Below are 229702 nucleotides of genomic sequence, written 5' to 3'. Positions count from 1 at the left end.
TGACGCCGGATCAGCGTCATCGTGGCCAGGCGGACCAGCTGCTGGCCCATCGCAAGGCGGTCTATCAAGCCGCCCGGGCCGCCAAGCCGCAGCGCTGGGCAGGCGCCGTGCGCCATTGGGATCTTGACGAGGTGGTGTATCTGAACCCCGAGCGAAAGGAGGCTTTGCCGGCCGCGATGCCACGTGCTGCATGACTAATTTGGCGACAACTACCTTGACACATACCGCTTTGCAAAAAACGAGAGGCAAAAAAAGGCAAGCCGATGATTGCGCCCCGCGCCCTAGGGTCGACGTGTCAGTTGTAACGCAGCAGGGCGCGGCTGAACTCGCTACCCTGCGCAAATCAGGATGGTATCGTTGGTCGATTTTCTTGATCAGCCAATGGCGCAATTCCCTTCGGGGGTATTGCTCCCTACGACAGACGTCGTAGCTTGTCCTCTGCGTGCCCGCTGAGACGGCGCGCTCAATGGGGAGTCGAACGGGAAACCAACGGCAATTTCACCCATGGGATGCGCCTCTCAAAGCCGCCTTTCAGCAAATCGCCGATCAAGGCGGAGCAGGTCGCATACCCTATATGCTGCGATCCAGGCTGCTATGGCGTCCCGCATCACGAACCAGGAACGCTTGATCACGGCAGGTGCCCAGGCAGGGCATCGAACCAGCGACATGCGTCCCAACCGTCACATCATCCCCGTCCACGCAACGCATCCGCGCATTCCCGGATCAACGCCGGACCACGGTAGATCAGCCCGCTGTACAACTGAACCAGCTTTGCACCGGCCTCTACCTTGGCGCGCGCATCCGCGCCCGAGAGGATGCCGCCGACGCCAATGATGGGCACCGTATCCCCGAGTTCTGCCTTCAATGCCCGGATCACCTGATTCGAGGCTTCGAACACCGGCGCGCCGGACAGGCCACCCGCTTCCTCAGCGTGGGCCATGCCCTTGACCGCCTCCCGCGTGATGGTGGTGTTGGTCGCGATTACCGCGTCAAAACGGTGCCGCAGCAATGCGTCGGCAATGTTCTTCACCTGTTCGCCATCGACGTCCGGCGCGATCTTCAGCGCGATCGGCACATAGCGCTTGTGCTTGTCGGCGAGACGCTGCTGGGCATCCTTCAATGTCGACAGCAGCGCATCGAGTTCGGATGCGCCCTGCAACTGGCGCAGGTTCTTGGTGTTGGGCGAGGAGATATTGACCGTCACATAGCTGGCATACGGATAGACTTTTTCCAGGCAGATCAGGTAGTCGTCGGCAGCCCGCTCGATCGGCGTGTCGGCATTCTTCCCGATGTTCAGGCCCAGCACGCCTTCGCGGTTGCGGTAGAACCTCGACGCCTGCACGTTGCGCACGAAGGCGTCGACGCCGCCATTGTTAAAGCCCATGCGGTTGATGATGGCATTGGCCTCGGGCAGCCGGAACATGCGCGGCTTGGGATTGCCGGGCTGCGCCCGTGGCGTGACCGTGCCGACTTCAATGAAGCCAAAGCCCAGCGCCGCCAGGCCGTCGATATAGGCGCCATCCTTGTCCAGGCCGGCAGCCAGGCCGACCGGGTTGGGAAAGGAGATGCCCATCACCGTGCGCGGATCGGGCAGCGGACGGCGCAGCAGCCGTGTCACGCCCAGGCCGGCCGCACGGCGCAGCGCCGGCAGGGTCAGGTTATGGGCTTCTTCGGGGTCCAGGGAGAACAGCAGCGGGCGGGCGAGGGCGTAGAGAAATTTGTCGGACACGGTCGGGAGGGGAAAATTGCGCAGCCGCTATTGTAGCCGGCCCTCACCGCCCGATCAGCCCCCCATCTCCGACCAGGCGCCGCCGCGCAAGGCCTCGATCGGCCGGAAATTGATCTTGTAGGCCATCTTCGGGCTCTTTTCTATCCAGTAGCCAAGATAGACATAGGGAATGTCCAGCGTGCGCGCCTGGGCGATCTGCCACAGCACGTTGTAGGTGCCGAAGCTGGCGCCCGGCACATCCGGGTCGTAGAAGGTGTAGACCGAGGACAATCCGTCATCGAGCACGTCGATGATGCTGACCATGACCAGCTTGCCGTCCGGTTCGCGAAATTCCACCAGCCGGGTGTTGACCTTGCTCTGCAGCAGGAACTGCGCATACTGGTCGCGGCTGTCCTGATCCATGCCGCCGCCGGCGTGCCGCGCCGACTGGTAGCGCAGGTAGAGGTCGTAATGCTCGTGGACATAGGCCAGGTTGGTGATCAGCGCATTCAGATGTCCGTGCCGGTTCCAGGCACGGCGCTGGCTGCGGTTCGGCTGGAAGTGCCAGGCATGCACCCGCACCGGCGTACAGGCCTGGCAGCCATCGCAATAAGGCCGGTAGGTGAAGATGCCGCTGCGCCGGAAGCCGTTCTTGACCAGTTCCGAATAGACGTCGGCATTGATCAGGTGGGACGGGGTTGCAACTTGCGATCGCGCCTGCCTCTGTTCAAGGTAGCTGCATGGATAGGGCGCCGTCGCGTAGAACTGCAGAGTGGAAAAGGGAAGGTCTTTAAGATGCGTCATCGTGCATACCGGTTTGACAACAAATTGACGGCCTAATGTACACCGGCCACTGGCCTGAAGCAAAAGTTTCAGGCGGGAGCTTGCACAGGATCCACCGGGCGCCAGTCCGTGATGGGCGGCAGCTTGACCGCCTGCCGCAAATGGGCGAGGAACGCAGCGCGCGGCATGGGCGCGGCGCCCAGCGAGGCGAGGTGCCCGGTCTCCTGCTGACAGTCGACCATGGTCACGCCATGGAGTTTCAGGAAATGGACAAGATAGGCCAGCGCCACCTTGGAAGCGTCGGTTTCGCGTGCGAACATCGATTCGCCATAAAACATTCGCCCTATGCATACGCCATAGGCGCCGCCGACCAGCCTGCCGTCGCGCCATAGTTCGGAGGAATGCGCATATCCCATGCGGTGCAGGCCGGTATAGCCCCGGACGATGTCTTCCGATATCCAGGTGCCCGCGCCGTCCCGGCGCGGCGCGGCGCAGGCACGCACCACGGCTTCGAATGCGGAGTCGAACTTCACCTGCCACGGACCGCCCTCGGCCCGGCTTCTGGCGATGCGGCGCAGGGTTTTTTTCAGGCTTGCGGACAGCTTGAAGTGATCCGTGCGGAGCACCATGCGCGGATCGGTGCTCCACCACAGGATGGGTTGCCCCTCGGAATACCAGGGGAAAATGCCATGTTGATAAGCCTGCAGCAGCCGCCATGGCGACAGGTCTGCTCCGGCTGCGAGCAGGCCGGCGGCGCCGTCGGCCTCGGTCAGGGCGGTGGAAACATCGGGAAAGGGGCTGTTGCTGTCTAACCAGGGAATCATCTTGCCTCGCATTTTTTGCACCGTCATGAAGCACTGACATGGTGCGTCCTATTTAACCGTCTTTCTTGCTGTTTTTAAAAGTCAATCAATTCAAGGGTTTATCTTTTGCACCAATTTGGGAATGAAAATTGCTTTTTCCGGCAGTCAAATTTTTATTCTGCACTTAAATTGGGAGTTTTTGGATGGAACCCTTGAAGCACAGCGCTGACACGCTGTTTATTCTGCTCGGCGCAATCATGATTCTGGCAATGCATGCCGGCTTTGCCTTTCTTGAACTGGGAACCGTCCGGCGCAAGAACCAGGTCAATGCGCTGGTCAAAATCTTAGTCGATTTCGCGATTTCGACGATTGCCTATTTCTTTGTCGGCTACAGCGTGGCCTATGGTGTGAGCTTTTTCGTCGGCGCCGACACCCTGGTCCAGCGCAGCGGCTTTGACCTGGTCAAGTTCTTTTTTCTGCTCACCTTTGCGGCGGCGATCCCCGCGATTATTTCCGGCGGCATTGCCGAGCGGGCGCGTTTTCATCCGCAGTCGATTGCCACCGCACTGCTGGTCGGCCTGGTCTATCCCTTTTTCGAAGGCATCGCCTGGAACCAGCGATTTGGCATGCAGGCTGGCCTGAACGCACTTTTCGGCGCGGAATTTCATGATTTTGCCGGCTCCGTGGTGGTGCATGCCTTTGGCGGTTGGGCTGCGCTGCCGGCGGTGCTGCTGCTGGGCGCGCGGCGCGGACGCTATACCAAGGAGGGCGCGATCGCGGCCCATCCGCCGTCGAGCATTCCCTTCCTGGCGCTGGGCGCATGGATCCTGACCGTGGGCTGGTTCGGATTCAATGTGATGAGCGCGCAGACACTGGACAAGATCAACGGCCTGGTCGCGATCAACTCCCTGATGGCCATGGTCGGCGGCACGCTGGTGGCGGTCATGCTGGGCAAGAACGATCCAGGTTTCGCGCATAACGGCCCGTTGGCCGGGCTGGTGGCCGTCTGCGCCGGCTCCGACCTGATGCATCCGCTCGGCGCGCTGGTCACTGGCGGCATGGCAGGCGCAATCTTTGTGTGGATGTTCACCCTGACCCAGAACAAGTGGAAGATCGACGACGTGCTGGGCGTTTGGCCCCTGCATGGCCTGTGCGGCGCCTGGGGCGGCATTGCCGCCGGCATCTTTGGCGCCAAGAGCCTTGGCGGCCTGGGCGGCGTCTCGCTGCTTTCCCAGGTGGCCGGCACGCTGCTGGGCGTGGCCATTGCGCTGGCGGGCAGCTTCGCGATTTATGGCCTGCTGAAGAAACTGCTCGGCCTGCGTCTGGACGCGGAAGAGGAATTCAACGGCGCCGACCTGTCCATACACCGGATTTCGGCATCGCCCGAGCGGGAAACCAACTGGTGATCTGCCGGCCGACGCGCTGCCGCCTTCTCAAGGCTGGCGCATCGGCCTGGTGATGTCGCGCGTATGGAAGCGGAACTCGCCTTCGCCGTTACGGATGCGGGCGAGATCCTCGAACAGGAAGCGCAGGGTCTGGCTGATGGTGGGGAAGGCGATGTCGTCCCACGGAATCTCGTTCTCGGAAAACAGTTTCACTTCCAGGCTTTCGACGCCTGCCTGGTAGTCCAGGTCGAGCAGGGTCGCGAGATAGAACATGTGAACCTGGTGCACATGCGGCACATTGAGCAGCGAAAAAAGCTGGTGAAGTTCGATCCGTGCGCCGGCTTCCTCCTCGGTCTCGCGGGCCGCGGCTTGCGAGGTGGTCTCGGCGTTCTCCATGAAGCCGGCCGGCAGCGTCCAGTAGCCGTAGCGGGGTTCAATCGCACGCCGGCACAGCAATACCTTGGTTTCGCCGTCCGCTTTCCATAAGGGCACGGAGCCAATCACCATCTTCGGATTCTGATAGTGAATGGTGCCGCATTGCGTGCATACATCGCGCAGCCGGTTGTCGTCCTGGGGAATTGTCTGGGTGACAGGATGGGCGCATTCCGAACAGAATTTCATGGGTGGCAGAGTAGTCATGATCAGGCGAAGAGTGTAACACTGCTCCCAAAAGCGCCATGGGTTTGCAATTGACTTCAGCCTTGTATATAATCGATGCCTTCAGACGCGGGGTGGAGCAGTCTGGCAGCTCGTCGGGCTCATAACCCGAAGGTCGTAGGTTCAAATCCTGCCCCCGCAACCAGGATTCATTTCGAAAGGCCCGCAAATGCGGGCCTTTCGTTTTTTTCCGGCGCATTGTTTCAGCGCGCCTGATACCACCACCAGCACAGATACAAGGCGCCAAGCCAGATGGCCACGATCGCTATCGCCCCGGCATAGCTCCTGGGCTTGGCCTTTTCCCTGGCCATCCATTCCTCCGCCTGAGCGCGGCATTGCTCGATCACATGGGCGGGCAGCATGCGCACCGCCAGCCAGATCAGCGAGGGCAGCAGCAATGCATCGTCGACATACCCCAGCACCGGCACGAAGTCCGGAATCAGGTCGATCGGGCTCAGCGCGTAGGCGACAGTAAACACGCACAGGGCCTTGGCCAGAAACGGCGTGTCCCGATGCCGGCGCGCAAACCAGAGCATCACCGCGTCGCGCTTGATGCGCCTGGCCCATGCCCGGACGGATTCGCTGATTGACATAATGACTGGTTCCCTTGTTTTTTGCCGATAGCATAGGCGATATTCGGATGGGTTGTCGCCCATAAAAATCGGAACATGTTTGCGGCAAAACGGAGGGCATGCTCCTTGCCGGCCGGATGAGGCGGCATCCGCGTTACGCTGATCGTCTATTCGTGTCCACGGATCTGTCCACGTCCTTGAAAGCGCCGATGAACCTGCGTCCTGATTCCTGCTTGCCGCAACGATGACCATGCCTGCCGGTGTTGCCTATGCCTTCCTGGCCGCTGTCAGCTTCGGCGCCAGCACACCTTTTGCAAAAACGCTGGTTGGCGCCATCTCGCCGGTGATGCTGGCTGCGCTGCTGTATCTGGGCAGCGGCGTTGGCTTGATGGCGTGGTTTTGCCTGCGAGCGCTTGGCCCGGCTCCCGACCAGACCGCCAGCGCCCGGCTATCGCGGGCCGATCTGCGATGGCTGGCCGGGGCCATTGTGTTTGGCGGCATTGCCGGGCCGGTGTTGCTGATGCTGGGCCTGAACCGCACGCCGGCTTCTGCCGCGTCGCTGCTGCTGAACATGGAAGGGGTGTTGACCTCGATGCTTGCCTGGTTCGTGTTCAGGGAAAACTTCGATCGCCGCATCTTCGCCGGCATGGTGCTGATCGTGGCGGGCGGCGTGGTCCTCGGCTGGGAGCAGCGGCCGCAATTCGGCGTTCCCTGGGGCGCGCTGGCGATCGTTGCCGCCTGCCTCTGCTGGGCCGTCGATAACAATCTGACCCGCAAGATTTCGGCAAGCGACGCGGTCCAGATCGCTGGCATCAAGGGCCTCGTGGCAGGGCTGGTCAATCTGGCCATTGCGCTATCGCTGGGTTCGCCGCTGCCCGCATTGGGCGGCATGCTGAGCGCCGCCGTGATCGGGTTTTGCGGCTACGGCCTGAGCCTGGTCTTTTTCGTGCTTGCCTTGCGAAATCTCGGCGCGGCCCGCACCGGTGCCTATTTTTCCGCGGCGCCTTTTGTCGGCGCGGCCATTTCCCTGTTGATGTTGCGGGAGATCCCGGGCTCGGGCTTCTGGGTGGCCAGCATACTGATGGCGGCCGGCATCTGGCTTCATCTGACTGAAAGACATGTGCACAGGCATACGCACACTGCCATGCAGCACGCCCATGCGCATATGCACGACGAGCATCACCAGCACAAACATGATTTCGCCTGGGATGGCAGCGAGCCCCACACCCACACCCATGATCATGAGCCGATCACCCATAGCCATGCGCATGTGCCTGACATTCATCATCAGCACCGGCATTGAGCGAGCAAGGGAATGACAGCTTGCATTCGCCTTCCGGCAATGCATGCAGGGCGGTTTAAGCAGGCGGACGTGCCGCTGAATCCATCTTGAGCATCTGATGCCGGTCCAACCCCATAACGTGCGATGGAAACGGCGGCTTTTTCCATCCGGCAAGCTATGTATGGGGAATAGCATGAGCCGGCTCGGATTGCGCCGAAAATCGCATTAAAAATTCCAATAGGAAACTTAATGTGTCGGAAATCTTTACACGCGATAAGGGATTTCTTTTATGTATCCGGTAAGCAATTGATCTGAAACAACTTTATTTCCCGGCACAAACATTGCTTTGTTGAATTATTATCATCATTTCGTTTCTGCGCACGCTCATGGGAATGCCTTCCGAACGATTAAGCAAAGCAATGAAGCATGCGCAGCGCTCGCGTTCAATGCGCATCTGCGCAATCTGGGCAGTTTCCACTTTATGCCTGATAGCGCTGCTCTGGAAAGTCACCTCGATTCATTTGAATGACGAGAAGTCCGCGCTGCTCGGGAGCGCCAGGCAAAAGGCCGCGGCCCTGGCAAAAACCCACGCCCGGCAGTTGAGCCATTCGCTCGAACAGGCCGATCAGGCGGCCCTGAGCCTGCAATATGACTGGGAGGAACTGCATCAACCGCAACTGCTCGAGCGCCGGCTGCGGCGCAGCGTGCGTCCCTCGCTTGGCCTGCGGGCGGCCGGCGTGGCTGACAGCACCGGCAAGTTATTGGCGTCGAGCGGCCCGGTGCTGGAAGATGTGGCGCAAACCGGTTTCTTCCTGAGACACAGGGAAAGCCGCGGTGAAGGCTTGCTGGTGAGCCGCGTTCCGGATGGGGCGCTGTCTTCTGCCAGCCTGTTGCTGTCGCGACGGCTCGATGCGGGCAATGGCGGTTTCGATGGCCTGGTGATGTTCGTGGCCGACCCTTCATTCCTGTTGGACTTCGGCGCCGAGGTCGGCCTCGGTGGCCATGACTTTCTCTCGCTCGTCGATAGCGCTGGCCAGGTGCTGCTGAGCAGTGCCTATAGCAGGCCTGGCGTTGTGCAGTCCCCGCTGATGCGCGCCCATGCGTTCGAGGATAGCGCCGGCATCGCGGTGCTGCCGGCCAGCGAATTCGACGACGCTACACGCCGCATCGTCGCCTGGCAGCGCCTGGCCCAGGGCGGCCTGACGGTCGTGGCCGGCTTGTCCGAGAGCGATGTGCTGGCCGTCTATCAGCAAGCCGCACAGCGCCATTACGGCTGGGCGCTGGCTGCGTCACTGTTGCTGCTTGCCGTCGGCGGCGCCGGCCTGCGCCTGTCGCTGCGCCGTGCACGGCGCGAGCGCCGGCGAGCGGAACTGAGCAAGACCTATAGCCTGGCGGTGGACCGTGCCGAGGAAGGCTTCTACACGGTGCGCGCCCTCTATGCCCGTGACGGCAGCCTGTCCGACTTTGTGATCGAGGACTGCAACGAGCGCGGTGCGGAATTGGTGGGCTGGGCCAAGCGCGATCTGGTCGGCAGGCGCTTTCTGCAGCTCTACTCCGGCAGCCATGCGCAACAGTTGCTGTCGGTCTTCGGCGTGGCAATGGAAACAGGCTATTACGAAGATGAAATGCTGGCCTCGCCGCATGGTCCGCTGGGTGCGCGCTGGCTGTCGCGGCGCCTGGTGCGTTCCGGCTCCGAGATTGCGATGACCGTGCGCGACATCACCGAGCGTCGTGCCCAGGAGCAGGCGCTGAGCCAGCTTGCCAATACCGACCCGCTGACCGGCTTGCCCAACCGGCACTGGCTGATGGAGTTCATGCCGCAAGCCATTTCCGGCTGCATCGCAAGCAATAGCAGCATGGCGCTGCTGTTCGTGGACCTCGACGATTTTCGCCACATTAACGACTCGCTCGGCCATGGCATGGGCGACCTGCTGCTGAAGCAGGCCTCGGCACGCCTGAAGTCGCTGGTGCGGGCGAGCGACCATGTGGTGCGCCTGGGCGGCGATGAATTTACCGTGGTGCTGCAGAACGTGCAGGGCAGCGACGATGTTTCGCGTGTGACGCGGCTGGTGATCAAGGCGTTGCAGGAGCCGTTCGAGGTTCCGGGGCAGGGCGAACATGTGGTGCAGGCGTCGGTGGGTGTCTCCATGTATCCGCGCGATGGGGCCGACCGCGACACACTGCTCAAGCATGCCGATCTTGCGCTGTATGCGGCCAAGGCCGAGGGCAAGGGCCGCTTTTCGTTCTACGAGCCTGGCCTGTCCGACAGCCTGATGCGGCGCCTCGGCAAGGAGCAGGCCTTGCGGCGCGCGATCGAGCAGGATCAGTTCATCATGTTCTTCCAGCCACGGGTCAATACGCAGAACGGCGCATTGTGCGGCATGGAAGCCCTGGTGCGCTGGATGCATCCGGAGCGCGGCATGCTCGCGCCCGAGGAGTTCATCCAGATCGCCGAGGATACCGGCCTGATACGCGAGATCGGTTCGACGGTGATTGAAAAGACCATTGCCCAGATTGCGTCCTGGCGCGAACTCGGCCTGCCGGTGCCGCCGGTATCGATCAATGTGTCCGCGCTGCAGTTCGATGAAGGCCACCTGCGGCCGCTGCTGGTGGGCTGCATGAAGCGCTACCGGGTCGACGCCGGGCTGATCGAAATCGAGATCACCGAGTCCAGCATGCTGGGCGGCGGCGATCTGGTGTCGGGACAACTGGCGGCGATACGGCAGCTCGGCATCAAGCTGCTGATCGACGACTTCGGCACGGGTTATTCCTCGCTGTCGCAATTGCAGCGGCTGGAAATGGATGTGCTCAAGATCGACCGCGCCTTCACCTCGCAGTTGCGCAACGAGTCCGGCGCGAACGTGCTCTTCAACGCCATCGTGGTCATGGCGCATGCGCTGGGCATGCGGGTAGTGGCCGAGGGGGTGGAAAGCGTAGGCCAGTTGCGTGCGCTTCAGGCGATGGGCTGCGACGAGGTGCAGGGCTTCTATGTGTCGCGCCCCGTGCCGGCGGCCGAGATGCCGGCGCTGATGCGGCAGGACTGCCTGTTTCCGCCAGTGCGCCCAGAGCTGAAGCTGGTGGCCGGCGAATAAGCCGGGTGCCGGCGCTGTCGCCGGATCCGCCATTTTTTATGACACTGCCACGCATTTCCTCTATAATCCGCCGACCGGACAGGCCCGGCCGCAGACCCCATGCGGCACGGCCAGGACCAAAAACCACAGGTCGTCCCGGTTAGCCTTGCCCGATTTGCACCTCCCGGCCCACGACGATTCTCTTCCAACAAGCGGGCGCCCGGGAGCGGCAGCAACAGTTCACGAAGGGTTCGCCGCGCGTCTTTCGACCGCTGTTGACTTTTGATCTCTGCAAATTGCAACTGAATTGCCGTAGATGAATTGCACATGAATACCGCTGAGGCCAAGAAAGTCCTCGAAACCGCATTGCTTTGCACCAACGAGCCCTTGTCGATCTACGATCTCAAAAAATTGTATGTTTCCGACGACGGTTCCGAGGCCGCGGGTGCCGATACGATCAAGCTGATGCTGGAAGAGTTGCGCCTTGACTGGCGCGGCAAGGGCATCGAGCTGGTGGGCCTGGCTTCCGGCTGGCGCTTCCAGAGCCGGCCGGAAATGAAGGTATTCCTCGAGCGGCTGAACCCGGAAAAGCCGCCGCGCTATTCGCGCGCAACGATGGAAACCCTGGCAATCATCGCCTACCGTCAACCGGTGACGCGGGGCGATATCGAAGAAATCCGCGGCGTGACCGTCAATTCCCAAATCATCAAGATGCTGGAAGACCGTGGCTGGATCGAGGCGATTGGCCATCGGGACGTGCCCGGCCGTCCGGCCCTGTTGGCAACCACAAGGCAGTTTCTCGATGACCTCGGGCTGGCTTCGCTGGACCAGCTGCCGCCTTTGCAGGCGATGAGCAATCCGGACCTTGCCAGCCTGGTGACCCCGATGCCAGGGGCCGCCGACCTGCCTTCCACAGCGCCGTCGCATGCCAGTGCCGCGGAAGCCGATATCCCACTTTCACCCCCAGACCACGCGTCCGAAACCACGGAAGACGCCGCGCCCGGTCAGCAAAACCAAGAACCGACAAATGACCTCGCCTAATCCCAAAACCAAGCAACCGGCCGACATGGCTGACGATTCCGCACGCGAGCGGCAGACCAGCCCGGGCACTGAGGCCGCGGGCGCAGGAGGCGCGCAGGAAGCGGGCGCCGGCCGAGGTCCGCGCACGCCGCGGCCGCTGCGCCGCAGCCGGCCCGGTTCCCGCGAGGACGGACGCCAGGGCGAACCGGTGGCGGGCGCTCCGCGCGGCGGCCAGAGCCGTCAGAACGGCAGGCAAAAGCCGGGCGCCGATGCTGCGCCCGGTCGCAACGGCGGCAAGCCCGGCCGACCGCCGCGCAGTGGCGGTGGCGGTGGCGACACCGATGATGTGTTTTCCTTTGTGACGTCGGAAGCATTCGACAGCATGGCCGACGACGCGCGCGGCGGCCGTGCTCCCGCCAAGGCAGTCCGGCGCGACCTGACTGCGGAAGACGATGCGCCGAAGCTGCACAAGGTGCTGGCCGAGGCCGGCCTGGGGTCGCGTCGCGACATGGAAGAGCTGATCGTCGCCGGACGGGTATCGGTCAATGGCGAACCGGCGCATATCGGTCAGCGCATCCTGCCGACCGACCAGGTGCGCATCAATGGCAAGCTGCTGCAGCGCCGCGTCAGCAAGAAGCCGCCGCGCGTGCTGGTGTATCACAAGCCGGCTGGCGAGATCGTCAGCACCAGCGATCCCGAAGGCCGTCCTTCGGTGTTTGATCGACTGCCGACCATGAAGGCGGCGAAGTGGCTGGCGGTAGGCCGGCTGGACTTCAACACCGAAGGCCTGCTGCTGTTTACCACTTCCGGCGACATCGCCAACCGGCTGATGCATCCGCGCTATGGCATCGACCGCGAATATGCGGTGCGTACCCTGGGCGAACTGGAAGAGGGCATGCGCCAGAAGCTGCTCGCCGGCGTCGAACTGGAAGACGGCCTGGCGCAGTTTTCCAAGATTGCGGACGGCGGCGGCGAGGGCGTCAACAAATGGTACCGGGTCACCATCGGTGAAGGCCGCAACCGCGAAGTGCGGCGCATGTTCGAGGCGGTCGGCCTGACGGTGTCGCGCCTGATCCGCACCCGCTATGGCTCGATGACCCTGCCGCGCGGCCTCAAGCGCGGCCGCTGGGAAGAGATGGAGGAGCATGACGTGCGCGGCCTGATGGCGATGATAGGCATGGACAAGCCTTCCGGCGAGCGCGCGGCGCCACAAGGCCGGCCTGACAGACAGCCGCGCGCGGCAAGTGTCAATCCGTTCGACAACAATCCGCAGCAGCGCCGGGGCCAGCCGGGACAGCGTCCGCGCCAGCCCGATCCATTGCAGACAGCGCTGGGCTTTCCCGGTGCAAACCAGCCGCGCCGCAATGTCGGCGCCGGCCAGGGTCGCGGCATCGACCAGGGGTTTGGACGCGGGCCGCGGCCAACGGGGCAGGGCCGGGGCGGCCCTATGGGCGGCGCCCAGGGCGCGCCGCGCCGTCGCCCCAAGGGTTAAGCGGCAATCGTGGGTATGGACCGCGGTGCGTCGTCTGACGCACCGCGGTATTTCTTATTGCGGCGCATTCTGTAATCCCGTATAATTGAATAGTTAACGAAGGTCGCCGCGACGCACGCAGTATTGCACGGTGGGTAAGCAACATCGTTGCAACAATCGCAAAGCAGCTGGACGTGGCTTGAACGATAAGAAAGATGGGCAGATGCCCATTTTTTTTTTGGCAAACGATTGTGCATCGCTTGCGGCGGCTGGTCAGCAAACATCGGAGAAACGCCTTGCAATTGCTGCAACTGATAGAAAAAACCGTGGTTGGCATGGGTTATGACCTTGTCGATTTCGAGCAGGCCGGCCGTGGCCTGCTGCGTGTATTCATCGACTTCACCGAAGAGGAGGCCGACCGCGGCTTCATTACGGTGGAGGACTGCGAAAAGGTGACGCACCAGCTGCTGCACGTGCTGACGGTCGAGAACGCCAACTACGAGCGGCTGGAAGTGTCGTCGCCCGGGCTGGACCGGCCGCTGAAGAAGCTGGGGGATTACCGCCGTTTCGCGGGGCAGGAGGCGTTGGTGAAGTTGCGCATGCCGATGCCCGGCGCGGCCAACAGGAAGTCCTTCGAGGGCATCCTGCAGGCGCCCGAAGGCGACCAGCTCAAGCTTGAATTTGAAGGAAAAGACGGCCCGGCGATCCTGGAATTTACGATCGCCGATGTGGACAAGGCACGCCTGGTGCCAAAAGTGGATTTTAGGAGTCGCAAAGCATGAGTCGCGAGATTTTATTGTTGGTTGACGCGCTGGCGCGCGAAAAGAACGTGGATAAGGAAGTCGTTTTCGGCGCGCTGGAGCATGCGCTTGCGCAGGCTACCAAGAAGCGCTACGAAGGCGACGTCGATATCCGCGTCTCGATCGACCGCGACAATGGCGAATTCGAAACCTTCCGCCGCTGGCACGTCGTGCCCGACGAAGCCGGCCTGCAGCTGCCCGACCAGGAAATCCTGCTATTCGAAGCCAAGGACCAGATTTCCGATATCGAGGTCGACGATTTCATCGAAGAGCCGATCGAATCGGTCGAGTTCGGCCGCCGCTTTGCGCAGGACACCAAGCAGGTGGTTCTGCAACGCATCCGCGATGCCGAGCGCGAGCAGATCCTGGCCGACTTCCTGGAGCGCGGCGACGCGCTGGTGACCGGCACGATCAAGCGCATGGAGCGCGGCGATGCGATCGTCGAGTCCGGCAAGATCGAGGCGCGGCTGCCGCGCGACCAGATGATCCCGAAGGAGAATCTGCGCATCGGCGACCGTGTCCGCGCCTATATCCAGCGCATCGAGCGCAATGCCCGCGGCCCGCAGGTGATCCTGTCGCGCACCGCGCCTGAATTCATCATGAAGCTGTTCGAGCTGGAAGTGCCCGAGATCGAGCAGGGCCTGCTGGAGATCAAATCGGCAGCACGCGACCCCGGCGTGCGCGCCAAGATCGCGGTGTTCACCAATGACAAGCGGATCGACCCGATCGGCACCTGCGTCGGCATGCGCGGTTCGCGCGTGCAGGCAGTGACCGGCGAGTTGGGCGGAGAGCGGGTCGACATCGTGCTGTGGTCGGAAGACCCGGCGCAGTTCGTCATCGGCGCGCTGGCGCCGGCCAATGTATCGTCCATCATGGTGGACGAGGAAAAGCATGCAATGGACGTGGTGGTCGACGAGGAAAACCTGGCAATCGCCATCGGTCGCGGCGGCCAGAACGTGCGTCTCGCCGCCGAGCTGACCGGCTGGCAGATCAACATCATGACGGCCGAGGAATCGGCCGACAAGGCTGCCCAGGAAACCGCCGCGGTGCGCGTCCTGTTCATGGACAAGCTCGACGTCGACCAGGAAGTCGCCGATATCCTGGCCAGCGAAGGTTTCTCCAGCCTGGAAGAGATCGCCTATGTGCCGATCACCGAAATGCTGGAAATCGAGTCGTTCGATGAAGATACCGTTAACGAACTGCGCAACCGTGCCCGCGACGCGCTGGTGACCGAGGCGATCGCTTCCGAGGAAGGCCTGGAAGGCATGGAAGAGGGCCTGGTCGGCCTGGATGGCATGGACCGCGTCACCGCGGGCAAGCTGGGACTGGCCGGTGTGAAGACACTGGAGCAGTTTTCCGCGCTGGCCTACGATGAATTTGGGGCAATACTGGCGCTGCCGGCAGACCGCGCGCGCCAGCTGATAGACAATGCATTCGAAGATGTGAGCGATGAGGAGATGAAGCTGATCGACTTGAAGTACGACGATCGCGCCAAGGCCATGCAGGCCAAGGCGTGGAGCCTGGCAGCTGTCAAGTAAGCCGGTTCCCACATCATCCACCGCGTCACATAGAAAAGAGGACTGAATGGCGAGTACCAACGTAGCCCAATTTGCCACCGAGCTCAAAATGCCGGCCGACCTGCTGTTGACCCAACTGCGCGCAGCCGGCGTCGAGAAGAGCTCGACCTCCGACCAGCTTTCCAAGGAAGACAAGGACAAGCTTCTCGGTCATCTGCGTCGCGCGCATGGTGTGGCGCCGGACAGCGAAAAGAAGAAGATCACCCTGACCCGCAAGGAAACCACCGAGATCAAGCAGGCCGACGCCACCGGCAAGTCGCGCACGATCCAGGTGGAAGTGCGCAAGAAGCGTACTTTCGTCCAGCGTGCCGAGCCGGTCGCGGAAGAAGTGCCGGCGGCGCAGGCTGCCGCGCCGGTCGTTGACCCGGCCGAAGCCGCCCGCCGCGAGGAAGAGGCGCGCCGCCAGGCTGCCGAGCAGGCTGCGCGCCAGCAGGCTGAATTGCGCGAGCGCCAGGAACGCCTGGCCGCGCTGGAAGCCGAGCGCCTTGCACAGGAAGAAGCCGAGGCGCGCGCTGCGCAGAAAGCCGCTGCCGAAAAGGCCGCGGCCGAAGCCAATGCCCGTCGCGCTGCCGCTCAGGCCCAGACCACGCAGGCCAAAGCGCCTGCCGCGCCGCCCACGCCTGATCCGGCCGCCGAGGAAGCCAAGCGCGCTGCCGAAGAGGAAGCACGCAAGAAACGCGAGCAGGATGCCAAGGAGGCCGCCGAGCGCGCGGCCGCCGTCGAGCGCGCCCGCAAGGCGGTCGCCGACGAAGTTGCGCAGATCAAGGCGATGATGAATGCGCCGCGCCGCGTGATCAAGGCGCCGGAGCCGGCGCCCGCGCCGGTCGCCAAAGCCAAGCCGCAGGAAGGCACGCTGCACAAGCCTGCCGACAAGAAGACCGAGGTCAAGAAGGATGACAAGAAGCCGGCCGCAACGCCGGACAAGAAGTCCATCAAGTCGGCCAATGTGTCGTCGACCTGGCAGGACGACGCCAAGAAGCGCGGCCCCGGCATCAAGACCCGTGGCGCCCCGAGCGGCGGCGGCGGTCGCGATGGCTGGCGCTCGGGTCCGCGCGGCGGTCGCCGCGGCGGCCATTCGGAAGACCGCGAAAGCAACTTCCAGGTGCCGACCGAAGCCGTGGTCAAGGACATCAGCGTGCCGGAAACCATCACCGTGGCCGAACTGGCGCACAAGATGGCGGTCAAGGCATCCGAGGTCATCAAGCATTTGATGAAGCTGGGCCAGATGGTCACCATCAACCAGGTGCTGGACCAGGAAACCGCGATGATTCTGGTCGAGGAAATGGGCCACACCGCGCATGCGGCCAAGCTGGATGATCCCGAGGCCCTGCTGCAGGACGGCGCCGAGCATGCCGACGCCGAGCAGCTCGATCGTGCGCCGGTCGTGACCGTCATGGGTCACGTCGACCATGGCAAGACCTCGCTGCTGGACTATATCCGTCGCGCCAAGGTGGCATCCGGCGAGGCTGGCGGCATTACCCAGCACATCGGCGCCTACCATGTGCAGACGCCGCGCGGCATGATCACCTTCCTCGACACCCCGGGCCACGAGGCGTTCACCGCCATGCGTGCCCGCGGCGCCAAGGCGACCGACATCGTCATCCTGGTGGTGGCGGCGGACGACGGCGTGATGCCGCAGACCAAGGAAGCGATCGCCCATGCGAAGGCGGCCGGCGTGCCGCTGGTGGTGGCGATCAACAAGATCGACAAGCCGGGCGGCAACCTCGATCGCGTGACCCAGGAACTGGTCGCCGAGCAGGTCGTGCCGGAAGAATACGGCGGCGATTCGCCGTTCGTCCCGGTGTCGGCCAAGACCGGCCAGGGCGTGGACGACCTGCTGGAGCAGGTGCTGCTGCAGGCCGAGGTTCTGGAGCTGAAGGCGCCGGTGGATGCGCCTGCACGTGGCCTGGTGATCGAAGCCAAGCTGGACAAGGGCCGCGGCCCGGTGGCCACCATCCTGGTGCAGTCGGGCACCCTGAAGCGCGGCGACGTCGTGCTGGCGGGTTCGGCCTATGGCCGCGTCCGTGCGATGCTGGACGAGAATGGCAAGTCGATTGCCGAGGCTGGTCCGTCGCTGCCGGTGGAAATCCAGGGCCTGACCGAGGTGCCGAATGCCGGCGAGGAAGTCATGGTCATGACCGACGAGCGCAAGGCGCGTGAAATCGGCCTGTTCCGCCAGGGCAAGTTCCGCGACGTGAAGCTGGCCAAGCAGCAGGCCGCCAAGCTGGAAAACATGTTCGAGCAGATGGCCGAAGGCGAAGTCAAGTCGTTGCCGATGATTATCAAGACCGACGTCCAGGGTTCGCAGGAAGCGCTGGTGCACTCGATGCAGAAACTGTCCACCAGCGAAGTGCGGGTGCAGGTGGTGCATGCGGGCGTCGGTGGCATTACCGAGTCCGACGTCAACCTGGCGGTTGCGTCCAAGGCGGTCATCATCGGCTTCAACACCCGGGCCGATGCCCAGGCCCGCAAGCTGGCCGAAGCCAACGGCGTCGACATCCGTTACTACAACATCATTTACGATGCGGTGGACGAGATCAAGGCGGCGATGTCGGGCATGCTGGCGCCGGAGAAGCGCGAGAACAATATCGGCCTGGTCGAGATCCGCCAGGTCATCATGGTCAGCAAGGTTGGCGCGATTGCAGGCTGCTACGTGCTCGAGGGCATTGCCCGCCGTGGCGCGTCGGCCCGCCTGCTGCGCAACAATGTCGTGGTCTGGACCGGCGAACTCGATTCGCTGAAGCGCTTCAAGGATGACGTCAAGGAAGTCAAGTCGGGCTTCGAATGCGGCCTGACGCTGAAGAACTTCAACGACATCAAGGAAGGCGACCAGCTCGAGCTGTACGAAGTGCAGGAAGTGGCGCGCACGCTGTAAGGCGAGAGCGTCAAGACCCGTCGGGATTCCGCGGTGTACGATGTGCATCGCCGGGTCCCGATTTTTTTGCTGGATAGCGACACGCCCGCACTGCTGCGGCGAGGGTTCAGCGAAGACGCCGCCCGGTAACATGCCAGGCCAGCCTGGATGCCCGTCCTCCAGGCTGCGAGCCGCTCAGGCTGCAACGGTGCGCCTTGTTTTCCGCGCCATCCATCAACCACCCAACATCCATCATCATGGCCAAACACAGTAAAACCATACCGGCCCGCGGATTGCGCGTGGCCGACCAGATCCAGCGCGACCTGGCCGAAATCATTGCCTATGAACTGAAAGACCCGCGGGTCGGCATGATCACGATTACCGAAGTGCAGCTGACCCCCGATTACGCCCATGCCAAGGTGTTCTTCACCACGCTGGCGGACGATCCGGAAGTGGTGAAGAACACCGTGCAGGGCCTGTCCAAGGCTGCTGGCTATATCCGGCTCACGCTGGGCAAGCGGCTGACCATCCACACCCTGCCGGAACTGCATTTCGTGCATGACCGCTCGACTGCGCGCGGCGCCGCGCTGTCCAAGCTGATCGACGAAGCCAATGCAAGCCGTGCGCTGGACGCGGATGAAGACTGAGGCACGCAGGAAGCGGGTGCCGGTGCACGGCGTTTTATTGCTCGACAAGCCGGAAGGCCTGTCGTCCAACGACGCGCTGGTGCGCGCAAAGCGCCTGCTAAATGCCGAAAAGGCCGGCCATACCGGCACGCTGGATCCGTTCGCCACCGGCCTGCTGCCGCTGTGCTTCGGCGAGGCCACCAAGTTCTCGCAGGATTTGCTGGAAGCCGACAAGACTTATGAGACAACCGTGCACCTGGGCGTGCGCACCAACACCGGTGACACCGAGGGCGAAGTGATCGGCACGGCCGGGGTTGAGGTGACATCGGCGCAGATCGAAGCCGTGCTGGCGCAATTTCGCGGGCCGATCGCCCAGGTTCCGCCGATGCATTCGGCACTGAAGCGCGACGGCCGGCCATTGTATGAATATGCCCGCGCCGGCATCACGCTGGAACGCGAAGCGCGCCAGGTGGTCATACATTCACTGGCCTTGCTGTCCTATGAAGCACCGCTGCTGCGGCTGGCGGTGACCTGCAGCAAGGGAACCTACATCCGGGTGCTGGGCGAGGATATCGGCGCGGCGCTCGGCTGCGGCGCGCACCTGAAAACCCTGCGCCGCACCGCGGTCGGCCGGCTCACGCTGGAAGGCGCGATGACGCTGGACCAGCTGGACGCGCTGGACGAGCCAGGGCGTGCCGCCGCGCTGGCGCCGGTGGATGCGCTGCTGTCGAGTTTCCCGTTACTGAACCTGGACGACGAGCTGGCCCGCCGCTTCCTGCATGGCCAGCGCCTGGCGCTTGGCCAGTCGGGCATCGGGGCGCTGCCGCCGGCAGGCCGGGTCAAGGTGTACCGCCAGAGCGACGCCCGGCTGCTGGGCGTTGCGCAGCTGATGGAATACGGCGTGCTCGCGCCGGAACGGCTGGTGCTCGCCGGATAAGGTACCGATATCCTGTTGCAGACTTTCCCCTTGCGTCGGCAACTCGTTGAAATAAAGGGATTTTTCCGGAGTTTCGTGCGCCGCAGCATGATACAATGCGCGTCTTCCGTAATTCCGCCACATTCGCAGACAAGAGATCATGTCAAATACCAAACGCGCAATACGCAACATCGCCATCATCGCCCACGTCGATCACGGCAAAACCACGCTGGTTGACCAGCTGCTTCGCCAGTCCGGCACCTTCCGCGAGAACCAGCATGTTGATGCGCGCGTGATGGACTCCAACGACCTCGAAAAAGAACGCGGCATCACGATTCTGGCCAAGAACTGCGCGGTCGAATACAACGACACCCATATCAACATCGTCGACACCCCGGGCCACGCCGACTTCGGTGGCGAGGTCGAGCGCGTGCTGTCCATGGTCGACAGCGTGCTGCTGCTGGTGGATGCGGTGGAAGGCCCGATGCCGCAGACCCGTTTCGTGACCCGCAAGGCGCTGGCCCTGGGCCTGAAGCCCATCGTCGTGGTCAACAAGATCGACCGTCCGGGCGCCCGTCCTGACTGGGTGATCAACGCCACCTTCGAACTGTTCGACAAGCTGGGCGCCACCGAAGAGCAGCTCGACTTCCCGGTCGTGTTCGCGTCGGCCCTGAACGGCTACGCCAGCCTCGATTCCGAAGTGCGCGAAGGCGACATGAAGCCGCTGTTCGACGCCGTGCTGCAGCACGTTCCCGTGCGCGACGACGATCCGGACGGTCCGCTGCAACTGCAGATTTCCTCGCTCGACTATTCCTCCTACGTGGGCAAGATCGGCATTGGCCGCATCACCCGCGGCCGCGTCAAGGCGCTGCAGGACGTGATCATCATGAACGGCCCGGACAGCACGCCGCAGAAGGCGCGCATCAACCAGGTGCTGAACTTCAAGGGCCTGGAGCGGGTGCTGGTCGATGAAGCCGTCGCCGGCGACATCGTGCTGATCAACGGCATCGAGGAACTGGGCATCGGCACCACCGTCTGCGCGCCGGACACCCCGGATGCGCTGCCGATGCTGAAGGTCGACGAGCCGACGCTGACCATGAACTTCATGGTCAACAGCTCGCCGCTGGCCGGCCGCGAAGGCAAGTTCGTCACCAGCCGCCAGCTGCGTGACCGCCTCGAGCGCGAACTGAAGGCAAACGTCGCGCTGCGCGTCTCGCCCACCGACGACGACACCGTGTTCGAAGTCTCGGGCCGCGGCGAACTGCACCTGACCATCCTGATCGAGAACATGCGCCGCGAAGGCTACGAGCTGGCCGTGTCGCGTCCGCGCGTGGTGTTCAAGATGGTGGATGGCGTGCGCCACGAGCCGTTCGAGCTGCTGTCGGTGGACGTCGAGGAAAACCACCAGGGCGGCGTGATGGAAGAACTGGGCCGCCGTCGTGGCGACCTGCAGGACATGCAGCCGGACGGCAAGGGCCGTGTCCGCCTGGAATACAAGATCCCGGCACGCGGCCTGATCGGCTTCCAGGGCGAATTCATGACCCTGACCCGCGGCACCGGCCTGATGAGCCACATCTTCGACGAATACGCAGCCGTCGACAGCTCCAAGGGCGAGATGGTTGGCCGCCGTAACGGCGTGCTGATCTCGCAGGACGACGGCGCCGCCGTGGCCTATGCGCTGTGGAAGCTGCAGGATCGCGGCCGCATGTTCGTGGTCCACAACGACCCGGTGTACGAGGGCATGATCATCGGCATCCACTCCCGCGACAATGACCTGGTGGTCAACCCTATCAAGGGCAAGCAGCTGACCAACGTGCGCGCCTCCGGCACCGACGAAGCAGTGCGCCTGGTGCCGCCGGTCCAGCTGTCGCTTGAATACGCGGTGGAATTCATCGAGGACGACGAACTGGTGGAAATTACGCCCAAGAGCATCCGCCTGCGCAAGCGCTATCTGAAGGAACACGAGCGCAAGAAGGCGTCGCGCGAAGCAGCGTAAGAAGTACGGTCGGACAGATTTCCGGCTACAGCCCGCGGAATACCGGATGCATGCAAACCGGGTGCCGCGGGTTTTTTTTGATGTCATCCCGGCATGGCGGCTGGCTGGTGCCGCGCAATGAAACAGTGTTTCACTAAGCTGTTGAATGTGCTAACGTCAGGCCTACAATTTCCGAAGCGAGCCGCGCGCCCGTTCTTGCGATGCGGCCTATCCAGATCATGAGCACTTCCTCACTTCCCGTGACCGACGACAACCTCGACCCGGCGGATGACAGCGCCCGCACTGGCGAAGACCGTTACTACATCACCGCGCTGGCGCGCGGCCTTGAAGTACTTTCCTGCTTCCGTTCGGGTGACAGGTCGCTGTCGAACCAGCAGATCGCCGAGCGCTGCGGCCTTCCGAAGTCCACCATCACCCGCATTACCTATACCCTGACCAAGCTTGGCTACCTGGTGCAGTTGCCTGACGGCGGCCGGTTCGCGCTGGGCAACGCCACGCTGGCACTGGGCAGCGCCACGCTGGCGCGGATGGACGTGCGCCAGCTGGCCCGGCCGCTGATGCATGAGTTGGCCGAGTTCTCGGGCGCCACCGTCGCCATTGCGGTGCGCGACAAGCTGTCGATGATCTACGTCGAGGTGTCGCACAGCACCGCGGCTCTGGCGCTGACGCTGCAGGTGGGCTCGCGCATTCCGCTGGCGACATCGGCAATCGGCCGCGCCTATATGGCGCGGGCCAGCGAGCAGGAGCGGGAAGAGATACTGGACCGCGCGCGCGAACTGGACGACCAGGCCTATGCCAATGTCGTGGCCGGCCTGGAAAAGGCGCTGGCGGACGACCGGGAGTATGGCTGCGCCACGTCCTTTGGCGACTGGCAGAAGGATGTGAATGGCATTGCGCTGGGCTTTCGTCCTGTCAGCGGCAATTCCGCGATGGCGATCAATTGCGGCGGGCCGTCGACCACGCTGTCGCGGGAATTCCTGTTGAATGAAGTGCGGCCACGGCTTCTGGAGTTGGCGCAGCGGCTGGAAGGGAGCGCGGGGCGCTGACTGCCGGTTCGGTATTGCAATTGCCCTAAGTCCGTCATCTCCGTACAATTGCGCCGTTCTGGTGCCCGCGGACATGTCCATGTCCGCAGTTAAACGGGAAACACGAAGTCCGCGCCGTTCTTCCACGGCGCGCGTCCAGCGTGTGCTGCCCCCGCAACGGTAAAGCAAGCGCCGCAGCAATGCGGCTGGCCTTTTTTCAAAACCACTGTGCCTAGGGTATGGGAAGGTGAAAGGTCCGTCTTGCCAGCCCGGATACCGGCCAGAGCAGGTGGAAGCAGTCCGTGCGACTGCATGGCCGAAGGCAAGCACTGTCCGTCGGTCACGCAGGCTGCAATCCTGTCTTCCGTTCCATCCGGCCCGCGGGGAAGCAGGCCGGTTGCCCTTTCGCCATCAAACCATGACTTCGACTCGTTCTCCGGACGTGGGCTTCTTCCACGCGCCGTTTCTTGCAGCCGCCATCGCCGCTGCATTTCCCTTGTCCACCCTGGCCCAGCAAACCGACGGCGCATTGCCGGCGGTGCAGGTGACCGCCACCCGTGTGCCACAGCAGGTGCGCGATGTGCTGACTGACAACGTCGTCATCACCGCGGAGCAGATCGCCGCTTCCGGCCAGACCAGCCTGGTCGATCTGCTGCAGCAGCAGCGCGGACTGGAGATGTCGCGCAATGGCGGGCCGGGCACTGCCGCCTCGGTATTCCTGCGCGGCGCCAGCAATGTCCAGAACGTGGTGCTGGTCGACGGCGTGCGCGTCGGGTCGTCCACCCTGGGCGGCGCCACCTGGTCGGCGCTGCCGCTGTCGCAGATCGACCGGATCGAGATTGTCTATGGTCCGCTGTCGACGATGTATGGCGCCGATGCGGTGGGCGGCGTCGTGCAGATCTTCACCAAGAAGGGCGAACGCGCACCCAGCCTGACCGTTGGCGCCGGCCTGGGCAGTTATGGCGCCCGCACCCTCGAAGCCGGACTGTCCGGGGCGACCGGCGGCGAGCATGCCGTCAGGTATTCGGTCAATGTGGCGCGTGAACGGGCGGACGGCTTCTCCGCGACCCGGCCGCAAAGCTTTTCCTTTAATCCGGACAAGGATGGCTATACCCGGGAAAGCGCCAGCGGCCAGCTGGGAATGGACCTGGCCAAAGGCCACGAGATCGGCCTGACCTTCCTGCACAGCCGGCTGGAAGCCGAATACGACGCTGGCCCGTCCGCCGTCAACGATCGTTCGATCAGCCATGTCGGCGCCTATTCGCTGTACAGCCGCAATCAGCTGCTGCCGAACTGGACCAGCCTGCTGCGCTTCTCCAGTGGCCTGGACAGGGCCAGGGATATTTCCGCATACGGCATCGATACGGCCAGGACCAGGCAGGACGCATTGACCTGGCAGAACGACATCGCGATCGGCAGCGACCTGGCGCAAGTCCTGCTCGAACGCCGCATCGAGCATGTCGACTCGAGCAACTTCAGCGCCGACAGCCGCGCCACGAATGCGATCGCTGCCAGCTACCAGATGCGTCGCGGCGCCCACATGGCCAGCGCCAGCCTGCGCAACGATGACAGCTCGCAGTACGGTTCGAAAACCACCGGCAACCTTGGCTACGGATACCGGATCACGGATGCGCTGCGCGTCAATGCCAGCGCCGGCACCAGCTTCCGCGCGCCGACCTATAACGAGTTGTACTTTCCCGGCTACGGCGTACCCGCCAACCGCCCCGAACGCGGCCGCAATGTGGAAGCGGGCGTGTATTACGAGAAGGGCGGCGACCGTTTCAGCGCGGTGTTTTACCGTAACCGCGTCTCCGACCTGATCGTCTATGCCGCCGAATGCCCGGTTGCGCCGGAAAACTATCCCTTCGGCTGCGCCTACAACGTCAACCAGGCCTTACTGACCGGCGTGACGCTGGGCGCGTCGACCCGCTTCGGCCCGTACACGCTGCGCGGGTCACTGGACTTCCAGAATCCGCGCGACGAGACCACCGACCTGCTGTTGCCGCGCCGCGCCAGGAGGCATGGAACGGTAGCGCTCGAGTACGCCGCCGGCGCGCTCTCCGGCGGCGTGGAAACCCGTTTCGCCAGCCGTCGCTATGATGATGGCGCCAACACCACCGCGCTGGCCGGCTATGGCCTGCTGAACCTGTATGCCAGCTACCAGCTCGGCCGCGACTGGTCGGTGTATGGCCGCTGGAACAACATCCTCGACAAGAACTACGAGCTGGCAAGCGGCTATGCCACCGCCGGCTCGAACGTGTTCGTCGGCGTGCGCTACACCTTGCGCTGATGGCCTGAATCGCCATCGCCCGGAGTCTGCGCGGCTGGCGCGCCCGGCACGCCGGCCGCGCCCAGCTTGGCGTTGTACATCCGGATGTCGGCGATCCGCGCGGCATTGGCCAGCGAGCCGCTGGCCAGGCGCATCGCATGTCCTAGGCCGGCGCGGATGCCGGCGCCGGCCAGCGCCTGCCGGATCTTTTCGGCGGCCTGGCCGCCCTGCTGCGCATTCACGCCGCGCAGCAGCAGGGCGAAGCGGGCCGGGCCGACCCTGGCCAGGCCATCCTGCTCGCGCACATGGCTCTTGAGCAAGTGGGCAACCCGGTTCAGGGTATTGTCCCAGTCGACCGAACCGGCGCCGTCGGCGCCGTTTTCCGGCTCATTCAGTTCCACCATCATCGCCAGCGCATCGGCGTCTTCCTGCTTCAGCGCTGCTTCCTCTTCTTCCAGCAATACCTGCCAGCCGTGCTGGTTCGGCAGACCGGTCAGGTGGTCGATATTGGCCGGCGGCCTCGTCCTGGCCGGCGCTGACCGCTGGTCGACGAGCTTGAAGGAATGGGCGACCAGGGTATTGATGGTACGGGAGATGGTCTTGACCAGCTGGCGCTGGGCAGCGCTGAAAGGCGGCATCGGCTCGGGATGAACGCCGCAGATGGTGCCCAGCAACTCCCCCCGCCACGACAGCATCGGATAGCCGATATAGGCGCCGATCGGGATCGTGGTTCTGACCGGCGCTTCGGCCAGCACCGGATTGGCGGCGGCGTCTTCGGCAAAGCAGCAGCCATAATGCTCCAGCACCCGGATGCAGAGGGTGTCGGGCCAGGGAAAACTGTCGCCCGCCTTGACGCGGTTCTGCGTGTCATCAGCCTGGATCACGGTCCAGGAACTGCCGGCCAGCCGTCCCACCATCCACAGCCGCATCGGCACCACCAGCCGCAGGCAGCCCAGCAGGGCTGGCAGCGATTCCTGCAGCGAGGCGTAGGGAAGCATGGCATCGATAGGTACTTTCATTGCAACTCCTTGCGGCGCTGCGGTTGGCGCCACCGTCTCCGATCATCGTTCTTGCCGGGGTGTCATGCACCGCCATGACTCACCTTAACGCATCGGCTCCCGCCGAGGGTGCGTCCGGACCCGCATCCGGCCTGCGGTGGCTCAATACTGCGCTGTTTTCCGGCGAATTTTTCCAGGCACATAAACTGCTAACAGGAATAAACTTGACCGTGCAGTCAGGATTTATGTTCGTTGTACGGCTACACTCATTGAGGAGTCGAACCCATGTCCGCCCATATTGTTTTGACGTCGCATACACCCGGCCGAGGGGACAAGGCCGCCCATCCGATCCGCTGGGGCGCGGCCACGCCGCAGGAGCGCGGACCCATCGTCGCCAGCGTCAGCGCCGGCAACCACCGCAATGCCATCGGCACCCACTCCGGCGCCTATGCGATCTACCGGGCGCTGGCGGTAGCTTCCGGCAACCTCAACCGCGACCACCGGCCCGACTTCACCGACACCACGCCGGCCGAGTCGGTCGGACCGCATCCGCAGTGGGCCGATGCCGGCAAGATCGTCTCGCTCGACCCCTACGGCCACATGGCGGCCAGCGCATTCGACAGGGAAATCGCCGCCGGTCTCGATATCCGTCCGACCATCGCCATCACCAAGGCCCACATCAACATGCCCGAGCTGCGGGCAGCCATCGACGCCGGCCGCCTGAAGCCGGATGGCGAGATCCTGTTCGCCAACGGCGACGCCCGCGTCACCAAGGCGGCGATCGACCCGGTCTGGTACCTGCCGGGACTGGCGGAGCGCTTCGGCATCAGGGAAAGCGCCTTGCGCCGCAACCTGTTCGAGCAGACCGGCGGCATGTTCCCCGAACTGGTCACGCGGCCGGACCTGAAGGTGTTCCTGCCGCCGATCGGCGGCATGACGCTGTACTGCTTTGGCGATATCGAACAGCTGGGCAAGCCGGAAACCCGGGTCGCCTGCCGGGTGCATGACGAATGCAACGGCTCGGACGTGTTCGGTTCCGACATCTGCACCTGCCGTCCCTACCTGGCCCATGGCATCGAGGTCTGCATCGAGATGGCGCAGCAGGGCGGCGTCGGCCTGGTGATCTATAACCGCAAGGAAGGCCGGGCGCTGGGCGAGGTGACCAAGTTCCTGGTCTACAACGCCCGCAAGCGCCAGGTCGGCGGCGACCGCGCCGAGACCTATTTCACCCGCACCGAATGCGTGGCCGGCGTGCAGGACATGCGCTTCCAGGAACTGATGCCGGACGTGTTCCACTGGCTGGGCATCAAGCGCATCGACCGCTGGGCATCGATGAGCAACATGAAGCATGGCGCGCTGGTGGAGCAGGGCATCGAGGTGGTGGAGCGGGTGCCGATTCCGGACGAGCTGATCCCGGCCGACGCCCGGGTGGAAATGGATGCCAAGGTGGCCGCCGGCTATTTCTCGACCATTGCGCCGGCCAGCATCGAGGAACTGGCCGTGCCGAAGGGCAGGGGGCTGGCCGAATGAACGATGCCGCTTCCTCCCTGCTCTGCGCGCAGGCGGTGCGCAGCCACTGCGCGCAGATCATGCGTCTGGCCGAGCGCGATGCCGCGCCGCATTTCCGCTGGCATCCGGAGCGGCTGCCGCAGGCGGCCGCCTATGTCGCCGACACCATACGCCGGCGCTATCCCGACCTGAACGTGCCTTACCACAGCCGCTGGCGGCATTTCGAGGCGGGCGGCGTCGACCGCTGGCGCGCACTGGCCGACAGCGTGCCGATGGACGCCGCCGAACGGGCGCGGGTGCGCATCGACCTGGTGATACCGAGCGTGCTGCTCGATGCCGGCGCCGGGCCCGACTGGCATTACGACGACGCCGCCAACGGCATGCGGCTGGCGCGTTCGGAGGGCCTGGGCGTGGCCAGCCTGGCGCTGTTTGCGGGCGGCGCCCTGTCGGACGATGCGGCGCAGCCGCTGCGCACCGATGCCGCCGCATTGGCCCGCTTCGACGCAGCGGCGCTGGCGCGTGCTTTCCAGGTGGGGCCAAACAATCCCCTGGTGGGCCTGGAAGGGCGGGCCGGCCTGCTGCGCCGCCTCGGTGAGGTGATGGCCGCTGCGCCCGGCCTGTTCGGCAGTCCGGCGCGGCTGGGCAACCTGTACGACAGCATTGCCGCGCGCGCCGACAATGGCCGCGTCGAGGCGGGCGCGGTGCTCAAGCTGCTGCTCGATGTGCTCGGGCCGGTATGGCCGGGACGGCTGACGCAGGACGGCGTCAACCTCGGCGACTGCTGGCGCCACCCCGGTACCGACGACGGCCTGGCGCCGTTCCACAAGCTGACCCAGTGGCTGACCTATTCGCTGCTGGAGCCGCTGGAGGAAGCCGGCCTGGTCGTGACCGGCCTGGACCAGCTGACCGGCCTGCCGGAATACCGCAATGGCGGACTGCTGCTGGACTTTGGCATAATCACGCCCCGCGACCCCTCCTTCACCAGTCGCCTGCTGACCGTGGACGAGCCGGCGGTGGTGGAATGGCGGGCGCTGACCGTGATTGCCCTGGACCGGCTGGCCGATGCGGTGCGCGCCGAACTGGGCGTGACGGCGGCGCAGTTTCCGCTGGCGCGCATCCTGGAAGGCGGCACCTGGGCGGCCGGCCGCCGCATCGCTGCCGAGCGGCGCCCGGGCGGCGCACCGCCGGTGCAAATCGATAGCGACGGCACCGTGTTTTAACCTTGAAAGGACCTCCGATGAATCCGGACTTCACCCTGATCACGCATCCGCTGATCCAGCACAAGCTGACCTTCATGCGCAGCGAGAACACCACCACCGACAACTTCCGCCGCCTGCTGCGCGAGATCAGCCAGATGCTGGCCTATGAAGTCACGCGCGACCTGCCCACCGAGATGATCACCATCAACACGCCGCTGGCCACGATCGAATCGCCCATCATCAGCGGCAAGAAGCTGTGCCTGGTGTCCATCCTGCGCGCCGGCAACGGCATGCTCGACGGCATGCTGGACGTGCTGCCGGCGGCCCGCATCGGCCATATCGGCCTGTACCGCGACCCGGAAACCCTGGAGCCGGTCGAGTACTACTTCAAGATGCCCGATGACATCGGCGCGCGCCTGGTGATCGTGGTCGACCCGATGCTGGCCACCGGCAATTCCGCCATTGCCGCGCTGAGCCGCCTGAAGGAAAGCGGCGCCACCAGCATCAAGTATGTCTGCCTGCTGGCCTCGCCCGAGGGACTGGCCGCATTGCGCGCCGCCCATCCGGATGTGCCGGTGGTGGCGGCCGCGCTGGACGAGCGCCTGAACGAGCACGGCTACATCGTGCCGGGCCTGGGCGACGCCGGCGACCGCATGTTCGGCACCCGCTGAAGGACCGCGTGGCATGGAAGCCGTGGTGGCCGGGCCCAAGGGCAAGGGCCGCATACGCCTGGCCAACGAGGCCGACATCCTGCGGGCGGCCGAGCAGGTGTTTGCCCGCGCCGGCTATGCCGGCGCCACCATGGCGGAGATTGCCGAGCGCGCCGGCATCCCGAAATCCAACCTGCACTACTACTTCGGCACCAAGCGCGAGATCTACCGGGCGGTGCTGACGCACATCCTGGCGCTATGGCTGGCGCCGACCGACAGCATCCGCGAGGATAACGATCCCGGCGCCGCGCTGTCGGACTACATCGAGGCCAAGATGCGGCTTACCGCCGCCCATCCCGACGCCTCGCGGGTATTCGCCAGCGAGGTGCTGCACGGCGCCACCGAGATCGGCGACATCCTGCGCGGCGAACTGCGCGCGCTGGTGGCGCGCAAGGCGGCCGTGATCGAGCGCTGGATTGCCGACGGACGAATGGCGCCGGTCGATCCGCGCCACCTGTTCTTCACCATCTGGGCCGCGACCCAGACCTATGCCGACTTCGAGGCCCAAGTGTGCGCCGTGCTGGACGTGGGACGGCTGGATGCGCCGCAGATCGGCGCGGCGACCCGCCACCTGAAAACCCTGCTGCTGCGCGGCTGCGGGCTGGGGCAGGAATAACAAGGAGCAAGCATGCTGGATCTGCTGATCAGGAACTGCACCCTGGCCGACGGCCGCAACCGGCTCGACATCGGCATACAAGACGGCCGCATCGTTGCGCTGGAAGCGAACCTGCAGGCCGACGCCGGACAGACCATGGACGCGGCCGGGCAACTGGTGACGGCGCCGTTCGTCGACGCGCATTTCCACATGGACTCCACCCTGTCGTATGGCCTGCCGCGGGTGAACCAGTCCGGCACGCTGCTGGAAGGCATTGCGCTGTGGGGCGAATTGAAACCGGCGCTGGCGCAGGAGGCGCTGGTGGAGCGGGCGCTGGCCTATTGCGACTGGGCGGTCGCCAGGGGACTGCTGGCCATACGCAGCCATGTCGACATCTGCGACGACCGGCTGCTGGCGGTGGAAGCCCTGCTGCACGTGAAGGAGAAGGTGCGGCCCTATCTGGACCTGCAGCTGGTGGCCTTCCCGCAGGACGGCCTGCTGCGCTCGCCGAATGCGATGAGCAACCTGCTGCGCGCGCTGGACATGGGCGTGGAGGTGGTTGGCGGCATACCGCATTTCGAGCGCACCATGGCCGACGGCGCGGAGTCGGTGCGCCTGCTGTGCGAGCTGGCCTGCGCGCGCGGCCTGATGGTCGACATGCATTGCGACGAAACCGACGACCCGCTGTCGCGCCATATCGAAACCCTGGCCTTCCATGCCCAGCGGCTTGGCATGCAGGGCAGGGTGACCGGCTCGCATCTGACCTCGATGCATTCGATGGACAACTATTACGTCTCCAAGCTGCTGCCGCTGATGCGGGAAGCCGGCGTGGCCGCCATCGCCAATCCGCTGATCAACATCACCCTGCAGGGCCGCCATGACAGCTACCCCAGGCGGCGCGGCATGACGCGGGTGCCGGAACTGCTTGCGGCCGGCGTGCCGGTGGCTTTCGGCCACGACTGCGTGATGGACCCATGGTATGGCCTGGGCAGCGGCGACATGCTGGAAGTGGCCCACATGGGCCTGCATGTGGCCCAGATGACCGGACAGGAGGCGATGAGGCAGTGCTTTGCGGCCGTGACGTCGACGCCTGCGGCGATACTCGGCCTGGAAGGCCATGGCGTGGCGCCGGGCTGCCGCGCCGACCTGGTGCTGCTGCAGGCGCGTGATCCGGTGGAGGCGATCCGGCTGCGGGCAACGCGGCTGGCGGTGCTGCGCGGCGGCAGGCTGATCGCCAGCAGTCCACCGGCGGTGGCGCGGCTGGACCTGCCCGGCCGGCCTGGCGCAACCAGCTTTCAGCCTGAGCGGCCGAGATAGCAGCCACGGCAGCGCCGGCCCGGGTGGGCAGAAGGCGGCGGCGTCTCAAGTTTCAAGGTTTCAAGTCGTTATTGTCGGTGTCCGATACCAATCCCACCGATATCCATGTTCCAGAACATCACCATCAAGAGCCGCCTGATCTTCGTTCTTTCCTTCCTGTGCCTGCAACTCGTCGTCGGCGGCGTGATCGGCATCGTCAGCCTGAAGTTCGCCAACGACGACATGGAGATGCTGTACCGGGAACGCCTCTTGGCCATCGGCGAAATCAATGGCGTGGCGGGCCTGATGAACCGCAACCAGATCCTGCTGGCGCGCGCCATGACGGCCGATTCGGCCAAGGTCGGCGGCCTGATGTCCGAGCTGGAAGCCAACCGCAAAGAGGCCGATGCGCTGTGGGCCGCCTATACGAAGACCCCGAAGAAGCCCGCGGAGCAGAAGCTGGCCGATCAGTTCGCCGCGGCGCGCAAGGCCTATCTCGACGACGGCCTGGTGCCGGCGGTGCAGGCGGTGCGCGGCGACGACACCGGCCATGCGATCGAACTGCTGCATGGCCAGGTGTCGACATTGCTGCTGCCGACCCAGACGGCGATCGATGCGCTGATCAGGCTGCAGTCCGACGGCGCGAAGGCCGATTTCGAGCGCAGCCAGACCGTCTATGTCTGGGTGCGCAACACCTGCTCGGCGGCGGTGCTCTTCGGCGTGCTGCTGGCCATCTTCATCGGCGTTCGCCTGGTGCGCGCCATTACCGGACCGCTAGATGAAGCCGTGCGCATCGCTAGCGCAGTGGCTTCGGGCGACCTGACCCAGGACATCCCGGTACGCGCCAGCGACGAGACCGGCAAGCTGATGCAGGCATTGAAGCGGATGAACGACAGCCTGGTCGACATCGTCGGCCGGGTGCGCACCGGCACCGACGCCATCGTGTCGGCCTCCAGCCAGATCGCGTCGGGCAACCTCGACCTGTCCTCGCGCACCGAGCAGCAGGCGTCCTCGCTGGAGGAGACCGCCTCGGCGATGGATGAACTCAATTCCACCGTGCGCCAGAACGAGGACAATGCGCGCCAGGCCAATCAGCTCGCCCTGGCCGCCTCCGATGTCGCCGCCCGCGGCGGCGCGGTGGTGTCCGACGTGATGCAGACCATGGGCGCCATCAATGCCGCGTCGCACCGCATCGCCGACATCATCGGCGTAATCGACGGCATTGCCTTCCAGACCAACATCCTGGCGCTCAACGCCGCGGTGGAAGCGGCCCGCGCCGGCGAACACGGCCGCGGTTTTGCGGTGGTCGCGACCGAGGTGCGCAGCCTGGCGCAGAAGAGCGCCTCGGCCGCACGCGAGATCAAGGCGCTGATCACCGATTCGGTCAGCCAGGTCGAAGGCGGCACGAAGCTGGCGCAGCAGGCCGGCGCCACCATGGAGGAAGTGGTGGCGAGCGTGCGCCGCGTCACCGACATGATGGGCGAGATCAGTTCCGCCAGCGCCGAACAGAGCGCCGGCATCGGCCAGGTCAATGAAGCCATTACCCAGATGGACCAGGTGACCCAGCAGAATGCCGCGCTGGTGGAGCAGGCCGCGGCGGCTGCCGGCGCGCTGCAGGAACAGGCACAGCATCTGCTGACGGCGGTTCAGGTGTTCCGCATGCATGGCGGCCAGGCTGTCGCGTCGCCGCGTGTTGCCGCCGCTGCGATGCCAGCCCGGGTCGCGCGCAGCGAGCCCCGCCTGCCCGCGCCAGCGAGCATGCCGGCTTCCGGCGGCGACTGGGAAGAGTTCTGATGCGGCTGCGCGGCGCTGCGTCGTGCCGCGACGGTTTGATTCCTGCTCCAGCCAGCGTTGCCAGATAGCTTGAGTGTTTCGTATATCGCCAAAAAACATTTCTCATACAATGCCCTCCCGGATTGCGGATTGGCCTATGTTTGTTTCCTTCCTGGCAATGCTGGCGCGACTGCTGCGTGCCGGTGCTTTATCTTCCATTCTGATCGCCTGGCCGGTGCACGGCGCGGGCGGGCCGGTGCTTGTGGGCCTGGATGCCGAATTCGGCCTGGACAACAGCATTTCCGCCCAGGCGATCGAACTGGGCATGCGCGTTGCGATCACCGAGATCAATGCCGCCGGCGGCGTGCTGGGCGGGCGCAAGCTGGAGCTGGTCACACGAGACCACCGCTCGATTCCTGCCCGCGGCATCCGCAATATCCGTGAACTGGCCGCGATGCCGGACCTGGTTGCCGTGTTCGGCGGGCGCTTTTCCCCGGTGCTGATCGAGCAGCTGCCCACGCTGGCGGAAGCGCGGCTGCCCTTCATGGCGGTCTGGTCTTCCGCCGACGCGATCATCGACAACGGCACCGATCCCAACTATATGTTCCGGGTTTCCCTGCGCGACAGCCTGGCCATGCCCTACATGCTCAAGAGCGCCGAGCGTCGCGGCTACACCCGCGTCGGCCTGCTCCTGACCAATACTGCGTGGGGCCGCAGCAATGAGGCCGCGGCGATGCGGCATGCGAGCGCCGGCAAGGCGCGTGCCCGCATCGCGGGAACCGCCTGGTACAACTGGCGCGACAGCACGCTCATGCCTGGCTACAAGCGCCTGCGCGACGCCGGCGCCCAGGCCATCGTGCTGGTGGCCAATGATGACGAGGCGGCCATCCTGGTCAGGGAAATCGCCGCGCTGCCGCCGGCGCAGCGCCTGCCCATCATCAGCCACTGGGGCGTGACCGGCGGCGACTTCGTCGGCCAGGCAGGGCCGGCGCTGCAGCAGGTGGACTTCACCGTCATCCAGACCTTCAGCTTTTCCCAGGCCGACCCCAAGGTGCTGCAGCGTTTCATGACGACACTCGCAAGCATGTCGCCGGTCGGGCGCATCGAAGACATCCGCGCGCCGGTCGGCGTGGCCCATGCCTACGATGCAATGCACCTCCTGGCGCGCGCCATTGCCAAGGCCGGCAGCACCGAGCGGCCGGCGGTGCGCGACGCGCTGGAACGGCTGGGCAGCTATCGCGGCCTGGTGCGCCTCTACCAGCCGCCGTTCACGAAAGACCGGCACGAGGCCCTGGGCCCGGAACAGCTGCTGATGGCCCGCTTCCGGGCTGACGGCGCGCTGGTTCCGGCCGGGAAATAGGCATGCTGTTTGGCCGACTCGCCGCCGGCAGCCTGGCGCGGCGCTTTGCATTTTCGTCCGCCGCGCTGGCCGCCGCCGCCTTGCTGCTGACGCTGCTGGCCTCCTGGGCGCTGGTGGCCCAGCAGCATGACCGGGGCCTGGCAGCGCTGCATGCGAAGGAAATGGACTTCCATGCCAGCAGTGCGCGCGGCCTGCTCAGCGGCATCGCGGTGCGGCTGGAAGAGCTGTCGCAAAGCGCCATCCTGGCCAATGCGCTGGTCGACAGCGCCGGCCGCGAGACCTATCTCAAGCCCTATCTGAACGGCGCCCGCCAGATCAACGGCGTGCCGGTGCAACTCATGCTCAGCGACTTCGACGGTGAGCTGATCGCCGAAAGCGCCGGCGCCCGGTTCTCCGCGGATGAACTGGCCTGGCTGCGCCGTCAGATCGCCGCCGGGCAGGATGCCGCCACCACCCAGGCCGGCGCGGCCGGGCCGGAACTGCTGGCCGTGCATCTGCTGCGCTATTCCCGCACCCGCACGCCGGAAGGCGCGCTGTTCTACAAGCTGCGCCTGGCCGATGTCGAGCACGATGCCGGCCTGGCTGTCATGCCCGGCCCGCGGGAAGGAATCGCCGCCGCCGACCTGCGCCGGCTCGAGCTGCCGCCGCTGTTGGGCGGCCTCGGCCTTTACCTGGTGCGCGACGGCATGCCGCCAGCCGACTATGGCGCGCTGCTGCCGCATTACGCTTTGATCCTGGTGGTGGTGCTGGCGCTGTCGACGGCGGTCTTGCTGCTGGGTTCGCGCCTGGCGCTGGCGCTGACCCGTGACCTGCGCCGGCTGGAGCAGTTTTCCAGCAGCGTCGTGCGCGACGGATTCGGCCTGGGCCGCGTCGAGGCGCGCGGCAGCCGCGAGGTGGCCAGCCTGGCGGTGTCGATCAACCACATGCTCGACCGGCTGCATGAACAGCATGCCCAGCTGCGCAACGAGAACGAGAAGTTCCATCAGCTGGCCGACACGATCCCCCAGCTTGCCTGGATCGCCGACGCGCACGGCCGGGTCGAGTGGTACAACGACCGCTGGTACGCCTATACCGGACTGACCGCTGAACAGGCGGCGGACCATGGCTGGCGCCAGGTCACCGATCCGGCGGAGCGGCCGGCGATAGACAGCCAGTGGCAGGCCGGCATCGCGTCCGGCGAGCCCTTCTCGCTGACCTTTGCGATGCGCGGCGCCGACGGAAGTCTGCGGCGCTTCTTCACCCAGCTCGCGCCGCTGCGCGACGCCGGCGGCAGGCTGGTGCAATGGTTCGGCACCAACACCGATCTGTCGCCGCTGGAGCAGGCGCAGCAGGCCATGCGCCGGAGCGAGGAGCGGCTGCGGGAAAGCCTGCTGGCCGCCAACATGGCCGCATGGCGCTGGAACCTCGACAGCGGCGTTACCCGGTTCTCGGAAAACGCGCCATCGGTATTCGGCCCGGTCTGGGAGCAGGCCAGGCAGGGCAACGACGAGATGGACAGCTGGCGCTTCCTGCCAGCGACCGATCAGGCACGGCTGCGCGCCATCGCGGAAGAAGCGTTGTCGCGCGGCGATTCCTATCGCTGCGAAATCGAGCTGCCCGACACGGCGCCGGGCGAGTGCCGCTGGATCGAGGTGCGCGGCAAGGCCGACAGCGATGCGCCGCGCAGCAGCAGCGGCATCGCGCTCGATGTCAGCGAGCGCAAGCGGGCCGAGCTTGCGCTGCGCCTGGCGGACCAGCGCAAGGATGAATTCCTCGCGATGCTGGCGCACGAGCTGCGCAACCCGCTGGCGCCGATCAGCAGCGCCGTGAAGATCATGGAACTGATGGCGCCGGATGCGCCGGCGCAGGTGCAGAAGGCGCGTGAAGTGATCGACCGCCAGGCGCGCCACCTTGCGCGGCTGGTGGACGACCTGATGGATGTGTCGCGCATTTCCACCGGCAAGATCGTGCTGCGCGACGAAGAGGTCGACCCGGTGGCCATGGTCCAGCGCGCCATTGAAATGAACCGGCCGCTGCTCGAAGCGCGCGGCCACCAGCTGACCACCCAGGGCCTGTCGCAGCCATCGCTGCCGATGCTGCGCGGCGACTCCACCCGGCTCACGCAGGTGATTGGCAACCTGGTCAACAATGCCGCCAAGTACACCGAGGCCGGAGGCCGCATCAGCATCGGCCTGGAACGGCAGGGCGACTGGCTGGTGATCAGGGTGGCCGACAATGGCGTGGGCATGTCGCCGCAGATCCTGCCGCATGTGTTCAATCTCTTCCTGCAGGCCGAGCGCTCGCTGGACCGATCGCTGGGCGGCCTGGGCATCGGCCTGTCGGTGGTCAAGCGCCTGACCGAACTGCATGGCGGCACGGTCGAGGCGCACAGCGCCGGCGAGCGGCTCGGCAGCGAGTTCGTGGTGCGGCTGCCGGTGGCCCGCGCCGCGCTGTCGCCGGCGCCAGCCACGGTGCCTTCCAGCCTGCCGACGGTGGCCCGCCGCATCCTGGTGGTGGACGACAACCGCGATGCGGTCGATGCGCTGGCCATGATGCTGCGCCTCAACGGCAGCGATGTCGAAGTGGCCTATGACGGCGCATCCGGCCTGGCCACCGCGCAGTCATTCCGCCCCGACGCCATCGTGCTCGACATCGGACTGCCCGGCATGGACGGCTATGAAGTCGCCCGACGCCTGCGCACGCGGCCAGAGACCGCCGACAAGCTGATCGTGGCCGTCACCGGCTATGGCCAGAAGGAAGACCGCGAACGGGCGCATGCGGCCGGCTTTGATCACCATCTGGTCAAGCCGATCGAATCGGAAACGCTGGTCCGGCTGCTGGCGGCGCCGCGTGGCACGGCGCCTGCGCATTCCCCCGCCATCTGACTGGGCGGGGCAGCAAGGCGGGCAATGACCCTGGCCGACATCTGCCCCCCCCGTTAGAGCGAATTTGGCCAGACTAGAGCGAATTTGGCCAGACTGGCCTCATGCTGCAGGCGTAGGTGCGGTTCCCCTTGCATCCTGCACCCTGGGCATGCCCCTGATGCCGTAGGGCGCAATACCCCGAAGGGGCATTGCGCCATGCGTGGACCAGCGAAGGTCCTTGATATGGCCTTTGCGGTTCCGACCGTGGTGCAATGCCCTTCGGGTATTGCACCCTACGAATCGCTGCTCACCCCTGGGCGGCACTTCCAAAGGCACTTGCTTGGCCGGTTAATGCCACACAGGCTGGAAATGCGCTAGCCTCATGCCGCAGGTTTAGGCGCGGCGCAACCTGCATCCTGCACATACCCCTGATGCTGTAGGGTGGAATAGCCCGAAGGGGCATTCCACCATGCGTGGACCAGATAAGGTCCTTGAGATGGTCTTTGCGGTACGCGACCGCGGTGCAATGCCCTTCGGGTATTGCACCTTACTAAGCCTCGGGCGACTCTTCCAAAGGCAGTCCTGCTTGGCCGGTGGATGCCAGTCAGGCTGGAAATGCGCTAGCAGGAAGGAGATGGCCAGACGCACCATCTTCATGGGAACAACAGGCAAGCCCCAGGACCGTGGCAGGCAGTATGCCGGACAGTATTGATGACAGGCAGGTTTGTGCTTATACCCAAAAATTCAAAGAAGGAACCACACGGGAAAAGCAGTGCCTCAATTACGGCTTGTCCAGAACCTGGATTTCTTCAAGCGCTATTGCCTTTTCTCCTCCTGTTTTAAAGGAATCATGATGGTCCCTGCTTATTCCGCTTCTTCGTTTTGCTCGCATGATATGTCCTTGGCGCGAGATGACACCTATTCGCACGGTGCGCAGCAGGCGCGCGCAAACGCCAAGCACAACGACGATCGAACTCGGCCAGAATGGCAACAGTTTTCCCAGCGCGCCGTGCGCGGCGTGCTGTGGTTGGACACCTTGCTCGATCAGGAAAACTCGACCCATCTGGCCGACTGGCTGGCTACCTCGCCTGCCGAAGTTCGCGGGCTCGCCTATGGAGGAAATTTAAAGGAAACGCGTCACTTCACTGACAACGATATGGCGGCGCTACTGAAGGCGCTGGAAGGGAATAAAGCCGTTGCTATGCTGTCGCTGAGCGGCATTTCCATTTCCCCTGCAGGCGCGGAAGCCTTGGCGAACCTGTTAAAGGTCAACCGAACCCTTGTGGAACTGAATTTGTCTGGCGCTAAAATTGGCGACCAGGGAGCATCCTGCCTGTCGGCAGCGCTGCCCTTCAATCAGACCCTTCGATCATTGAACCTGAGCGCAAACAGAATTGGAAAAGCCGGGGCAAATTATCTGTCTCATGCGCTTCGTGGGAATCATGCGCTTGCCACACTTGACCTTTCGTCCAACAACCTTGACTGCGAAGCCGCCCGGTTTCTGTCGGAAGCGCTGAAGAATAACAAGACCCTTGTGGATCTTCGCCTGAGCTGCAACAACATCGGCGCACAAGGCGCAGAACGCCTGGCGGAGGCGCTAAGGATTAATCACAGCCTTGTCGCACTTGACCTTAGCGAGAACGTGATCGGAAGTAGGCCGAATGCAAATGCGCGAGGGTGGGAAGCGCTCGCAGAGAACCAGGCTCTTGCCACACTGGACCTGACCCGAAACGGGTTGCGTGACGAAGACGCGCGCGTTTTGGCGGACGTATTGAAAACCAATGGCACCCTCACCACGCTTTCCTTAGCCATAAACAATATTGGCAATGACGGCATCCTGGCTCTTGCGGTGGCGCTGAAAGCCAATGCCACGCTCTCCAAACTTCACTTGCATGGAAATCTTTGCTCCGACGACCGTGCGGCGTTGCTATTGGATGCCCTAAAAGGCAATCGCGTACTGACCGATCTCTCCCCGCCCGTTGTCGATCTGGGAAACAGGGAGGAAGGCCGCATCCAAAACGACGTGGATCAGGCATCTGCGACAAATCATTTTTATCGCGCGGAATTTAATACCGAACTGGAGAAGAACAAGGAACTGGCCGGCAGTTTGCCTGCTGCGTCTGTCGGCTTCATGCTTGCCTCGGGTAACTACCCGCCGCATATCGCGGAGATAATTCTCGGCTATATGGTTACCTTGCCAGGCGTCGGGAAAGAGGATGCAAGGCGCACCCTCGACAGCCTGCAGCGCTCCGTTATGCCTGCTTCCTCGGGTAACTCTGCGCCTGGCACAATGCCATGCCAGATGGTGTAGGTACGCAACCAGAACACCCTGCTTGCGCAGGGCTTTCAGCCCGTCTGCTGCAGGGCGCGCCCGATTGCGCCGGCCTGAAATGCGACTTGTCGCACATCGTCCTCAAGCATCCGGGTGCGGCGCTGCAGTGGCGGCCATCCCGTCCAGGCGCTGTCGGCATGGATGGCGGCGGGGGCGCTTGCCAGGCGTGGCGCCAGGCCCGTGTCCAGCGCGCGCCGCGCCTGATCAAGCATGCCGCACGCCTGGTCGCAGGCCTGTTCCAGCCAGTTGTTGACGGCATCGCGCGGCAGCGCTTCGGCATGGTTGCGCAGTAGCAGCCGGATCGCGGCAATCTGGGAAGCCACCAGATAATTCTTCAGCACGAACTGGTGTATCTCCTCCACCGCTCGGCGCTTGCTGGCCGGCTCGTCCTGCATGCGCAGCAGCGCCGCCGACAGCGCGGCCAGGCTGTCCATGAACTGCTTTCTCCTCAAGCGATAGACGAAATCGTTTTCGGCGCGCTCCTGCAGCAGTTCGCGGCTGGCGGCGAGGTAGGCGCTGCTGGCCTGGAGCACGCCGCGCAGCAGGCGCGGCAGCGAACGGTATTCCCAGTTCGGCAGCACGAAGCTGAACACGGTGGCGATGAGGGCGCCCAGCACGGTGTCGACCAGGCGCTCGCCGACCACATGGCCGCTTTCGGGCAGCAGCAGGCTGATCTGCAGCAGGATCTGCATGCTGGCCGCCACCGCCGTGTAGCGGTACTTGATGGTCACGAAGGTGGGCCCGGCGGCGGTGGCGATGAACAGGCAGGCCAATAGCACCGCCGGCGAGCGGGTGAGGTGCAGGATCAGCAGGGTCAGGGCGCAGCCGACCAGCGTGCCGATCAGGCGGTCGCGGCGGCGCTGGCGGGTCATGCTGTAGCTGGGCTTCAGGATCACGGCAATGGTCAGCACGATCCAGTAGCCGTGCGAGGCATAGGGCAGGTGGCCTGCCACCACCAGGCCCGCCAGCACCGCCAGCAGCACCCGCAGCGAGAAGCGGAAAATCGGCGAATCCATGCGCAGGTTGTCGCGCAGTACGCCCAGCTCGTATTTCTGCTGGGTCAGGAAGGGCGTCATGTCGACCGACGGCACCAGTTCCAGGCTGCCGGCCTGCGGCGTGGTGGCGCGATGCAACTGGGCGACCGTGCCGACCATGCCGCTGATGCGGCTGTAGGCCGAGCGCAGCAGATCCAGGCCTTCCTTGCTCACGCCTGGCTGGCCTTCCATGCGGCTGATCGCCTCGTCCAGCGCCCGCAGTTCCGGCGTATAGCTGACCTTCTGCAGCGAGCCGCGATGGCGGGTCACCGCGTAGGCGACCGATTCGATGTCGCGCGCGGCCTTGGCGACCAGGTCGCGCATCCAGGTCAGCACCTCGCTGTCGGCAAACTGGCGCCGCAGCAGCGCATAGTCGGTCTGGGTAGCCAGCACCAGTTCATACAGGTCCAGCATCGCGTAATGGACCTGCACCAGCACCTGGTCGGAGGCGCCGCGACGGCCGCGCAGGACCAGGTCGCGCGCGGCCTGCTGGCGCTCGGCCAGCACCACCTGGCGCCGGATCAGCGCCACCAGCTGCGCATCGAGGCCGGTATGGATGTCGTAAAAACCGGCCTTGATGTCGACATACTGCGCCAGCTCGTACAGGGCTTCGGCCAGCACCTGTTCCTTGATGCGCCGGCGCAGCAGCCAGGCCAGGCCGATCGCATACCACAGGTAGGCCAGGCCGCCGGCCATGAACAGCCCGGCGTGGGCCAGCGACTGGATGGGCGTCAGCATGTTCTGCATGGCCAGCGTCATTGAAAACAGCGCGGCGAACTGCAGGGGCATGCCGCGGCGGCCGAAGGCGAGCATCATGCTGGCGAGGAAGCTGACCAGGGCCACCACGATGAACAGCAGCCAGGGTAGCGGCGCGCACAGGCTGATGACCAGGGTCAGCACCGTGCCCAGCAGCACGCTGGCCAGCATCTCGTTGAACTTGTGGCGCAGCGGGCCGGGCAGGTCCATCAGGCTGGTGCACAGCGCGCCGATGCAGACCGTCATCGCTGTGCGCAGGTCGCTGGCGGCGAGCGCCAGCAGGGTCAGGCCGATCACGCCGGTAGCCGCGCGCAACCCGGTGGCGAAATAATGGCTGTAGAGGAAGGTGCGGGGCGTCAGCGCATAGTGCATGGAAAGGCATGGAGGTTGGCTGGTCATGCATCATAGCCTGCGCCGGTACGCTCTGGCCGCGGCGCAACCCGCCTCCTTATCCGGACGCAGCATCGGGGGACTGGCTGCCTGCCGGCAAGCCGACGCGGTAGGAATGCGCCGACAGGGATTTGAGCGCTTTGCTGATTCCTCGGCCACGCCTGCTTCTGGCAGCATGGCGGTCTGATTCGCCCCGGGCGCATGCCCGCCATTCAAACGTCAATAAGAGGACAGGCGCATGAAAACGCAACTCAAGCCATTGGCCGAGCAAGTCATCGTCATCACCGGCGCTTCCAGCGGCATCGGTCTCACCACGGCCCGCATGGCGGCCGAGCGCGGCGCCCGGCTGGTGCTGGTGGCGCGCAACGGCGAGGCCCTGGAAACCATCGCCGGCGACCTGCGGGCGCTGGGCGCGGAAGTGATCCACGTCGTGGCCGACGTCGGCAAGGAAGACGAAGTGCGGGCCGCCGCGCGCACGGCGATCGAGCACTTCGGCGGCTTCGACACCTGGGTCAACAATGCCGGCGTGTCCATCTTCGGCCGCAACGAGGAAGTTTCGCGCGAAGACCAGCGCCGCCTGTTCGACACCAACTTCTGGGGCGTGGTGCATGGCTCGCTGGTAGCGGTGGAGCATCTGAAGACCAAGGGGGGCGCGCTGATCAACCTGGGCAGCGAACTCTCGGATACCGCAGTGCCGCTGCAGGGCATGTATTCGGCGTCCAAGCATGCGGTCAAGGGATTCACCGACTCGCTGCGCATCGAACTGATGGAAGAGGGCGCGCCGGTCTCGGTGACGCTGATCAAGCCGGCCGCGATCGACACCATGTTCGTGCCGCATGCCAAGAACTACATGGACGTCGAGCCCAAGCTGCCGCCGCCGATCTATGCGCCCGACCTGGTGGCAAATGCGATCCTGGAAGCGGCGCAGACGCCGCATCGCGACATCTATGTCGGCGCGGCATCGAAGCTGACCTCGTCCACCGCGCACCATGCGCCAGCGGTGCTGGATGCGCTGATGAAGCGGCTGATGTTCAAGCAGCAGCGCTCGCAGACGCCGGCCGGCGACCGTGACGACAACAGCCTTTATGCGCCGGTGCCCGGCCGCGACGGCCGCGAGCGGCAGGGCCACAAGGGCATCGTGTTCGAGACCGCGCCTTACACCAGCGCCACGTTGCATCCGAAGACGACGGCGGTGGCCCTGGGCGCGGGACTGGCGCTGCTGGCCCTGTGGCAAAGCCGCTCGCGGCCCCGCCGCGGATTCGGCATGGCGCGCTGAAGCGCCGTCCGCTGTCGGGCCGGGCTAGACCGGCAGTGGGAGGCAGGCGCACAGGGTGCGTACCGTGCCAGCCACTTGAATTGATACCGGCCATTCATCAGCGACATGGCGGGTCGCGCGGCTCAATGCGGCGTGGCCCGCCATGTCGTTCCATTCCCCCCTTGCCGCAGGCGGACCGACGCCTGCCATGTGTCTCCATGATCCCGATCCCGCGTCCTGCCTGCTGCCTCCTGTTCCTGCTTGCCACCAATGCCGCCCGGGCCGTCGACAGCGAGACGCTCGCTTCCTGCGCCGCGCTGGACAATGACCTGTCGCGCCTGACCTGCTATGACAGGCTCAGCGGCCGTGCCGCGCCGCCGCCCGGCGCCGCCAGTCCGCCGCCCGCCGCATCGGCGCCCGCGGCAGCGCCGCCTCGGGCCAACGCCGCAGCCAGTTACCTGTCGCAGCACTGGGAACTGGATGAGGCCGACAAGCAGGGCACGTTCCGGTTCCGGCCGCATCATCCGAACTACCTGGTGGCGCAACTCACCTCCAGGCCCAACAGCGATCCCTTCGGCCCCAACAATCCCCTGTCGGCAAGCTCGCCGGCCGGCATCGACCACGTCGAGCTTCGCTACCAGCTGGGTTTCAAGACCAAGCTGGTCGAGCGGGCCGCGGGCAGTCCGGCCGATCTCTGGTTTGGCTACACCCAGCAGAGCTACTGGCAGGCCTTCAACGGCGCGGCGTCGCGCCCGTTTCGCGAGACCAATTACCAGCCCGAGCTGATGGCGGTGCTGCCCGTTAATGCCGGCATCGGCGCCTTGCGCCTGCGCTTTCTCAATCTGGGGATCGCGCACCAGTCCAACGGCCAGTCCGGCGACCGTTCGCGCAGCTGGAACCGGGTGTATGCCCAGGCCGGCCTGGAACATGGCGCGCTGTCCATGACCACCCGCATCTGGAAGCGGCTGCCGGAAGGCCGCGATGACGACAATCCCGACATCCTCGACTACATGGGTCGTGGCGACCTCAGCGTGCAGTGGCGCCGCGACGGGCATGAACTGTCGCTCACGGCGCGTCGTAATTTCTCGACGCGGCACGGCATGCTGGAAGCCGGCTGGGCCTTCCCGCTGGCGCCCGGCCTGAAAGGCTATGTGCAGCTGTTCTCGGGCTATGGCCAGAGCCTGATCGATTACAACCATGCGCAGCAGTCGCTCGGACTGGGCGTGATGATCGCGCTGTAACGGCGTCGCCGGAGCCGGCCCGCGGAATGGCTACTGGTAGAAGCGGAAGCCGGAGCCGTCGTGCTCGCGCTGCGCCACCCGGTCGCGGCCGGCATGCTTGGCCGCATACAGCGCTTCATCGGCCGCCCGGATGAAGGTCTCATGGCTGTCGAAACGCTGGTCCCCATCCATGTGGGCCGCCATGCCGAATGAGGCGGTGACGGTGATCAGGTGCTGTTCATGGTGCACCATCAGGCCACCGATCACCTTCTTCAGCCGCAGCAGCAGCTTGCCGGCCGCCGCGAGCGGCGTACCGGGCAGCACCAGGGCGAACTCCTCGCCGCCATAGCGGGCAAACAGGTCTTCCTGCCGCAGTTCGCTCATGACCGCGCGCACCATGGAAATGAGCATCTGGTCGCCGGCCTGATGGCCGTAGGTATCGTTGATCTGCTTGAAATGGTCGAGATCGACCAGGGCGATGGTCAGCGGCCAGCCATGGCGCGAGGACAGCTCGAATTCCCGCCGCACCGCTTCCTCGAAATAACGGCGGTTATGGGCGCCGGTGAGCGCATCGCGCTGGGAACGTGCTTCCATCTCGCGCATCTCGTGGATCTGGTGCGATGCCAGCAGCTCCTGCGCATGGGCCAGCATCGCAGCCGCCTCCGACGGCCGCAGAAGCCGCATGTCGAACAGCTCTTCGATCGCGGGCACCGCCGCCGTCAGCCTTCCCAGCGCGTCCGAGACCGCCGCGGCGTCCAGGCCGAGACGCTGCGCGGCGCTGGCGGCGCGGGTCGCCACGACGGCATTTCCGGAGTGCAGCACCAGGTCGGCAACCGGCCCGGACAGGGCGATGCAGGCATGCATGTCCGACGCCAGCTCGGGCTGCTGGCCGTGGCTGGCCAGGCAGGCCTGCGCCAGGTAGGGCGGCAACTGCCAGCGCGACAGCAGCCAGTGGCCGGCCTCGTCATGGCCGCAGCCGAAGGCTTCGCGTTCGGCCCGCAGCAGGTCGTCGTTGCTGGCGGCGGCGGCATGGAGGGGGGCGTATTCATCGGGCATCATGCTGGCGAACGCCAGGATGCCGACATCCTGCAGCAGGGCGGCGGCGAACAGGTCGTCCAGGTTGCTCATGCCGCGACGGGCGCCCAGCGCCCGCGCCGCCATGGCGCACAGCAGGGCGCGCCGCCAGAACAGCGTCATGTCCAGGGCGGCGCCGGACTGGCCGCGGAAGGAACTGGCCAGCGAGAACGAGAGGGCAATCATGATGGCCGCGCGCACGCCCATCAGCCCCACCGCCTCGCGCACGTTCGAGGGCTTGCGCCGGCTCTGGTAAAAGGCGGAATTGGCCACCTTCAGCAGTTTTGCCGTGAGGGCCGGATCGCGCGCCAGCACGTCGCATAGCTGTCCCATGTGGGTGGCCGGGGAATTGGCCAGTTCGATCACCTGGAGGGCGATTGCGGGCAGGCTGGGCAGGGTGGCGCAAAGCTGCAGGCGCCGGGCGATCTCGGGGTTCACAATGAGACGGGTTTTTTTTGTTCGCGAACAAGTATTTTAGCATATTGCAATGAGGAAATATCAGCCGGGTCGGTTCGGCTCTCCCTCCTGCGACACTGCCGCCGTCACCTTCAGCACTTCTTCCGCCGTGGTCAGCCCTTCGGCGACCTTGCGCGCCCCCGCCACCCGCAGCGGCGTCATGCCGTCCTGCATCGCCTGCGTCCCGAGCAGGCGGGTTTCGGTGCTGGCGGTGATCAGCCGGGAAAAGGCCGGCGTCACCGTCAGCAATTCATAGAGTCCGGTGCGGCCGCGAAAGCCGGTCTGGCGGCATTCCGGGCAACCGACCGGCCGATACACCCGCTGCGGCTTTGCCAGCGCCTCGCCCTGGGCAAGGCTGCGCCAGACCTCGTCGGTCAGCATGCCGTCATCGCTCTTGCAGTAGGGGCAGAGCACCCGCACCAGGCGCTGCGCCAGGATGCCGGCCAGCGTGGCCTCCAGCAGGTAGTGCGGCACGCCCAGTTCCAGCAGCCGCATCACGGCCGAGGGCGCGTCGTTGGTATGCAGCGTCGACAGCACCAGGTGCCCGGTCAGCGCTGCCTGGATCGCCATTTCGGCAGTGGCAAGGTCGCGGATCTCGCCCACCATGATGATGTCCGGGTCCTGCCGCATCAGCGCGCGCACGCCGTCGGCGAAGGACAGGTCGATGCCGTTCTGCACCTGCATCTGGTTGAAGGCCGGCTCCACCATCTCGATCGGATCTTCCACCGTGCAGACATTGACTTCGGGGGTGGCCAGGACTTTCAGCGTGGTGTAGAGGGTGCTGGTCTTGCCGGAACCGGTGGGGCCGGTGACCAGCAGGATGCCGTTGGCGCGCGCGGTCAGCTGGTCCCAGCGCCGGGCGTCGGCAGCCGGGAAGCCCAGTTCCGCCAGCGTCTTGACCACCACTTCCGGGTCGAAGATGCGCATCACCAGCTTTTCGCCGAATGCCGTGGGCAGGGTGGCCAGCCGCAGTTCGATTTCCTGGCCGCCGGCGGTGCGGGTCTTGACCCGGCCGTCCTGGGGCCGCCGCTTCTCCACCACGTCCATCCGGCCCAGCAGCTTGATGCGGGACGTCATCGCCAGCAGCACCTGCGGCGGCACCTGGTAGACCTGGTGCAGCACGCCGTCGATGCGGAAGCGCACCAGGCCGGCGTCGCGCTTGGGTTCGAGGTGGATGTCGGAGGCGCGCTGTTCGAAGGCGTACTGCCAGAGCCAGTCGACGATGTTGATGATGTGCTGGTCGTTGGCGTCGACCTGGCGGTTGCCGCGGCCGAGCTCGACCAGTTGCTCGAAATTGCTGCGCAGGGCCAGGTCCTGGCCGCCTTGGCGGGTGGCGCCCTTGATCGACTTGGCCAGCGCGAAGAACTGCGCCGTGTACTGCGCAATGTCGAGCGGGCTGGCCACCACCAGCCGCACCTCGCGCCGGCTGAGCCGGGAAATCTCGGCCACCCATTCGGTGCGCAGCGGATCGGCCGTGGCCACGGTCAGCACGCTGGCCGTCATGTCCACCGGCAGGATGCCGAACTGGGCGGCATAGGTGGCCGACATCACGTCGGCGACGCGGGTGAAATCGATCTTCAGCGGATCGATGCGGTAGAACGGCAGGCCGCTGCGGGCCGCCAGCCACTCGGTCAGCCAGTCCAGCGTCAGCGGCCGGTGCGGCGGCTGTGCCGACTGCAGCTTCACCTGCGCCACCGCCACCAGCGGATGCATGGCCATGGCGCTGGCCTTCTGCAGCGCCTGGGCCTGGCTGTAGGCGGCGCGTGCATCGGCCTGCGCGACCGTGCGGTCGGTTACCAGCCAGGTGAAGATCTGGTGCAGGTCGAGCAGCTTGGGCGGCTGGCTGCTCATGCGCCTTGCGCGGGGCGGGAAGCCTTGATGCCATTGACCCATGACCGGGCCGGCAGCCTGGTGGCGGCACGGATCGCGGCGGCGCGTTCATACAGCAGCGGGAAGTCGAGCGCCGGCTTGTCGCGAAAGCCCAGCGCCACCACGTTGCCATCGTGGACTTCGGGCAGCGCAATCACGTCGGCGAAGGCATGCCGCATTGCCTTCAGGTTCTTGGCATAGCTCGGATGGTCGCCGAACAGGTTGACGGTGGCGATGCCGCCAGGCGCCAGGCAGGCGGCGCAGTCGGCATAGAATTCCGCGGTGTCCAGCACCGGGCCGCGGGCGGTGGCGTCGTACAGGTCGATCTGCAGCGCGTCCAGCGTGCCGCGCCGGGCCGGGTCGGCGACGAATTCGCCGGCGTCCATTTCCAGCACGGTCAGGCGCTCGTCCTCGGGCGGCAGCTTGAACATCGATTCGCAGATCGCGATCACCGACGGGTTCAGCTCCACCGCCGTCACCCGCGCCTGCGGAAACTGGCGATAGCTGAATTTGGTCAGCGCGCCGGTGCCCAGGCCCAGCTGCACGATGTGCTGCGGCTCGCTGATGAACAGCATCCAGGCCATCATCTGCTGCGCATATTCGAGCTCGATCCAGTCGGGCTTGCGCAGGCGCATCGCGCCCTGGACCCACTCGGTGCCGAAGTGCAGGAAGCGCACGCCATCCTCTTCCGACAGCGTGACCGGGGCGTACTTCGGCTTGCGGGGTGGGCGGGCGCCGGCGGGGCCGGGACGGCGCAGCGACTCTTCTTTCTCGATGGATTTACGTTTGATAAGCATGCGGGATTATCGGTTGATGGCCTGCCACTGCGCAAGCTTGTCGTCGAAGGACAGCCGGGCATTCGCGGGCGAGCTCGACGGCAGCACCACGGTTTCATAGCCGGCGTCGGCATACAGCGGCGCATAGCTGCCGGATGTCTTGCCGTTGAAGCAGACGCGGGAGAGGCGCGGGCACAGCTCCCTGAGCAGCAGGTGGTCATTCGCCTGCGGCCGGCGGATGGCCGCATCCAGGCTTCCCAGCCGCTCGCAGGCGGCCAGCGCATCCCACAGGCCGACATGGCGCGCGAGCAGCCTTTGCAGGCGCTCGTCGTAGGGCAGGTCGTACAGCGGCTCGCCCAGCACCGCGCCCAGCAGCCTCCAGAACTGGTTGCGCGGATGGGCGTAATACCGTTCGGCGCGCAGCGACGCGGCGCCGGGAAAGCTGCCCAGGACCAGGGTATGGATGTCAGGGTCGATCACCGGGGCCAGGCCGGTCAGCAGGGGAGACTCAGCCACGGCGTTCACTCAGGAAGAAGAGCAGGGCCGCCGCCGGCAGCGCCAGGCCGATCCAGCATGCCAGCGTCCAGCCGCCATGCGCATAGGCCCAGGCCCCGATGGCCGAACTGGCCGCTCCGCCCATGAAGAAGGTCGCCATGAACAGGCCGTTGAGGCGGTTGCGGAACTCGGCGCCGAGCGCAAAGATCACGCGCTGGCTGGTGACCAGGTTGGCCGTGACGCCGAAGTCGAGCACGATGGCGGCCAGGGTCAGCAGGCTTAGTGCCAGCATCGAGCCGTCCTGCGCCACCAGGCTGATCAGGAAGCCGGCCGCCACCATCAGCATGGCGACCGTGCTCATCATGCGGCCATGGCCGCGGTCGGCCAGGCGCCCGCTGATCGGCGCGGCCACCGCGCCAGCCACGCCGGCCAGCGCAAACAGCGCAACGCCGCGCTGGCTCAGGCCAAAGGCCGGGCCGGTCAGCAGCAGCGGCGCGGTGGTCCAGAACAGGCTGAAGGCGCCGAACAGGCAGGCCTGGTAGAAGGCCCGGCGCCGCAGCACCGGCTGGCTGCGGGCCAGCTGCCAGAGGGAAGCCAGCAGCTGGCCGTAATGCAGGTTCGCATCCGGCTGGCGGCGCGGCAGGATGAACAGCAGCAGCGCGGCCAGCGCCGCCATCAGCCCGGCCGACAGGCCGTAGATCGCATGCCAGCCCCAGAGCGAGGCGACGAAACTCGACACCGGCCGCGCCATCATGATGCCGATGATCAGGCCGCTCATCACATTGCCCACCACCCGGCCGCGATTGGCCTCGGTGGCCAGATGGGCCGACCACGGCACCAGGATCTGCACCGTGACCGAGGTGAAGCCGATCGCCGCCGCGGCGGCCAGGAACAGCGGCGCATTGCGCACCAGCGCGGTTGCTGCCAGCGACACCGCGCAGGCAGCGATCAGGGTCAGCACCAGCCGGCGGTTTTCCAGGATGTCGCCGAGCGGGACGATGAACAGCAGGCCCAGGCCATAGCCGATCTGGGTCAGCGTCACCAGCAGGCCGGCCAGGCCAGGCGACAGGCCGAGATCGGCGGCGATCGGGCCGACCAGCGGCTGCGCGTAATACAGGTTGGCGACGATCAGGCCGCAGGCGATGGCGAACAGGGTGGGCAGCCAGGTGGGCGCATGGATTGCCCGTTCGGAGGAAGACAGGCTGGCGGGCGGAGCAGGGGGTTTCATCGGGAGCCGGCAAAGTCGCCAATGATACCGGCACGGCGGGCAGGCTGCTTGGCATGACTGCGACCGCCATCGTGGCGTACGAACCCGATGTCGGGCTGCAGATCAGCCAAAGAATTCGCGTGACATCACCTCTTCGGCGTTCCACGGGCATTCAGCCGGAAAGCGCCGGTAACTGATGCCGGTCTCCGATGCGGCCAGGTCAATGGCGGCATCCCAGGCATCCGCCCACCAGTCGCTGTCGGCAAAGCAGGCCTGCAGGCTGGGTGTTTTCCTTAATCGACGTTCAATCCTGCTGCGCCGCGTTTGTATGGTGGCTTCCCAACTGGCGCCCCGGTAATCGGGCTGATGGACCCATTTCAACAAATGGCATAGCAGAATGGCCATCCGGCTTGCCAGCTCCCGCTGTTCGCTTTTACCCACGTCTTCGATTTCCTCGGCGACATGCTGCACGTCCAGTTCGGACAATTTGCCGGAGCGAAGCAGCCGCGCCTGTTCCTGCGCCCAGGCCACGATGTCTTTGTCATAGGAAGCTTTCATCTGCCATTCTCCAAAGTCCGGCCGCGCCATCGACGTGGGAAAGACCGCATTGTACGGCTGGAAGGATGCTGCGATCCAGAAAAGGGGCGCAGGGGTTTGCGCTAGCCTGAGGGGTCGTGCATGCCAGCTATAATCTTGTCCTTCAGTAGAACAACAACAATGCCAGGAGACAGCAATGATGCCCTTTGATCGGCCATATTGGCATTTCCGGTGCCAGCCATGACAGCTGATAACAAAACGCCTTCCACCATCGCCATCTTCGGCGCAGGCTCCATCGGCGCCTTCGTCGGCGGCGCGCTGATTGCCGGCGGCGCCGACGTGGTGCTGATCGGCCGCGCCAGGGTGGGCGAGCGGATCGCCCGGCATGGCCTGGCCATCAGCGACATGGATGGCCGCCGCTTCCAGTTGCCAGCCGAGCGGGTGCGCTACAGCGAGGATCCGGCGGCGCTGGCCGGTGCCGGTCTGGTGCTGGTAACGGTCAAGAGCGCCGACACCGCGGCCGCGGCGCAGGCGCTGGCGGCCCATGCCGCAGACGATGCGGTGGTCATCAGCCTGCAGAACGGCATTGGCAATGCAGACGTTTTGCGGCGCGCCTTGCCGGGCCGCCAGGTGCTGGCCGGCATGGTGCCGTTCAACGTGGTGCAGACAGGAGATGGCCGCTTCCATCGCGGCACCGAAGGCAGCCTGATGGTGGAAGCGTCGCCGGCGCTGGCGCCATGGCTTGCCGCGTTCGAGGCGGCCGGCCTGCCGCTGCTGCAGCGGGCTGACTTCGTCTCGGTACAGTGGGGCAAGCTGCTGCTGAACCTGAATAATGGGATCAATGCCCTGTCCGGCCTGCCGCTCAAGGCCCAGCTCTCGCAACGCAGCTACCGCCGCTGCCTGGCGCTGTTGATGGATGAGGCGTTGGGTGTGCTGCGGGCCGCCGGCATCGCGCCGGCCCAGGTGGCCAAGGTGGCGCCGGACAGGCTGCTCAAGCTGCTGCGGCTGCCGGACTGGCTGTACAAGCGCCTGGCGTCGGCCTCGCTGCGCATCGATCCGGAGGCGCGTTCCTCGATGTGGGAGGATTTGCAGGCTGGTCGGCGCACCGAGATTGACTACCTGAGTGGCGCCGTGGTTGCGTTGGCGGGCAGCGTGGGGCGGGATGCGCCTGCCAGCCGGAAGATCGTGGAGTTGGTGCATGCAATGGAGCAAGGGAATGGTCAGGCGATGGCGGGGCCCAAGCTGCTGGCGGCCCTGAGCAAGAGCGCGTGACAAAATGGTTCTGGCGTCGCCGCTCCTCTTGCCTTACTGCCCGTATTGTCTGGGCCGGCTTGAGGCGGCGACCGCTATGTGCCAGATTTTTTGCGAATTGATCTGGTGCCAGCACCGTCATCCCGGGTCATGCTTTGATGTGGTGCCCTAACGGAGTACGGCAAGCAATACTGACGAAACTGGCTGGGCGAATGCTTGCTGAAGTAGCTGCGCGATGAAATACGAAGGATGGAGCTACAGCATCGGTATTTTTTCCAATTCCTTGTCCCAGTTAGCGCGGCTGGAACCAAACAGATGGGCGTCTGGCCTGAGCAAGACTTCGCTATTGAGACTGCCGGCCGGAACAACCAGCACTTGGCCTTCCATCTGCAGGGTTGGCAGCGCCGACCCGCAAACGGAACAGAAGCATTTGCTGTGTCTGGTCGAGGGCAGAGTGAATAATGTCGTCTTGTCTTCACCAGCAATCCATCTCAAGCGCGCGACCGAAGAAAACAAGTTTGCGGCGTGAGCCGAGCCGGTGTCCTTGCGACAGTGCTCACAGTGACAAAGAAAAAACTTTTCAAAATCGCCTTCCACTTCAAAGCGTACTGCGCCGCACAGGCATGAACCAGAGTGCTTGCTGCTCATGTTTTCATCTTTCTCCAGCTATTCCAGTTGATGTCCCCGGCCATCGTTCACCGCAAGTGGCGCGTGATCCATCGCAAGGTGATGCTCCCAGGCGGACAAGGTCCGATCGAGCTGCCCCATAATGGCGGCGTGGTTTTAGTGCCTGGCGTAGACAATCCATTCAGCCCGTGCCGCGCAGCTTGCGTGGGATTTGCATCATGTAGGTGGTCACGGAATCGGCCGTTGATGCTATTGCTATCCGTGGCCTTGCAGCAGAAAGTGATTTCACCGCAACGGCATTCGCTGATCAACTGTGTCATGCCTCGCAGTGCAGTCTGCAACACCGTCCTTGCTCGCTGCGCTCCGGGTGGCCGACATAAACCTTTTTCACTCATGCTGCTTCTGTCACGCCCCCGGATAATCCGGGGAGCATTCAAGATCTCGCTTGCTGCTTGCAAGGTGGTGATCGCGTAATGCGGTTTTCGCCTCACTGCGTCTTGTAGGTGGGCACCTCCTTGATCTCAAACCTGGACGCGCCGTTAGGTCCTATGCCGTTGAAGGTGAACGAACCGGGATTGTTGTCCTGCTTCCAGACCGGCAATGTCGGATCGGGAATGCCATTGGAAACAAAATAGTCCTTCAGGTCTTGCAAATGCATTGCAGTGAGCGCGTCACCGGAGATCAAGTTGCCGTCCGCATCGGTGACCCGGTTCATGATGGCGGCAATCTGCGGGTTCGCATGTTTGAGCAACATCGCCGCCGGTGAATCGTGAGCCGCGAGGTAGGATGTGAACTCCCTGATCTCCTGGTTTTTCACCTTGCTGGTGATTGTCAGTGTGCGGAGCGGTTCCGGGTCGCAGACCTCGTTTTTGTCGTTCACGTGAGTCATGTCGACTGCGAGGTCCATGTCTTTGGACATCTTTACCATGACGCTGCCAGTGACCTGATTTCGGTAGTCTTGCTGCCCGCGCAGATCCGGCCACAGATAGCCTGACGTCTCTGCTTCCGCGGCCTGTGCGCGAAACTTGCGTCGCAGATGGCGCACAACGTCGGCAGAGCTACCAGCGAAAGCTCCGTTCACAATGTCTCTGTCAATTGCATGGAGCCGAAGCTTATGAAAGATATATGCGACCTGGTAGCGCTGAAGGCTTTTCATGTCCAGGGGAGGCTTGAGTTCCTGCGCCAGACTGCACGCCTTTGCGCCAAGCTCGGGATCGGACACGATCTGGGTCGTCAATTGCGCGAGCAACTGGCGGAATGTCGGATCCTGGAACGAAGCGGTGGCGCGGAAATGCTTTAACAAGACGCAGAAAGCATCGACATCCGGCAATTTGGAAGCCAGTTCCTCAACGTTGAACCCCTGGGGCAACTCCGCCATGGGAAGCATATCCGCCAGTGTCCGCGCCGTCGCCGCGGTTTCCCTTCCAGCGTTCGCCTGCCGTGGGGCTTGCGATGGGCTCGAGTACTGCCGCATACCTCTCTCATTCAGCTCAGGCCCATACAGTTTGCACAGCACGGATTCGTCGATGGGGTTGCCTCGTAAATAAACCTTGCAATCGGGGTGCAGGATCAAGGCGTCCCCGGACAGACTGTGGATCTGGTTGTTGGCAGCGTTGATCAGGCGCAGATTCGTAATTGGCAGGGCTTCCGGTAGGGCAGTGATCTGGTTGCTGTGGATGTCAATCGCCTTGAGGCTAGCCGGCAACTGATTCTCCGGAATGGCACTTAGCCGGTTATGGTGCGCCATCAGTTTTTCCAGGCCCTGGGGTAAAGGCGGCAGGCTTTGAAGGACCAGTTCGGAGAGGTCAAGTATGGCCGTGTTATTGCCCTTGGCAAGCCAGGACTTGATGACCGCTATCGCCTTGGCGCCGTTACCTTCGCTGGCTGCCCATGTTTCAAGGCTGGCCAAATAGCCCGTAGATCCGGGCTGGTGCGTTGCGATGTCCGCGCGGCCTGTTAGTCCGGCCGAGCTGGAAAAATTTGCATACGAGGCGCTGCTCGAACTGTTTGCTGGATACACAGTTAACCCTCCTGTTCATGAGATTGCTGGTTGCATGCCAGATGCTGTCACTCGCCAGCCGGCGAGGAACGGGCGTAAGTGCCGGGACCAGCGGTATGGTTCAGGAAGCTTTCGAGGGGCCGTTGTTTGTCCTTGCTGCTTGCGCAAGCCGGGGTGTTGGCTGCGGACCATGCACGCGACAACGGCACTGGCCGCTTTTCGATCGGCGAAAAAAGACCGGCGCAATGGCCGGTCTCGTTGATGGGCGATGGGATCACTGCACGACCCCGCGGCCGGTGCCTTTACCGCGTCGCCATCCCCAGCAGCATTTCATTGAGCCGCTTCACGAAGCCGGCCGGGTCGCTCAGCGTGCCGCCTTCGGCCAGCGCGGCCTGGTCGAACAGGATGTTGGCCCAGTCATCGAATTTGCTCTCCTCGTACTTCAGGCGCTGCACCAGCGGATGGTCCGGGTTGATCTCCAGGATGGGCTTGGATTCCGGCGCGTTCTGGCCGGCCGCCTTCAGCATGCGCAGCAGGTTGCCCGACAGTTCGTTCTCGTCGGCCACCAGGCAGGCCGGGGAATCGGTCAGGCGGAAAGTCACGCGCACTTCCTTGGCCTTGTCGGCCAGCGCGGTCTTCATCTTTTCGACCAGGTCCTTGTACTGCGCCTCGGTTTCCTCATGCTGCTTCTTCTCGGTCTCGTCTTCCAGCTTGCCGAGGTCGAGGTCGCCCTTGGCCACCGACACCAGCTCGCGGCCGTCGAAGTCCTGCAGGAAGGACAGCATCCATTCATCCACGCGGTCCGTCAGCAGCAGCACTTCCACGCCCTTCTTGCGGAAGATCTCCAGGTGCGGGCTGTTCTTGGCCGCCGCATAGGTTTCGGCGGTGACGTAGTAGATCTTGTCCTGGCCTTCCTTCATGCGCGATACATAATCGGCAAACGACACGGTCTGGGCGTCGCTGTCATTCTGGGTGGAGGCGAAGCGCAGCAGCTTGGCGATGCGCTCCTTGTTGTTGCTGTCCTCGCCGATGCCTTCCTTCAGCACCTGGCCGAACTCGGTCCAGAAAGTGGCGTACTTGTCCTTGCCTTCCTGCTCGTCGCTGTTGGCCAGTTCTTCCAGCATGCCCAGCACCCGCTTGGTCGAACCTTCGCGGATCACCTTCACGTCGCGCGACTCCTGCAGGATCTCGCGCGAGACGTTCAGCGGCAGGTCGGCCGAGTCGATCACGCCCTTGACGAAGCGCAGGTACACGGGCATCAGCTGCTCGGCGTCATCCATGATGAACACGCGCTTCACATACAGCTTGATGCCGCCGCGCTTGTTGCGGTCCCACAGGTCGAACGGCGCCTTGGACGGGATATACAGCAGCTGCGTATATTCGCTGCGCCCTTCCACCCGGTTATGGGTGAAGGTCAGCGGGTCCTGGAAGTCGTGCGACACATGCTTGTAGAACTCGGTGTACTGCTCGGGCGTGATATCGGCGCGGTTGCGCGCCCACAGCGCGCTGGCCTGGTTGATGGTTTCAGGTTCGTCGGTGACCACCATCTCCTTCTTTTCCTCGTTCCACTCTTCCTTTTTCATCTGGATCGGCAGGGAGATATGGTCGGAGTATTTGCGGATGATGGATTTGATCTTCCACGACGACAGGAAGTCGTCCTCGCCTTCGCGCAGGTGCAGGATGATGTCGGTGCCGCGACTCGGCTTGTCGATCGCTTCCACGGTGAAGTCGCCTTCGCCGCCGGATTCCCAGCGCACGCCTTCGGAAGCCGGCAGCCCGGCGCGGCGCGATTCGACGGTGATGCGGTCGGCCACGATGAAGGCGGAGTAGAAGCCCACGCCGAACTGGCCGATCAGGGCAGCATCCTTCTGCTGGTCGCCGGAGAGTTTCGAGAAGAATTCCTTGGTGCCGGACTTCGCGATCGTGCCCAGGTGTTCCACCGCGTCGTCGCGGCTCATGCCGATGCCGTTGTCGGAGATGGTGATGGTGCGGGCTTCCTTGTCGAAGTCCACGCGTATCTTCAGGTCGGGATCATCCTCGAACAGCGCGCCATTGTTGATGGCTTCGAAACGCAGCTTGTCGGCGGCGTCGGAAGCATTGGAAATCAGCTCCCGCAGAAAGATTTCCTTGTTGGAGTACAGGGAATGGATCATCAATTGCAGCAGCTGCTTGACTTCTGCCTGGAAGCCCAGGGTTTGCTTTTCGGATACGGCCATTGTGGTTCACCTCTGTCTAACGATAGTTACACGGAAAAAATTTTTCTCCCAACTGGGGATGCATGGACGGATTTCAATACCCAAGACGCATTGGTGTAACCGCAAGCGGCGGAAATGCGCATTCCTGATATTGGCGGGGAATAAAGTTGCCGCCTGCACGTGTGGAAAAATGCCAAGCCGCAGGAGGTTCAAGCAGAGAACTTCCAGACTAAAAGGAAATTGCCCATGCTATCTGCCGTACATTGCGTTCGCCACAATATCAAGTCCGCACGGCTTCAGACGCCGGCGCGCCTTCCCCGGTTTTCCTGTCCCGTGCGCACCCGCCTGCCGTTTGCGGCATGCGTGCCGAGGCGGTCAATCACACTGCACCGGGTTGACCCGCAGCAGAACAGGGCGTCGGGCGCGTTGGAAGCGAGTTTTTCGCCACTGGAAGCGCGTGTGCTGCAGCGACTAATCGTCAAGGGCTCGGGGCGGGCTGCGGAACAGGCCCAGCGCAACAGCGTCCTGCACGGATTTCCCGCAATCGTCGAAGAGCATCATTGGGAGCACGAATTCGAGACCATTCCCGACACCATGCCGCACGCTTACCTGCGGCACGCGGCGGCGAACTGTGAGCCGGAAAGCGTGCGCGCCAGCCGGAACGTGCATGGCATAACCCACGCCAATGCGCAGCGGCCTGCCGCCCCGGCCTTTGGCCCCCGGGCTGGCTCTTCTCCCGATCCGCTGCATGCTCAGTCGCATGATCTGGGCGAGCTGTCGCCGGTCCTGCTGGCCGCCGTGATGCGGGCCATCGCCGGCCAGGGCGAAAATCACTCGACCGGCGGCAGCAGCATGATCGTCGACAAGCCGCTGTGGACACGCGACGAAGTCCTGCGCTTTCTGGCCGACGGCACTGTCCCGCGCGGCGCGCCGGACAGTGTCGACTTCATGAAACCGCTGCTGGATGACATCGCTATCCTGCTGGGCGGCGAGAATCCCTACCTCAAGCCGTTTCGGGCGGCCTTGCAGCATGCGAATGACGCCCACACCCTGTTCGAGCTCGTGCAAGGCGCATTCTGGCCAGACCCGAAGGGAGAAATCAGTTTCCGTTACCAGCCGCCAGCATTGGCATTGGCAGCGGCCCCGGGCACCGGCCTGGCCAACACGCGTTTCTATCAGGATTTTCGCGCCGCCCTGGGACTGGACGACAAGGTGTTCTCCCGCCTTGCCGGCGAGCTGGAGGTGAAGGGACTGATCTTCCGGGATATCTTCGATTCGCGGGATGACCGGTCGTGGGGCCTGTCCTTCTTTGGACAGCTGGGACAACGATTGCGGGAATGCGTGCCGGGGCAGGGCGTGGCTGCGGTCATGTGGCATCAGGACACCTATGCCGGCATCACCCATATCTCGGTCCTGGCGGCCAGCCCACAGGGCGAGATCACGATCAACCACCAGGAATCGATTGTGATCGGCAAGGACAAGCCGGTTGACGGACTGATGCCGGCGGCTCTGGGGGTGCCATCCAACACCTATGACACCACCCAGCTCCATGAGGCCATGCTCAAGGGCACCGGGATGGGCATGCCGGAGGTGCTGCCGGTGCGCGCATCGTATGAACGCACTGGTCCGCCGAGTGCGATCTTTACCAGGCTGCGCGCTTTTGCCGCGCTGCAGGCATTCAACGACCGCCTCGCCGCCGAGGGACTGGGGCTGAAGGGCAAGCAATGGCTGTATGCCGCCGATCCCTGCCTGCACACGGGAGAAGTCAAGGCCAGCCTGGCGCGCGGGATGGCGGTTCGGGATGCGCATGTCGATGCCCTCCTGAAGGGGCGCTTCGCGCAGGAACCCAACATCCTGCCGCCGGGGATCGATGCCGCCGACGCTTACGGCCATTACGTCAACAACTGCCTGGAGTTGACCGTGCGCGCCCTGATGGCGGGCGACAGTGTCGACCTGCCGGCGGGGACGGCATTCGACACCACGCGCCGCATCAGCGAGGCAGGCCGCGTCCTGTTTGCGGCTGGCCTGATGCCGGACACGGATCCCCGGTTGTTCGACCGCATGGATGAAGTCGGCTACGTACGGGATGAGAACGGGACCGTGCGGCGCCATCCGGCCTCGTTCCTGGCCATCGGCGGCATCGGCGGCGAATCGACTGCCGCGCCTGGCACGCCCGGCGTGATCCCGCCGCACGTGCCACGCAATCCACCCAGGGACGCGGCCCGTTACGAGGCAGAGCGTGCCAAGGCCGAGGAGCGGTTTGCGAAGGCGCTGGCCAAGAACCGCGCCAGCTGGGATGGTCCCGTCGGCGGGAAGCCTTGATATCTTCGGGAACGCCGGATCGGCACTGTGCAGAGATGAGGCCGCCTCTGTCGTCCGCTGTTACGGCTGGTTCGACGAGGGCGGTGCCCGGAATGTGCTGGCGCGCGTAGATCAGGGGCGACACGGGTCTGCTTCGACAGGATAGAAAAAACTTGGCGCCAGTGTGCCGGTGAAGGGGCGAAGCGCTTGCATGTGCGATAACAGAACAGCGAGCCGGCTCTGCTTTCAGAGTAAAATTCCTTCCCTGAACCATTGCACATACGGAGCTTGCATGTCGTTTTACGAAAAACTCAAGGCCCTGAACATCGACTTGCCAGCCGTCGCCTCGCCGGCCGCTGCCTATGTCATGTACGCCCAGACTGGCAACACGGTATTTGTCTCCGGCCACATCGCCAAGAAGGACGGCAAGGTGTGGGTAGGCCAGCTGGGCAAGACCATGGGAACGGAAGAGGGCAAGCAGGCGGCACGCGCGGTGGCGATCGACCTGATGGCTACCCTGCAGGCTGCGTGCGGGGGCGACCTTGATCGTGTCAAGCGCATCGTCAAGGTCATGAGCCTGGTGAATTCCACTCCCGACTATACCGAGCAGCACCTGGTGACCAACGGCGCCTCGGAGCTTCTGGTCGAGGTCTTTGGCGACGCTGGTCGTCATGCCCGGTCAGCCTTCGGCGTGGCGCAGATTCCGCTAGGCGCCTGCGTAGAAATTGAACTGATCGCTGAACTGGCCTGACAGCATACCGAATCTCCCGCATTCCACTTTCCCAGCATGAAAATCGAAAATCCCAACCCCATCCAGTGGCAGTTCTCGCAACGCGCCGAGCAGCTGCAAAGCTCCGCCATCCGTGAAATCCTGAAGATCACGATGCGCCCGGAAATCATCTCCTTCGCCGGCGGCCTGCCGTCGCCGCTGACCTTCCCGGTCGAGCGCATGCGGGAAGCCTATGACGCCGTGCTGACGCGCGCCGGCAAGGTCGCGCTGCAGTACGGCCCGAGCGACGGCTATGCGCCACTGCGGGAATGGATCGCCGACTCGCTTTCCACCCCCGATTCGAAGATCGTGCCGGAACAGGTGCTGATGCTGTCGGGCTCGCAGCAGGGCCTGGACCTGCTGGGCAAGGTGCTGATCGACGAAGGCAGCAAGGTGCTTGTGGAAACGCCCAGCTACCTGGGGGCATTGCAGGCATTCTCGGTGTACCGGCCGCAGTTCGTGTCGGTGGCCACCGATGACGATGGCCTGGTGCCGGCCGACCTGGAAGCCGTCGGGCAGGGCGCGCGCCTGCTGTACTCGCTGCCCAATTTCCAGAACCCGACCGGCCGCAGCATGACGCTGGAGCGTCGCGCGGCGCTGGTGGAAACCTGTGCCCGCCTGGGCATACCGCTGATCGAGGACGACCCCTACGGCGCCCTGAGCTATAACGGCGAGCCGCTGCCCAAGCTGCTGAACATGAACCCCGGCGGCGTGGTCTACATGGGCTCGTTCTCGAAGGTGCTGACCCCCGGCATCCGCCTCGGTTACGCGGTGGCGCCGGTGCCGCTGGCCAGGAAGCTGGAGCAGGCCAAGCAGGCGACCGACCTGCATACCGCGCAGCTGACCCAGATGGTGGTGCATGAAGTGGTCAAGGACGGCTTCCTCTCAGAGCATATCCCGACCATACGCCAGCTCTACGCCGACCAGTGCCAGGCCATGCTGGACGCGCTGCAGGAATTCTTCCCGGCCAGCGCCACCTGGACCCGTCCGCAAGGCGGCATGTTCATCTGGGTCACGCTGCCGGCGCATATCAACAGCATGGAGCTGCTCGAGGCGGCGGTCGCGGAAAACGTCGCCTTCGTGCCGGGCGCGCCGTTCTATGCCAACACGCCGGCCTCGAACACGATGCGTCTGAGCTTCGTGACGGTGCCGCCGGAGCAGATTCGCATCGGGGTGCAGAAGCTGGCCAGGCTGATCGCGGCGCGCAGCTGACGAGCGTCCATGTCATTGAACGGCGGCCGGTGAAACGGCCGCCGTTTTTTTTCGCCTGCTGCGCGATACCTTTCCCTTGGCAAGCCTGGCCCGGACCTGCCGGGATCATTCCTCTGGATGCGTCGTTTTTAATCTATAAGCGAACAAATAAATAAATATCGGTTACGGAGGGCGGTCATCAGTTAAATGCTGCTGGCGACGTGTCCATCACGCCGCCCCTGGCAGGAAACTGGTCCCGCCGCGCAAGCGTTTTAAACACCGTATCAAGCACCGAGCAATGGCACTTCCAACATCTCTACGACATCACAACACCCACAGCGATCTCCTGCCCGTCATCTCCATCACCACGCCGCCCGATCGGGCGTCTTCCCGGGAAAAACACATAGTCGCCATCGTCGGCCCGCGCATGGAGCGTGTGGCCAGGTGCCTGGCCGTCCAGTGCCGCTCCCTGGGACTGTCCCTGCGCATGATCCACACCGACAGCGATGATTTCAACGCCGCGACAATGGACGAGGTCCACGCCAGCGGCGCGCTGGGCCCTGCCACCCAGCTCATCGTGATGGGCCATGGCATGAACCAGTCCGGCAAGCATCAGATCAAGACGATCTGCCGCGGACCGGGTGCGGAGGGGGAGGAGCAGACCCGGCAGGACGACACGCTGATCTTGCTCAAGTGGCTGCGTCTGGGCAAGCACACCGACCCGGCGACCGGGGAGCGCTTGCCGTGGAACGGCATGATCCATATGCTGAGCTGCGGCGCTGGAAGCCTGGGCGAACTGATCGCCGAATCGGATGATGCGCAGGAATATGGTCCCAATCTCATCTACGGCAATATGACCCGCCACGGCGTTTCGGAAACGGCCCAGGCCGTACGCAGCATCTGCGAATTCATTCATCTGCATCGGACCGAGGCCGTCTTTTCCCCCACCGCGCTGCTGGCCTGGGTGGGGCGGACGGCGGCAGTGCCCGTGACCCTGGCGGGAGGAGAAATCCGCTCGCCCATCGTGCTGGAGCCGGCACGATCCGTCGTGGAGGCAATGCCCGCCTTTCTGCCGGGACGGCTGCGGCAACTGGCGGTGGCGCGGTCGCATGACGCCGCCTTGGCGGTGGCTGACCAGGATGCCCTGCACCGCGCTGTCGAGGCAATGTCGCGGGAGGATGTCCGGCCGGATTCGCTGCTCCTTGAGGAAAATCTGTCCCGCATCATGCATGAGCAGGTGCGCAATGGCGGACTGGACACGATTGCCGAACTTTTCAGCGACGTGCCGCCGCTGGTTGACGTGACCAGCGCATTCGGAAAGCCGCTTGATGCTTCCGTCGATTCCGGCCGTCGCAAGCGCTATGAGAAGCTGGCGTCCAGGGCCCGCAAAAACTGCCGTCGCACGGAAAAGGCGGTACGGCTTCCAGCCGGGGAACCCGGCAGCGAAAGCGCAGGCATCGCAGGGCGTGCCCAGATGGCCGATTTCAATGGCGCCCCTGTCAGTGGCAGAAGCCGCCGCGCGACGGCGCCGTCGCCAGCCGTGCCCACGGGCACATGCCAGGACCCGCGGAGCCGCCTGCTTGCGGCTGCAGTGCGCCGCATCGTGCAGGAGCCTGGCCATGCGGCCGTGCTGCTGCAGCGCGCATGCGCCCAGGGCGACGCCAGGATGTTCGCCGCCCTTTACCAGACGGCAGGCCCGGCGCCGTTCGGCAACGCGGCGCTGATCCGCTCATGCAGCAATGAATCCATGCCGCCACTGCACCTGGCCTGCCTGATCGATGCACCGCAACTGGCGGCCACCCTGCTGGAGAACGGCGCTGATGTGAATCAGGCCGACCACCATGGCAATACTGCGCTGCATTACGCCGTGGAGGGCAAATCGCTGGCGCTGGTCAGGGTCCTGGCGGGTGCGAACGCCGATGCTGCGATCCGCTCACAACGCATCACGCCGGTCGAACTGGCCGCGAAAAACGGGTTCGATGCCGGCTTTGCCGAGTTGGCCACCAGCGGCTTCTGGCAGAAGCAGGCGCTGCGCGGCAAGCCGCTTTCCGCCAAGCGCGCGGTGCAGAGGCTCGATTCGTAAGGCAGGTTCTTGCGCTTCCCTTTTTCGCCGCATGGCGCCGTGCCATGCAGGCCGGGCTGATCGTATCGCGCCGCACGCGTGTGGCAGACGCCCGCTGCAGACCAGTCCAGCGGAGCGGCCTGCCCCGTCAGTGCCTGTCCGGATGCATTCGGGTGCTGACTGCACGGACCCGGGCAAGCGCCGATGCGCGGCATGGCGCAAACAGCCAACGCCTTCCAGCACATTTTTTAATCCATCATCAAGGTACGATTTCATGTTAGTCAGCAGCAGCATTTAATCCTTAAGGGCGCCGGGACCCGGCAGTCACAATGATTTGGGCAGCGCTTCCAGCGCCGCAGCCGGCACCCCATATGGGTGCTGAGAATCAATTCGAGCCTATGGACGTCGTGATTCTCTGGGGCCCGGGGCAGCGCATGGAAGACCTGGAAGCAATCACAGCCGCCGCAACGCACGCTGGATTGAAGTTCAGCGTCATTGAAACCACGAGCGACTATGCGCAGCAAAATAACGTGATTAACGTGATGAAAGACCTGTATCTCAGCGATGCATTGGGACCGCATACGCAGCTTCTGGCCTGCTTCGCAAGCACTGACGGTGAAACAGTGCAGGTCACCGAAGACGGGCGCGTGATACCCGCCCTGGAACTGATCCACTGGGCGCATACGCCGCCCTCGACGGATTCCGGCCCGCCGCGGCCTGCCTGGAAAGGTACGATTCATGCCATCTGGCAGCAAAGCGGAAGGGTGCGCGATCACTACGTCCCGGAGCGGCCGTTATGGCAAACCGGGCCCACCATCACCCATTCCTGGCGCAAGGGGGGGCGAATCACAATGCCGTCACCGCGATCACGGACTTGTGCGCCTACATCGGGGAGGTCAGGGGCAGCGCTGCTTGCCTGGAGCCGGCGTATATTGCCGCGCGCATGCTGGGCGTGACGGGCGACATGCTTGGCTGCGTCGGCGGCAGGTTCAGGCGCGCCGTAGTGGCAGGCGCACCCCGCACGTCGGCGCAGGCACGGCACGATCACCTGATCGCCAGCCTGGAACGCGGCAATGGCGATCAGGCGCGTATTGCGGGAGCACGCAAGGACTTGCACGCACTGGCTTGCGCCATGCGTCAGCCAGTCGTCCGCGGCGCGCAATCGCAGCGGCAAAAGATCAAGATCGAGAACGTCTTCGTCGCGCGCGCCGAGCGCTGCAACTTGCCGGCAATGGATGAACTTTTGGCGCAACATCCGTCGCTGCGCGGCATGAGGGAGCGCTCGGGCCGCAGCGGCGCGCAGATGTACCAGCGTGTCCTGAGCGCAGTCACGATCGTCAGGGAGATGGATATCCTGGAGGCCGGACAAGGCGGCGCGACAAACCTGCACTGCCTGCTCGAAAGCATTTCCAGCCTGTGCGCCCAGGGAGAGCGGTTCAGGCTCAATTTGGACAACGTGCTGCGCGGCCAGCCGCGCCTGCTGGCCGAAGGACTGCGATGGGCGGCCATGCATGACGAGGAGCCCTTGTTCCTCCATCTGATGCCGGCGGTCGATCCGGCCGCCAAGCTGGCGCTGCTGAAGCAGTGCCTCGCTCTGGCAATGTCAAGCAGTCCATGGCTGGCAATAGGAATACTGCAGATGCATGACCCGAACGCCTCGCCGGCGAAACTGATTTCGCGTGGCATGAAGGAAGGCGCTACAGAAGAGGTGGTGTTCGCATGGCTGTCGCAGCTTGACTGGATGGCGGATCATCATTGCGCCGCGGAGGTGCTCAAGGGCTTGCGCGACAATCAACTGTTTCCAGGCTTGCCAGTAATGCTTGCCAAGCGCTCCCCCATGGTGTTCGAAGCGCTGCTCGCCCTGATGCGCCAGGACGAGCAGCGCTATTCCTCGTACGTTCTGGACTTATTGATCCATGCGCAGGAAAACCGGGACGCCAGCCTGCTGGAAAAGCTCGCGCGAGGGTAAGAGCCTGCGTGGCGGAAGGAAGGACATCAAGGCGCGTCAAGCCTGCTGCGCGAGCCTGACGCATTGCCCGGGTTTTACTGCGCCGTCAGCCCGGCCGCCTTGATCTTCGACTCCAGCGCCTTTCCCTTGCGGGCCCGCTTGCCGATATGCGGCGCCAGCCCGCTGGCGGACAGCCCCAGTTCCTGCGCCTTGCCGCCGCGGCCGATGCCGGTCACGATCACGCCGCGCTGGCTGATGGGTTGTGCCGCCAGCAGCTTTTCCTTGGGCTCCAGTTCCATCAGGATCACGCCGCGGCCGCCGGTCAATGTCTTGACTTCATCCAGGCCAAACACCAGCAGGCGTCCCTTCTCGGACAGGCAGGCAAGCGCGCTGGCCTTGTCGGCAATAATTTTGGGCGCCAGCGGCTCGTCGCCCGCTTCCAGCGTCATGAAGGCCTTGCCGTTGCGGTTGCGGCTGACCAGGTCGCCGGCCTTGGCGGCAAAGCCGAAGCCGGCGGTGGACGCCAGCAGCAGCGGCGTGTCGGCCGGGCCGGCATAGTAATGCAGCAGCCGGCTGCCGCTGGCCACGTCGACCAGGGTCGTGACCGGCACGCCGTCGCCGCGGGCGCCGGGCAGCGCCGCCACCGGCACCGAGTAGGAGCGGCCGTTCGAGCCCAGCGCCACCAGGTGGTCCACCGTGCGGCACTCATAGGCGGCATACAGCGCGTCGCCGGCCTTGAAGGTGAACTGGGCGGCATCATGGCCATGGCCGCCGCGGGCGCGCACCCAGCCGCGCTGGGAGATGATCACCGTCACCGGCTCGTCGACCAGCTTCTGCTCGGCGGTGGCGCGTTCGGCTTCCTCGATCAGCGTGCGGCGGTTGTCGCCGAAGGCCTTGCCATCGGCTTCGATCTCGCGGATCACCAGGCGCTTCATCGACGACGGGTTTTCAAGAAGGTCCTGCAAGGTGGATTTTTCCTTGCGCAGCTCGGCCAGTTCCTGCTGGATCTTGATCGCCTCCAGGCGCGCCAGCTGGCGCAGCCGGATTTCAAGAATGTCGTCGGCCTGGCGCTCCGACAGCCGGAACGCATCCATCAGCGCCGGCTTGGGTTCGTCCGACTGGCGGATGATGCGGATGACTTCATCGATGTTGAGCAGCACCGCTTCCCGGCCTTCCAGGATATGGATGCGGTCGTCCACTTTCTGCAGCCGGAAATTGGTGCGGCGGGTGATGGTGGTGAAGCGAAACGCGATCCATTCGTTGAGGATCTGCATCAGCGACTTCTGCCGCGGCCGGCCGTCGCCGCCTATCATCACCAGGTTGATCGCGGCGCCCGATTCCAGCGAGGTGTGCGCCAAGAGGGTGTGCATGAACTCGGTTTGGTCCTGGTTCTTGCTCTTGGGCTCGAACACCAGGCGCACCGGCGCGTCGCGGCCGGACTCGTCGCGCACCGTATCCAGCAGCGACAGCACGGTCTGCTTCATCGCCAGCTGTTCCGGCAGCAGCGCCTTCTTGCCCAGCTTGACCTTGGGATTGGTCAGCTCCTCGATTTCCTCCAGCACCCGCTGCGCCGAGCAGCCCGGCGGCAGTTCGGTCACCACCGCCTGCCATTGGCCGCGGGCCAGGTCTTCGATCTTCCAGCGCGCCCGCACCTTCAGGCTGCCGCGGCCGCTGGCATAGATGTCGGCGATCTGTGTCGGCGAGGTGATGATCTGGCCGCCGCCCGGATAGTCCGGGCCCGGGATGATGGCCATCAGTTCCGCATGGCTCAGCTTGGGATTGCGGATCAGGGCCACCGCGGCCTGCGCGACTTCGCGCAGGTTGTGGGAAGGCACTTCGGTTGCCATGCCGACCGCGATGCCGGAGGCGCCGTTCAACAGCAGGAAGGGCAGGCGCGCCGGCAGCAGGCGCGGCTCCTCGGTCGAGCCGTCATAGTTGGGCTGGAAGTCCACCGTGCCCATGTTGATTTCATCGAGCAGCAGGCGCGAGATCGGCGTCAGGCGCGCCTCGGTGTAGCGCATCGCCGCCGCGCCGTCGCCGTCGCGCGAGCCGAAGTTGCCCTGGCCGTCGATCAGCGGGTAGCGCAACGAGAAGTCCTGCGCCATGCGCACCAGCGCATCGTAGACCGACTGGTCGCCGTGCGGATGCAGCTTGCCCAGCACATCGCCGACCACCGCGGCAGACTTGCGCGGCTTGGCCGCGGCCGACAGGCCCAGCTCGTGCATCGCATACAGGATGCGCCGCTGCACCGGTTTCTGGCCGTCGCAGACATCGGGCAGGGCGCGGCCCTTGACCACCGATACCGCGTAGTCGAGATAGGCGCGCTCGGCAAAGGTGGCCAGGGTCAGCGACTCGCCGTCATTGGCGGGCGCGGCTTCAAACAGATTGGCTTGTTCAGTCATGTCGTTGTCAGGCTTATTGATTGTTTGCCGGCCGGGTCGGCAGGTTGCCGCGGCCGGGCAGGGTCAGGGTGACCCGGTTGCCTGCGCCGGCCGGCTGGTCGGCCCTGGCGGGCGCTGCGGGCACCGGGTTGTAGAGCTGGTAGAACTGGGTCACCAGCTTCACGTAATTGCGGGTTTCCGGATACGGCGGAATTGTGTTGCGGTACTTCTGCACCGCGCCCTCGCCGGCGTTATAGGACGCCAGCACCAGCGCCAGCTGGTCTGGGAAGAGGCGCATCAGGTCGCGCAGGTAGCGCGCCGCCAGCCGGATATTGGTCTTCGGGTCGAACAGCTTGTCGGCAAGGCTCTTGCGCTGGTCGCCCTGCAGGCCATAGCGTTCCGCAGTGGCCGGCATGACCTGCATCAGGCCGATCGCGCCCCTGGGCGACACTGCATCGGGATTGAAGCCCGACTCCGCCGCCATCACCGCCTTCAACAGCGGCAGCTCCACCGCAAATTCATGCGCCGCCTGCGCGAGCAGCGGCTCGAAGCGCTTCAGGTTGGGATGCTGCGACAGGTAGCGCTGCAATCCATCGGCCGGCGCGGCCTGCGGCGCCGGCGCCGTCAGCTCGCGCGAATCGAACGCGCCGTCGCCGCGCATGAACAGCTGGTACCGCTCATCAAGCTTGTCCGTGGCGAAATGGGCATTGCCGTCGGCATCGATATAGCCATAAATGTCGGCCCGCGCGAGCTGTGTCGCGCAGGCCAGCGCCATTCCGCAGAGCAGCGCGACCCATCGCATCAGATGTCGGCCTCGGCTTCGTTGCCATGCTCTTCCAACCAGAGCCGGCGGGCCGACGCCTCGCCTTTGCCCATGAGCATGTTGAAGCGCGCTTCCGAAGCCTCCAGATCGAAGTCGCCCAGCGCCACCGGCAGCAGGCGCCGGGTGTCCGGGTTCATCGTTGTTTCCCACAGCTGCTCGGCATTCATCTCGCCCAGGCCCTTGAAGCGGGAAATCGCCCAGCCGCCATCCTTGATGCCGTCCTTGCGCAGCTTGTCCTCGATCGCCGTCAGTTCGCCGTCGTCCAGCGCATACAGCTTCTGCACCGGCTTCTTGCCGCGCGCCGGCGCATCCACCCGGTACAGCGGCGGCCGCGCAACGCAGATATGGCCGCGGTCGATCAGCTTGGGGAAATGGCGGAAGAACAGCGTCAGCAGCAGCACCTGGATGTGGGCGCCGTCGACGTCGGCGTCGGACAGGATGCAGATGCGGCCATAGCGCAGCCCGGACAGGTCGGGGTTGTCATGCTTGCCGTGCGGGTCGACGCCGATCGCCACCGCGATGTCATGGATCTCGTTGTTGGCGAACAGCCTGTCGCGCTCGGTCTCCCAGGCGTTCAGCACCTTGCCGCGCAGCGGCAGGATGGCCTGGAATTCCTTGTCGCGGCCCATCTTGGCCGAGCCGCCGGCCGAGTCGCCCTCGACCAGGAACAGCTCGTTGCGGGACACGTCGCTCGACTCGCAATCGGTCAGCTTGCCCGGCAACACCGCCACGCCGGAGGACTTCTTCTTTTCCACCTTCTGCGCCGAGCGCAGCCGGGTCTGGGCCTGGCGGATCACCAGCTCGGCCAGCTTCCTGCCATAGTCCACATGCTGGTTCAGCCACAGTTCCAGCGGCGGCCGGCAAAAGCCCGCCACCAGGCGCACCGCGTCGCGCGAGTTCAGGCGCTCCTTGATCTGGCCCTGGAACTGCGGGTCCAGCACCTTGGCCGACAGCACGAAGGAGGTGCGGGCGAACACGTCCTCCGGCAGCAGCTTCACGCCCTTGGGCAGCAGCGCATGCATCTCGACGAAATTCTTCACCGCGCCAAAGAGGCCTTCGCGCAGGCCGGACTCATGGGTGCCGCCGGCCGGGGTCGGAATCAGGTTCACATAGGACTCGCGCATCACGTTGCCGTCCTCGGTCCAGGCCACCACCCAGGCCGCGCCTTCGCCCTCGGCAAAGCCCTCGGCATCGCGGCCGGCGTATTGCTCGCCCTCGAACAGCGGAATCACCAGGTCCGCATTCGAGCCCTGCGCCAGCGATTCGGTCAGGTAGCCGCGCAGGCCCTGGTCGTATTGCCAGGTCTGGCTCTCGCCGGTGCGCTCGTGGACCAGCGTGACTTTCACGCCAGGCAGCAGCACCGCCTTGGAGCGCAGCAGGCGCTGCAGTTCGGCCTGCGGAATCGCGGAGGAATCGAAGTACTGCGGATTGGGCCAGGCGGTGACGCGGGTGCCGGATTTCTTGTCTTCGCGGGTGGGTGACCGGGAGGTCAGCGGCTCGACCAGGTCGCCGTCGGCGAAGGCGAGCTGATGCACCTTGCCCTCGCGCCAGACCGTGATCTCCAGGCGCGACGACAGCGCATTCGTGACCGACACGCCAACGCCATGCAGACCGCCGGAGAATGCATACGCGCCACCGCTGCCCTTGTCGAACTTGCCGCCGGCATGGAGCCGGGTGAACACGATTTCGACCGTCGGCACTTTTTCCTCGGGATGCAGGCCGACCGGAATGCCGCGACCGTCATCATCGACGCTGATGCCGCCGTCGGCACGCAATGTCACCACGATGTTGCGGCAATGCCCGCCGAGCGCTTCGTCGGAGGCGTTGTCGATGACTTCCTGGATGATATGCAGCGGATTCTCGGTGCGGGTGTACATGCCGGGCCGTTGCTTGACCGGCTCCAGGCCTTTGAGAACGCGGATCGATGATTCGCTGTAGTCGGAAATTTGGTTCTTTTTGGTTGCCATTCGGTGGGAAGCAGTGAAAGACAGGGAAGCGCCGGGGCCGGCGAATTCAACTTGCCGGTGCAAAATGCCTGCATTCTAATGAAATACAAGGCTTGGGGCGAACTTCGAATTAGCGGGAGCCTTGCTCAATAACGAAATTATAGCAAGAAGACTGTTGTTTTATACAGTAAAACTTGGGTATTGTGTGTGTCGATAGCAGGCGGGAAACCAGCAAATAGGTTTGCAGAGACAAGCTTAGTTGAAGAATTTGAACAATGTAGGGTAATCCAGACGGCAACCCATGCGCCGGGTTGCCGTCTGCTTCGGTTTGTTAATTAAGGGGAGTGGCACTTCCTTGGCCAAGCGGCACTTGGGGAAATGCAACTTGAAATACCAGCGGCGGGTTTGTATTGTCGAAATACCTCGTCACCGATTTACTAACATCACCACGCCATCCAGTTGTCAATACCTCAAGATCGTGCAACGCGGCATAATCCTTGCCCTTTAATGCTTTTGTCCTATCCAGGTGGGCGATCGTTGCATCCGCTTGATAGGACAGGGTATTGAAGATATGTATGCTGTCTCGGGGCATGTTATTGGCTTCGAGACGTTCATTTAGAAAGTGCCTGATGAATGGTTCCAACACAGGAAAGTGCGTGCAGCATAACCAGATTGAAGTGGCGTTCAGAGGAATCTGGTAGGCATAGGTTTTCATCGCAAAGAGAAAAGCGTTATGTTCAGGGTGGCTGGGATCATGGGCGCCGATGTTGACAAACGTTGCCCAGTCGTCTGGAGGACTAATGTTCCGGTTGCCACACCCAATTACTGTGATTGGAGGCGCTACCCTACCTGTTTTTTCGGCCAAGGCCTCGACCGCCCGGGGATAGGCGTGGGATTCCGCCGTGGCCTGGGTGGCAAGCAGGACGGGGTGAGGGCCGCCTTCATCGAGGATTGCGGCTGCAACGGTTTCGATCAGGTCGATGATCTCGACCTTGTAATGCATGCCCATCTCGGCAAGCCATTTTTCAACGACGACCTTGACGCGACCCAGTCCTACGGTGCAAGCGGTGTTGCACACCATGACGATTGCGTCTCCCTGGAGAGAGGCACAGAAGGCAAGCCCGTTGACGACTATGGTGAAAAGATCGTCGGACAAGTATCTGCCATAAGGGGACCTGGCGTGATCAGCCACGGCGTTAACCTTGACGTGGAAATTGGAGCGCGCCCTCATATAGCCGATAAAATCTTCTGTTCCGATCAGAACGCCGTCGCTCGAATCAAACATGGTCACATGGCGGATGTCAGGTCCGTAAAACTTGATTTTTTCGACCGAGGCAGGCCACATCACATGGCTGGCGTCAATTACTTCATGGAGCGATTTGAGGAACCGAAGTGTAGGGTGGTCTTCAGTGACCCTGTCAGGCACGCCTGGCTGCCAGGGAGGGCGGGGCTTGCTCATCTTGCGTAATACAGGCGCTTGCAGCGCTTTTTCTTCGGTCTTCTCGGCAGCCATGGAAAGCAGTGTCTGGACTTGCGCGGTGCTGCACACTTCCATGTCGGTACACGCCGCGCTGACCAGTCCCATGAGCGACAGCGTTCCGGCAACGACATCCGGTAGCACCAGCGAGTGGCTCGCTGACACTATGGAGCAAGTCTCATCGTCTTTCTGACTGATATCGGCCACTGCTTCATCCGCCGGATAGCCGCCGCTGTTGATCCCGCTACAGATCGCGATAGCTTCCGCTCCCTGCGCATTCTGCAGATTCAAAGCCTGATCAAATGCGACATTTGACAGCGCGATCGAACGTCCCATCTCGTCGAGATAATCACCATCCTTATTGCGTCCGGGTATATCGATGTACAAGGTAACGTCTGGCTTGCGGCTGGCGATCTGCCTGGACAGGGTGGAAAGCAGGGTGCCGTTGACCTGATTAATAGGAAGGTAGGTGATGAATTTCGCGCATTTTTTGTCGAGCTCGGTCAGTAGCAGTTGTATTAGTCGCTTGTTCGGTTCATCGCTCACGATGATCGCGACCTTGTGGCATTTGTAAAGAGCATAGGCGGCGATGGCTGCGCTGACAGGACTTTCAACCGTCAGTTTTCCTTCAGCCGTGTTCCGGCCGCAAAAAATCATCACCTTGTCCGCATTTGCTATCCGATGAAAAATCGGCAAGAAATTGGCTTCCAGTGATGCTTTGCACGCCGGCTGTAAATGCGCTTTCTTGTCAAGGAAAAAGCGTGAGTCAAGAAGCTGCGTTCTTACCTTTTCTATTAAACCCTTCGCGGATTTTTTGTATGTTTCAAGAAGCTTTTCGTCAGTAGCTTTCGGCGGCGGATATGTTTTACCCTCCTCCAGAATTGCGATTCGTATTTTGTCGTCAAGGTTGACCGTGGGCGTCGCGGAAAAGATGAGTGGGCTTGAATGAAACTGACGCCTTGGCGAAGGAGACGCCAGTTCACGCCGGTCAGTGAACGCGGATGGCTTACTGTGTGGCCGCGCCAGGAATCTGGCGGCACTCGGCATCACTGCCGGGGATAGGCTCCGGCGAGCCGGCATGGCATGGGTGCCTCTTGCGACAATGGTCCTTAACATATTTATTCCTCCGATTTAGCGTTGTGCTGCATTCATGTCATGGGCGCGCGCCACCCGTTGCATGAGGCACCGGCGGACAAGCGGATTCGCCTCGCTGAAAATGCGTCGGGCATCCGCTGCATGGATAGGCGCTGCTGCGCTCGCTAATTGCGTCTGTTGCGGGGCCGTGATGAATAAATCCACAGGGGGCATCAGCTTGCCCCTCGATCACCCTTCGGCGCCGGCTGTGCTCTGGGCGAGGGAGCAGGCAGGATGGTCACGTTCGGAAAGTTGACTGTGAACAGGGGCACACCCTCCTTCCCGATGTGGACGGAAGTGGAAGCAGCCACCTCTTCCCGGATCCCGGTGGTCAATACGCGAAAATCCTGAATGGCCCGGTAGTCCTTGCTTTCGACGGGTTCCTGTTCCTTGAGGAAACGGATGGTTGCTTCAGCCTGTGCAACTAGCGGGTCCATGATAGGAATGCTGTCCTCCGGCAGCCCGGCATTCTTGAGGCGCCTGTTGAGATGCTTTCTGAAAAGTTCAAGCAGTGCCGGGAAGTGAGTGCAGCAAAGCCAGATCGATGTGGAATCCAGCGGGATGAGGTCGACATAGCGTTCCACTTCGCGTTCCAACTCGGTATAAGCAATGCTTGTCTTGTCTTTCAAATGCGCCAGCTTGTTCACCAGGTGAGCCAGATCCTTGTTGGGGCGGGCATTCCTGTTGCCGCAGCCGATGACAGTAATTTCCGGCAAGTCCGTTCCGGCACGTTCCGCCGCCTCATTGATCACCCGGGGATAGGCGCCACTCTCGCTGGTGGCTTCGGTGGCGAGCAGCGTTGGCTTTGATCCTCCGAATTCAATCACCGCGGCGGCGACGGTTTTGAGCAGATCAATGATGTGAACCTGGTAGCCGCGGATGCCGTGGCCTTCCAGCCATTTCGTCACCGCCTCCTTCACGCTATCGAGATCGACCGTGCAAGCAGTGTTGCAGACCATGACGATGACGTCGGCCTTGAGTTTCGCAGAGAAGGCAACGCCGTCCACCACGATTTCAAAAAGGCGTTCATGACTATGCGTCCCGTAGGAGGCCTTGGCATGGTCAGCTACGGCATCGACCTTGAGGACGAAATTGGAACGCGCCCTGATGTATCGAATAAAGTCATTGGCGGCGATCAGGACGCCATCGCTGGAATCGTAAAGAACGGCATGACGGACTTTGGGCCCCTCCAGCTTTGCCTTCTCTATCGATTCCGTCCATGTGATTCGCCGGCCCCCAGTCAGTTTATGAAAGGCGGAGAGTTGTTGAACCGTCGAGTGCTCGGTTGTGATGGGCACATGGGCTTTCGGCGTCCATGTGCTTTGCTGAAGGGTGCCGGAGCGCGGTACTGGCGCTTTGAGCTCACCGTTTTCGGTTAGCCCGGCTGCCGTGTCGAGGGCGGTGGCAAGCCAGTCGGGCTGGTAGGCTTGCGCATCTAGGCAAGCGCTGCAGAGCAACTCCATTAGCCCCAGGGTGCCTTGCACCACGTCGTGTACGACCAAGGCGTGTGTGGCGCGAATTACCGCTGCGGCATCTCCCGGTTCGTCAAGCGAACCCAATGCGGGGAATCCCGCATTGCCAATGCTGTCGCAGATGGCAATCGAGGAAATCTTCATCAGGTTCTGCATGTTGAGGGCCTGGTCGAGCGCGACATTGAGCAGACTAATGCTGCTGCCGTCTGCATCCAGGTAATCACCGGCACCATTGCGCCCCGGTATATCAATGTAAATCGAGAGGTCGGGCGCATGTCGGTTGAATTCCTTGTGCAGTCTCCTCACCAACTGACCATTGACTTCCGTAATGGGTATGTATCGCACATATGGGCCGAATTCCGGATGCCTGGCGGTCAGAAGCGTTTCGATCAGCTTCCTGTTAGGCGCATCGCAAACGATGATAGGGGTCTTGTAGCAAAGGTGGAGTGCATAAGCCGCGATCGCAGCACTCACAGCACTACCCACCGTCAGCTTGCCTTCCGTGGTGTTCCTGCCGCAGAAAATCATCACCTTGTCGGCGCCTGCCAGGGCATCGACGCTGGCGAGCAAGTGCTCGGAGAGAGATTTGTCGGATACCGTGCGCAGTGTGTCGGACGCTTTCTCTTTCACTGCCATGTGCTTCGAAAACGCTTGCACCAGATGAAGCGCCGGCTTCTTGTGCAGATACTTTTCCTTCAATGCGTTTCTGTCGAAATCCGGCGGCGGAAAGATTTCTTTTTTGTCCTCGATTCGCTTCAATTCCTGGTAGTCCAGCCTGATGGTTCCTTGCGCATTCTTGTTGCCGCTTGAATCCGCAACTGCCGTTGACGAGGCGAAAGTGCTGCGCCAGTACGTACGATGCGGCACAGAAGCTCGCAATTCATGCCAGTCGGAAAAGGCGGATGGCGCGCCGCGCGCCCTGACAGAGAAACGGCCGTTGCGGAGCTTGGCTGACAGGCACTTTCCGTGGTAAATCAGCTTTGGCTGCGCGGCTCTGGCAGCAATGGTCTTCAACATAATGGCTCCCGGAAGTAATTGTTTTCTGCGTTCATGATTTGCCTCCATGCCGCAAGCGCTCGTGTTGCATCAGGAGCGCCTGAGCACTGTCGAGCCTGCCATGCTTACCTTGGCGGGGAGGCGTTGCGCGCCTGTGATGCCGCGTCTGGCTTAATGCTTCAGCCACCGCTTCCTCTTGCAGCGCAAGACGTCCCGGCCTGCGCCAGGCTGCCCCTGGACAAGGGGCGGGCCTGGCGCAGCGGTCGCTCAGCGGCGCTGCTATCGATTAACGGTATGCTGACCGCGGCATGGAAATGTCACAGCTTATTACGCATCATCAAGAGTCGATTGCTTCACTTTCGATACGTCAAGCATGGCGACATGGACACGGTAGTGCCGGAATAAAGAAGATAGTTCAGTTTGGAAGCGCGCGCGGAACGATGACTGCGTGCGTTGAAAGAGAGGGGGCGCTCCCGGCCGCCGTGGCGGCGCGGGAACGGTTGTTGCCTTACTTGCTCAGCAGCCGCATGCCGCGTTCGAGCCCATCGATGGTCAGCGGGAACATGCGGTTATTCATGATTTGCCTGATCACGGCGATCGATTGCCGGTACTGCCACAGGCCTTCCGGCTCCGGGTTGAGCCAGATGAACTTCGGGAACATGTGGGTGAAGCGCTGCAGCCACTCCGCGCCGGCTTCCTCGTTGTTGTACTCCACCGAGCCGCCCGGCTGCAGGATCTCGTACGGGCTCATGGTGGCGTCGCCGACGAAGATCAGCTTGGTGTCCGGCGTGTACTTGCGCAGTACGTCCCAGGTCGGGAAACGTTCCGCATGGCGGCGCCGGTTGTTCTTCCACAGGTAGTCGTAGACGCAGTTGTGGAAGTAGTAGAACTCCATGTTCTTGAACTCGGTCTTGGAAGCCGAGAACAGTTCCTCGGTGCGGGTGATGTGATCGTCCATCGTGCCGCCAACGTCCAGCAGCATCAGCACCTTGATGTTGTTCTTGCGCTCGGGCTGCATCTTGATGTCGAGGTAGCCGGCATTGTTGGCGGTGGCGCGTATCGTGTCGTCCAGCGCCAGCTCTTCCTCCGCGCCTTCGCGCGCGAACTTGCGCAGGCGGCGCAATGCGACCTTGATGTTGCGGGTGCCGAGCTCGCGTTCGCTGTCGTAGTCGCGGAAGGCGCGCGACTCCCACACCTTGACCGCGCTGCGCTTGCCGCCTTCGCCGCCGATGCGTATGCCTTCCGGGTTCTCGCCGCCGTTGCCGAAGGGCGAGGTGCCGCCGGTGCCTATCCACTTGTTGCCGCCTTCATGGCGTTCCTTCTGCTCGGCCAGCAATTCCTTGAGCCGGTCCATCAGCTTGTCATAGCCGAACTTCTCGATCGCCGCGCGCTGCTCGGGCGTGAGCTCGCGCTCGATGCGCTTCATCAGCCAGTCCAGGGGGATTTCCGGATGCTTTTCAAACAGGGTGTCGACGCCCTTGAAGTACATGCCGAAGGCCTTGTCGAACTTGTCGTAATGGGCCTCGTCCTTGACCAGCGTCATGCGCGAGAGGTAATAGAACTCATCCAGCGATGGCGCAATGACCTGCTTCTGCATGGCTTCCATCAGGATCAGGTATTCCTTGATCGAGACGGGAATCTTGGCGTCTTTGAGGGTAAAGAAAAAATCGATCAGCATGATGTCCTACCGTTCGAGTTTGTATTGCAAATGGCGCTTCACGGTCGGCCATTCAGCGTCAATGATGGAAAACACCACGGTATCGCGCAGGCTGCCATCGGCCATGCGCTGATGCTGCCGCAGCACGCCGTCCTGCTTCGCGCCCAGCCGTGCAATCGCCTCGCGCGACTGGTGGTTCATCCAGTGGGTGCGGAATTCCACCGCGATGCATTGCAGCGTTTCGAAGGCATGGCCCAGCAACAGCAGCTTGGCTTCGGTGTTGATGCCGGTGCGCTGAGCCCGTTGCGCATGCCAGGTATGGCCGATCTCGAGCCGCCTGTTGAGGAGGTCGACATTGAAATAGCGGCTGCTGCCGACGATGCTGTCATCGCGCATGTCGCGGATGACGAAGGGCAGCGCATGCTGGCTGCGCATGGCGAGCGCGGCCTCGATCCATGCGCGCATGGCCTGCGGCGCCGGCACCGAGGTGTACCAGAGCTTCCAGAGTTCGCCATCGGACGCCGCTTCCACCAGCGCGTCATGGTGCATCATGGCCAGCGGCTCCAGCCGCGCATGGCGGCCCGACAGCGTCACCGGCTCGATGAAAACCATGCCTGCCTCAGCGGTTATTGCGCGACATGAAGACCAGGCGCTCGAACAGGTGCACGTCCTGCTCGTTCTTCAGCAGCGCGCCATGCAGCGGCGGCACGGCGCTCTTCGGGTCCTTGGCGCGCAATGCTTCCGGCGGAATGTCCTCGGCCAGCAGCAGCTTGAGCCAGTCCAGCAGTTCGGAGGTGGATGGCTTCTTCTTCAGGCCGGCGACGTCGCGCACTTCGTAGAAGGTCTCCAGCGCCTTGGCCAGCAGTTCCTTCTTCAGGTCCGGGAAGTGCACCTCGACGATCTCGGCCATCGTGTCCTTGTCCGGGAACTTGATGTAGTGGAAGAAGCAGCGGCGCAGGAAGGCGTCCGGCAGTTCCTTCTCGTTGTTGGAAGTGATGATCACCAGCGGCCTGTGCTTGGCCTGCACCATCTCGCGGGTTTCATAGACATAAAATTCCATGCGGTCGAGTTCGCGCAGCAGGTCGTTGGGGAACTCGATGTCGGCCTTGTCGATCTCGTCGATCAGCAGCACCACGCGCTCGTTGGCGGTGAAGGCCTGCCACAGGACGCCCTTGACGATGTAGTTATGGATGTCCTTGACGCGTTCGTCGCCAAGCTGCGAATCGCGCAGACGGGACACGGCATCGTATTCATACAGACCCTGCTGCGCCTTGGTGGTGGACTTGATATGCCATTGCATCAGCGGCATGTCCAGCGCAGCGGCCACTTCCTCGGCCAGCATGGTCTTGCCGGTGCCGGGCTCGCCCTTGATCAGCAGCGGACGCTGCAGCGTCATGGCCGCATTGACCGCAAGTTTCAGGTCGTCGGTGGCTACATAGTTCTGGGAACCTTTGAACCGTGTGTCTGGTCGCATGATGTCTCGTCGTCATGAAAAAAAGATAGGGACGAGTATAAGCGAGAAACAGTTGGCAGGTATCCGGCAACCGAACGCGTTAATAGAGCGCATTAGTTGAACGCGTTGCTTTGATGTTGCTGGCATGGCCCGAAACGAATGCCATGCCTTCCTGCCGGCATGAAATGCCAGGGAGTTTGATGAAAATGTTTGTATTGCGGGCCTGGGCTGTATGGCGCAGGCTGCGCCGCGGCACGTCCTCGCGTCACCGCACTGTGCGGCGCGCGGTGCAGGTGGAACAGCTGATGCGGCGTGCCAACCCGTTCGCCGGCTGGAGCGAGCGCGCCAACTGGATGATCGACGTGGCCGAGTGGCTTCGGCATGACAGCCGCCGCCTGCTGCGCGACGGCGATGGCCGCCAGGGCCGGCTGGTGTTCCTGCTGGACTGGCTGGACAGCCATCGCGACGTGCGCCGGCTGGCGCAGACGGCGATCCAGAAGACCCTGCGCGAGGCGATCGGTCCCGAGCTGTTTGCCGAGACCGGCATGCAGCGCGAGCCGGCCGTGCTGGCCGAGCTTGCGTCGCGCACGATGCAGATGCTGCTGCCGCGGCCGCCGGCGCGGCATGACATGGGCGCGCTGCTGTGCGCGATGTTTCCCCGCCCGTCCGATGCGCTGTTGCTGCGCGAACTGGACGCGGCGACGGCTTCCCGCCTGTGGCGCCTGATTGCCGACGACGCGATATCCCACGGCTACCTGCAGCAGATCGACGAGGCCATGCAGCACCTGGCCACTGCCGTCATCGCAGCCGGCACCGGCGCGGAATTCAGGCGCCGCCTGCCGCCGCGCATGCCGGTCCAGGCAACGCCTTTCATGGCGCTGCGGCGCGAACTCGAACGTTACCTGCATGCGCCTGGACAGGATGAAGCCGCGCTGCGCAGCGTGCGCATGCTGATCGCGGTGTGCCGGGCGCAGACCGACAGCATCTATGCCGAGCTCGATGAACACGGCGTATCAGTTGCGCTGGTGTCCCAGGTCGAGCGCATGCGCTCGCAGCTCGATCGCATGGCCAGCCTGATTGCGCTGCGCGGCGCCGTGCAGGGCGGGCAGGGCGGCGCCGCGCTGCAGGCCATGCTGGCCGACCTGCTATCCGCGCAGCATGGCCAGAGGCCGTCCGTGACCGGCCTGGCGAGCCGCAGCCTGTCGCTGGTGGGCCGCAAGATCGTCGAGCGGCAAGGCAGGCATGGCGAGCGCCACATGGTCGAGAATGCCGGCCAGTACCGTGCGGCCTGGCGCTCGGGGGCCGTGGGTGGCGCGCTGCTGGCCTTGCTGGTGCTGTTGCAGCAGGGCGTGCCGGGGGCGCTGACGGGCTTTGACGGTTTCTTTGGCGGGATGTCGGTTGCGATTCCGCTTGGCATCTGGCTGCTCGCCATCTCGGCGTGCGGCGGCCAGTTCGGGGCGCGCCAGCCGGCCGTCACGACGCCAGCGCTCGGGGCCAGGATGGGCGCGCTGGATACGGTCGAAGGCTTGCGCGGACTGATGACGCAGGTGGCGCGCCTGCTGCGCGCGCAGGCCGCCGGCGTGCTTGGCAATCTCGCCGCCGTGGTGCCGGTCATGCTGCTGCTTGCTGTTGGCGTCGCTTACTTGAGCGGCACGCCGCTGATGTCCACGGCGCGGGCCGGCTTCCTGATCGAGCGGCTTGGCCTGGTCGGCCCGGCGCCGCTGTATGCGGCTGGCACTGGCGTGCTGCTGTGGCTGGCCGGCCTGGCTTCCGGGTTTGCCGACAACTGGTTTGCGCTGCACCGGCTGCGCGATGCGCTGGCGCACCAGCGCCGCCTCGTCTACGCGCTTGGCCCGGGCAGGGCGCAACGCCTTGCAGGCTGGCTGGAACGGCACGTGGCCGATATCGCGGGCAGCATCGCACTGGCGGCGCTGCTCGGGTTGGCTCCGCCTTTCGCAACCTTCTTCGGCCTGCCATTCCAGGTGCGGCATGTCACCCTGGATGCGGCGGCGCTTGCAGCAGCCGCGGCCAGCCTGGGCTGGCCTGCATTGACGGACCCTGCGTTCTGGCTGGCGGCAGCCGGGGTCGTGGTATCGGGACTGATGAACGTGGCGGTCGCATTCGCCTGCGCATTCAGCCTGGCATTGCATGCGCGAGCGGTGCCTGCGGCGAGCAGACGCCGGGTGTCAGGCGCCGTGCTGCGGCGCTTGCTGGCATCGCCCGGATCATACCTCCTGCCGGACCGGCATCAGGCCGATGCGCCCAAGCGGGCGGTGCCGGCGCAGCGCGATGAAAGAGAGCGCAAGGCCGGGCGGCGCTGAGGGGCGGCGCCGCTTGACGGATAGCGTGGACGCCGGATCGCTTCAAGCCTCAGGCAGCGCATGGCGCATGGCGCATGGCGCATGGCGCATGCTGCCTTGCGCGGCCGGCTGCGTCGCACTATGGCCTCTGATCTTCGGCGCCATTGGCGTGACCGGCGTGACCGGCGTCACCGGCGTCATCAGCTTCATCGGCAACGCCGCCGTCCTTGTAGTCCTCCACCATCAGGGTGTTTTCCTGGTCGGCAGCGGCGCGCATCTCCGGCGGCAGCGCCTCGTGCTCGCGTGCGCGCGCCATCAGCACGTCGACGTTGGCGATCTTTCGGTCCACTTCCTCCGCCAGCGTGCGGCCGGTCAGCCTGCCGGGCAGCGGGAACTCGCATGCGGCCGCCATTTCCACCGCCGGGTCGTTCATGTCCATCGGCGCGTCCGGCGACTGCTCACGGCGCGCCAGGTACGACTTGAGCGCCTGCAGCCTTTCTGTCATCTGTTCCAGTTGCGCGGTGCTGATTGCCATGGTCCTCTCCTTGATCTGTGCATGAGCATCCGTTGGAGCCACGGCGCGACAGTAAAATTCCGCCTTGCCAATTGATGGCGCGCATCATGGCCGCGCTTGGCTCCTGCCCAGCCGCAGCGTCAGCACGACACCCGCTGCCAGCACCATGCAGGTTGCGGCAAAGGCGGCCCGGAATCCACCCGCATGCTCGATCAGCAGGCCGGCCGCCGCCGGGCCGGCGAACTGGCCGACCGCATAGAACAGGGTCACGAAGCTCACCGCCAGCGGCGCCTCATGCGGCGCCACCGTTTCGGTGGAGGCGGCGAGGATGGCGCTGAACATGCCGGACAGGGTGCATCCCACCACCAGGAAATGCGCCGCGAAGCCGCCCAGCACCGGCCAGATCACCGGGATCAGGGTCGCCACAAGGGTCAGGCTGACGCAGATGCGCAGGACAGCCGGGCGGCCGTAGCGGTCCGACAGCCAGCCCCAGCAGGGACTCGCAAAGATCGACAGGATGCCGCTGGCCGCGGCCAGCTTGCCGGCGGTCAGCGCCGACAGGCCCGCTTCCAGCGCGAAGCTGTACATGAAGACCGCCTGCACGATGTAGGTGATGCCGACGATGCCGTACAGCAGGCCGACCGTAATCACATGGCGGTCGCGGAATACGCGGGCCTTGTCGACCTGCCGCTTGCCGGCGGCGCTGCTGGATGCCGGGTTACGAAGAAGGAAGAATGCCGCCGTCAGCGCCATCAGCGCGGTGGCGGCAAACAGCGCCCATGCCATGCGCCAGCCATTCTCGCCCAAGGCGGTATTCAGATAGGGCACCAGCGCGCCCGTGATCAGCAGGCCAAGGCCAACGCCGCTGTTGGCAATGCCGATCACGGCGCCGCGCCGTTGCGGAAACCAGCCGGCCAGCAGGGAGATCACCGGGGTGTAGCTGAATGCGGTGCCAAAGCCCAGCAGCGCCATCAGTCCCATCAACATGCGGTAATCCGAGGCCAGCGCCAGCCCGCTGAAGCCGGCTGCCGTCATTGCCACGCCGCACAGCACGGCGGCGCGGCCGCCCCAGCGCGCGGCCGCCATGCCGGCCACCATGATCAGCACCAGGTAGCCCAGCGCGCTGGCCGTGCCCAGTGTGCCGGCCTGCTGATAGCTCAGGCCCAGCGCGGCGCGCATGAAGGGAAGAATGAAGCCATAGGCCAGTCGCGCAAACACCACGACCACCATGATCACCAGCGCACCGGCGGCAATCATTGCCCATCCGCGGCGGCTGATGCCGTCGTTGCCGCTCATGATGGCGGCCCGTGTCCCGGCCTGTTCAGGCGCCATGCTGTTGCCCCTGTTGCCCCTGTTGGCCCGCGCCTGGCCGGGCAATGCGGTGGGAGCCGGGTGAGGCAAGCGTTAAGGGCCGCAGCCCTGCCGGGCGTGGCTGTATGGGTGACTGCATGCGGCTGTCTCCATGATGTCGTTCTTATGCCGGACATTATAGGAGAGGTCGGCCGGCGAGGTTGGCGCTTCCCGTTACATCGCCGGCGCATGGCCATGACAGCAGGCGACGGACGTGTGCCGCCAGCCGGTTTGCGCCTCATCGCATCATGGCTTTTTCCTGCGGCGCACCATGTGGATACAGCGTGGACGCTGCCAAACTCTTCGGGTAGAATCGAGCGGTTTTGGCATGACAGGCAACATTTTGTTATCCATCTCGGTGCGTCGAAGCAAGGATATTTTCTCCAGCGCCGGCCAGTTTCGCGTTAACTACCCAGCTACCATGAAAAAACTACTAGCATTTCTCGCGCTTGCGGGTATTGCCCAGATCGCCGCAGCCGCGGACGCGAAAGGCAGTACGACAACGGCAGAAAACAAGGTTGCAAACTGTATCGGTTGCCACGGCATTCCAGGCTACAAGGCATCGTTCCCCGAGGTGTACCAGGTGCCCATGCTGGGCGGCCAGTCGGCCAAGTACATCGAGAATGCGCTTAACGCGTACAAGAAAGGCGAGCGCAAGCATCCCACCATGCGCGGCATCGCCGCCAGCCTGTCGGACCAGGACATCGCCGACGTCGCTGCCTATTACGCGCAGCAGAAATAAGGGAGCCACGATGAAATCATTCGCCATATCCGCCTTCATCGCATTGTCCGCGCTGTCGCTGTCGGCGCATGCAGGCGGCGACATCTCCGCCGGCAAGGCAGCCACCGAGAAGTACAACTGCGCCTCATGCCACGGCAAGGACTACAACACGCCGATCGACCCCGGTTATCCCAAGCTGGCCGGCCAGCATCGCGATTACCTCGAACATGCGCTGGTGGCTTATCAGCGCGGCGCCGATGGCGCCAACGGCCGCGGCAATGCGATCATGGCGGCCCAGGCCAAGCCATTGTCGCGTCAGGACATCACCAATATCGCCGCGTACCTCAACAGCCTGCCGGGCTCGCTGGTATTGCGCAAATAAGCCCTGTCCGCATCGCGCATGAAGCAAGGCCACCGGGAGGTGGCCTTTTTATTGATGTTGCGTCGTCGGCGCGTTTTGAAAAGCAGCGCGATGCGCTATCGTCCGGCGCGCTGTCTTACGCATTCCAGGTAGGCAGCGCCATCCGGCGGCAAGCCGCTGCGCTGGGAACTCCAGATCATCTGCCCGAGGCACTCCATGATTTCATGATGCGCCTCATGTTCCGAGCCTAGCCGTTGGGTGAGCGCACGCGCCGCTTCCCGGATGCCCGGCGGCTGGTCGATGGAAATCTGCTCCGCAATCGAAAGATGCATGGACAGGTGCAGGAAAGGATTGGCCTGTCCGCGCTCGACGCCGTAGTCCGAGGCCAGCGCCTGTTCCAGGTCGCCCAGATCGCCGGCGTATTCCGGATGCTGGATGATCCAGTCGCGGGCAACCGCCTCCAGTGGCGTAAGGATTTCCCTGGCGCCGTCCTTGCGGTAAGCCTCGCAAAAGAATCGGCGGACATCGTGCTGCGAAGGGTTGAACATGGGTTTGCCTGTAGTGGTCAGCGGTTGAAGGTCAGCGCGAATCAGACAGCCTTGTCGGGGCGCGGTGTCTTCATCTTGTACTCGCACAGGTCGGCGATCATGCAGTTCCAGCATTGCGGGTTGCGCGCCATGCAGGTGTATCGGCCGTGGAGGATCAGCCAGTGATGCGCGTCCATCCGGAATTCGGGCGGCACGAACTTCATCAGTTTCTTCTCGACCTCGTCCACATTCTTGCCGGGAGCGATGCCTGTGCGGTTGGATACCCGGAATATATGGGTATCCACCGCGATTGCAATCTCGCCGAAGGCCGTATTGAGGATGACGTTCGCGGTCTTGCGGCCTACGCCCGGCAATGCTTCCAGCGCTTCGCGATTGCGCGGCACCTCGCCGCCGTGGAGTTCGACCAGCATGCGGCAGGTCTCGATCACGTTCTTCGCCTTGGTGCGGTACAGGCCGATGGTTTGTATGTAAGGGATCAGGCCATCCACGCCCAGCGCATGAATCTGCGCCGGCGTATTCGCAACGGGAAACAGCTTGCGCATCGCCTTGTTGACCGATACATCGGTCGCCTGCGCCGACAGAATCACCGCAATCAGCAATTCAAACGGCGTGGTGTACTCCAGTTCGGTCGTGGGATGCGGGTTTGCGCGCTGGAAGCGGCTGAAAATCTCATGGCGCTTCAGGTTGTTCATGCCTTGCTCCGGGCGGCCATCTCTTCCTTCTTGATGCGGGCCCGCTCGATGGCCGCTGCGATGATGGCTTTCTTTCGTTGCTGCTCGGCCTGTTCATCCGGCGTGGCGGCGGATTGCGCTTCCACTTCGCGCAGCTTGGCGGCAGCCTTCGCGGCAAGCCGCGCATCGTTTTCCTCGCGTTCCCGTTGCAGCCGCTTGCCGCGCGCCAGATGCCGCGCCCGCGCCGCGTCGGCGTCCTGCTGCGACCAGGCATCCCAGCCGGTGCGTCCGGGCGTTACCTCGACCATGGCAATGCAGTCCACCGGGCAGGGCGGCACGCACAGGTCGCAGCCGGTGCAGAGCTGTGGCAGCACGGTGTGCATCTGCTTGGCAGCGCCGACAATGGCGTCGACCGGGCAGGCCTGTATGCACAGGGTGCAGCCTATGCACAGGGATTCATCGATCACGGCGACCGGGCGAGGACGCTCGTTGCCATTGGCCGGGTTCAGCGGGATGACAGGCTTGCCCAGCAGCCTGGCCAGGCGCGCCACGCCTTGTGCGCCACCCGGCGGGCACTGGTTGTAGAGCGCTTCGCCATCGGCTATGGCAACCGCATAGGCGCGGCAATCGGGATAGCCGCACTTTGTGCACTGGGTTTGCGGCAGCAAGTCTTCAAGCTGATCCGCTAGCATGCTTGCTGGGAAATTCATGATGTGTGTTTCGGGCATCCCGTCATTATCCCGGACAACATCGGCTGCCACAAATGAAAAAGCCGCCCGGCTTGGAGCGGGCGGCCTTGGAGGGCAAGCCTTGTTCAGGCGTGAGCGCGGATGAAGTCAGCGATTTTAGGGGCAACCATCTCGCGCCAGCGCCGGCCCGAGAAAATGCCGTAATGACCGCACTTCGGGGCCACGAAATGCTGCTTCTTCTCACCTGGAATGCTGCTGCAAAGGTCATGCGCCGCTTCGGTCTGGCCCGAGCCGGAAATATCGTCGAGCTCGCCTTCGATCGTGAACAGCGCAACCGACTCGATGTCCTGAGGACGAACCAGCTTGCCTTCTACTTCCCAGACGCCGCGCGGCAGGCAGTGTTCCTGGAAAACCGTCTTGATGGTTTCGAGGTAATACTCGGCCGGCATGTCGAGCACAGCGTTGTATTCATCATAGAACTTGCGGTGCTCTTCGGCCGAATCATGGTCGCCGGCACGCAGATGCATGTAGAAGTCCCAGTGGCTCTGCGCATGACGCTGCGGGTTCATTGCAACGAAGCCGGCATGCTGCAGAAAGCCGGGGTAGACCTTGCGGCCGAACGCCGGGTAGGTAGGCGGCACCGAATAGATCACATTGTTCTCGAACCAGGAAAACGGCTTTTCGGTTGCCAGATCGTTGACCTCGGTCGGCGAGCGGCGCGGGTCAATCGGGCCGCCCATCATGGTCATGGTCTTGGGCAGGCTGGGGTCCTTGGCCGTGGCCATCAGGGAAATCGCGGCCAGGACCGGCACCGTCGGCTGGCAGACCGAGATCACATGGACGTCCGGTCCCAGCGTGCGGATGAAGTCCTGCACGTAGTAGATATAGTCATGCAGGTGGAACGGGCCTTCCGATACCGGCACCATGCGCGCATCGGTCCAGTCGGTGATGTAGACATCATGCTGCTTCACCAGCTCGCGCACGGTCTCGCGCAGCAGCGTGGAGTGATGGCCGGAGAGAGGCGCGACCAGCAATACCGTCGGCTGATCGACGGCGCTACCGGCCGGGAAATCCTTCTTGAAATGCAGCAGTCGGCAAAACGGCTTGTTGACCGCGACCAGTTCCACGATCGGCACTTCCTTGCCGTCCACTACCGTGGTGGCAATGTCGAAGGGCGGCTTCTCATAATCCTTGCCAAGCCGGTACATCAATTCGTAGCCGGCTGCGATGCGCTGCGAGAACGGCGTATGCGCGAGTGGCGACACCGGATTGCTGAACAGCTTGGAGGAAGCTTCAGCCCACTGAACCAGCGGATTGAGCAGAGTGCGATTTATTTCATGGAATTGATAAAGCATGGTGTCCCTTTCCAGCGCTACAAGACGACATTTCCTCGTCTATTTCCTAGGCGCATCATAACCAATAACCCGGCTCGTATGTAATATATTTCGCCTGCCTCTAATATGGTGGTAATTGGCTGCATTGCATTGGCAATTTGTAACCAATGCACCAGTTACGTTTAGGATTCACTATCCTGAGTGCATCGTAATCAATTTAACTGGCATCCTTAGGTTCGTTGGCGCACGTCCGTTCGCAAATATTCGACACCATGCAGTGCGTTTAACGACTAGAGATAAGATAAATCCAAGCACTTGTCGTTTGTTGATGCATTACAAAATGCCATCGTTTGCCGTCGTAAAAAAGGAACACCCCACGCAATGCGTGGGGTGTTCAAGGTGAAGCGGCGTGCTGGCTAGGAGGCTGGTCAGTCGAATACCGGCGTTTCCACACCCAGAATCTTGTGCAGTTTCGGCGACGTCGTCGTGTACTGCATGTGGATTTTCTTTTCCGGGAAGATGTAGGGCGCAGCAGCGAATGCAGCCAGGGCCGCTTCATGGAAGCCGGACAGGATCAGCTTCTTCTTTCCTGGATAGGTATTGATGTCGCCCACCGCGAAGATGCCTGGCACATTGGTTTCAAACCGCTCGGTGCCAACCTTCAGTTGCTTGCGCTCGATGTCCAGACCCCATTCCGCGATGGGGCCAAGTTTCGGCGACAGGCCGAAGAACACCAGCAAGTGGTCCAGCGGCAGGCGGCGCGTGACGCCGTCGGCGCCGGTGACCTTGACGCCGGCCAGCTTGTCGCCTTCGGTTTCATAGCCGGTGACCTGGCCTATGAGCAACTGCATCTCATAGTTGTCGCACATTTCCTTCATCTTCGCGACCGACGCCGGCGCGGCGCGGAATTCATCGCGACGGTGCAGCAGCACGACCGACTCGGCCTTGCCGGCCAGGTTGAGCGCCCAGTCCAGCGCGGAATCGCCGCCGCCGCAGATCACCAGGTTCTTGCCTTCAAACTTGGCCGGGTCGCGGACGCGGTAGAACAGCTGGGAATTGTCGAATTGCTCGATGCCTTCCACCTTCAGCGTGCGCGGCTGGAAAGAGCCCACGCCGGCAGCGATGAAGATCGTCTTGGTGATGAAGCGGGTGCCGGCGGTGGTCTCGACATTGAAGCGGTGGTCGTCACGCCGCTCTACGACGGTGACCTCCTGGCCCAGGTGGAAGGTCGGCTCGAACGGCTCGATCTGCTTGAGCAGGTTGTCGGTCAGTTCCTGCCCGGTGCAGACGGGCACTGCCGGGATGTCATAGATGGGCTTGTCGGGATACAGTTCCACGCACTGTCCGCCCACCGCGGTGAGCGAATCGATTACATGCGCCTTGATTTCGAGCAGGCCAAGTTCGAACACCTGGAACAGCCCGACCGGGCCGGCGCCGATGATGACGGCATCGGCTTCGATCGGCTCGCGCGGCACGGCCTGCGCGGCATTCTGGCTGGAGGTGGATGAGTCAGCGGTGTTTTCCATACGACTGTCAGATTCCTGTTTCTTGTGAATAGGCTAGTAAGGCGGAAGGCGGAAGGCGGATTGCGCCGCGGTAGCAGACGCACCGGCCAGGCCGGCGGACGACGGACATCGCGTGGCGCAATCGAGCGCGTGACGCAGGCCTTGCCGGCCTCAGTGCTCCAGATACTTCAGCTTGTCGGCGACGTCCTTGAATTCTTCGGCTTCCGGCAGCGCGGGCTTGGTCTTGGTGATGGAGGGCCACTTGCGCGCCAGGTCGACATTAAGCTTGATGAATTGCTGCTGGTCCGCCGGGACGTCTTCCTCGGCATAGATCGCATTGACCGGGCATTCGGCGACGCACACAGCGCAGTCAATGCATTCATCCGGGTCGATCGCGAGGAAATTCGGGCCTTCGCGGAAGCAATCTACCGGGCATACATCAACGCAGTCCGTATAACGGCAGCGGATGCAGGATTCGGTCACAACGTGGGTCATAACAGTCCTATCTGTAAAAAAGCGGAAGTGCCGGGTCTATGCAACGGCTCCGAGGCGAATAACGCTTAAATCGGCGGCGAAACAAGGCATAACCCTTGGGAAAGCCTTGTATTTTAAGACAAATCAGGCTTTCTCACAAACCGCGGTTATACGGAATTGGCATAAGCAAATACCGTCCGGTTTGGCGAGCGGCAGCCGAGGCGCCATTAGGCTTGTGCCATTGCTTGTCGTGCATCAGGGTTTCCAAGCTAGAATGGCCGCGCTTTTTAAAAGACGGGGAGAATAAATGCAGAACAAAACAAGCGTCAGCGTGGTTCTTCTGATGCTGCTGGCGCCGGCCGTTGCGTCAGCGGCGGACCTGAACGGCGCCGGCCTGTCGGGATGGTGGGGCATTCCCTTCGCCGGCCTGCTGCTGTCGATCGCGCTGTGTCCCTTGCTGGCGCCGCAGTTCTGGCATCACCATTTCGGCAAGCTCGCTGCCGCATGGTCGCTGGCATTCCTGTTGCCCTGCGCAGTCTTGCTGGGCCCGTCCGTTGCGGCAGCGGGCGCTGTGCATGCCTTCCTGGCTGAATTCATTCCCTTCATCATCCTGATCACTGCGCTGTTCGTGGTGGCCGGGGGCATCTGCGTGCGCGGCAACCTGCACGGCACGCCGCGGCTCAACACCGCGATACTGGCGATCGGCACCGTGCTGGCCAGCTTCATGGGAACCACCGGCGCGGCCATGCTGATGATACGGCCGCTGATACGCGCCAACGACAACCGCAAACATGCGGCGCATATCGTGGTCTTCTTCATTTTCCTGGTTGCCAACGCCGGCGGCTCGCTCACGCCACTGGGCGACCCGCCGCTGTTTCTCGGCTTTTTGAAGGGCGTGGACTTTTTCTGGACGGTCAGGAACATCTTTCCCGAGACCGCTTTCCTGTGCGTGGCGCTCTTGGTGATCTTTTATCTGCTCGACAGCTATTACTTCCATAGGCGCGAGGAAGTCCTGCCAGTCGACCCGACGCCCGATAGCGGCATCTGGTTCGAGGGTAAGGTCAATTTCATTCTGCTCGCCGTGGTGGTGGCCCTGGTGCTGATGAGCGGCTTCTGGAAGCCCGGCATCGAGTTCCACGTCATGGGAACGCCGGTCGCGCTGCAAGACCTGATGCGTGACGTCGCGCTGGTAATGGTGATTCTGGTTTCCCTGGCGGTCACGCCGGCGGCCGCCCGTGCCGGCAATGAATTTTCCTGGGGACCGATACTGGAAGTGGGCAAGCTCTTTGCGGGCATCTTCATCACCATCATTCCGGTCATCGCGATGCTGCGCGCCGGCGAGGCGGGCGCGTTCGGCGCCGTGGTGCGGGCCGTGACCGGTCCTTCCGGGCAGCCGATCGACAGCATGTATTTCTGGGCCACCGGGCTGCTGTCCTCCTTCCTCGACAATGCGCCTACCTATCTGGTGTTCTTCAACACCGCCGGCGGCGACCCGCAGCAGCTGATGACCACTTTTGCCTCGACGCTGGCGGCGATTTCCTGCGGCGCCGTATTCATGGGCGCCAACAGCTATATCGGCAATGCGCCGAACATGATGGTCAAGGCCATCGCCGAGGAGCGTGGCATCAGGATGCCATCCTTCTTCGGCTACATGGGATGGTCGTGCGCGATCCTGATCCCGCTGTTCATCCTGATGACATTCATTTTCTTTCGCGGATAAGGCACCATGAAACCCAGCATACTCGTCGCACGCGCTGTCTTCCCCGAGGTGATCCAACGGCTGCGCCAGCATTTCGATGTGGAGGACAACCAGGAAGACAAGGTCTACACCGCCGAAGAACTGGCGTCCCGGCTGCAGGGCAAGGACGGCATGTTCTCCACGCTGAGCGAAAGGGTCGACCAGGCGCTGCTGGCATCCTGCCCGGGCCTGAAGGCGGTCTGCAACATGGCGGTCGGCTATAACAATATCGACGTCGATGCCGCCAGCCGCGCCGGCGTGGCCGTGACCAACACGCCCGACGTGCTCAATGAAACCACGGCCGATTTCGGCTGGGCGCTGCTGATGGCCGCCGCCCGCCGCATTACCGAAGCCGAGCAATGGCTGCGCGACGGCAAATGGCAGAAATGGCGCTACGACAGCTTCGTCGGCGCCGATCTGCATGGCGCCACCCTGGGCATCATCGGCATGGGCCGGATCGGGCAGGCGATTGCACGCCGCTCGACCGGCTTCGGCATGCAGGTGATCTACCACAACCGCTCGCGTCTTGCGCCGGAACTGGAGGCGCAGGCCAACCATGCCCGTTATGTCAGCCGCGAGGAATTGCTGCGCAAGGCCGACCATGTGGTGCTGGTGCTGCCTTACAGCCCGGCGCTGCATCACACCATCGGCGAAGCGGAAATCGCGCTCATGAAGCCGACGGCTGTGCTGGTCAACATTGCGCGCGGCGGCATCGTCGACGATGCCGCGCTGATCCGCGCGCTGCGCGAGCGCCGGATTGCCGCAGCCGGCCTGGATGTGTATGAAAACGAGCCGGCACTCAACCCGGATTTCCTGACACTGGCCAACGTGGTGCTCACGCCGCATATCGCCAGCGCATCGGTGGCGACCCGGCTGGCCATGGCCAACTGCGCCGCTGACAATCTGATCGCGGCGCTTACCGGCGCCGTGCCACCCAATCTATTGAATCCCGAAGCCACGAAAGGAAAATGACCATGGCGGATATCAGCATCGTCCAGGCCCACAACATGCAACCAGAACAAGCCCGCGCCGCGGCGCAGGAAGTGGCCGACAAGGTGGCGGCCGACTTTGGCATGGAATGCCGGTGGGACGGACCGGTGCTGCGTTTCGAACGCAGCGGCGTCGACGGCACCCTGGTGGTGAACGACAAGGATGCCCGTCTCGACATCACGCTGGGACTGATGATGAAAGCCTTCGCGCCCATGGTGCAGGAAAAGCTGGCGCGCAAGATGCAGAAGGTTTTCGGCGCCTGAAATGACAAAGGCGCCGGCTGCGCATAGGCAGCCGGCGCCGTGATGAGGCGGGTCAGATGATTAGAAGGCGGCGCCTGCCACCGCACCGACCGCGCTTACTGCCGCGCTGCCTACACCAATGCCGACGTTGACCGCGGTGCCGGCAACCGACACCGCGGCAGCGCCGACCGATGCCGTGGTCGATATCACGCTGCAACCGGAAAGCACCAGCGCATAAGCCACGAGAGCGACAAGGCGGGACATCAGACCCCCAGCAGCTCGACTTCGAAGATCAGGGTTGCATTCGGCGGAATCACGCCGCCGGCGCCACGGGCGCCGTAACCAAGCGACGCCGGGATGATCAGCTTGCGCACGCCGCCAACCTTCATGCCCTGCACGCCCTGGTCCCAGCCCTTGATTACGTTGCCCGCGCCCAGCGGAAACTGGAAGGGATCATTGCGATCCTTGCTCGAGTCGAATTTCTTGCCGGCGCTGCCGTCTGCATTCTGCAGCCAGCCAGTGTAGTGAACGGTAACGTACTGGCCCGCGGTGGCTTCTTCGCCGGTGCCGACCTGGACATCTTCATATTGCAGCCCGGAAGCTGTCATGACTGTGGACATGGATATACCTTTGCTGTCAGGGATAAAAGGGGGTGCCGGATTGTAGCAGGGCCGGGAAGCGGGCGGGGCCGAAACACTTGGCAGGCACGACGACGCATCAAGGCCAGCCTGCCTGCGCATTGCCCTATGCCGGCGCCGGGTTCAGGCCAAACAACTCCCGGAAGGCGCGCCGGTAGGCAGACTCGCCGATGCGCATGCTGTTGTTGTGGGTGCCGCCTTCCACCAGCAGCAGCTTCTTGCGTTGCGGCGCCGCTGCATACAGCTTCTCGCTGAAATGGGACGGCACATAGCGGTCGCTGGTGCCGTGGACGATCAGCACCGGCATGCCGACCTGGGCTATCTTGTCGACCGCATCGAATTTTTGCGACAGCAGCAGCTGCAGCGGCAGCCAGGGATAGCTGAGCGATTTCGCGATGTCGGCCAGCGTGGTGAATGTGGATTCGACGATCAGGCCGCGCGCCTGCTGCTGCTGGCCCGGCTGCGATGCAAGATCGATGGCGATCGCGCCACCCAGCGAATGACCATAGATCAGCCGCTTCCTCGGGTCTGGCTGCAATGCCTTCAGGTGCTGCCATGCGAGCCGGGCGTCTTCATATACCGTTTCTTCCGATGGCAACTCGCCGCTGCTCTTGCCAAAGCCGCGGTAATCGATGGCAAGCACGGAAAAGCCGAAATCATGCAGCTGTTCAATGCGAAACAGCTGGCCGGTCAGGTTCCAGCGCGCCCCATGCAGGTAAAGCACCGCCGGCGCGCTGGGGTTGGCTGCCGGCCACCACCAGGCATTGATATGCTCGTTGCCATCGCGGCTTTCGCCGGTTGCCACCGGCAGGTTCATTTCCACCACGCCCTCCGGCATGCCGCCATACCAGCTGGCAGTGCCCGGCACAACCCGAAACAGCAGCTCGCGCTCCTTCTGCACCAGCTGGCCGCAACCGGCAAAGCCAAGCGGCACGCAAAGGGCCAGTATGGTGAAGAGCCGCGTGCGACGGCGCAGGAGAGCGACGAGAAATTCCAGGAGGCGTTGTGAATAAGGCATGCAGGCTGGCCAGGCGGAAGAGGAGCAGGACGGCAATGGGGATAAGCGGATCAGACAGCGCTGGCACGGAATCGTTCCGCGCAACATCATTGCCATGGCGGTTAGAATGTTGATCCCATTCCGCTGAACTGTGAGCCGCGCCCATGCATCTTGTCGTCAAGACCTTTGGCCGTGCGGTGCTGTCGCAACTGCACCTGCGCATGCTGCTGCTGACCGTGCTGCCCTTCGTGCTTTCCCTGTTGCTGTGGGGGCTGGCTCTATGGCTGGGCCTGCAGCCGATGATGGACTGGCTGGGCGCCTACTTCGCCGACAGCGGCTGGTACCAGGCAATGCGCTCGGCCCTGGACTGGATGGGCCTGAGCTCCCTCAGAAGCTTCCTGGTGCCGCTGATTGCGATGTGGCTGCTGTTGCCGCTGATGATACTGACGGCGCTATTGTTCGTCGGCGGCGTGGCGATGCCCGCGATCGCCAGGCATGTATCGGCGCGCTGGTATCCCGGGCTGGAACGGCGCCATGGCGGCTCCGTCATCGGCAGCCTGGCGGTCTCGCTGGGCAGCTTCGTCGTCTTCGCCTGCCTGTGGCTGTTGACGCTGCCGCTCAATGCGGTGCCGCCATTGGCCCTGCTGGTGCAGCCGCTGCTATGGGGATGGCTGACCTACCGGGTGATGGCCTACGACGCGCTGGCCGACCATGCCAGCGGCGAGGAACGGCGCCTGCTGATGCGCCAGCACCGCTGGCCGCTGCTGGCGATCGGCATTGCCGTCGGCGCCATGGGCGCCGCGCCCACCATGCTCTGGCTGGGCGGCGCGCTGTTCCTTGTGCTGCTGCCGCTGATGGCCGGGGTGGCGATCTGGGTCTATGTGCTGGTGTTCGTGTTCTCCGGGCTCTGGTTCCAGCATTACCTGCTGGCGGCGCTGGAACAGCTGCGCCGCGACACCGTGCAGCCAGACACGACGCTGCCGGCTGCGACATAATGCAGTTCCGGCATTTTCCTTAACCTCTCACCTAAACGACATACGGACAACACATGGCTATCGGTCTGATCATCATCGGCGATGAAATCCTCTCGGGCAAACGCGTCGACAAGCATTTTTCCAAGGCGATCGAACTGCTGTCGGCGCGCGGCATGCAGCTCGGCTGGGCCGAGTACCTGGGCGACGATCCGGCGCGCATCACCGCCACCTTGAGGCGCACCCTGGCCAGCGACGACATCGTGTTTTCCTTCGGCGGCATCGGCGCAACGCCTGACGACCATACCCGACAGTGCGCCGCCGCCGCGCTCGGCGTGCCCGTCGTGCTGCATCCGGAAGCCAAGGCATTGATCGAGCAGCGCATCGTCGAGATGGCCGCCGCCTCGGGGCAGGATCCACGCCTGGAGGCGCCGGAAAACCTGCATCGGCTGAAGATGGGCGAGTTTCCGCAAGGGGCGAGCATCATCCCGAATCCTTACAACAAGATTCCAGGATTTTCATTAAGGAATGCCGGCGCCGGCGGACATCATTTCGTGCCGGGCTTTCCGGTGATGGCGCATCCGATGATGGAGTGGGTGCTCGACACCCTCTATCCGCACCTGTTCCACCAGGTGGCCTGGCAGGAAAAGTCGGTGTATGTCTACGATTCTATGGAATCGACGCTGACGCCGCTGATGGAAGCGGTGGAGACCGCCTATCCGCTGGTCAAGGTGTTCAGCCTTCCAAGCGTCGGCGACGCCCAGACCCGGCGCCATATCGAACTCGGCGTCAAGGGCGACCCGGCCCAGGTCGGCAAGGCCTATGAGCAGCTGCTGGCCGGCCTGGACCGTTTCCAGGCCGAGTACAAGCCGGTCTGATCAGGCCGGCCGGGCGGCGTCCAGCAGGCCCTGCCTGCGAATGAAGGCGACCACGTCCTCGACGCCGTCGCCGCTGCGCAGATTGGTGAACAGGAAGGGCCGCTCGCCACGCATGCGTTTCGCATCCTGCGCCATGATGTCGAGATTGGCGCCGACATGCGGCGCGAGATCGGTCTTGTTGATGATCAGCAGATCGGAACGGGTAATGCCCGGACCGCCCTTGCGCGGAATCTTTTCGCCGCCGGCGACATCGATCACGTAGATGGTCAGGTCCGACAGTTCCGGACTGAAGGTGGCCGCCAGGTTGTCGCCGCCTGACTCGACCAGGATCAGGTCGAGGTCGGGGAAGTCGGCGCTCATGCGGGCGATGGCTTCGAGGTTGATCGAAGCATCCTCGCGGATCGCGGTATGCGGGCAGCCGCCGGTCTCCACGCCCATCAGGCGTTCGGCAGGCAGGGCCTCGGCCCGCATCAGGATCTCCATGTCTTCCTTGGTATAGATGTCATTGGTGATCACGGCCATGTCGTAATGGTCGCGCATGCGCTTGCACAGCATTTCGCACAGCGCCGTCTTGCCGGAACCGACCGGGCCGCCGATGCCGACGCGCAGGGGATTGGATGGGGTAGTCATTGTTTGCTCCTGTTGATTCGGATTCAGTTTGATTGGGTTGATTCAGGAACGGTACAGGCGGCTGTACTGCACCTCGTGCCGCATCGACAGCAGCGACAGTCCCGGCGCCCAGTTGGAAAGTTCTTCGTCACGAAGCGACTGCGCGGTGACGGCGGCCGCCTCGATCTCGGGCCGAAGCGACAGCAATAGGCGCTGGCCGGCGACCTGGCCCAGCGGCACCGATTTCACGCACACCAGCACCTGGTTTTCGGCCCATGAGAACAGCATGCCGAGCAGCGCCGCGTCGGGCGGCACGGCCAGCGCGACCGCTGCACAGGCCATTGCGGTGGGCAATGGCACTTCCGGCTGGGCTTGCAGCAAGGCCAGCAGCTCCGGCCGCGGCAGCTTCAGTTCGGCCACCAGCTTGCCCAGCGAATAGCCCATCTGCACCGTCTCTGCGCGGAACTCGGCGGTATCGCGGGCGGCCAGGAAGCGCTCGGTCCATGCCGAGACCGCGTCCGCGTCCGCGGCGTCGAACGCCTGCATCAGCCGCCACAGCACCGGACCTTCGAAGCGCGCAATCACCTGGTGCAGGGCCTGGACGATCCAATCCCTGGCGCTCGCCTCGTTGCTGACCTGGCCGCTTTCCAGCGCTGCCTCCAGCCCTTGCGAATAGCTGTAGGCGCCGATCGGCAGCGATGGGCTGGCCAGTTGCAGCAGGTGCAGCAATGCGCTGGCATCCATTGCGTCAGGCCTTGTCGGTAGGACGATGGATGCGCTGGCGCAGCGGGATCGGGGCCAGCGGATGATGGCCGCCATCGTCGCCATGGTGGTGGCCATGGCCGCCGCCGTAGGCGCCGGATTCCGGTTCGAACGGCGCGTCTTCCGCAGTGACGGTGGCGCCAAGGCCTTCCAGCATTTCCTTCAACACGCTGTCCTGGCGTATGCGCAGGAAGCCATCGCCCACCTGGGCCTGGGTATGGCGGTTGCCGAGGTGGAACGCGCAGCGCAGTAGGTCGCGCGGGGTCGGGCAGGTGACGCGGTAGGTGGCTTCGGCGGCGGCGACAATGCGCACCACACGGCCGTCATCGCCGCGCAGCAGGTCGCCATCGCGCAGCACGGTGCCGCGCACGGTGAAGACGGCGACGTCCTCGCCGGAGGCGAGGGTTGCGCGCAGGCGGCTTTTCTCGCGCAGTTCATAAGGAAGGACGAGTTCGCCAGCGATCTGGTCGGCCTGGTTGATGCGGGTGTGGAGGGTTAGCATGGGATGGCAATGTTCAAGGTTCGGTGTGGAAGGTGATGCATGTCCGGATGATGGACGAGCTGGTGAAAGCGGCTTTTGCAGGAATCATGGTTGCTGAAACTATCTGAGGCAATGAGGTTGCGGTTGCTTTTGACGTACGCGCAGCGACAGTTGTCGTTGCTTTTGAAGTGGCCGTTGCCGTTGCCGTTGTTGTTGCAGTTAGGGTCCCCGTCTGTGTACCGCCGTGTCGGCGATGGCCGGAGCGGGAAAAGGTGCGGCGTCTGTCTGAGTGGAGCGCAGCGTAGCGAGTTTAGCCGCGCCCCGCTCCGGGCATCGACGGCGCGGGAACCCCGCGCAGCGGGGCGGCACAGTCGGGGTCGCCTTTTTTTGGTTACTTTTTTTGGCGAAGCAAAAAAAGTGACTCGCCCGCCGGGGCGAACACCCGGCCTGGTCATGACGGCAGTGCAATCGTATTGCGTCACCGGAGTTGATCCTTAGCGAAGGAGCGCCTTTGACGTTGAAGCCTTTAACTTCTCAACGACAAAGGCGACAGTGCAGTCTTCTTGCCCTGATAACGCAAGGCGGCTGCACTGTCGTGGAGACAAGCCGGGAATCCGTCCCGGCGGCCGGGTCACTTTTTTTGCTTCGCCAAAAAAAGTAACCAAAAAAAGGCGACCCGGTGATCGCGCCCCGCTGCGCGGGGTTCCCGTGTCAGCGGTACCCGGAGCGGGGCGCGGCTAAACTCGCTCCGCTTCGCTCCACTCAAACAGACGCCGCACCTTTTCCCGCTCCGGGCACCGCTGACACGGCGCGCTCAACGGGGTTTCACTGCAACTGCAACTGCAACTGCAACTGCAACTGCAACTTCAAAAGCAACTGCAACTTCAAAAGCAACTGCAACTTCAAAAGCAACTGCAACTTCAAAAGCAACGGCAACGACAACGTCAACCGCAATGCCCCCCTTTCGTAGGGTGCAATCCCCGAAGGGCATTGCACCACGGGTCGCATTCCGGGATGGTATTGTCGACCGACTTCCCTGATCGACCGATGCTGCAATGCCCCTGTGGGGTATTGCACTCTACGAATCACCGACTACGCGTACTTCAACCGCAACTGCAATCCCTCCATGAATCCAGAGTCAGGCAATCATTCGCCTAGAACAGGAAATACCGTTGCGCCATCGGCAGCACCTTCGCCGGCTCGCAAACCAGCAACTCCCCATCCGCCCTGACTTCATACGTTTCCGCATCCACCTCCATCCGCGGCGTCGCGCCGTTATGAATCATGTCGCGCTTGCGCAGTCCGCGCATGTTCTTCACCGCTACCACGGTCTTCTGCAAGCCCAGCGTCTGCCCGATGCCGGCGTCGAAAGCTGCCTGCGAGACAAAGGTCAGCGACGTCTTCAGCGCCCGGCCATAGGCGCCGAACATGTGGCGGTAGTGCACGGGTTGCGGTGTGGGAATCGAGGCGTTCGGGTCGCCCATCTGGGCCGCGGCGATCATGCCGCTTTTCAGGATCATTGACGGCTTGACGCCGAAGAAGGCTGGCTTCCACAGCACCAGGTCGGCGACCTTGCCGACCTCGATCGAACCCACTACATGCGAGATGCCATGCGTGATGGCCGGGTTGATGGTGTACTTGGCGATGTAGCGCCTGCAGCGGAAGTTGTCATGCCGGCTGCTGTCTTCCGCCAGCGCGCCGCGCTGCGCCTTCATCTTGTCGGCCGTTTGCCATGTCCGCATGATGACTTCGCCAACCCGGCCCATGGCCTGCGAATCGGACGACATCATCGAGATCGCGCCGATGTCATGCAGGATGTCTTCGGCGGCGATGGTTTCGCGCCGGATGCGCGACTCGGCAAAGGCGATGTCCTCGGCGATGGCCGAGTCGAGATGGTGGCAGACCATCAGCATGTCCAGATGCTCGTCCAGGGTGTTGACCGTATAAGGCCGGGTCGGGTTGGTGGACGAGGGCAGGACATTGGACTCGCCTACCGCGGCGATGATGTCCGGCGCATGGCCGCCGCCGGCGCCTTCGGTGTGGAAGGTGTGGATGGTGCGGTCCTTGAAGGCGGCCAGCGTGTGTTCCAGAAAACCGCCTTCATTGAGGGTGTCGGAATGCAGCGCGACCTGTATGTCCATTTCCTCGGCCACTGACAGGCAGCTGTCGATGGCGGCCGGCGTGCTGCCCCAGTCCTCGTGCAGCTTCAGGCCGATGGCGCCGGCCTGGATCTGTTCCCGCAGCGGGCCAGGCAGGCTGACATTGCCCTTGCCCAGAAGGCCGATGTTCATCGGGAAGGCATCGGTGGCCGACAGCATCGAGTGGATGTGCCAGGGACCGGGCGTACAGGTGGTGGCGGCGGTGCCGACCGCCGGGCCGGTGCCGCCGCCCAGCATGGTGGTCACGCCCGACATCAGCGCTTCCTCGATTTGCTGCGGGCAGATGAAATGGATGTGGCTGTCGATGCCGCCGGCGGTGACGATCATGCCTTCGCCGGCAATGATCTCGGTGGCGCCGCCGATGGCCATGGTCACGCCCGGCTGGATGTCCGGATTGCCCGCCTTGCCGATCGCGGCAATGCGGCCTTCCTTCAGCCCGATGTCTGCCTTGACGATGCCCCAGTGGTCGAGGATGACGGCATTGGTGATCACGGTGTCCATCACCTCGGCATGGCCGCGCTGCGACTGCCCCATGCCGTCGCGGATCACCTTGCCGCCGCCGAACTTGACTTCTTCGCCGTACAGCGCGTAGTCCTTCTCGATCTCGATGAAAAGGCCGGTGTCGGCCAGGCGGATGCGGTCGCCGGTGGTGGGGCCGTACATTTCCGCATAGGCCGCGCGCGTGATTCTCGTCATTTCAGTTTCCCCATCACTTTTCCATTGAAGCCGTAGACGATGCGGTCGCCGGCAAGTGCCACCAGTTCCACCGTGCGCTCCTGGCCCGGCTCGAAGCGCACCGCGGTGCCGGCCGCAATGTTGAGCCGCATGCCATAGCCCGCCTCGCGGTCAAACACCAGCGCCGGGTTGACCTCGTAAAAGTGAAAATGGGAGCCCACCTGCACCGGCCGGTCGCCGCTGTTCGCCACGGTGACGGTAGCAGTGGCGCGGCCGGGATTGAGTTCGATCTCGCCGTCTTCGATCAGCATTTCGCCTGGAATCATGGGCTCTCCTAGGGAATCGGGTGGTGCACGGTCACCAGCTTGGTGCCGTCGGGGAAGGTGGCTTCAACCTGGATGTCGGGAATCATTTCCGGTATGCCGTCCATCACGTCGTCGCGGCTCAGTATCTTGGTGCCCTCGGACATCAGCTCGGCCACGGTGCGGCCGTCGCGTGCGCCTTCCATGATGGCGGCGGTGATCAGCGCGACGGCTTCCGGGTAATTCAGCTTCAATCCGCGTGCGCGGCGGCGTTCCGCCAGCAGCGCCGCAGTGAAGATCAGCAGCTTGTCTTTTTCCCGTGGGGTCAGTTCCATTTTGTTTCCTTGGATGTTCCTGGAGTGATGGAGGTCATGTTTGCCATATCCTCGGCGTGATGGGGGCGCGTTCCAGCAGCGCCGGCCGCAACAGGCCCCAGGCCCTGTGCATCAGCCGGCGCGCTTCCTGGCTGGAGTCGCCGATGTAGCGCGCCACCAGCACTGACTTTATTTGCGTTACGCCAAAGCGGTCGCTCGCTTCCTCGCGCAAAGCTTGCAGGCAGCCTGCGCCAGCGGGGCGGCCCACGGCCAGCAGGGTGGCGCAGACGGTGCGGCCATGCAGACCGAGCGGTCCGGCAAAGCCATCGTCGCCGCCGACCAGCGCGCCCTGTTCGAACCACACCAGCTTGCCGCCGCGCCGCACCTGCAGGCGCTGCGACACGCGGCCATGATCGAAGGATTCGCCGGAAGCGGTGCGGCCAAAGCAGAGGATGTCGCTGGTGATGAAACTGGCATCGGCCGCCATCTCGATGGCGGTGTCAAGCGCAACGTCGGCGCCGTTGTAGAAGATGGTTTCCTGCGGCAGCCATTCCAGCGAACCGCCAACGCCGACCCTGAGCGTCAGGTCCTGGCGCGATACATGACCATTGGCGCGGTACCACTTGGCCGCGCCCGGCGTGGTGACCAGGGCATGCGCACTGTCGCCGACGGCGCAGTTGATTGCCAGCTGGTCGCCGCCGACCACGCCGCCCGGGGGATGCACGACGATCGCATGGCAGACCGACGGCTGCTCCGGATACAGCGGCTTCTGTACCCGCAGCGGGCCGACATGGCTGCGCTCGATCAGGCGGGTGGTGTTGCGGTCATTGGCGAACCCGAGTGACAAGCTGGCATGCCAGTGCTGGCGGCTTGCAGCGGCATCGGTCGGCGGATGGGGCTCCAGCAATCTCATGGGCCGCACTATACCGCGAGGTGACGCTTCACGTCCTCTCCCTGCATCAGTTCCTGCATGCCGGACGCCACCACCTCGCCGCGCGACAGCACCACGAACTTGTCGGCCAGCGCATGGGCGAAGTCGAAGTACTGCTCGCACAGCAGGATGCCCATGTCGCCGCGCTCGCGCAGCAGGCGGATCACCCGCTCGATGTCCTTGATGATGGAAGGCTGTATGCCTTCGGTCGGCTCGTCGAAGATGATCAGCTTCGGCTCGGCCAGGAGCGCACGGGCAATCGCCAGCTGCTGCTGCTGGCCGCCGGACAGGTCGCCGCCGCGCCGGCCCAGCATGTCCTTCAGTACCGGAAACAGTTCATAGACCTCGCCCTTGATGGCGGCGGCACGCCGCGCCGGCAGGGTGGCCATGCCCATCAGCAGGTTTTCCTCCACCGTCAGGCGGGCAAAGATCTCGCGGCCCTGCGGCACGTAGGCAATGCCGAGCCGGGCGCGCTCGTGCGGCTTCAGGCGCGTGATGTCGCGGCCGTTGAAGACGACCTTGCCGCTGGCCGCCGGCAGCACGCCCATCAGGCACTTCAGCAGCGTGGTCTTGCCGACGCCATTGCGGCCCAAGAGCGCCACGCACTGGCCCTTTTCGACCGTCATTGACACGCCGCGCAGCGTGTGCGCGGCGCCGTAGTACTGGTTCAGCTTCTCAACCTGGAGCAGGCTCATGGTCATCTTCCCAAATACACTTCAATCACCCGCTCGTCCGACTGCACCTGCTGCATCGTGCCCTGGGCCAGCACCGAGCCTTCATGCAGCACAGTGACCCGGCCCTGCTGCGCGATCTCGGTGACGAAGGCCATGTCATGCTCGACCACCATGATGGAATGCTTGCCGCGCAATTCATTGAGCAGCTCGGCGGTGCGCTCGGTCTCGGCGTCCGACATGCCGGCCACCGGTTCGTCGAGCAGCAGCAGTTGCGGCTCCTGCATCAGCAGCATGCCGATTTCCAGCCACTGCTTCTGGCCGTGCGACAGCAGGCCGGCAGGGCGATGTTCCTGGCCGGACAGGCGGATCAGCTTGAGGATCTCGTCGATCTTGCCTTTCTGTTCCGAGCTGAGGCGCGAGAACAGGGTCTGCCTGACCCGCTTGTTCATCTTCATTGCCAGTTCCAGGTTCTCGAACACGCTGTGCTGCTCGAACACGGTGGGCCGCTGGAACTTGCGGCCGATGCCGGCATGCGCGATGTCGTACTCGGTCATGCGCGTCAAGTCGATGGTCTGGCCGAACCATGCGCTGCCGGACGTGGGCCGGGTCTTGCCGGTGATCACATCCATCATCGTGGTCTTGCCGGCGCCGTTCGGTCCGATGATGCAGCGCAGCTCGCCCACCGAGATGTCGAGATTGAGCTTGTTCAGGGCACGGAAGCCGTCGAACGAGACCGTGATGTCTTCCAGGTAGAGGATGGCGCCATGGCTGGTGTCGACGCCTTCGCCCTTGACCTTGCCGTAGGCGGTGGCGGCGTCGCCGGGCTCGGCCTGGTACTGGTGGCCGGGTTTGAGTACTTCGCTCATGCAGCCTCCTTTTGCCGGCGCAGCTTGCCGGCCAGTCCCAATATGCCCTGCGGCATGAACAGCGTCACCAGGATGAACAGCAGCCCCAGCGCATACAGCCACAGGTCGGGGAAGGCGCCGGTGAACCAGCTCTTCAGGCCATTGACCGAGAAGGCGCCGATGATGGGGCCGAGCAGGGTGCCGCGGCCGCCGACGGCTGCCCAGATCACCATCTCGATCGAATTCCCCGGCGACATCTCGGACGGGTTGATGATGCCGACCTGCGGCACATACAGCGCGCCGGCGATGCCGCACAGCACGGCCGACAGGGTCCAGACGAAGAGCTTGAACCACAGCGGGTTATAGCCGATGAACATCAGGCGCGATTCCGAGTCGCGCACCGCCTGCAGCACCCGGCCCAGCTTGGAGCGCACGATCCAGCGGCACAGGATCAGCGCGCCAAGCAGCATGCCCAGCGTGATCAGGTAGAGCGTCGCCTTGGTCGAGGGCGAGGTGATCGCATGGCCCAGGATGCGCTTGAAGTCGGTGAAGCCGTTGTTGCCGCCGAAGCCGGTGTTGTTGCGGAAGAACAGCAGCATGAAGGCGAAGGTCATGGCCTGGGTGATGATGGAGAAGTAGACGCCCTTGATGCGCGAGCGAAAGGCAAAGTAGCCGAACACGAAGGCCAGCACGCCCGGCACCGCCACCACCAGCAGCATGCTGTACCAGAAGCTGTCCGTCATCGACCAGAACCAGGGGTAGGTTTTCCAGTCCAGGAACACCATGAAGTCGGGCAGGTTGCTCTGGTAGACGCCGTCGCGTCCGATGGCGCGCATCAGGTACATGCCGTGGGCATAGCCACCGAGCGCGAAGAACACGCCATGGCCGAGCGACAGGATGCCGGTATAGCCCCACACCAGGTCGAGCGCCAGCGCCGCCATCGCGTAGCACATGAACTTGCCGACCAGGGCCACCATGTAGCTCGACACATGCAGCGGATGGCCTGGCTCGAAGGCCAGGTTGAACACGGGCAGCAGCGCCAGCAGCAGCGCGCAGGCCAGGATACCGGCCCATGCCGGCCGGGAAAACAAGGTGGTCTTCATTCGACGCTCCTGCCTTTCAGTGCGAACAGCCCCTGCGGACGTTTCTGGATGAAGATGATGATGAATACCAGGATCGCGATCTTGGCCAGCACCGCGCCCGAGAACGGCTCCAGGAACTTGTTGATCTCGCCCAGGCCGAAGGCGGCGATCACGGTGCCGGCCAGCTGGCCGACGCCGCCCAGCACCACCACCATGAAGGAATCGACGATATAGCTCTGGCCAAGGTCGGGGCCGACATTGCCCAGCTGCGACAGCGCCACGCCGCCCAGGCCCGCGATGCCGGAGCCCAGGCCGAAAGTCATCATGTCGACCCGCCCGGTGGACACGCCGGTGCAGTCGGCCATGCGGCGGTTCTGGGTGACGGCGCGCACGAACAGGCCGAGCCGGGTCTTGTTCAGGATGAGCCAGACCACGGCGACCACGGCCAGCGAGAAGAAGATGATCACGATGCGGTTCCACGACAGCACCAGCGATCCCAGCACGGTGATGCCGCCCGACATCCAGGCCGGGTTGGCGACTTCCACGTTCTGCGCGCCGAACAGGCTGCGCACCGCCTGCATCAGGATCAGGCTGATGCCCCAGGTGGCCAGCAGGGTTTCCAGCGGCCGGCCGTAGAGCCATCTGATCACGGTGCGTTCCAGCACGATGCCCACCAGCGCAGAAGCGAGGAAGGCCACCGGCAGCGCCACCAGCAGGTAGGCGTCCAGCGCGCCGGGCAGATATTTGCGGAAGAACAGCTGGCAGGCGTAGGTGGCGTAGGCGCCGATCATCAGCAGCTCGCCGTGGGCCATGTTGATGATGCCCATCAGGCCGAAGGTAATGGCCAGGCCCAGCGCGGCCAGCAGCAGCACGCTGCCCAGCGAGATGCCGTAGAACAGGTTGCCGACGACTTCGGTGAAGGCCAGCCGCCGTTCCAGCTTCTGCAGGGTGCCCACGGCGGCGATCCGGACGCTTTCATCGGGCTCGCCGTAGCTGTTGTCAGCGCCTTTCTCCAGCATCTGGCGCAATACCGGACGCAGGCTGGCATTGCTGGTGTCGGACAGCGCGATGACGGCGGCGCGGCGCACCGTCGGGTCGGGTGACTGCAGGTTGGCAATGGCGGCAGCCATTTCCAGCAGCGGCTTGATCTCGGGGTCGGTTTCCTGCGCCAGCGCTTTCACGATCAGGGGCGCCTGGGCGGCGTCCGTGCCTTTTTGCAGCGCGCGGGCCGCGGCCAGGCGCTCGTTGCGGTCTTTCGAGAACAGCGCGAGGCCAGCCATCGCGCCTTCGACGGCGCCGCGCAGCCGGTTGTTCACCGTGATGCCGTCGATGCCGTCCGGCGCCGGCGCGCTGGCGCCGGTTGCCGGATCCCAGGCCTTGTCGCCATCGACCACCAGCACGCGGCCTTCGGGCGTTGCATACAGGGTGTCGTTCTTCAGGGCGGACAGCACCTTGTATGCATCGTCACTGGCCAACGCGGCAATCTGGCCGACCGCTTCGATCCGGGCATCCGGATCATCGCCTGCCAGCGGCGCCAGCAGCGCGGCGTCGATCGCGGCATGCGCCAGCGCCGCCTGCAGGCATAACGCCAGCGCTGCCATCAGTTTGTAAAGTAGGTTCATGTTTCTCATCCGGCGCCGCGATGCATGGCGATGCATGCGGACAAAAAGAAGCCGGGGCGACGGCTTGCCGCCAGCCCCGGCATGCTTGCAGCTCCTGGGGCAGAGGCTTACAGCTTCTGCTTGTCCTCGTTGCCGGCGATGAACGGGCTCCAAGGCTGGGCGCGGATCGGGCCCTTGGTCTTCCACACCACGCTGAACTGGCCGTCCCCCTTGATCTCGCCGATCATCACCGGCTTGTGCAGATGGTGGTTGGTCTTGTCCATCGTCAGCTCATAGCCCGACGGCGCCTTGAAAGTCTGGCCGGCCATGGCTGCGATCACCTTGTCGGTATCGGTGGACTTGGCCTTCTCGACAGCCTGCTTCCACATGTGGATGCCGACATAGGTTGCTTCCATCGGGTCGTTGGTGACCACGGTGTCGGCGTTCGGAAGCTTCTTGGCGACGGCGTATTCCTTCCACTGCTTGATGAAGGCGGTGTTGACCGGGTTCTTCACCGACTGGAAGTAGTTCCAGGCAGCCAGGTGGCCGACCAGCGGCTTGGTGTCGACGCCGCGCAGTTCTTCCTCGCCGACCGAGAAGGCCACCACCGGCACGTCGGTTGCCTTCAGGCCGGCATTGCCCAGCTCCTTGTAGAAGGGCACGTTGGAATCGCCGTTGATGGTGGAGATGACCGCGGTCTTGCCGCCGGCGGAGAACTTCTTGATGTTGGCGACGATGGTCTGGTAGTCGGAATGGCCGAACGGGGTGTAGACCTCGTCGATATCGCTATCCTTGACGCCCTTGGACTTCAGGAAGGCGCGCAGGATCTTGTTGGTGGTGCGCGGGTAGACGTAGTCGGTGCCCAGCAGCACGAAGCGCTTGGCGCCGCCGCCTTCCTTGGACATCAGGTACTCGGTTGCGGGAATCGCCTGCTGGTTGGGCGCGGCGCCGGTGTAGAACACGTTCTTCTCGAGTTCCTCGCCTTCGTACTGCACCGGGTAGAACAGCAGGCTGTTCAGTTCCTTGAAGACCGGCAGCACCGACTTGCGCGACACCGAGGTCCAGCAGCCGAACACCACGGCAACCTTGTCCTGGCTCACCAGCTGGCGCGCCTTCTCGGCGAACAGCGGCCAGTTCGAGGCCGGGTCGACGATCACCGGCTCCAGCTTCTTGCCCATTACGCCGCCTTTGGCATTGATCTCCTCGATGGTCATCAGCGCAACATCCTTCAGCGATGTCTCGGAGATGGCCATGGTGCCGGACAGCGAATGCAGAATGCCGACCTTGATGGTATCGGCTGCCATTGCTTGCTGCATCCAGGACGACGCCACCAGCGCCAGTGCGCCGGCTGCGGTCGCCTTCAAGAGGGTGCGACGGGACATGGTTACTACTCCTAGTTGGAAGAATTGATCGGAATGGATTGCGATGACTCGCAGATACCTTCCATAGCAGAATGCGTGCCAAGGCTGATCGGGGGTGTGGACGATTCGTCATCGGGCGGGCGCCATGTTTTGGGGCGGGCACGGTCCGCCGTGGCGCCGTTTGAGCGCACGCAAAGGATAAAGCGCCATTGCAGTGCAAAAAGTGTGAATGCATGAGGCGATCTGCATTGCGATGGTGAGCTGGCCACCCGAGGTGACCCGTATTGCTATGATGTCGGTTTCCCGAATCCCGCGGCCCCCATTTATGTTCCGTTCCCTTATCCGGCGCGTTCTCAAGCGCGACACCCAGCATGAACCCGTAGCTGTGGCCAGTGCGCAGGTCGATCGCGCCGAACAGCAGCGCCTGAAGCGCCAGGCCTTGCTCGAGCAGGCCATCGCCGTGGCCCATGACGAAGCCGCAGCGGCCGCCTTCATCCTTCAATGCGACTATCCGGATGCACGCCGGCAGGCGGCCCAGCATCTGCACGGCAGGGTCTACCTGACGCAGGTGCTGCAGGCCGTGCGCAACACCGACAGGCGCGTGGCCAAGCTGATGCAGCAGCGCCTGGACGCGCTGGACCAGGCCGAGGCCCGCGAGGCGCAAGCCCTTCAGGCCATCGAACAGGCTGAGCGGCTGGCCGCGGCGCCGCAGCTGGTGGTCAGCCAGGTGACCGAGCTCGATCATGCCTGGCGCAGCGTGGGTGATGCGCCGGCAGCGCTGCGCGAGCGTTTCGACGCCAGCCGTGAGCGGCTGCGCCAGCGCCTGCAAGCGCAGACCGACCTGCAACGCGGCCTGCTGGACGCGAATGCCGAGCTGGCCCGTCTTGAGGCGGCAGTCGCCAGCGAGATGCCGGAGCATGCGAAAGGGAAGCTGGACGAACTGGAAGCCGCGGTGGCAAGGCTGCTGCAGTCGCCCGAGGCGAGCGCATTGCCGTCGGCCCGCGTGCAGGCATTCAGCGATCAGGCCACGCGGATGAAGTCCGCATTGGCCATGCACGCCGAGCGCCGGGCCGCAATCGCCGCACGTACTGCGCTAATCGATGAATGGGAAGCGCGGGCACAACCGGACGCGGCCCAACTGGATGACGCGGCGCTGCGCCAGGCCTGGCAGGCCTTGCCGGCGCTGCCTGACAGCGCGGCCCCGGAACTGGCTGCGCGCTATGCGGCACTGCTGGCGGCGATACGCCATGCACGCAATCCGGTCGTTGCAGAGCCGCCTCAGCCCGGCCCGGTGGTGCCAGCGGAGCCGGCGGCCGATCCGGCCGAGGCGCGGCGTGCAATGGACGCGGCGCTTGCCGCGCTGGAAGCCGCACTGGAAGAGGGCAGTCTGCAGGTGGCATCGGAACAGGACAAGGCCTTGCGCGCGATGGACTTCAAGGCCATTCGTCCGGGCGAGGAGCGCATGGCGCGGCTGTCGCGCCTGCGCGCCGAACTGGCGCGGCTGCAGGGCTGGGCGCGCTGGGGCGGCAATGTGTCGCGCGAGGAATTGCTGAAAGCCGCGCAGGACCTGGCGGACCAGGAAATGCCGGTGGCGGAGCGCGCCCAGAAGGTGGGCAGCCTGCGCGAACGCTGGAAGGCGCTGGATGCATCGGCCGGCCCCGCCGGCAAGGACGCCTGGCAGCGCTTCGACGCCGCCTGCACCGCTGCCTACGCGCCCGTGGCCGAGCATTTCCGCATGCTGGCCGAAGAGCGCCGGCAGAATCTGGAGAAGGCGCATGCGCTGACAGCCGAGGTGATTGCCTACGCCGAGAGCGCAGGCGTGGCGGGCGATCCAGAGTCGGTGGACTGGAAAGCGGTGACGGCTGCACTCAGCCGCTACACCCAGGCCTGGCAGCGGCTGGGCACCATCGAACGTCGCGAACGCAAGGCGGCCGACGCGGAATTTTCGAAGGCGCTGGACCTGCTGCGCAAGCCGTTGTCGGGCCGCCATCAGATCGAAGTTGCGCGGCGCGAGCAGTTGATTGCCGAGGTCGAGTCGCTGGACGCGGGCGCGCCGCGCGCCACCGACTCGCTGCGGGCCATCCAGGAACGCTGGCAGGACTTTGCCCGCGGCCTGCCGCTTCCGCGGAACGAAGAGCAGGCGCTGTGGCAACGCTTCCGCCAGGCGTGCGACGCGCTGTTTGCGGAGCGGCGCGAATCGGCCAAGACCGCCGACGCCGAACGCCAGCACCATCTGGAACGCAAGGAAGCGCTGTGCGCTTCACTGGAAGCCGCGGTCGATGCGGCGCTGCCGACGCTGTCGCAACTGCTGCGCGACAGCGCCGCCGCCTGGAAGGAGATCGGGCCGGTGCCGCGGGCGGCGCAGCAGCAGATCGAGGCGCGCTATGAAGCGGCTGTCGGTGCGTTGCGCCAGCGGGCCGACGCGGCGCGGCAGGCGGCGTCGCAGGCGCAGGCGGGGCTGTTGAAGCGCAAGTTCATGCTGTGCCGGCGCGCCGAGCAGGCGGTAATGGACGGGGCCATGGATGAATCCCGCCGTCAGGCCTTGCGCGAGGAGTGGGACGGCTTGCCAGCGCTGGGCAGCGGCAATGAGCGGGCGATGGCGGCGCGCTTTGCCGCCGCGCTGGAGGGTGGCGAGCCGTTACGTGCGACGCTGCAGCGAAACCGCGAGGCGGTGATGCAGGAGATCCTGCAGATGGAAATCCGGCTTGGCGTGGACAGCCCGGCTGCGCTGTCGCAGGAGCGGCTGAAGCAGCAGATCCAGGTGCTGCAGGATGCGCTTCGGGCGGGCCAGCGCACGGATCAGCCGCAGGCGCTGCTGATGCAGCTATGCACGCAGCCGGCGTTGCTTGACGATGAGGCGGCGGCGCGCATCGAACATCTGATCATGCGCTCGCCTGAGGTGTAATAGAACGCGGCCCGAAGCCTCTAATACCAATCCCAATCCATAACGTCCCGGATGAAACCGATGGATTTTTTCGTCTGGCAAGGCGGGTGAGGAGTCAATAGCCAAGCTATTGACGACGATCCCAACGCAGCCAGGCGGAAAAAGACGCGGTTTCATGGGACGTTATGGGTTGGGATTGGCATAAGCCGCCGTATTGACCGGAAACGTCACCACATGATCCGCACCCAGGCGGATGCCGATCTTTTCCCCGATCGCATGATCATGATGCGACGGCACCAGCGCCAGCAGCGTCTGGCCGCTCGGCAGCTTCAGGGTATACAGGAACTCGGCGCCGCGAAACGCCTTGCGCACGACCTCGGCCCGCATCGGGCTGGCGTCGTCGTGGATTACATCATCGGCCCGCAGCAGCACGTCGACCACCCGCGCATCGCGCTCGTCGGTGGCGCAGACATCGACGCCGCGCCATAGCGGCAGGCTGCCCAGTTCGATCCTGACGCGCTGGTTCTGCAGGTCCACCGTGCCCGGGGTGAACACGCCCTGGCCGATGAAGTCGGCGACGAAGCGGTCGGCCGGACGATGGTAGAGGTTGTAGGCGTTGTCCCATTGCATGATCAGGCCTTCATGCATCACGCCGATCTGGTCGGCGATGGCGAAGGCTTCGTGCTGGTCGTGGGTGACCAGCACGGCGGTGGTGCCGAGTTCCTTTAGGATGTCGCGCACTTCCAGCGCCAGGCGCTCCCGCAGGTCGACATCGAGGTTCGAAAACGGCTCGTCCAGCAGCAGCAGGTCGGGGCGCGGCGCCAGGGCCCGCGCCAGCGCGATGCGCTGCTGCTGTCCGCCGGAGAGTTCATGCGGATACTTCTCGGCCTGCGCGCCCAGGCCCACCAGATCCAGCAGTTCGGCCACCCTGGCGCGGCGCGCGGAAGCATCCAGGCGGCGCAGGCCGAAGCCGACATTGCCCGCCACCGTCAGGTGCGGGAACAGCGCGTAATCCTGGAATACCACGCCGACCTGCCGGGTTTCCGGCGGGGCAGTATGACCCTTGCGGCTGATCTCGCGCCCGCCCAGTTCGATGCGCCCCGCAGTCACCGGCTCGAAGCCGGCGATGGCGCGCAGCACGGTGGTCTTGCCGCAGCCGGATGGCCCAAGCAGGCAGGCGATGTCGCCCCGGTCCAGCGAGAATGACAGGCCATGGACGATCTCGTGGACGACAGGGCCGGTCGGGTAGGCGACATGGATGGATTCAACGCGAAGGTGCGCTGGTGCAGCGATTCTGGAAGTCATGAAGCCAGTAAGGGAAAAGATGACGGTCAGTCAAGTTTAATGATTATAATTCTCATTTAGAACATCGTACAGGCACCGTTCCTCCTTCATGTCAGCATCCATGCCGCCACAGGCGCTGTCGCGCCGCTTGTCCCGCCGCTTGTCCCGCGTTTCCTTTCCTCATCCCCTGCTCCTGATTTCACTGGTGGCCGCGGCTGCGGTCGGGGTGCCGGTGCTGGGCGTGCTGGCGAACCTGGCGGGTGGCGAGGGGGGCGCAGGCACTTTCCACCATCTCTGGTCAACCGTGCTGCCCGAATACCTCGGCAACAGCCTGGCCATCGTCGCCATCGTCGGCCTGCTGTCGGGGGTGGTCGGCATTGGCTGCGCCTGGCTGGTGGCGGCCTGGGATTTTCCCGGCAAGCGCCTGTTCGAATGGGCGCTGGTGCTGCCGCTGGCCATGCCGTCCTATGTGGTGGCCTATGCCTACACCGACTTCCTGCAGTTTTCCGGACCGCTGCAGTCAGCCCTGCGCGAGCTGACCGGCTGGCAGGCACGCGAGTACTGGTTTCCCGAGATCCGCTCGGTCGGCGGCGCCGGGCTGGTGTTTGCGCTGGTGCTGTATCCCTATGTCTATCTGCTGGTGCGCACCGCCTTCCTCGAGCGCAGTCCGCGCATGTGGGATGCGGCGCGCACCCTGGGTGCCGGCCCGTGGGCCAGTTTTTTCCAGGTCAGCCTGCCGCTGGCGCGGCCTGCGGCCGTGGCCGGCCTGGCGCTGGTGATCATGGAAACCCTGGCCGACTATGGCGCGGTTGCTTACTTTGGCGTGCCGACGCTGACCACCGGCATCTATAAATCCTGGTATGCCTTTTCCGACCGCACCGGCGCGGCGCAGATCGCCGCCGTGCTGCTGGTGTCCGTGATCGGGCTGATGTATGTCGAGCAGCGCAGCCGAGGACGGGCGCGCTACTACGCCGTGGGCAGCCGCGGCGGGCGCAGGGCGCAGCGCCTGTCCACGGGCGCCGGCCTGGTTGCCGCCGCCTGCTGCGCGCTGCCGGTCCTTCTGGGCTTCGTGCTGCCGCTGCTGATCCTTGTCCGCCTGATGCGCCAGGAAGAGTCGCTGGCGATCGGCAGCCGCTATCTGGGCTGGCTGGCCAACAGCGTGACGGTGGCCGGCGTGACCGCGGTGCTCGCAGTGGTGATCTGCCTGCTGCTGGCGTATGCGGCGAGGGTGTCGCGCAGCCGCGTGCAGGGATGGGCCAACCGTGTTGTCAGCATGGGTTATGCGATTCCCGGCGCGGTGATCGCAGTCGGCATCCTGATTCCGCTATCGCGGGTGGACAACTGGCTGTCCGGGCACGGCATGAAACTGCTGCTGGCGGGCAGCCTGGTAGCCCTGGTCTATGCCTATCTGGTGCGCTTCCTGGCGGTGTCCTACCAGAGCGTGCAGGCGGGCCTAGCGCGCATCACCCCGGCCATGGACGCCAGCGCGCGCAGCCTCGGGCATGGGCTCGGCTCGATGCTGCTGCGGGTACACATGCCCCTGCTGTGGCGCAGCGTGATGACGGCCGGCCTGCTGGTGTTCGTCGATGTGATCAAGGAGCTGCCGGCCACGCTGACGATCCGGCCGTTCAACTTCGATACCCTGGCGGTAATCACCTTCCAGCTGGCGTCCGACGAACGCCTGGCGGAAGCGGCGCTGCCGGCGATGACGATCGTGCTGATTGCCTTCGTGCCGGTGCTGGCGCTGGCGCGGGCGATCGCCAGGCACGGCCGCTAGCGGTAGCGTCCGGCCCGCTGGGTCATGCCCATGCCAGGTTGGGGGCGGCGCAGGGCGTTGGACCGTATGAGCTTGCCTCCCCGGTCGGATCGACGGAGTCCACCACGATGGACGTCAGCGTCGAACTCCCGCTGGTTGCCTCCGCATCGCTCAGGCTGGCTGCGCTCCTGCCAGTCGTTGCTGCTTGCGGGACGCCGGCGACATCCGTGTTTATGCTGCCAGCCATGCGCGGCAGCACATGCGCAGCCAGCACGGGCGTACGGGCCATCGTCGCGCCCTGTGCGAGCACCGCGCCGATCCGGAAGCCGTTCCAGTAGTGCATTGTTCCAGGCAGACTGGCCAGTTGCGTCAGGAGATTCGGGAGCGCGCCGTCCAGCAGGCGTGCCGAGGCAAACAGCGCGGTCCGGTCCCAGGTGGCCGGGTCGCAACAGGAAGCGCGCATGGCGGCGGGCACGTCGGACAGGTCTGCTTCGGTGTTGCGGTAGCGAAGCGCCAAGCCGCGTGCGCTGGCATAGCCGGCCAGCGACAAACCGCGCCATAGCCCCTCGAGCATTTCATTGGTGGACTGCAGCACCAGCACTCTCAATGCGCTGCGACGACCGGTTTCGCTCAGCGACTGGCTCAGCAGCACCTGGCCTGCCGGCGCCATGCCGAGATCGCTCGCCGCTTCAAGGCAGTGCAGCGTCAGCGCACTGCTGCCGGCGAAAAGCAGGCAGGAAATCAGCGTGGGAATGACGGTTGAACCGAGCCGCTCCTGTAGGCCGGCATCACTGAGCCCGTAATCCAGCCCGCTGCCGGTGCGCTCGATGCCGCGCCAGGCGGGCAGGGTGGTTTGGGTGAGCGCTTCCCGCACCGTGGCGCTGGCCATGTTGGCGGCGAAGCCGATAACGAACCGCAGAGCCGCGTCCGACGGCGCCTGCTTGTGCAGCATAGCCGTTGGCAAGCCCAGGGCGAGTCCCACCGTGATGACAGGAATGGCCAGGCATGCAAGCGACACCGCGGGCCGGGGCGGTTCGCCGCCAGTCGCGCGCATACTTTTGCCGACCAGAAGCATGGCTGGCGCCGACACCATGGTCGCCAGGCAGGCGAGGCTGTTCGTGCCGAGCCGGGGCGGGCCATCGTCTGCCGCGACAGCCAACGCCGAAGCCAGGGCGGTCAGCGCCACCGTTGTCGGCGTGCCGCCTGTCAGTCCGCCAATAAGGGTATGCCAGTCGTTGCATACGCCATGTTGAACAATGGCGGCGGGCAGATGGTGGCCCTCTTTGGCGCAGCGGGCTTCCAGCAGACAGACAGTCGTGCCGACGGTCAGGGCGCCGATTGCGATGAGCGCAAAAGTACCTGTGCCAAGCCCGGCAAGGCTAGCCGCGATCGCGCAGCAGGCAGACAGCTTAATGCTGGACAAGGCGCTGCCAGCAATCCTGGACATTCGCGATGGATCGGTGCCGGCTCCCGAAGTGGTGACTGGCGGCACAGTCGAAGTAGTGCTGGAAGATGGCGTCGCCTCTGGCCCGGAATAATGCCGGGCGATGCTGGAAGGGCTGGCAAAAGGAAACATGGCTGCTACCGGAAGTCGAATTGCGGCGCAGTCTAGAAGTCAAATGTGACGGGAGGGTGACGGGCAAGGGTCTTTGCAGGCGGCTTGACCTTACTCAGATTTCCGGCTTCTTGCAGGACAGATCAGGTGAAAATGGAAAAACCCCGCCGGCAATCGCGGGCGGGGCTTGGCGGGAAGCGGGTCTGCTTACTTCTTGACAGCTGCCACAGCTGCGACGCGGGCGCCGGTCTTGCCAGCGGCCTGGGTCATCTGGGCGGCGGCGGTGTTCATGTTCACTTCCATCGCTTCGACGGCCTGCTTGGTGCTCTTGCTCAGTTGCTCGTAGCCGGCATTGGCGCTGGCGATTGCCGACTTCATGAACGCGACCACGTTTTCCGAACCGGCCGGCGCATTTTTCGACACTTCGTCGACCAGCGTGGCCAGCTTGCGGCTATGTTCGGTGATCTGGGTCTCGGTGGCTTTTGCCACTTCGGACTGCAGGCCGGAAACGATGGTCAGCATGTGGCGGCCATAGGAAGCCAGCTTTTCAGCGTTCGGCTGTGCCTGGCTGGTGCTCAGAGCGATGAATTCCTGCGGGTCCTTGGCTGCCAGCAGCTGGCGTGCGTTGCCGGTGGATTCGTCGAGCGCGGCCTTGGCGGCGTTCATGTTCAGTTCGATGACTTTCTCAACGCTTTCAAAGGCTTTGCCGGTCAAGGCGGTGATCAGTGCGAGTTGGCTTTCGAGGTTGTTCTTTGTTGCCGCCGAAATTTGTTCCTGGAATGAAAACATGGGATTTCTCCTAAGAATTGTAGAGGTATGCCATTGCCCCGCCGGATTCATTGTGCAGCGCAACAAGCGGTATTCTAAGTCGCTTTGCCAGGGTGTCAAGCGATTTTCGATGCACCGCACAACTGTTCGGGTGCTTCTGAGATAGATCAAATGGTGAGGAAAACGCCTTACATTCATGGAGAAATAGTGTAGAGGCAATGTTAATCGCACAATAAGAGTGCAATCGACCATGCTAAACTCCGTTTTCCTTCGCCGTCCTGAATCAGATTGAAAGCCTTTTACAGCGATCATTTCGTGTTGCCGCTTCCGGCCGGTCACCGGTTTCCGATGGCGAAATACCGGATGCTGCGTGATGCGCTCGCTGCATCGCCGCACGACATCGAGTTCCTGGAAGCGCCTGCGGCGAGCAATGGCGTTCTGGCATTGGCGCATCACCCCGCCTATATCCGCGCGGTCCAGTCCGGCGAACTGACGCCACAGCAGCAGCGCCAGATCGGCTTTCCATGGTCAGAGCAGATGGTCGAACGGTCGCGCCGATCGGCGGGCGCCACCATCGCCGCTTGCCGCGCGGCTCTGGAAGAGCGGGTGGCAGTCAATCTTGCGGGCGGTACCCATCATGCCTATGCCGATCATGGCGAAGGCTTTTGCGTGTTCAACGACGCCGCCATCGCCGCCAGGCTGATGCAGGCCGAGCGACGGGTGCAGCGGGTGGCGATTGTCGATCTTGACGTTCACCAGGTTAAGCGCGACGCCTGACGCTGTCTCATTTGTACAAGAATGCAGCAATACGTTGGTGTTTTTTTAAATGGTATATGAATTATCACGCGATTTATTTTCTGTCTCATTGTACACTGCTGACATTGATGAATTCTTAACATTCGACCCAATGGACGTGTACTACTTCGAGAAAAGCCGCGTTCCCCATCTCGCAAAACTCGTTCGCGAATTGGGCATCCCCGACCGCATTCCATACACCATGGGGGAGAATTTCCAATGCGACCCGGTGATCAACGAATATTTCAAGTACCTAGCGCTCCCTCTTACCCCGAGCCCACAGACATGGCGTACATACGCCGAGCAGTTGAGCATTTACATGCGCTTCCTGGACGCGTCAGGAATAACTTGGCGCGACGCAACCGAGGACGACCTCGCTCGCTTCTATCGCGTGCGCCGCATCTCGGGCGACGCCAATGGACAAACAATCGGGGTGTCATCGTGGAACCTCTTTGTGGCCGCTGCCGCGAAATTCTACGAATGGGCTCTTGAGCGCGGCTTGATTGACAAGGTGCCGTTCAACTATCGCCGTGCACGTAAGGGCTACCAATCGGACAGTGATAGTGGATCCGATGCAAAAAAGACTGCCACCATCCGTGAGCGTCCAAGAAAAAAAGACATCAAGTACATGAGCATCGAAACCTTCAAGGCATTGATGCTTCCGGCACTTGAAAGCGGGCAGGAAGGCCTGCGCAATACAATTTTTGCGAAGCTGCTCGTCACGACAGGGTTGCGCGTGTCCGAGGCCCGCAATCTTCGCCTCGATCAGATCCCAAATCCAGACGCCCCTCAATTCGCAGGGCGAAAGACATGCTGGATGTCTGTAAAAGGCAAAGGAAGTAAGACGCGCCGAGTCCGTGTCCCCAAGGCCCTACTGCGAGACATAGATAAATATAAGGTTTGGGACAGGCAGGACGCCATTCAGAAATGGAAGGACAAGCACCCGAATAAAACGACGGCGGATCACGATTACTTGTTCTTGAGTAGATCTGGTGAACACGTCGCCGTGCGCAGTCTCCAAGATATGCTTGCCGTCGCCTGCGACATCGCTGGAATCGATTTCTCGGTGCATCCCCACCTCTTCAGGCACACCTTTGCGATATACCAGTTATCGTCCTCCATCCGCGAAACACTAAAGGCCATGGAAGACGCGGAGGGAAAACCCAAAGAGCTATCTGGCTCCGCAAAGTATCGCCGCCTGTTCAAAGATCCGCTGCGGGCCCTGCAGAGGCTGATGGGACACGAAAGCATAACAAGTACATTCATCTACCTCGACTATCTGGACGAGGTAGACGAGATGATCGATGAAGCGGGGGCATGGACAGAGGAAGTGTTCGAGGACGACTATGAAATCAAAGCGTAAAAACCCATTTACCGGCCTTGTCGACACAACACAAACCACACCCAAGGCCGCGCTCGTTCCTTGGAAGTGGGACTTGCGACACATGGGGTTTCGCGACTACGACTTCAGCAATCTTGAAGTGCGGCCAAAATTGTTCCGCCCGTTGCTTGCTGCCTTGTGGGAGATGGAAGTTGCGTGCATCCCAAAGAAATCAGGTGCTGGTATAGCCACCACGAAGGCTGCGCTGACGTATCTGAACCAGTACATCGAGCAACACAGTCCACGCATCACCGATATCGCAGAAATCAACACACATTGGTTACTTGATTTCCGTGCCAGTTTATTTGCTGACACAAGTCTCAGCGGGGGCACACAGGCCGACTACCACCATAAGATCAAGAACTGCCTTCTGCTCCTCCAAAGCAAGGAGTCACCCATCCCTCATGCAGTCGCTGCGCATGTGGAAATTCCCCTGCGTGCGCTTAGAAACGAAGCCGATGATCTCAACCCGACACAACCTTACACCAATAACGAGGTGGCGCGGTTGACTGCCGCATGTAAGGCTGCCATCAATGAATTGTACGATCGCCTCGATCATGGCAAACAATTGCTTGCTCGCGGCGTAGACCCGCGTCTTACCCCTCCACCTGAATCACGGCAGATACACAGCGATGGATGGTTGAGCAAGGAGAACATCCTTTGGTACTTCGTCCATGTCCGTAATAGTCGGCATCCCGCCTCCTCGATGGCTCGCGAAAAATATGAAAGTGAAGAGGAATGGCTATATGTCAGCAGCTTCATCTATGCGGCAAAAAGGGAGCACATGGATGTGTTCGGGGGATACCGCGAAGTGCATCGATCTCTTTACTGCGAGAGCTTCGACCTTACACCATTCGTCATGCTCTTCGCCTTGAAAACAGGTTTGAACCCAGAATCAATAATGGAGCTTGAGAGGGACTGCCTTCTTGACCAGACTCCATCAGGTAAAAAAACGAGACTTCGTTACCGGAAAGGACGAGGCACTCACGAAGAGATGATCAAGGCATTCAGCCACAAAGGACCTTTGTCTCCAATCGGGATCATCAAGACGGTACTTGAATTGACCGCGCCGCTTGTCCATCTCGCCAAGCCTGAGCACAGAAATAGCCTCTGGCTTTGTTACAAAGCACAAGGAACTGATCGGAAAATTGTCGACTCGGAAAATCAAAAGTACCCTGTGTCAGTGATGGACAGTAGGACGGTGTTGAACAACGCAAATGGCAGGTATACGAAAAAGCCAGAACTCCAAAAATTCAAAGGACTCCTGCATGAGCGCAATGTCTTGGCCGATGATGGGAGTGTTCTCGTATTCAGGTTTCGAGAAAGCCGCACTACCAAGGCAACGCGCGACTACATTGGCTCAGGAGGCAACCTTGCCTGGGTAAGCGAAAGCACACTGAAGCATCATGGTGCAAAAGCGCTTGATACAACTACGGGATATCTCAACAATCCGGCAACAGCGCATGTGCATGAACAAGCCATAGTTAGTGCTCAAACCAAGATGATGGAGAGCGCCCTCGGGACTGTTGTCCCCGATGAACCACCGTCAACCCAAAGCGAAATCCGCTCTATTGCTCAGAAGCTGGCCGAATCCGAGGAAAAGGTGATCGCTCTGTTCAATGGTGAGCAGGATGTCTTCGTTGCTCAATGCAGGGACTTTTACAACAAGCCAGGGGGCAGGCCCGATACACCGTGCAGCGATCCTTGGGAATGCTTCACATGCAAAAACGCCCTTTGGACAAGCCGAATACTGCCGCGCCTGATTGCCTTCATGTGGTTCATGGAGGATCAAACGAAATTACTCACCTCGATTGAGTGGAGTGAAAAGTTTGGACTGCCGCATCGCGTCATCACGACCGAGATTCTTCCGCGCTTCAGCAAGCACACGGTTGAGTGGGCCAAGCAGCAGGCGAAGGACGAGCCATTTTACGTGCCAACCTCACTGAAACAGGTGCCATAGTGGAAAAACTTCAACCACGGTTCAGCCCGAGCGCGCCTTCTCTTCCGCGCAGCACAATCGTTCCACATGATGCGTTCATATCGTCTGTGTCGGCCTTCGAGGACGGAGTGTGGGACATGCGCGAAAAGGCCGACAATATGGCGAGCCGCCGGGCATACATTCTGTACTTTGATCCTGCTTTCGGCGAATACTATTCGACGCATGGCACGATGATCATATCCATCAAAGAGTTTCTTTATGCCCTGCACTTTAATCCACCGCCAGATTCCAAGAAGTACAGCCCAATCACGGTACAGAGAAACATGTATTACCTTGTGGACCTCATTGCATGGGCACACGCGCACGGGACGTTCACATTCTCGGAAATCGAACAAACTGACATCCATGAATACATCACTTGGTTAAAAAACAGGCTCAAGGAAAAGACCGATAAACCTCGGTATTCCCTGAAGGAGATAGATCGCCGCATTGCTGTCCTCAAGCTGTACTACGAGTTTGCGCGGCGCGTATCCGACCCGCTCAAGGTGCTGCCCTTGGGTGGCAAGTCAGTCTTTGCACACGTCGGGCAGCGCCGCTATGGAGCGAACTGGAGGGAGAATAAAACCGCCGTTATCCCGAAGGAGGTATGGGACCCATACCTGCGCGCCGCGCATGATTACGTTCGCTACTTTGCCGATGACATCCTGCAAGGGCGTGCGCTGTTGGAATCCATGCGGGGCAAAAACTATGTCGTTATCAGAGCCGCGTTCTTACGCGCTGGTTTGCAACCGTCCATTCATCCATCGACAGGCAAGCCATGGCGCTCACCTTGGGCGAGCCTAGAAGAGTTTAACTTCGATCAGGACGATCTCTACTTCGCCTGTCTCATCATCGTCCTAAGCCTGTCCGGAATGCGTGAGGGAGAAATCCATGCCCTTCATCATGACGGCCATTCCAAGGAGCTTGCTCTGGATGGTGTGAACTGGAAGTATCGTCTCGCATCACGAGTCGTGAAAAACGCCAACCGCCTTGAGTCATGGGTCGTCACGGAGGTTGTCCACCGCGCCATGGAGATAGCGAAAGAGCTTACATCGTACGCACGTCGCGAATCGGACGCAAAGCATGCGTTCATCGTGAACTACTCGCCTGACTACTCGAAGCCGATTGATCCAGCAAAGGTGAAGCAGTTTGGCGCGCAGACATTCAACAACTATCTGAATCGTTTCGCCAAACGGGTGCCAGAAAAACTGGGAGCTTCTTATGAAATTCCGCTGGTGGACGGGAAGCCGTGGAACTTCACTACGCGGCAGTATAGGCGCTCACTGGCCGGGCGCATTGCAGCGGAGCCATTTGGCATGATTGCGGGCATGCTGCAATATAAGCACCTCCAGATCACAACATTCGAAGGGTATGCTGGCTCTGATCCGACCTGGCACGAGGAACTTCGTGACGCTGAAAACGACGCAAACGAAGAGTTCTTAACTCACCTATGGGATGACCTTCAGTCTGGATCTGTCGCCGGAGGAAAAGGCGATCTGCTGCTCAAAGAATTCCAGGGAACTGCCGGCGAAATCAAGAAGGACGCACTTCAATATTTCTTAGAAAGCCATCGGTCGAACCTGCACGTCGGGGTGTTCAATTACTGCTTCTTCGACCCAGAGTGGGCAATGTGCACCAAGGATAAGCAAGACAAAGACGCGAAGCCCATGCTCAACGCATGCCAGCCGAGTCGCTGCAAAAACAGTTGCGTCACACCGAAGCATATTCCAGCGTGGCAGGCTCAGATCGATGATGCGAACGCCATGCTGAAACACAAAAAGGTATCGGTCCCGCAAAAGATATCACTCACGCGTGATCTGGAGGAAGCGCTTCAGATCGTCAACAAAGTGCGAGCTACACATGAATAAAGCAGCGAAAACGGAACGCGAATTGTTGGACGCATTGGATCGTCTTGTGTCGGGTAGCCCGACGTGCACGGATGGCGCGCTCACGCAGGAAAACTTAGCGAAGGAGGCGGGGGTCAGTCGGGCGACCCTCAACCGTTACCCTGATGTCGTTGAAGAGTTCCGGCGTTCCAAACATGGCGTGCCGGGAGATGACGCTGCTGCGATCCCCGTTACGCTGCAAGATAAAAACCGAACGCTCCACGAGGAAGTCAGCCTTCTGAAGCGACAGGCCGCGCTCGACAAGAAAGAGTTCGACCGCATTCTGGGTGCCGCCCGCGACGAGATATACGTTCTCAGCGAAGCGCTGAAGGAAAGGGATAAGACCATCAAGGCCAAGGATAAGACCATCGCCGAGCTAAACCGGCGCATCTCCGAGGCGGCGGCCCTTCCCAATGGAAGGCTTAACGCAGTCAAGTGACAGCAAAGGGGAAGCCATGAGTGTGGGAAAAAGCGGCAGACAGATCGCACTGGAAAACGTGGATCGTTTCAGGGCATGGATCGCCGAGCGCGACAAAAGCAATGACTGGGCGGATTACTGGCGCGGGGACAAGCTCAGCCGGACGGACATCGCTGCTGAGTGCGGTTTCAATACCGCCGCCCTTCGCCAGAACCCGACAATCAAGTCGGATTTGGAGGCCTTGGAGGCTCGCTTGAGGGGCAGGGAAGCATCTGAGTCTTCCGAAGGGAAGGAAACGCCCCAAAACGGCTCTAATGAGGCCGAAGAGGCCAATGCAATCGACTCCCTGACCCGCCGCCTGATGAAGTCGCAGTCCAGCGCCGAAAAACGTGTCAAGGCGCTGGAGGAGGAAAATGCTGCCCTGAAAGCACAGATCAGCATGCTGCGGGAGGCAAATAAGAAGTACAGCTTCATCGACAAATATCTCGAAGAGACGGGAAGGATGGTGCGCCCATGAGCATCACCAGTGTGCAGTTGAGGGTGACTTCTGTCCGCGCGAGGGGCAGTCGCGGTGGCGCTATATTCGCCGGCTACACGCCCGACGAAAAATACTTGGTCGCCGTGTGCAGTTATGAACAGATTCCCGATTCGTCGTTGGTCGATAAGAACCAGCACTGGAAAATCTCCGGCACGATGCAGCAGCGGAATGATGAGCCGCAGATCAAGGCCATCAGCGCCGAGCTTGTTCGCCCATCTGGACGCAATATCATCGACTGGATCAAGAACTCCGAGCAGTGCCGTGGCATTGGCGGGGTAAAGGCTGCCGAGCTGTATGAAGAGTTCGGCCCTGACCTTGTCGAGCGCATCCTGGCGAAAGATATTGCTTCACTGACGAAAATCATCAACGAGGAATCGGCGCACCTTCTTTGCTATGCATTTGAAAAACATGAGGTGGCTGATACGCTGCTCTGGCTTGATCGATTGGCGATTCCCCGTCAAATAGGCTTGAAGCTGGTCGAGTTCTATCAGGATCAGGCTAGAGCCAAAATAGAAGAGAATCCTTACCGTCTGATCAGCTTCTGCGGCAAGTGGAGCCAGGTCGACACCATGGCTCAGCAAAAATTCGGAATTACCCTTGATGATTCTCGCCGGCTTGACGCCGCCGTCGAGGAAGCGTTGTACGCAGGCATGCGCAATGGTCACACCTGCATGCCGGCCACACAGGTCAAGGCAAGCCTTAACAAGTTGCTTGGGAATTCGACGCTTGCGGTCAAGGCACTGGCATTGGACACCGAGAGTACGCAATACACGCGTATCGGGGACTTCCTGCAGTCTGCCGGCATGCTCGTGATTGAGACATATATAGCGGCTCGACTGCGCTTGATTGCCTCTGCAAACGAAGGAGGTCAGCAGTCCTTGTGGGGCGGCGCCCTCAATGACATCACGCGCATTGATAATCTGCTTGCCACATATGAGCGCAGACAAGGCTTCCCCTTCGCGACGGAGCAAAGGGAGGCCGTTATTACCAGCACTACGCATAACCTCAGTCTCATTCTTGGCGGGGCCGGCACCGGAAAGACCACCGTCTTAAAGGCTCTGTACGGAGTCATGGAGAATGAACATGAGGCAGTAGGCATTCACCAAGTGGCTCTTGCTGGAATGGCTGCCCAACGTATGGAGGAAGCGACAGGTCGGAAAAGCATGACGATTGCAGGGTTCCTGAACCAGGTGGAGCAGGAAGCTATTGTGCTCGGCCATGGCACCGTGGTTGTAGTCGACGAAATGTCCATGGTGGACGCCATCCTCATGTACAGGTTGCTGCGGCATATCCCACCAGGTACGAAACTTGTGCTTGTCGGCGATCCGAGTCAGCTTCCGCCGATTGGACCTGGGCTTACGCTGCACGCTCTTGTGGGGATCGCGGCCATACCACAGACAACCTTGAAAGTGACACAGCGCCAGACTTCGGAAAGCGGGATTCCACTCGTCGCCAACGCAGTTCGCGAGCATCGCGCACCCACATTTGCACCATACCAGGGTAAGGGCAACGGCGTTTCGTTTGTGGCCTGCGATAACGATAACTTAGATACGACTGTGCAGCGTATCTATGCCGACTTCGGTGGCAGTGGTTCTGATTATTCGGTTCAGGTCCTCTGCGTTACAAAAGGCGACAGTGGAGGAACGAAGAACATTAACTGGCTGTTCCATAGCCTTCACCAGCAAGACGCGGAGCAGGTTTTTATACATGATCCTGAATTCGGGTCCGTCGGCATGCGGACGAGAGACATGATCCCGCTCTGCGTGGGCGACCTGGTCATGTACACGGAAAATGATTATGACCTTGGCTTGAGAAATGGCAGCCTCGGTCGAGTGATCGAGGGCCGGCGCGGAATGGAAAGCCGCGAAAGTATCTGCTGCGTATGCGAATTCGACGGTATGGAATATCAGCTTGACTCCACGCAGGCCGATGCACTTCGCCATGCCTATGCCATTACTGTGCACAAGTCACAGGGCAGCCAGTTCAAACGCGTGATCATCCCTGTACGCAGCATGCGCAAGACAAGCATGCTTGACCAAGCACTGATCTATACCGCGATTACACGAGGCGTCGAGCAGGTCATCCTAGTGGGTGACATGGAGGCGGCCCTTGCTGCAATCAAGGCTCCTGCATCGGCAACGCGCCGCCACGTCACACTGCCATATCTACTGACACAGCCTACGGAGGCATGAATAATGACATTGAGCGAGAGGGCCGTGTCAAGGGCGGGCGCGGAAGCCGCGCAGCGGGTGAGCACCCGGCGGAGCGCACCCTTTACACGGACCGAAGCGACAGGCTCCATGGTTGTTGGGTGGGGTTGGAGACCCCACCCAACTGCCATGCGGCGAGCCGGGGTTGATGTTGTTCTTTTTGCAGCGCAATGCGCGCTTGTCGCGGCGGGATGAGCACTGTCTGCCAGGAATGGTTAAAATGAGACAAACTTGCGCATGGGTCGTTCGAAAATGAGACAAACCGTTTGTGTTACGGATCGTGCAGAGGGATTCTCCATAAGGGAAGTTCACTCACTCACTCACGAGACACAAAAAATCCTGCGTATAAATAGCGGAAATGGCACGGCTTCGATTCTCGCGCGCGACGATTCGGTGTTCACGCTCTCGCTGCACGGCCAACTGAATTACCCGTTCGAGAAAGAACAAAGCGACCTCGATGTGGCGCTGCCAGATGGTGCCGGTGACCCGGAGTATCTGGCCGCGCTTGCGCAGGCGCTGGATGCGATGTTCAGCCGTTTTTCGCCCCAGCTCATCATTTATCTCGCCGGCGCCGATCCGTACGAGGGCGACCGTCTTGGCCGCCTGAAGCTGTCCGTGGATGGCCTGGCCCGTCGCGACCGGCTGGTGCTGGACGCGGCCGCCTCGCGCAAGTTGCCGGTGGCCATCGCCATGGCAGGCGGCTATGGCAGAAATATCGACGACACCGTTGCAGTCCATCTGCAGACGGTGTCGATGGCATCCACCTACGCCGGCGCAGCAGCGCCCGCTTCCCCATCATGAACATGCCCGCCGGCGCCGCCAAAACGGCCACCCCTCCGAATGCCTGGGTGGCCGCCATGCCCGCCGTTTTCGTGCTGATCTGGAGCACCGGCTTCATCGTCGCCAAGTTTGGCCTGCCTTACGCGCCGCCGTTGACCTTTCTGCTGTTGCGCTTCGTTGGCGTGCTGCTGGTGCTCGGGCCGCTGGTGCTGCTGATGCGCGCGCCATGGCCGAGCGGAAAGGTCGGGCATATTGCACTGGCCGGCGTGCTGGTGCAGGCCGGCTACCTGGGCGGCGTCTGGTGCGCGATCAAGATCGGCATGCCGGCCGGGCTGTCGGCGCTGATCGTGGGCATGCAGCCTATCCTGACCGCCTTCGCGGCGCCGTTGATCGGTGAAAGGGTACGTGGCCGGCAATGGCTGGGACTGGCATTCGGCATTGGTGGCGTCGGCCTGGTAGTGGCGAACAAGATATCCCTGATCGGACTCACATGGCACAGCATCGCGCTGTGCCTGCTGGCGCTGGTGTCGATTACCGTCGGCACGCTGTATCAGAAACGCCATTGCCCACAGTTCGATCTCCGTACCGGCACGCTGATCCAGTTCGCAGCGTCCCTTGCGGTCGTGTTGCCGCTGGCGGTCGCGTTCGAACATCTCACACCCGCACTGCAGACAGTACAATGGACGCCGCGTTTCGTCGGCGCCTTGCTGTGGTCCATCCTGGCACTGTCGATCGGGGCGATTTTCCTGCTGTTTGCATTGATCCGAAAAAGCGCCGCAACCAGCGTTACCAGCCTGCTGTATTTAACTCCGCCGACCACCGCACTGATGGCCTGGCTCATGTTTGGCGAGGCCTTCAGCCTGACGGGCGTGGCGGGCATGCTGCTGGCGGTGATCGGTGTCTATTTCGTCGTAAAAAAATAATGAAACCAGAGACCAGAAAACGAGGCGACTTCCGCCATTTCCATCCGATCACTACCCGCTGGATGGACAACGATGCCTACGGGCATGTTAACAACGTTGTGTACTACAGCTGGTTCGACACGGTGGTCAACCAGTTCCTGATCGTCAATGGCGTGCTCGACGTCGAGCGCAGCCCGGTGATCGGCCTGGTGGTGGAAACCCAGTGCAATTACTTTGCATCCGTCGCTTTTCCCGACCAGGTCAGCGCGGGCATGCGCGTCACCCGGCTGGGCAATGCCAGCGTGCGCTACGAAGTCGGCATTTTCCGCAACGGCGACGACAGCGCCGCCGCCTGCGGCCATTTCGTCCATGTCTATGTCGACCGCGAAACCCGCCGTCCGGCTGCCATCCCGGAACCGATGCGGGCCTTGCTGCAAACCGTTTTAGTTGAAGGAGATCCGGCATGATCCAAACCCAGCAGCAGGCCATCGTCGACGAGGCGATCACTTCCCGCCGCTCGATCCGCGCCTACTTGCCGCAAGCCGTTGCGCGCGAGGACATCGAGGCGATCCTGGAGGTGGCGTCGCGCGCGCCGTCGGGCACCAACACCCAGCCCTGGAAGGTCTATGTGCTGACCGGCGCCGCCAGGGACGGGCTGTCGGCGGCCATCGTCGATGCCTATCTCGATCCCGAACGCGGCGCCCAGCATGCCGAGGAGTACAGCTATTACCCGACAAAATGGGTGTCGCCCTACATCGACCGCCGGCGCAAGGTGGGTTGGGACCTGTATGCGCTGCTCGGCCTGACCCGTGACAACAAGGCGGGCATGCAGGCGCAGCACGCGCGCAACTATGTGTTCTTCGACGCCCCGGTGGGCCTGATCTTCACCATCGACCGGATCATGGAGCGCGGCTCCTGGCTGGATTACGGCATGTTCCTGCAGAACATCATGGTGGCGGCGCGCGGCCGCGGCCTGGACACCTGCCCGCAGGCGGCTTTCACCCAGTTCCATCGAATCATCAGCGACAAGCTGCAGCTGCCCGACAACGAACAGGTGGTATGCGGCATGGCTCTGGGATACGCGGACCAGAGCAAGATCGAAAACAGCCTGGTCACCCATCGCGAGCCGGTATCCGGCTTCGCCACCTTTCTGGAATAAACCGTATGAATACGATTGCAGTCATTCCCGGCGACGGCATAGGCAAGGAGACCGTGCCCGAAGGCCTGCGCGTGCTCGATGCCGCCACCCGCAAGTTCTCGCTCGACCTGAAGTTCGACCATTTCGACTTCGCCTCCTGCGACTATTACGCCAGGCATGGCCAGATGATGCCGGACAACTGGAAGGACCAGATTGGCGGCCACAGCGCGATCTTCTTCGGCGCAGTGGGCTGGCCCGACACGGTGCCTGACCATATTTCTCTATGGGGCTCGCTGCTGAAGTTCAGGCGTGACTTCGACCAGTACGTCAACCTGCGTCCCTGCCGGCTGATGCCCGGCATCCCGTCGCCGCTGGTCAACCGCAAGCCGGGCGACATCGACTTCTACGTGGTGCGCGAAAACACCGAGGGCGAATACTCATCCGTCGGTGGCCGCATGTATGAAGGCACGGACCGTGAAGTGGTGTTCCAGGAAAGCGTCTTTTCGCGCAAGGGCGTGGACCGTATCCTCAGGTTTGCCTACGACCTGGCGCAGAGCCGGCCCAGGAAGCACCTGACCTCGGCCACCAAGTCCAACGGCATCTCGATCACGATGCCGTACTGGGACGAGCGCGTGGCTGAAATGGCCAGGAACTACCCTGATGTAAAGACCGACAAGTTCCACATCGATATCCTGACCGCACAGTTCGTGCGCAATCCGCACTGGTTCGACGTGGTGGTCGCATCCAACCTGTTTGGCGACATCCTGTCCGACCTCGGTCCGGCATGCACCGGCACCATTGCGATCGCGCCGTCGGCCAATATCAATCCCGAGCGGCTGTTCCCGTCGCTGTTCGAACCAGTACACGGCTCCGCGCCCGATATCTATGGCAAGGGCCTGGCCAATCCGATCGGCCAGATCTGGTGCGGCTCGATGATGCTGGAGCACCTGGGTTATCCGGAAGCGGCTGCCGCCGTGCTGCGGGCGATTGAAAAGGTGCTGGAGGCCGGTCCGGACCATGCGCCGTTCACGCCCGACATGGGCGGCACGGCCAGCACGTCGGACCTCGGTCGTGCGATTGCCGATGCGGTTTCTTCGGCCTGAAAAGCTTGAGCCTGCGTTCCAGCGGCCGGATTAATGTGTCCGTAGTGTCGCTGGAACGTCACATTTCGAGCAAGCCGATTATAAAAAACCTCGAAACGCATTGAAATGTCGACGCTAAGCCTTTCATTATCTTGCGAAATTAAGCCAGTTTGCTAAACTGCAAGCCTCCCCACGCGTCAAAATTCCAGGAGTTGCGATGGCCAGAACTGCGCTAGCCATGATGTTTTCCGTATTATTTTCCGTCGTGGTTTCGTCGCCAGCGCTCGCCAAATCCGCTCCCAAGGAACCCGCCAAGAAATCCGCCGCCGTCAAAAAGCACCCGGCCAAGACCGACAGCAAGCCGGCCAGGAAAGCCGTCGCCAAGGCTGGTCGCGATGCAGGCGAAAGCCGCAGCAAGGGCAAGGTTGCGCCGCTCGTTGCCCAGGAAAAGCTGGTCCGCAAGGTTACCCGTGGCAAGAAGGGACGGCGCGAGGTGGTTTATCAGCGCGTGGCGCCGGCGCCGGCAGTGCCGCTGGTGCCGCCCGTAATGACCGCGGGCGATCTCGCCGGCCTGAACCTGACGCGTGATCCGCTGGACCTGAAGTCCAACGCCGCGCTGGTGATCGATCAGTCGACAGCGGAAGTCCTGTTCGAAAAGAATGCCCAGATCGCGCTGCCGATTGCCTCGATCACCAAGCTGATGACCAGCCTGGTGGTGGTGGAAGCGAATCAGAGCATGGATGAACTCATCTCCGTCACCGAGGAAGACGTGGACCGCGAGAAGTTCAGCCATTCCCGGCTGCGCGTGGGTTCCCAGCTGACCCGCGCAAACATGCTGCACATCGCGCTGATGAGTTCCGAGAACCGGGCCGCGTCGGCGCTGGGCCGCAACTACCCCGGCGGATTGCCGGCGTTCGTGGCTGCGATGAATGCCAAGGCGCGCTCCCTGGGCATGGTCAACACTCACTATGTCGATTCCACCGGCCTGTCCAGCAGCAATGTATCTACTGCGCGCGACCTGGCCAAGCTGGTGATCGCCGCCCATCATCACCCGATCATCCGGCAGTACTCGACCGACAGCAAATACGCGGTCGAGCCGGGCGGACCGATGCTGCAGTACCGCAATTCAAACAACCTGGTCGACAATCCCGACTGGCAGATCGGGCTGCAGAAGACGGGCTATATCTCCGAGGCGGGCCGCTGCCTGGTGATGCAGGCCAAGATCGAGGGCCGGCCGGTGGTGATGGTATTCCTTGACTCCAAGGGCAAGAGTTCGCGTCTGGCAGACGCCGGGCGCATCCGCAAATGGCTGGAAAATGCCCGTCCGACGGCGCTGGGCCGGACCATCACTGCGCAGAGTTCCTGACCTGAACGGCCGCCTGGTGCGGCCGTTTTCAATACAGCGTTTCAGCGTGCCGGTTCGGCGCCTTCCGGTGCCGGCACATGCCCCAGCACAGCGGAAATCTCGTTCACGGTGCTAAGCAGGTCGGCGATCCATTCCTCCTGCAGCCGGTCGGCGGGCGCCGAGATCGACAGGCCGGCGATCAGCTTGCCGCTGTCGTCGCGGATGCCGGCCGCCATGCAACGCACACCCAGTTCCAGCTCCTCATTGTCGCGGGCATAGCCGCGCGCGCGCACCAGGCTCAGCTCGCGCTCCAGCTTGGCCAGGTCCGTGATGGAATTCTTGTTATGACCGGCAAGGCCGGTGCGGGTGGCGTAAGCCCTGACCGTCTTGGGATCGTCCGCCGACAGGAACAGCTTGCCGGTGGACGTCAGGTGCAGCGGCGCACGGCCGCCGATGGCGCGCACCACCTGCATGCCCGAACGCTCCGAGAAGGAGCGGTCGATATAGACGATTTCATCGCCCTGGCGCACCGACAGGTTGACGGTCTGGTGCGTCTTGCGGTGCAGCGCCCGCATGAAGTCCAGCGACGCCTCGCGCACGTTCAGCCTGCTCTTGACGATATTGCCCAGTTCCAGCAGGCGCATGCCGAGCCGGTAAGTGCCGGGCTCGGCGCGGTCGACGAAGCGCTTGATCACGAGGTCGTTCAGGATGCGGTGCGCCGTGGAGGGATGCAGGCCGGTGACGGCCGATAACTCTTTCAGGCTGACCGGGTCTGGATAATCGGCCAGCGCGTCCAGCAGGCCTATCAAGCGTTCAATAACCTGGATCGACGTCTTGTCGTTGTCCAGAGGCTGATCAGTGTTTTTCATTGGAAACTGGTGCAATGCAATATGGCTTTATATCACAATGTGAAAATATATCAAAAACGACTTTGCCAAGACACCGTTCCATGCAAGGCGCGCGAAAATTAATTTCATCTGTGGAGCTTGTATGACAACGGCATTTCCCGGCCATAATGCTGCCTGCGAAAAAACCCTACATCAGAAAGAGACAAGAATGGGCGTGATCACCAATATCGAAGACCTGCGCATCCTGGCCGAGCGGCGCGTGCCGCGCATGTTCTATGACTATGCCGATTCAGGCTCGTGGACCGAGTCCACCTACCGCGCCAACAGCGATGACTTCGCCAGGATCAAGCTGCGCCAGCGGGTCGCGGTGAACATGGAGAACCGCAGCCTGGCCAGCACCATGGTAGGCCTCCCGGTTTCCATGCCGGTGGCGCTGGCGCCTACCGGCCTGACCGGCATGCAGCATGCCGACGGCGAGATCCTGGCAGCCAAGGCTGCCGAGAAATTCGGCGTGCCGTTTACGCTGTCGACCATGAGCATCTGCTCGATCGAGGACATCGCCGCCCATACCAGCAAGCCTTTCTGGTTCCAGGTCTACTTCATGAAGGACAGGGATTTCATGGGCCGGCTGGTGGAGCGCGCCCGCGCCGCCAACTGTTCGGCGCTGGTGCTGACGCTGGACCTGCAGATCCTCGGCCAGCGCCACAAGGACCTGCGCAACGGCCTGACCGCGCCACCCAAGCTGACGCTGAAGAACATCATGAACATGGCGACCAAGCCGGCCTGGTGCATGGGCATGCTGGGCACCAGGCGGCGCGGCTTCGGCAATATCGTCGGCCATGCGACCAATGTGTCGGACATGTCCTCGCTGTCGGCCTGGACCGCGGAACAGTTCGACCCGCGGCTTTCCTGGGATGACGTCGAATGGCTGCGCCAGCGCTGGGGCGGCAAGCTGATCATCAAGGGCATCATGGACCCTGAGGATGCCCGCATGGCGGCGCAGAGCGGCGCCGATGCGCTGATCGTCTCCAACCATGGCGGACGCCAGCTCGACGGCGCCGACTCGTCCATCAATGCGCTGCCAGCCATCATGGACGTGGTCGGCGACAGGATGGAGGTGCACCTGGATGGCGGCATCCGCTCCGGCCAGGATGTGATCAAGGCGCTGGCCCTGGGCGCGCGCGGCGTCTATATCGGCCGCGCCTTCCTGTATGGCCTGGGCGCGATGGGCGAGGAGGGCGTGACTCGGGTGCTGGAGATCATCCGCAAGGAGCTCGACATCACCATGGCCCTGTGCGGCCTGACCGATGTGCAGAAGGTGGACAAGAACATTCTGCTGCCGGGCACGTACTGATGCAGCCCGACGAGCCGGCCTATTCGGCATTCAAGAGCAAGAGTGGCTTCTGCCGCATTGCCGGCGCGATGCGCTATTCATTGCAGGGACTGGCGAGCGCCTGGAAGCATGAGCATGCCTTCCGCCAGGAGTTGTGGGTGATCGTGCCGGCGACGATCGCGGCGCTGCTGCTGCCGGCGTCGGCCTTCGAGAAGCTTCTGCTGGTGGGCAGCATGGTGCTGGTGCTGGTGGTCGAACTGCTCAATTCCGCGATTGAGGCCGTGGTGGACAGGATCTCGCTAGAGCGTCATCCGCTGTCGGCCAATGCGAAGGATTTCGGCAGCGCGGCGGTGATGCTGACGGTGCTGCTCTCGGCTGCCACCTGGGCGGTGGTGCTGTGGGGGCTGTTCAGGCCGTGACGAAGGCGCGGATGAGTCCGGGGCGCAGTCCGCGATGCTGACTGCGCCCCGGATTTTTACAGTTGCTTAAACAGTCGCGATCGGCGTCACGGGCGATCCCACTGCGCCCGGCAGTCGCAGCGGCGGGGCGGTCAGCATGAAGCGATGGCGGCCGTTGGCCTGCAGCCAGTCGGCCAGGTCCTTCAGGTACCACAGTTCACCCAGCGGTATGCCCAGCTTGAACAGGCAATGGTGGTGCAGCGGCAGGATGGACTTGCGGCCCGCCACCTCCGGCGCGGGATAGGCTTCCACCGCATAGTTGTCGGCGCAGATGGCGGCGATGCCGCTGTCGGTGATCCACTGCAGCAGCTTCTGGTCGCGGCCATTGAGCACCGGGCAGGTATGATGCAGCACCTGCGGGTCCGGCGTGCCGCCCATTTCCATCACCACCTCGGCAAAGCCGGTCCGCAGCACCAGAAAATCGCCGCGCTCTATGGTCACGCCGTCCTGCTGCATGACCGCGGCGATCTCGTCGAAGCCGATCAGCTTGCGCTCGCGGCCGAAATGCCGGGCAAGGTCCAGCAGCACGCCGCGGCCCTGCATGCCATGCACCGCCATGTTCTCGATGCCCAGAGCGTCCGCATGCGAGCTGTGCCCGCCGCCATCGCAGCCGCAGCCTTCCTGCATCTCGGTCGGACCCTTGACATCGTGACCGGCGCGATAGCCGTTGTAATACACCATTTCCTCGGCGCCGGCGCCATCCACGTCGAAACGCGCGCCGACGTGGGCCAGCGAATCCCACTGGGTGGAGTACTGCAGGCACAGCAGCACCTGGTCGTCGGAGACGACGTCGATGCTGTCGGCAACCAGACCATCCATGCCGTAGTTGAGCACCGGGGTGTCGCCACGCCATGTCGGCTGCAGTCGCGGCGGATTGCGCCTGGCATTGAGCGCATTGCCACCGGGCAGATCCAGCGGCAGCGACAGGCAGAAGCTGCGCCCCGCGCGGACTTCCGCCGCACCCTTCAATATCTGCTCGCTACCGATCAGGTTGACCCGGCCCAGCTGGTCGTCCTGGCCGAAGTCGCCCCAGTTGGCGCCCTCGGGTCGTTGTTTCCAGCGTGCTGGCGTCGTCATCATTCCACCTTCGCGCCGGAGTCCTTGACCACCTTGGACCATTTTGCGATCTCGGTCTTCTGGTAGGCGGCCAGTTCATCGGAGGTTGAACCCGACGGCTCAAGTCCGAGGTCCATCAGCTTCTTCGATACGTCCGGCATTTTCAGGATCTTGCTGACCTCGGCCTGCAGCTTGTCGACGATGGGGCGGGGCGTGTTGGCCGGCGCGAACAGCGCGAACCAGGAGACCGCTTCAAAGCCGGGCAGGCCCGATTCGGCAATGGTGGGAATGTCCGGCGCTGCCGGCGAGCGCTTGGCGCTGGTGACGCCCAGCGCCCGCAGCTTGCCCTCGCGGACCAGAGGCAGGCTGGATGGCATGTTGTCGAACATCATCGTGACCCGGCCGCCCAGCAGATCAGGAATCGCACTGGCGCGTCCCTTGTAAGGGATGTGCTGCATGTCGATGCCGGTCATGGTCTTGAACAGTTCGCCTGAGACATGGATCGAGGTGCCCGAACCGGACGAGGCAAAGGTCATCTTGCCTTCCTTCTTGCCCAGGTCGATGAATTCCTTGAGGTTCTTGGCCGGCACATTGTTATTGACGACCAGCATGTTCGGCGTGGAAGCCAGCAGGGTCACAGGCGTGAAGTCGCGCGTCATGTCATAGGGCATGTTCTGGTAGAGCGCGCCATTGATTGCATGGGTGCCCACCGTGCCTACGACAATGTTGTAGCCGTCCGGTGCGGCCTTGGCGACATAGTCGGCGCCGATGTTGCCGCCCGCGCCTGGCTTGTTCTCCACGATGACCGTCTGGCCCCAGGCGGTGCTGAGCTTGTCGCCGATCAGCCGGCCCAGGATGTCGGGCGCGCCGCCGCTGGTGAAGGTCACGATGATGTGAATCGGCTTGCTCGGGTAGTTGCTGGCGGACTGCGCGAAAGCAGGCTGTGCGGCGCACAAGGCGGCCGCAGCGATGGCCAGTGCCGGCATTAATTTTTTCAACATGGAGTCTCCTGTCGTTATGGGACGGTTCACTCTGGGGGAGGACCGGTGCTGGCATGGCGTCGGACAATTGCCGGTCGCTTGTGGTTTTGTTAGCATGCCATCGGTCCAAACCTACCATCCGTCCGCTGACCAGTCAACAAAAACGGAATGCTGTACCGCACAGCGAAACAATTGCCCGGTTTTTCGGCCGGGCTCAGTGAGCAGTGAGCCATCTGTTGAGCGCTGGTTTCAACGCAAAACTACCTTGAAGTTCCGCAATTTTCAACCAAAACTACCGCTCGTCGGTAATAAGTAAAAATTTTCCCTATTTTCGTTCTGCACTGCAAAATATTGGCTCATTTTTATTGACCTTAATTTACCAGTGATGATACGGTTCGACTGCGCTTAAAAAATAAAAACGAGCGTTCGCATTTTCGACAAGAAAGTGAGCAGTTCCCGGGTGGTTCGCCGCCGGTCAGAGCAAGCGTGATGCGTCTTGCAAGACGCATCGTGGAATATTAAGGAGACGAATCTTGGAGTTGATACTGGAGCAGATCCTCAACGGGCTTACGCTCGGCGGGGTATACAGTCTGGTCGCATTGGGCCTGACGCTGGTGTACGGCATCATGCATGTACCTAACTTTGCGCACGGCGCGTTCTACATGGTGGGCGCTTTTGCCGCCTTTTTCCTGATGTCGAACTGGGGCCTGAATTACTGGGTTGCGATGGCCGGCGCCGGCGTTGTGGTGGCAGCGATCGCGGTCATCTCGGAGCGCCTGGTGTTTCATCCGCTGCGCCACCATGAAGGCCTGCACCACATGATCGCCGCGATCGGCATCCTGCTGTTCCTGGAAGCCAGCGCGCAAGCCATGTTCGGCGCCGACTTCCGCCGCATGCAGACGCCTTATGCCGGCATCATCTCCATGGGCGGCGTGACCCTGCCGTCGCAGCGCCTGCTGATCATCGTCGCTGCCTTTGCGCTGATGCTGGCGCTGCATCTGTTCCTGCGCAAGACCACCACCGGGGCCACCATCATCGCGATGGCGCAGAACCGCGACGGCGCCGCATTGGTCGGCATCGACGCCAACCGGGTGGCGATGATGACCTTCGCCATCTCCGGCGTGCTGGCCGCCGTGGCCGCCGCGCTGTACGCGCCGATCAACCTGGTCTATCCGGCCATGGGCAACCTGGTGATCACCAAGGCCTTCGTCATCATCGTGCTGGGTGGCATGGGCAGCGTGCCGGGCGCCATCCTGGGCGGGCTCATCATCGGCTTTGCCGAATCCTTCGGCGCCTTCTACATCTCGACCGACTACAAGGACATCATCGCCTTCGTGCTGCTGGTGGTGGTGCTGTCGCTGCGTCCGCAAGGCCTGTTCACCACGGGGGCTCGCTGATCATGAAATTCATCGACGGAAAAATCGGCTGGCTGCTGCTGCTGGCTTTGGCGATTGCCTTTCCCTTCTTTGCGGCCGGCAACGACTATTACCTCACCGTGATGGCGACCGCCTATGTGTTTGCGATTGCCACCATCGGCCTGAACCTGATTACCGGCTACACCGGCCAGTTCAACCTGGCCCATAGCGGCTTCATGGCGGTTGGGGCGTACACCGTGGGCATCCTGACGGTGGACCACGGCTGGTCGTTCTGGCCGGCGTTTGCGCTGTCGGGCTTTGTCGCCTCCTTCATCGGCTTCTTCGTCGGCCTGGTGTCGCTGCGCCTTAAAGGGCACTTCTTCTCGATCTTCACGATGTGCGTGGGCTACATCATGTACCTGCTCATCGAAAAGTGGGAAGGACTGACCCACGGCACCGTGGGCATCATGGGCATTCCGGCGCCCACCGGCTTTGCCGGCATCGACTTCGAGGCGCCGCGCTCCCAGTATTACCTGGTGCTCTTCTTCCTGGCGCTGTCGGTCTGGGCCATGCACCGCATCGCCAACTCGCTGCTGGGCCGCACCTTCATGGCGATCCGCAACGGCGACGACCTGGCCGAGGCGCTGGGCATCAACCTGATGCGCAACAAGGTGCTGGCCTTCATGCTGTCGGTGTTCTACGCCGGCCTGGCGGGCGGCCTGTATGCCGGTTTCGTGCGCTTCCTTGGCCCCGGCATTGCCAGCGTCGAGCACACCTTCGACATGACCATGTACATGCTGGTGGGCGGCATCGGCACCCTGCTCGGACCGTTGCTGGGTTCGATCGCCGTGCCATGGCTGACCCAGTATCTGCAGTTCCTGCAGGATTACCGCTTCATCGTGTTCGGTCCCCTGCTGATCATCCTGGTGATTTTCGTGCCGCACGGCGTGGTCGGCTCCTACCTGGCATGGCGGGCGCGCAATGCATCCCGACTGGCCAGCGAAGCCGCGGCGAAACAGGCAAAGACACAGACACCGGCCGGCGGCGTGATCGGCCATGGCCAGCAGAAGGGGAGCTCGCATGCTTGAAATACAGAACCTCACCAAGCGTTTCGGCGGCCTGACCGCGGTCCATGATGTGAGCATCAATTTCGAACGCAACAAGATCAACGCGATCATCGGGCCCAACGGCGCCGGCAAGACCACGTTCTTCAACCTGATCTCGGGCGCGATCCCGCCGACATCCGGCAAGATCATCTTCGATGGCCAGGACGTGACCGGCCTGCGCGCCGACCAGGTGGCCAAGCTGGGCGTATCCCGCACCTTCCAGGCCACGAACCTGTTCGACCGGGCCACCGTGCTGGACAACCTGATCGTCGGCCACCGCCTGCGCACCCAGTCCGGCCTGATGGACGTGCTGCTGGGCACCCGGCGCCTGAAGGAAGAGGAGCGCATCTGCCGCATCAAGGCGCAGGAAGCGCTGGATTTCGTCGGCCTGTCCCATGTGTCGCACCGGGTGGCGGGCGACATCTCGCAGGAGGAACGCAAGCGCGTGGCATTTGCGTTGGCGCTGGCCACCGATCCGAAGATGCTGCTGCTGGACGAGCCGGCGGGCGGCGTCAATCCGGAAGAGACGGTGGGCATTGCCGAGCTGATCCAGAAGCTGGTCAAGCATGGCATGACGGTCTGCCTGATCGAGCACAAGATGGACATGATCATGAACCTGGCCGACAAGATCATGGTGCTGAACTATGGCGAGAAGATCGCGGAAGGAACGCCGGCGGAGATCCGCGCCAACCCGATCGTGATCGAAGCGTATCTGGGGAGTGAAAATGCTGCAGCTTGAAAACGTGTCGCTGAACTACGGCAGCTTCCGCGCACTGAACAACATCAACATCCACGCCAACGAGGGCGAACTGGTAGTGCTGCTGGGCGCCAACGGCGCCGGCAAGAGTTCGATCTTCCTGACCACCAGCGGCCTGCACCGCGCCGCCAGCGGCAGCATCCGCTTCGGCAAGACCGAGCTGGTCGGCATGAAGCCGTCCAACATCGTCGAGAAGGGCGTGGTGCAATGCCCGGAGGGCCGCAAGCTGTTCCCGGCGATGTCGGTGCTGAAGAACCTGACGCTGGGCGCCTATGTGCACCGGCGCGACGGCCGCGGCATCAAGAAGACGCTGGATGAAGTCTTCGAGATGTTCCCCATCCTGCATGAGAAGCGCGAGATGAACGCCGGCTCGCTGTCCGGCGGCCAGCAGCAGATGGTGGCCATCGGCCGGGCGCTGATGTCCCGTCCCAAGGCGCTGCTGCTGGACGAGCCTTCGCTGGGCCTGGCGCCGCTGGTGGTCAAGCAGATGTTCGAAGTCATTGAAAAGATCAACAAGGCCGGCACTACCGTGATGCTGGCCGAACAGAACGCCTATGCCGCGCTGCGCATTGCCAGCCGTGCATATGTGATCGAGGGCGGGCGCATCGTGATGGAAGGCAGCCGGGACGAGCTGCTCAACAACGAAGCGGTGCGCAAGGCCTATATCGGCGCCTGACGGGCGCTGATGTCTCAATGTCGTTGCAAGTGCAATTCCCATCCACAGAAGGAGACTCAATAATGCGTATCACAATGAAACCGGCTTATCTGGCCGTGGCAGTGGCCCTGGCATTCGGCGGCAACGCAATGGCACAGGAAGTGGTCAAGATCGGTTACTCCGGCCCGCTGTCCGGCGGCGCCGCGCTGTATGGCAAGAACGTGCTGATGGGCATGGAGATGGCCGCCAATGAAATCAATGCCAAGGGCCTGGAAGTCGGCGGCAAGAAATACAAGATCGAAATCGTGTCGCTCGACGACAAGTACAACCCCAGCGAAACCGCGATCAACGTGCAGCGCCTGATCCAGCAGCACAAGACTCCGGCGGTGCTGGTGCCGCACTCCGGCGGCATCTTTGCCGTGCAGGCATTCAACGAGAAGTCCAACACGCTGCTGCTGGCCTACACCAGCCTGCCGCAGGTGACCGAGCGCGGCAACAAGATGAGCGTGCGCATTCCGCCTGACTTCACGATCTATATCGATCCGTTCATCAAGGTCGAGATGAGCAAGTTCGGCAAGAACGTGGCGATTGCCAATGCCGACCACGACTATGCGAAGGCATGGACCGCCGCCTTCAAGCCGAAGTGGGAAGCGGCCGGCGGCAAGATCGTCGCCGAGAACCCGATGTCCTACAACAAGGCAACCGACTTCTACAGCGGCGTCTCCAAGGTCCTGCAGGGCAAGCCTGACGTGCTGTTCATCGGCGGCGCTTCGGAGCCGACCGCGCTGGTGGCCAAGCAGGCGCGCGATCTCGGCTTCAAGGGCGGCTTCCTGGTGCTGGACCAGGCCAAGCTGGACGAGATGGCCAAGGTGGTCGGCGGCTACGGCCCGCTGGAAGGCTCGGTCGGCGTGCTGCCGATGATTGCCGACCCGCGTCCGAACGCCAAGCTGTTCGTCAACAACTTCCACAAGCTCGATCCGAACCGCGACCCGAGCTCGGAAGTCAGCCTGAACTACACTGCGGTGCATGCCACTGCCGTGGCGATGAAGCTGGCCGGCACGGTCACCGACGGCGTGAAGATCCGCGCGCAGATGGACAAGGCATTCAAGACCCTGCCGCCGGAAAACAATCCGCAGGAGATCGAAGGCCTGGATGACAAGGGCGGCACCATCGCCAACGTTCTGATGGGCGTGGTGGAAGGCGGCAAGATCAAGGACACCAGCCTGCGCGCTGCCAACGCCGGTAAGTAATTGCCCCCACGGCAGGCGCCGCGATGACGGCGCCAACAAGGCTGCATCGGTCACACGGTGCAGCTTTTTTTTTGCATTGCAGACAGCTGCCTGCCCGAGGCAATGCGGGAAGGCGCGCGGCGCCCAGGACGTGCATGAAGCGATGCCGGCCAAGGTTTGCGCGTCTAATACCAACCCCAACCCATGACGTCCCATGAAACAGCGTCTTTTTCCGCCTGGCTGCGTTGGAATCGTCGTCAATAGCTGGGCTATTGACTCCTCACCCGCCTTGCCAGACGAAAAAATCCATCGGTTTCATCTGGGACGTCATGGGTTGGGATTGGTGTAACGCGTGTCGGCGCAAAGCGCCGGTCGTCATGCCGAGCGAAAATGGGGTTTTTGCCAACGCCCCTGCCGTCCTGTCAGATGTCTACCTACTCGTCCGTTTCCAGCCATGCCCGGCGCCGGCCGCTCCTGCAGCCCGGCCGCAACTGCTGGCGGCTGGCGCATGCCGGCCGGTTCGCACTGCTGATCGACGCCGACGCCTATTTCAGGGCGGTGCGGCAGGCCATGCTTGGCGCGCGCGACTGCATCATCATTCTGAGCTGGGATATCGACCGGCGCACGGTGATGGTGCCGGGCGGCGCCGGCGACGGCCATCCCGAAGCCCTAGGCGACTTCCTGCATGCGTTGCTGGAAGAAAGGCCGCAACTGCGCGTCTATGTGCTGAACTGGGATTTTGCGATGCTCTATGCGCTTGAGCGCGAGCTGCTGCCGGCTTATCGCACCAGCTGGCGCCGGCAGCGCCGCATGGCCTTTCAGATGGATGACAGGCATCCCGTCGGCGCGTCGCACCATCAGAAGATCGTGGTTGTGGACGACAAGGTCGGCTTTGTCGGCGGGCTCGACATCACCAAGTGCCGCTGGGACACGCAGGAACATGCCGGCAGCAACCCCTTGCGGGTGGACGCCGACGGCAAGCCTTACGGTCCGTTTCATGACGTGCAGGCGATGGTGGACGGCGAGGTCGCCGAGGCACTGGGCGAGCTGGCCAGGCAGCGCTGGAACAGGGCGACCGGCAACTGGCCCGTGGTGCATGGCCGAGGCGTCCATGATCCCTGGCCTGAAGACGTCACGCCCGACGTCACCGATGTCGACGTGGCGATATCCCGCACCGAGCCGGCATTTCAGGGCGCTCCCGGCGTGACCGAGGTGCGCGCGTTATACCTGGATGCCATTGCTTCGGCGCGACGCCACATGTTTTTCGAGAACCAGTATTTCACCTCCGACACCTTGTGCAAAGCGCTGGCGCAGCGCCTGTCATCCCCCGACGCGCCCGAGGTTGTCGTGGTATCGCCCCGAAACCAGAGCGGCTGGCTGGAGCAGGCCACGATGGGCGCGTTGCGTGCGCGCATACACCAGCGCCTCAGGGCCGCAGACGTCTGCGGTCGCTATCGCATGATGTGCCCCGAGGTGCCAGGCCTGGAGGACGGTTTCCTGAATGTGCACAGCAAGGTCTTTTCCATTGACGATGATCTGTTCTGCGTTGGTTCGGCCAACATGAGCAACCGCTCGATGGCCTTCGATACCGAGTGCAACCTCAGCCTGGAAGCGGCAGCCGGGGAACAGGGGGAGCGGGTCAGGGCAGCGATTGCCTGGATGCGCGGCCGGCTGCTGGGCGAGCACCTGGGCGCGTCGCCGGAAGCGGTGAGCGAGGCAATCCAGGCTGAAGGCAGTCTGTTGCGCGCCATCGAGCGGCTGGGCGGGCATCGCAGGCTTGTCGCCATCGATCCCGTGGTCACGCCCGAGATGGCGCTGCTTGCCATCGACAATGTGGTGTTCGACCCGGAACGCCCGATCACGCCCGATGAACTGGTCGCCGAATTCCTGCCCGAAGAGGCGCGTCAGCCGGTGTCGCGACGCCTGATCGGGCTGGGTGTGCTGGCGCTGCTGCTGGGCCTGCTTGCCCTGGCATGGCGCGCCACGCCGCTGGGCGATGCGATCAATCTCGCCAGTCTGGTGGCAGCGGCCAAGGCGCTGGATGCGATGCCGTTCACGCCGCTGATCGCGGTCGCCGCCTTCGCGCTGGCCGGGGCGATGATGGTGCCGGTGACGCTGCTCATCGCCGTGACCGGCGTCGTGTTCGGGCCCGCCTATGGCGCGCTGTACGCGATTGCCGGCTCCACGCTGAGCGCGGCGCTGAGCTATGGCCTGGGCTGGTGGGCTGGACGCGATGCCGTGCGCAGTCTGCTTGGCAACCGCATCAACCGGCTCAGCAAGCGCGTCGCCAGGCGCGGCATTCTGGCGGTGATGGTGATCAGGGTGCTCCCGGTGGCGCCTTTCGTCGTGATCAATGTGGTGGCTGGCGCGTCTCACATCAGCCTGCGCGACTTCCTGATCGGCACCGTGCTGGGCATGGCGCCTGGCATCGTTCTTACGGTGACCTTCGTCCATCATCTTGCCGAGGCCGCGCGCCGGCCCAGCCTCGGCGCTGTAGCCGTCGTGGCGCTGGTGGCGCTGCTGTTGATCGCCACGGCGCTGGGTTTGCAGAAACTGTTTGCCGCGCGGGAGGGCGCTTGGAAAAACTGACAAAAGACATGCATCAGGAAATGACGGACGTGATCGATCATGCCGGCTTCGCCGGCACGGAACCTGATCTCGATCCCTGGCCGCTGACGGTCGCGACCTACAACATCCATGCTGCGGTGGGCACCGATGGCCGCTATGCCCCGGAGCGGATCGCCGGCGTGCTGGGGGAAATCAATGCGGACGTGATCGCGCTGCAGGAAGTGCCGCTTGGCGGCGCCGGGCCCAATGTGCTGGACCTGCTGCAGCAGATGACCGGTTTTCATGCGGTCGAGGGGCCGGCCGAGGATACGCCGAAACGTCGCTACGGCAATGCCGTATTGAGCCGTTATCCGGTGGTGGCCACCAGAACCATCGACTTGTCGTTCGGCAGCAGGGAGCCGCGTGGCGCGCTCGATGCCGACCTGGATTGCCACGGGCATCCGCTGCGCATCATCGCCACCCATCTGGGACTGCGGCCAGCCGAACGCCGCCACCAGATCCGGTTGCTGCTGCAGGCATTCGACACCGACCGCATGCCGGTCATCCTGACAGGCGATCTGAATGAATGGTTTGTCTGGGGGCGGCCCCTGCGCTGGCTGACCTCGCATTTCGAGCCGGTGCCGGCGCCATGCACCTTTCCGTCGCGTCTGCCGATGTTTGCGCTGGACCGTCTGTGGATCAGTCCGCGCCACCGCCTGGTCGAGGTGCGGGTGCATGCAACGCCGCTGGCGCGGGTGGCGTCAGACCATCTTCCGCTGATCGCGCATATCGTGGGGTAGGGCGGAGCGCGTCAACAGCAGTCCGCTCTCATGCGGGTTGCTCGACTTCCCGCAATGCGCGTTCGATATCGGCCACGTCATCAGGCCGGACCAGGCGCGCCACTTCGCGCCCGTCTCGCAGGAACACAAGCGTGGGCCAGAGCTTGACCCGGAAGGAGCGGCCCAGGGCCTTGCCCTTGCCATCCTCGATCTTGATATGCCGGATACCGGGATGCCCGGCAAAGGCGCGCGCCAGGGGAGCCTGCGCTGCCATGCAGAAGCCGCACCAGGGCGCGCCGAATTCGATCACGGTGGCGCCGCCAAGCTGGTCGACTTCCTGGCGGGCGGGTTCGGGACTGGTATAAGTGCTGGTCATTGCCATCGCATCTTCTCTTTTCGCGGAAATGATGAGTAGACCATGGATCGGCCTGCATGGTTGCAGGCCCGCGGTGCAGAAGAAGATCAGACCTGCATGGTGGTCTGTGCGGGGACGGACGGGCTCGCATTGCGCCGGTCGTGTGCCTCGACCCTTTGCCTGACCCTTTCCCAGAATTTGTCATGAAAGGGCATCAGGATCACGTTGCAGATCGGCTCCAGCACGGCGGCGGCGCCACCCGCCACGAAGGAGCCGGTCAGGACGTAAAGGACACCGAAGGACACCGCCATATGCATTGCCACCTGGCTGATCGTTCTCGCAGCAGTCACCATGATTTCACCCTTTCATTGGTACGTATCGACAGGGTCAAATGATAATGATTCTCAGTTGATTAATCGAATTGATTAAACCAACCGGTTTGATAGAAGGCGTTGATGATGGTGGATGTCGCAGCCAGGCTGTGCGCTCAGCAGAAAATGGGACGGCGGTCGCCCATCAATGCGCGCAGTTCCTTGATGCTGATGTGCGTGATTTCATGCATGCGAATCAGGAGCGCCGGCCCCACCACCATCTTGCGGTGACGGATCTTGCTGATGATCGGTGGTGCGATTGCCAAAGCGCGGGACAAGGCTGCGTCATTCTTGACATTCAGATGCTCGGTGACGGTATCGAGCAGTGGGTTGGGGTCATAGGTGTTGAGCTTGGCCAGACTAGGTTGCTTCATGATTTCCGATCCGTTATTGAAGGCTGAGTGTGTTGCCGTATGCACACTGTTAAAACAGACCGTATTTATAGCGAAAATGTTCCTCTAGAGCAACTATTTTTAAATAAACATTGTTTCTTGCTGTAAATTTAGCCGCAGCGGGCGTTCAGGCGTCACGCAATACGGCGCCCGGCCAGGCGCCTGACTGGACGACATGGCGAACTTCCTGTCGCACTGTCTGCATCACATTCCAGATTGCCGATCCGCCCGGCCGGTTTTTGGCGGTGGCCAGGGCAACGTCGCGGGTGACGTCCGCGCCAACCAGCTGCGCAGCCTTCAAGGTTCCCTGCGCGACTTCCCCGGCGACTGCGGCAAGCGGCAGCAGCGTGTAGCCGCAGCCGTTCTGCACAAGGCGTTTGGTGACACTGATCGAAGCGTCACATTCCATGGCCACATGAAGGGAAATTCCGCTCCGGCTGGCAAGCGACTCGGCGAGATGGCGCAATCCGTGCGGTGCGCTGGGCAGGATGAGAGGCACGTCGCCAAGCCGGCGTACGGGAAACTCGCTGTCCACGTCGGTCTGGGTCGCCGGCACGATCAAGTGCAGCTGTTCCTGGAGCAGGATGTCGATCTTCAGGCCGCTTGCCTGCAATGGCACATAAATCACCGCAACGTCCACGGTACCAGTGGACAGCCAGGAAAGGATATTGGCGTTGAGTCCTTCGGCAAAGCGCAACCGGGTGCGGGGAAACTGCTCACGCAATGCAGAGCCAACCGGCCCGAATATCGTACGTGCGATGGTCGGCTGCGCACCGACGACAAGTTCAGCCGGCCCCTGGTCCGAATAGGCATGGATGGCGCGCCGTGCTTCCTCGACGCTTTCGGTGACCCGCCTGGCGTGTTCCAGCAAAAGGCGGCCAGCATCAGTGAGAATGACGCCACGCCCGCTGCGATGGAAGAGGCGAGAACAGGTTGTCGCTTCAAGTCGAAGCATCTGCCTGCTGACAGTGGATTGGTCGCTGCCGAGTTCCAGCGCCGCGCGGGAAATGCTCCCGCAATTCGCCACCCGCGCGAAACACTCCAGATCATCCGAATTCATGGCATGCACATGAGCAGTAGGGCTGTATCACGTTGAGGCGCGCAAGCGCCAGAGGGTAATTACATGAAAGGCAACAAAATGCCTGGCGAGGCCGATTACCGCAATAAAGATTGCAAAAAATCCAAAACCGGACATTGACTGGCAGCGATGGGAAACTAAAATAAGTCCGGCCCGTTGCACTCGCGCGACCGCTAAGTCAAATAGTTTGAGCATCAATTGTGTGTGCGGTTCCGCACAGACGGTGGAAATTGCTTGATTTATATTGACGCGTCGACAAATGTTGCTTAATTGCAGTTCCCGTTTTTCCTTTCCTTTACAAAAAGACGATCATGCAGACGCAAAGAAACGAAGATTCCTGGGACTTTCCCGCTTCCACGCCGACGCGCCCGGACTGGCATACCGCCCGTTTCGTGAAGCAGGGAATCCGTATGCAGCAGTTGCACGGCACCGGCTACGCAGCCAACTTTCTCAAGAACCGGCGAGTCGACATCGACGTTGCCTTGCGAGTACTGCTTCAACCCTCCCGACGCAGGAATTACGACGGGCGCTAGGCGTCTCTGCGGCCCAAGGATTTGGTCCGAATCCCGCGAAAAACGAGCGCGATCCGGTCGTGGCGACAAGCCCAGGGTGGTTGCCTGGTTGCAGGCGGTGACGCCAAATCGCATCGTTCCCTCGCGCGTTGCAACCGACTATCCTTCTGCCGTGCAGAATCCCCGGCCTCCTTGGTTTGCGCCTGAAACCTGACTCTAGGAAAGGTCCGGTTGCCAAGCGTATTCCTGCAAGTCATCCAGCGCAATGAGGTCGAGCACCCGGCTGTTGGTGCTTTCCAGCACCACGCGCGGCGCCACCCCTGCCTGCCATGCCTCTTTCCAGCGAAGCGCACATAGACACCATTGGTCGCCGGGTCTCAGGCCAGCAAAGCCCCATTCGGGGCGCGGCGTGCTCAGGTCATTGCCCCTGGCATGGCTGAACGCCAGGAAATCGGCTGTCATGATTGCGCACACCACATGCGTACCTGTGTCTTCTTCGCTGGTGCGGCAGCAGCCGTCCCTGAAGTAACCCGTCAGCGGGTTGAACGAGCAAGGCACGAGGGGCTCATTAAAAACGTTTCTCCCTCTCTCCGTTCCGGCATTGTGCATCTTCTCTCCTTGGCTCAAGCGCTGAAGCATGCCACCGCCAAAGGCGATACGCAATCATTGCTATGTTGGTTGCCGCACAGATATTCGAAGATCGCTTCGAGTAGGCTAGCAATACGGCTGCTCTGCCAGTGCGGCAGCCTCTTGCCGGAATCAACAATAAATGAGCGGACCTCGGCAAGCCGCCTGCAGTGGAGCGCCTTGAAGGGAGGGCAATATGCATATTGCAGAAGAACGAGAACAGTTTTCAGGGCGGCTCAAGAGCGCATTGCGCCGGGCGCGCCATGCGCCGGACAGTCCGACCGTGCTGGCGCGGCACTTTAATGAAATCTATCCGGGGCGTCCGATTACTGTGCACGCTGCACGTAAATGGCTGGTCGCCCAGGCGATACCCACACAGGACAAACTGCGTGCCCTGGCGAGCTGGCTTGATGTGCCTGCAGACTGGCTCCGCTTCGGTACCGTGGCCGAGTCATCCCATGTTGCGTCATCTGATCAGTGCAGCGAGGTAACTGTCTTGCTGGCGCGAATGACGCGTGATGAAGTGTCGCTGGTTGAGGACCTGCACTTGCTGGAACATGACGAGCGGCACATCGTGCGTGAAATGATATTGCTTTTCCTTAAACGGCAGGATAAGGCAAGGGTGACATTCACAGTAAGCGCCTGAACGGCGCTGGCGCATGGCGGGGAGGCAAGACGATGTGTTGCTACCCGGCCGTATAGCAGTTACCATCCGCCCATTACATCCATCCACCGCACCGCTACGTGAAGGAGACATTCATGTACCGCACGATTCTGGTTGCTTATAACGGAAGTCCTGAAAGCCGCTATGCATTGCATGAATGCATCAAGCTTGCCCCCGGGCCTGAAGCGCAGGTGCACCTGGTGGTGGTTGTCACGCCGCCTCCCTACCTTTTGGTGGGCGAATATGCCGCCGCGGCGGTATTGAGCGTCGAGGAAGGCCTGGTGGCGGAGAAGCAAAAGATGGAACAGGAGATAGCGGAGGGGCATGCCCTTCTCGCCGCAGCCGGTCTGCGGGTCGTTGACCATCTTGAAGTCGGCGAGCCAGCCGACATTATCCAGGCGCTCTCGAATGAACTTAACGCCGACCTGATCATTGTCGGCCACGCCAGGCACAAGGCCTTCGCATTGCGCTGGTGGCGCGGCTCCATCGATGCGGTCCTGCTGGAAAAAATCCGCTGCAGTCTGCTGGTAGCGGCTGGCCCGCGACCGTAACGAGACGTCAGCTCAGACCCCGAGGCGAACGTCCATGCTGGCCGATCGCTGCACGCATTGACACGAGCGCAGCCAGCAGCAAATGAGTAAGGCAACGGTAAAGACCTTTGATTGCACGCATGCGATCTAGTTGTCATAAATGTAATCTTCTTTGCCGAGTTCTTGTTTTTCAGTAATTCGCTGTGCATCCAGGAGGACGTCATGATCGAAGCACATCCCGACCACGAACCGCATCCGTCCGCCGCTGCCGGCAACACGCCGCGCAGTGCCAGCGGGCTGATGGCGCTGCAGCCCAAGGGAAGCTGCTGGTATTGCGACCAGCCGGTGGACAGCGTGCGGCGTTTTTGCAGTAGCAACTGCCGGGATGATTACCTGGAAGAAGAGGCGGAGTTCGGCGACGGTAACTAAAGCCTTTTATGAACCTCAGGACAGGGGCTGGAAGTCGCCATCATCGGCGATCTGCGGCGGTGCGGCGACTCGCCGTAATGCGTTACTGTCTCGTCGCCGCGCCTTGCATCTGGCCGGTGATTAAAGCTCCCAGCGCCTCTTCGGGGCCCATAACAGTGTCTTGGCACTGGGCAGTCCGCGTGCGCGTCCACACGGGGCGAGACAACTTGCGTGATCGGTCGCCGAACAGACGCTTGCGATATATCAAAATGGCAATGTTCTTCGTGGCCAGAATGCAAATACCAAACCAACCAAGAGCGAGACGAAATGAGCACAGAGCACAACGCCGACACGGTGAAGTATGACCCGGACAATCTGCTGGCTTCCATTATCGGCAGATTAAAGCTCAAGAACGATGCTGCCCTATCACGCGCGCTGGAAGTCGCACCGCCCGTGATCAGCAAGATCCGGCATCGCCGGCTTCCGGTGGGCGCCTCTTTGCTGATTCGCATGCATGAAGTCACCGACCTCAGCATTGCTGAACTGCGGAGCCTCATGGGCGACCGGCGCAACAAGTTCCGTATCAGCGACAAGCAGTTCAAGCCTCGCCAGATGTAGGGCTTGGCGTTAAAGGAAGTCCGCGCCATTAAAGCGTCCGTTGCCGTCAAGGCGCGGACGCTTTTGCTTTATTAATTTATTTTTGTCGGCGCGCAAGGAGCTGGCCATCGGTCGGCGTAATCTGGCTTTGTGATCTTCCTGTGCAGCTTGCAGGCAGCGACTTAACCCGTGGTGCATTGCGCCGCGGGTTTTTTTTGCCCATGAAATGGGATACTCCGGCTGGAAATGATTACACAGAGTAAATTCCCGGAGAGCTCACATGTATAAAAGTTCTGTCATCGCAATCAGCGCATTCCTTCTTTCTTCCTGCGCATCCCTGAGCCCGGAGCAATGCAAGAACGCTGACTGGCGTCAGATAGGTTACACGGATGGCGCCAACGGGGAGCCCTCCGCCAGATTGCAGCAGCATGCAAGCGCCTGCGCCAAGGCCGATGTCAAACCCGATCTGGAGGCTTACCTGTCGGGCCGGATGGAAGGCCTGCTCAGCTACTGCCAGCCGGAAAACGGTTTCGAGGTTGGTCGGCGCGGCCGGCCGGACAGTGTCGGCGATTGCCCGCCCCACTTGCGGGCTCCTTTTCTTGACCAGTATCGGCAGGGCAGGGAGATCAATGGACTCGAAAGCCAGGTGCAGAATCTTCGCAACATGCTGCAGAACGACCAGAACGAGGCGCGCCGGAACGACAGGCGGATGGACGATATCCGCAACGAACTGCGGCGCCCCAATCTTTCGCCGGAACGGCGCACCACGCTGCTCAATGAAATCGAGCGGCTGTTGGACCGCAGACAGGACGCCGGCCGACGGCAACTGGCCATCCAACGCGATCTCGATATCGCGGAAGACAGGCTGCGGTTCAGGCTGCGGGAAATGCGGCGCTGACCGGCGCTTGGTCAATTAGACTTCAAGCGCAATAGGCGGTAGACTTCTCGCCTTTTCGCAAGGCCCCTGCCATGTCTTCCATTCCCGATCTGCCTAGCGACGATGCCGTACCGGCAACGCGCAACGCATCCGGCGAGCTGATCGCCCGCGAAGTTGCCCGCCGTCGCACCTTCGGCATCATTTCCCACCCGGACGCCGGCAAGACGACACTGACCGAGAAACTGCTGCTGTTTTCGGGCGCGATTCAGCTTGCGGGCACGGTCAAGGCGCGCAAGAGCGGACGCCATGCGACATCGGACTGGATGGAGATCGAAAAGCAGCGCGGCATTTCAGTGGCCAGTTCGGTGATGCAGTTCGAGTACCGCGATCATGTGGTCAATCTGCTGGATACGCCGGGCCACCAGGACTTTTCCGAGGATACCTACCGCGTCCTGACGGCGGTCGACTCGGCGCTGATGGTGATCGACGCCGCCAAGGGCGTGGAAGCGCAGACGATCAAGCTGCTCAATGTCTGCCGGATGCGCAATACGCCCATCATCACCTTCATGAACAAGATGGACCGCGAGACACGCGATCCACTCGAGCTGCTGGATGAACTGGAATCGGTTCTCGACATTCAGTGTGCGCCGATTACCTGGCCTATCGGCATGGGCAAGACCTTCCGCGGCGTGTATCACCTGCTGCGCGATGAAATCATGCTGTTTGCGCCGGGCAGCGAAAAGGCGGACCAGACCTTCGAAGTCATCAAGGGCATAGACAATCCGCGGCTGGAGCAGATGTTCCCGCTGGAAATCGAACAGTTGAAGATGGAAGTCGAACTGGTGCACGGCGCATCGCATCCTTTCGATCTGGACGCTTTCCTGTCCGGCAAGCAGACGCCGGTATTCTTTGGCTCGGCGATCAACAATTTTGGCGTGAGGGAAATATTGAACGCGCTGCTGGACTGGGCGCAGCCGCCGCGCGAGCGCGATGCCACGGTGCGTTCGGTGTCGCCGACGGAAACGCCGTTTTCCGGCTTTGTCTTCAAGATCCAGGCCAATATGGACCCGGCGCATCGCGACCGGATCGCTTTCCTGCGGGTCTGCTCGGGGCGCTTCGAGCGCGGCATGAAGATCAAGCACCTGCGCCTGAACCGCGACATCAAGCTTTCCAGCGTGGTGACCTTCATGGCTTCGTCGCGCGAGCAGGTGGAGGAGGCCTATGCCGGCGATATCATCGGCCTGCCCAATCACGGCAACATGCAGATCGGCGACAGCTTTTCCGAAGGCGAACTGCTGCAATTCACGGGCATTCCCTACTTTGCGCCGGATTTCTTCCGCTCGGTGCGCATACGCAACCCGCTGAAGGTCAAGCAATTGCACAAGGGTCTGCAGCAGCTGGGCGAGGAGGGCGCCGTGCAGGTGTTCAAGCCGGTCAACAGCGGCGACCTGATCCTCGGCGCGGTGGGCGTGCTGCAGTTCGAGGTGGTTGCCAGCCGGCTGATGAACGAGTATGGCGTCGATGCGGTATTCGAAGGAACCAGCATCAGCAGCGCGCGCTGGATTTCATGCGATGACAAGAGGGTGCTGGCGGACTTCGAGAAATCGGCGGCCGGCCACAACATTGCCTACGATGCCGCCGGCAACATGGCCTATCTGGCCACTTCGGGCGTCAACTTGCGCCTGACGCAGGAACGCTGGCCGAAAATCACTTTCCATGCCACGCGGGAGCATTCGGTAAAGGTCGGCTGACCACCGGCAGCCGGAAGAATCGCAGCGTTTTTCGTGGAATCCGGCAGCGCCGGCAGGTCAGGCGCTGCAGTGTCGGCTTATGTGATTTTCCAGCGGAAGGGCAGGAAGCCCGCGTAACCGGATCGGCCGCTGCAGCGGTTCCGGCCATCACGCCGGGCTCGTCAGGCGCCTGTCCATGGCAGGCCGGCCTTGCACCAGCCGCCCACTGTCTTGCGGTGGCCCTCGGCGTCCTTGTCGCCCTCGAAACCTTCCAGGATATCGAAAGCGTTCTTGTATCCCTGCTCGGTGGCCAGCTTGGCTGCGTGGCGGGAACGTACGCCTGAACGGCAGAGGAAAAGCAGAATGTCTTCTTTCCCGGCCTGTTGCGCCAGTTGGGTGCTGAATTCCGGATTCGGACTTGCGCCCGGATAGAGATTCCATTGGACCGCAGCCTGTTTGTCATTCGGGATGTTGACCCTGCCGACCCAGTCACGCTCGGCATTGGTGCGCACGTCGATCAGTTTGGCATGCGGAGCCGATTGCAGCAGTTCATAGGCTTCCTGCGGCGTCACCGCGCCGGCGTAAGGCAGTTGTCCCATAGTGGCACGGTCGCGCGCCGTGCTGAGGATGTCGTCGGCGGTTTTCATCGCGTACTCCCGGTTTAAAAGCGCGCATTATAACGCCGCGAAAACTAGCCAATATTTTCGCACCAAAAAGAGGCGTTTCAGGCCGCTCAAAAAGGAGAATGCGCCATAATGGTGCTATGGTCTCGTCGATCGCCCAATATCGGTGCATTGGCTTGGATTGTACGGTTTGCGCACTTCTTACGACCTGATTTTTCCCTTGTAAACCAGCGAGATTAGCGCGTAACGGATTCATTGGCTTTGATCAATTCGGTGGCATGGAATCTGCTATCATTCCGGCCTGAGTTCGGTCGTATCCCAGGCAATCGTCCCAAACCGGCGCGTGTTCCCCGGCTGACCAACCACTATCAATTTGCTCAATTTAGGAGATTCGCATGGCAATGACGGCCGCAGAGGTCTTGAAAATGGTGAAAGACAACGAAGTCAAATTCGTTGATTTCCGCTTCGCAGATACCCGGGGCAAGGAACAGCACGTCACCGTTCCCGTGTCTCACTTCGATATGGACAAGTTCGAATCTGGCCATGCATTCGACGGTTCCTCCATCGCTGGCTGGAAGGGCATTGAAGCATCGGACATGATCCTGATGCCGGACCCGAACACCGCCAACATCGACCCGTTCATGGAAGAGACCACGCTGTTCATGCAGTGCGACGTGATCGAACCTTCCGACGGCAAGGGCTACGACCGCGATCCGCGTTCCATCGCCAAGCGCGCTGAGGCCTACCTGAAGTCCTCCGGCCTGGGCGACACCGCCTACTTCGGTCCGGAACCAGAATTCTTCATCTTCGACAGCGTGCAGTGGAAAGTCGACATGTCCGGCTGCTCCGTGAAGATCGATTCCGAAGAAGCTTCCTGGTCCACCAACGAGAAGTTCGAAGGCGGCAACACCGGCCATCGTCCTACCGTCAAGGGCGGCTACTTCCCGGTTCCGCCGGTCGACAGCTTCCAGGACATGCGCTCGGAAATGTGCCTGATCCTCGAGTCGCTGGGCATCCCGGTTGAAGTGCACCACCACGAAGTGGCCGGCGCCGGCCAGAACGAGATCGGCACCAAGTTCTCCACCCTGGTGGAGCGCGCCGACTGGACCCAGAACATGAAATACGTGATCTGGAACGTCGCCCACACCTACGGCAAGACCGCCACCTTCATGCCCAAGCCTGTCGTTGGCGACAACGGTTCCGGCATGCATGTGCACCAGTCCGTCTGGAAAGATGGCAAGAACCTGTTCGCAGGCGACGGCTATGCCGGCCTGTCCGAGTTTGCGCTGTTCTACATCGGCGGCATCATCAAGCACGCCAAGGCGCTGAATGCGATCACCAACCCGGGCACCAACTCCTACAAGCGCCTGGTTCCCGGCTTTGAAGCACCTGTGAAGCTGGCTTACTCGGCACGCAACCGCTCGGCTTCGATCCGCATTCCGCACGTGTCGAATCCGAAAGGCCGTCGTATCGAGACCCGCTTCCCGGATCCTTCGTCCAACCCGTACCTGTGCTTCGCCGCGCTGCTGATGGCCGGCCTGGACGGCGTGCAGAACAAGATCCACCCAGGCGAAGCTGCCTCGAAGGACCTCTACCACCTGCCGCCGGAAGAAGACAAGCTGATCCCGACCGTCTGCTCCTCGCTCGACGAGGCGCTGGAAGCCCTGGACAAGGATCGCGAGTTCCTGACCCGTGGCGGCGTGTTCAGCGACGCAATGATCGACGCTTACATCGAGCTGAAAATGACGGAAGTCCAGCGCTTCCGCATGACCACGCACCCGATCGAGTTCGACATGTACTACTCGCTGTAATCGGTCACGCACGACCGGATGCACGCTGAAAGCGGGAAAGGCCGGCGGCCTTTCCCGCTTTTTTGCATCCAGGCTGTTGTGCCTGCGCCGAATCGGGCTAACAATGTTTGTCAGCAGCCGCTTGTTACCCTACACTAACGTTTTAAAAAATTTCCAGGAAGAAAGTTATGCCAACTCTCTCCTTATCCTTCCGCCTGTCTGCGCTGTTGCTTGGCGCTGCCATGCTGGCCAGTGCGCATGCGCAGACCGATGTCTGGGTCTGCATGAACAGCGACGGCAGCCGGGAATACAAGAATACCGGCGAGACCAAGGGCTGCAAGCGGGTCGACATGCAGGGAATCTCGATGATTCCGTCACCCTACAAGAAGCCGATTGCGCAAACCGCCGCACTGAGCCGTCCCGCCGGCGCCACCAGTCCGGGCGATTTTCCCAAGATAGACAGCGCCACCCAGAAGGCGCGTGACAATGACCGTATGCAGATCCTGGCCGAGGAATTGAAAGGCGAGGAGCGCAAGCTGGCAGCGTTGAAACAGGAGTACAACAACGGCGAACCCGAGCGGCGCGGCGATGAGCGCAATTACGCCAAGTACCAGGACAGGGTGGCTGCGTTGAAGGATGATCTGAGCCGTACCGAAAAAAATATCGAAGCGCTGAAGCGCGAGATAGGCAATTTAAAATAGCATACGCATTTGCGTTCGATGACCGGGCCGCATACTGCGGCCTTTTTCTTTTGTGCCAGAGATTGTGACCCAACTTTCGTGACTACCAAATTTCCCTCTCTCGCCGGACTGGACCTGCTGGCGTCTGCCGTGCTCGTGCTCGATGCACAGGGCTGTATCCGCTATGCCAATCCTGCCGCTGAAAACCTGCTGGAAAGCTCGCTGAAAGTGATGCAGAACCAGCGGCTGACCGACATGTTCCTCAACGGCGTCGAACTGCAGGATATCTTCACCCAGGCAGCCGCCCATCTGTTCGACGACAAGCGCCAGGACCTGGTGCTGGAGCGCATGGGCCGCGACCCTTTGCAGGTACACATGATGGTGAGCGCACTGGACGACCCGCAGATGCCGGTGCTGATCGAGCTGCGCGAGAATGTGCAGCAGCTCAAGCTCGACCGCGAGGAGCGCCTGATGGACCAGAGCCAGGCCAACAAGGAACTGATCCGCAACCTGGCGCACGAGATCAAGAACCCGCTGGGCGGCATCCGCGGCGCGGCACAGTTGCTGGAGCTGGAGCTGCCGGAGCGGCAGCTCAATCCGCTGCGCGAATATACGCAGGTGATCATCAAGGAAGCCGACCGGCTGCAGACCCTGGTGGACCGCCTGCTCGCGCCGCACCGGCGGCCGCATATCGTCGGTGACGTCAACATCCACGAGGTGTTCGAGCGGGTGCGCAGCCTGATCATGGCCGAGTTTCCAAACGGGCTGACCATCAAGCGGGATTACGACCTTTCCGTGCCCGAATTCCGCGGCGACAAGGAGCAACTGATCCAGGCCGTGCTGAACATCGCCCATAACGCGGCGCAAGCCCTGGCCAAGCGGATCGAGGCGGGCGATGCGGTGCTGACATTTCAAACCAGGGTGGCGCGCCAGGTCACGCTGGTGAAGGTGCGTTATCGCCTGGCATTAGACTTGCATATCGTGGACAACGGGCCGGGGATTCCCCCCGAGATTCAGAATCGCATCTTTTATCCGCTCGTTTCCGGCCGCGACGGCGGAAGCGGATTGGGACTGACGCTGGCGCAAACCTTCATTCAGCAGCACATGGGAGTGATCGAATGCGAAAGCCGTCCCGGATGCACGGATTTCAGGATACTGATACCTCTGCCCTGATGCCTGCCCGTCGGTGCACCGCGCCCGGGCCGAAGAATAACGTAATACGGGATGCAGGACACTTATGAAACCAATCTGGATAGTTGACGACGACGAATCGATACGCTGGGTACTTGAAAAGGCGCTGGCGCGGGAAAACCTCCCGACGCGGAGTTTTTCAAATGCCCGCGACGCGATGGAGGCGTTGCAGACTGCCACTCCCCAGGTGCTGGTTTCAGATATCCGGATGCCGGGCGAGTCCGGCCTGGCGCTGTTGCAGGCGGCCAAGGCGCGCCACCCGGGCCTGCCGGTCATCATCATGACCGCGTTCTCGGACCTCGACTCGGCCGTGGCCGCCTTCCAGGGCGGCGCCTTCGAGTATCTCGCCAAGCCATTCGATCTCGACAAGGCGGTGGAACTGATCCGCCGCGCGCTGGAGGAAAGCCTGCGCGAGGCCAACGAGGAGCAGACGATATCCGAGACGCCGGAAATCCTCGGCCAGGCGCCGGCAATGCAGGATGTGTTCCGTGCAATCGGCCGGCTTTCCCAGTCGAATGTGACGGTGCTGATCACCGGTGAATCCGGTTCCGGCAAGGAACTGGTGGCGCGGGCGCTGCACAAGCACAGCCCGCGTGCATCACAGCCATTCATTGCGCTCAATACGGCGGCGATTCCCAAGGACCTGCTGGAGTCCGAGCTGTTCGGCCACGAGCGCGGCGCATTTACCGGCGCGCAGGCCACCCGCCGCGGACGTTTCGAACAGGCCGAGGGCGGTACGCTGTTCCTCGACGAGATCGGCGATATGCCGTTCGACCTGCAGACACGGCTGCTGCGGGTGCTGTCCGACGGCCATTTCTACCGGGTGGGCGGCCATCAGCCCCTGAAGGCCAATGTGCGGGTGATTGCGGCGACCCACCAGAACCTGGAAACGCGGGTACGTGAAGGCCTGTTCCGCGAGGATCTGTATCACCGGCTCAATGTGATCCGGCTGCGCCTGCCGAGCCTGCGCGAACGGCGCGAGGACATTCCCATCCTGACCCGGCATTTCCTTTCGCAGAGCGCCAAGCAGCTGGGCGTGGAAGCCAAGCGCATGTCCGAGCATGTGATGCAGTTCCTGTCCCATCTGGAATTGCCCGGCAATGTGCGACAGCTCGAAAACCTGTGCAACTGGATTACGGTGATGGCGCCCGGCCAGACCGTCGAGGTCAAGGACCTGCCGCCCGAATTGCTGGAAGGCCAGCAGAACCTGGCCGCCGCCGGTACGCTGCCTGCGATGGCGCCCGTGCCGCAATTCATCGCGCCGGCGCCCGCTGCCGTGGGCGCCCACCATCCCGCCACCCCGGCGCTTGCCAGCACCATGCCCGCCGCCTATGCGGACATGGCGCCGCCGGAGCGGCCGAACTGGATTGCGCTGCTGGAAAGCGAGGCGGCGCAAATGCTGGCCGCCGGCCGGCCGGAAGTGATGGATGCCTTGGGGCGGCAGTTCGAGTCGGCACTGATCAAGACCGCGCTGCGCCATACCCACGGCCGCAAGAACGATGCGGCGGTCCGGCTGGGCATCGGGCGCAACACCATCACCCGAAAGATCCACGAACTGGGCATCGACGGCGCCAAGGACGAGTAAGAAAAACCGCGGCGGCGCATCGCATCTCGCCGCCGCATGCCACGCACCGGGGTGGCGCGGCGCTGCTTCAATCCGGTGCTTCAGCCTCCGCCTGTTTCACCCTGCGCCACAAGGTGGTGCGGCTGATGCCCAGGTGCCGCGCAGCCGCGCTCCGGTCCCCGCCGAAGCGGGCCAGCACATGCAGGATGCCGTTTGGCTCCGCCACCGGTGCGTCCGGCTGCACCGGCGGCGCAGCCACGCCCAGTTCCGGCGCCACCGAGGCGACGAAGGCTGGCGTCAGCGCCTGCAGCGGCTCGGCGGACAGGAATAGCGCCAGCCGCTGCATCAGATTGCGCAGCTCGCGCACATTGCCGGGCCAGCCGTAACCGCGCAACAGCGGGCCGCAGGCTTGCACTTCCGCATGCAGATTGGCATGCGGCCGCACGCCCAGCGCCGCCAGCGCGTTCTTCAGCAGCCATTCCGCCAGGCCGGTCAGGTCTTCCGGGCGTTCCCGCAGCGAAGGCAGGCGCAGTCGCAGAACGGACAGCCGGTAGAACAGGTCGGCGCGAAACTCGCCGTTGCGCACGCGGGCGTCAAGGTCGCAGTGGGTGGCGCTGATGATGCGCACATCCACCGGAATCGGCCGGGTGCCGCCGACCCGCATCACTTCCCGCTCTTCCAGCACCCGCAGCAGGCGGGTTTGCAGCGCCAGCGGCATTTCACCAATTTCATCGAGGAACAAGGTGCCGCGATGCGCCGCCTCGAACAGGCCCGGGCGGCCGCCTCGCCGCGAGCCGGTGAAGGCGCCTTCCTCATGGCCGAACAGTTCGGATTCGAGCAGCGACTCGGCGATGGCGCCGCAATTGACCGCAACGAAAGGCTTGCCGGCAGCATGGCCGAGCATGCTTTCCCGGTGGATGGCCTGTGCCACCAGCTCCTTGCCGGAACCGGTTTCGCCCTGGATCAGCACGGTTGCCGGCGAGCGGGCATACAGCATCGCCATCTGCCGCACCGACTGCATGGCGGCGGATTCGCCGCGCAGGTCCTTCAGGCCATGGCGGGCGCGCAGGGCGGCGCTGACCGCGCCGCCGCGGCCGCGGCCGCTTTCCAGCCGGGTGAAACGGGCGATTTCCAGCGCATCCTCGAAGGCCTGGCGGATCGAGCCGGCGGAATAAAGAAACACGCCTGCCAGGTCTGCTTCCTCCGCCAGGTCCATGATCAGGCCGGTGCCGACAATGGCCTTCACGCCGGCAGCCTTCAATTCGCCGATCTGGGTGCGCGCATCCTCGGCGGTGGCGTAGGTGCGTTGCGCAATGCGCAGGCCGAATGCCGACTGGAATTCGGTCAGCTGGGGAAAGGTGTCCTGGTAAGTGATGATGCCCATCTGCGTCGAGATGCGGCGCGCCCTGGCCAGCGCCTGCATCACATCGAAGCCGCTGGCGCGGGCAACGACTACCGGCACCGGCAAGCGGCTCTTCAGATAGGCGGCATTCGAGCCGGCTGCAATGACCGCGTCGCAGCGCTCGTTTTCCAGGCGGGCGCGGATGTGTTCCACCGCTTCCTCGAAACCGAGATTGATCGGCTCGATGAGGGCGCGCTCGTCGAATTCCGGCGTGATGTCGCGGAACAGGTGAAAAAGCCGGGAGATTGACACTGTCCACAGCACCGGTTTGTCGACTTGCAACGATGTTTCATCAAAGCCTGCAGCCATGTTTCAACCCTGTTTCAGTGTTACGTGAAATAGCCGGTATTGAAACACATCTGTCGCTATTGGAACAGATTGACTATACCATCATTGCTGATCATTATTTTTCAAGTAACTGATATATAAGGAAAAAATCGCGTGGATGCCGAACGGCGAAAATTCTGGCACGTCCATTGCAATAAAGCCATCCGTATCGTTCCACTTGAAACCACTTCACTCAGGCACATCATGACACTACGCTCCGCAGGCGCCGCATTCCGGCAAGCCGTCAAGGAAGAATCCCCGCTGCAGGTGATTGGCGCCATCAATGCCAACCATGCGCTGCTGGCCAAACGCGCCGGCTTCCGCGCCATCTATCTTTCCGGCGGCGGTGTCGCGGCCGGCTCGCTGGGTTTGCCGGACCTGGGCATCTCCAACCTCGACGACGTGCTGACCGATGTGCGCCGCATTACCGATGTCTGCGACCTGCCGCTGCTGGTCGACGTCGACACCGGCTTCGGCTCCTCGGCCTTCAACGTGGCCCGCACCGTCAAGTCCATGATCAAGTTCGGCGCCGCCGCGATGCATATCGAGGACCAGGTCGGCGCCAAGCGCTGCGGCCACCGGCCCAACAAGGAAATCGTCAGCAAGCAGGAAATGGTGGACCGCATCAAGGCCGCGGTGGATGCCCGCACCGACCCGGACTTCGTGATCATGGCCCGCACCGACGCGCTCGCCGTGGAAGGACTGGAAGCGGCGATCGAGCGCGCCGTGGCCTGCGTTGAGGCCGGCGCCGACATGATCTTTCCGGAAGCCATTACCGAGCTGGCGATGTACAAGCAGTTCGCCAGCGCGGTGAAGGTGCCCATCCTGGCCAACATCACCGAGTTCGGCGCCACGCCGCTGTTCACCGTGGAAGAACTGAAGACTGCCGACGTCGGCATCGCGCTGTATCCGCTGTCGGCCTTCCGCGCCATGAACAAGGCGGCGGAAAACGTCTACAACACCGTGCGCCGCGAAGGCACGCAAAAGAATGTGGTCGACACCATGCAGACCCGGATGGAGCTGTATGACCGCATCAACTACCACGACTTCGAGCAGAAGCTCGACGCGCTGTTCGCGCAGCAAAAAGCCCGCTAACCAGAATCAGGAGAAAACAATGAGCGATCAACAGGCAGCCGCATTCAAACCGAAGAAATCCGTCGCCCTGTCCGGCGTCACCGCCGGCAATACCGCGCTGTGCACCGTGGGCAAGACCGGCAACGATCTGCACTACCGCGGCTATGACATCCTGGACGTGGCCAACACCTCCGAGTTCGAGGAAATCGCCTACCTGCTGGTCCATGGCAAGCTGCCGACCGCTGGCGAACTGAAGGGCTACAAGGCCAAGCTGCGCTCGCTGCGCGGCATTCCGAGCAACCTGAAGACCGTGCTGGAAGCGCTGCCGGCATCGTCCCATCCGATGGACGTGATGCGCACCGCGGTGTCGGTGCTGGGCTGCGTGCTGCCGGAGAAGGATGACCACAACACGCCTGGGGCGCGCGACATCGCTGACCGCCTGATGGCGTCGCTGGGTTCGGCCCTGCTGTACTGGTACCACTACAGCCACAACGGCCGCCGCATCGAGGTCGAGACCGACGACGATTCCATCGGCGGCCATTTCCTGCACCTGCTGCACGGCCATGCGCCCAAGGAGTCGTGGGTCAAGGCGATGCATGTGTCGCTGATCCTGTATGCAGAACATGAGTTCAATGCGTCCACCTTCGCCGGCCGCGTGGTCGCCGGCACCGGCTCGGACATGTACTCTGCCGTCACCGGCGCGATCGGCGCGCTGCGCGGGCCCAAGCATGGCGGCGCCAATGAAGTCGCGTTCGAAGTGCAGAAACGCTACGACAATCCGGACGAGGCCGAGGCCGATGTCAGGAAGCGCGTGGAGAACAAGGAAGTCATCATCGGCTTCGGCCACCCGGTCTACACCATCTCCGATCCGCGCAACGTGGTGATCAAGGAAGTGGCGCGCAACCTGTCGCTGGAATCCGGCTCGACCAAGATGTTCGACATCGCCGAACGCCTGGAAACCGTGATGTGGGACATCAAGAAGATGTTCCCCAACCTCGACTGGTTCTCGGCGGTGTCCTACCACATGATGGGCGTGCCGACCGCGATGTTCACCCCGCTGTTCGTGATTGCCCGCACTTCCGGCTGGGCCGCGCACATCATCGAGCAGCGCATCGACAACAAGATCATCCGTCCGAGCGCCAACTATGTCGGCCCGGAAGACCTGGCCTTCGTGCCGATCAGTGATCGCAAGTAAAGCAGGACAATCATGAACCTCGAATATCGCAAGCAGCTCCCCGGCACCGGGCTGGACTATTACGACGCCCGCGCCGCGGTCGACGCCATCAGCCCCGGCGCCTACGACAAGCTGCCCTACACCTCGCGGGTGCTGGCGGAAAACCTGGTGCGCCGCTGCGACCCGGCCATGCTGACCGACTCGCTCAGGCAGCTGATCGAAAGAAAGCGCGACCTCGACTTCCCCTGGTATCCGGCGCGGGTGGTCTGCCACGACATCCTGGGCCAGACCGCGCTGGTGGACCTGGCCGGCCTGCGCGACGCCATTGCCGCGCAGGGCGGCGACCCGGCGCTGGTCAACCCGGTGGTGCCGACCCAGCTCGTGGTGGACCATTCGCTGGCGGTGGAATGCGGCGGCTTCGACCCCGACGCCTTCGACAAGAACCGCGCCATCGAAGACCGCCGCAATGAAGACCGCTTCGACTTCATCAACTGGACCAAGAAGGCATTCCGAAATGTCGACGTGATCCCGCCAGGCAACGGCATCCTGCACCAGATCAACCTGGAACGCATGAGCCCGGTGGTGCAGGTCAAGGACAACGTGGCCTTCCCCGACACCCTGGTCGGCACCGACTCGCATACGCCTATGGTCGATGCGCTGGGCGTGATCGCGATTGGCGTCGGCGGGCTGGAAGCCGAGAGCGTGATGCTGGGCCGGGCATCCTACATGCGCCTGCCCGACATCATCGGCGTGGAACTGACCGGCAAGCCGCAGCCGGGCATCACCGCCACCGACATCGTGCTGTCGCTGACCGAGTTCCTGCGCAAGTCGAAAGTGGTGTCGTCCTACCTGGAATTCTTTGGCGAGGGCGCGGCCCATCTGACGCTGGGCGACCGCGCAACCATCTCCAACATGGCGCCCGAGTTCGGCTCCACCGCGGCGATGTTCTACATCGACGAGCAGACCATCCGCTACCTGAAGCTGACCGGCCGCGAGGATGAACTGGTCAGCCTGGTGGAGACCTATGCGAAGGAAACCGGCCTGTGGGCCGACAGCCTGAAGAACGCGGAATACGAGCGGGTGCTGCATTTCGACCTGTCGACGGTCGTGCGCAACATCGCCGGCCCGAGCAATCCGCATAACCGGGTGCCGACCTCGCAGCTGGCCGAGCGCGGCATCAGCGGCAAGGTCGAGAACGAACCGGGCCTGATGCCGGACGGCGCGGTGATCATCGCCGCCATCACCAGCTGCACCAACACCAACAATCCGCGCAACATGATCGCGGCGGGCCTCCTGGCGCGCAATGCCAACCGGCTCGGCCTGCAGCGCAAGCCCTGGGTCAAGAGTTCGCTCGCGCCGGGTTCGAAGACAGTGGCGCTGTACCTGGAAGAAGCCGGCCTGATGCCGGAGCTGGAAAAGCTGGGTTTTGGCGTTGTGGCCTTTGCCTGCACCACCTGCAACGGCATGAGCGGCGCGCTCGACCCGGTGATCCAGAAGGAAGTGGTGGAGCGCGACCTGTATGCCACCGCCGTCCTGTCGGGCAACCGCAACTTCGATGGCCGCATCCATCCGTATGCGAAGCAGGCCTTCCTGGCCTCGCCGCCGCTGGTGGTGGCCTATGCCATCGCCGGCACGATACGCTTCGACATCGAGAAGGACGTGCTGGGTACCGACGCGCAGGGCAAGCCGGTGACGCTGGCCGACATCTGGCCGTCGGACGAGGAGATCGATGCGATCGTGGCCGCCAGCGTGAAGCCGGAACAGTACCGCAAGGTGTATGAGCCGATGTTTGCGCTGACGGTCGACAACGGCGAGCAGGTCAAGCCGCTGTACGACTGGCGTCCGCAGACAACCTATATCCGCCGCCCGCCGTACTGGGAAGGCGCGCTGGCCGGCGCTCGCAGCCTGACGGGCATGCGGCCGCTGGCGGTATTGGGCGACAACATCACCACCGACCATCTGTCGCCGTCGAACGCGATCATGGCCGACAGCGCGGCCGGCGAATACCTGGCGAAGATGGGCTTGCCGGAAGAGGACTTCAATTCCTATGCAACCCATCGCGGCGACCACCTGACCGCGCAGCGCGCCACCTTCGCCAACCCGACGCTGAAGAACGAGATGGTGGTGGTCGATGGCAAGGTCAAGCCCGGCTCGCTGACGCGCATCGAGCCTGAAGGCCGCGTCACCCGCATGTGGGAAGCGATCGAGACCTACATGGAGCGCAAGCAGCCATTGATCGTGATCGCCGGCGCCGACTATGGCCAGGGCTCCTCGCGCGACTGGGCCGCCAAGGGCGTAAGGCTGGCTGGCGTGGAAGCGATCGTGGCCGAGGGCTTCGAGCGCATCCACCGCACCAACCTGGTTGGCATGGGCGTGCTGCCGCTGGAGTTCAAGCCGGGCGTGAACCGCATCACGCTGGGCATCGACGGCACCGAGACTTTCGACGTGGTCGGCGAGCGCAAGCCGCGCGCGGATCTCACGCTGGTGATCCATCGCAGGAACGGCGAGCGTGTCGAAGTGCCGGTGTCCTGCCGCCTCGATACCGCCGAGGAAGTGTCCATCTATGAAGCCGGCGGCGTGCTGCAGCGCTTCGCCCAGGACTTCCTCGAGTCCGTCAGCGCCGCGTAAGCGCAGTCCCATAGCATCATCGTCATTGCGGCGGCGCGCACGCGCCGCCGCCTGCCGCCAGACGGCAAGCTCTCATTCATCAGGAACCATGTTCATGGCCCATCAAGCTCAAATCAAGATACCCGCCACCTATATGCGCGGCGGCACCAGCAAGGGCGTGTTCTTCCGCCTGCAGGACCTGCCGGAACGCGCCCAGGCGCCCGGCGCCGCGCGCGATGCGCTGCTGCTGCGCGTGATCGGCAGCCCCGACCCCTATGGCAAGCAGATCGACGGCATGGGCGGCGCCACCTCCAGCACCAGCAAGACCGTGATCGTGTCGGCCAGCACGCGGCCCGGCCACGATGTCGACTACCTGTTCGGCCAGGTGTCGATCGACAGCGCCTTCGTCGACTGGAGCGGCAACTGCGGCAACCTGTCGGCGGCGGTCGGGCCGTTCGCCATCAGCAACGGCCTGATCGATGCGTCCCGCATTCCGCGCGATGGCATGGCCACGGTGCGCATCTGGCAGGCCAATATCGGCAAGACCATCATTGCCCATGTGCCCATGACCGATGGCATGGTGCAGGAAACCGGCGACTTCGAACTCGACGGCGTGACCTTTCCGGCAGCCGAGGTGCAGCTGGAATTCATGGACCCGGCGGCCGAGGAAGAGGGCGCGGGCGGCGCGATGTTCCCGACCGGGAACCTGGTGGACGATCTGGACGTGCCGGGCATCGGCACCCTGAAAGCCACCATGATCAATGCCGGCATTCCCACCATCTTCGTCAATGCCGCGGACATCGGCTACACCGGCACCGAGCTGCAGGATGCGATCAACAGCGACCCCGTGGCGCTGACGAAATTCGAAACGCTGCGCGCTTATGGCGCGGCGCGCATGGGCCTGATCCAGGACGTGGACCAGGCGGCCAAGCGCCAGCACACGCCCAAGATCGCCTTCGTTGCGAAGCCGGCCGACTATGTGTCGTCCAGCGGCAAGAAGGTTGGCGCCGGCGATGTGGATCTGCTGGTGCGCGCCATGTCCATGGGCAAGCTGCATCACGCGATGATGGGCACGGCGGCGGTGGCAATCGGCACTGCGGCGGCGATCCCTGGCACGCTGGTCAACCAGGCCGCCGGCGGCGGCGCGCGCGAGGCGGTGCGCTTCGGCCATCCGTCCGGAACGCTGCGGGTCGGCGCGCAGGCCAGCCAGGTCGAGGGCGAATGGAAAGTGGACAAGGCCATCATGAGCCGCAGCGCAAGGGTATTGATGGAAGGATGGGTCAGGGTGCCGGGCGACGCTTTCTGACGCCGCCAGCACCATCGTCACCCAGCACAGGGATGGAACCGGAGGAGACACACCATGAACTATGCAGATTTTTACCAGCGCTCGATCGATGATCCAGAGGCTTTCTGGGGTGACGAGGCACAACGGATTCATTGGGAAACGCCGTATTCCCGTGTGCTCGACGACAGCCGCAAGCCGTTCAACAAGTGGTTCGCCGGCGGGCGCACCAACCTCTGCTACAACGCGGTCGACCGTTGGGCAGAGAGTCATCCACAACGGCCCGCGCTGATTGCCGTGAGCACCGAGGAAGATGCGGACGGCAACCCGCGTGAACACATCTATTCCTTCCACGAGCTGCAGCGCGAGGTCGAGCGCATGGCGGCCATCATGCTGTCGCTGGGTGTCGCACGCGGCGACCGGGTGCTGATCTACATGCCGATGATTGCGCCAGCGGTGTTCGCCATTCTGGCCTGCGCCCGCATCGGCGCCGTGCATTCGGTGGTGTTCGGCGGCTTTGCCGCCAACAGCCTCGCAACCCGCATCGACGACGCCCAGCCCAGGCTGGTGGTGTCTGCCGATGCCGGCTCGCGCAGCGGCAAGCGGGTGGCCTACAAGCCGCTGCTGGACGAGGCGCTGCGCCTGGCCAGCCACAAGCCCGGGCGGGTGCTGCTGGTCGACCGCGGCATGGTGCCGATGCAGATGGAGCCGGGCCGCGACGTGGACTACGCCAGCCTGCGCCAGCAGCATCTGGATGCCACGGTGCCGGTGACCTGGCTGGAGTCCAACGAGATGTCCTACATCCTCTACACCTCGGGCACCACCGGCAAGCCCAAGGGCGTGCAGCGGGACGTGGGCGGCTATGCGGTGGCGCTGGCGTCGTCGATGCAGCATATCTTCGGCGGCGCGGCAGGCGAGACCTTCTTCGCCACCTCCGACATCGGCTGGGTGGTCGGCCATTCCTACATCGTCTATGGCCCGCTGATCGCCGGCATGGCCACCGTGATGTACGAGGGCCTGCCGACCCGGCCCGATGGCGGCATCTGGTGGCAACTGGTCGAGAAATACCGCGTGACGAGAATGTTTTCCGCGCCGACCGCCATCCGCGTGCTGCGCAAGCAGCCGCAGGAAATGATGGACAGGCATGACCTGTCGTCGCTGAAGGCGCTGTACCTGGCAGGCGAACCGCTGGATGAAACCACGTCGGCCTGGATCGCCGACGCGCTCAAGGTGCCCGTGATCGACAACTACTGGCAGACCGAGACCGGCTGGCCGATCCTGTCGATCGCCAAGGGCATCGAGGACAAGCCGACCCGCCTGGGCAGCCCCGGCGTGCCGATGCCGGGCTACCGCGTCAAGGTCATCAGCGAGGTCAGCGGCGAGGAATGCGGCGTCGGCGAGAAGGGCGTGCTGGTGCTGGAAGCGCCGCTGCCGCCGGGCTGCATGCAGACCGTGTACGGCGACGACCAGCGTTTCCTCAACACCTACTGGTCCAACTTCAACCAGCCGGTGTATTCCTCCTTCGACTGGGGCATACGGGATGCGGATGGCTATTACTTCATTCTCGGCCGCACCGACGACGTGATCAACGTCGCCGGCCACAGGCTGGGCACGCGCGAGATCGAGGCCAGCATCTGCAGCCATCCGAACGTGTCCGAGGTCGCGGTGGTCGGCGTGGAGGACAAGTTGAAGGGCCAGGTGGCGGTGGCCTTCGTGATACCGCGGCATGCGGTCGCCAGCGATGGCGTGTCAGCCTTGCAGGCCGAGATCATGGCAACGGTCGATCGCCAGCTCGGCGCGGTGGCGCGGCCGGCGCAGGTGCATGTGGTGTCGATGCTGCCCAAGACCCGTTCCGGCAAGCTGCTGCGGCGGGCGATACAGGCCGTATGCGAGGGCCGCGATCCGGGCGACCTCACCACGATCGAGGATCCGGCCTCGCTGCAGCAGGTGCGCGACGCGATGGCGCCGCGGGTGGCAGCCTAGTATCGGCATGGGCGGCGGCCCGGATCAAAACAGCTCCGCCCGATCTGCCTTATCATGCCTGCTTCACAAAGACGCAAGGACCGGGAATGCGATCAACCAGGGCAAGCGCGGCAGTCGACAGGCTCAAGCGGCGCAGCGGCAACCCCGACTATTCGATGGTGCGCAGCGCCGACGGCCTGTTCTACCTGACCCTGATGACAGACAGTGGCGACATGGAGCGACTCAGCCCGTCGCTGGAGCAGGATGCCTTCGTCGAGTTCGTCAATGCCTACGGACCGCAGACGCCGAAGAAGGTCAGCAAGCTCGATGTGGCGTTCGAGAAGCAGTTGGCAAGGAAGAAGCCGGCTTCCTGAAAGGGATGGCGCGGTGATTGCCTGTGCTGCGCCGGCATCCCATCGGTTACCATAGCGGCCATTTCCGCACCCGGGCAACAGCATGGTCAAAGTCTATTCCATCGACGGCATCACGCCGGTCGTTCATCCCACCGCCTATGTGCATCCGAGCGCCGTGCTGATCGGCGACGTGATCGTCGGCGCGCGCTGCTACATCGGCCCCACCGCCTGCCTGCGCGGCGACTTCGGCCGCATCGTGCTGGAGGAGGGCGCCAATGTGCAGGATGCCTGCGTGATGCACAGCTATGCCCAGTACGACACCGTGATCGAGACCTACGGCCATATCGGCCATGGCGCGATCCTGCACGGCTGCCGCATCGGCCGCAATGCGCTGGTGGGCATGAATGCGGTGGTGATGGACGGCGTGGTCATCGGCGCCGAGTCGCTGGTGGCGGCGATGAGCTTCGTGCGTTCGGGCATGCAGGTGCCGGAACGCAGCATGGTGGTCGGCATGCCGGCGCGGGTGCTGCGCATGCTGAACGACGAGGAAGTCGCGGCCAAGACCCGCGACACCGAGGATTACATCGCGCTGGTGGAGCGCTCGCGCGACACCATGCGCGAGGTGGAGGCGCTGGTCGAGCCGGAGGCGGACAGGCGGCGGATTGGGGAAGCGGCGAAATCGTAGGTGCTGCAGGTTTCATTGGACCAGCTAGGAAATCTGGCCGCGGACGCGGCATGCACTCCGCAACGGGGAGGAATGTCCGAAGGGCATTGCTTCATTGGCCGATCAGGGAAGTCGGCCGACCATGCCGGCACAGTATGCTGCCGTGGCGCGACGCGGCTTTGGGTGTCGCACCCTGCGAGCCACGTGCCGCAGTCGACGGCCTCAATGCACCTTGGGCTGGTAAGCAACGCCGAATCGTTGCGCCAAATTCGCCAGCCGCCGGTCCAGGGTCCATAGGCTGGCCCCGGCAGTAATCAGGGTCGATGCCAGCAGCATGACATCGACCAGGCCGCATCCCTGGCCATACAGCTTCTCGCGCTCGATCAAGTCTTGTACTTCGCTCATCGTGGCCTGGCCGGATGGGCGCAGAAGGCCGAGATATGCCAGCGTTTGGGAGCGCGGCGCTGGCGGTGTGCCGCAGGCCACTTCCGTCAGCACCATGGGATGAATCAACACCTGGTCGAGGCTCAGCAAAGCCGTCAGGGAAGAATTCCGCAATCGAAAATGCTGCACCCAGACCGAGGTGTCAACAAGGACGCTCATGCCGGCTGCGCGGCAGGATCGCCCCCGCGACGGGGAATGTCTCCCATTTCGGGCGCGGCGCCGCCAAGCTCTGCCAGCCTTTTGGCTGCCTGTACGCGCACGAACATGGAAAATGCCTCGCGCCAGATGTCCGCTTTATCCATGGCCGGGTCGGCCATTTCCAATGCCCTCTTGTACAGCTCGTCGTCTATCGTTACGGTGGTTCTCATGGCGCCTCCGAGGCCGTTGTGGAAAATTCTGCATCAAATATGATGCAGAAAGGTGTCAAGAATAGCACCGGCGAGGCCGCCATGCATATCGTCTCTGCGTCCGGTCAGCCCAATTTCACCGGCACAAAGATCTGCGTTTCCCCCCGCTGCACCAGCAGCGCGGCCTGGCCGCCGGCCTGTTCCAGCCGCTTCTGCAACTCCGGCACGCTGGCAACCGGGGTGCCGTTGATGGCCACGATGATGTCGCCCGGCTCGACGCCGGAGCGGGCCGCGGCGCCGCCGGCCTGTTCCACCACCAGGCCGCCGCGCAGGTGGGCCTCCTGCCTTTCCTCGTCGGTCAGGGGGCGCACCGCAACGCCCAGCTTGCCACGGGCCGCACTGGCGGGGGATGCCGCGGCCAGCTTGTCGGACGAGCCGGCCAGGGTCGCGGTCAGGGTTTCCTTGCGGCCGTTGCGCCAGACTTCCATCTTCGCCTGGTCGCCCGGCTTGGCCAGGCCGACCTGCGCCGGCAGGTCGCCGGAACGGGCGATGGTCTGGCCGTTGTACGACAGGATCACGTCGCCGGGCTGCAGGCCGGCCTTGGCGGCCGGGCTGTTGCGGTCGATCGACGACACCAGCGCGCCTTCCGGCTGCGGCAGCTTGAAGGAGTCGGCCAGGGTCTGGTTCAGTTCCTGCACCGCGACGCCAAGCCGCGCATGGCTGACCTTGCCGGTGGCTACGATCTGGTCCTTCACCGACAGCGCCACATCGATCGGTATCGCAAACGACAGTCCCATGTAGCCGCCGGTCTGGCTGTAGATTTGCGAATTGATGCCCACCACCGCGCCGCTGGCGTCGAACAGCGGCCCGCCCGAGTTGCCCGGATTGACCGCGACGTCGGTCTGGATGAAGGGCACGTAGGCGTCGCCCGGCAGGCTGCGGCCCTTGGCGCTGACGATGCCGGAGGTGGCGCTCTGCTCGAAGCCGAAGGGCGAGCCGATGGCCAGCACGTAGTCGCCCACGCCCAGGCGTTTGGGGTCGCCCAGGGTGACCACCGGCAGCTTGCTGGCGTCGATCTTCAGCACCGCGACGTCGGTGGCCGGGTCGCTGCCCAGGACGCGCGCCTTGAATTCGCGCCGGTCGGACAGCTTGACCGTCACTTCGGACGCATCCTTCACCACATGGGCATTGGTCAGGATGATGCCGTCCTGGCCGACGATGAAGCCCGAACCCTGGCCGCGCACCGGCACCGGCGCCTGGCCGCCGCGGCCCGGCAGGCCGCGGAAGAATTGCGAGAACGGGTCGTCGTCGTTGTCGCCGCGGGCGGCGGTCTTCATCGTGCCTTCGGTATTGATGCCCACCACCGCCGGGCCGAAGCGCTCGACGATGGCGCGGTAGTTTGGCGCGGTGGCCGGCGCTACCGGACCGGGGGCGGGCGCGACCGCCGTGGCTGCAGCGCTTTGCGGCGCGCTTTCCTGGCGGGAGAACCATTCCTTGGGCGACCAGCCGGCGGCGCCGGCGGCGGAAGTGACGAGAACGCCGGCGACGGTCAGCGCGGCAGTAAGTTGACGGAGCTTCATCTGTGGTCCCTTCATGCATTGTCTGGTTGACGATGGGAACAGACTAAGCCGGCTGTCTTAAGCCAGGCTTAACCAGGGCCACGCTGTAAAGGCCATCGATTTTGGCGCTAGGCCGATGCGGTCGACCTGAATCGGGAATCGGTGGCGCTCAGCCGGTGATTTCATGCCCTTGCAGGCGATTCACCATTCGTTTGCACCGGCGTTTGCCCACTAATTGGCGACATCGCATTAAAAAAGCATTGAATGCAGGGGTACTGGAACAACATTGCTTGCGCTCATACCCACCCGCCTTTTGAGGAAAAATCATGAGCAATGCAACGCGAACGGTTGTACGGAATGTTTCCCAAATGCCGGCGTCATACAGACCGGTTGCTTACGCGCCGGTGGCCGACAACCTGCTGCTCACGATGTATGCCGCCATCAAGCTCGTACGCCTGTTTCAAAGGCCGGAACGCACCAAACGCGCGGGTTGCTGGGCTGCGGTACAGCGGCGCAATAGCGCGCCGCTCAAGCGACCCGCAAGTACGCGGCCCGAGGTTCGCGGCTATTCAGCGAGCGCCTGGCTGGCTAGGCATGGGAGATCTGCCTTGCAGTTCGTGCGAGCAGGGCTTGAACCGTCCGTACAGCTTGCAAGACTGACGGCACAAACAGGCGCACAGGGCCTTGAGCGCGCCGTCGCTGCGCTGGAGTCGGCTGACAACTGGCTGTGGTCCTGGATGCCCGGGCTTCCCGGAGCAGCAGCAGAATCACAAGGATGGCGCAGGTGCTTTCGCTATCACAGGGTAATCGAATCGGTATCGCCGCAGCCCGGCTGCGAATGGACAGCACAGGCGATCGTGGACATCATGCAGCACCTGGGTTTTGAAGTCCAAGTGCTTGGCGGCAGGAACATTAGCGACATGTCCCTGGAAAACATGACATTGATCGGTCCTCAGTACATGGAAGCCTGCATGCTGTCCGCTTGTCCTGAGTTGCCCTGGAATTCCAGGATGATCCTGTACAGGGTCCTTCGCGAACTGGATTACTGGCGTGCGGCAGTGTGGGCGCCAGGTGATGGCTGGTCCGTCAGCAGTCCCGAATTTTCTGTCTTTGAATGGCTTGGTGAATGGATGTCGCGCCGTTTGCCTCCCCCGAACAACCAGACCGCTATAGTCGAAGTCATGTACGACGAAGTCAGCCTGACTGCTCTCGCCGAAGCACGATGGCAACCTGCAATCGTGCTTACCTATCCCTGGAGTGGCCTGCCTCCCTGGGAGATCGCGGCAGCGCCGACTCTCGCCTTTCCTGATCCGACGCCTGCGCCTATGCCTGTGCCTGTGCCTCACACCTCGCCGGTCCTTTCTCCGGCGCTGCAGCCTTCGCCTGCCAATCCTGCCGCCGCGACGGGGCCGGGTGAAGAGGGTCATTCCCGGATGCCACTGGCGTTGATGGGGAGTGGCATGGCGGTTTGTCTGGTGATCGCGGCGGGTGCCGTGACGGGGGCGTACTGCTACGTGAAAAAAAGCGGGGAGGCCATGGCCGGTGGCAATAGCGGTGATGACAAGGCAGCCGAGCCCAAGGTTCAGCCGCACCCTTCAGACAGCCACCGTTCAGGCAGCCACCGTTCAAGCAGCCACAACGCTCGTGTGGACGTCACTACAATCGTGCAGATACCCGAGGCGCGGGCAGACAGGGGCCGGCTTTCGGGAGGGGAAGACTGCGGAAGGGCGAGCGGCAACGATGCTGACAACGCTTGATCAGCTTCTCCTGTTTCGGGGCAATGCGATAACGAGTGCATATTTACTTGTCCGGCATTGCCCGAAAGCGCTCTAGCCCGGACGGGTCGCCAGTCCCTGCAATTTGTCCAGCGGCACCGGCTTGACCCAGTGCTCGTCGAAACCGGCCTCGGTCGCCTGGGCACGGTCCTTTTCCTGGCCCCAGCCGGTCAGCGCGATCAGCCGTATGCCCGTGCCAAGCTGGGCGCGGATGCGGCGTGCCGCTTCGAAGCCGTCGATGCCGGGCAGGCCGATGTCGAGCAGCACTACGTCGGGCAACATGTCGGCCGCGCCGCTGACGGCTGCCAGGCCGTCATGCACCACCTGCACCTCGTTGCCCAGGAGCCGCAGCAGGTCGGCCACGGTGCTGGCGGCGTCGATGTTGTCGTCGACCACCAGGATGCGGCAGGGCCGCCCCTGCGGCGCGACGCTTGCGGTTATTGGCTCGGGCAAGGCGTCGGCGGCCTGCGTGCTGCGCGGCAGGCGCACGGTGAAGGTGCTGCCCATGCCGCTGCCGGCGCTGTGCGCCTCGACCCGGCCGCCGTGCAGGTGCACCAGGCCCTCCACCAGCGACAGGCCGATGCCCAGTCCGCCCTGGCTGCGTTCCACCGGATGGGTGACCTGGGTGAAGAGGGTGAAGATGTCCTTCAGCATGGGCGCGGCGATGCCGACGCCGTTGTCGCGCACCCGCACCAGGTATTCACCGGCGTTGGCTTCCATCGCGATGGCGATGCGGCCGCCCGGATTGGTGTACTTGGCGGCATTGTTGAGCAGGTTGGAAAACACCTGCGCCAGCCGCAGCGGGTCGGCCTGCACCGGCGCCGCCTTGAGGTCGAATGCCACCTCCAGCGTATGCCGGGCCGCCTCGATGTGCGGCCGGCTGGTCTCGATGGCGCTTTGCAGGATGGCCACCAGGTCGGACTGCTCCGGCCTCAGCTCGATCTTGCCGGTGTTGATCCGGGAGACGTCCAGCAGGTCATCCACCAGGCGCGTCAGCTGGCCGACCTGGCGTTCGATCAGTTCCAGCGGCCGGCCGAGGTCGGGCTGCCCCTCTATCTGCCTGGCCAGGCCGCGCAGGCGCAGCAGGCTGATCGCATTGCTGATCGGCGCCAGCGGATTGCGCAGTTCATGCGCCAGCGTGGCCAGGAACACGTCCTTGGCGCGGTCGGACTGCTGCAGCGCCTTGTAGAGGCTGGCGTTTTCCATCGCGGTGGCGGCCCGTCGCGCCAGGTCGCCGGCCAGCGCCAGGTCTTCCTCGTCATAGATGCGGCCCGACTCGGCGCTGATGAAGGTGATCACGCCCAGCGTGCGTCCGTGGGTGGCCAGCGGCACGCCGAGATAGGAGCGCAGGCCCAGGCGGCGCAGCGCCGCTATGCGTTCCGGGTCGCCCAGCGCATGCGAGTGGACGTTGGCCTGCATGTCGCTGATGACTTCGGCGCGGCCGGTGCGCAGCACATTCCAGATGCCGTGCGGCATGGACGGGTCCGGCGGCAGCTGCTCGTGGAGCATGGCAGCCAGCTTCGACTTCTGTTCGTCGACATGGGCCACCGCCACCCGTTCCAGGGTGCCGTCGTCGCGCAGCAGGTCCACCACGCACCAGTCGGCGAAGGTAGGCACCGCCAGCCTGGCCAGGCGCTCCAGCGTGGACTGGTAGTCCACCAGCGCGGCGAACTCGGCGCTGGCGCGGGCCAGAAAGCGCAGGTCCTGCTCGGTGCGCTTGCGGCGGGTGACATCCATGCATACGCCGGAGAGCTGCGCCGCCCGGCCGCGCTCGTCGCGCACCATGTGGGCACGCGATTCCAGCCAGCGGACCTGGCCGCCGGCGCGCACGATGCGGTACTCCGCCTGCAGGTCGGTGCCGGTGCGCAAGGCGCGCCGCATCGCCTGGGCGAAGATGGCCCGGTCCGCCGGATGCACATGGCGCAGATAGCCTTGCAGCCGGCGTGCGTCCATGCTCTGCCGCGGCGACAGGCCATGCAGCGCGTCCATGCCGTACAGCCAGACGCTGCGCTCGGCGCCGATATCGTACTGCCACGCTCCCATGTCTCCGGCGTCGAGCGCCAGCCGCAGCCGCATCTCATTGGCCAGCAACAGCTGTTCGGCCTGCCGCTTTTCATTGCTGACGTCGCGCCCGCTGCCATAGATCAGGCCTTCCTCGGGTGCGGCGGTCCAGGCAAACCAGCGCCATTCGCCGGCCGTGCTGCGCGATCGGGCTTCGAACTGGAGCGACGGCAGGTTGGTTGCCTGGGCCAGCGCCGACAGCGCCGTATCGACATCGTCCGGATGCAGGAAGGCATGGAAGCGACGGCCGATCAGGTCGGCCGCCTCGAAGCCGAGCAGGCGGGTCCAGGCCGGATTCACGGCCAGGAGGGTGCCGCTATTGCCCAGCACCATCAGCAGGTCGGGGGAATTGCGCCAGATCCGGTCCCGCTCGCGGGTACGCTGCGCGACCTCGTTTTCCAGTGATTCATTGAGCCGCTGCAACTGGGTCTGGGCCAGCTTCTCGTCGGTGCAGTCGCGCACCGCCTTGACCAGTCCGACCACTTCGCCCATGTCATTGCGCAGCGGCGTCACTTCGCCGGACACCCAGACCCGGCTGCCATTGCTGCGCACATGCCAGCGCTCGTCGGAGGCATGGCCGTGTTGCAGCGCCGCTTCCATTTGCCGCTGCGGCTGGCCCTGCGCAATGTCCTCGGGCGTAAAGATCTGCGAAAGCGGCTGGCCCAGCATTTCCGCCTCGGTCCAGCCGAATACCCGGTGCGCGCCCTCGCTCCAGTTCGTCACGATGCCGTCGAGCCCGGCGCCGATGATGGCGAAGTCCAGCGCGCTGTTGACCACCTGCCGCTGCCGTCCTTCCTGCTGGCGCAGGCGCTCGTCCGACAGATGGCGCTCGATCGCCAGCCCGATCGTACGGGCGGCAATTGCGATCGCATCGATCTCGTGCTGCTGCGGCGTGCGCGGATGATCGAAGTAAAGCGCAAAGGTGCCGATCACGCCGCCGCCCACGCCCACTACCGGGGTGGCCCAGCAGGCGCGCAGGCCATGCGCCAGGGCGAGGCTGCCGGCTTCCGCCCAGCGTGGGTCGCTTTTGATGTCAGCCGAATAAACAGGCCTGCCTGTGTAGGCAGCCGTGCCGCAGGCACCGGCTGCTGCCCCGATCTCGAATCCATGCAGTTGTTCCAGGTAAGCTGCCGGCAGCCGGCGCGACGCGCCGGCCAGCAGGCGCTGGCCCTTGCGGTCCAGCAGCAGGATGCAGCCATAGGCCCGGCGGTCGAATTCGGTTTCGAAGCGGTCGATGATCTGTTCCAGCAGGGTCGACAGCGGCAGCCCGGCCACGATCTGGTCGAGTTCCGGCGGCATGTCCTGATGCCAGGCGGCGGGCGCCTGGTCGGTCGGAGGCATCGGTGGGTTCAACGGATCGGTGGAGGCGCCAGGCATCATTGGGGTCGGTGAGTCGGTTGGTGGCTTTGCTGTCGAAAGGAAGATTCCTCAAGGAAATTGTGCGTTGATCGCGCACAAATAATAACGCAAGCGGTGGCCTTGATTGCGACAAGCGGTTACGCCAGGAAAATATAATTCCTTCGTGAAACTTTTCCGCATCACCATAGTCCGAGGGCCGCCATCGCGTGTGGTTCCTTTATTCCTACGCGGATTACAGAACTTCGCCTATACAAACGAGCCATGGGGTTTATCAAAATGTCCACGAACGAGCAACGGGCCTGCCGTTGCCTCCCACATCAGGAGATTGGACATGAACAAGCATCTGAACATCAAACGAATGTCGGTCTGCGCAGCACTCGCCATGGTGTTTGGCGGCGCAGTGGCACAGAACACAGGCACCACTGGCACGGCCGCGACCAACCGTGACACCACCGCCAACACCACCACCGCCGCTTCGTCGACCCGCGCCGGCACGGCTGGCAAGGTGGCATCGGGCGACCAGAAGATGATGCGCGACATTGCCCATGCGAATATTTCCGAGATCGCCGCCGGCAAGCTGGCGCTGGAAAAGTCGCAGAGCGATGACGTGAAGTCCTTTGCGCAGAAAATGATCGACGACCATACCAAGGCGCAGCAGGAGTTGCAGACGCTGGCCGACGGCAAGGGCGTGAAGCTGCCCACGGAGCCGGATGCCAAGCACAAGGCAATGGCCAAGATGCTGTCGGCGCTGAAGGGCGATGCATTCGACAAGCGATATTTGAAGCAGGGTGGCCTGAACGACCATGAGAACACCCACAAGCTGCTGGAACGGGTGCAGGCGAAGGCCAAGGACCCCGACCTGCAGGCTTATGCGGCCAAGACGATTGCCGCGGTGGACCAGCACCTGACGCTGGCGGAGGAAACCGCCGGCAAGCATGGCATGGGCCATCCGAAAGGCAACATGACTGGTGCCGCTACCGACAAGGGCAGCATGAGCGGGAGCAGCGCCACCGGCGCCACCGGCAGCAGCGGCGCCGCGCGCTGATGTTTGATCCGGAAGCGCCGGGGACGCAGCCGATGGATATTGCTGGTTGGCTCTCGATGCAATGAATCCATTCCGAACCTGGCCGGCAGCGCTGCGCCTGCTGGCGGCAGTGCTGATGGCCGCCGTGCCCTTGTCCTCGTTCGCCGAGGACAGCGCGCTCGTGACTGCCGCGCCGCCATCGTCTCCCGGCCAGGTCCTGAACCTGCCGGCCGACCCTGCCGCCGCTGCGGACCAGGATGGCTCGGTCACTTTCATTGGCACGGCGACGGTGCTGATCCGCTATGGCGGCATGACCATCCTGACCGACCCCAATTTCCTGCACAAGGGCGACCATGTGCAGTTGGGCTATGGCCTGACTTCGGAACGGCTCACAGAACCGGCCATGCCGATCGAGGCCCTGCCGCCGATTGATCTGGTGATCCTGTCCCATTTCCATGGCGACCATTTCGATCAGCTGGTCCAGGAAAAACTGCCGCGCACCATCCCCGTGGTGACCACGCCGCAGTCGGCGGTGGCACTGGAAAACCTGGGATTTGCCAAGCGCTATCCGCTGGGCACCTGGGACACGCTGGTGGTCACGAAAGGCCCGACCGTTCTGCGCATCAGCGCCATGCCCGGACGGCACGGCCCACCCGTGCTGGCTGGGCTGCTGCCTGCGGTCATGGGCTCGATGCTCGACTTCAGCGGCGCCGGCAAGCCGGCCTACCGGATGTACATCAGCGGCGACACCCTGATGTATGAAGACCTGAAGGAAATACCGCAGCGCTTTCCGGACGTGGACCTCGCGCTGCTGCATCTTGGCGGCACCCGCATTCTGGGCGTGATGAAGGTCACGATGGACGGGGCTGACGGCGTGCGCATGATGCAGCTGGTGGCGCCGCGCCACGCGATACCGATCCATTACAACGACTACACGGTGTTCAAGTCGCCGTTATCGGACTTTGAACAGGCCGTGAAGGCGGCCGAACTGCAGAACCGGGTGACCTATCTGAAGCACGGCGAGACTTATCGATTTGCGCCGCGGGAGAAGTAGGCGCCGACAGGTCCGGATCACGGCCATTCAGGCAGCGGGCATCTGGCCTGGCATGCCACGGCAAATCAGCACAGCAGAAGGAGAACATCATGGCAAATGACAATCAGGGCAAGACCGGTCCGATCGCGCCGCATTACGACCCGACCGATGAAACCGGCAACAGCAAGGAGATCGCCAAGCCGGCCAAGACCGGACCGGCCGAAGCCGATGCCGATCCAAAGCGCCGCGAGCGCGCTGATGAAGTGCTAGGCAATTTCGAGGGTGAGGCAAGGCCGGTCAAGCCGGAGGGGTTCTAAGGCGACGTCGTCCGCAGTGCAGGCTACCTCCTTGCCACGGGCTTGGTGTCGTGGATTGCGTAGGGCGGAATACCCCAAAGGGGCATTCCGCCTTTCGTCGACCGGGGCAGGACGCCAGCGTCGCTTGTGGCTTTGCCGCCGGTGGTGCAATGCCCTTCGGGTATTGCACCCCACTGATCCGGGTGCGTTTCCTCCAGTATCAATCCGACCTGCTGGCATCGGCTGGCTGCTCACACCAAGAGCGCGCTACGACTCCTTTGCCTTGCCGATGTCGGACCGGGCCATGCCGAACGGTCCCAGTTCCGGCGGCGCCTTGATCGGCGCCAGGCCGGGATAGCGGTAGACATGGTCGCGTTCGCGCTTGGCTTCCGGGTCCAGCGCCGCCGCCACCCTGGCGGTGACCGTTGCCAGGCGCTTGTCTACCCTGGCCAGCGCCGGCGCCAGCTTGGGATGCTCGATCTCGGGGAAGTAATCGCGGCGGATGTAGATGTACTGGATGATCGGATGAATCGACACGTCCCGGTCATTGACGGGCTTGCCATCCGGACCGGTAAACAGTTCCTCGTCCTTCTTGCCATACAGCTCGTGGTAGTGCGCCATGCTGTTGGGGAAGGTGCCCTTCTTGTCGAAGCCTATCGTATAGGTCACGCCATTGGTGTCGGCATGCAGGCCCAGCGCGAACTGGTCCATGTTGCGCACCTGCAGCAGCAGCACGTCGCGGATATGGCCGCCCCTGGCCATCATTGCGCCCCACATGCCGGTCTGGCGCATCAGCTGCAGCACATGCCCCATGTAATAGCCCAGCCCGCCGCCCTGGCCGACCCAGGCATTGCCATTGGAACTATCCTGGATGATGGGCTGGCCAAGGTTGCGCAGGCCGCGGAAGTAGGGATCGTCGCTCTTTTGCACGACCTGGGGCACATAGATCTCCTTGTAGATCTGCTCCAGATGCTGCGCGAAGCTGGCTTCCACGTCCGCCCTCGACAGGCCCAGCGGATGGGTGGATGCCAGCTTCCATGCCATCACGTAATGCAGCCATCGCCAGGCCTGGGAACGCACCATGTAATGCTCGCGGATGTTCTGGGTCGGCCCCTGGTCCATCATCATCTGCACCGCGGTGTCGAAGCGGCTGCCCACCGCATGCATCGGGCTGTTGAGCAGCAGCGCGATCCAGCCGGCGTTGCAATAGGAATGCAGGGAGTCGCGCGCCCAGCCGTTGCCCCACATATAGCCCTGGCCGTCGTAGTTGTGGTCCTGGCTGCCATCGCGCTGGCTGCCGTTGATGAAGATCGAGCGCGGGCCGACGGCGCCGCCGCCGTAGTAGTTGCCGTACAGGCTCCAGGGCTTGAACATGACTTCCTTGCTGGTCATGAGCTGCATGGTCTTCACGTCGCGCACCCAGTGGTTGCCATGATTGAAGTAGGCCATGGCCCAGCCGTCGAGCCAGTCGCGGTGCGGCACGTTTTCCTGCAGTCGCCGGCCGTTCGGATTGGTGGCCCAGAGCGCCACTACCGAAGGAATCACGCAGCGGTCGAAGCGTGGCCCGCCGGGGCCGGTGTACCAGTTATGGGTGGAAAACGAACCGGGCTCGTAGTCCCATCCTTCCAGATACGGGCCGCCATAGGCCGAGCCGCCGTTGCGGTTGAATTCATTGTTGGCCAGATAAGGGTCTTTCGGCATCGGCCCATAGCCGGTGCGCGGCCGCGGCCAGCGCGGCGCGCCATAGATGTTCGCCAGGCTATTGATCGAATGGCTGCCGTAGCCGCCGGTGATCATCGGCTCGCACGACAACACCGAGATATGGGCCTTGGCCTGTGACGGCCGCTGGCCGTCGGCGGTCAGGCCCGGGTAATACTTCTTCAGCTTGGACGAACGGCGTGGCCGGGTGTTCTGCCAGGGCAGCATCATGAACAGCGTGACTTTGGGGCGCAGCGGCTTGGTCTCGGAGCGCCACTGGTTCAGGTCCGGGTCGTTGATGGGCTTGCCGTCCTGCATCTGGAAGGTATGCAGCACCTTGCCTTCGGCATTCTTCATCACGACCTTGAACGGCTTGGGGAAGGTGCTCAGCTTCTTTGCATTGAAGGTGTCGGAGGCGGGATAGCTGGTCCAGGCGCCCCGGTGCGCGAAGCAGCCAAGCACCTGGTACAGCGGCGTCTTGCCGGATTCGGTGTTGCTGCTGTCGGCGGCCAGCATGGTGAAGCCGATCTCGACATCGCCGAGCATGGCCGAGCGGCTGCACTGGTAGACGGCGATATCGCCATTCTCCGAAGCCATCTCGGCGTCCTCGTAGACGAAATTGTCGATGCGCCGGTCCAGCACCATTTCGCCGGCCATCACCGGCTCCTTCTTGTTGCTCCAGTCCCAGACCTCGAACCGGTGCGGCGCATCGGCCGTCAGCTCAGGCGCTTCCGGCCCGGTGCCGGAATGCGGATGGGATTTCTTTTTCCCGGTACCGTCCGGGTCCTTGGCGACGGCCATGCCGCCGATAGCTGTGGCGCCGGTCAGGGCGGCGCTGCCGATCAGAAATTGCCTGCGGTGCAAGGTGGTTCCTTTATGTCGTAGGGTAGGGGAAAAATGCGTCTTTCATCGGATGTCGGTTGGCGATGGTGTCTTGGTGGTGGCGGTGCGACGGGTTCGTGGTTCGGGCATGAATCGGGATGCGCCTGTAGCGGCGACTGCCGTAGTTGCTGTTGCTGTTGCTGTTGCCTTGAAACCCCGTTGAGCGCGCCGTGTCAGCGGTGCCCGGAGCGGATAAGGTGCGGCGTCTGTCTGAGCGCAGCGCAGCGTAGCGAGTTTAGCCGCGCCCCGCTCCGGGTACCGCTGACACGGGAACCCCGCGCAGCGGGGCGCGATCATCGGGTCGCCTTTTTTTGGTTACTTTTTTTGGCGAAGCAAAAAAAGTGACCCGGCCGCCGGGACGGATTCCCGGCTTGTCTCCACGGCAGTGCAGCCGCCTTGCGTCACCCGGCAATGCACGGGCAGCACTGTCGGTGTTGACGTTTAACGTATTTTGGTCAAAACCCTTGACTTCAAAAGCAACTGCTGCTTCGCAGTGACGCCTTACGCCTGATGACCCAATGCGCATGTCCTCGCATCATGACCAGGCCGGGTATTCGCCCCGGCAGGCGACCTACTTCTTTTGCTTCGCCAAAAGAAGTAGGCAAGAAAAGGCGACCCGGTGATCGCGCCCCGCTGCGCGGGGTCCCCGTGCCGTCGACGCCTGAAGCGGGGCGCGGCTAAACTCGCTACGCTGCGCTACGCTCAGACAGACGCCGCACCTTATCCGCTTCAGGCATCGCCAGCACGGCGCGCTCAACGGGACTGAACTGCCACTTCAAAAGCAACTGCAACTGCAACTGCAACTGCAACTGCAACCGCAACTGTCGCTGCGCGTAATTCAAAAGCAACCACAACTGTCGCTGCGCGTAATTCAAAAACAACCGTAACCATTCGTAGGGTGCAATACCCGAAGGGCATTGCACCGAGGTCGCACACCGGGATGGCAATTTGCCGGACTTCCTCGATCAACCAATGGTGCAATGCCCCTGCGGGGTATTGCACCCTACCGACTGCCGAAACTACCGACGCTGAACCTTCTCCGCGGAAGCAACTTCTCCACGAAAATGACCACTCTCAAGATGCTTTCGAGCATAAGGCAACCATGGCCGAAAGGCCCCGAACAGGCAGCCATGATTTGTCATACCGCAAAAAAAGCGCCGCAACCTGCCGCAGGGAACCGCAGCCAGGCTACAAGGCGCCCGCAAGCGTCCCCCAGCCTGGCCTGCAAGTCAGCCCCCGCGCCTCAACCGCCGCCGATGCCTTCAGTAATGATGCCGGTGCCGCGGCAATTGGGGCAGGCGCCGCCGCTGGCATTCTTGCCGGAGCCGGCGCACACCGGGCAGACATCGTCGCCGCTGCCCACGGTGCCGGGCGCGGCTTCGTCGCCGGGACTCAGGGAATCGCCGCCGCCAACCTGCTGCGGCGATGGAGCGCCCGCGTGGCCGCCGCTACCGCCGGCGCTGCCGCTGCCGCCGCCAGCATCGCCGCTGCCGCCCATCGCGGCAACCGCGCCTGCCTGCGGCATGTCCTTTACATCCTCGGGCTGGATGCCGCTGGGCAGGCCGATGTCATCCACGCCCACCAGCTCGGTGGTGCGGGCGCCGTGCGGTCCGGCTGCGTCCTCCAGCCGTTTCTGTTCTCCGTCGGAAGCCATGCTCATCTCCTCTTCAGGCGTCGTGGCGGGTGTGGTTGCCGTTGCGCTTCATCAGGTAGGTGCCTGCCATCAGCGCGCCGGCGGCCAGCATCATGGTGCTCTTGGGCATGCCGCGCAGCATGTTGGTGGCGATCTCGCCGCCGCGCGGCGCAGCCAGTTCGACCCGGCGCTTCAGCATCTGCGCGCCAAGGTCGCCCAGCCGGTCGCCCATCAGGCGCTCGGCTTCCGGCAACAGGATGGTTTCCTCGTCGGCCACATGGTGCATCACGTCGCGCATCAGCTCGAACAGGGTGTCGTCGTAGCCGGCTTCGGTGGGACGCATGCCGCGCAGCTTGGCGATCAGGCGTTTCATTTCATTGTGCTCGGGCACTGCCTTCTGGATCGCCGGGTTGCTGCTGTCCATGGCGCGCAGCGCCGGGTAGAAGATTTCCTCTTCCAGCTGGGCGTGAATTTCCAGCGCCAGGCAGATGGTGTTGACCAAGCCCTGCTTGGTGCGCGGGCTGCTGTCGATTTCGTACTGGTGAAAGGTCGCCATCGTATGGGTATGGTCCATGCGGATCATGTTGGTGGCGGTTGGCGACAGCTTGCCGGCGATGGATGGCATGTTCATGTTCACGGTGTCAGTCCTCACGAGAGTTGGGTTGTGTGCTTCGTGAATTTCTGACAAGTCGGCGCCGGGTTTTATCCGGCCGGGATCCCGCTATTTCACCGTCGTTTGCGCCTCGACAACCGATGGCGCATTGTGCTGCGTTGGCTTCACGAAACGGCGCCGCAGCCATTGCTGCACGTCGTCGACATAAGTGAACACCGCCGGCACCACCAGCAGGCTCAGCAGCGTGGAGGTGATCAGCCCGCCGATCACGGCAATGGCCATCGGCGAGCGGAAGCTCGGGTCGGCGCCCCAGCCCAGCGCCAGCGGCAGCATGCCGGCGCCCATCGCGATGGTGGTCATGATGATGGGCCGGCTGCGCTTGTGGCAGGCGTCCACCAGCGAGGCGAAGCGGTCCATGCCGGCCTGGCGCGCCAGGATCGCATAGTCCACCAGCAGGATGGAATTTTTGGTCACGATGCCCATCAGCATGATCAGGCCGATCATGGAGGGCATCGACAGCGCGCGGCCGGTCAAAAGCAGCGCGACGAAGGCGCCGCCGATCGACAGCGGCAGCGCGGCCAGGATGGTCAGCGGCTGCATGAAGTCCTTGAACAGCAGCACCAGCACGCCGTAGATGCACAGCACGCCGATCGCCATCGCCAGGCCGAAGCTGGCGAACAGGGTCTGCATTTCCTGCGCGTCGCCCAGCTCGGCGATGCGCACCGACGGCGGCAGGTTGCGCATCGAGGGCAGGTTGCGCGCCTCCTGGTTCAGCTCGCCCAGCGCGCGGCTGCCCAGTTCAACGTCCAGCGTCACGTTGCGGCTGCGGTTCAGGCGGTCGATCTGGGCCGGGCCGCTGGCAATCTCGATGGTGGCGACGTTGTCCAGCATGACCGGGCCGTTGCGGCCAGGCACGGTGAGCCGGGCCAGTGCGTCGAGGTCGGCGCGAACCGCGTCGGGCAGCTTGACCCGCACCGGCACCTGCCGCTCGCTGAAGTTGAGCTTGGTGAGGTTCACGTCATAGTCGCCGGCGGTGGCGACCCGCACCGTCTCGCCGATGGCAGCGGCGGTCACGCCCAGTTCGGCGGCGCGGGCGGGGTCGGGACGCACGATGATTTCCGGGCGTACCAGCGAGGCGCTGGAATTGACGTTGCCGATGCCCGACAGGCCGCGCAGCTCGCGCACCACCTGCTGCGCCGACGCCGCCAGCGCCACCGGGTCTTCGCTGCGCAGCACCAGCTGCATCTTCACGCCGATGTCGGCCGGGCCGACTGTGAAGCGGGCGCCGGGGATCGCGGAAAGGCGGCTGCGCAGGCCGCGCTCGATGTCGGCCATCGAGGCCTTGCGGTCGCGCCGGTGGGTGGTGGTCAGGGTCAGCACCGCGCGCCGCGCCTCGGCCGCGGCGCCGGGGGCGAAGGCGTCGCCGCTGGAGCCGCCGCCGATGGAGGAGAACACGCCGGTGACGTTTTTATCCTCCATCGCCGCCAGCCGCGCGCGCTCGGCCACGGCGCGGGTCTGCGCCAGCGTGGCGCCGGGCGCGAGCTCGATGTTGATTTGGGTCTGGCCGCGGTCGGACGAGGGCACGAAGCCGGTCGGCAGCAGCGGCACCAGGGCAATCGAGCCGGCGAAGAACAGGCCGGAGCCGATCGCGGTGACCATCCGGTGGCGCAGGCACCATTGCATGGCCGCCATGTAGCGCCGCATCAGCCAGCCATCGTCGCGCTGGTGGCGCTTGCGCGGCTTGAGCAGGTAGGCCGCCATCATCGGCGTGAGCAGCCGCGCCACCACCAGCGAGGCCAGGATGGCCAATACCGCGGTCCAGCCGAACTGCTTGAAGAACAGGCCCGGCACGCCGGCCATGAAGGCGGTGGGCAGGAACACCGCCACCAGCGCGAAGGTGGTGGCGATCACGGCCATGCCGATCTCGTCGGCCGCTTCCAGCGCCGCCTGCATCGGCGACTTGCCCATGTCCAGGTGGCGCTCGATGTTCTCGATCTCGACGATGGCGTCGTCCACCAGCACGCCCACCACCAGCGCCAGCGACAACAGCGTCACCATATTGAGGGTATAGCCGAACCAGGCCAGGCCGAGGAAGGTGGGGATCACCGACAGCGGCAGCGCGGCCGCCGCCACCAGGGTGGCGCGCCAGTCGCGCAGGAACCACCAGACCACCAGCACCGCCAGCAGCGCCCCTTCGTACAGCAGCTCCATCGAGCCCTCGAAGTTTTCCTCGACCGGCGCTGCATTGTCGATGACCTGGGTCAGCATGACGTTCGGGTTGGCCGCCTGCAGCTCGGCCACCGCGGCGCGCGCGCCCTCGGCCACCCGCACCTCGCTGGCGCCGCGGGTGCGGAATATTTCGAAGCCCACCACCGGCTGGCCGTCCTTCGCGGCCACGGCGCGCGGCTCGCTGACGGTGTCGGTGACGGTGGCCACCTGGTCCAGCCGGATATGGCGGCCGTCGAGCAAGGGCACATCCAGCCGCGCCAGTTCGGCCGCGCTCTGCACCGTGGCGATGGTGCGCACCGACTGCTCCGCGCCGCCGACATCGCCGCGCCCGCCGGGCGCTTCCTGCTGCACCTGGCGCAGCCGGCGCGACACGTCCAGCGCGGAGGCGTTCAGCGCCGCCATCTTCAGCGCATCCAGCTCCACCCGCACTTCGCGGGTCACGCCGCCCATGCGCTTGACCGCGCCCACGCCCGGCACCGCCAGCAGGCGCTTGGCCACCTTGTTGTCGACGAACCAGCTCAGTTCCTGGTCGTCCAGGCGCCGGGCGCCGGCGGCATCCAGCGCGGAAGCGGCGGTGAAGGTCAGCACCACCCGGCCGGCGGTGGAGGCCTTGGTGACGGACGGGTCGCGCAGGTCGGCCGGCATGTCGGCCCGCACCCGGGCCACTGCGTCGCGCACATCATTGACCGCCTCGGCCAGCGGCTTTTCCAGGATGAATTCCACGGTGATGGTGGCTTGGCCGTCCAGCACCCGGGTGTAGATGTTCTTCACGCCCTGCAGCGTCGCCACGCTGTCCTCGATCTTGCGCGCCACCTCGGTTTCCAGCTGGGCCGGCGCGGCGCCGGGCAGGTTGGCCACGACGGTCACCACCGGCAGCTCGATGTCGGGGAAATCCTGCACGGCGGTGGCGCGGTAGGACAGCAGGCCGGCCAGCGTCAGCAGCACGAACAGCATGATGGCCGGGATCGGGTTGCGGATGGAAAGGGCGGAAAAATTCACGGCTGGGCCTCTGGGTAAAAGGCGTGGTGCATGGTGGAGGTGGAAGCGGGCGGGCGACGCATGCGGCAGGGCTTCATCGGGCGACCGCCGCTGGCAGCATCTGCCTCATGGCCCGGCTGCCGGGCCGTCGGCGCGCCGCACCAGGTCGCCGTCATTGAGGAAACCGGCGCCATCCAGCGCCAGCAGCGCTTCGGGCGCAATGCCCTCGACGATTTCCACCCGCTCGCCCAGGCGCCGGCCGGTGCGCACCTTGACCTGGCCGACGCGGTTGTCGGCATCGAGCCGGAACACATAGGAAAAGCCGTCGCGCACCACCACCGCCTGCTGCGGCACGGTCAGGCCCGGCGCGCTGCCGAGGTCGAATTCGCCGCGGGCATACATGCCGGCCCGAAGCGGCAGCGCGCCATCGTCCGGCGGCAGAAGGTCGACATACACCAGCGCGGTGCGGTTCTGCAGGTCCACGGTGGGCGCCACCATGCGCACCCGGCCCCTGACCTCGGCGCCGCCCGGCGCCGCCAGCATGGCCATCGCGCCGGGCTGGATATTGCCCAGTTCGGCGGCGGTGACTTCGGCGCGCCATTCGAGCCGGCCCTGGCGGATCATGCGGAAGAGCTCGGCGCCGGCCGGCACCACCGCGCCAACGGTGGCGCTGCGGGCCGAGATCACGCCGTCGTCCGGCGCCAGCACCCGGGTATGGCGCAGCCGCAGGCGCTGCCCGGCCACCGCCGCGCGCGCCGCTTCCACCCGCGCCTGGGCAGTCTGGGCGCCGGTGGCGAACTGGTTGATCTGCTGGGCCGACAGCGCGCCGCTATCCTTCAGCGTGCGGGCACGCTGGGCATTGTTGGCGGCGTCCGCAGCCGCGGCCTCGGCCTCCATCAGCGCCGCGGTCGCCTGCGCCATGTCGGCCTGCACCGCATCGGCGGCGAACACGGCCAGCACGTCGCCCGCCTTCACCTTGTCGCCGACATTGACCCGGACATCGGTCAGGCGCAGGCCGCCGGCCTCGCTGCCGACCACCGCTTCCTGCCAGGCGGCGACATTGCCGTTGGCCACCAGGCGGCGCGGCAGGTCCACCGTCTGCGGCCGCACCGTGGTGACGGTCAGCGCCGGCTTGGGCGCGGCGGCTTCCTGCGGCGCGTGGCGGAGGCGGCCGGCCAGCAGCCAGGCGCCGGCGCCGAGCAGCGCCAGCAGCAACAGGATCAACACGGGTCTGGCAATGTTCTTCTTCATGGCGTGGTGCGTTCGCTGATGGTGAGGGCGCCGTCCCAGCCTCCGCCGGCGGCGCGGTAAAGGGAAATCCAGGCGGCGGTGCGTTCGTTGAGCAGGGACAGCAGCGCCGTCTCGGCGGTGAGCCGCACCCGTCGCGCTTCTTCCAGTTCCAGCAGGCTGGCCAGGCCGCTGCGGTAGCGCGCCTCGATGCCGGCGAACGAGGCGCCGTAGCCCTCGACCGCGGCGCGGGCATCCTCGCCGCGGCGCGCGGTGGCGTCCAGCGTGACCAGCGCCTGTTCAACCTCGCGCACCGCCTGGCGGGCCGCGGCCCGGTAGCGGCTCGCGGCGGCCTCATAGCGTTCGCGCGCCGCGTCGAGGTTGGCGGCGCGGCGGCCGCCGTCGAATATCGGCAGCGTCAGCGCCACCGGCCCGATTGACCAGGTTTCCAGCGAGCCGGTGATGGTGCTGCTGCGAAAGCGCGCCGCGCCGACCGAGCCTGCCAGCGTCAGGCGCGGATAGCGCTGGGCGTCGGCCGCGCCGATGTCGGCGGCGGCGGCGGCAAGCTCGCCGGCCGCGCGCGCCAGGTCGGGCCGCTGCGCCAGCACCGCGGCCGGCAGCGCGGGAATCTGCAGCGCCGCTTCCTGCGGCAGCACGCCGGGCTGCTGCTGCAGCCGGCGCCGCAGTTCGGCCTCCGGCATCGCCGTCAGCGCCACCAGGGTCTTGATGTCGATGTCGCAACTGGCGCGCTGCTGCACCAGGCGGCTATTGCCCTCGGCGGTGGTGGCGCGCGCCAGCGCGGCGGTGGCCGGCGCCTGGAAGCCGGCGTCGGCGGCCAGCCCGGTCAGGCGCGCGGTCTCGCTGCGCGAGGCGGCGTCGGCGACGGCCACCTCCACCAGCTTTTCGCAGGTGCGCAACTGGTAATACTGGCTGGCGGTTTCGGCGGCGAGCGTCACCCGCGCCTCATGCCAGCCGGCCTGGGCGCCGGCCAGCCTGGCTTCGGCGGCGTCGCGGCCGGCGCGGTTGGCGCCGAACAGGTCGGCCTCCCAGCGCGCCTGCACCGCGCCCTGCAGCACGGTGGCCATCGGCAGCGGCGGCTGGGCGCTGCTGCGGCTGGCCTGCAGGTTGCCGTCCAGCGTCGGCAGCAGCGCGGCACCGGCGCCGGCCCGGGTGGCGCGCGCATCGGCGATCTGGGCGCGGGCGGTGGCCAGGTTGGGGCTGGCCGCCTGGGCTGCGTCGATCAGGTCTGCCAGCAGCGGATCGCCCTGGCCGCGCCACCAGGCCGACAGGGCCGCGCCGCTGCCTTCATGCGGCAGCGGCGCCTGCCATTGCGGCGGCGCCTCGGGCATCACCTGCGCCGGCGGAACGGTGGCGCAGCCGGCTAGCAAGGCCAGGGCGAGGACGGCGGAACGATGTGGGCTGGAAAGCGGCATGGGGAGGCGGAAAGGAGATCGGCGCAGTGTGCCTGCTGGCGTTATTCGTATGAAGTGGTTAACGGGTTAACGGCGCGCAGGCATGTCCCTTGAGTCCTTGCGCCGCCCGCGCTTATTTTTCCGCCTGCGTCTTGTCCGGCGCCGGCAGGCTTTCCGCCTGCGGTTTCTCCGACAGCCTTTCCGACGCCGGCAGATAGCGTTCCACCAGGCCGAAGAAGCGGTCGTAGAACTTGGACTCCAGGATGGTCTGGCTGGCCACTTTCACCAGAGAATCGTCGCTGCCGGTGAACGGCAGCGACACGGAGCCCAGCGCCGGCACGCCGACGCTGGCCGCGTTGTTGGTCTTCTTCAGCGCATAGTGATCCTGCAGGGCATTGACGAAGGCGACGCTGTTCTTGCCGTCGGCGCTGTCCGGCGCGCATACGACGTGGAATTCGATCTCCGCATGCACATCGCCATTGGGCTGGAAGTTCTTGCGGCCATTGACGGCGTCGGTCCGTGACGAGGTGATCACATAGCCCTGGCTCAGCAGCGCCCGGCGCGCCGCCTCGCAGGTCTCGGCCGCGCTGGCCAGGTAGACATGGGAATAGGTATTGGTGTCGCCGAAGGCTTCATTCTGGTAGACCGCCTGCCTCGATGTCGTGCAGGCGGCAAGCAGGGCCAGGGGCAGGACGCACAGGCCAACCCGGGGACGGAAAGAGACGGACATGAAACGGTTTCCTCAGAGGCAAGAAGTAACGGTATTGTTTCGAGGCAATAAGCTCGTGAGACAGAGTGCTCACGACTTTGTTGCAGCTCTCCGAAAAAAATATCCCGGCGGCATCATGCCACAAGCCGATGCCGGATGGTGCGCGTCGACCGGGTCCTTTCCTACAGAGCCGGCCTGATGCGGCCGGCGAGTTCCAGCTTCCCGTCCCTGGCCCTGACCACCACGATCTCACCCGATTCCACATAGCCGCCGATCAGCGCGGTGATGTTGACCTGGTGCGTCACCATCACCAGCGGCGTGCCCGACGGATGGCGGCCGATCAGGCCCAGCACCAGTTCCGTCTGCGCCTTTTCCTGGCCGGCGTTCTCGAAGAAGGAGTTCAGCGACGGTTCCGGCGTGGCCGGCCCCAGCCCGAGGCCGGCGGCGGTGTCAAGGCAGCGGCACCACTGGCTGGAATACACGGTGGCGCGGGCGATGCCATGCTCGCGAAACAGTGCGCCGGCGCGCGCCGCCTGGCGCTTGCCTTCGGCCGACAGGTTGCGCTGCGTGCGGCAGTCGTCCAGCCGGAAGCCGGAAGGGTCGCCCACGCCGGGCGCCTGCGCATGGCGCATCAGGGCGACATGGGTGCCGGCGCGCAGCCCGGCCCACAGCGCGGTGTCGTCGGCCGCGCTCGCGGCCTGCCAGGTCAGCAGGGGCAGCAGTGCCAGAAGGGCCAGCAGGGCCGGCATCAGTCTTTTCATCGGGATTCTCCAGAAGGGTGCAGTTGCGCCGGCAACGGAAACCGGACTTCCACCCGCAGGCCGCCCAGCGGCGCATCGTCCAGCGCCACCAGCGCGCCATGGCGGGCGGCAATATTGGCGACGATCGCCAGGCCCAAACCGCTGCCGGTGCTGGCGGCGTCGGCGGCCTGGGCCGGGCCCCGGTAGAAGCGCTGGAATGCGCGGTCGCGCTCCGCGGCGGGAATGCCGGGGCCGTTGTCGTCCACCGTCAGCAGCGCTTCCTCGCCGCGCCGCGCGACGCCCACCGCCACCTGGCCGCCCTGTGGCGTGTAGCGTATCGCATTGTCCAAGAGGTTGCGCATGAGGATGCGCAATGAGTCGGCATCGGCGCCGATCGCCACCGGCGCCGGCGCGTCCAGCGCAAGTTCTATGCGGCGCGCCTCGGCCTGCGGCCAGGCGTCGGCCAGCGCCTGGCGCGCCGCCTCCGCCAGGTCCAGCCGCGCCAGCGTGGTTGGCGCCTCGCCCGGCGCGGTGCGGGCGGCTGTCAGCAATTGCTCGATCAGCCGGCTGGCGCGCTCCACCCCCTGGCGCAGCTGGGCGGCGGCCGCCTCCCGGCCAGCGGCATCGCTGGCGCGCGACAGCAATTGCAGCTGCAGCGTCAGCGCCGTCAGCGGCGAGCGCAGCTCATGGGCGGCGTCGGCAACGAAAGCGCGCTGGCTGTCGAAGGCCAGCTTCAGCCGGCCCAGCAGGGAATTGATCGCATGCGCCACCGGCTCGACCTCGCTCGGCAGGTCGTGTTCCGGCAGCGGCTCCAGGCTGGCGGCGTCGCGCCGCTTGACTTCCAGCGCCAGCCGCTGCACCGGCCGCAGGGCGCGGTCGACGAGCAGCCAGATCAGCAGCGCCATCAGCGGCGCGAAGATCAGGAGCGGACGCAGGCTGCGCAGCGCGGCGGCGGCGGCCAGGTCGCGCCGCAGTTCCAGCGGCTGCGCAACCTGGATGATGCGGCCGCGCGCGGCCATGCTGTAGACCCGCCAGCGGCGGTTGCCGGCGTCGACATTGGAAAAACCGAGCACCGCGCGGTCGGGCAGGCCGCTGTCCGGATGGGAAAGGTAGAGCGTGGTGCCGTTCATGGTCCAGATCTGCGCCACCACCGACGGCGCCTCCTCGCCCGGACCGGGCGCCGGCGGCAGGCCGGCCGCCGTGCCCTGGTCGCGCAGCGACAGCGCGGTCTGGCGCAGCTGGTAGTCAAACAGCTGCTCGTTCTCGCGCAGCGTGTTGCGGTAGGTGAGGAGGCCGGTGGCGCCGGCCGCCAGCAGCGCCGCCGCCAGCAGGAACACCGAAAGCCGGGCGCGCAGCGACTTCATGCGGCGCCGTCCGGACGCGGAATGTAATAGCCGACGCCGCGCACATTGCGGATGAAGTCCGCGCCCAGCTTGCGGCGGATCGCATGGATATGCACCTCCACCGCATTGCTCTCGATCTCCTCGCCCCAGCCGTACATTCTTTCCTCCAGCTGGGCGCGCGACAGGATCGCGCCGGGCCGCAGCGCCAGCGCCTCGACGATCGCGTATTCCCGCGCCGACAGCGTGACCGGCGCGCCGTCGCGCTGCACGCCGCGGCGCGCCAGGTCGAGGGCGACGCCGCCCAGCTGCAGGCCGGGCTCGGCGCGGCCGGCGCTGCGCCGCAGCGCGGAGCGGATGCGGGCGGCCAGTTCGTCGAGGTCGAACGGCTTGACCAGGTAGTCGTCGGCGCCGGCGTCCAGCCCGGCGACCCGGGATTCCACCGCGTCGCGGGCGGTGATGATGATGACCGGCAGCGTCTTGCGGCGGGCGCGCAGGCCGCGCAGGATGTCCAGCCCCTGTTTGCCGGGCAGGCCCAGGTCCAGCAGCACCAGGTCGTAGTCGCCGGCAGCCAGCGCGGCGTCGGCGCGCGGGCCGTCGCGCAGCCAGTCGACCACGTAGCCGTCCTGCAGCAGCGCGTCGCGCACGGCGGCGCCTATCATGTTGTCGTCTTCGGCTAGGAGAATGCGCATGGAAATGTTCCGGAAGGAAGCCTGTATTCTAAAGGTTGTCGCCCGGAATGCATCGGTTCAACCCCGGCGCCGCATAAGCCGGCGCAGCGCCAGCCCCGCCAGCGCCAGGAACAGCGGCACCAGGTAGTACAGCACGCGAAAGGCCAGCAGCGCCGCCACCGCCTGCGCCATGTCGGTGCCTTTGGGCAGCAGCAGCAGGAAGGCCGAATCGAATACGCCCAGGCCGCCCGGCGCCTGGCTGGCGCTGCCGGCCACGATGGCGAGCAGGAAAGCCTGCATGAAATGGCTCCAGTTCAGGCCCGGAACATCCGGCAGCAGCAGCCACAGCACGCTGGAAATCGCCAGCAGTTCCGTTACCCCGGCGGCAAGCTGGCCGACGCACAGCGGCAGCGGCGGCGTCGTCATCTCGAAGCCGCGCAGGCGCAGCGTACGCGGCCGGCGCGACAGCAGCAGGTAGGTCGCCGGCGCCAGCAGCAGCAGGCCGGCAATCCGCACCGAGGGCTTGACCGGGTCCAGGGCGAACAGCAAGCCGCCCAGCGTCGCATAGGCCAGCCAGAAACCGAGGCTGGCGAAGACCGCCATCCGGGCGACCTCCGACGGCGCCAGGCCCAGCGGCCGCAATCCGGCATAGCGCACGCCGCCCGCCACCACCATCGCATTGAACGAGACATTGCCCAGCGCAAAGGCGGCGGCGGTGACCGGCGCGCTGCGGCGCCACGGCTGCGGCCGGCCCAGCCAGCGCAGGCTCAGCAGGTCATAACAGGTCAGCGCCAGGTAGGCCAGCAGCAGGCAGCCCAGCGCGAGCGCCAATTGCTCCCTGCCCAGGGCGCGCAGCGCAGCGGCGATGTCCTGCGGGCTGCTTTCCTTGAGCATGCCGTGCAGTCCCCACAGCGCCAGCGCAACCAGGGCCAGGCCAAACAGCGTGCCGGCGGCGCGGCGCAGGCGGTGCGCAGCGCCACGATGTGCGCCGGATGGAAGCGTGCGGTTGCTGGAATGGTCGGAATCGGGCATCGGTACGGCCTGTGCGGCAAAGGCGCCCGTTCCGGCGGCATGCCGGTCGGGGCAGGCCGCATTGTGCGCTATGCGGCAGGCGGCGTCGTCGCCCCGGATCAAAGGCTTTCAGCGCAAGGGTTGAACCCGCATCCCGTCCTTCATCTGGTTATTCGGAAACCTCACCACCTGCTCGCCTTCCGCCAGCCCATCCAGCACCTGCGCCTCGTCCTGGTTGCGCTGGCCTATCCTGACCGTGCGCTCGCGGATGCGGCCGTCTTCCACCGCGAAAACATGCCAGGCGTCGCCGACCCGGAACAGGCTGCTGCCGGGCGTCTTGCGCACCCGCCCGGCTTCCCAGGTGACGACGCGCGCCTCGACCCGGTAGCCGTCGCCCAGCGGCCCCAGCGCATCGACCGGCGTGGCGATCACATTGACCCGCTGTTCCTCCACGCCCAGCGCCGACACCTTGGTGAAGGCCACCGGCTCGACCAGGCGCACCGTGGCGCGCAGCGACTGGCCGCCGCCCCAGTCGTCCAGCCACATGGTCTGGCCCGGCCTGATGCGCACCGCGTCGGTGGACAGCACGTCGACCACGATCTCGTAGTCGGCCGGATTGCCGACCGACACCAACGGCGTGCCGGCGGCGACGATGCGCTCGCTCTTTTCATGCACCTTCAGCACGTAGCCATCCACCGGAGAGGCCAGCGGCAGGGGCTGCTGGCCGCGCTGGTCGGCGGCCGCGTCGGCGGCGATCAGCGCAGCCTGGGCGGCGCGCACGTCACCCTGCGCCGCCTGCGAGCGGGCGCGGGCGGCGTCGGCCTCGGCCCGCGCCGCCGCCTCGGCAGACCGGGCCTTTTCCATCGCCTGCGGCGAGACGAACTTCTCGGCCACCAGGCGTTCGACCCGGCTGCGCTCGCTGGCGGCCAGGGCCAGGTCGCTGGCGCTGCGCTGCACCCGCATCTCCGCCTCGCGCACCAGCGCCCGCGCCGACTCCAGCCGCGCCTGCGCCTGCTCGCGCTGGCGCGGGTCCATCGGCGTCGGATACAGCGTGGCCAGCACCTGGCCCTGGCGCACCGGGTCGCCGTCGTCCAGCGCGCTGCGCGCCAGGCGGCCCGCCACCGGCGCGGCCAGCACGTACTTGTCGTGGATGCGGACCTGGCCCTGGTTGCTCACGGCCACCTGCATCGGCCCGGTTCTGACGGTGGCCAGTTCGGTCGCCAGCGGCGCCGGCGCGAACAGCAGCCAGCCGAGCAGGCCGAGCGCCAGCAGCGCCAGCACGATGAAGGCCATGCGCTTGCGGCCGGGCGCGGCCCTGGCAGTCGATGGCCTGGCCGGCGCCGCAGCCGGCGCCGGCGCTGCCTTGATCAGGGTGCGGGACTCCATGCAGTGTTACTCCCGGGTCTTGAGTACTTCGATCAGGTCCAGCCGGCGCACCTTGCGCCAGACCAGGGCGCTGGCCACGGCGGCGGCGGCCAGCACCACGCCGATCGACAGCAGGAAGGTTCGATGGCTGACCACCAGCGGAATGCGAAACAGGTCCTGGCTCAGCAATTCCGACAGCAGCGCCGCCAGGGCGTAGCCGAGCAGGCAGCCCAGCGGCAGCGAGGCCAGGGTCAGCGCCGCCTGCTGGCCCAGCAGCATCGCAGCCACTTCGGCAGTGGTGAAACCGAGAATGCGCAGGCTGGCCAGTTCGATCGCCTGTTCCGACAGCGCGATGCGGGTGGCGTTGTAGACCACGCCCAGCGCAATGATGCAGGCGAAGCTGACCAGCACCACGGTATTGATGCGCATGTTCTCCGCCACCGTCGACAAAAAACTCTGCAGCGTCGCCTCCCTCAGGCTGACGCTGCGGATCGCCGGCACGGTCTTGAGCTGCCGGTACAGCGTGCCCTGGCTTTTCGGGTCGACCGCCAGGAAGGCGCCCGAGGCCAGCAGCGGCTCCTGCGCCAGCGCCGCCATCGCCCGCGCATCCATGTACGACAGCATGCCGATCGGCTCGTCGATGATGCGCGCCACCGGCGTCTCGGCGCGCTGCCGCTGGCCTTCCATGAAGGCCATCTCAAGATGCTCGCCCTCGGCGATGCCGAGCGTGTCGGCCAGCATGCGGGTCAGCACGATACCCCTGGGCGGCAGGTCGATGGCGCGCTCGTCCTCGTCCAGCACCCGGCGCAGCTCGCGCCGCGGCGGCAACGCGATGATCGCGGTGCGCTTGCTGCGATGGCGAAAGCGCATCGTCACCGCCGCCGAGCGGAACGGCTCGACCCGCAGCACGCCGGGCAGCGCGGCCAGGTTGTAGGCAATCGACCAGTCGCGCGGCTCGTTGAAGGACAGCGTGACGTCGTCGCGCTGCGCCACCCGGAACTGCACCCGCACGATCTCGTTGAGCGCATCGAAGGTGTACTGCCCGGTGATCACCAGCGCCAGCGCCGACGCCAGGCCGAGGATGGACAGCAGGCTCTTGGCCGGCTTGCGTTCCAGGTTGCGCAGCACCATGCGCACCGGCAGCGCAATCCAGCGCTGCAGGCCCAGCCGTTCCAGCGGCCCCGGCCGGAACCGCGCTGGCGCTTCCGGCCGCATGGACTCGGCCGGCGACAGCGTCACCACCCGGCGCGCCGCCAGCAGCGCGCCGGCCACCGCCGACAGCGCGGCAATCGACAGCGCCGCGGCAACTGCAAAACCCGACAGCGCGAACGACAGCTGCGGGAAATGATAGAAGTGCGCGTACACCCGCGCCAGCCCATGCCCGAGCCAGGCCCCGACCGCAATGCCGCCCATGCCGCCGGTCATCACGGTCCACAGCGCGAACTTCATGTAGTGCAGGCTGACGGCCAGCCGGCTGTAGCCGAAGCTCTTCAGGAGGCCGATCTGGGCCCGCTGCAGCGTGGTCAGCCGAAGCAGCACGTTATGGATCAGGAAGGCCGCCACGGCGAGGAAGATCGCGGGCAGGACGGTCGAGCTGACCCGGCTCTGGGCCAGCTCGTTGGCCAGGAAATTATGCGACAGCTGCTCGCTGCGGCCATAGGCGCCGATCGCGCCGTAGGGCGCCAGCAGCCGGTCCAGTTCGGCGATCACCTGCTGCTCGCTGGCATGCGGCGCCAGCGTGACCGTGATGTCATTGATGCCGTCGCGCATGGCCAGCGCGCCGGCCAGCGCGTCGCGGTCCATCCACAGCACGCCGAAGCGGCGGTTGTCGGGAAAGCTGTTGCCCTTGATCTCGTTGACATATTCCGGCGAGATCGCGATGCCGACGATGCGCAGGCGCTCGCGCCGGCCGTTGATGATCGCGCCCAGCGTGTCGCCCGGACGCAGCCGGTTGGCGCCGGAAAAGGCTTCGCTGACCAGCACTTCATTGCGGCTGACCGTGCCTGGCAGCCGGCCCGAGCGCAGGTGCACCCGGTTCAGGCCGGCGCCGTCCGGCGCCAGCGACACCAGCCGCCCGCTCGCCGGCTCTTCCAGCCCCGGCACGTCGAGCGAGGCATCGAACACGACCCGGCCCTGGGCTTCGCTGACGCCGGGAATGGCCTGCACCCGGCTGATAATGTTCAGCGGCGCGCGGCGCACGCTGGCAAACACATCGGCAAAGCGATAACGCTCGTAATAGGCCTGCTGCGCCGAGAGCAGCGCCTCGTAGGAGCCGCGCATGGTGACGAAGGTGGCGATGCCGCACAGCGCCACCATGGCCACCGCCAGCACCTGTCCGCGCATGCGCCACAGGTCGCGCAGCAGCTTGCGGTCCAGCGCGTGGATGAAGGCCGGCATCACCATGCGATCTGCTCCGCCGACAGCCGGGTCGCGTTGACCTCGATATGGGTGATGCTGCCGCTGCCGATGTGCACCACCCGGTGCGCCAGCGAGGCGATCGCCGCGTTGTGGGTGATGACCACGGTGGTGGTGCCGAACTCGCGGTTGATGCGGTCCAGCACGTCGAGCACGATGCGGCCGGTCTGGTAGTCCAGCGCGCCCGTTGGTTCGTCGCACAGCAGGATGTCGGGCCGCTTCGCAATGGCGCGGGCGATGGCCACCCGCTGCTGCTCGCCGCCGGACAGCTGGGCCGGGAAATGGTCCAGCCGCTCGCCCAGGCCCACCAGCGCCAGCGCCTCGGCGGCGTCCATAGGACGGTCGCTGATCTCGGTGACCAGCTGCACGTTTTCCAGCGCGGTCAGGCTGGGGATCAGGTTGTAGAACTGGAACACGAAGCCGACATGGTGGCGCCGGAAGCGGGTCAGGGTGGCGTCGTCGGCGGCCGACAGGTCGAGCGCGCCGTAGCGCAGCGTCCCGGCGCTGGGCAGGTCCAGCCCGCCGATGATGTTGAGCAGGGTGGACTTGCCGCTTCCCGAGGCGCCAAGCAGCACCACCAGCTCGCCGTCGTACAGCGCAAGGTCGGTGGGCTTGAGCGCCTGCACCTGCAACTCGCCCATGGTGTAGGTCTTGGCCACGCCCTGCAGCGTGAACACGGCCTGGCGCTCGGTGTCGGGGTTGGTCATGCTTTCTTGCTGGTGTATTGAGGCGGCGAAACCGGACAGTCGCAGCGGGAGCGGTGCACTGAGGGTAGCCCGCGACGCAGCAAGGTTCGCACCGCGCATGGCCGCTGCGGTTGATGTAAGTCAAGCGGCCCGGCATGGCGGCGACGGGCGCTCAGCGCTGTGTCTGCCCGGCCATGTCCGGCTCTCCTGTCAACGCCAGCATCGCCTGGCGCGCGGTGCGCATGGACGGTCCGATGTCCTCGCGGCCGGGCTGCAGCATCGGACCGATCTCCAGTGTCAGCGCCGCCCGGCGCGGCAGCCAGCCGCGCGGCCGCAGCACCTCCCGGGCGCCGCGCAGGCCGGCCACCACCAGCGGGCAGCCGGCCTGCGCCGCCGTGACGAATGCGCCGCTGTGGAAGCGCCGCAGACCCGGCTCCGGCACGAAGCCGGCCTCCGGAAACACGATCAGGTTGCCGCGCCGCCGCAGTGCATGGGCGATGCGCGCCGCATTGCCGGCATGGCTGCCGGCGCTGGACGGGGCCAGCACCACCGTGCCCAGCGCATGCAGCAGCGGGCACAGCACACTCTGGATGCGGAACTGCTGGCGCACCACGAAGGCATAGCCGGGACGCGCCGGCAGCATCGCCATCAGCGCCAGGCCATCCAGAAAACTGCTGTGGTTGACCAGCAGCAGATGGCGTTGCGAAGCCGGCGGCAGCCGGTCCAGGCCATGCGCCGACAGCGGCATGCCCAGCAGCCGGAACAGCAGCCGGCAGCCGGCGCGCGCCACCGGCCGTGACCGCGCCGGCCTTCGCAGCGCAACGATTGCCGTGCCGAAGGCCAGCAAGATCAGCGCGAACGCGGCCCACGCATAAGCGCCGTACAGGCAGGCAGCCAGCCGGCCAGGCCCGCGCTGCCGTGGCAGCGTCGTAGCCCGGTCGCGGTCGGCCGCGCAGTTCACCGCCGCTCCGCAAGGAAGCTCATGCGCTGACCAGTTCGGTATGGCCAAAACCCTTGCGGTAGTCCAGCAGCGAGATCAGTCGCGGCCGTATTTCCAGCAGCAGCACCGCGCCGCTGCGGGCTGCGTCCGCCCATTGCCCGACCTGCGGAAAACGCCTGAGCAGGCAGGCGCCGGCCCGTTCGATCTCTTCCGGCTTCTCGAGGATGCGGGCGTTGGCCGCTGCCGACAGCCCCCGGATCTGGCTCCATTCTGCATACGGCGCGGTGACGGTGAACGACACCTTGTCGCAGGCGCGGATGTTGGCGGCCTTCTGGCTCTGGTGGCCCACGCCGATATAGATCGTCAGCCCGTCATGGGCATAGCTGACCGTGGTGGCCTGGGGATAACCGTCGGGCCGGATGGTGGCCAGCGCCAGGTCCTGGCACTGGTCGAGAATTTCTACGATGAAGTCGTGCGCAGCCTGTTCCATCGTCTCTCTCCTTGCGGCGTCTGCATGCCGCCTACTGGCCTACTGTGCTGGCTGCGCCGCCAGCCGCGCTTGAGATGGGTCAAGAACCGGCAGGGCGATCGCTACCTGGCGCCGGCATGCTCCAGCGGCAGCGCGGTCTTGTACTTGACCTGCTTCAGCGCGAAGCTGGAGCGGATGTTCTTGATGCCCGGAATGCGGGTCAGATGGTCGAGGATGAAGCGCTCCAGCGCCTGGATGTCGGGCACCACGATGCGCAGCAGGTAATCGGCGTCCCCGGTCATCAGGTAGACCTCCATCACCTCGTCGAAACGGCTGACTTCCTGCTCGAAGCGCGCCAGCGCGCCGGCTTCCTGCTTTTCCAGGCTGACCTGGATGAACACATTGACCTTCAGGCCCAGCGCATGCGGATCGGCCAGCGCGACATAGCGCGAAATCACGCCGCGCGCTTCCAGGCTGCGCACCCGCGCCAGGGTCGGCGAAGGCGACAGGTTGATGCGCCCGGCCAGTTCCACATTGCTCTGCGCGCTGTCTTCCTGGAGCAGGCGCAGGATGCGCAGGTCGGCGGCGTCAAGGTTGAGATCCGGCATTGCATGCTTTCAGGCTGTTGAGATGCGACATTTTATGCCGTCCCTGATGCGCGACGCAGCAATATTCGGTTCCCTATGCCGCCCAGGGAAGCGTACCTTACTGGTTCGCACAACATTTTGCAGGAGACCGCCATGGACATGCCGCCCGCCAGCCAGCTCATCACCCATACCGATGCCGATCCGGCCGAAACCGCCGAGTGGGTCGATGCCCTGGCGGCGGTGTTGCAAAGCGGCGGCCGCGAGCGCGCCCGCTTCATCCTGTCGAAACTGTCGACCGCCGCCTGGGAATGGGGCCTGCAGTGGCGCGCCGCCCGCAACACGCCCTATGTGAACACGATCCGCGCCGCCGACGAGCCGGCCTTTCCGGGCGGCGCCGACGCGCTGGCGCTGGAGAGGAAACTGGCCGGCATCATGCGCTGGAACGCGCTGGCCATGGTGGTGCGCGCCAACCGCGCCCATGCCGAGCTGGGCGGCCACATCGCCAGCTATGCCTCGGCGGCAGACCTGTTCGAAGTGGGCTTCAACCATTTCTTCCGCGCCAGGAACGGCGACTTCGGCGGCGACCTGGTGTTCTTCCAGCCGCATTCGGCGCCCGGCGTCTATGCACGCGCTTTCCTGGAAGGCGCGCTGGATGAAGCCGACCTCGGCCATTACCGGCGCGAGATCGCGGCCCGCCGCCATGGCGCGCGCGGCCTGTCGTCCTATCCGCATCCCTGGCTGATGCCGGATTTCTGGCAGTTTCCCACTGGCTCGATGGGCATCGGCCCCATCAACGCCATCTACCAGGCGCGCTTCCTGCGCTACATGGAGCACCGCAGCCTGCTGCCGGCGCAGGACCGGCGGGTCTGGGGCGTGTTCGGCGACGGCGAGATGGACGAGCCGGAATCGCTGGCGGCGCTCAGCCTGGCCGCCCGCGAAGGGCTGGACAATCTCACCTTCGTCATCAACTGCAACCTGCAGCGGCTGGACGGCCCGGTGCGCGGCAACGGCCATATCGTCGATGAACTGGAAACCCTGTTCGACGGCGCCGGCTGGAATGTGATCAAGCTCCTGTGGGGATCGGACTGGGACCCGCTGTTCGGGCGCGACACCGGCGGCGCGCTGGTAGAGGCGCTGAACCAGACCGTGGACGGCCAGCTGCAGACCTTCGCCGCCAACGACGGCGCCTACAACCGTGCCCGCTTCTTCGGCCAGAGCGCCGCGATGCAGGCGCTGGCCGCCAGCCTGACCGATGCCGAGATCGACCGCCTGCATCGCGGCGGCCACGACATGAAGAAGATCCATGCCGCCTATGCCGCCGCGGTCTCGCACCGCGGCCGGCCGACCGTGATCCTGGCCCAGACCAAGAAGGGCTTCGGCATGGGCAGCGCCGGACAGGGCCGGATGACCACCCACCAGCACAAGAAGCTGGAGGACGAGGAGCTGCTGGCCTTCCGCGACCGCTTCGACCTGCCCATCAGCGACGCCGACTGCGCCGCGCTGGCCTTCTACAAGCCGGCCGCCGACAGCCCGGAAATGCGGCACCTGCATGCCCGCCGCGCCGTGCTCGGCGGCTACCTGCCGCGCCGCCATGATCCGCGCGCCAGCCTGCCGGTGCCGGACATCGCGTCCTACGCCCGCTTCGCTCTGGAGTCGGATGGCAAGGAAATGTCGTCGACGATGGCGCTGGTGCGCATGCTGGGCGCGCTGATGAAGGATGGCGGCATCGGCAAGCGGGTGGTGCCCATCGTCGCCGACGAGGCGCGCACCTTCGGCATGGCCAGCCTGTTCCGCCAGTTCGGCATCTATTCCTCGCAGGGCCAGCTGTACGAGCCGGAGGACATCGGCTCCATCCTGTCCTACCGCGAAGCCAGGGATGGCCAGATCCTGGAGGAGGGCATCACCGAGGCCGGCGCGATTTCCTCCTGGACGGCCGCGGCCACCAGCTATTCCACGCACGGTTTGCCGATGCTGCCGTTCTACATCTATTACTCGATGTTCGGCTTCCAGCGGGTCGGCGACCTGATCTGGGCCGCGGCCGACCAGCGCGCCCGCGGCTTCCTGGTCGGCGCCACGTCCGGCCGCACCACGCTGGCCGGCGAAGGCCTGCAGCACCAGGACGGCAGCAGCCACCTGGTGGCGGCCACCATACCGAACTGCGTCGCCTATGACCCGGCCCATGCCTACGAGGTTGCGGTCATCGTGCAGGACGGTATGCGCCGCATGCTGGAAGAGGGCGAGGACGTGTTCTATTACCTGACCGTCACCAACGAAAACAATCCGCAGCCGCCGATGCCGGAAGGCGCGCGCGAGGGCATCCTGCGCGGCATGCACCGCATCGTCACGGTGGACGCGCCGCGGGCGCGGCTGCTGGCGGCAGGGCCCATCGTCAGGGAAGCGCTGGCGGCGGCCGAACTGCTGCGGGAACGTTTCGGCATCGCCGCCGAGGTATGGAGCGTGACCAGCTTCTCGGAGCTGGCCCGGGAGGCCATCGCGGTGGAGCGCGACAACCGCTGGCGCGACGAGCAGGCCGTACCTTATGTCACCCGGCAGCTGCAGGGCGATATCCCTGTGGTTGCCGCCAGCGACTACGTGAAGGCAGTGGCCGACAGCATCCGCGCCTGGGTGCCTGGGCCATATGTGACGCTGGGCACCGACGGCTTCGGCCGCAGCGATACCCGGGCCGCGCTGCGCGACCATTTCGAGGTGAGCGCTGCCTGGATCGCTTTTGCAACTATCGAGAAGCTGCTCGCCAACGCGGAGGAACGACGCGCCGCTGCCGCGGCGCTTGGCATCGCCTCCAGCTGAAGGGGTTGGTGCCACGGGTTGACCGGATCGGGGTGCGTTCGGGAAGTTGCGCATCTCTTTCCTTTCATGCCCCCTTGTACGGTTGCCAACATGGCCCCAGATGGCGCCTGTGCCGCCGACGCTTGACGGGCGGCTGGTCCACCAACTCAAGGAGCATGACCATGACCCCGCAGGAACATGAAAAGCTGCAACAGTTCTTAAGCCAGTTGAACCAGGCCGGCGGCGTGCAGCGCGACCCCGAAGCCGACGCAATGATCAACGCCGCGGTATCGCGCCAGCCCGACGCAGCCTACCTGCTGGTGCAGCGCACGCTGCTGCAGGACCAGGCGCTCGAAACCGCGCAGGCCCGCATCGCCGAGCTGGAGCGACAGGCGCAGGCGGCGCGGCCGGCATCGTCCGGCAGCTTCCTCGGCGGCGCCGACACCTGGGGCAACAGCGCCCGCAGCGCCCCCGCGCCCGCCGGCGCCACTCCCGAGCGCGCATCGACCCTCGACGCCAATCCGTATCCACAAGGCGGGCAGGGCGCCTATCCGCAAGCCGGGCAGGGCGCCTATCCGCAAGGCCAGGTCCCATACCCTGGCCAGCGCCAGGGCGGCTGGTCCCGGTTCGGTGGCGGCATGGGAGGCGGAGGCGGCAGCTTCCTGGGCACCATGGCGGCCACCGCGGCAGGCGTGGCGGGCGGCGCTTTTCTGTTTCAGGGCCTGGGTAACCTGCTCAACAGCCATCATGGCAACGACGCCGGCCAGCAGCATGGCCTGACCTCGGACGCCGGCGCGGGCCAGACTTCCGCCGCCGACAACAGCCTGGCGCAGGACGCGGGCCTGAACGACATCAGCGCGACGCCGGCGCCGGCGCAGGAAGCACAGGACTATGGCGTGGCGGACGATAACGTCGCCTTCGATGACGGCGGCATGTCCGACGATTTCGGCGGCGGCGATGATTCAATGATCTAGTCCCGCTGCGGTCGCTGCCGGAAGTTGGCGACGCACCCGTGCCTGATGCTGTTGCACCATGCGTCGCATTTTGCGTTAGGGTGATGCCTTCGCCAACTTCCGGAGCACCCAAGCTATGAACACCCGCATCAAGGCCATTGCCTTCGACGTATTCGGCACCGTGGTCGACTGGCATGGCGGCATCAGCGCCGAGGCCGCCGCAGTCGCGGAACGACATGGCATAGCCGGCGACTGGGACCGCTTTGCCGCCGACTGGCGCGCCGGCTATCCGCTCGCGATGAACCGGGTGCGCAACGGAGAACTGCCCTGGACCCGCATCGACGGCCTGCACCGTCTGATCCTCGACGAAGTCGCACCGCGCCACGGCCTCGACGCCATTCCCAGGGCCGAGCTCGATGAGCTGAACCTGGCCTGGCACCGCCTGCCAGCCTGGCCGGATTCGGTGCAGGGCCTTGCCCTGCTCAAGAGCGCCTACACCATCACCACGCTCTCCAATGGCAACTTCTCGCTGTTGACGGACATGGCCAAGCGCGCCGGCCTGCCCTGGGACTGCGTGATTTCGGCCGAGCTGTTCCACCACTACAAGCCTGACCCGGAAACCTACCTGGGCTGCGCCGACCTGCTCGGCATCGCCCCCAACGAGCTGATGCTGGCCGCCTGCCATCCGGAAGACCTGCGTGCGGCCAGGGAGCACGGGCTGCGCACCGCTTATGTCACCCGTCCGCATGAGCATGGCAGAGAGGCTCGGCTGCCCAGGGTGGCTGACGGCGAGTTCGATTTCCTTGCGAACGACATCATTGACCTGGCTCGGCAATTGACCTGAACGTCATCCGCGCCGCGTTGATCCGGTGGACTGCAACTTCGCCAAAGCGTGGAAACATCTTTGCGAGATAGGCGAACTAAACGCCGATGCAGGCGCCGGCCAGCGCCTGCATCGGCAGATCAGTTATTAATGCGCCATGTACTTAGCATCGAGGAAAATTCCCTTCCATTACCATCCTGGCTGAGTAGCTGCGCACCATCAAGCCAGGTGTTTTTCATGTAAAGCCCCTGAGCGTCGCAGTGCGAAACGAACGTGTTCAATTCACAGGGCACCTTCGCCTGCCGCGTATCCGGCGGCAGAGCAAGACTGTCAACGAAATCCACGTAGGGCGGTATGCTCTCCGGCGTTATCCGCCTTCCCAGCACGCGGATCGACATTGGAGCAAGAGGCGGCGTGTAGGGGGGCGGTGCAATTGTCGACCATGCATAGGACGTGGACCGCAGATCTTGCAGTGGGAAAAACAGGCTTTTGACAGGGTCAGGTGCAGTTGGCTCGGGCAGAAGGGGATCGAGGCCTTTTAACGCAAGCGTGTATGCCCTGAGAGGCGATACCAAACCGCTTTCACTCAGTTCCTGCAATGACATTGCCCTGGCCCTGGTTCTGACAGTCTGTCTTGCGACGGGGCTACCACTCATTTTTGTAAAGTATTCCATCGTCCATATGCCGCGTGACGGGTAGGAAGCGATGATCTCGTCAGACTCGGTCTGCTGCAGCAATTGGAGGTCGCGCTCCCCGGTATAGGTCACTTTGTCGGCCGATCCGATGCCGCCGAAGGCGAAGTCAACTGCCGTGATTACGTTGAGCCGCACAAAAGCCGAACTGGAGTCTGCTATCGTGCCATCGGCGTTTTTCTCAGGAACGAAATTACGGTCCAGTTTGGGAAGTGTCATGGAACTGCTACCGCGGACCAGTGAATACTTGGTGCCGCGCGGCGATGTCACATCGACGCGAACGATGTTTTCATCATTGATTTCCTGGACCGGCACTTTGATGTCATAGCCCGTGCTGATCAAGGCGGGAAGTGCGCCGTCCATGTAGCTACGCAATTCGGCCATGGGATTCACGCTTCCCGCGAACCGGTACTGGTCCCCGATGAGCCGCAGCTTGCCGTCGGGGCCCATGGTGGCGACCGATTCTTCGCGACGTGGTGTCAGGTCCCTGCTGAGGGAAGCAAAGCTGAACACGATATCGCCGTTATCCCGCTTGTATTCGAATGTGCCTTGGACAAAGCTGGCGCCTGTGCCACTTTCGAGAAACAGCCCTGGAAACGCGCCGCCCGGCCCGACGGCGGCGCCGGAATGCCGGTAGGTCGTCGGGTCGTTATTGGAAAAGAGCGCCCGGCACTGTGCAGCAGTGACGGTGGTGGTCTCGTAATTGGCACGGGCTTTGAGCGGTAACGCAAAACAGGCAGTCATGCGTTCGAGGAGATCGGCGACCTGGGGACTGGTGCCGGGTGCCGGAAGGCTAGCTGTGGTGATGGGCTGGCCATTAATCTCCGTCGGCGTGATTCCGTTTTGCGCCAGGATAAGGGCGAGCGGCATCGCATTGGTAAAACGGATCACCGGCAACTGCTGACCATTACCATTGTCGGTGGTTTTGACGGTGATTTCGATGGTGCTGGTGTCCTTGTTGCTGGTAATCGATATACCGAGCGCGTCCAGCACCTGGTCGGGCCCGGTGCCGTCGGCAGGCGCGGACCCGCTGCGTATAGCCGCGATGTCGGCCTTGAGGGCCGTCAAAAGCGGCGCAATTACAGCTTCCGCTTCCTTCCATTTGGTGAGAAGCGCCTTCGCGTCGAAGGTTACCTTGCCGCTGGCAAGGTCCGCAGCCAGCGTGGACGGGCTGCCCGTTACCGACACCAGCGCGGCGACAAGGTTGCTGAGCGTGTTCACATTGACGGTCGTGCTGGTCTTTGTATCGGCCAGGGCTACAAGCATGTCCTTGCCGGCAACGGGATTCTCGCGCGTGGCCTGAACGACCAGTGGCCCGCCGTAGAGTGGATTGACATTGAGCCTGAAAAATCCGGCTGCATCGGTCTTGCCAGAGCCGACGGTATTGCCTTTGCGGTCAATAATGGCGACTGCCGCGTTGGCGAGTGGCGCCCCGGTGGCCGCCACCCCGCTGATGACGATGTCATTACTTGCAGGCGGGGTGGACGGCACCGCGGTTCCAGGCGGGACCGAGGCCACATCACTGGACGAAGACGAGGATCCCCCACATCCGGCGATGGCTATCGCTATACAGACCGCTGCGGCGAAGAGCGAATGTTTGCCTGCTTTGTACACCGTGCACCTCCCATTGTTAAACCTGTCGGAAAAGAAGCCGGGACCGATAATGCGCTGGCATCCGGTCCAGGGCCTTGTCGTGCCAGTCAATTTCTGTCTTCGCAAGGAAACGGTGAAGGAGTGAGCAGCGCGTCGCTGGTGGGGCAGCTCAGATCATCGTTACCTGAAGTTCGGTAACAGAACGCGCTTTGGAGTTCTTGCTTCTGGCCGGCAGGCGCGTACGGGGAGGTGTGTATCGCCGAGGGAGAAGCCGGGAGATACCGCTTCCCTTTGAAGGGTTCGCGCGTGGGCTTGCATTATCGAAGGTCAGTACAAGGAATGGCGCAGGCAAAATAGGCAGCGCCGACATCGCTGCGGCTTGCGGTCGGTAACCATTGAGAACGCATGCATCCTATCCCGTCAGGCGCCACCTTTTTTACCAATGGCAGAAACCTGTGCCGCAGAATGGAAGTGGCGACCGCACTGGAGAAAGGAGAAGGCTGCGCCGCTTATTCCTGTGGCGGCTACGCCCGAAGAGGGCTTGGATTTGCGGCCACCATCAGACCGGCCTGGTTTTCGGCCGCTTCGCTTCGCGGCGCAGTATCGACGGGCTTTCTAGCGCCGGTTCTGCTTCATCGCGGACTGGATCTCGCGCTGGGTATCGCGCAGCCGCTCGGTCTCGCGCTTGTCGTGCTGCTTCTTGCCCTTGGCCAGGCCGACCTCGCACTTGATGCGCCCCTTGGAGAAGTGCAAATTCAGCGGCACCAGCGTGTAGCCGGCACGCTCCACCTTGCCGATCAGCTTGCTGATTTCCGCCGAATGCAGCAGAAGCTTGCGGGTGCGCACCGCATCCGGGCTGATATGGGTGGAAGCTGTGGGAAGGGGACTGATGTGCGAGCCGAACAGGAACAATTCGGCCTTGCGCACAACCACATAGGCTTCCTTCAGATTGACCCGGCCGGCGCGGATGGACTTGACTTCCCAGCCTTCCAGCACCATGCCGGCTTCGAAGCGTTCTTCGATGAAGTAGTCGTGAAAGGCTTTTTTATTGTCTGCGATGCTCATCAGGGGGAAGTGGTGGCGGTCGGTTAGAATTTCAACCTTCGCATTTTATCAAACGGTTCACAGTCAATGGCAGTCGTACACAAGTCCGTATTGGTCGGCTACAGCGCCGAGCAGATGTTCGCCCTGGTCGACCGGGTCGAGGATTATCCGAAATTCCTGCCCTGGTGCGGCGGCGTCGAGGTCCGGAATCGCGAGGGCAATATCCTGGTGGCCACGCTGAAGATCAATTATCACGGCGTCAAGCAGAGCTTCACCACCGAGAATACCAACACCCCGCCCACCCAGATGGTGATGCGTTTCGTCGACGGGCCTTTCAAGCAATTCGAAGGCACCTGGACCTTCAAGCCGCTGCGCGCTGACGCCTGCCGCATCGACTTCAACCTGCACTACGAGTTTTCCAGCCGCATCCTGGAGCAGATCATCGGCCCGGTGTTCAACATGATCGCCAATAGCTTCGTCGATTCCTTCACCAAGCGCGCGGACGTGGTGTATGGCTGAGATCCGGGTGCAGGTCTGCCATCCGCTGCCGCAGGCGCCGCAGCTGCGTGATTTGACGCTGAATGAAGGCAGCACCGTGCGCGACGCAGTGGTCGCCAGCGGGCTGCTGCCGCAGTTCGACCCCGACCACTGCCCGGTGGGGATCTTCGGCAAGAAAAAGGCGCCGGAGACCGTGCTGCGCGATGGCGACCGGGTGGAAATCTACCGGCCCCTGGTGGCCGACCCCAAGGATGCGCGGCGTCGGCGCGCAGTGAAGAAGGAACGCGCCGCCTGACTTCGCCCGCAAGCGCGGCCATGGCGTGCTGCCGGCTCTTGGCGGTTTGCCGTCAGCCGCCGCTGCGGCACTGCTCCAGCACGCGCTGCACCCGGCTTGTTTCCTCGGCCCGCTGGGCGTCCGTCAGGTAGCTGCGCTCGCCATTGGTGTCGGTGCGCGCGATCCGTCCGCCATTGGCCAGCGCCCGGCCGTAAGCGCGCGCCTGTTCGCAATTGCGGTTCTTTTCCTTTTCCAGCGCTGCCTGATCGCTTTCCTTCTGTTCGCGCTCGGCGCGCTCCAGGCGGCGTTTTTCAAAGTCGGCATTGCGCTCCGCCAGGGTCGGCCCGCTGGGCGCAGCCGCTGGCGTGGCAGCCGGAGCCGCGGCGCGGGCGCCAGGAGCTTGCAGGATGCGGCTGGCCGGCGTGCCGGCCGGCGGTGGCTGGTCGGAATACTGCTTGACGCCTTTCTCGTCGAGCCAGACATGCTGGGCCAGTGCCGGCAGGGCGGCGAATGCGAGCAGGCAGGCGAGCCTGCGCAATGTCGTGGCGGCCATGGTAAGTCCTTTAATTAGTGATCAAAGGCAACGATTTCCTCATGCTTTGCCGGATGTGTCAACCGAAAGCGCCTCCTTGTGACAGTTTCCAACGGGCTTTCCGGGCGTCGATTTCTGTATAATTCGCTTTTGCGCCTACAGGAATCGCCATGCGTCTACTTCAAAAAGCACTCACTTTCGACGACGTGCTGCTCGTACCCGCCTATTCAGACATCCTCCCCAAGGACACTTCCCTCAAAACCCGCCTGACCCGCAATATCTCGCTGTCAATCCCGCTGGTGTCGGCGGCGATGGATACCGTGACCGAAGCGCGTCTGGCGATTGCGATGGCGCAGGAAGGCGGCATCGGCATCATTCACAAGAATCTGACCGCCAGGGAGCAGGCGCGTGAAGTCGCCAAGGTCAAGCGCTTCGAGTCCGGCGTGGTGCGCGATCCGATCACCATCCCGCCCGACATGAAGATCCGCGATGTGATCGCGCTGTCGCAACAGCACGGCATCAGCGGCTTCCCGGTGGTGGAAGGCAGGAAGGTGGTCGGCATCATCACCAACCGCGACCTGCGCTTTGAAGAGGAACTGAACGCCGAAGCGCGCGCGAAGATGACGCCGCGCGAGAAGCTGGTCACCGTGCGCGACGGCGCCGAACTGTCCGAGGCCAAGCGCCTGATGAACAAGCACAGGCTGGAGCGGGTGGTGGTGGTCGACGATGCCTTCGAACTGCGCGGCCTGATCACGGTCAAGGACATCCAGAAGTCGACCGAGCATCCGCTGGCATCCAAGGACGAGCATGGCAAGCTGCGCGTGGGCGCGGCGGTCGGCGTCGGCGCCGACAACGAAGAGCGCATCGATTTGCTGGTCAAGGCCGGCGTCGACGTGATCGTGGTCGACACCGCGCATGGCCATTCCAAGGGCGTGCTGGACCGTGTGCGCTGGGTCAAGACCAACTACCCGCAGGTGGAAGTCATCGGCGGCAACATTGCCACCGCCGCTGCCGCACGGGCCCTGCTGGAGCATGGCGCCGATGGCGTGAAGGTCGGCATCGGTCCCGGCTCGATCTGCACCACCCGCATCGTCGCCGGCGTGGGCGTGCCGCAGATTACCGCTATTTCCAATGTTTCCGAAGCGCTGGCCGGCACCGGCGTGCCCTGCATCGCCGACGGCGGCATCCGTTTCTCGGGCGATATCTCCAAGGCCCTGGCCGCTGGCGCATCCAGCGTGATGATGGGCAGCATGTTCGCCGGCACCGAGGAAGCGCCGGGCGAAGTGATCCTGTTCCAGGGCCGCAGCTACAAGTCCTATCGCGGCATGGGCAGCCTGGGCGCGATGTCCGACGGTTCGGCCGACCGCTACTTCCAGGACGCGGCCAACAATGCCGACAAGTTCGTGCCGGAAGGCATCGAAGGCCGGGTGCCCTACAAGGGCAGCGTGATCGCCATCCTGTACCAGCTGGTCGGCGGCGTGCGCTCGTCGATGGGCTACTGCGGCTGCGCCACCATCGACGAACTGCGCGAGAAGGCCGAGTTCGTCGAGATCACGTCGGCCGGCATGCGCGAGTCGCATGTGCATGACGTGCAGATCACCAAGGAAGCGCCGAACTACCGCGCCGAGTAAGCGCGAGCGTCATTCATGCACGGCCGCCGGTTTGCGCCGGCGGCCGGTTTCCATTCAAGTCGTTCTTTTTCATCCTCCCCCGCCATGCATTCAAAAATTCTCATCCTGGATTTCGGATCCCAAGTCACCCAGCTGATCGCCCGTCGCGTGCGCGACAGCGGCGTGTTCTCCGAGGTCTTTCCGTATGACGTCAGCGACGATTTCGTGCGTGGCTACGGCGCCGCCGGCGTCATCCTGTCCGGCGGCCCGAGCTCGGTGACCGAAGGCGATACGCCGCGGGTGCCGGCGGCCGTGTTCGAACTGGGCGTGCCGGTGCTGGGCATTTGCTACGGCATGCAGGCCATGGCCGAGCAGCTGGGCGGCAAGGTCGAGAACGGCACCGTGCGTGAATTCGGCTATGCCGAGGTACGCGCGCGCGGCCATACGGCGCTGTTGAACGGCATTGTCGACTTCGTCACCCCGGAGGGCCACGGCATGCTGAAGGTGTGGATGAGCCATGGCGACAAGGTGCTGGAAATGCCGCCCGGCTTCAAGCTGATGGCGTCCACCGACAACTGCCCGGTGGCCGGCATGGCCGACGAGGACCGCCGCATGTATGCGGTGCAGTTCCATCCGGAAGTCACCCATACGATGCAGGGCAAGGCCATCCTGTCGCGCTTCGTGCACGAGATCTGCGGCTGCAAGGCCGACTGGAACATGCCCGACTACATCGCCGAAGCGGTGGAAAAGATCCGCGCCCAGGTCGGCACGGAGGAAGTGATCCTCGGCCTGTCCGGCGGCGTCGACAGCAGCGTGGCCGCGGCGCTGATCCATCGCGCCATCGGCGACCAGCTGACCTGCGTCTTCGTCGACCATGGCCTGCTGCGCCTGAATGAAGGCCAGATGGTGATGGACATGTTTGGCAAGAATCTCGGCGTGAAGGTGATCCGCGTCGACGCCACCGACCAGTTCATGGGCAAGCTGGCCGGCGTGACCGATCCGGAAGCCAAGCGCAAGATCATCGGCGCCGAGTTCGTCGAGGTATTCCAGCAGGAGGCGGGCAGGCTGTCGAACGCGAAGTGGCTGGCCCAGGGAACCATCTATCCGGACGTGATCGAGAGCGCCGGCAAGGGCAAGAAGGGCGCGCATACGATCAAGAGCCATCACAACGTGGGCGGCCTTCCGGAAACCCTGAACCTGAAACTGCTGGAGCCGCTGCGCGAACTGTTCAAGGACGAGGTGCGTGAACTCGGCGTGGCGCTGGGCCTGCCGCATGACATGGTGTACCGCCACCCTTTCCCCGGCCCCGGCCTGGGCGTGCGCATCCTGGGCGAGGTGAAGAAGGAATACGCCGACCTGCTGCGCCGGGCCGATGCGATCTTCATCGAGGAACTGCGCAACACCGCCATTCCACTGCCGGCGGAACTGGGCGAGGGCCGCGAGGTGGGCATGTTCCACAAGAACTGGTATGACGCCACCAGCCAGGCGTTTGCCGTCTTCCTGCCGGTGAAGTCGGTTGGCGTGATGGGCGACGGCCGCACCTATGAGTACGTGGTGGCGTTGCGCGCGGTGCAGACCCAGGATTTCATGACCGCGCACTGGGCGCATCTGCCGCATGAACTGCTGGGCCGGGTCTCGAACCGCATCATCAACGAGGTGCGGGGCATCAACCGGGTGGTGTACGACATTTCGGGCAAGCCGCCGGCCACCATCGAGTGGGAATAGTCGCCGCGCTTTCATGACGGCTTCGCCGCGGGCATTCGGCTACCTCCCGGATTGCAGCCGGATCGCCTGCGGCGCCTTCAACGACGGATTGCACAAAGAGATCGCGCCGGGCGAGCACGCATGTATCGACAACGTTTTTCCTTCCCGTCCTTCCTGCCAGCGCTGCTGTGCCTGATCCTGGGTCTGCTGGCCACCGCCGCGCTGCATTCCTGGACGCGTGACCAGGAGCAAGCGATGGAGCAGCTGATCTTCGATCGCCGCGCCAGTTTCCGCATCCTGACAGTACGCCAGGGCCTGGAAGAAGTGATGGAAACGATCGAGGACGTGAACCGGGTATTTGCGACTTTCGGACCGATAAGCCAGGCGCAGTTTCATGCCTTTGTCGGACCGCTGGCCCAGACGCGTCCCTTCTTCAATTCCATATCCTTCCTGCGGCTGGTGCCCCACGCCGAGCGCGCGGCCTACGAGTCGCGGATGCGCATCACCCATCCCGACTTTGAAATCAGCGACCTGAAGGATGGCAAGCCGGTACGGGCCGCTGACCGCGACCAGTATCTGGTGGTGGAATACCTGGAACCTGGCACCATCAATGGCCTGGCCGGGACCGGTTTCGACGCGCTGATGGAACCCAGCATCAGCCAGGCCGTGCAGCGGGCAACGGAAACCGGCGAGGCTTCCGCCACAGCGGCATTGCGCTACCTGTTCGTGCCGCCGTCGCCACCGCGCCTGGCCGTGGTCAAGGCGATCTACCGCGAAGGCATGCCGCTCGACACACCCGAGGCGCGGCGTGCCGCTGTCTACGGCTACACCGGCCTGGGCATGCCTATCGGCAAGCTGATCCAAAAAATCCTGGACGACTCCGGCCTCGGGCCCATGAATGGCATGGACATGGCGGTCTACGTCGGTCATGGAAGCGCCCAGGCCCTGGCATTTCAATATGGCGAGAATATGGAAAAGCGCACGGATGCCACTGTGCGTACAGCTTCGCAGTCATTTCCGATCGGTGGCGTCACCTGGCGTGTGGACGTGCGTGGCGCTGATATACGCAGCGGTGGCCAGGTTGGATCCTGGCTGGTCGCCCTGTTCGGCATCCTCAGCAGCGTCATGGCGGCCGTCTATTTGCGTACGCAAGGTTCGCGGACACGGCATATTCACCAACTGGTCGAGGAGCGTACAGCGGCACTGCATGCTGCCAACACGCAACTGAGCATGGACATTGCCGCACGGGAGCGGGTGGAAGGCGTTCTGCGCCGTACCGAACGCAGCCTCAAGAATGCGCAGCGGATCGCGCACGTGGGCAGCTGGGAAATGGATGTGGCGAACGGCTGGCAGCAGTGGTCGGATGAATGCTTCCGGATCTTCGGCATGGAACCGGAGGTGGACAATGTGCCGGTCCTGTCCCGCTTGCCAGGCAGCACGCAGGCAATGTGGCGCAGCTTCCTGGCAGACGTGCTTGACGGCGCGTACCACGCCTGCGAGATGGTAATTACCCGGCCGGACGGCACTGTCCGCCATGTGATGCTGCATGCCGAGGTCGCCGAAGGACAGGCCGCTTCGGGACGCACGATTGTCGGCACGGTGCTCGACATCAGTGAATTCAAGCAGGTCGAGACCGAGTTGCGGCGTTCGCAAAAATCGCTGCGCGAGCTGGGCGGTCATCAGGAACGCATCAAGGAAAACGAGCGCCAGCGGATTGCGCGCGAGATCCACGACGAACTGGGCGGCGTGCTGACCGGCATCAAGGCTTATGTGTCGGTGGCCAGCAGCCGCGTTGGCAGCGATGCGCAGGCTGCGCCGTTACTGGCAGAAGCCATGGCGCAGGCGGACGCCGCCCTGGACACCGTCAGACGCGTGATCGCCGACCTGCGGCCGAGTGTGCTCGACCAGCTTGGCGTGTGGGAAGCCATCGAATGGCAGGCCAGCCAGCTCGAAGCCCAGACCGGAGTGCATTGCCACTGCGTGATCGCGCCGGATCTTCCCGTCATCGGCGCGGACGCCGGGGCAATGCTGTTTCGCATTGCCCAGGAAGCGCTGACCAATGTGGCCAGGCACGCCCAGGCGACCGTGGTTGACATTACGGTCCGGCTGGACCATGAGCAATTGCTCCTCGATATCGAGGATGACGGCACGGCGATCCCGCCCGAGCGGCTGCTGGCGACCGAGTCCTGGGGGCTGCGGGGCATGCAGGAACGCGCGCTCTATCTCGGCGGCACCCTGAGCATAGGGAAGGGTGCCAAGCAAGGAACCTTGGTATCTCTACGCTTGCCACTATCGGTGAAGTTAGCTGCAATTAACTAGGAGTTGAAGGCAATCTATAGGCCATTAGTTACATGTGTAGTTGATCGACTACGCAAAAATCATCGTTCGCCGATAGCGTGTCACTGGACAGTTCAGGATACTTCGTCTGTCGCATTGATTTCTTCAATGCAAAACGCAGTACAGCACTTTTCTGTCAGGAGGACCTCTATGCCAACGAACCAGCAAGAAACCGCCATCCAGGCAGGCCTGTGGTTTTCAATCAAGATCGATGCAGACGAATTCATCGCACTGCTGTCCGCGGAAGCGCTGGAAAAGCACTTTCTGCCCAAGGATGCCCAGCTCGAACCGCGCAGCGCCTATCGGCGCAACCGCAAGCTGATCGACGCCGTGGCGCGCCGCAAATTTCTTGAAGGATGCCCGCGGCCGATCACCGTGGATGCTTCCGATTTCAACGCCGCACAATAAAGCATGCATCATGCGCGGCCCCGGCCGCGCGCAGTCAGTTCGATCACCATGTCCGGCGCTGCCAGAAACAGGCGGTCGTGTGGCGCCGGTGTTACCGGATGGCCGCCGGTGAAGGCGCCGAAGGACGGCAGCATTCCGCCTTCCGGGCCGAACAGGAAACACGGCAGGCGCAGCGCGTCGCCCCGTGCGGCGAGCCGGTAGACTGGATGCACATGGCCCGCCAGCACGTAGCCATCCGGATGCGGCTGCGGATGATGAGCAAAGACCAGGGGCCCGATCCGGTAGGGTTCGTCGACCACCGTGATGGCCAGGCTGGATGGCGGATCGCCGGCGTGGCTGTCATGGTTGCCCCGCACCAGCGTCAGCGCCAGATGGCTGTGCCGCTTGCGCCAGGCGTGCAGCGCGGCCATGGTGGCATGGGCATGGGCATGGCGGGCATGCAGGAAGTCTCCCAGGAACAGGATGGTCGTTGCGCCGGTTGCGGCCGCCAGCGTGGTCAGCATGTCCAGGTTTTCCGTCGTGGTGCCGCGCGGCACCGGTACACCCTGGGCGCGGAACGATGCCGCCTTGCCGAAATGGATGTCGGCAATCACCAGCATCGCCTGCGTGGGCCAGAACAGCGCTCGCTGCGGGAGCAGCGTCAGCACTTCGCCCGCTGCCTCGATCTCCACCGCGCCCGCCATCATCTGCGTCGCTCCGGCAGCGTGGCGGCGTTTTCCAGTTCGCGCACCATGCGGGCCACGCGGTCCGACAGCTTTTCCGTGCTCAGCTTTTCCCGGAAGCGTTCCACCATCAGCGGAAAGCCGAATGGCGTCGCGCGCGGCACCGCATGCCAGGCCAGTGCGCGGCCACGCAGTTCGGCCAGCGTGTCGCGCAGGCGGCCCAGTTCCAGTTCCTGCTCCAGCACCTCGCGCTGCGCCTGGGTCAGCAGCAGGTTGCCGGGATCGTGCTTCCTGAAGACCTCATAAAACAGGCTGGAAGACGCCTGCAGCTGCCGGTTGCTCTTGCGCTGGCCCGGATAGCCCTGGAACAGCAGGCCGGCGATACGGGCGATTTCCCGGAAGCGGCGCTGCGACAGCTCGGCCGCGTTCAGGCTGGCCAGCACGTCTTCCAGCAGATGGTCTTCCGCCAGCAGCCGGTGCATCGGCGCCGAAGGGCGCAGCAGCAGGGTTTCATAGTCGATGGCGTCGGCGCAGAGCAGTTCCAGGCCATAGTCATTCACGGCAATCGAAAACGTGGCGCTCTGCTGGCGTGCGATGCGCCAGGCCAGCAGCGAGGCCAGGCCCAGATGCACAGAGCGGCCGGCGAACGGGTAGAGGAACAGGTGCCAGCCTTCGCGGCTCTTCAGCGACTCGGCCACCAGCGTGCGCGCCGTGGGCAGCGCGGAGCAGCGCCGCTGCAGTTCCAGCAGGGACTGGATGGCCTGCATTTCGGGGCCGGCGAACTCTGCATGGTCGGCTTCTTCCAGGCAGGCGAGCGCAGCATGCGCCAGTTCCGACGACATCGGCAGCTTGCCGCCCTGCCAGCGCGGCACCGCGCCCTTGCGGCCGCTGGCCTTGCGCACATAAGCCGTCATTTCATGGATGCGGATGAATTCCAGCATGCGCCCGCCGAACAGGAAGTGGTCGCCCTTGGCCAGCCTTGAAATGAAGGATTCATCCACCGAGCCTATGGTGGCGCCGGACAGGAATTTGACCTGGATGGACGCATCCGACACGATGGTGCCGATGTTCATGCGGTGGCGCCGCGCCAGCGTGGCGTCCGGCACCCGGTAGACGCCTTCCTCATCCGGCAACACCCGCCGGTATTCGGGATAGACCGCCAGGCTCTGGCCGCCGCGGGCGACGAAATCCAGCGCCCATTGCCATTCCTCCGGCGTCAGTTCGCGATAGGACCAGGCCTGCCTGACTTCCCCGTACAGTTCGTCCGGGCGGAAACCGCCGCCCAGCGCCATCGTCACCAGGTGTTGCACCAGCACGTCCAGCGGCTTGTTCGGCGGGATGCGGGCTTCCACCGAGCGCGCCGCCAGGGCGCGCCTCGCGCCGGCGGCCTCCAGCAGTTCCAGGCTGTTGGTCGGCACCAGCGTGACCCGGGAGCGCCGGCCGGGCGCATGGCCGCTGCGCCCGGCCCGCTGCAGCAGCCGGGCGATGCCCTTGCAGCTGCCGATCTGCAGCACGCGTTCCACCGGCGCGAAGTCCACCCCCAGGTCCAGGCTGGAGGTGCAGACCACGGCCTTCAGGCTGCCGTCCTTGATGCTCATCTCCACCCAGTCGCGCACGGCCTTGTCGAGCGAGCCGTGATGCAGCGCGATCAGGCCGGCCCAGTCCGGGCGTTCTGCCAGCAGGCTCTGGTACCACAGTTCGGACTGGGCGCGGGTATTGGTGAACACCAGGGTGGACGCGCTCTGCTCGATTTCCCGCACCACGGCCGGCAGCATCACGGTGCCGAGATGCCCTGCCCACGGGAAGCGGCCGGTTGCCGGCGGCAGCAGGGTGTCGACCAGGATGTCCTTGTCGTCAACGCCTTCCACCAGCGTTCCCTGGCCCGGCCCGAGCAGGGCGTCCTGGGCCTGCTGAAGGTTGCCTATCGTGGCCGACAGGCCCCAGACCAGCAGTTCGGGACGCCACAGGCGCAGCCGGGCCAGCGCCAGCTGGGTCTGCACGCCGCGCTTGCTGCCCAGCAGCTCATGCCATTCGTCGACGATCACGGCGTCGAGATGGCGGAAGCGGTCGCGGGCGTCCGCCGCCGAGAGCAGCAGGGTCAGGCTTTCCGGCGTGGTGACCAGGAGCGAGGGCAGGCTCCTGACCTGGCGCGCCCGCTCGGCCGAGCCGGTGTCGCCGGTGCGCAGGCCGCCGCTCCAGCCCGGCAGCAGATCGGACGCCGGCGCCTGCAGCGCCTTCATGGTGTCGGCGGCCAGGGCGCGCATCGGCGTAATCCACAGCACCCGCGCGCCCTTGCCGGGCGCCGCCTGGCCGCGCATGCCGCGCAGCAGGGCGCCCATCCACAGCGCGTAGGTCTTGCCGGCGCCGGTGGCGGCATGCAGCAGTCCGCTGCGCCCTTCGGCGAAGGCTTGCCAGACCTGGCGCTGGAACGGGAAAGGCGTCCAGCCGCGCCCGGCGAACCAGGCCTCGACCGCCTGCTCCGGCGTCAGCTTCGCGTTGCGCTCGGACTTCACGGCAGCATGCCCTGCAATGTGGCCAGGGTGTCCGCCTCCTCGATCTTCTTGTCATCGCGGATGCGCAGCATGCGCGGGAAGCGCACCGCGATGCCGGCCTTGTGCCGGCTGGAGCGGGCGATGCCTTCAAAGCCGATCTCGAACACCATGGTCGGCCGCACGCTGCGCACCGGACCGAACTTTTCCACGGTGGTGCGCCGGATCGCGGCATCGATCTTGCCGATCTCGGCATCGGTCAGGCCGGAATAGGCCTTGGTGAACGGCACCAGCCGGCGTCCCCCTTCGGGGTCGTCGTCCCAGACCGCAAAGGTGTAGTCGGTGTAGAGCGAGGCGCGGCGGCCATGGCCGGCCTGGGCATAGATCAGCACCGCGTCCACGCTGTAGGGGTCGATCTTCCATTTCCACCAGGTGCCGACATCGCGAGTACGGCCCACGCCGTACTGGGCGTCCATGCCTTTGAGCATCATGCCTTCCACCGCGCGCGAGCGCGACGATTCCCGCAGTTGCGCCAGTTGCTCCCAGCCGGTCGCCTCGATCAGCGGCGACAGCACCAGCTGCGGGCAATCGGCTTGCGCCACCACCGCCTCCAGCCGCCGCCGGCGTTCCCGCTGCGGCAGCCGGCGCAGGTCCTCGCCATCCTGTTCCAAGAGGTCATAGGCGATCAGCGCAGCCGGCAATTCCTGCAGCATCTTCGCCGAGAGGGTCTTGCGGCCGATGCGCTTCTGCAGGTCGGCGAACAGGGCCGGCTTGCCCTGCTGCCAGATCACCACTTCGCCATCGACCACGGTGCCGTCCGGCAGCGGCACGGCGCTGATTTCCGGGAAGCGGTCGGTGATCAGGTCTTCGCCGCGCGACCACAGCCAGCTCTGGCCGCTGCGGCGCACCAGCTGGGCGCGGATGCCGTCGTACTTCCATTCGGCCAGCCAGTTGCCGATGTCGCCCAGGGTTTCCGGGCCGACCTGCAGCGCATGCGCCAGGAAGAAGGGATAGGGCTGGCCGCCGCGCAGCTGGTGCTCGAATTCCGACTGCGGCGCTATCAGCTGCGCATAGCGATCGGCATTGGGCTGAACCCGGCCATCGACCCAGCCCATCAGCCGCTGGGCGACCAGCTTGGCATCGATGCCGGCGACTTCGCCCAGGGCGCGCGTGACCAGCAGGCGCGACACGCCTACCCGGAAACCGCCGCCGATCAGCTTCATCAGGAGGAAGCGCTCGCGCCAGTTGGTCTCGTCCCAGATCGCGAACAGCGCGGCGCGTATGCGTTCGGGCGTTGCGCCGCGCAGCGGCAGGATGCGCTCCTCCATCCAGACCGACAGGCCGACATCGCTCTCCGTGCCTGGCGGCGGCAGGATATGGGCGATGGTCTCGGCCAGGTCGCCCACCGCGTCATAGCATTCGTCGAACAGCCAGTCGTCCAGCGCGGCCCGTTCTATCGTGTACTGGCGCAGCAGCCTGGTTGGCACCACCTGCCGTGGCTTGCCTCCGGCCAGGAAGTAGACCGCCCAGGCCGCGTCTTCCGGCCGGGCGCTGGCGAAATAGGCCTGCAGCGCGGCCAGCTTGCGGTTGGTGGCGGTGGTCGAATCCAGCTCGGTATAAAGGCGGGCGAACTCACGCATCGGCGGGTTGCTCCTGGTCCGGCGCCTGTTCCTGGTGCTGCGCCTGCCGCGGCGCGGCGTCGTCCTCGTCGCCGTATTCGGTCTCGAAGGCGCCGGCCTCCAGCCCGTTCTGCTGCAGCCAGCGCACCATGGTGCCGATCTGGCCATGGGTGACGATGACCCGCTCGGCACCCGTGGCGGCGATGGCCGACATCAGGCCCGGCCAGTCGGCATGGTCGGACAGGATGAAGCCGCGGTCCACCGCGCGCCGCCGCCGCGCGCCGCGCAACTGCATCCAGCCGCTGGCGAAGCCGTCGCTGTAGTCGCCGAAGCGGCGAATCCAGGTGCTGCCGCCAGCCGACGGCGGCGCCAGGATCAGCGCGTCGCGAAACGCCGCCTTGCCGCCGCTCGCCTCCGAGACCAGCAAGGTGTCGGGCAGGTCGATGCCGCCTGCGCGGTAGACCCGGTTCAGCGGCTCCACCGCGCCATGGCAGAAGATTGGACCTATCGCCCGGTCGAGACCGGACAGGATGCGCTGCGCCTTGCCGAAGGAATAGCAGTACAGAACGCTGGCCCGGCCTTCCTCGGCATTGCCGCGCCACCAGTCGTTGATCTCGGCATACACCTCGTCCTGCGGCTGCCAGCGGTAGATTGGCAGGCCGAAGGTGGACTCGGTGATGAAGGTATGGCAGCGCACCGGCTCGAATGGCGCGCAGGTCGCGTCCGGCTCGACCTTGTAGTCGCCGGACGCGACCCAGACCTCGCCCTGGTATTCCATGCGCACCTGGGCCGAGCCCAGCACATGGCCGGCCGGGTGCAGCGACACGGTCACGCCGTTGTGCACCACGGATTCGCCATAGCGCAGCGTCTGCAGGTTGATCTCGCCCAGCCGTGCACGCAGCACGTTGCCGCCGCTCTCGGCGGCGAGGTAGCTGCCATGGCCGACGCGGGCATGGTCGGCATGGGCATGGGTGATCACTGCCCGGTCCACCGGCCGCCATGGGTCGATATAAAACTGGCCCGGCACGCAGTACAGGCCTTCCTTCCTCGCCACCACCATGTCCGGCATGGGTCAGTCCTTTCGCTAGAGAGTGGGGTCAATGATATGGGCGAATTGGCACATGGCAAGGCGCGTGAGCGATGGGATCGAGGCTGGCTTGATTGGGAACAATCCGTACCTGGCGTGAGGAAATGCGGCGGCATGGCGGGCGGTGCGTGGCCGCCTCCTTTTCATTCTCCGTTCTGGGGCACGGCTTTCTCCCGGCGCTCCTGCCTGCTCAGGGTTACGCGCAGCAGATGTATCTATGTTGAATGTCGTCTCCTGCGGCAGCAGCGGCAGCAGCGGCGGCAGCATGCCTGCCAGACGTGGCGAAAGCCGAAGCGATGTCTTGCCGGCCGTCGGCGAGCAGGGTCAGCAACCGGGCATCGGGCATCGGTTATCGGTGGCAGGGCATCCAGGCTGGCATCGGCGCCATGCTGATGAGACGGTACGCGGCTTGCATCCATGATCGGCAGCATCCTTTCTTGAACATCGAATCGACTGGCTGCGGCAGGCAACGACTCGAGGCTGAGCGGCCGGTGCGAGCAAGGGCATTGCGGCGGGGACGGCAGGATGTGCCGCCGACGGTGCTCGGACATGTGCGCAGGCGGCGGCCGCGCTGACTGCAAGTCGGGGATGAGGAATCGCCGAACGGTTTTGATGCGGCTGAAGCGGCAGCTATTTTCACGGGGTGCCTCGGTGCCTGGGGACGGCGGGCACGGCACGAATTCCGCTTTCCGGTCCGCTGCAGACAGCGGCGGCGCAAGGCCATCCGTCCGCCAGCGGACTGCCACAGCCAGGCGCCGGCCCGATGGTTCAGCTCGCCACCAAGGCGGCCGCCACGCACGCCCGTCCATAAAATGCGAAAATAACGCCCCTTTGCGCCGACAGGCGCCATCCACCATCTTCGGAATTCACGTTTTGACTTACAGCGTCAAGGAAATCTTTTATACGCTCCAGGGCGAAGGCGCGCGCGCCGGGCGGCCGGCGGTGTTCTGCCGCTTCTCGGGCTGCAATCTCTGGACCGGCCGCGAAACCGACCGCGCCAGCGCGGTCTGCAAGTTCTGCGACACCGACTTCGTCGGCACCGACGGCGAGCGCGGCGGCAAGTATGCCAGCGCGGCCGAACTTGCTGCGCTGATCGACAGCCTGTGGCCGGCGAATTACCAGGCCAGCAAGTATGTGGTCTTCACCGGCGGCGAACCGCTGCTGCAGCTCGATGCGGCGCTGATCGACGCCATGCATGCGCATGGCTTCGAAATTGCCATCGAGACCAACGGCACGATCGATGTGCCGCCGGGCGTGGACTGGATCTGCGTCAGTCCCAAGGCCGGTTCCTTCCTGAAGGTGGAAAAGGGTAGTGAGCTCAAGGTGGTGATACCGCAGGCCGGCCAGAACCTGGCCGATTACGAGGGACTGGATTTCGCGCATTTCTACCTGCAGGCCATGGACGGCCCGGACGCGGCCGCCAACACCCGGCTGGCCATCGAGACCTGCAAGCGCAATCCGCACTGGAAGCTCAGCCTGCAGACCCACAAACTTTTACAAATACCCTAGCCTCATGCTCACCATTACCCGCAAGCTGGAATTCGACGCCGGCCATCGCATCCCCGACCACAAGAGCCAGTGCCGCAACCTGCACGGCCATCGCTACACCCTGGAAATCACGCTGACGGGCAGCGTGATCGATGTCGAAGGCAGCTCCGACAACGGCATGATCATGGACTTCTCCGATGTCAAGGCACTAGCCAAGCAGCATCTGGTCGACGTCTGGGACCATGCCTTCCTGGTGTACCGGGAAGACATGCCGGTGCGCGCGTTCCTGGAAGGCCTGCCCGATCACAAGACGGTAATCATCGACCGCATTCCAACCGTGGAAAACCTGGCGCAGACCGCGTTCGACATCCTGAAGGCGGTATTCCACGACCGCTATGGCACCGGGCTGAAGCTGCACAAGCTGGTGCTGCATGAAACGCCGAACTGCTGGGCCGAGATCAGCGCCGACTGACCATGGGCGACACCGACTACATGCAGTTGGCCATCGCCGAAGCCGGCCGCGCATTGGCCCTGGGCGAAGTCCCGGTCGGCGCGGTGGTGGTGAAGGATGGCGCGGTCATTGCCGCCGGCTATAACCATCCGATCGCGATGCACGACCCGACCGCCCATGCGGAAATCATGGCGCTGCGCGCCGCGGCCCGCGTACTGGGCAACTACCGCCTGCCGGGATGCGAACTGTATGTCACGCTCGAACCCTGCGCGATGTGTTCCGGCGCAATGATGCATGCCCGGCTGGCGCGCGTGGTCTATGGCGCGAGCGACCCAAAGACCGGCGTTTGTGGCTCTGTGCTGGACCTGTTCGCCCAGGCTACGCTGAACCATCACACCGAAGTCGTCGGCGGCGTTCTCGCCGGGGAGTGCGGCGCGCTGCTGAAGGACTTCTTCGCGGCGCGCCGGCTGGCGGCGAAGCAGCGCCCGGCTGCCGCCGCTACTGTTACTGCCTTGGCGAACTGCGATAAGCTCTGATGTCCCTTCCTTCCCGCATGCCATGACAAACACGCTTCCTGACAACGCGCCGCGGCGCCCCGGCATTGCCATCGTCGCGCCGGGCGGCTACCCGCCCGATGAAGCCGCGTTCCGGCTGGCGCTGGCGCGGCTGGAAGAGCGTGGCTGGCTGGTGCATAACTACTATGATCCGGTGCGCAAGCATCAGCGCTTCGGCGGCAGCGATGCGGAGCGCGCCGGGCAACTGCATGCTGCGGCGCGCGATCCGGACGTCGATATCATCATTGCGCTGCGCGGCGGCTACGGCATGTCGCGGCTGCTGCCCTTGCTCGACTATGATCTGCTGGCGGCCAGCGGCAAGCGCATCGTCGGCCACAGCGACGTCACCGCCTTGCAGCTGGCCCTGCTGGCAACCACCGGCGCGCCCAGCTTTGCCGGGCCGATGATCTGCGACGACTTTACCCGCGCCGAACCCAACCTGTATGCAATGCAAAGCCTGACCGACTGCCTGCGCGGGCCGCGCCATCAGGTCAGCTGGGAGGAGGGCGGCAATGCCGCGCTCGATATATCCGGCACGCTCTGGGGCGGCAATCTTGCGATGATCGTCCATCTGCTCGGCACGCCCTACCTGCCGCAGGTCGATGGCGGCATCCTGTTCGTGGAGGACATCAACGAGCATCCGTACCGGGTCGAGCGCATGCTGCTGCAATTGCTGCATGCCGGCGTGCTGGGCCGGCAGCGCGCTCTCGTACTGGGCGACTTCTCGGGGTACCGGCTTAGTGATTATGACAACGGCTATGGTTTTTCCAGCATGCTGCGCCATCTGCGCGAAGTGCTGCCTTTACCAGTGGTGACTGGTTTGCCATTCGGCCATATCCCGGCCAAGGCCACGCTGGCGGTTGGTAGCCAGGGTCGGCTCCTATCGAGCGATATTGAAACCAGTGTGTCGATGACCGATTATCCGGCAATGCGCATGTTGCAGGAATGCATGTTTTTTTAAACTGGGTTTGCTGTATCCGAAGATTTCGGGTAGCTTCGCCTTTCCCGCGTTGTTAGTTGCGAGTTGCGAGTTGTCTGATCGTCGTGATCACCTTCCTTACCCGAACCATCAGGAGAAAAGAATGAGCATGGACAATCTGGTCATCGAGCATCTCAAGGCGCTCCGGGCCGAGGTCGCCGACATCAAGGCCGACACCGCCACCATCCGGCAGCGCATGCAGGGCGTCGATGCGGCATGCATGGAGCTTCGACGCAGCGATCTTCACCTGCATGAAGACCTGGCACGTCAGCAACTGACCATGGACCAGGTGCTGGAACGGGTGCAGCGCATCGAGAAACGGCTGGAACTCTGCTGATCCATGGGTTAAGGCATTCAAAGGACCGCAGTAGGCACACATCTTCTTTACCCTCGTCGCCGAAGGCGACATCCCGCGCATGATAAAATCCCCGGTTATTCAATTTAGCCGTAAAGGATTTTCCCCGTGCTTTCCACCGCCAATATCACGATGCAGTTCGGCCCCAAGCCGCTGTTCGAAAACATTTCCGTCAAGTTCGGCGACGGCAACCGCTACGGTCTGATCGGCGCCAATGGCTGCGGCAAATCCACCTTCATGAAGATCCTGGGCGGCGATCTCGAGCCCAGCGCCGGCAATGTGATGCTGGACCAGAACGAGCGCCTGGGCAAACTGCGCCAGGACCAGTTCGCCTTCGAGGAAATGCGGGTGCTGGACGTGGTGATGATGGGCCACACCGAGATGTGGCAGGCCATGAGCGAGCGCGACGCGATCTATGCCAATCCGGACGCCACCGACGACGACTACATGAAGGCCGCCGACCTGGAAGCGAAATTCGCCGAGTACGACGGCTACACCGCCGAGGCGCGCGCCGGCGAACTGCTGCTGGGCGTGGGCGTGCCCATCGAGCAGCACCAGGGACCGATGAGCAATGTCGCGCCGGGCTGGAAGCTGCGGGTGCTGCTGGCGCAGGCGCTGTTTTCCAATCCCGACATCCTGCTGCTGGACGAACCGACCAACAACCTCGACATCAACACCATCCGCTGGCTGGAAGAAGTGCTGAATCAACGCAATTCCACGATGATCATCATTTCCCATGATCGCCACTTCCTCAACCAGGTCTGCACCCACATGGCCGACATGGACTATGGCACCCTGAAGGTCTATCCCGGCAACTACGACGACTACATGCTGGCATCGTCCCAGGCGCGCGCGCAGCAGATGGCCGCGAATGCCAAGGCCAAGGAAAAGGTCGCCGAGCTGCAGGACTTCGTGCGCCGCTTCTCGGCCAACAAGTCCAAGGCCCGCCAGGCCACCTCGCGCGCCAAGCAGATCGACAAGATCAAGGTCGACGACATCAAGCCGTCGAGCCGCGCCAATCCCTTCATCCGCTTCGATGGCGAGAAGAAGCTGCACCGCCTGGCCGTGGAAGTGCAGGGCATTTCCAAGACCTACGACCGGCCCATCTTCAGGAATTTCAGCATCAGTGTCGAAGCCGGCGAGAAGATCGCCATCATCGGCGCCAACGGCGCTGGTAAGACCACGCTGTTGCGCTGCATCGGCGGCGAACTGTGCGGCCTTGAGCCTGACAACGGCAACGTGAAATGGGCGGAAAATGCCAATCCGGGCTACATGCCGCAGGACCCGACCGAGGAATTCGCCACCGACCGCACGCTGACCGACTGGATCGACCAGTGGACCAAGGAAGGCGACGACGACCAGGCCGTGCGTTCCATCCTGGGCCGCCTGCTGTTCTCGGGCGATGACGTGAAGAAGCCGGTACGGGTGCTGTCGGGCGGCGAGAAGGGCCGCATGATGTACGGCAAGCTGATGCTGGGCCGTCACAACGTGCTGCTGATGGACGAGCCGACCAACCACATGGACATGGAGTCGATCGAATCCCTGAACATCGCGCTGGAAAAATATGCCGGCACCCTGATCTTCGTCTCGCATGACCGGGAATTCGTGTCGTCGCTGGCCAACCGCATCCTGGAGGTCAAGGATGGGCAGATCATCGATTTCCAGGGCACCTACGAGGAATACCTCGCCAGCCAGGGCATCGAATAAGGGTCACCCTGTCTGTGCCGACGGGCGCAAGGGCTTGTTGCCTTGCGCCCGTTTTTGCGCCCGAGCGCAATGCGGTTGGCTAATCACAAGCAGCCGACAATTCCGTTTTTTTCGCTTCATCCCGTTATTTATTGCCAATGAAATCCATCGCAAGAATTGCCGCCCTCGCACTTGCCGCATTGCTGCTGCTGATTGCAGCCGGCTTTTTCTGGTACCGCAGCGCGAGCCTGCCCAAGACCAGCGGCGAACTCAGCATGAACGGCTTGCAGAGTCCGGTCGATGTGGTGCGCGACAAGGAAGGTATTCCGCATATCTATGCCAAGTCGGCCCACGACGCCTATTTCGCGCTGGGCGTGGTGCATGCGCAGGACCGGCTGTGGCAGATGGAGATGAACCGCCGCATCGCCGCGGGCAGGGTCGCCGAGGTCCTCGGCCCGAAGGCGGTGGACACCGACCGTTTCCTGCGTACCCTGGGCGTGAGGCGCAATGCCCAGGCCATCGTGCAGAATCTGGCGCCGGATGCGCGGGCAGCGCTGGAAGCCTATGCAGAAGGCGTCAACCGCTATCTTGAGCAGCGTTCCGGACCGCTGCCGCCGGAGTTCCTGCTGACAGGCGCGCCGGCCCCGGCTCCCTGGGAAGCGGCCGACTCGATCGCCTGGATGACGATGATGGCGTGGGACCTGAGCGCAAACTGGACGCAGGAACTGCTCCGCATGCGTCTGTCCCAGAAGCTGGACATGACGCGTATCCAGGCCTTCCTGCCGCCCTATCCGGGCGATGCCCCGCTTCATACGCAGGACTACACCGGGCTTTACCGTTCGCTGGCTGGCGTCACCTCTCAACTGGAGAAAGTGTCAGCCATTGCGCCGCCATCACTGGTGGAAGGCATGGGCTCGAACAACTGGGTGCTGGGCGGAGCGCGCAGCCGCACCGGCAAGCCGCTGCTGGCCAATGACCCCCATCTCGGCCTGAGCGCGCCGGCGCTCTGGTACTTCGCCCATCTTTCCGCACCGGGCCTGAACGTGATCGGCGCGACCTTGCCCGGTCTGCCCGCAGTCATCATTGGCCGCACCGACCGGATCGCATGGGGCCTGACGAATACGGCTTCCGATGTGCAGGACCTGTATATCGAGCAGGTCAATCCGGAAAATCCCGCTCAATACCGTACCCCGGACGGGTGGGCCAATTTCGAGCAGCGCACGGAAACCATCCGCATCAAGGGTGAACCGGACGTGCAGTTGGCCGTGCGCGTGACACGCCATGGCCCGGTCATCAGCGGCGCATTGCCGCTGGCTGACCGGGCGCCGATGGACGCCCGAACCCATGTAATGGCATTTTCCTGGACCGCATTGCGGCCGGATGACCTGACTTTCCAGGCCAGCCTGCACCTCAACCGGGCGCATGACTGGGAAGAGTTCCTGGCGGCCATGCGCGACTTCGGCGCGCCGCAGCAGAACGTCGTCTATGCCGACGTGGCAGGCAATATTGGTTTCGTCGCGCCTGCGCGGGTGCCGATCCGCCGCCGCGACAATGATCTGAAAGGCCTGGCGCCAGCCCCGGGCTGGGATGCGCGTTACGACTGGGCCGGCTTCATTCCCTTCGATGAATTGCCGCGCCAGTACAACCCGATGTCGCAGCAGATCGTGACCGCCAACCAGAAAGTGGTTGGCCCAGCCTATCCGCATTTCCTGACCAGCGAATGGACCTTGCCTTACCGTGCCAACCGCATTGCCGCCATGCTGGAAGGCGCGCCGCTGCATGACCTGGACAGCTTTGCCGTAATCCAGAAAGACGTGGTGTCCCTTGCTGCGCGCGAGATGCTGCCCCTGCTCGCCAAAGCCCAGCCGAAGTCGGAGCAGGGCGGTGCTGCCTTGAAGGCGCTTGGCGGCTGGGATGGCAGCATGGAAGCGGGCCGCTTCGAACCGCTGGTCTATAACGCCTGGCTGCGCGAACTGTCGCGCCAGTTGTTTGCCAAGCCGCTGGGCGAAGCGCTGATGAAGGATTTCTGGGAACTGCGCAATGTGCATCAACCTGCCGTCAACGCCTTGCGCACGATGGACGCCGGCAATCCCTGGTGCGGCGGTGCGCAGGGCGCGCAATCCCTTCCCAGATGCGTGGATGTGCTGTCCGATTCGCTGGAGGCAGCGCTTGCCGACCTGCGCAAGCGCTATGGCGAGCAGATGACATCATGGCGCTGGGGCTCGGCGCACGAGGCGCTGTCAGAGCATCGGCCGTTCTCGAAAGTGCCGGCGCTGGCGCCCTATTTCGACCTCAGGCTGCCTTCGCCGGGTGACACCTACACGGTCAACGTCGGGCGCAACAACCTGCGGGATGATGCAGCGCCCTATACGAATCATCATGCGGCGAGCCTGCGCGCACTGTACGACTTGTCCAATCTGGAAAATTCCCGCTTCATGCATTCCACCGGGCAGTCGGGCAATATGCTGTCGCCGCTCTACAGCAATTTTGCGCAGCGTTGGGTGGATGCGGCTTATCTGCCGATGCGCACCGTCCGCGAGCAAGTGGAAAAGGAGCAGATCGGCACCTTGTCGCTGCGCCCCTGAGCCCAGTCGCGCTGCCCTGGCCTGGCCTGGCTACATCTCGATGGGCTTCGCCAGCGCGGCGTCAAGCTCGTCCATCAGTGCCGTCATATCTGGCGCCAGAGCGAACTGCCCCGGTAACGCCTGCTGAGCCGGCGGCGTGCTGGCTTGGCGATGTGTCAGCACGCCTTCTTCCGGCGATGCCGGCACTGGCGCAGCCTGTCCCTGCTTGCCTTGCTCGGCCGAATCGGCGACGACGCACATGACGCCCTCTTTGTCCAGGTCGCAGGCGGAGAAGGCGAAGTCGTCGTTGGGCATTACCGGCGTGGAGGAGGCGGTGTCGAGCGCAGCCGGTTTGTCAGTCGGCGGATTTTCCACCTGCCTTGCCGGCGACGTTCGTTCGATCGCGCTGGCGTTGCTGTTTCTCCTGGGTGCAAGCGTGATTGACGCGCGGTTAGCCGCGCTGGCTCGCGGGCTTTGGGCGCCGTTCTTCCAGGAAGTGGGACTTCCGGGCTCGGAGTCGGATGTGGCAACCTGATTCGACAGCGTCAGGATCGGTATGATTTTCGGGCGCGGCGAATGTGCCTCAGTGTGAGTGGCGCCGTCGTTGGCTGGCTTGGGTCGATGGCCCTTGTCTGACTTGATGCTCCTGCCGTCTTTCCGGGCTCGCTTGGTCGGATGCTGCGAAGCGCTTTCAGCTTGATTGTGGTCTGCAAGTTCAGAGCCCTTGGAGCGCGGCTTTCCTGAGGATTTCCTGTGATCTCGCGGCTCCGTGCTGGAAGGCTTTGCTTCCGGGCCATCCTTGCCGTCGCGGGCGCGTTTGGTCCCGGCAGCCATCGCTGATTTTGCCGTGACATCTTCGCCCTTTGTTTTATTGACGTCTGAAGTGGCGGCCACGACAGGCTTGAATCTGGGGCTGGAGGTCTGTGCAGCGTGCCCCTGCTGGCTTGCATCCCCCGGCCCAACGGCGTTCGGGAACAGCGATGGAAGCTCGGGGCGGGAAGTCAGTGCGGACGACGGCTGTGACGAAGAGGCGGGTAAGGAACTCTGTGCAGGTTTGGCGGCCGGTGTCGAGTTTGTCCGGCGCTCCGGGGATTGGTTTGCCTTGCTGGTTTGCATGGTTGCCTTTGCATGGTTGAAGGTGATCTGAAATGCTTCCGGCCCGGCCAGCCTGTCGATACAGCCAGGTCGAAACCGGGGTTGCGCGGCCGTGCGTCGCCTCGGCGGCGCGCCTTCCTGCGGCGCCGGATTCATGCGCATCCGCCTGATCCTGTCAGGCGCGTAAGCGCTCCGAATGCTCAGTGAAACTTCTTTTTGCTCTTTTCGGTCTTTGCCTTCTCAGGTGTGGCTGGCTTGTCACCCTGTTGAACCGATGGACTGGAATGGGATGTCGATTCATTCAGCAAGGGCTGCCTGCTTTGAACTTTGACGGGAGAATCCTTGCGCGATGCATCCTTGGCTCGGGGCGATACAGATGA

The 229702-nt window shown here is 63.9% G+C and carries 190 protein-coding genes, 1 tRNA gene, 3 pseudogenes and 1 riboswitch (1 of these 195 running past the window's edge); of the genes and pseudogenes, 102 read left to right on the top strand and 92 right to left on the bottom strand.

Translation table 11 applies throughout. The features are described from left to right. Nucleotides 1–194 (top strand): annotated as a pseudogene (locus IGW04_RS02210) (hypothetical protein); the annotation flags it as partial. Nucleotides 195–685: 491 nt separating this feature from the next. Here the strand turns inward: IGW04_RS02210 and IGW04_RS02205 are convergent. The 3 genes from IGW04_RS02205 to aat all read right to left on the bottom strand — a co-directional run bounded on the left by IGW04_RS02205 (nt 686) and on the right by aat (nt 3315). Beyond that, entirely contained in the window at nt 686–1729 is a 1044-nt protein-coding gene (locus IGW04_RS02205) for a quinone-dependent dihydroorotate dehydrogenase (protein ID WP_194711364.1), read from the bottom strand. Between the two features lie 54 nt (nt 1730–1783). Next, nucleotides 1784–2512 (bottom strand): arginyltransferase, encoded by a 729-nt coding sequence (locus IGW04_RS02200; protein WP_194711363.1) that lies wholly within the window; start codon nt 2510–2512, stop codon nt 1784–1786. A 68-nt stretch (nt 2513–2580) separates the two neighbouring features. Further along, a complete protein-coding gene (gene aat / locus IGW04_RS02195; protein ID WP_194711362.1) occupies nt 2581–3315 on the bottom strand; it encodes a leucyl/phenylalanyl-tRNA--protein transferase in 735 nt (244 codons plus the stop codon). 182 nt (nt 3316–3497) lie between these two features. Between aat and IGW04_RS02190 the strand changes: the two genes are divergently transcribed. Next, the gene (locus tag IGW04_RS02190; RefSeq protein ID WP_194711361.1) at nt 3498–4700 is read left to right on the top strand and encodes an ammonium transporter; all 1203 of its coding nucleotides are present in this window, start codon (nt 3498–3500) and stop codon (nt 4698–4700) included. A gap of 27 nt (nt 4701–4727) precedes the next feature. On the opposite strand, the gene IGW04_RS02185 is transcribed toward IGW04_RS02190, so the two are convergent. Beyond that, complete coding sequence (locus tag IGW04_RS02185; protein ID WP_194711360.1) at nt 4728–5300, bottom strand: NUDIX hydrolase; 573 nt, start codon at nt 5298–5300, stop codon at nt 4728–4730. A gap of 104 nt (nt 5301–5404) precedes the next feature. On the opposite strand from IGW04_RS02185, the gene IGW04_RS02180 reads away from it, so the two are divergent. Next, nucleotides 5405–5481, top strand: a tRNA-Met gene (locus IGW04_RS02180). Nucleotides 5482–5539: 58 nt separating this feature from the next. On the opposite strand, the gene IGW04_RS02175 is transcribed toward IGW04_RS02180, so the two are convergent. Continuing rightward, the gene (locus tag IGW04_RS02175) at nt 5540–5929 is read right to left on the bottom strand and encodes a YkvA family protein (RefSeq protein ID WP_194711359.1); all 390 of its coding nucleotides are present in this window, start codon (nt 5927–5929) and stop codon (nt 5540–5542) included. A gap of 229 nt (nt 5930–6158) precedes the next feature. On the opposite strand from IGW04_RS02175, the gene IGW04_RS02170 reads away from it, so the two are divergent. The 12 genes from IGW04_RS02170 to IGW04_RS02115 all read left to right on the top strand — a co-directional run bounded on the left by IGW04_RS02170 (nt 6159) and on the right by IGW04_RS02115 (nt 24836). Next, on the top strand, nt 6159–7211 hold the full coding sequence (locus tag IGW04_RS02170; protein ID WP_323744798.1) for a DMT family transporter: 1053 nt from the start codon (nt 6159–6161) through the stop codon (nt 7209–7211). 398 nt (nt 7212–7609) lie between these two features. Then, nucleotides 7610–10282 carry a bifunctional diguanylate cyclase/phosphodiesterase gene (locus tag IGW04_RS02165; protein ID WP_194711357.1) on the top strand — a complete coding sequence of 891 codons (2673 nt, stop codon included), beginning with the start codon at nt 7610–7612 and terminating at the stop codon, nt 10280–10282. Between the two features lie 306 nt (nt 10283–10588). Next, a complete protein-coding gene (scpB, locus tag IGW04_RS02160) occupies nt 10589–11302 on the top strand; it encodes an SMC-Scp complex subunit ScpB (protein ID WP_194711356.1) in 714 nt (237 codons plus the stop codon). Between the two features lie 25 nt (nt 11303–11327). Further along, nucleotides 11328–12773 (top strand): 23S rRNA pseudouridine(2605) synthase RluB, encoded by a 1446-nt coding sequence (rluB, locus tag IGW04_RS02155; RefSeq protein ID WP_194711355.1) that lies wholly within the window; start codon nt 11328–11330, stop codon nt 12771–12773. A gap of 275 nt (nt 12774–13048) precedes the next feature. Beyond that, nucleotides 13049–13534, top strand: coding sequence for a ribosome maturation factor RimP (gene rimP, locus IGW04_RS02150; RefSeq protein ID WP_228526778.1), 486 nt, complete (start codon nt 13049–13051; stop codon nt 13532–13534). Continuing rightward, the gene (gene nusA / locus IGW04_RS02145) at nt 13531–15090 is read left to right on the top strand and encodes a transcription termination factor NusA (protein WP_194711353.1); all 1560 of its coding nucleotides are present in this window, start codon (nt 13531–13533) and stop codon (nt 15088–15090) included. Before rimP ends, nusA begins: the two co-directional genes overlap by 4 nt. Before the next feature lie 46 nt (nt 15091–15136). Next, nucleotides 15137–18004: a translation initiation factor IF-2 gene (gene infB / locus IGW04_RS02140; RefSeq protein WP_194711352.1), complete on the top strand. Its 2868-nt coding sequence runs from the start codon at nt 15137–15139 to the stop codon at nt 18002–18004. A 236-nt stretch (nt 18005–18240) separates the two neighbouring features. Then, a complete protein-coding gene (rbfA, locus tag IGW04_RS02135) occupies nt 18241–18630 on the top strand; it encodes a 30S ribosome-binding factor RbfA (protein WP_194711351.1) in 390 nt (129 codons plus the stop codon). Further along, a complete protein-coding gene (truB, locus tag IGW04_RS02130) occupies nt 18620–19546 on the top strand; it encodes a tRNA pseudouridine(55) synthase TruB (protein WP_228526748.1) in 927 nt (308 codons plus the stop codon). The genes rbfA and truB overlap by 11 nt, the downstream gene beginning before the upstream one ends. 139 nt (nt 19547–19685) lie before the next feature. Then, nucleotides 19686–21521 carry a translational GTPase TypA gene (typA, locus tag IGW04_RS02125; protein WP_194711349.1) on the top strand — a complete coding sequence of 612 codons (1836 nt, stop codon included), beginning with the start codon at nt 19686–19688 and terminating at the stop codon, nt 21519–21521. Between the two features lie 218 nt (nt 21522–21739). Further along, a complete protein-coding gene (locus IGW04_RS02120; RefSeq protein ID WP_194711348.1) occupies nt 21740–22567 on the top strand; it encodes an IclR family transcriptional regulator in 828 nt (275 codons plus the stop codon). A gap of 43 nt (nt 22568–22610) precedes the next feature. Beyond that, a riboswitch (cobalamin riboswitch) is annotated at nt 22611–22845 on the top strand. A 119-nt stretch (nt 22846–22964) separates the two neighbouring features. Beyond that, complete coding sequence (locus IGW04_RS02115; protein WP_194711347.1) at nt 22965–24836, top strand: TonB-dependent receptor domain-containing protein; 1872 nt, start codon at nt 22965–22967, stop codon at nt 24834–24836. On the opposite strand, the gene IGW04_RS02110 is transcribed toward IGW04_RS02115, so the two are convergent. Further along, nucleotides 24821–25834, bottom strand: a complete 1014-nt coding sequence (locus IGW04_RS02110; RefSeq protein WP_194711346.1) for a sensor domain-containing diguanylate cyclase — start codon at nt 25832–25834, stop codon at nt 24821–24823. The genes IGW04_RS02115 and IGW04_RS02110 overlap by 16 nt on opposite strands. A 264-nt stretch (nt 25835–26098) precedes the next feature. On the opposite strand from IGW04_RS02110, the gene IGW04_RS02105 reads away from it, so the two are divergent. The 9 genes from IGW04_RS02105 (at nt 26099) to IGW04_RS02065 (ending at nt 39409) form a co-directional block, all read left to right on the top strand. After that, nucleotides 26099–27343: a GTP cyclohydrolase II gene (locus IGW04_RS02105; protein WP_194711345.1), complete on the top strand. Its 1245-nt coding sequence runs from the start codon at nt 26099–26101 to the stop codon at nt 27341–27343. Beyond that, nucleotides 27340–28542, top strand: a complete 1203-nt coding sequence (locus IGW04_RS02100; protein ID WP_194711344.1) for a URC4/urg3 family protein — start codon at nt 27340–27342, stop codon at nt 28540–28542. The genes IGW04_RS02105 and IGW04_RS02100 overlap by 4 nt, the downstream gene beginning before the upstream one ends. Nucleotides 28543–28559: 17 nt before the next feature. Next, the gene (gene upp, locus IGW04_RS02095) at nt 28560–29192 is read left to right on the top strand and encodes a uracil phosphoribosyltransferase (protein ID WP_194711343.1); all 633 of its coding nucleotides are present in this window, start codon (nt 28560–28562) and stop codon (nt 29190–29192) included. Nucleotides 29193–29205: 13 nt separating this feature from the next. Continuing rightward, the gene (locus IGW04_RS02090; RefSeq protein ID WP_194711342.1) at nt 29206–29847 is read left to right on the top strand and encodes a TetR/AcrR family transcriptional regulator; all 642 of its coding nucleotides are present in this window, start codon (nt 29206–29208) and stop codon (nt 29845–29847) included. 12 nt (nt 29848–29859) lie between these two features. Next, nucleotides 29860–31143: an amidohydrolase family protein gene (locus IGW04_RS02085; protein ID WP_194711341.1), complete on the top strand. Its 1284-nt coding sequence runs from the start codon at nt 29860–29862 to the stop codon at nt 31141–31143. Between the two features lie 105 nt (nt 31144–31248). Continuing rightward, on the top strand, nt 31249–32916 hold the full coding sequence (locus IGW04_RS26010) for a methyl-accepting chemotaxis protein (protein WP_194711340.1): 1668 nt from the start codon (nt 31249–31251) through the stop codon (nt 32914–32916). 136 nt (nt 32917–33052) lie between these two features. Continuing rightward, a complete protein-coding gene (locus IGW04_RS02075) occupies nt 33053–34255 on the top strand; it encodes an ABC transporter substrate-binding protein (RefSeq protein WP_194711339.1) in 1203 nt (400 codons plus the stop codon). A gap of 2 nt (nt 34256–34257) precedes the next feature. Continuing rightward, nucleotides 34258–37119, top strand: coding sequence for an ATP-binding protein (locus tag IGW04_RS02070; protein ID WP_194711338.1), 2862 nt, complete (start codon nt 34258–34260; stop codon nt 37117–37119). Nucleotides 37120–37870: 751 nt separating this feature from the next. Then, the gene (locus IGW04_RS02065) at nt 37871–39409 is read left to right on the top strand and encodes a leucine-rich repeat domain-containing protein (RefSeq protein WP_194711337.1); all 1539 of its coding nucleotides are present in this window, start codon (nt 37871–37873) and stop codon (nt 39407–39409) included. Nucleotides 39410–39444: 35 nt separating this feature from the next. Here the strand turns inward: IGW04_RS02065 and IGW04_RS02060 are convergent, their stop codons facing one another. Next, entirely contained in the window at nt 39445–41619 is a 2175-nt protein-coding gene (locus tag IGW04_RS02060; RefSeq protein WP_323744797.1) for an FUSC family membrane protein, read from the bottom strand. A 229-nt stretch (nt 41620–41848) separates the two neighbouring features. Between IGW04_RS02060 and IGW04_RS02055 the strand changes: the two genes are divergently transcribed. After that, nucleotides 41849–42886, top strand: coding sequence for an SDR family oxidoreductase (locus IGW04_RS02055; protein ID WP_194711336.1), 1038 nt, complete (start codon nt 41849–41851; stop codon nt 42884–42886). Nucleotides 42887–43083: 197 nt separating this feature from the next. Continuing rightward, nucleotides 43084–44106 carry a phospholipase A gene (locus IGW04_RS02050; RefSeq protein WP_194711335.1) on the top strand — a complete coding sequence of 341 codons (1023 nt, stop codon included), beginning with the start codon at nt 43084–43086 and terminating at the stop codon, nt 44104–44106. 30 nt (nt 44107–44136) lie between these two features. On the opposite strand, the gene IGW04_RS02045 is transcribed toward IGW04_RS02050, so the two are convergent. From IGW04_RS02045 to IGW04_RS02020, 6 genes are all read right to left on the bottom strand, one after another. After that, nucleotides 44137–45597: a sensor domain-containing diguanylate cyclase gene (locus IGW04_RS02045; RefSeq protein ID WP_194711334.1), complete on the bottom strand. Its 1461-nt coding sequence runs from the start codon at nt 45595–45597 to the stop codon at nt 44137–44139. 60 nt (nt 45598–45657) lie between these two features. After that, complete coding sequence (locus IGW04_RS02040; RefSeq protein ID WP_194711333.1) at nt 45658–47466, bottom strand: GspE/PulE family protein; 1809 nt, start codon at nt 47464–47466, stop codon at nt 45658–45660. Continuing rightward, nucleotides 47463–48281, bottom strand: coding sequence for a spermine/spermidine synthase domain-containing protein (locus tag IGW04_RS02035; protein ID WP_194711332.1), 819 nt, complete (start codon nt 48279–48281; stop codon nt 47463–47465). The genes IGW04_RS02040 and IGW04_RS02035 overlap by 4 nt, the downstream gene beginning before the upstream one ends. Nucleotides 48282–48287: 6 nt before the next feature. Next, nucleotides 48288–48761 (bottom strand): DNA-deoxyinosine glycosylase, encoded by a 474-nt coding sequence (locus IGW04_RS02030; RefSeq protein WP_194711401.1) that lies wholly within the window; start codon nt 48759–48761, stop codon nt 48288–48290. Nucleotides 48762–48768: 7 nt separating this feature from the next. After that, on the bottom strand, nt 48769–49983 hold the full coding sequence (locus tag IGW04_RS02025) for an MFS transporter (RefSeq protein WP_194711331.1): 1215 nt from the start codon (nt 49981–49983) through the stop codon (nt 48769–48771). A 102-nt stretch (nt 49984–50085) separates the two neighbouring features. Beyond that, entirely contained in the window at nt 50086–50520 is a 435-nt protein-coding gene (locus IGW04_RS02020; RefSeq protein ID WP_194711330.1) for a DUF29 domain-containing protein, read from the bottom strand. Nucleotides 50521–50739: 219 nt separating this feature from the next. Between IGW04_RS02020 and IGW04_RS02015 the strand changes: the two genes are divergently transcribed. Beyond that, nucleotides 50740–51771: a 2-dehydropantoate 2-reductase gene (locus IGW04_RS02015; RefSeq protein ID WP_194711329.1), complete on the top strand. Its 1032-nt coding sequence runs from the start codon at nt 50740–50742 to the stop codon at nt 51769–51771. A 234-nt stretch (nt 51772–52005) separates the two neighbouring features. Here the strand turns inward: IGW04_RS02015 and IGW04_RS02010 are convergent, their stop codons facing one another. The 3 genes from IGW04_RS02010 to htpG form a co-directional block, all read right to left on the bottom strand. Next, entirely contained in the window at nt 52006–52398 is a 393-nt protein-coding gene (locus tag IGW04_RS02010) for a GFA family protein (RefSeq protein WP_194711328.1), read from the bottom strand. 466 nt (nt 52399–52864) lie between these two features. Next, nucleotides 52865–54397 carry an NEL-type E3 ubiquitin ligase domain-containing protein gene (locus IGW04_RS02005; protein WP_194711327.1) on the bottom strand — a complete coding sequence of 511 codons (1533 nt, stop codon included), beginning with the start codon at nt 54395–54397 and terminating at the stop codon, nt 52865–52867. Nucleotides 54398–54678: 281 nt separating this feature from the next. Next, a complete protein-coding gene (gene htpG, locus IGW04_RS02000; RefSeq protein WP_194711326.1) occupies nt 54679–56592 on the bottom strand; it encodes a molecular chaperone HtpG in 1914 nt (637 codons plus the stop codon). A 438-nt stretch (nt 56593–57030) separates the two neighbouring features. On the opposite strand from htpG, the gene IGW04_RS01995 reads away from it, so the two are divergent. From IGW04_RS01995 to IGW04_RS01975, 5 genes are all read left to right on the top strand, one after another. Next, the gene (locus IGW04_RS01995) at nt 57031–58893 is read left to right on the top strand and encodes a hypothetical protein (protein WP_194711325.1); all 1863 of its coding nucleotides are present in this window, start codon (nt 57031–57033) and stop codon (nt 58891–58893) included. 271 nt (nt 58894–59164) lie between these two features. Beyond that, complete coding sequence (locus IGW04_RS01990; protein ID WP_194711324.1) at nt 59165–59623, top strand: RidA family protein; 459 nt, start codon at nt 59165–59167, stop codon at nt 59621–59623. Nucleotides 59624–59659: 36 nt separating this feature from the next. Then, the gene (locus IGW04_RS01985) at nt 59660–60853 is read left to right on the top strand and encodes an aminotransferase-like domain-containing protein (RefSeq protein ID WP_194711323.1); all 1194 of its coding nucleotides are present in this window, start codon (nt 59660–59662) and stop codon (nt 60851–60853) included. Between the two features lie 277 nt (nt 60854–61130). Continuing rightward, a complete protein-coding gene (locus IGW04_RS01980) occupies nt 61131–62915 on the top strand; it encodes an ankyrin repeat domain-containing protein (RefSeq protein WP_194711322.1) in 1785 nt (594 codons plus the stop codon). A 775-nt stretch (nt 62916–63690) separates the two neighbouring features. After that, nucleotides 63691–64863: a hypothetical protein gene (locus tag IGW04_RS01975; protein ID WP_194711321.1), complete on the top strand. Its 1173-nt coding sequence runs from the start codon at nt 63691–63693 to the stop codon at nt 64861–64863. Between the two features lie 74 nt (nt 64864–64937). Here the strand turns inward: IGW04_RS01975 and parC are convergent, their stop codons facing one another. The 8 genes from parC to IGW04_RS01935 form a co-directional block, all read right to left on the bottom strand. Next, entirely contained in the window at nt 64938–67244 is a 2307-nt protein-coding gene (gene parC, locus IGW04_RS01970) for a DNA topoisomerase IV subunit A (protein WP_194711320.1), read from the bottom strand. A gap of 13 nt (nt 67245–67257) precedes the next feature. Beyond that, the gene (locus IGW04_RS01965) at nt 67258–68025 is read right to left on the bottom strand and encodes a lytic transglycosylase domain-containing protein (protein WP_194711319.1); all 768 of its coding nucleotides are present in this window, start codon (nt 68023–68025) and stop codon (nt 67258–67260) included. Then, nucleotides 68025–70013, bottom strand: coding sequence for a DNA topoisomerase IV subunit B (locus IGW04_RS01960; RefSeq protein WP_194711318.1), 1989 nt, complete (start codon nt 70011–70013; stop codon nt 68025–68027). Before IGW04_RS01960 ends, IGW04_RS01965 begins: the two co-directional genes overlap by 1 nt. Before the next feature lie 310 nt (nt 70014–70323). Continuing rightward, nucleotides 70324–72585 carry a glutamate cyclase domain-containing protein gene (locus IGW04_RS01955; RefSeq protein ID WP_194711317.1) on the bottom strand — a complete coding sequence of 754 codons (2262 nt, stop codon included), beginning with the start codon at nt 72583–72585 and terminating at the stop codon, nt 70324–70326. 191 nt (nt 72586–72776) lie between these two features. After that, nucleotides 72777–75092 (bottom strand): glutamate cyclase domain-containing protein, encoded by a 2316-nt coding sequence (locus IGW04_RS01950; protein WP_194711316.1) that lies wholly within the window; start codon nt 75090–75092, stop codon nt 72777–72779. A 487-nt stretch (nt 75093–75579) separates the two neighbouring features. Then, entirely contained in the window at nt 75580–76749 is a 1170-nt protein-coding gene (locus tag IGW04_RS01945) for a vWA domain-containing protein (protein ID WP_194711315.1), read from the bottom strand. A gap of 6 nt (nt 76750–76755) precedes the next feature. Next, on the bottom strand, nt 76756–77340 hold the full coding sequence (locus IGW04_RS01940; RefSeq protein ID WP_194711314.1) for a GNAT family N-acetyltransferase: 585 nt from the start codon (nt 77338–77340) through the stop codon (nt 76756–76758). 7 nt (nt 77341–77347) lie between these two features. Then, entirely contained in the window at nt 77348–78202 is an 855-nt protein-coding gene (locus IGW04_RS01935) for an AAA family ATPase (RefSeq protein WP_194711313.1), read from the bottom strand. Nucleotides 78203–78381: 179 nt separating this feature from the next. Between IGW04_RS01935 and IGW04_RS01930 the strand changes: the two genes are divergently transcribed. Next, entirely contained in the window at nt 78382–80502 is a 2121-nt protein-coding gene (locus IGW04_RS01930; protein ID WP_194711312.1) for a preprotein translocase subunit TatB, read from the top strand. A 118-nt stretch (nt 80503–80620) separates the two neighbouring features. On the opposite strand, the gene IGW04_RS01925 is transcribed toward IGW04_RS01930, so the two are convergent. Further along, nucleotides 80621–81016 carry a hypothetical protein gene (locus IGW04_RS01925; protein ID WP_194711311.1) on the bottom strand — a complete coding sequence of 132 codons (396 nt, stop codon included), beginning with the start codon at nt 81014–81016 and terminating at the stop codon, nt 80621–80623. A gap of 84 nt (nt 81017–81100) precedes the next feature. Continuing rightward, nucleotides 81101–82327 carry an MFS transporter gene (locus IGW04_RS01920; protein WP_228526746.1) on the bottom strand — a complete coding sequence of 409 codons (1227 nt, stop codon included), beginning with the start codon at nt 82325–82327 and terminating at the stop codon, nt 81101–81103. Between the two features lie 439 nt (nt 82328–82766). Between IGW04_RS01920 and IGW04_RS01915 the strand changes: the two genes are divergently transcribed. Next, complete coding sequence (locus tag IGW04_RS01915) at nt 82767–83087, top strand: c-type cytochrome (RefSeq protein WP_194711399.1); 321 nt, start codon at nt 82767–82769, stop codon at nt 83085–83087. A 10-nt stretch (nt 83088–83097) separates the two neighbouring features. Next, nucleotides 83098–83448, top strand: coding sequence for a c-type cytochrome (locus IGW04_RS01910; RefSeq protein WP_194711310.1), 351 nt, complete (start codon nt 83098–83100; stop codon nt 83446–83448). A 95-nt stretch (nt 83449–83543) separates the two neighbouring features. Here the strand turns inward: IGW04_RS01910 and IGW04_RS01905 are convergent, their stop codons facing one another. The 6 genes from IGW04_RS01905 to fdxA form a co-directional block, all read right to left on the bottom strand. Beyond that, complete coding sequence (locus IGW04_RS01905) at nt 83544–83975, bottom strand: DUF1841 family protein (protein WP_194711309.1); 432 nt, start codon at nt 83973–83975, stop codon at nt 83544–83546. 41 nt (nt 83976–84016) lie between these two features. Continuing rightward, nucleotides 84017–84667 (bottom strand): endonuclease III, encoded by a 651-nt coding sequence (gene nth / locus IGW04_RS01900; RefSeq protein WP_194711308.1) that lies wholly within the window; start codon nt 84665–84667, stop codon nt 84017–84019. Beyond that, nucleotides 84664–85356: an electron transport complex subunit RsxB gene (gene rsxB / locus IGW04_RS01895; RefSeq protein WP_194711307.1), complete on the bottom strand. Its 693-nt coding sequence runs from the start codon at nt 85354–85356 to the stop codon at nt 84664–84666. The genes nth and rsxB overlap by 4 nt, the downstream gene beginning before the upstream one ends. A gap of 104 nt (nt 85357–85460) precedes the next feature. Continuing rightward, nucleotides 85461–86690 carry a polyhydroxyalkanoate depolymerase gene (locus IGW04_RS01890; protein ID WP_194711306.1) on the bottom strand — a complete coding sequence of 410 codons (1230 nt, stop codon included), beginning with the start codon at nt 86688–86690 and terminating at the stop codon, nt 85461–85463. Between the two features lie 407 nt (nt 86691–87097). After that, nucleotides 87098–88195 carry an NAD(P)/FAD-dependent oxidoreductase gene (locus IGW04_RS01885; RefSeq protein ID WP_194711305.1) on the bottom strand — a complete coding sequence of 366 codons (1098 nt, stop codon included), beginning with the start codon at nt 88193–88195 and terminating at the stop codon, nt 87098–87100. A gap of 150 nt (nt 88196–88345) precedes the next feature. Continuing rightward, nucleotides 88346–88669, bottom strand: coding sequence for a ferredoxin FdxA (gene fdxA / locus IGW04_RS01880; protein WP_194711304.1), 324 nt, complete (start codon nt 88667–88669; stop codon nt 88346–88348). 286 nt (nt 88670–88955) lie between these two features. Between fdxA and IGW04_RS01875 the strand changes: the two genes are divergently transcribed. From IGW04_RS01875 to IGW04_RS01865, 3 genes are read left to right on the top strand one after another with little or no spacing between them, the layout of a single operon-like run. Then, nucleotides 88956–90368, top strand: a complete 1413-nt coding sequence (locus tag IGW04_RS01875) for a sodium:proton antiporter (protein ID WP_194711303.1) — start codon at nt 88956–88958, stop codon at nt 90366–90368. A gap of 6 nt (nt 90369–90374) precedes the next feature. After that, nucleotides 90375–91358, top strand: coding sequence for a 2-hydroxyacid dehydrogenase (locus IGW04_RS01870; RefSeq protein ID WP_194711302.1), 984 nt, complete (start codon nt 90375–90377; stop codon nt 91356–91358). Nucleotides 91359–91360: 2 nt separating this feature from the next. Continuing rightward, nucleotides 91361–91639, top strand: a complete 279-nt coding sequence (locus IGW04_RS01865; protein WP_194711301.1) for a polyhydroxyalkanoic acid system family protein — start codon at nt 91361–91363, stop codon at nt 91637–91639. 60 nt (nt 91640–91699) lie between these two features. Here the strand turns inward: IGW04_RS01865 and IGW04_RS01860 are convergent, their stop codons facing one another. From IGW04_RS01860 to IGW04_RS01850, 3 genes are all read right to left on the bottom strand, one after another. Next, nucleotides 91700–91882, bottom strand: coding sequence for a hypothetical protein (locus IGW04_RS01860; protein ID WP_228526744.1), 183 nt, complete (start codon nt 91880–91882; stop codon nt 91700–91702). Next, nucleotides 91882–92238 carry an FKBP-type peptidyl-prolyl cis-trans isomerase gene (locus tag IGW04_RS01855; protein ID WP_194711300.1) on the bottom strand — a complete coding sequence of 119 codons (357 nt, stop codon included), beginning with the start codon at nt 92236–92238 and terminating at the stop codon, nt 91882–91884. The genes IGW04_RS01860 and IGW04_RS01855 overlap by 1 nt, the downstream gene beginning before the upstream one ends. Before the next feature lie 124 nt (nt 92239–92362). After that, a complete protein-coding gene (locus IGW04_RS01850; RefSeq protein WP_194711299.1) occupies nt 92363–93274 on the bottom strand; it encodes an alpha/beta hydrolase in 912 nt (303 codons plus the stop codon). 143 nt (nt 93275–93417) lie between these two features. Between IGW04_RS01850 and IGW04_RS01845 the strand changes: the two genes are divergently transcribed. Continuing rightward, nucleotides 93418–94248 carry an EI24 domain-containing protein gene (locus IGW04_RS01845; protein ID WP_194711298.1) on the top strand — a complete coding sequence of 277 codons (831 nt, stop codon included), beginning with the start codon at nt 93418–93420 and terminating at the stop codon, nt 94246–94248. A 53-nt stretch (nt 94249–94301) separates the two neighbouring features. Beyond that, complete coding sequence (locus IGW04_RS01840) at nt 94302–95102, top strand: competence/damage-inducible protein A (RefSeq protein WP_194711297.1); 801 nt, start codon at nt 94302–94304, stop codon at nt 95100–95102. On the opposite strand, the gene ureG is transcribed toward IGW04_RS01840, so the two are convergent. The 13 genes from ureG to urtA all read right to left on the bottom strand — a co-directional run bounded on the left by ureG (nt 95103) and on the right by urtA (nt 106919). Next, nucleotides 95103–95732 (bottom strand): urease accessory protein UreG, encoded by a 630-nt coding sequence (gene ureG, locus IGW04_RS01835; RefSeq protein WP_194711296.1) that lies wholly within the window; start codon nt 95730–95732, stop codon nt 95103–95105. A 42-nt stretch (nt 95733–95774) separates the two neighbouring features. Next, on the bottom strand, nt 95775–96455 hold the full coding sequence (locus IGW04_RS01830; RefSeq protein WP_194711295.1) for an urease accessory protein UreF: 681 nt from the start codon (nt 96453–96455) through the stop codon (nt 95775–95777). Between the two features lie 4 nt (nt 96456–96459). Beyond that, nucleotides 96460–96975, bottom strand: coding sequence for an urease accessory protein UreE (gene ureE / locus IGW04_RS01825; protein WP_194711294.1), 516 nt, complete (start codon nt 96973–96975; stop codon nt 96460–96462). A 793-nt stretch (nt 96976–97768) separates the two neighbouring features. Beyond that, nucleotides 97769–97945 carry a hypothetical protein gene (locus IGW04_RS01820; protein WP_194711293.1) on the bottom strand — a complete coding sequence of 59 codons (177 nt, stop codon included), beginning with the start codon at nt 97943–97945 and terminating at the stop codon, nt 97769–97771. 163 nt (nt 97946–98108) lie between these two features. Further along, the gene (gene ureC, locus IGW04_RS01815) at nt 98109–99809 is read right to left on the bottom strand and encodes an urease subunit alpha (RefSeq protein ID WP_194711292.1); all 1701 of its coding nucleotides are present in this window, start codon (nt 99807–99809) and stop codon (nt 98109–98111) included. Beyond that, nucleotides 99806–100114 carry an urease subunit beta gene (locus tag IGW04_RS01810; RefSeq protein ID WP_194711291.1) on the bottom strand — a complete coding sequence of 103 codons (309 nt, stop codon included), beginning with the start codon at nt 100112–100114 and terminating at the stop codon, nt 99806–99808. The genes ureC and IGW04_RS01810 overlap by 4 nt, the downstream gene beginning before the upstream one ends. 8 nt (nt 100115–100122) lie before the next feature. Continuing rightward, nucleotides 100123–100425, bottom strand: a complete 303-nt coding sequence (locus tag IGW04_RS01805) for an urease subunit gamma (protein WP_194711290.1) — start codon at nt 100423–100425, stop codon at nt 100123–100125. Nucleotides 100426–100459: 34 nt separating this feature from the next. Further along, nucleotides 100460–101317 (bottom strand): urease accessory protein UreD, encoded by an 858-nt coding sequence (locus IGW04_RS01800; protein WP_194711289.1) that lies wholly within the window; start codon nt 101315–101317, stop codon nt 100460–100462. An 8-nt stretch (nt 101318–101325) separates the two neighbouring features. Next, nucleotides 101326–102024: an urea ABC transporter ATP-binding subunit UrtE gene (urtE, locus tag IGW04_RS01795; protein WP_194711397.1), complete on the bottom strand. Its 699-nt coding sequence runs from the start codon at nt 102022–102024 to the stop codon at nt 101326–101328. Between the two features lie 8 nt (nt 102025–102032). Beyond that, on the bottom strand, nt 102033–102875 hold the full coding sequence (urtD, locus tag IGW04_RS01790; RefSeq protein WP_194711288.1) for an urea ABC transporter ATP-binding protein UrtD: 843 nt from the start codon (nt 102873–102875) through the stop codon (nt 102033–102035). Further along, nucleotides 102872–103957 (bottom strand): urea ABC transporter permease subunit UrtC, encoded by a 1086-nt coding sequence (gene urtC / locus IGW04_RS01785; RefSeq protein ID WP_194711287.1) that lies wholly within the window; start codon nt 103955–103957, stop codon nt 102872–102874. Before urtC ends, urtD begins: the two co-directional genes overlap by 4 nt. Further along, nucleotides 103954–105558 carry an urea ABC transporter permease subunit UrtB gene (urtB, locus tag IGW04_RS01780; RefSeq protein WP_194711286.1) on the bottom strand — a complete coding sequence of 535 codons (1605 nt, stop codon included), beginning with the start codon at nt 105556–105558 and terminating at the stop codon, nt 103954–103956. The genes urtC and urtB overlap by 4 nt, the downstream gene beginning before the upstream one ends. 107 nt (nt 105559–105665) lie before the next feature. Beyond that, a complete protein-coding gene (urtA, locus tag IGW04_RS01775; RefSeq protein WP_194711285.1) occupies nt 105666–106919 on the bottom strand; it encodes an urea ABC transporter substrate-binding protein in 1254 nt (417 codons plus the stop codon). Between the two features lie 304 nt (nt 106920–107223). Here urtA and IGW04_RS01770 point away from each other — a divergent pair, with 304 nt between their 5' ends. Further along, the gene (locus tag IGW04_RS01770; protein ID WP_194711284.1) at nt 107224–109803 is read left to right on the top strand and encodes a DUF349 domain-containing protein; all 2580 of its coding nucleotides are present in this window, start codon (nt 107224–107226) and stop codon (nt 109801–109803) included. 162 nt (nt 109804–109965) lie between these two features. Here the strand turns inward: IGW04_RS01770 and IGW04_RS01765 are convergent, their stop codons facing one another. Continuing rightward, nucleotides 109966–111087 carry an ABC transporter ATP-binding protein gene (locus tag IGW04_RS01765; RefSeq protein ID WP_194711283.1) on the bottom strand — a complete coding sequence of 374 codons (1122 nt, stop codon included), beginning with the start codon at nt 111085–111087 and terminating at the stop codon, nt 109966–109968. Nucleotides 111088–111175: 88 nt separating this feature from the next. Here IGW04_RS01765 and IGW04_RS01760 point away from each other — a divergent pair, with 88 nt between their 5' ends. Further along, a complete protein-coding gene (locus IGW04_RS01760) occupies nt 111176–112843 on the top strand; it encodes an ABC transporter permease (RefSeq protein ID WP_323744796.1) in 1668 nt (555 codons plus the stop codon). A 22-nt stretch (nt 112844–112865) separates the two neighbouring features. Here the strand turns inward: IGW04_RS01760 and IGW04_RS01755 are convergent, their stop codons facing one another. Both IGW04_RS01755 and IGW04_RS01750 read right to left on the bottom strand, forming a co-directional pair. Beyond that, on the bottom strand, nt 112866–114398 hold the full coding sequence (locus tag IGW04_RS01755; RefSeq protein WP_194711282.1) for a hypothetical protein: 1533 nt from the start codon (nt 114396–114398) through the stop codon (nt 112866–112868). 186 nt (nt 114399–114584) lie between these two features. Beyond that, nucleotides 114585–115397 (bottom strand): phasin family protein, encoded by an 813-nt coding sequence (locus IGW04_RS01750; protein WP_323744795.1) that lies wholly within the window; start codon nt 115395–115397, stop codon nt 114585–114587. A gap of 36 nt (nt 115398–115433) precedes the next feature. Here IGW04_RS01750 and IGW04_RS01745 point away from each other — a divergent pair. The 13 genes and pseudogenes from IGW04_RS01745 to pbpG all read left to right on the top strand — a co-directional run. Further along, nucleotides 115434–115904 (top strand): annotated as a pseudogene (locus tag IGW04_RS01745) (histone deacetylase); the annotation flags it as partial. A gap of 67 nt (nt 115905–115971) precedes the next feature. Then, nucleotides 115972–117303 (top strand): tyrosine-type recombinase/integrase, encoded by a 1332-nt coding sequence (locus IGW04_RS01740; protein WP_194711280.1) that lies wholly within the window; start codon nt 115972–115974, stop codon nt 117301–117303. Further along, nucleotides 117287–119281, top strand: coding sequence for a hypothetical protein (locus IGW04_RS01735; protein ID WP_194711279.1), 1995 nt, complete (start codon nt 117287–117289; stop codon nt 119279–119281). Before IGW04_RS01740 ends, IGW04_RS01735 begins: the two co-directional genes overlap by 17 nt. Before the next feature lie 116 nt (nt 119282–119397). Continuing rightward, nucleotides 119398–121167, top strand: a complete 1770-nt coding sequence (locus tag IGW04_RS01730) for a hypothetical protein (protein ID WP_194711278.1) — start codon at nt 119398–119400, stop codon at nt 121165–121167. Further along, nucleotides 121160–121624, top strand: coding sequence for a hypothetical protein (locus tag IGW04_RS01725; RefSeq protein WP_194711277.1), 465 nt, complete (start codon nt 121160–121162; stop codon nt 121622–121624). Before IGW04_RS01730 ends, IGW04_RS01725 begins: the two co-directional genes overlap by 8 nt. 16 nt (nt 121625–121640) lie before the next feature. Continuing rightward, entirely contained in the window at nt 121641–122120 is a 480-nt protein-coding gene (locus IGW04_RS01720) for a VPA1267 family protein (RefSeq protein WP_194711276.1), read from the top strand. Beyond that, complete coding sequence (locus IGW04_RS01715; protein WP_194711275.1) at nt 122117–124333, top strand: AAA family ATPase; 2217 nt, start codon at nt 122117–122119, stop codon at nt 124331–124333. Before IGW04_RS01720 ends, IGW04_RS01715 begins: the two co-directional genes overlap by 4 nt. 357 nt (nt 124334–124690) lie before the next feature. After that, nucleotides 124691–125152, top strand: a pseudogene (locus tag IGW04_RS01710) (histone deacetylase); the annotation flags it as partial. Nucleotides 125153–125154: 2 nt separating this feature from the next. Beyond that, nucleotides 125155–126054 carry a DMT family transporter gene (locus IGW04_RS01705; protein ID WP_194711394.1) on the top strand — a complete coding sequence of 300 codons (900 nt, stop codon included), beginning with the start codon at nt 125155–125157 and terminating at the stop codon, nt 126052–126054. Continuing rightward, nucleotides 126054–126500, top strand: coding sequence for an acyl-CoA thioesterase (locus IGW04_RS01700; protein ID WP_194711273.1), 447 nt, complete (start codon nt 126054–126056; stop codon nt 126498–126500). Before IGW04_RS01705 ends, IGW04_RS01700 begins: the two co-directional genes overlap by 1 nt. Continuing rightward, nucleotides 126497–127192, top strand: a complete 696-nt coding sequence (locus IGW04_RS01695; RefSeq protein ID WP_194711272.1) for a nitroreductase — start codon at nt 126497–126499, stop codon at nt 127190–127192. The genes IGW04_RS01700 and IGW04_RS01695 overlap by 4 nt, the downstream gene beginning before the upstream one ends. A gap of 5 nt (nt 127193–127197) precedes the next feature. Continuing rightward, complete coding sequence (locus IGW04_RS01690; protein WP_194711271.1) at nt 127198–128274, top strand: tartrate dehydrogenase; 1077 nt, start codon at nt 127198–127200, stop codon at nt 128272–128274. A 196-nt stretch (nt 128275–128470) separates the two neighbouring features. Continuing rightward, nucleotides 128471–129619 carry a D-alanyl-D-alanine endopeptidase gene (pbpG, locus tag IGW04_RS01685; RefSeq protein WP_194711270.1) on the top strand — a complete coding sequence of 383 codons (1149 nt, stop codon included), beginning with the start codon at nt 128471–128473 and terminating at the stop codon, nt 129617–129619. Nucleotides 129620–129660: 41 nt separating this feature from the next. On the opposite strand, the gene IGW04_RS01680 is transcribed toward pbpG, so the two are convergent. Beyond that, entirely contained in the window at nt 129661–130467 is an 807-nt protein-coding gene (locus tag IGW04_RS01680) for an IclR family transcriptional regulator (RefSeq protein WP_194711269.1), read from the bottom strand. Nucleotides 130468–130654: 187 nt separating this feature from the next. On the opposite strand from IGW04_RS01680, the gene IGW04_RS01675 reads away from it, so the two are divergent. Further along, nucleotides 130655–131800, top strand: a complete 1146-nt coding sequence (locus IGW04_RS01675; RefSeq protein ID WP_194711268.1) for an alpha-hydroxy acid oxidase — start codon at nt 130655–130657, stop codon at nt 131798–131800. Beyond that, a complete protein-coding gene (locus IGW04_RS01670) occupies nt 131800–132198 on the top strand; it encodes a diacylglycerol kinase (RefSeq protein ID WP_194711267.1) in 399 nt (132 codons plus the stop codon). Before IGW04_RS01675 ends, IGW04_RS01670 begins: the two co-directional genes overlap by 1 nt. 66 nt (nt 132199–132264) lie before the next feature. On the opposite strand, the gene IGW04_RS01665 is transcribed toward IGW04_RS01670, so the two are convergent. Together IGW04_RS01665 and IGW04_RS01660 are read right to left on the bottom strand one after the other, a co-directional pair. Continuing rightward, the gene (locus IGW04_RS01665) at nt 132265–133314 is read right to left on the bottom strand and encodes a cyclase family protein (protein WP_194711393.1); all 1050 of its coding nucleotides are present in this window, start codon (nt 133312–133314) and stop codon (nt 132265–132267) included. Continuing rightward, complete coding sequence (locus tag IGW04_RS01660) at nt 133314–134294, bottom strand: Bug family tripartite tricarboxylate transporter substrate binding protein (protein WP_228526742.1); 981 nt, start codon at nt 134292–134294, stop codon at nt 133314–133316. Before IGW04_RS01660 ends, IGW04_RS01665 begins: the two co-directional genes overlap by 1 nt. Nucleotides 134295–134806: 512 nt before the next feature. Here IGW04_RS01660 and IGW04_RS01655 point away from each other — a divergent pair. The 7 genes from IGW04_RS01655 (at nt 134807) to IGW04_RS01625 (ending at nt 142722) form a co-directional block, all read left to right on the top strand. Beyond that, nucleotides 134807–135670: a branched-chain amino acid ABC transporter permease gene (locus tag IGW04_RS01655; RefSeq protein ID WP_194711266.1), complete on the top strand. Its 864-nt coding sequence runs from the start codon at nt 134807–134809 to the stop codon at nt 135668–135670. 2 nt (nt 135671–135672) lie between these two features. Next, nucleotides 135673–136716, top strand: a complete 1044-nt coding sequence (locus IGW04_RS01650; RefSeq protein WP_194711265.1) for a branched-chain amino acid ABC transporter permease — start codon at nt 135673–135675, stop codon at nt 136714–136716. Continuing rightward, the gene (locus tag IGW04_RS01645; RefSeq protein WP_194711264.1) at nt 136709–137473 is read left to right on the top strand and encodes an ABC transporter ATP-binding protein; all 765 of its coding nucleotides are present in this window, start codon (nt 136709–136711) and stop codon (nt 137471–137473) included. Before IGW04_RS01650 ends, IGW04_RS01645 begins: the two co-directional genes overlap by 8 nt. Beyond that, complete coding sequence (locus tag IGW04_RS01640; protein ID WP_194711263.1) at nt 137460–138167, top strand: ABC transporter ATP-binding protein; 708 nt, start codon at nt 137460–137462, stop codon at nt 138165–138167. Before IGW04_RS01645 ends, IGW04_RS01640 begins: the two co-directional genes overlap by 14 nt. Before the next feature lie 62 nt (nt 138168–138229). Further along, a complete protein-coding gene (locus tag IGW04_RS01635; protein ID WP_194711262.1) occupies nt 138230–139396 on the top strand; it encodes an ABC transporter substrate-binding protein in 1167 nt (388 codons plus the stop codon). Nucleotides 139397–139801: 405 nt separating this feature from the next. Then, nucleotides 139802–141964 carry a VTT domain-containing protein gene (locus IGW04_RS01630; protein WP_194711261.1) on the top strand — a complete coding sequence of 721 codons (2163 nt, stop codon included), beginning with the start codon at nt 139802–139804 and terminating at the stop codon, nt 141962–141964. A gap of 20 nt (nt 141965–141984) precedes the next feature. Beyond that, nucleotides 141985–142722, top strand: a complete 738-nt coding sequence (locus IGW04_RS01625; protein WP_194711391.1) for an endonuclease/exonuclease/phosphatase family protein — start codon at nt 141985–141987, stop codon at nt 142720–142722. A 28-nt stretch (nt 142723–142750) separates the two neighbouring features. On the opposite strand, the gene IGW04_RS01620 is transcribed toward IGW04_RS01625, so the two are convergent. The 4 genes from IGW04_RS01620 to IGW04_RS01605 form a co-directional block, all read right to left on the bottom strand. Beyond that, nucleotides 142751–143083, bottom strand: a complete 333-nt coding sequence (locus IGW04_RS01620; protein ID WP_194711260.1) for a thioredoxin family protein — start codon at nt 143081–143083, stop codon at nt 142751–142753. Nucleotides 143084–143163: 80 nt separating this feature from the next. Beyond that, nucleotides 143164–143409 carry a DUF2061 domain-containing protein gene (locus IGW04_RS01615; protein WP_194711259.1) on the bottom strand — a complete coding sequence of 82 codons (246 nt, stop codon included), beginning with the start codon at nt 143407–143409 and terminating at the stop codon, nt 143164–143166. Nucleotides 143410–143543: 134 nt separating this feature from the next. Then, nucleotides 143544–143801, bottom strand: coding sequence for a hypothetical protein (locus tag IGW04_RS01610; RefSeq protein ID WP_194711258.1), 258 nt, complete (start codon nt 143799–143801; stop codon nt 143544–143546). 145 nt (nt 143802–143946) lie between these two features. Beyond that, nucleotides 143947–144879 (bottom strand): LysR family transcriptional regulator, encoded by a 933-nt coding sequence (locus IGW04_RS01605; RefSeq protein WP_194711257.1) that lies wholly within the window; start codon nt 144877–144879, stop codon nt 143947–143949. Between the two features lie 329 nt (nt 144880–145208). Here IGW04_RS01605 and IGW04_RS01600 point away from each other — a divergent pair, with 329 nt between their 5' ends. Continuing rightward, the gene (locus IGW04_RS01600) at nt 145209–145430 is read left to right on the top strand and encodes a hypothetical protein (RefSeq protein ID WP_194711256.1); all 222 of its coding nucleotides are present in this window, start codon (nt 145209–145211) and stop codon (nt 145428–145430) included. A gap of 195 nt (nt 145431–145625) precedes the next feature. Here IGW04_RS01600 and IGW04_RS01595 read toward each other — a convergent pair whose 3' ends face one another. Then, nucleotides 145626–146048, bottom strand: coding sequence for a DUF2237 family protein (locus tag IGW04_RS01595; protein WP_407672014.1), 423 nt, complete (start codon nt 146046–146048; stop codon nt 145626–145628). 184 nt (nt 146049–146232) lie between these two features. Between IGW04_RS01595 and IGW04_RS01590 the strand changes: the two genes are divergently transcribed. From IGW04_RS01590 to IGW04_RS01565, 6 genes are all read left to right on the top strand, one after another. Continuing rightward, nucleotides 146233–146682: a hypothetical protein gene (locus IGW04_RS01590; RefSeq protein ID WP_228526741.1), complete on the top strand. Its 450-nt coding sequence runs from the start codon at nt 146233–146235 to the stop codon at nt 146680–146682. Between the two features lie 113 nt (nt 146683–146795). Then, entirely contained in the window at nt 146796–147251 is a 456-nt protein-coding gene (locus IGW04_RS01585) for a universal stress protein (protein WP_194711255.1), read from the top strand. Between the two features lie 201 nt (nt 147252–147452). Further along, nucleotides 147453–147659 (top strand): hypothetical protein, encoded by a 207-nt coding sequence (locus IGW04_RS01580; RefSeq protein WP_194711254.1) that lies wholly within the window; start codon nt 147453–147455, stop codon nt 147657–147659. A gap of 306 nt (nt 147660–147965) precedes the next feature. Next, on the top strand, nt 147966–148256 hold the full coding sequence (locus tag IGW04_RS01575; protein ID WP_194711253.1) for a hypothetical protein: 291 nt from the start codon (nt 147966–147968) through the stop codon (nt 148254–148256). Between the two features lie 259 nt (nt 148257–148515). After that, nucleotides 148516–149133, top strand: a complete 618-nt coding sequence (locus IGW04_RS01570; protein WP_194711252.1) for a DUF2799 domain-containing protein — start codon at nt 148516–148518, stop codon at nt 149131–149133. Nucleotides 149134–149204: 71 nt separating this feature from the next. Beyond that, on the top strand, nt 149205–150863 hold the full coding sequence (locus IGW04_RS01565) for a peptide chain release factor 3 (protein ID WP_194711251.1): 1659 nt from the start codon (nt 149205–149207) through the stop codon (nt 150861–150863). Nucleotides 150864–151024: 161 nt separating this feature from the next. Here IGW04_RS01565 and IGW04_RS01560 read toward each other — a convergent pair whose 3' ends face one another. Next, entirely contained in the window at nt 151025–151489 is a 465-nt protein-coding gene (locus IGW04_RS01560) for a rhodanese-like domain-containing protein (protein WP_194711250.1), read from the bottom strand. 371 nt (nt 151490–151860) lie between these two features. Here IGW04_RS01560 and glnA point away from each other — a divergent pair, with 371 nt between their 5' ends. The 4 genes from glnA to ntrC all read left to right on the top strand — a co-directional run bounded on the left by glnA (nt 151861) and on the right by ntrC (nt 156711). Next, nucleotides 151861–153276, top strand: a complete 1416-nt coding sequence (glnA, locus tag IGW04_RS01555) for a type I glutamate--ammonia ligase (RefSeq protein WP_194711249.1) — start codon at nt 151861–151863, stop codon at nt 153274–153276. A 167-nt stretch (nt 153277–153443) separates the two neighbouring features. Then, nucleotides 153444–153956, top strand: coding sequence for a DUF4124 domain-containing protein (locus tag IGW04_RS01550; RefSeq protein ID WP_194711248.1), 513 nt, complete (start codon nt 153444–153446; stop codon nt 153954–153956). Between the two features lie 78 nt (nt 153957–154034). Continuing rightward, nucleotides 154035–155108, top strand: coding sequence for a nitrogen regulation protein NR(II) (gene glnL / locus IGW04_RS01545; protein WP_194711247.1), 1074 nt, complete (start codon nt 154035–154037; stop codon nt 155106–155108). Between the two features lie 64 nt (nt 155109–155172). Next, complete coding sequence (ntrC, locus tag IGW04_RS01540) at nt 155173–156711, top strand: nitrogen regulation protein NR(I) (protein WP_194711246.1); 1539 nt, start codon at nt 155173–155175, stop codon at nt 156709–156711. A gap of 67 nt (nt 156712–156778) precedes the next feature. Here the strand turns inward: ntrC and prpR are convergent, their stop codons facing one another. Beyond that, nucleotides 156779–158401 carry a propionate catabolism operon regulatory protein PrpR gene (gene prpR / locus IGW04_RS01535; protein ID WP_194711245.1) on the bottom strand — a complete coding sequence of 541 codons (1623 nt, stop codon included), beginning with the start codon at nt 158399–158401 and terminating at the stop codon, nt 156779–156781. Nucleotides 158402–158623: 222 nt separating this feature from the next. On the opposite strand from prpR, the gene prpB reads away from it, so the two are divergent. The 7 genes from prpB (at nt 158624) to IGW04_RS01500 (ending at nt 167556) form a co-directional block, all read left to right on the top strand. Next, nucleotides 158624–159514 (top strand): methylisocitrate lyase, encoded by an 891-nt coding sequence (prpB, locus tag IGW04_RS01530; protein ID WP_194711244.1) that lies wholly within the window; start codon nt 158624–158626, stop codon nt 159512–159514. A gap of 19 nt (nt 159515–159533) precedes the next feature. Then, nucleotides 159534–160688, top strand: a complete 1155-nt coding sequence (gene prpC / locus IGW04_RS01525; RefSeq protein WP_194711243.1) for a bifunctional 2-methylcitrate synthase/citrate synthase — start codon at nt 159534–159536, stop codon at nt 160686–160688. A gap of 12 nt (nt 160689–160700) precedes the next feature. Beyond that, the gene (acnD, locus tag IGW04_RS01520; protein ID WP_194711242.1) at nt 160701–163295 is read left to right on the top strand and encodes a Fe/S-dependent 2-methylisocitrate dehydratase AcnD; all 2595 of its coding nucleotides are present in this window, start codon (nt 160701–160703) and stop codon (nt 163293–163295) included. 94 nt (nt 163296–163389) lie between these two features. After that, nucleotides 163390–164580 carry a 2-methylaconitate cis-trans isomerase PrpF gene (gene prpF / locus IGW04_RS01515; RefSeq protein ID WP_194711241.1) on the top strand — a complete coding sequence of 397 codons (1191 nt, stop codon included), beginning with the start codon at nt 163390–163392 and terminating at the stop codon, nt 164578–164580. Between the two features lie 54 nt (nt 164581–164634). After that, nucleotides 164635–166539 carry a propionate--CoA ligase gene (locus tag IGW04_RS01510; RefSeq protein WP_194711240.1) on the top strand — a complete coding sequence of 635 codons (1905 nt, stop codon included), beginning with the start codon at nt 164635–164637 and terminating at the stop codon, nt 166537–166539. An 86-nt stretch (nt 166540–166625) separates the two neighbouring features. Continuing rightward, entirely contained in the window at nt 166626–166892 is a 267-nt protein-coding gene (locus IGW04_RS01505) for a hypothetical protein (protein WP_194711239.1), read from the top strand. A gap of 82 nt (nt 166893–166974) precedes the next feature. Further along, nucleotides 166975–167556 carry an acyltransferase gene (locus IGW04_RS01500; protein WP_194711238.1) on the top strand — a complete coding sequence of 194 codons (582 nt, stop codon included), beginning with the start codon at nt 166975–166977 and terminating at the stop codon, nt 167554–167556. A gap of 201 nt (nt 167557–167757) precedes the next feature. On the opposite strand, the gene IGW04_RS01495 is transcribed toward IGW04_RS01500, so the two are convergent. From IGW04_RS01495 to IGW04_RS01485, 3 genes are all read right to left on the bottom strand, one after another. Beyond that, nucleotides 167758–168138, bottom strand: coding sequence for a type II toxin-antitoxin system VapC family toxin (locus tag IGW04_RS01495; protein ID WP_194711237.1), 381 nt, complete (start codon nt 168136–168138; stop codon nt 167758–167760). Further along, a complete protein-coding gene (locus tag IGW04_RS01490; protein ID WP_194711236.1) occupies nt 168135–168347 on the bottom strand; it encodes a type II toxin-antitoxin system VapB family antitoxin in 213 nt (70 codons plus the stop codon). The genes IGW04_RS01495 and IGW04_RS01490 overlap by 4 nt, the downstream gene beginning before the upstream one ends. 104 nt (nt 168348–168451) lie before the next feature. Then, nucleotides 168452–169906, bottom strand: a complete 1455-nt coding sequence (locus IGW04_RS01485) for a DegQ family serine endoprotease (RefSeq protein ID WP_194711235.1) — start codon at nt 169904–169906, stop codon at nt 168452–168454. A gap of 305 nt (nt 169907–170211) precedes the next feature. Here IGW04_RS01485 and IGW04_RS01480 point away from each other — a divergent pair, with 305 nt between their 5' ends. Beyond that, a complete protein-coding gene (locus IGW04_RS01480) occupies nt 170212–171642 on the top strand; it encodes a hypothetical protein (protein WP_194711234.1) in 1431 nt (476 codons plus the stop codon). Between the two features lie 72 nt (nt 171643–171714). On the opposite strand, the gene IGW04_RS01475 is transcribed toward IGW04_RS01480, so the two are convergent. Beyond that, entirely contained in the window at nt 171715–175062 is a 3348-nt protein-coding gene (locus IGW04_RS01475) for a PAS domain S-box protein (RefSeq protein WP_194711233.1), read from the bottom strand. Between the two features lie 349 nt (nt 175063–175411). Here IGW04_RS01475 and IGW04_RS01470 point away from each other — a divergent pair, with 349 nt between their 5' ends. The 3 genes from IGW04_RS01470 (at nt 175412) to IGW04_RS01460 (ending at nt 177454) form a co-directional block, all read left to right on the top strand. Further along, nucleotides 175412–176125, top strand: coding sequence for a DUF4142 domain-containing protein (locus IGW04_RS01470; protein ID WP_228526739.1), 714 nt, complete (start codon nt 175412–175414; stop codon nt 176123–176125). Nucleotides 176126–176186: 61 nt separating this feature from the next. After that, complete coding sequence (locus IGW04_RS01465; protein ID WP_228526738.1) at nt 176187–177158, top strand: MBL fold metallo-hydrolase; 972 nt, start codon at nt 176187–176189, stop codon at nt 177156–177158. A gap of 89 nt (nt 177159–177247) precedes the next feature. Next, nucleotides 177248–177454 carry a hypothetical protein gene (locus IGW04_RS01460; protein WP_194711232.1) on the top strand — a complete coding sequence of 69 codons (207 nt, stop codon included), beginning with the start codon at nt 177248–177250 and terminating at the stop codon, nt 177452–177454. A 246-nt stretch (nt 177455–177700) separates the two neighbouring features. Here IGW04_RS01460 and IGW04_RS01455 read toward each other — a convergent pair whose 3' ends face one another. The 18 genes from IGW04_RS01455 to IGW04_RS01370 form a co-directional block, all read right to left on the bottom strand. Further along, nucleotides 177701–179995 carry a twin-arginine translocation signal domain-containing protein gene (locus IGW04_RS01455; RefSeq protein WP_194711231.1) on the bottom strand — a complete coding sequence of 765 codons (2295 nt, stop codon included), beginning with the start codon at nt 179993–179995 and terminating at the stop codon, nt 177701–177703. Nucleotides 179996–180766: 771 nt separating this feature from the next. Beyond that, complete coding sequence (locus IGW04_RS01450; protein ID WP_194711230.1) at nt 180767–180982, bottom strand: hypothetical protein; 216 nt, start codon at nt 180980–180982, stop codon at nt 180767–180769. A gap of 274 nt (nt 180983–181256) precedes the next feature. Beyond that, nucleotides 181257–181667, bottom strand: a complete 411-nt coding sequence (locus tag IGW04_RS01445) for a hypothetical protein (RefSeq protein ID WP_194711404.1) — start codon at nt 181665–181667, stop codon at nt 181257–181259. Nucleotides 181668–181680: 13 nt separating this feature from the next. After that, on the bottom strand, nt 181681–182277 hold the full coding sequence (locus IGW04_RS01440; protein WP_228526737.1) for a hemerythrin domain-containing protein: 597 nt from the start codon (nt 182275–182277) through the stop codon (nt 181681–181683). Nucleotides 182278–182367: 90 nt separating this feature from the next. Next, the gene (locus tag IGW04_RS01435; protein ID WP_194711229.1) at nt 182368–185487 is read right to left on the bottom strand and encodes an efflux RND transporter permease subunit; all 3120 of its coding nucleotides are present in this window, start codon (nt 185485–185487) and stop codon (nt 182368–182370) included. A 105-nt stretch (nt 185488–185592) separates the two neighbouring features. Next, the gene (locus IGW04_RS01430) at nt 185593–186717 is read right to left on the bottom strand and encodes an efflux RND transporter periplasmic adaptor subunit (RefSeq protein ID WP_194711228.1); all 1125 of its coding nucleotides are present in this window, start codon (nt 186715–186717) and stop codon (nt 185593–185595) included. Beyond that, nucleotides 186714–188126, bottom strand: a complete 1413-nt coding sequence (locus IGW04_RS01425) for an efflux transporter outer membrane subunit (protein ID WP_194711227.1) — start codon at nt 188124–188126, stop codon at nt 186714–186716. The genes IGW04_RS01430 and IGW04_RS01425 overlap by 4 nt, the downstream gene beginning before the upstream one ends. A 112-nt stretch (nt 188127–188238) precedes the next feature. After that, the gene (locus tag IGW04_RS01420) at nt 188239–188835 is read right to left on the bottom strand and encodes a DUF2242 domain-containing protein (RefSeq protein WP_194711226.1); all 597 of its coding nucleotides are present in this window, start codon (nt 188833–188835) and stop codon (nt 188239–188241) included. Nucleotides 188836–188996: 161 nt separating this feature from the next. After that, a complete protein-coding gene (locus IGW04_RS01415; protein ID WP_228526736.1) occupies nt 188997–189575 on the bottom strand; it encodes a histidine phosphatase family protein in 579 nt (192 codons plus the stop codon). Further along, on the bottom strand, nt 189572–190918 hold the full coding sequence (locus IGW04_RS01410; RefSeq protein ID WP_194711225.1) for an ATP-binding protein: 1347 nt from the start codon (nt 190916–190918) through the stop codon (nt 189572–189574). The genes IGW04_RS01415 and IGW04_RS01410 overlap by 4 nt, the downstream gene beginning before the upstream one ends. Next, the gene (locus IGW04_RS01405) at nt 190915–191586 is read right to left on the bottom strand and encodes a response regulator (RefSeq protein WP_194711224.1); all 672 of its coding nucleotides are present in this window, start codon (nt 191584–191586) and stop codon (nt 190915–190917) included. The genes IGW04_RS01410 and IGW04_RS01405 overlap by 4 nt, the downstream gene beginning before the upstream one ends. A gap of 57 nt (nt 191587–191643) precedes the next feature. Beyond that, complete coding sequence (locus IGW04_RS01400; protein WP_194711223.1) at nt 191644–192699, bottom strand: UPF0104 family protein; 1056 nt, start codon at nt 192697–192699, stop codon at nt 191644–191646. Nucleotides 192700–192705: 6 nt separating this feature from the next. After that, a complete protein-coding gene (locus IGW04_RS01395) occupies nt 192706–193962 on the bottom strand; it encodes an efflux RND transporter periplasmic adaptor subunit (protein WP_194711222.1) in 1257 nt (418 codons plus the stop codon). A gap of 6 nt (nt 193963–193968) precedes the next feature. Continuing rightward, nucleotides 193969–196344, bottom strand: a complete 2376-nt coding sequence (locus tag IGW04_RS01390; protein WP_228526734.1) for an ABC transporter permease — start codon at nt 196342–196344, stop codon at nt 193969–193971. Beyond that, nucleotides 196338–197063, bottom strand: coding sequence for an ABC transporter ATP-binding protein (locus IGW04_RS01385; RefSeq protein ID WP_194711221.1), 726 nt, complete (start codon nt 197061–197063; stop codon nt 196338–196340). Before IGW04_RS01385 ends, IGW04_RS01390 begins: the two co-directional genes overlap by 7 nt. A gap of 151 nt (nt 197064–197214) precedes the next feature. Next, a complete protein-coding gene (locus IGW04_RS01380; protein ID WP_194711220.1) occupies nt 197215–198003 on the bottom strand; it encodes a lysophospholipid acyltransferase family protein in 789 nt (262 codons plus the stop codon). Between the two features lie 19 nt (nt 198004–198022). Then, a complete protein-coding gene (locus IGW04_RS01375) occupies nt 198023–198472 on the bottom strand; it encodes a pyridoxamine 5'-phosphate oxidase family protein (RefSeq protein ID WP_194711219.1) in 450 nt (149 codons plus the stop codon). A gap of 101 nt (nt 198473–198573) precedes the next feature. Then, the gene (locus tag IGW04_RS01370) at nt 198574–199059 is read right to left on the bottom strand and encodes an Lrp/AsnC family transcriptional regulator (protein WP_194711218.1); all 486 of its coding nucleotides are present in this window, start codon (nt 199057–199059) and stop codon (nt 198574–198576) included. Nucleotides 199060–199191: 132 nt separating this feature from the next. On the opposite strand from IGW04_RS01370, the gene mdeB reads away from it, so the two are divergent. The 3 genes from mdeB (at nt 199192) to IGW04_RS01355 (ending at nt 203622) form a co-directional block, all read left to right on the top strand. Then, complete coding sequence (gene mdeB / locus IGW04_RS01365; protein WP_194711217.1) at nt 199192–201846, top strand: alpha-ketoglutarate dehydrogenase; 2655 nt, start codon at nt 199192–199194, stop codon at nt 201844–201846. Between the two features lie 161 nt (nt 201847–202007). Then, nucleotides 202008–202799, top strand: a complete 792-nt coding sequence (locus IGW04_RS01360) for a DUF2076 domain-containing protein (RefSeq protein WP_194711216.1) — start codon at nt 202008–202010, stop codon at nt 202797–202799. A gap of 115 nt (nt 202800–202914) precedes the next feature. Then, a complete protein-coding gene (locus IGW04_RS01355; protein ID WP_194711215.1) occupies nt 202915–203622 on the top strand; it encodes a haloacid dehalogenase type II in 708 nt (235 codons plus the stop codon). 119 nt (nt 203623–203741) lie between these two features. Here the strand turns inward: IGW04_RS01355 and IGW04_RS01350 are convergent, their stop codons facing one another. Both IGW04_RS01350 and smpB read right to left on the bottom strand, forming a co-directional pair. Further along, nucleotides 203742–205784 carry a hypothetical protein gene (locus IGW04_RS01350; RefSeq protein WP_194711214.1) on the bottom strand — a complete coding sequence of 681 codons (2043 nt, stop codon included), beginning with the start codon at nt 205782–205784 and terminating at the stop codon, nt 203742–203744. Nucleotides 205785–206501: 717 nt separating this feature from the next. Continuing rightward, nucleotides 206502–206951: an SsrA-binding protein SmpB gene (smpB, locus tag IGW04_RS01345; RefSeq protein WP_194711213.1), complete on the bottom strand. Its 450-nt coding sequence runs from the start codon at nt 206949–206951 to the stop codon at nt 206502–206504. 66 nt (nt 206952–207017) lie between these two features. Between smpB and IGW04_RS01340 the strand changes: the two genes are divergently transcribed. Both IGW04_RS01340 and IGW04_RS01335 read left to right on the top strand, forming a co-directional pair. Beyond that, nucleotides 207018–207449 (top strand): type II toxin-antitoxin system RatA family toxin, encoded by a 432-nt coding sequence (locus IGW04_RS01340; RefSeq protein ID WP_194711212.1) that lies wholly within the window; start codon nt 207018–207020, stop codon nt 207447–207449. Beyond that, entirely contained in the window at nt 207442–207723 is a 282-nt protein-coding gene (locus IGW04_RS01335) for an RnfH family protein (RefSeq protein WP_194711211.1), read from the top strand. Before IGW04_RS01340 ends, IGW04_RS01335 begins: the two co-directional genes overlap by 8 nt. A gap of 52 nt (nt 207724–207775) precedes the next feature. On the opposite strand, the gene IGW04_RS01330 is transcribed toward IGW04_RS01335, so the two are convergent. After that, nucleotides 207776–208255: a DUF4124 domain-containing protein gene (locus IGW04_RS01330; protein ID WP_194711210.1), complete on the bottom strand. Its 480-nt coding sequence runs from the start codon at nt 208253–208255 to the stop codon at nt 207776–207778. Nucleotides 208256–208404: 149 nt separating this feature from the next. Here IGW04_RS01330 and guaB point away from each other — a divergent pair, with 149 nt between their 5' ends. The 4 genes from guaB (at nt 208405) to IGW04_RS01310 (ending at nt 214293) form a co-directional block, all read left to right on the top strand. Further along, nucleotides 208405–209865, top strand: coding sequence for an IMP dehydrogenase (gene guaB / locus IGW04_RS01325; protein ID WP_194711209.1), 1461 nt, complete (start codon nt 208405–208407; stop codon nt 209863–209865). A gap of 84 nt (nt 209866–209949) precedes the next feature. Further along, the gene (guaA, locus tag IGW04_RS01320) at nt 209950–211569 is read left to right on the top strand and encodes a glutamine-hydrolyzing GMP synthase (protein ID WP_194711208.1); all 1620 of its coding nucleotides are present in this window, start codon (nt 209950–209952) and stop codon (nt 211567–211569) included. Between the two features lie 120 nt (nt 211570–211689). Continuing rightward, entirely contained in the window at nt 211690–213867 is a 2178-nt protein-coding gene (locus IGW04_RS01315; protein ID WP_194711207.1) for a sensor histidine kinase, read from the top strand. A gap of 126 nt (nt 213868–213993) precedes the next feature. Further along, a complete protein-coding gene (locus tag IGW04_RS01310) occupies nt 213994–214293 on the top strand; it encodes a DUF1488 family protein (RefSeq protein ID WP_228526732.1) in 300 nt (99 codons plus the stop codon). 8 nt (nt 214294–214301) lie between these two features. Here IGW04_RS01310 and pdeM read toward each other — a convergent pair whose 3' ends face one another. The 4 genes from pdeM to IGW04_RS01290 are packed head-to-tail and all read right to left on the bottom strand — an operon-like array spanning nt 214302 to nt 220132. Then, complete coding sequence (pdeM, locus tag IGW04_RS01305) at nt 214302–214976, bottom strand: ligase-associated DNA damage response endonuclease PdeM (protein WP_194711383.1); 675 nt, start codon at nt 214974–214976, stop codon at nt 214302–214304. Beyond that, entirely contained in the window at nt 214976–217468 is a 2493-nt protein-coding gene (locus tag IGW04_RS01300; RefSeq protein WP_323744794.1) for a ligase-associated DNA damage response DEXH box helicase, read from the bottom strand. The genes pdeM and IGW04_RS01300 overlap by 1 nt, the downstream gene beginning before the upstream one ends. After that, a complete protein-coding gene (locus IGW04_RS01295; protein WP_194711205.1) occupies nt 217465–219084 on the bottom strand; it encodes an ATP-dependent DNA ligase in 1620 nt (539 codons plus the stop codon). Before IGW04_RS01295 ends, IGW04_RS01300 begins: the two co-directional genes overlap by 4 nt. Then, nucleotides 219077–220132, bottom strand: a complete 1056-nt coding sequence (locus IGW04_RS01290) for a ligase-associated DNA damage response exonuclease (protein ID WP_194711204.1) — start codon at nt 220130–220132, stop codon at nt 219077–219079. The genes IGW04_RS01295 and IGW04_RS01290 overlap by 8 nt, the downstream gene beginning before the upstream one ends. Nucleotides 220133–221023: 891 nt before the next feature. Here IGW04_RS01290 and queE point away from each other — a divergent pair. From queE to IGW04_RS01255, 7 genes are all read left to right on the top strand, one after another. Beyond that, nucleotides 221024–221659, top strand: coding sequence for a 7-carboxy-7-deazaguanine synthase (gene queE / locus IGW04_RS01285; RefSeq protein ID WP_194711203.1), 636 nt, complete (start codon nt 221024–221026; stop codon nt 221657–221659). Nucleotides 221660–221663: 4 nt separating this feature from the next. Then, complete coding sequence (gene queD / locus IGW04_RS01280; protein WP_194711202.1) at nt 221664–222110, top strand: 6-carboxytetrahydropterin synthase QueD; 447 nt, start codon at nt 221664–221666, stop codon at nt 222108–222110. A 2-nt stretch (nt 222111–222112) separates the two neighbouring features. Next, on the top strand, nt 222113–222625 hold the full coding sequence (gene tadA / locus IGW04_RS01275) for a tRNA adenosine(34) deaminase TadA (RefSeq protein ID WP_194711201.1): 513 nt from the start codon (nt 222113–222115) through the stop codon (nt 222623–222625). Between the two features lie 22 nt (nt 222626–222647). Next, a complete protein-coding gene (gene ldcA / locus IGW04_RS01270; RefSeq protein WP_194711200.1) occupies nt 222648–223604 on the top strand; it encodes a muramoyltetrapeptide carboxypeptidase in 957 nt (318 codons plus the stop codon). Nucleotides 223605–223725: 121 nt separating this feature from the next. Beyond that, a complete protein-coding gene (locus IGW04_RS01265; protein ID WP_194711199.1) occupies nt 223726–223959 on the top strand; it encodes a hypothetical protein in 234 nt (77 codons plus the stop codon). 126 nt (nt 223960–224085) lie between these two features. Further along, on the top strand, nt 224086–225684 hold the full coding sequence (locus IGW04_RS01260; protein ID WP_194711198.1) for an ABC-F family ATPase: 1599 nt from the start codon (nt 224086–224088) through the stop codon (nt 225682–225684). Between the two features lie 137 nt (nt 225685–225821). Beyond that, complete coding sequence (locus IGW04_RS01255) at nt 225822–228248, top strand: penicillin acylase family protein (protein ID WP_194711197.1); 2427 nt, start codon at nt 225822–225824, stop codon at nt 228246–228248. A 30-nt stretch (nt 228249–228278) separates the two neighbouring features. Here IGW04_RS01255 and IGW04_RS01250 read toward each other — a convergent pair whose 3' ends face one another. Then, on the bottom strand, nt 228279–229478 hold the full coding sequence (locus IGW04_RS01250; RefSeq protein ID WP_194711196.1) for a hypothetical protein: 1200 nt from the start codon (nt 229476–229478) through the stop codon (nt 228279–228281). A gap of 44 nt (nt 229479–229522) precedes the next feature. Beyond that, nucleotides 229523–229702, bottom strand: partial view of a hypothetical protein gene (locus IGW04_RS01245; protein ID WP_194711195.1) — the end only. It continues 1302 nt past the right edge of the window; the window shows 180 of its 1482 coding nt (coding positions 1303–1482); its start codon lies off the right edge, out of view; its stop codon occupies nt 229523–229525.

It is taken from the genome of Noviherbaspirillum soli, from assembly GCF_015352955.1.
GTDB classification, from domain to species: domain Bacteria; phylum Pseudomonadota; class Gammaproteobacteria; order Burkholderiales; family Burkholderiaceae_D; genus Noviherbaspirillum_A; species Noviherbaspirillum_A soli.
This window is presented reverse-complemented; position numbering and strand designations above follow the sequence as displayed.

Excerpts from the sequence above, each read along its gene's own strand:
- IGW04_RS02200 (WP_194711363.1), bottom strand. The coding sequence starts at position 2,512 with ATGACGCATCTTAAAGACCTTCCCTTTTCCACTCTGCAGTTCTACGCG.
- aat (WP_194711362.1), bottom strand. The coding sequence starts at position 3,315 with ATGATTCCCTGGTTAGACAGCAACAGCCCCTTTCCCGATGTTTCCACC.
- IGW04_RS02190 (WP_194711361.1), top strand. The coding sequence starts at position 3,498 with ATGGAACCCTTGAAGCACAGCGCTGACACGCTGTTTATTCTGCTCGGC.
- IGW04_RS02185 (WP_194711360.1), bottom strand. The coding sequence starts at position 5,300 with ATGAAATTCTGTTCGGAATGCGCCCATCCTGTCACCCAGACAATTCCC.
- IGW04_RS02175 (WP_194711359.1), bottom strand. The coding sequence starts at position 5,929 with ATGTCAATCAGCGAATCCGTCCGGGCATGGGCCAGGCGCATCAAGCGC.
- IGW04_RS02170 (WP_323744798.1), top strand. The coding sequence starts at position 6,159 with ATGCCTGCCGGTGTTGCCTATGCCTTCCTGGCCGCTGTCAGCTTCGGC.
- IGW04_RS02165 (WP_194711357.1), top strand. The coding sequence starts at position 7,610 with ATGAAGCATGCGCAGCGCTCGCGTTCAATGCGCATCTGCGCAATCTGG.
- scpB (WP_194711356.1), top strand. The coding sequence starts at position 10,589 with ATGAATACCGCTGAGGCCAAGAAAGTCCTCGAAACCGCATTGCTTTGC.
- rluB (WP_194711355.1), top strand. The coding sequence starts at position 11,328 with ATGGCTGACGATTCCGCACGCGAGCGGCAGACCAGCCCGGGCACTGAG.
- nusA (WP_194711353.1), top strand. The coding sequence starts at position 13,531 with ATGAGTCGCGAGATTTTATTGTTGGTTGACGCGCTGGCGCGCGAAAAG.
- infB (WP_194711352.1), top strand. The coding sequence starts at position 15,137 with ATGGCGAGTACCAACGTAGCCCAATTTGCCACCGAGCTCAAAATGCCG.
- rbfA (WP_194711351.1), top strand. The coding sequence starts at position 18,241 with ATGGCCAAACACAGTAAAACCATACCGGCCCGCGGATTGCGCGTGGCC.
- truB (WP_228526748.1), top strand. The coding sequence starts at position 18,620 with ATGAAGACTGAGGCACGCAGGAAGCGGGTGCCGGTGCACGGCGTTTTA.
- typA (WP_194711349.1), top strand. The coding sequence starts at position 19,686 with ATGTCAAATACCAAACGCGCAATACGCAACATCGCCATCATCGCCCAC.
- IGW04_RS02120 (WP_194711348.1), top strand. The coding sequence starts at position 21,740 with ATGAGCACTTCCTCACTTCCCGTGACCGACGACAACCTCGACCCGGCG.
- IGW04_RS02115 (WP_194711347.1), top strand. The coding sequence starts at position 22,965 with ATGACTTCGACTCGTTCTCCGGACGTGGGCTTCTTCCACGCGCCGTTT.
- IGW04_RS02110 (WP_194711346.1), bottom strand. The coding sequence starts at position 25,834 with ATGAAAGTACCTATCGATGCCATGCTTCCCTACGCCTCGCTGCAGGAA.
- IGW04_RS02105 (WP_194711345.1), top strand. The coding sequence starts at position 26,099 with ATGTCCGCCCATATTGTTTTGACGTCGCATACACCCGGCCGAGGGGAC.
- IGW04_RS02100 (WP_194711344.1), top strand. The coding sequence starts at position 27,340 with ATGAACGATGCCGCTTCCTCCCTGCTCTGCGCGCAGGCGGTGCGCAGC.
- upp (WP_194711343.1), top strand. The coding sequence starts at position 28,560 with ATGAATCCGGACTTCACCCTGATCACGCATCCGCTGATCCAGCACAAG.
- IGW04_RS02090 (WP_194711342.1), top strand. The coding sequence starts at position 29,206 with ATGGAAGCCGTGGTGGCCGGGCCCAAGGGCAAGGGCCGCATACGCCTG.
- IGW04_RS02085 (WP_194711341.1), top strand. The coding sequence starts at position 29,860 with ATGCTGGATCTGCTGATCAGGAACTGCACCCTGGCCGACGGCCGCAAC.
- IGW04_RS26010 (WP_194711340.1), top strand. The coding sequence starts at position 31,249 with ATGTTCCAGAACATCACCATCAAGAGCCGCCTGATCTTCGTTCTTTCC.
- IGW04_RS02075 (WP_194711339.1), top strand. The coding sequence starts at position 33,053 with ATGTTTGTTTCCTTCCTGGCAATGCTGGCGCGACTGCTGCGTGCCGGT.
- IGW04_RS02070 (WP_194711338.1), top strand. The coding sequence starts at position 34,258 with ATGCTGTTTGGCCGACTCGCCGCCGGCAGCCTGGCGCGGCGCTTTGCA.
- IGW04_RS02060 (WP_323744797.1), bottom strand. The coding sequence starts at position 41,619 with ATGACCAGCCAACCTCCATGCCTTTCCATGCACTATGCGCTGACGCCC.
- IGW04_RS02055 (WP_194711336.1), top strand. The coding sequence starts at position 41,849 with ATGAAAACGCAACTCAAGCCATTGGCCGAGCAAGTCATCGTCATCACC.
- IGW04_RS02050 (WP_194711335.1), top strand. The coding sequence starts at position 43,084 with ATGATCCCGATCCCGCGTCCTGCCTGCTGCCTCCTGTTCCTGCTTGCC.
- IGW04_RS02040 (WP_194711333.1), bottom strand. The coding sequence starts at position 47,466 with ATGAGCAGCCAGCCGCCCAAGCTGCTCGACCTGCACCAGATCTTCACC.
- IGW04_RS02035 (WP_194711332.1), bottom strand. The coding sequence starts at position 48,281 with ATGCTTATCAAACGTAAATCCATCGAGAAAGAAGAGTCGCTGCGCCGT.
- IGW04_RS02025 (WP_194711331.1), bottom strand. The coding sequence starts at position 49,983 with ATGAAACCCCCTGCTCCGCCCGCCAGCCTGTCTTCCTCCGAACGGGCA.
- IGW04_RS02020 (WP_194711330.1), bottom strand. The coding sequence starts at position 50,520 with ATGAAAGCTTCCTATGACAAAGACATCGTGGCCTGGGCGCAGGAACAG.
- IGW04_RS02015 (WP_194711329.1), top strand. The coding sequence starts at position 50,740 with ATGACAGCTGATAACAAAACGCCTTCCACCATCGCCATCTTCGGCGCA.
- IGW04_RS02010 (WP_194711328.1), bottom strand. The coding sequence starts at position 52,398 with ATGAGCAGCAAGCACTCTGGTTCATGCCTGTGCGGCGCAGTACGCTTT.
- htpG (WP_194711326.1), bottom strand. The coding sequence starts at position 56,592 with ATGGCCGTATCCGAAAAGCAAACCCTGGGCTTCCAGGCAGAAGTCAAG.
- IGW04_RS01990 (WP_194711324.1), top strand. The coding sequence starts at position 59,165 with ATGTCGTTTTACGAAAAACTCAAGGCCCTGAACATCGACTTGCCAGCC.
- IGW04_RS01985 (WP_194711323.1), top strand. The coding sequence starts at position 59,660 with ATGAAAATCGAAAATCCCAACCCCATCCAGTGGCAGTTCTCGCAACGC.
- IGW04_RS01980 (WP_194711322.1), top strand. The coding sequence starts at position 61,131 with ATGGCACTTCCAACATCTCTACGACATCACAACACCCACAGCGATCTC.
- IGW04_RS01975 (WP_194711321.1), top strand. The coding sequence starts at position 63,691 with ATGGCAAACCGGGCCCACCATCACCCATTCCTGGCGCAAGGGGGGGCG.
- parC (WP_194711320.1), bottom strand. The coding sequence starts at position 67,244 with ATGACTGAACAAGCCAATCTGTTTGAAGCCGCGCCCGCCAATGACGGC.
- IGW04_RS01965 (WP_194711319.1), bottom strand. The coding sequence starts at position 68,025 with ATGCGATGGGTCGCGCTGCTCTGCGGAATGGCGCTGGCCTGCGCGACA.
- IGW04_RS01960 (WP_194711318.1), bottom strand. The coding sequence starts at position 70,013 with ATGGCAACCAAAAAGAACCAAATTTCCGACTACAGCGAATCATCGATC.
- IGW04_RS01955 (WP_194711317.1), bottom strand. The coding sequence starts at position 72,585 with ATGTTAAGGACCATTGTCGCAAGAGGCACCCATGCCATGCCGGCTCGC.
- IGW04_RS01950 (WP_194711316.1), bottom strand. The coding sequence starts at position 75,092 with ATGTTGAAGACCATTGCTGCCAGAGCCGCGCAGCCAAAGCTGATTTAC.
- IGW04_RS01945 (WP_194711315.1), bottom strand. The coding sequence starts at position 76,749 with ATGCTGATCGATTTTTTCTTTACCCTCAAAGACGCCAAGATTCCCGTC.
- IGW04_RS01940 (WP_194711314.1), bottom strand. The coding sequence starts at position 77,340 with ATGGTTTTCATCGAGCCGGTGACGCTGTCGGGCCGCCATGCGCGGCTG.
- IGW04_RS01935 (WP_194711313.1), bottom strand. The coding sequence starts at position 78,202 with ATGCGACCAGACACACGGTTCAAAGGTTCCCAGAACTATGTAGCCACC.
- IGW04_RS01930 (WP_194711312.1), top strand. The coding sequence starts at position 78,382 with ATGAAAATGTTTGTATTGCGGGCCTGGGCTGTATGGCGCAGGCTGCGC.
- IGW04_RS01925 (WP_194711311.1), bottom strand. The coding sequence starts at position 81,016 with ATGGCAATCAGCACCGCGCAACTGGAACAGATGACAGAAAGGCTGCAG.
- IGW04_RS01920 (WP_228526746.1), bottom strand. The coding sequence starts at position 82,327 with ATGGCGCCTGAACAGGCCGGGACACGGGCCGCCATCATGAGCGGCAAC.
- IGW04_RS01915 (WP_194711399.1), top strand. The coding sequence starts at position 82,767 with ATGAAAAAACTACTAGCATTTCTCGCGCTTGCGGGTATTGCCCAGATC.
- IGW04_RS01910 (WP_194711310.1), top strand. The coding sequence starts at position 83,098 with ATGAAATCATTCGCCATATCCGCCTTCATCGCATTGTCCGCGCTGTCG.
- IGW04_RS01905 (WP_194711309.1), bottom strand. The coding sequence starts at position 83,975 with ATGTTCAACCCTTCGCAGCACGATGTCCGCCGATTCTTTTGCGAGGCT.
- nth (WP_194711308.1), bottom strand. The coding sequence starts at position 84,667 with ATGAACAACCTGAAGCGCCATGAGATTTTCAGCCGCTTCCAGCGCGCA.
- rsxB (WP_194711307.1), bottom strand. The coding sequence starts at position 85,356 with ATGAATTTCCCAGCAAGCATGCTAGCGGATCAGCTTGAAGACTTGCTG.
- IGW04_RS01890 (WP_194711306.1), bottom strand. The coding sequence starts at position 86,690 with ATGCTTTATCAATTCCATGAAATAAATCGCACTCTGCTCAATCCGCTG.
- IGW04_RS01885 (WP_194711305.1), bottom strand. The coding sequence starts at position 88,195 with ATGGAAAACACCGCTGACTCATCCACCTCCAGCCAGAATGCCGCGCAG.
- fdxA (WP_194711304.1), bottom strand. The coding sequence starts at position 88,669 with ATGACCCACGTTGTGACCGAATCCTGCATCCGCTGCCGTTATACGGAC.
- IGW04_RS01875 (WP_194711303.1), top strand. The coding sequence starts at position 88,956 with ATGCAGAACAAAACAAGCGTCAGCGTGGTTCTTCTGATGCTGCTGGCG.
- IGW04_RS01870 (WP_194711302.1), top strand. The coding sequence starts at position 90,375 with ATGAAACCCAGCATACTCGTCGCACGCGCTGTCTTCCCCGAGGTGATC.
- IGW04_RS01865 (WP_194711301.1), top strand. The coding sequence starts at position 91,361 with ATGGCGGATATCAGCATCGTCCAGGCCCACAACATGCAACCAGAACAA.
- IGW04_RS01860 (WP_228526744.1), bottom strand. The coding sequence starts at position 91,882 with ATGTCCCGCCTTGTCGCTCTCGTGGCTTATGCGCTGGTGCTTTCCGGT.
- IGW04_RS01855 (WP_194711300.1), bottom strand. The coding sequence starts at position 92,238 with ATGTCCACAGTCATGACAGCTTCCGGGCTGCAATATGAAGATGTCCAG.
- IGW04_RS01850 (WP_194711299.1), bottom strand. The coding sequence starts at position 93,274 with ATGCCTTATTCACAACGCCTCCTGGAATTTCTCGTCGCTCTCCTGCGC.
- IGW04_RS01845 (WP_194711298.1), top strand. The coding sequence starts at position 93,418 with ATGCATCTTGTCGTCAAGACCTTTGGCCGTGCGGTGCTGTCGCAACTG.
- IGW04_RS01840 (WP_194711297.1), top strand. The coding sequence starts at position 94,302 with ATGGCTATCGGTCTGATCATCATCGGCGATGAAATCCTCTCGGGCAAA.
- ureG (WP_194711296.1), bottom strand. The coding sequence starts at position 95,732 with ATGACTACCCCATCCAATCCCCTGCGCGTCGGCATCGGCGGCCCGGTC.
- IGW04_RS01830 (WP_194711295.1), bottom strand. The coding sequence starts at position 96,455 with ATGGATGCCAGCGCATTGCTGCACCTGCTGCAACTGGCCAGCCCATCG.
- ureE (WP_194711294.1), bottom strand. The coding sequence starts at position 96,975 with ATGCTAACCCTCCACACCCGCATCAACCAGGCCGACCAGATCGCTGGC.
- IGW04_RS01820 (WP_194711293.1), bottom strand. The coding sequence starts at position 97,945 with ATGCCCTTCGGGGATTGCACCCTACGAAAGGGGGGCATTGCGGTTGAC.
- ureC (WP_194711292.1), bottom strand. The coding sequence starts at position 99,809 with ATGACGAGAATCACGCGCGCGGCCTATGCGGAAATGTACGGCCCCACC.
- IGW04_RS01810 (WP_194711291.1), bottom strand. The coding sequence starts at position 100,114 with ATGATTCCAGGCGAAATGCTGATCGAAGACGGCGAGATCGAACTCAAT.
- IGW04_RS01805 (WP_194711290.1), bottom strand. The coding sequence starts at position 100,425 with ATGGAACTGACCCCACGGGAAAAAGACAAGCTGCTGATCTTCACTGCG.
- IGW04_RS01800 (WP_194711289.1), bottom strand. The coding sequence starts at position 101,317 with ATGAGATTGCTGGAGCCCCATCCGCCGACCGATGCCGCTGCAAGCCGC.
- urtD (WP_194711288.1), bottom strand. The coding sequence starts at position 102,875 with ATGAGCGAAGTACTCAAACCCGGCCACCAGTACCAGGCCGAGCCCGGC.
- urtC (WP_194711287.1), bottom strand. The coding sequence starts at position 103,957 with ATGAAGACCACCTTGTTTTCCCGGCCGGCATGGGCCGGTATCCTGGCC.
- urtB (WP_194711286.1), bottom strand. The coding sequence starts at position 105,558 with ATGAACCTACTTTACAAACTGATGGCAGCGCTGGCGTTATGCCTGCAG.
- urtA (WP_194711285.1), bottom strand. The coding sequence starts at position 106,919 with ATGTCCCGTCGCACCCTCTTGAAGGCGACCGCAGCCGGCGCACTGGCG.
- IGW04_RS01770 (WP_194711284.1), top strand. The coding sequence starts at position 107,224 with ATGTTCCGTTCCCTTATCCGGCGCGTTCTCAAGCGCGACACCCAGCAT.
- IGW04_RS01765 (WP_194711283.1), bottom strand. The coding sequence starts at position 111,087 with ATGACTTCCAGAATCGCTGCACCAGCGCACCTTCGCGTTGAATCCATC.
- IGW04_RS01760 (WP_323744796.1), top strand. The coding sequence starts at position 111,176 with ATGTCAGCATCCATGCCGCCACAGGCGCTGTCGCGCCGCTTGTCCCGC.
- IGW04_RS01755 (WP_194711282.1), bottom strand. The coding sequence starts at position 114,398 with ATGTTTCCTTTTGCCAGCCCTTCCAGCATCGCCCGGCATTATTCCGGG.
- IGW04_RS01750 (WP_323744795.1), bottom strand. The coding sequence starts at position 115,397 with ATGGTCGATTGCACTCTTATTGTGCGATTAACATTGCCTCTACACTAT.
- IGW04_RS01740 (WP_194711280.1), top strand. The coding sequence starts at position 115,972 with ATGGTATATGAATTATCACGCGATTTATTTTCTGTCTCATTGTACACT.
- IGW04_RS01735 (WP_194711279.1), top strand. The coding sequence starts at position 117,287 with ATGAAATCAAAGCGTAAAAACCCATTTACCGGCCTTGTCGACACAACA.
- IGW04_RS01730 (WP_194711278.1), top strand. The coding sequence starts at position 119,398 with ATGCGCGAAAAGGCCGACAATATGGCGAGCCGCCGGGCATACATTCTG.
- IGW04_RS01725 (WP_194711277.1), top strand. The coding sequence starts at position 121,160 with ATGAATAAAGCAGCGAAAACGGAACGCGAATTGTTGGACGCATTGGAT.
- IGW04_RS01720 (WP_194711276.1), top strand. The coding sequence starts at position 121,641 with ATGAGTGTGGGAAAAAGCGGCAGACAGATCGCACTGGAAAACGTGGAT.
- IGW04_RS01715 (WP_194711275.1), top strand. The coding sequence starts at position 122,117 with ATGAGCATCACCAGTGTGCAGTTGAGGGTGACTTCTGTCCGCGCGAGG.
- IGW04_RS01705 (WP_194711394.1), top strand. The coding sequence starts at position 125,155 with ATGCCCGCCGGCGCCGCCAAAACGGCCACCCCTCCGAATGCCTGGGTG.
- IGW04_RS01700 (WP_194711273.1), top strand. The coding sequence starts at position 126,054 with ATGAAACCAGAGACCAGAAAACGAGGCGACTTCCGCCATTTCCATCCG.
- IGW04_RS01695 (WP_194711272.1), top strand. The coding sequence starts at position 126,497 with ATGATCCAAACCCAGCAGCAGGCCATCGTCGACGAGGCGATCACTTCC.
- IGW04_RS01690 (WP_194711271.1), top strand. The coding sequence starts at position 127,198 with ATGAATACGATTGCAGTCATTCCCGGCGACGGCATAGGCAAGGAGACC.
- pbpG (WP_194711270.1), top strand. The coding sequence starts at position 128,471 with ATGGCCAGAACTGCGCTAGCCATGATGTTTTCCGTATTATTTTCCGTC.
- IGW04_RS01680 (WP_194711269.1), bottom strand. The coding sequence starts at position 130,467 with ATGAAAAACACTGATCAGCCTCTGGACAACGACAAGACGTCGATCCAG.
- IGW04_RS01675 (WP_194711268.1), top strand. The coding sequence starts at position 130,655 with ATGGGCGTGATCACCAATATCGAAGACCTGCGCATCCTGGCCGAGCGG.
- IGW04_RS01670 (WP_194711267.1), top strand. The coding sequence starts at position 131,800 with ATGCAGCCCGACGAGCCGGCCTATTCGGCATTCAAGAGCAAGAGTGGC.
- IGW04_RS01665 (WP_194711393.1), bottom strand. The coding sequence starts at position 133,314 with ATGACGACGCCAGCACGCTGGAAACAACGACCCGAGGGCGCCAACTGG.
- IGW04_RS01660 (WP_228526742.1), bottom strand. The coding sequence starts at position 134,294 with ATGTTGAAAAAATTAATGCCGGCACTGGCCATCGCTGCGGCCGCCTTG.
- IGW04_RS01650 (WP_194711265.1), top strand. The coding sequence starts at position 135,673 with ATGAAATTCATCGACGGAAAAATCGGCTGGCTGCTGCTGCTGGCTTTG.
- IGW04_RS01645 (WP_194711264.1), top strand. The coding sequence starts at position 136,709 with ATGCTTGAAATACAGAACCTCACCAAGCGTTTCGGCGGCCTGACCGCG.
- IGW04_RS01640 (WP_194711263.1), top strand. The coding sequence starts at position 137,460 with ATGCTGCAGCTTGAAAACGTGTCGCTGAACTACGGCAGCTTCCGCGCA.
- IGW04_RS01635 (WP_194711262.1), top strand. The coding sequence starts at position 138,230 with ATGCGTATCACAATGAAACCGGCTTATCTGGCCGTGGCAGTGGCCCTG.
- IGW04_RS01630 (WP_194711261.1), top strand. The coding sequence starts at position 139,802 with ATGTCTACCTACTCGTCCGTTTCCAGCCATGCCCGGCGCCGGCCGCTC.
- IGW04_RS01625 (WP_194711391.1), top strand. The coding sequence starts at position 141,985 with ATGACGGACGTGATCGATCATGCCGGCTTCGCCGGCACGGAACCTGAT.
- IGW04_RS01620 (WP_194711260.1), bottom strand. The coding sequence starts at position 143,083 with ATGGCAATGACCAGCACTTATACCAGTCCCGAACCCGCCCGCCAGGAA.
- IGW04_RS01615 (WP_194711259.1), bottom strand. The coding sequence starts at position 143,409 with ATGGTGACTGCTGCGAGAACGATCAGCCAGGTGGCAATGCATATGGCG.
- IGW04_RS01610 (WP_194711258.1), bottom strand. The coding sequence starts at position 143,801 with ATGAAGCAACCTAGTCTGGCCAAGCTCAACACCTATGACCCCAACCCA.
- IGW04_RS01605 (WP_194711257.1), bottom strand. The coding sequence starts at position 144,879 with ATGAATTCGGATGATCTGGAGTGTTTCGCGCGGGTGGCGAATTGCGGG.
- IGW04_RS01600 (WP_194711256.1), top strand. The coding sequence starts at position 145,209 with ATGCAGACGCAAAGAAACGAAGATTCCTGGGACTTTCCCGCTTCCACG.
- IGW04_RS01595 (WP_407672014.1), bottom strand. The coding sequence starts at position 146,048 with ATGCTTCAGCGCTTGAGCCAAGGAGAGAAGATGCACAATGCCGGAACG.
- IGW04_RS01590 (WP_228526741.1), top strand. The coding sequence starts at position 146,233 with ATGCATATTGCAGAAGAACGAGAACAGTTTTCAGGGCGGCTCAAGAGC.
- IGW04_RS01585 (WP_194711255.1), top strand. The coding sequence starts at position 146,796 with ATGTACCGCACGATTCTGGTTGCTTATAACGGAAGTCCTGAAAGCCGC.
- IGW04_RS01580 (WP_194711254.1), top strand. The coding sequence starts at position 147,453 with ATGATCGAAGCACATCCCGACCACGAACCGCATCCGTCCGCCGCTGCC.
- IGW04_RS01575 (WP_194711253.1), top strand. The coding sequence starts at position 147,966 with ATGAGCACAGAGCACAACGCCGACACGGTGAAGTATGACCCGGACAAT.
- IGW04_RS01570 (WP_194711252.1), top strand. The coding sequence starts at position 148,516 with ATGTATAAAAGTTCTGTCATCGCAATCAGCGCATTCCTTCTTTCTTCC.
- IGW04_RS01565 (WP_194711251.1), top strand. The coding sequence starts at position 149,205 with ATGTCTTCCATTCCCGATCTGCCTAGCGACGATGCCGTACCGGCAACG.
- IGW04_RS01560 (WP_194711250.1), bottom strand. The coding sequence starts at position 151,489 with ATGAAAACCGCCGACGACATCCTCAGCACGGCGCGCGACCGTGCCACT.
- glnA (WP_194711249.1), top strand. The coding sequence starts at position 151,861 with ATGGCAATGACGGCCGCAGAGGTCTTGAAAATGGTGAAAGACAACGAA.
- IGW04_RS01550 (WP_194711248.1), top strand. The coding sequence starts at position 153,444 with ATGCCAACTCTCTCCTTATCCTTCCGCCTGTCTGCGCTGTTGCTTGGC.
- ntrC (WP_194711246.1), top strand. The coding sequence starts at position 155,173 with ATGAAACCAATCTGGATAGTTGACGACGACGAATCGATACGCTGGGTA.
- prpR (WP_194711245.1), bottom strand. The coding sequence starts at position 158,401 with ATGGCTGCAGGCTTTGATGAAACATCGTTGCAAGTCGACAAACCGGTG.
- prpB (WP_194711244.1), top strand. The coding sequence starts at position 158,624 with ATGACACTACGCTCCGCAGGCGCCGCATTCCGGCAAGCCGTCAAGGAA.
- prpC (WP_194711243.1), top strand. The coding sequence starts at position 159,534 with ATGAGCGATCAACAGGCAGCCGCATTCAAACCGAAGAAATCCGTCGCC.
- acnD (WP_194711242.1), top strand. The coding sequence starts at position 160,701 with ATGAACCTCGAATATCGCAAGCAGCTCCCCGGCACCGGGCTGGACTAT.
- prpF (WP_194711241.1), top strand. The coding sequence starts at position 163,390 with ATGGCCCATCAAGCTCAAATCAAGATACCCGCCACCTATATGCGCGGC.
- IGW04_RS01510 (WP_194711240.1), top strand. The coding sequence starts at position 164,635 with ATGAACTATGCAGATTTTTACCAGCGCTCGATCGATGATCCAGAGGCT.
- IGW04_RS01505 (WP_194711239.1), top strand. The coding sequence starts at position 166,626 with ATGCGATCAACCAGGGCAAGCGCGGCAGTCGACAGGCTCAAGCGGCGC.
- IGW04_RS01500 (WP_194711238.1), top strand. The coding sequence starts at position 166,975 with ATGGTCAAAGTCTATTCCATCGACGGCATCACGCCGGTCGTTCATCCC.
- IGW04_RS01495 (WP_194711237.1), bottom strand. The coding sequence starts at position 168,138 with ATGAGCGTCCTTGTTGACACCTCGGTCTGGGTGCAGCATTTTCGATTG.
- IGW04_RS01490 (WP_194711236.1), bottom strand. The coding sequence starts at position 168,347 with ATGAGAACCACCGTAACGATAGACGACGAGCTGTACAAGAGGGCATTG.
- IGW04_RS01485 (WP_194711235.1), bottom strand. The coding sequence starts at position 169,906 with ATGAAGCTCCGTCAACTTACTGCCGCGCTGACCGTCGCCGGCGTTCTC.
- IGW04_RS01480 (WP_194711234.1), top strand. The coding sequence starts at position 170,212 with ATGAGCAATGCAACGCGAACGGTTGTACGGAATGTTTCCCAAATGCCG.
- IGW04_RS01475 (WP_194711233.1), bottom strand. The coding sequence starts at position 175,062 with ATGCCTCCGACCGACCAGGCGCCCGCCGCCTGGCATCAGGACATGCCG.
- IGW04_RS01470 (WP_228526739.1), top strand. The coding sequence starts at position 175,412 with ATGAACAAGCATCTGAACATCAAACGAATGTCGGTCTGCGCAGCACTC.
- IGW04_RS01465 (WP_228526738.1), top strand. The coding sequence starts at position 176,187 with ATGAATCCATTCCGAACCTGGCCGGCAGCGCTGCGCCTGCTGGCGGCA.
- IGW04_RS01460 (WP_194711232.1), top strand. The coding sequence starts at position 177,248 with ATGGCAAATGACAATCAGGGCAAGACCGGTCCGATCGCGCCGCATTAC.
- IGW04_RS01445 (WP_194711404.1), bottom strand. The coding sequence starts at position 181,667 with ATGGCTTCCGACGGAGAACAGAAACGGCTGGAGGACGCAGCCGGACCG.
- IGW04_RS01440 (WP_228526737.1), bottom strand. The coding sequence starts at position 182,277 with ATGAACATGCCATCCATCGCCGGCAAGCTGTCGCCAACCGCCACCAAC.
- IGW04_RS01430 (WP_194711228.1), bottom strand. The coding sequence starts at position 186,717 with ATGAAGAAGAACATTGCCAGACCCGTGTTGATCCTGTTGCTGCTGGCG.
- IGW04_RS01425 (WP_194711227.1), bottom strand. The coding sequence starts at position 188,126 with ATGCCGCTTTCCAGCCCACATCGTTCCGCCGTCCTCGCCCTGGCCTTG.
- IGW04_RS01420 (WP_194711226.1), bottom strand. The coding sequence starts at position 188,835 with ATGTCCGTCTCTTTCCGTCCCCGGGTTGGCCTGTGCGTCCTGCCCCTG.
- IGW04_RS01415 (WP_228526736.1), bottom strand. The coding sequence starts at position 189,575 with ATGAAAAGACTGATGCCGGCCCTGCTGGCCCTTCTGGCACTGCTGCCC.
- IGW04_RS01410 (WP_194711225.1), bottom strand. The coding sequence starts at position 190,918 with ATGAAGTCGCTGCGCGCCCGGCTTTCGGTGTTCCTGCTGGCGGCGGCG.
- IGW04_RS01405 (WP_194711224.1), bottom strand. The coding sequence starts at position 191,586 with ATGCGCATTCTCCTAGCCGAAGACGACAACATGATAGGCGCCGCCGTG.
- IGW04_RS01395 (WP_194711222.1), bottom strand. The coding sequence starts at position 193,962 with ATGGAGTCCCGCACCCTGATCAAGGCAGCGCCGGCGCCGGCTGCGGCG.
- IGW04_RS01390 (WP_228526734.1), bottom strand. The coding sequence starts at position 196,344 with ATGGTGATGCCGGCCTTCATCCACGCGCTGGACCGCAAGCTGCTGCGC.
- IGW04_RS01385 (WP_194711221.1), bottom strand. The coding sequence starts at position 197,063 with ATGACCAACCCCGACACCGAGCGCCAGGCCGTGTTCACGCTGCAGGGC.
- IGW04_RS01375 (WP_194711219.1), bottom strand. The coding sequence starts at position 198,472 with ATGGAACAGGCTGCGCACGACTTCATCGTAGAAATTCTCGACCAGTGC.
- IGW04_RS01370 (WP_194711218.1), bottom strand. The coding sequence starts at position 199,059 with ATGCCGGATCTCAACCTTGACGCCGCCGACCTGCGCATCCTGCGCCTG.
- mdeB (WP_194711217.1), top strand. The coding sequence starts at position 199,192 with ATGGACATGCCGCCCGCCAGCCAGCTCATCACCCATACCGATGCCGAT.
- IGW04_RS01360 (WP_194711216.1), top strand. The coding sequence starts at position 202,008 with ATGACCCCGCAGGAACATGAAAAGCTGCAACAGTTCTTAAGCCAGTTG.
- IGW04_RS01355 (WP_194711215.1), top strand. The coding sequence starts at position 202,915 with ATGAACACCCGCATCAAGGCCATTGCCTTCGACGTATTCGGCACCGTG.
- smpB (WP_194711213.1), bottom strand. The coding sequence starts at position 206,951 with ATGAGCATCGCAGACAATAAAAAAGCCTTTCACGACTACTTCATCGAA.
- IGW04_RS01340 (WP_194711212.1), top strand. The coding sequence starts at position 207,018 with ATGGCAGTCGTACACAAGTCCGTATTGGTCGGCTACAGCGCCGAGCAG.
- IGW04_RS01335 (WP_194711211.1), top strand. The coding sequence starts at position 207,442 with ATGGCTGAGATCCGGGTGCAGGTCTGCCATCCGCTGCCGCAGGCGCCG.
- IGW04_RS01330 (WP_194711210.1), bottom strand. The coding sequence starts at position 208,255 with ATGGCCGCCACGACATTGCGCAGGCTCGCCTGCCTGCTCGCATTCGCC.
- guaB (WP_194711209.1), top strand. The coding sequence starts at position 208,405 with ATGCGTCTACTTCAAAAAGCACTCACTTTCGACGACGTGCTGCTCGTA.
- guaA (WP_194711208.1), top strand. The coding sequence starts at position 209,950 with ATGCATTCAAAAATTCTCATCCTGGATTTCGGATCCCAAGTCACCCAG.
- IGW04_RS01315 (WP_194711207.1), top strand. The coding sequence starts at position 211,690 with ATGTATCGACAACGTTTTTCCTTCCCGTCCTTCCTGCCAGCGCTGCTG.
- IGW04_RS01310 (WP_228526732.1), top strand. The coding sequence starts at position 213,994 with ATGCAAAACGCAGTACAGCACTTTTCTGTCAGGAGGACCTCTATGCCA.
- pdeM (WP_194711383.1), bottom strand. The coding sequence starts at position 214,976 with ATGGCGGGCGCGGTGGAGATCGAGGCAGCGGGCGAAGTGCTGACGCTG.
- IGW04_RS01295 (WP_194711205.1), bottom strand. The coding sequence starts at position 219,084 with ATGCGTGAGTTCGCCCGCCTTTATACCGAGCTGGATTCGACCACCGCC.
- IGW04_RS01290 (WP_194711204.1), bottom strand. The coding sequence starts at position 220,132 with ATGCCGGACATGGTGGTGGCGAGGAAGGAAGGCCTGTACTGCGTGCCG.
- queD (WP_194711202.1), top strand. The coding sequence starts at position 221,664 with ATGCTCACCATTACCCGCAAGCTGGAATTCGACGCCGGCCATCGCATC.
- tadA (WP_194711201.1), top strand. The coding sequence starts at position 222,113 with ATGGGCGACACCGACTACATGCAGTTGGCCATCGCCGAAGCCGGCCGC.
- ldcA (WP_194711200.1), top strand. The coding sequence starts at position 222,648 with ATGACAAACACGCTTCCTGACAACGCGCCGCGGCGCCCCGGCATTGCC.
- IGW04_RS01265 (WP_194711199.1), top strand. The coding sequence starts at position 223,726 with ATGAGCATGGACAATCTGGTCATCGAGCATCTCAAGGCGCTCCGGGCC.
- IGW04_RS01255 (WP_194711197.1), top strand. The coding sequence starts at position 225,822 with ATGAAATCCATCGCAAGAATTGCCGCCCTCGCACTTGCCGCATTGCTG.
- IGW04_RS01250 (WP_194711196.1), bottom strand. The coding sequence starts at position 229,478 with ATGAATCCGGCGCCGCAGGAAGGCGCGCCGCCGAGGCGACGCACGGCC.